The organism is Streptomyces sp. G45, from assembly GCF_049542095.1.
Taxonomy (GTDB): domain Bacteria; phylum Actinomycetota; class Actinomycetes; order Streptomycetales; family Streptomycetaceae; genus Streptomyces.
In genome coordinates this window covers 2,880,686-3,111,371 of sequence record NZ_JBMUZU010000001.1, presented here as the reverse complement: position 1 = coordinate 3,111,371, position 230,686 = coordinate 2,880,686, and the positions used below count along the sequence as shown (strand labels likewise).

Genomic DNA, 230,686 nt, shown 5'->3' with positions numbered 1-230,686 from the left:
CGCGAGCGCAAGATCGCGAAGCAGTGGACGGGCTTCACCGACCAGCCCGAGTACGCGGACGCCAAGGCGGTCGCCGGGCCGCTGATCGAGGCCATCGAGAAGGACACGGCCGACGGCGGTGTGGACGAACTCCACATCGTCTACACCGAGTTCGTCTCGATGATGACGCAGACGGCCGTCGACAGCCGCCTGCTGCCGCTCAGCCTCGAAGAGGTCGCGGAGGAGTCCTCGTCGAAGGGCGAGATCCTGCCGCTGTTCGACTTCGAGCCGTCGGCGGAGGACGTCCTCGACGCCCTCCTTCCGCGCTATGTCGAGAGCCGCATCTACAACGCGCTGCTCCAGTCGGCTGCCTCCAAGCACGCCGCCACGCGCCGCGCGATGAAGTCGGCGACCGACAACGCCGGGGACCTGATCAACAACCTGTCCCGGCTTGCCAACGCGGCCCGCCAGGCCGAAATCACCCAGGAAATCAGCGAGATCGTTGGTGGCGCGTCCGCGCTGGCCGACGCGACCGCGGGGAGTGACAAGTAATGACGACCACTGTTGAGACGGCCGTTGCCACGGGCCGCGTCGCCCGGGTCATCGGCCCGGTCGTCGACGTGGAGTTCCCCGTCGACGCGATGCCGGACATCTACAACGCCCTGCACGTCGAGGTCGCCGACCCGGCCCAGGACGGCGCCAAGAAGACGCTGACGCTCGAGGTCGCCCAGCACCTCGGCGACGGCCTGGTGCGCACCATCTCCATGCAGCCCACCGACGGCCTGGTCCGCCAGGCCCCGGTCACCGACACCGGCGACGGCATCACCGTCCCGGTCGGCGACTTCACCAAGGGCAAGGTGTTCAACACCCTCGGTGAGGTGCTGAACGTCGACGAGAAGTACACGGGCGAGCGCTGGTCCATCCACCGCAAGGCTCCGAACTTCGACGAGCTCGAGTCGAAGACCGAGATGTTCGAGACCGGCGTCAAGGTCATCGACCTCCTCACCCCGTACGTCAAGGGTGGAAAGATCGGTCTGTTCGGTGGCGCCGGTGTCGGCAAGACGGTGCTCATCCAGGAGATGATCTACCGCGTCGCCAACAACCACGACGGTGTCTCCGTGTTCGCCGGTGTCGGTGAGCGCACCCGTGAGGGCAACGACCTCATCGAGGAGATGTCGGACTCCGGCGTCATCGACAAGACGGCGCTCGTCTTCGGCCAGATGGACGAGCCGCCGGGGACGCGTCTGCGCGTGGCCCTGGCCGGTCTGACCATGGCGGAGTACTTCCGCGATGTGCAGAAGCAGGACGTGCTGTTCTTCATCGACAACATCTTCCGCTTCACCCAGGCCGGTTCCGAGGTGTCGACCCTGCTCGGCCGCATGCCCTCCGCGGTGGGCTACCAGCCGAACCTGGCCGACGAGATGGGTCTCCTCCAGGAGCGCATCACCTCGACCCGCGGTCACTCGATCACCTCGATGCAGGCGATCTACGTCCCCGCGGACGACCTGACCGACCCGGCCCCGGCCACCACGTTCGCCCACCTCGACGCGACGACGGTGCTCTCCCGTCCGATCTCCGAGAAGGGCATCTACCCGGCCGTGGACCCGCTGGACTCCACGTCCCGCATCCTGGACCCGCGGTACATCGCGCAGGACCACTACGACTGCGCCATGCGCGTCAAGAACATCCTGCAGAAGTACAAGGACCTCCAGGACATCATCGCCATCCTCGGCATCGACGAGCTGGGCGAGGAGGACAAGCTGGTCGTCTCCCGCGCCCGTCGCGTGGAACGCTTCCTGTCGCAGAACACGCACGTCGCCAAGCAGTTCACCGGCGTCGACGGTTCGGACGTCCCGCTGGACGAGTCGATCGCGGCCTTCAACGCGATCTGCGACGGCGAGTACGACCACTTCCCCGAGCAGGCGTTCTTCATGTGCGGTGGCCTCGACGACCTCAAGGCCAACGCGAAGGAACTCGGCGTTTCCTGAGTCCCGTGACTCCGGGGAGGGGCGGGCGCGGCCCCTCGCGGGGGACCGCGTCCCGCCCCTTCCCCTACGCCCACTAGAATTTGACCCAACACCCGGCTGAACCGCCGGGTGGTGACCCGAGGAGCCACCCTTGGCTGCTGAGCTGCATGTCGAGCTGGTCGCCGCGGACCGCAGTGTCTGGTCCGGCGAGGCCACCCTGGTCGTCGCGCGCACCACGTCCGGCGACATCGGCGTCATGCCCGGTCACCAGCCGCTGCTCGGTGTGCTGGAGTCGGGCCCGGTGACCATTCGTACGAGCGACGGCGGCACCGTCGTCGCCGCGGTGCACGGCGGATTCATCTCGTTCGCGGACAACAAGCTGTCGTTGCTCGCCGAGATCGCCGAGCTGTCCGACGAGATCGACGTCCAGCGTGCGGAGCGGGCGCTCGAGCGGGCCAAGGCGGAGGCGGACGCCTCCGCCGAGCGGCGCGCCGACGTCCGACTGCGTGCGGTGGCGGCGCGCTGACCCCAGCGCGCGGCGTAACGTGACTCAGCCGCGGCCGGGTCCGGAATCTTCCGGACCGGGTCGCGGCTGTGGCGATGCGGGTGCTTTTCCGGGGTGCGGTAGTGGTGCGGTTGCGGTAGTTCGGTCCGGGTCGGGAAGTCGTGTCGAGACTGTGGTGAGACGAGGAGGTCGGTGCCGATGATCCTCGTTCTGCTCGTGTGCGGACTTGCGTTGATCGCGCTGGTGTTGCTGGGGCTCTTCGTCTTCGGGCTGCGGCGCAGGCTGATCCAGCGGTCCGGCGGCACGTTCGACTGCAGTCTGCGCTGGCCCGCGCCCGATCCCGAGCAGGCGCCGGACACCTCCGGCAAGGGCTGGAGCTACGGGGTGGCCCGGTACAACGGGGACCGCGTGGAGTGGTTCCGGGTCTTCTCGTACGCGCCGCGGCCCCGGCGGGTCCTTGAGCGGGCGTCCATCGAGGTCGTCGACCGGCGTGCCCCGGACGGCGAGGAGGAGCTGGCGCTGCTCTCCGACGCCGTGGTCCTCGGGTGTCTGCACCGCGGGGTCCGCCTGGAGCTGGCGATGAGCGAGGACGCGCTGACGGGTTTCCTGGCGTGGCTGGAGGCGGCGCCGCCCGGCCAACGCGTGAACGTGGCCTAGCCCTCGCGGGGGCGCTGCCGGTGCGGCAGAGTTCCAGCCCGTCCGGCGTTTGAGGACGAGGCGCGGAGCGCCGATCACGCCGCGCGGGGCGCCCACGCCAGAAAAGGGCCGAGGAGACAGGGGGCGTTCCTGTCTCCCCGGCCCGGTTTAGGGAGGGGTTACTTCAGGCCCTCGTGGATCGCGGTGACCAGTTCGCCGTTCGCGGTGTCACCGGTGAACTCCCAGAAGAACGCGCCGCCGAGGCCCTGCTGCTTGGCCCAGGCCATCTTGGCGCGGATGGTCGCGGGGGTGTCGTACGCCCACCAGTTGGTGCCGCAGTGGGCGTAGCCGGTGCCGCCGACGGTGCCGTTGGACGGGCAGGAGTTCTTGAGGACCTTGTAGTCCTCGAAGCCCTTCTCGTAGGTGCCCGCGGCGGGCCCGGTGGCGGTGCCGCCCGGCTCCTTCTGCGTGACGCCGGTCCAGCCGCGGCCGTAGAAGCCGATGCCGAGCAGCAGCTTCTTGGCGGGGACGCCCTTGGCCTTGAGCTTGTTGATCGCGGCCGCGGAGTTGAAGCCCTCCTTGGGGATGCCCGGGTAGTCCGTCAGCGGGGAGTGCGGGGCCGTCGGGCCCTTCTCGTCCCAGGCGCCGAAGAAGTCGTACGTCATCACGTTGTACCAGTCGGTGTACTCCGCGGCGCCGCCGTAGTCCGCGGCGTCGATCTTGCCGCCGGGGGAGCCGTCGGCGGTGATCGCGGCGGTGACGAGGTTGCTCGGGCCGAACCTGGCGCGGAAGGCCTGCATCATGTTCTTCATGACGGCCGGGCCGGAGGTGTCACAGGTCAGGCCGCAGGCGTTGGGGTACTCCCAGTCCAGGTCGATGCCGTCGAAGACATCGGCCCAGCGCGGGTCTTCGACCAGCTTGTAGCAGGAGTCGGCGAACGCGGCCGGGTTCTTCATGGCGTCGGTGAAGCCGCCGGACCAGGTCCAGCCGCCGAACGAGTAGAGGACCTTGATGTGCGGGTACTTGGCCTTCAGCTTGCGCAGCTGGTTGAAGTTGCCGCGCAGCGGCTGGTCCCAGGTGTCGCCGACGCCGTCCACCGACTGGTCGGCCGGGACGGCCTTGTCGTAGTCGGCGTAGGCGTCACCGATGGTGCACTTGCCGCCCTGGACGTTGCCGAAGGCGTAGTTGATGTGGGTGATCTTCTCGGCGGAGCCGGACGTCACGATGTTCTTGACGTTGTAGTTCCGCTGGTAGATGCCCCAGTTGGTGAAGTAGCCCATCTTCACCTTGGCGCCCGGGTCGGGGTTGCCGCCGCCGGTGGTGCGGACCTTGACGGAGGGGCTGACCGGGCCGGTCTGGTCGGCGGTGTCACGGGCCTGGACGCTGTAGGAGTAGTCGGTGCCCGCGGTCAGACCGGAGTCGGCGTACGAGGTGCCGGTGACGGTGGCGACCTTGGCGCCGTCGCGCAGCACGTCGTAGTTCTTGATGCCCTTGTCGTCGGTCGCGGCCTTCCAGTCCAGTTTCACCGAGGTGTTGGTGATGTCGGACGCGGTCGGGGTGCCGGGCGCGGAAGGCGGGGCGTCGCCGGGCTGGCCACCGCCGTCGCAGCTCTCCCCGTTGAGCTTGCAGCCCGTGGGGTTGCCGTCGCCGGAGCCGTTGAACCCGAAGGAGACGGTGGCGCCGGGGGCGATCGAGCCGTTCCAGCCGAGGTTCTTGGCGGTCCAGTGGTTGCCGCTGTTGGTGATGGTGGCGTCCCAGCCGGAGGTGACGCGGGTGCCGGAGGGGAAGTCCCACTCGACGGCCCAGCTGTTGATCGCGGCGCTGCCGGTGTTCTTGATCGTCCACTTGCCGGTGAAGCCGGTGCCCCAGTCCTGGGTCTTCTCGTAGGTGGCCGTGGCGTTCGCGGCGGCCTTGGGGGCGGCGTCCGGCTGGGCCTCGGCGCTTCCCGAGAGCGCGACGAGTGTGGCGAACGGCAGGATCAGGGTGGTGAGTCCCGCTGTCAGGCGATGTCTGGAGGGGAGTGTGACGCGCAAGGAGTGCTCCTGGGTTAGTCCCGGTGGGGGTGATGGAACCGGTGGAACCCTGCGACGCCCGTGAGCACGGTGTGTTTGTCGTGTACAGCTCGTGTGCCCACCGCAGTGCCGCGAGAATAGAAAGGTCTGGACCATCGGTCAAGGGTCTGGACCAATAGCCGAAGACGGCGGTGAGTGGGCAGAGCCCGTCCGGCGTTCGAGGACGGGCCCGAAGGGCGACTACACCCCGAGCTCCTGCGCCAGCACCGCCGCCTGGACCCGGCTGCGCAGGTCCAACTTGCCCAGGAGGCGGCTCACATGGGTCTTCACCGTGGCCTCCGCCATGTCGAGCCGCTGGGCGATCTCCGCGTTGGAGAGACCCTCTCCCAGGCAGGAGAGGACCTCCCGCTCGCGCCGCGTCAGCGCGTCGAGGACCGCCGGATCCGCCGTGCTGCCCTCGCGCGGCACCCGGCGCGGCGCCGCGAACTCGGCGATCAGCCGCCGCGTGACGGCGGGCGCGATCAGGCCCTCGCCGCGCGCCACCGTGCGCACCGCCTCGATCAGCGCCCGCGCCTCCGTGTTCTTCAGCAGGAATCCTGAGGCGCCCGCGCGCAGCGCCCCGAAGACGTACTCGTCGAGGTCGAACGTCGTCAGGACGAGCACGTCCGCCAGGCCCTCCGCGACGACCTGCCGGGTCGCCGAGACGCCGTCGAGGCGCGGCATCTGCACGTCCATCAGGACCAGGTCGGGCCGCAGCTCCCGGGCCAGCGCCACGGCCCGCTCGCCGTCCTCGGCCTCGCCGACGACTTCGATGTCGGGCGCGCTGCGCAGGATCAGGACCAGCCCGGCCCGTACGGCGGACTGGTCCTCGGCGACGAGCACGCGGATCATTCGGTGACTCCTCTGTCTGCGGGGTCGATGGGCAGCCGGGCGTGTACGTGCCACACCTTGCCGCCGGGGGCGTCGGGGTCGGCCTCGGGGCCCGCCTCGAACGTGCCGCCGAGCAGCGCCGCCCGCTCCCGCATGCCGACGAGCCCGGCGCCGGAGCCCGGCGCGCGCGGCCCCGGCGTGTCCCCGTACGGACTGGTGACGCGCACGTGCAGGGCGCCCGGCCGCTGGGTGAGGGCCACGGTGACGCGTCCCGGCGGGGCGTGCTTGAGGGCGTTGGTCAGGGACTCCTGCACGATGCGGTACGCGGCCAGCTCCACCGGCGCGGGCAGCGGCTCGGCGTCCTCGGCGCGGGCGTCGTCGAGCTGGACGTCGAGGCCGTTGGTACGGGCGCCGCGCACCAGCGCGCCGAGGCCGTCCAGGGTGGGCGCGGCCGCGGGCTCGGCGTCCCGGTCGCCGCTGGAGTCGCGCAGGATGCCGATGAGGCGGCGCATCTCGGCCAGGCCCTCCACGCTGTTCTCGCGGATGACGGTGAGCGCGTCCCGCGTGGTCTTCGGGTCGTCCAGGGACAGCGCGGCCGTGGAGTGGATGGCGATCGCCGAGAGGTGGTTGGCGACCATGTCGTGCAGCTCGCGGGCCATGCGGGCGCGCTCGGCGGTGACGGCCTGGGCGCGGTCCTTCTCGGCGAGCAGCGCCGTCTGCTCGGCGCGCAGCCGGGCCATCTCGGCCGCCTCCCGGTGGTTGCGCACGATCGCGCCGGTCGTCGCGGGCGTGAACGACACCAGCGCGGTGACCGCGCCGACGAGCAGCGCCTCCGGCTCGCGGAACCAGGCCAGGAAGCCGATGGTCACCGCCACCGTGATCAGCCCGGTGGTGACCGGGATGCGCCGGGCGGCGGCGGGCGTGCCGTACAGGACGGCCGCGTACACGAGGTCGGTGAACATCACGACCGTCGCCAGGTTCCCCGGCGTGAACTGGTCGGCGACCAGCGCCAGGGTGCCGAGCGTCAGGGCGCACTGCGGTGCCGTGCGGCGCAGCAGTTCCAGGGCCGCCATGACGCCCAGCGGCAGCAGCACCCACCCGCTGCCGAGCGGCCGGTCCATCTGCATGTGCAGCCCGAGCGCCCACAGCACGACGCCGCTGGTCAGACTGGCGAACGCGATGCGCACGTCCACGACGTCGGGGCGGGCGAGGGGCAGCGGCATGACTCCATCCAACACGGCATCCGGCGCCGGGGCCTCCCTATGCCGGGTGACGTCCGGGTACATCGAAGGATGCAGCGGCACTTCGTCACTGGCGACGACGATCCGCGCCCGCCCGGCCGCGAGCCTGGAGGGGTGAGGGAGACAGCCAGCACGTCCGGGAGGAACGAGCCGTGATCGTCACGTTGATCATCGTCTGCGAGGTGGGCTTCTGGGTCCTGCTGGCCGCGGGCCTCGCCACCCGCTACCTGCTGCGGATGCCGCGCCTCGGCATCGCGATCCTGCTGTGCGAGCCGCTGCTTGAACTGGTGCTGCTGGTGGTGACCGCGCTCGACCTGAAGAACGGCGCGGACCCGAGCTGGAAGCACGGCCTGGCCGCGCTGTACATCGGCTACACCGTGGGCCACGGCCACCGCACCGTGAAGTGGCTCGACGGCCACGCCGCGCACCGCTTCAACGGCACGCCGGTGCCCCGCCCGCCGCGCTACGGCAGGGCCCGGGCGCTGCACGAGGCCAAGGTCTGGCTGGGCACCGTGGTGGCGGCGGCCGTCGCGAGCGGGCTGCTCCTGGCCGCCATGTGGTACGTCGACGACCCGGGTCGCACCTCGTCGCTCAAGGCGTGGATGTGGACGGCCTGGCGGGCCGCCGGGATCCACGGCCTGATCGCGCTGAGCTACACGCTGTTCCCCAAGCGGGCCCCGGCGCCGGGCCCCGACGAGCGGCCGCGGGACCTCACCAAGGTCGGCTAGCGCTCCCCGCCGGGCACCCACAGCACGTCCCCGACCTCCTTGTTCGCCGTCCTCGCGAGGATGAACAGGAGGTCGGAGAGGCGGTTGAGGTAGGTGGCGGTGAGCGGGTTCATCGTCTCGCCGTGCGCCTCCAGGGCCGCCCACGTGGACCGCTCGGCCCGCCGCACCACCGTGCACGCCTGGTGCAGCAGCGCCGCGCCCGGCGTACCGCCCGGCAGGATGAAGCTGCGCAGCTTCTCCAGGCGCTCGTTGAACCGGTCGCAGTCCGCCTCCAGCTTGTCGACGTAGAACTGCTCGACGCGCAGCGGCGGGTACGCGGGGTTCTCGACGACGGGGGTCGACAGGTCGGCGCCGACGTCGAACAGGTCGTTCTGGACCCGGGTGAGCACCTGGACGACCTCCTGGTCGAGGCCGCCGAGGGCGATGGCCGTGCCGATGACGGCGTTGGCCTCGTTGGCGTCGGCGTACGCGGCGATCCTGAGGTCGGTCTTGGCGGTCCTGCTCATGTCGCCGAGCGCGGTGGTGCCCTGGTCGCCGGTACGGGTGTAGATGCGCGTCAGATTGACCATACGGCCAGCGTAGCCAGGGCGGCGCCGGGGCTAGGTCCCGGCCGTCCGCACGACCCGCGTGCCGACGGCCACCGCGGCCACCGCGAAGCCGACGGCGACCAGGCCGCCGTACAGCATGTGCGCCGTCGCGTACTCGCCGACGTACGCGTCGCGGACCGCGTCCACCAGGTAGCGGAACGGCGTCAGGTGCGACAGGACGTCCAGCCACTTCGGCCCCAGGGCCATCGGCAGCATCAGGCCGGACAGCAGCATCGACGGCATGACGAGCGCGTTGACCATCGGTCCGAACCCCTGCGGCGTGGGCACCTTCAGGGCGAGCGCGTACGACAGCGAGGCCAGCGCGAAGCTGAGCAGCGCCACGAACGCGAAGCCGATGAGGATCCCGCCGAGCGGCGCGCGCAGCCCCATCACCAGGGCGGCGAGCACGAGCAGCACCGCCTGGAAGACGAAGAGCGCGGCGTCGCGCAGCAGTCGGCCGAGCATCAGGGCGAGCCTGCTGACCGGCGTCACGCGCATCCGCTCCACGACCCCCCAGTTCTTCTCCAGGATGATCGCGAAGCCGCTGTACGACGCCCCGAACAGGCTCAGCTGGAGCAGCAGCCCCGGCACGAGCACCTGCCAGGAGTCGCCGCGCGAGGACAGCGGCAGGTCGGTGAGCAGCGGGCCGAAGAAGAGCAGGTAGAGCAGCGGCATCAGGGCGCCGAAGAGCATCTGGAACTTGGAGCGCAGCGTTTGCCGGGCGTAGCGCCGGAACAGCAGGGCGGTGTGCTGGAGGAGCATGGCGGGTCCTGTCCGGGGTGCGGGAAGGGCTGGTGGCGGGGGCGGCGGGGCTAGACGGCCACGGGGGCGGTGTCGGCGGGGGCCGGGCCGCGGCCGGTGACGGCGAGGAAGGCGTCCTGGAGCGTGGCGTCGGGCGACCCGGCGTACCGCTCCTTGAGCGCGGCCGGGGTGCCGTCGGCGGCGACCACGCCGCCGTCGACGACGACGATCCGGTCGGCGAGGGCGTCGGCCTCGTCCAGGTAGTGCGTGGTGAGGAACACCGTGGTGCCGTGCCGGTCGCGCAGCGCGCGCACCAGCTGCCACAGGTCGGCCCGGCTCGCGGGGTCGAGGCCGGTGGTGGGCTCGTCGAGGAACAGGACCTTGGGGCGGTGGGTGAGCCCGAGCGCGATGTCCAGGCGGCGCCGCTGGCCGCCGGAGAGCGCGGCGGTGCGGCGCCCGAGCAGCGGGGCCAGGTCGAGGTCGGCCGCCAGCTCCTCGGCGCGCTCGGCGGCGCGCGCCCTGGTCAGGCCGTAGAGCCGCCCCTGGACGAGGAGTTCGTCGTGGACGGTCTCCTGCGGGTCGACGCCGCCCGACTGGGCCACGTACCCGATCTCGCGGCGGACGCCCGCCGGGTCGCCCAGCAGGTCGTGGCCCGCGACCGTGGTGGCGCCGCCGGTGGGCGGCAGCAGGGTGGTGAGCATCCGCAGGGTGGTGGTCTTGCCCGCGCCGTTGGGCCCGAGGAAGCCCAGGATCTCGCCGGGCTCCACGGTCAGGTCGATGCCGCGCACGGCCTCCACGGGGCCGCTCTTGGTGGCGAAGGTCCGGGCGAGCCCGGCCGTACTGATGATTGCCATGCCGACCACAAAAACAGAGTCACTGAAATTTTGCAATGCCACAAAGTTTTGGTGTGGCCCCAATTCTTCATGGGCTCCAGGGCGCCGCCTAGGATGGGCCCATGGCTGAGGGGCTCAGGGAGCGCAAGAAACGGCAGACCAGGCAGCGGATCTCGGACATCGCGACGGGCCTGTTCCTGGAGCACGGCTTCGCGGCGGTGACCGTGGCCGACGTCGCGGACGCCGCGGACGTGTCCGTGAACACGGTCTACAACTACTTCCCCGCGAAGGAGGACCTGTTCCTCGACCGGGGCGTGGACATGATCGACCGGCTGTCGCGCTGGGTGCGCGGGCGGCGCGTGGGGGAGTCGGCCGCCGACGCCGTCCTGCGCGAGCTGCGCGCGCTCGTCGAGGGCGTCTCACCCACCGTGGGGCTCTTCGCGGGGTACGCCGACTTCATGCGGGTCATCACCGACTCCGCCGCCCTGCGCTCCCGGCTCTGGGCCATCCAGCAGGAGAGCCTTCAGGACCTGGTCGACACGCTGCGCGCCGAGGCCGCCCCCGGCGCGGGCCGTCTGCCCGACCTCGTCGCCGGGCAGCTCAGCTGGGCGCACGCCACCGTCATGGCCTGGATCGGCGCCGAGATGATGGAGCGCCGCGACCCCGCCGACGTCTCCCGCGAGGCCCTCGTCCTCCTCGACGAGCTGGAGGAGCTGCTGAGCGAACGGGTCCTCAACTACGGCGTCCGCGAGGCCTGATGACCCCGCGCGGGCGGCCGCGGTGTGATGTCCGTCAAACGGTACGTGGCGTGCGTCTCTTCGGCGACACAGGGCCGCTCTTGGCCGCTAGTGTCCGCATACAGAGCGAAACGTAAACAGCGTGTAAGCGCTCCGTCATACGCCAGGCAAGGGGAGTCGTAACGTGGCACGAAAGCTCGCCGTCATCGGAGCCGGACTCATGGGGTCCGGCATCGCCCAGGTCTCCGCCCAGGCGGGCTGGGACGTGGTCCTGCGCGACGTCACCGACGCCGCGCTGACCCGGGGCACGGACGGGATCAAGGCCTCGTACGAGAAGTTCGTGAGCAAGGGCAAGCTCGACGCCGCCGACGCGGAGGCCGCCCTCGGCCGCATCACGACCACCACCGACCTGGACGCCGCCGCCGACGCGGACATCGTCGTCGAGGCCGTCTTCGAGAAGCTGGACGTCAAGCACGAGATCTTCCGGGCGCTCGACAAGCTCGTGCGCGACGAGACCGTGCTCGCCTCCAACACCTCCGCCATCCCGATCACCAAGATCGCGGCCGTCACGGAGCGCCCGGAGCGCGTCGTCGGCGCCCACTTCTTCTCGCCGGTGCCCATGATGCAGCTGTGCGAGCTGGTGCGCGGCCACAAGACCAGCGACGAAACCCTCGCCACCACGCGGGAGTTCGCCGAGTCCGTCGGCAAGACCTGCGTCGTCGTCAACCGCGACGTCGCGGGCTTCGTGACCACCCGCCTCATCACCGCCCTCGTCGTCGAGGCCGCCAAGCTCTACGAGTCGGGCGTCGCGACCGCCGAGGACATCGACACCGCCTGCAAGCTCGGCTTCGGCCACGCCATGGGCCCGCTCGCCACCGCCGACCTCACGGGCGTCGACATCCTGCTGCACGCCACCGACAACATCTACGCGGAGTCCAAGGACGAGAAGTTCGCCGTCCCCGAGGTGATGCGCCGGATGGTCGACGCCGGTGACATCGGGCGCAAGAGCGGGCAGGGGTTCTACAAGCACTGACGCGCGACACGTCCCGCCCGGCCGCCACGCCGGGCGGAACGGACCTCGCGGGGTACGTCACTGACGTGCTGTCACGCCCTGGGTCACCCCTCGGAGTGAATTCGGTATCGGTTCGCTTACAGACGGCAACTTCCCCGCCCGCGTCGCAGTCAGTTGCTGTGACATACGGACACGCCTTGTGACACGGGCGTCACAGGAGACGCGCACAGCACGGACGACACGGCCGGAACACGCACAACGGCACCACGGCACTCTCGGGGAGAGCATATGCACATCAGGGGCGACCAGGCCCAGCTCGTCGTCGGGGGACGCCTCGACGTACGCAGCGCGGCGGACGCCCGCACGGTCCTGCACTCGGCCGTCGACGACGGCGCCGGTGACCTGGTGCTCGACCTGTCCGAACTCGACTCGTGGGACGCCACGGGACTCGGCGTCATCATGGGCGCCCACCGCCGCGCCGGACGCTGCGGCCGCAGGCTCGTCCTGCGCGGCGTACCCCCGCAGATGCAGCGCCTGCTCGTGGCCACCCGGCTGCACCGCATCCTCGCCATCGAAGGCGGCATCGGCGTCGAAACGCTTCCGCGCGTCTGACGGACACGCCCGCCCGGCGCACGCGCGGGTCACGTCCGCGCGGCAGCCCGGCACGGCGTCGGCGCACGAAGGTGACGTACGACGGTGACGTGCGGGACGGGCGTGCGGAGTCGGCACGCGGGCTCACCGGCGTACGGGGCTGACGCGGGGGGCAGGCGCGGACAAGCGGTACGGGACGGTATCTGGCGCGCAATTCTCACGAGACTGTGACGTCTCGGGCTGGGCGGTACCCCGGCTTCCGCATGGATACTGAGGACGGTTTAGGGTTCGGTCGCCCGCCGATGGAGAACCCGAACGGGGGCACCGGACCAGAGCGGACAGCGCGGTGTGCCCACGGCCGGAGGGGGCTACGCACACGACGCATCTGGGGGGCTGGGACATGGACCCGACACACCGCGGACCGGAGGAGCACGGCCCCGAAGCCGTCGGCCCCGGTGGCCGCGACCACCACGACGGCACGCCCCGGGACACCCCGCCGCCGGACGCGGGGACACCGGAGGCCGACCTGACCGGCCCGCCCGAGGCCGCCCTGCCCGACGGGGGCATACCGGACCCCGCCACCCACGGCCCGCCCGGCGGCGAAGGCCCCGCCGCGACGGCCCTGGGCCACACCGCCCTGGGACACACCGCCCCCGGCCAGACCGCCCTCGGCCAGACGGTCCTCGGGCACACCGGCCCCGCCCCCGTACCCGTGCGCGTCACGCAGCTCGTCGCCGGGGAGCACCTGCTCACCGTCAACCCCGTCGACGGCAGCGAGATCGAGCCCTGTCCCCCCGGCGAGCAGCCCGGCCGCCCCCGCAAGTACACCGCGGCCCAGCGCGCCGAGCGCCACCGCGCCGCCCTGCCGCCCGTGCCCCCGGGCCCCGCCCTGCCCCGCCTGCCGCTGCTCGAACGGCAGGAGGAGCGCGAGCGCCTGGTCCGCCTCCTGGCCCGCGGCCGCTCCGTGCGCCTCACCGGACCCGCGGGCTCCGGCCGCTCCACGCTGCTCGACGCCGTCGCCGAGGACTGCGCGGACCTCGCCCCCGACGGCGTGGTCCGCCTCTCCGGCTGCCAGCGCACCGCCCAGGACCTGCTGTACGACCTGTTCACCGCCGTCTACGAGGCGCCCCGGCACCGCCCCGACCGCGCCCTGCTGCACGAACTCGTCGGCGAGATCGGCGCCGTCGTCGTCCTCGACGACCTCGAATTCGGCGGCGCCGCCCTGGAGGAACTCCTCGACGCCACGCCCGAGTGCGCCTTCCTCGTCGCCACCACGCCCGACGTCGCCGCCCCCGCCCGCGAGTCCCACCTCGAAGAGGTCTTCCTCGGCGGGCTCGGCCGCGGCGGCGGCCTGGAACTCCTGGAGCGCGTCGTCGGCCGCGTCCTCGCCGACGACGAGGCCGACTGGGCGGGCGACCTGTGGTTCGAGTCCGAGGGACTGCCGCTGCGCTTCGTGCAGGCCGGTGCCCTGCTGCGGCAGCGCGACCGGCTGCGCACCGACCCCGGCGCCTTCGACGAGTACGGCCACGACGGCGCCCCGTCCCTCGACGCCGCGGGCGTCCCCGACGTGCCGCTGCCGACGCTCGCGGACGGCGCCGCGCCCGCGGCCCTGCTCGCCTCCCGCCTGAGCGAGTCCGCGCGCGCCGCGCTGCGGTTCGCCGTCGCCCTCGGCGGCACCCTGCCGCACCCGGCGCACCTGCCCGCCCTCGTCGGCGACACCCACGCCGACGCGGCCCTCGCCGAGCTGGTCGACTGCGCCCTCGTCACCCCGGCGGGCGGCCACTACCGCCTCGCCGCCGGGGTGCGCACCCAGCTGGAGGCCGCCGGGTACGCCGCCGACGCCACGGCGACCGCGCAGGCCGCCGCCCAGCACTACGCCTGGTGGTCCGGGCACCCCTCGGTCGGCCCCGAGCGGGTCGCCGCCGAGTCCGACGCGATCCTCGCGGCGCTCACCGCCCTGGTCGCCGCGGGCAGCGGCACCCCGGGCGGCGGTGACCCGTCCGCCGCGGTGCTGCTCGCCCGCACGGTCGCGCCCGCCTTCGCCGCCGGGCTCGACTGGGGCGCCTGGGAGCGGGCGCTGCGCGCGGGCCAGGAGGCGGCGCGCACCTCCGGAGAGGTCGGCGAGGAGGCGTACTTCCACCACGAGCTGGGCGTCCTCGCGCTGTGCGGCGGCCGTCTCGACCGGGCCCGCGCCGAACTGGAGGCCTCCATCGGCCTGCGCGGCGCGCTCGCCGACAAGCGCGGCATGATCGCGGGCCGCAGGGCGCTCGCCCTGGTCGCCGACCGCTCGGGCGGCGTCCTGCCCGGCGGGCGCACGGCGGCGGGGGAGGAGGTCCCCGACGCGCGGTACGAGGAGTCGGCGTCGCCGCCCGGCGGGGTGCCCGCGGCGAGCGAGGCGGTCACCCTGCCGCAGCCGCGGGCCCAGGAGCCGGACACCATCGTGACGCCGCGGATCGTCCCGGCGGCGGGCCCCGCCCCGGGCCGCCGCGCCATCCTGCGGGGCACGCGCCGCAACCTGGTCGCCGCCGGTGCGGGCGCCCTGCTGGTCGCCGTGCTCGGCACGGTGGTGACGCTGGGGGCGACCTCCGGCGGCGACGACCGGCCCTCCGACAAGGTGCGCACGGACCAGTCGGCGAGCGCGGACGACGACGGCGGCGGCATCGGCGCCGACAAGCCCCGCGACGGCACGCCTCCGCCGCCCTCCGACCCCGGCAGGGACGGCGTGCCCGGCACCGCCGACGACCCGACGCCCCCCGCGGGCGGTGCGGGCCCCTCGCCCAGTGGCGGCGGCACCGGAAGCCCCTCGGGCAAGCCCAGCGGCAAGCCGTCCGGCAGGCCCAGCGACGGCCCGACGACGCGTCCGCCCACGACCCGGCCGCCGACCACGCGGCCGCCGACGACCCGGCCGCCCACGACGCGCCCGCCCACCACGCGGCCGCCGACGACCCGGCCGCCCACGACGCGCCCGCCCACGACGCCGCCGCCCACGACGACGGAGCCGCCGCCCGCCACGACGGACTCGGTGAGCGCCCCGCCGCCGTCGCGGACGGTCGTGACCGGCTCGCCGCCGGACGGGGCGCCGGATTCCCCGTCGGCCTGAGCGCGCGGGGACGGCAGCGCGTACGGCAGCGCGTACGGCAGCGCGTATGACAGAGGGGGCGGGCCATGGCGGCCCGCCCCCTCTCGCCGTACGACTCCTGTCAGAACAGCCGCAGCTTGTCGTCCTCGATGCCGCGCAGCGCGTCGTAGTCGAGGACGGCGCAGTCGATGCCGCGGTCGGTGGCGAGCACCCGCGCCTGCGGCTTGATCTCCTGGGCGGCGAAGATGCCGCGCACCGGCGCCAGGTGCGGGTCGCGGTTCAACAGCTCCAGGTAGCGGGTCAGTTGCTCCACGCCGTCGATCTCGCCGCGGCGTTTGATCTCCACGGCGACCGTCCCGCCGTCGCCGTCGCGGCACAGGATGTCGACCGGGCCGATCGCCGTCATGTACTCGCGGCGGATCAGCGAATATCCCTCACCCAGTGTCTCGATCCGATCGGCGAGCAGCTCCTGAAGGTGTGCTTCCACGCCGTCCTTGATGAGGCCGGGGTCCACGCCCAGTTCGTGCGTGGAGTCGTGGAGCACTTCCTCCATGGTGATGATGAGCTTCTCGCCCGCCTTGTTGATGACGGTCCAGACCCCGGCGTCGTCGCCCGTGCCCTCCTTGAGGGTGCACGGCGGGGACATCCAGTTGAGGGGCTTGTAGGCCCGGTCGTCAGCGTGAATGGAGACGCTGCCGTCCGCCTTGACGAGGATCAGGCGGGGGGCCGACGGGAGATGGGCGGTGAGCCTGCCCGCGTAGTCCACGGAGCAGCGGGCGATGACGAGACGCATGGTCGGCAACGCTACTCGACCCGAGGTGGTCCAGCGAATTCCGTGCCCCCGGGGAGCCTCCAGCGGCACGGTGGGCCGCTGTGGGACGCACCACTTGTCCACCGATGGACCCGTTCGATCCTGGCCAGTTATCCGCCCAATCTCCTGGTGCGGCACGGAGTGCTTGCCTACCGTATAAGCAGGAGGTCGTCGCGCGTGCACGCTGCGTATGCGAGCTCCTTCCCTGTCCGTAAACCCCTGCTCCCTGGGGGTGCGAGAGGAGAACCCATGTCGCTCGACGTCTCACCGGCGCTGTTGGAGCAGGCCGAGCGAGGCGAGGTCGACGAAGCCGCCTTCGTCGACTGCGTCCGGACCTCCCTGCCTTACGCATGGGAGATGATCAGCTCCCTGGTGGCCCAGTTGAAGGTCGACGGCGGAGAGTTCGCCGACAACCAGACGCCGCCGCCGGACGAGCAGGCGCGCGGTCAACTGCTGCGCGCGCTCGCGAGTGACGCGATTCGAGGTGCCTTGCAGCGCCACTTCGGGGTCCGCCTGGCGTTCCAGAACTGCCACCGTGTGGCGGTGTTCCCACTGGACGCCTCCGCGGACGACCGGCTGGCCAAGTTCACGTCCATCCGTGGCCAGTTGCTGAACCAGTCGCCCGAACTGCGGGACTGCTGAGGCCAGTCGCTGCCGCTCCGTACAGCGGGAGGTGTTTCGGTCCGGAGCGGCAGCCCTTTCTGGCGGGGGCGCCTTGTGCGGGGTGTGCCGGGTGGGGCCCGGCGGCCCCTCTTTTGGGGGTTCTCCTTGCCGTTTGAGCGGTGGTGGGGGCGGGTTGCTCGCGCGGTTCCCGCGCCCCTTCGGGGCGCTCATGCTGACGAGGCGGCTTCGAGCGGCTACGTCAGGTGTGGCAGGACCTCTGTGCCCAGGCGGTGGATGTTGTCTTCCGTGGTGGGGAGGTCGCCTGAGCCCTCGGTCAGGAGGGCGAAGCGGGTGATGCCCGTGCGTTCCGCCGTGGCGGCCAGGCGGTCCGCGCAGAGCTTCGGGGGCCCCACGGGGTGCAGGCGGCAGAGCAGGTCCGTGTAGGCGAGGGGGTCGCGCATGGCGCGGACGCGACCGTCGACCGTGACGTGGGCCTCCAGGCCCTGGCGCAGCCAGCCGGGCATGGCCTTCCGCAGGATCTCCGCGGCTTCGGTGCGCCGGTCGGCGATCTGCGCGACGCCCGCCGACACGTGCGCCGCGCGCGCCACCTCTTCCGGCGCGCGCCCGGCGGCACGCGCGTGCCGGGCCCACAGCGCCACCATGTCGGCCTTCTCCTCGTCGCCAACGTGCATCCCGAGCAGCATCGGCAGGCCGCGGGCCGCGGCGAGCCGGACGCTCGACGGCGACGTGCACGCCACGACCACCTCCGGGCCGGACGACTCCGTGACGCGCGGCACCACCGCGACGTCCCGGAAGGCGAAGCGACCGCCGGGGCCCGCCACGCGCGGCGCGCCGCTGAGCCAGCCGAGCAGCAGGTCCAGCGACTCCGGGAACCCCTTCTCGTACGCCTCGATGCCCGCCCCGAAGACCTCCAGGTCCACCCACGGCCCGCCGCGCCCCACGCCCAGCGAGAACCGTCCGCCGGTGGTGAGGTGCAGCAGCGCGGCCTGCTCCCCGAGGGCCACCGGGTGGGCGGTGGGCAGGACGCTCACGGCCGTGCCGACGCGGATGCGCCGGGTGCGGCCGAGCAGCAGCGCCGCGAGCGTGATCGCGGACGGACACGTGCCGTACGGCACGAAGTGGTGTTCGGCGAGCCAGACCGAGTCCAGGCCCGCCTCCTCGGCCACCTCCGCGGAGCGCACCGCGCGGTGCAGCGCCTCCTCGTGGCCCTGGCCCGGGAACTGGGCGGCCAGCACAAAGCTTCCTAAGCGCATGAACTTCCTGCCTCCTCGACACCGACGCAGGCACTCCCCATACCGGCAACAACGCCTGACACGTGCCAAAGGCACGGCTTCGCGTGCCGATTGGCAGATTTTCCGTACGCGCTCCGGGGTTCGGCGGGGGGTTGGTGGCGGACGCCTACCCCTCTGTACGGTGCGTAGGCTGGAGGTTCCCCCGTCCCGCGTTCACCGCGCTGCTCCCCGAGAGGTGTTCTGTGTCGCCGCGTCGTAACCGCCCCAAGGGCGCCGGAGGATCCCGGCCGGACGGTCCTGACTCGTCGGGCGCGGAGGCGTCCGGCCGCTACGGGGGCTTCCAGCGCACCGAGCGCTGGCAGGGCGAGGAGTGGAGCGTGCGCCACGTCGCGGGCGCGAGCGCGGCCGGGAAGACCTACCGGTGCCCCGGCTGTGACCAGGAGATCCCCTCCGGGCTCGCCCACGTCGTCGCCTGGTCCGAGTACGCGGGCGTGGACGAGCGGCGGCACTGGCACGCGGGCTGCTGGAAGGCCAAGGACCGCCGCGGCACCCGCACGCAGCGGTCCCGGAACGCGCCCCGGTACTGAGGTTCGAGGCGTCCTCCGTACGGACGTGCGGCGGCGCCCCGGCCGGGAGAGGCCGGGGCGCCGCGGTGGGTGCGTACGGTACGTACCGTGCGTGCGGGGCGGGGCGTCAGACGTCGCGGCGCTCCAGGAGCGCGTAGGCGCCCGCGACGGCGGCGGCCGTGATCACGACGAGCAGCACCAGCTGGGCGTTGCCCGAGCCGCCGTCCTCGCCGTCCGCCATGAAGATCTTGGCGAGGGACGTCGGGGCGTTGTAGTCCATCATCTTCTCGCCCACCTTGCGGGTGGCGTCCGAGATGAGCAGGAACGCGGGCAGGATCGCCGGGAGCAGGACGACGCCGAGCATCGTGGTGATGGCGCCCGCCGAGTGGCGCAGCATCGAGCCGACGCACAGCGCGAGCACGCCGAGCAGCGAGACGTACAGGGCGCCCTTGACGACCGTGCCGCCCCAGGCGATGTCGGCCGCCTCCGGGCCGCTGTGCATGCTCTCGGTGACCGCGCCCACGAACAGGATCGAGACGGCCGAGACGACGAACGCGAGCACGAAGAAGATCAGGATCTTCGCCGTGAGCACGCGGTGGCGCTGCGGGGACGCCGTGAAGGTCGTACGGATCATGCCCGTGCCGTACTCCGACGACGTGACCAGGACGCCGAGGGTGATCAGGCAGATCTGGCCGAGGACGAGGCCGATGAACGCGGGCACCGTGAACGGCACGTCGACGAAGTCGCGGTCCTCCGTCTTGGCGGCGATGAGCAGGCCGACGCCGACGACCAGGATCAGGAAGATGCCGATCGTCCACATCGTGGAGCGGACCGACTTGATCTTCGTCCACTCCGAGGCCAGGGCGTGCCCGAGGTGGGTCTTCTTGATCGGGATCGGGGACGTGTACGCGGCGTGCATCGCCTGCTCCCACGCGGAGGGCGGGGCGGGGGCGGCGGGCGGCGGAGCCATGGGGGCGGCGGCCACGGGGGCGGCGCCGGGCAGGGGCGCGCCGTGCGGGGCGCCGGGAGCGACCGGGGCGGGCGCGGCGGCCGCCGGGGCGGGGGCCGCCTGGGGGGCCGGTGCCTGCGGGGCGGCCGCGGGCTTGGTGAGCGCCGGGGCCGCGGGGGGCTGCGCCTGCGGGGCCTGCGCCTGCGGGGCCTCGGGGGCTGCCGGGGCCGTGGCCGGTGCCGCCGGGGCGGGCTGCGCGGGGGCCTGCGTCGGGGCCTGCTCGGGTGCCTGCGGCTGCTGCGGAGTCGGAGGCGTGGTCATCGGGATTCCTCGCTGTCGCGCTGGGTCATCTCGGGGGCGGCCGGGGCCTGCGGGGCCGCGGCGTACGGGTTCGGCTGCGCGCCCGCGGGCGGGACGCCGGGCGCGCCCTGCGGCGGCGCGAACGGCTGGCCGCCCTGCTGGGGCGGCGGCGGGGCGTACCAGCCCGGCTGGCCCTGCCCGGGCATCGGCATCGGGGGCTGCGGTTGCGGCTGCGCGCCGGGCGGCAGCGGCTCCTGGAGGCCCGCGCGCTGGTCGATCGTCGAGCGGTAGTCGACGGCGCCCTGCGTCATGCGCATGTACGCCTCTTCGAGCGAGGCCTGGTGCGGGGACAGCTCCCACAGGCGTACGTCCGCGCCGTGCGCGAGGTCGCTGATGCGGGGGAGCGGCAGGCCGGTGACGCGCAGCGCGCCGTCCGGCTCGGGCAGCACTTGGCCGCCCGCCTCGGTGAGGGCGGCGGTCAGCTTCTCGCGCTGCTGCGGCTCGGTGTCCGGGGTGCGCACCCGTGCGAAGTCGGCGGAGTTGGCGGAGATGAAGTCCTTGACGCTCATGTCGGCGAGCAGCTGGCCGCGGCCGATGACGATGAGGTGCTCGGCGGTCAGCGCCATCTCGCTCATCAGGTGCGAGGAGACGAAGACCGTACGGCCCTCGGCCGCGAGGGACTTCATCAGGTTCCGCACCCAGAGGATGCCCTCGGGGTCGAGGCCGTTGACCGGCTCGTCGAAGAGCAGCACCTGCGGGTCGCCGAGCAGCGCGGCGGCGATGCCGAGGCGCTGGCCCATGCCGAGCGAGAAGCCCTTGGAGCGCTTCTTCGCCACCTCCTGGAGGCCGACGACGCCGAGGACCTCGTCCACGCGGCGGGCCGGGATGCCGGAGAGCTGCGCGAGGCACAGCAGGTGGTTGCGGGCGTGGCGGCCGCCGTGCACCGCCTTCGCGTCGAGCAGGGCGCCCACCTGGCGGGGCGCGTTCGGCAGGTTGCGGTAGGGGTAGCCGCCGATCGTCACCTGCCCGGCGGTGGGAGCGTCCAGCCCGAGGATCATGCGCATCGTCGTCGACTTGCCCGACCCGTTGGGGCCGAGGAAGCCGGTCACGGTGCCGGGCCGCACCTGGAAGGAAAGGTTGTATACGGCTGTCTTGGCGCCGTAGCGCTTCGTCAGGCCGACTGCCTCGATCATTCTCCGCACCCATCGAAACCGTTCAGGACGTCGGGGCAGACGCCCCCGTAAGGGTTAGGAGGATATCCAGGCGCTGACGGTTCCGACCAAGCCTGAGCAAAGTCCCCGAGCGAGCGCGGTGGCGCGGAGGGCCGACGGCCGTCACCGGGTCCCAGCCCGCCCGGCGCTTGAGGGCGAGCCGCGGAGCGGCGATGGCGGACGGTGGGCCAGGCCAGCACCGCACCACCCGGCGGCGCGGGAGGGGCTGCTCAGGGCGCCCCCGCCAGATCACGCGTCGCGTTCGCGCAGGAGCACGTATCCCCCCACCAGGACCGCCGCCGTCCAGGCCACCATGATGCCGAGCCCGCCCCAGGGCCCGTACGGAGTGTCGTCGTCGAAGGGGGACTTCACCTGCATGATCTTGCTGCCCGCCTGGTCGGGCAGGAAGCGGCCGACCTTCTTGGTGGCGGAGACGTTGCCCAGGATGTTGGAGATCAGGAAGAAGAACGGCATCAGGATGCCGAGGGACAGCATCGGGCCGCGCAGCATCGCCGCGACGCCCATGGAGAACACGGCGATCAGGGTCATATAGAGCCCGCCGCCGATGACGGCGCGCAGCACCCCGGGGTCGCCCAGCTGCGCCCGGTGCTCGCCGAGCATCGCCTGACCGGCGAAGAAGGCGGCGAAGCTGGTGGCGATGGACACCGCGAACGCGAGCAGCGCGGCCACCGCGACCTTGCTGAACAGGAACGTCCCGCGCTGCGGCACCGCCGCGAGGGAGGTGCGGATCATGCCGGTGCCGTACTCGTTGGAGACGACCAGGACACCGAAGACGATCATCGCGAGCTGGCCGAGGGACATCCCCGCGAAGCTGATGAACGTGGGGTCGAAGGTGAGCTGGTCCTCGCGGTCGAGGTTGTCGAAGTCGTTCTTCGACAGGGCGCTGATGAGCATGCCGAGGGCGATGGTGACGACGGCCGCCAGGCCGAGGGTCCAGACCGTGGAGGCGACCGAGCGGATCTTGGTCCACTCGGACTTCAGAACGTGCGTCGCGGCCATGGGGCGTCAGTCTCCCTTCCGGCGCGGCTGCCAGCCCTCGCCCCAGCCCGGGCCACCGGGCCCGGCGGGCGGCGCCGCACCGGCCGCGGGCGCCCCCTGGTGGTCCGCGTGCGCGTGGTACTCCACCGACTCGGCGGTGAGCCGCATGAACGCCTCCTCCAACGACGCCTGCTGGGGGCTGAGTTCATGCAGGGTCAGCTGGTGCTGGGCGGCCAGCTCACCGAGCTGCTCGGAGCTGGCGCCGTCGACTTCGAGGGTGCCGCCGCCCGCCTCCACGGCGGTGACCCCGGCCGCGTGCAGCACGTCCAGGAGCCGTTCGCGCTGCGGGGAGCGCAGCCGCACGTACGACCGCGAGTTCTGGCGGATGAACTCCGACATGGAGGTGTCGGCGAGGAGGCGGCCCTGGCCGATGACCACCAGGTGGTCGGCCGTCAGTGCCATCTCGCTCATCAGGTGCGAGGAGACGAAGACCGTACGGCCCTGGGCGGCGAGGGATTTCATCAGGTTCCGGATCCAGTGGATGCCCTCGGGGTCGAGCCCGTTGACCGGCTCGTCGAACATCAGGATCTCGGGGTCGCCGAGGAGCGCGCCCGCGATGCCGAGCCGCTGCCCCATGCCGAGGGAGAAGCCCTTGGCCTTCTTCCGCGCCACGGCCGTCAGGCCCACGGTGTCGAGGACCTCGTGGACGCGGGCGCGCGGGATGCCGTTGGACTGCGCGAGGCACAGCAGGTGGTTGAAGGCGCTGCGCCCGCCGTGCACGGCCTTGGCGTCCAGGAGCGCCCCGATGTACGTCAGCGGGTCCTTGAGCTGCGCGTAGTGCTTGCCGTCGATGCGCACGTCGCCCGCGGTGGGGTTGTCGAGCCCCAGCATCATCCGCATCGTCGTGGACTTGCCCGCGCCGTTCGGGCCGAGGAAGCCCGTGACCATGCCGGGCCGCACGGTGAAGGAGAGGTTGTTGACGGCCAGCTTCTCGCCGTACCGCTTGGTCAGCCCGGTGAGCTCGATCATGTCGGCACCTCGATCATGCCGACACGCTAAAACGGGACAAAGCCCCCTGCCACTTGGCGTGACAGGGGGCTCCGTCTCGTTCACCCCCGAGAATCCCGCGCGGAGCGCTTAACGGCTCTGCTGCGCCGGGACCCCCCGAGAGATCGGCTCGTCCTCGGTGGGCGTGCCCGCGGCGGCCACGGCGGCACCGGTGAGCGTCGCCAGCATCTCGCGGACGTTGGTGAGCTGGGCGTTGATCGAGTCGCGGCGGTTGGTGAGGGCCGCCAGCTCGCGCTCGGACTCGCTGCGGATGCGGTCCGCCTTGGCGTTGGCGTCCGCCACGATGTCCTCGGCCTGGCGCTGCGCCGTCTCCACGGTCTGGCGGGCGCGGCGCTCCGCGTCCGTGCGCAGCTTCTCCGCCTCCAGGCGCAGCTGCTCCGCGCGGTGCTCGATCTCCGCGAGGCGCTTCTCCGCCTTGGCCTGACGCGAGGCCAGGTCCCGCTCGGACTGCTCACGCCGCTTGGCGAGGTTCGTCTCGAAGTCCGCGGCGGCCTGCGCGGCCTTGGCGCGGGTCTCCTCGAAGAGGGCGTCGGCCTCCTCGCGCTTGGACTGCGCGTCCTTCTGGGCCTCGGCACGCAGCGCGTTGGCCTCGCCCTTGGCCTTCTCGACGATGCGGACGCCCTCGTCCTCGGCCTTCGCCTTGCGCTCGGCCGCGAACGACTCGGCGTCGTTGCGCACCTGCTGGGCCGCCGACTCGGCCAGCTCGCGGTGCTGCTCCGCGGCGCGCCGGGCCTCCTCGCGCAGGTCCTTCGCCTCCTCCTCGGCGAGGCGGAGGATCTTCTCGACGCGGGCGCCGAGCCCGGCGTACGACGGCTCGGCGTCGGCGACCTGGGCCTGGGCGTTCTGCGTTTCGAGGTGGAGCTCCTCGATGCGCTTTTCCAGAGCAGTGATTCGGGTGAGAGCGGAGTCTCGGTCGGAGACGAGCTTGGAGATACGTTCGTCCACCTGAGCGCGGTCGTACCCACGCCGCACAAGCTCGAAGCCGTAGGGGGAAGTGTCGCTCATGGGGTTCCTGTCGAATGAGACCGGGTGAGGTGATAGAGGGAATCCTAGGGGGCGTTGCGGCGTGTCATCGAGCGTATGCCCGTTTGATCTGGAGAATGACACCCCTTTTGAGTGGCTAACCGGCAGACCGCTTGCCAGCGACAGGGCCGAAGGTCCCGCGTGAGCACGGAATGGGCTCCGTGGCTAGCCTTCTGACGGCTTGCCACCCGAACGTGTTGCCCCCGCCGCGGCCCCGGCCTTGACGCCCGCGTCCTTGCCGCCGCTCTGCGGGGCTTCAAACGATTCCAACGCCTCCAGCACGTCCTGGACACGGGAGATCTCCGCATTGATGTCCTCCCGGCGGCGGACGAGGACCTCCAGCTCGCGCTTGCCCTCGGACACGATGCGGTCGGCCTCCGCCTGCGCCTCGGCCCGCACCCGCTCGGCCTCGCGGGTCAGCTCGGCCTTCTTCTGCTCGGCCTCCTTGAGCAGCCCCTCGGCCTTCTTCACGGCCGCGATGCGGACCTTGCTGGCCTCCGAGTTGGCGTCCGACAGCAGCTCCTCGGCCTTCGCCTTGGCCTCCGCGAGCTGCTCCTCGGCCGCCTTCACCAGCGCGTCGCAGCGCTCGCCCGCGGACTTCATCGCCTCCGCGGACTCCCGCCGGGCCCGCTCGTGCAGCTCCTCTATCTCCGTCGTGACCCGGTCGCGGTGCTCCTCGGACCGCTCCCTTATCGCGGTGGCGTCCCGGCGCGCGCCGACCAGCAGCTCGTCCGCGTCCGTACGCGCCTTCTCCACCAGCGTGTTGCCCTCGACCGTGGCCTCGGCGACGATCCGCTCGGCCTCCTTGCGGGCCGCGCCGACCATCGTGTCGGCCTGCGCCTCGGCGTCCGTGGTCGCCTTCAGCGCCTTCTCCTGGGCGTCGGCGGTCAGCTTCTCGGCCTCGGCCGTCGCCTCCGTGATGAGCGTGTCGACCTGCTCCGCGGCCTCCGTGCGCCGCTTGTTGGCGGCCTGGCGGGCCTCGTCCAGGGTGCGCTCGGCCTCCTCGCGCGCCTCGGAGCGCAGCCGCTCGGCCTCCGCCGCGGCCTCCCGCTTGACGCGCTCGGCCTCCGTGCGGATGCGCTCGGCGTGCTGCTGCGCCGCGTTGACGTTCTCCGCGGCCTCGGCGCGCAGCCGCTCCGCGTCGCCCGTGGCGTCCGAGATCAGCTTCTCGGCCTTGGCGACCGACTCGGCCCGCACCCGCTCGGCCTCCGCGGCCGTCTCCGCGGTGAGCCGCTCGGCCTCCGTGACCGCCTCGGTACGCACCCGCTCGGCCTCGGCGACGGACTCCGCGCGGACCCGCTCGGCCTCCGTCGCGGTCTGGGTGCGGATCCGCTCGACCTCGGCCGCGGTCTCCACGGTGAGCCGCTCCGCCTCGCTGCGGGCCTCGCCGATCAGCGTGTCCGCCTGGCTCGCGGCGTCGCCGCGGATGCGGTTGGCGTCCTCGCGGGCGTCGGCGCGGGTGCGGGCGGCGTCCTGGTCGGCCTGCGCGATGGTGTCCGAGGCCTCCGTGCGCGCCCGCTGGGCGTGCTCCGCGGCGTCCGAGCGCACCCGCTCGGCCTCCGCCAGGGCGTCCGCGACCGTGCGCTCCGCCAGCGCCTTGGCGGCCTCCGCCGCCTCCGCGGCCTCACGGCGGGTGCGGCTCGCGTCCTCGCCCGCGCGCTCCCGCTCGGCGTAGGCGTCGGCGCGGACCCGGTCCGCCTCCTCCTGCGCCTCCTGCCGCGTACGCTCCGCCGCGTGCTCCGCGGCCGAGCGCAGGCCCGTGATCTCCTCCTGGGCCTGCTCGTGCATCCCGGCGACGGAGTCCCGTACCGACTGCGCCTGCGCCTCGGCGGCCGACACCAGCTCCGTGGCCCGCGCCTCGGCCTCCTCGACCAGGCGGCGCGCCTCGGCCTCGGCGTCCTCCACGCGCTTGCGCGCCGACGCGAGCAGCTCCTCGCTCTGCTCGCGGGCCCGCTCGCGCTCCTGGTCGGCCTCCGTGCGCGCGGCGCCCAGCGTCTCCTCGGCCTCGCGGCGGCGCCGGGCGGCCTCCTCCTGCGCGGCCGACAGGGCCTCGGCGGCCTCGGCGGCGACGCGCTCCGCGGCGGCCGCGGCCTCCGCGCGCACCCGGTCGGCGGTGTCCTGCGCCTCCGTCTTCAGGCGCTCCGCCTCGGCGGCGGCCTCCGAGCGCAGCCGCACCGCGACGGACTCGCCCTCGGCGCGGGCCTGCGAGGCGTCCGCTGCGGCCTCGGTGCGCACCCGCTCGGCCTCGGCGTCGGCCTGCGCCTGGAGGGCGCGCACCCGCTCGGCGGTCTCCGTGCGCAGCCGCTCCGTCTCCTCGGCGGCCTCGCGGCGCATGCGCTCGGCCTCGGCGCGCGCGTCGGCCAGCGTCGTCTCGGCGGCGGCGAGCCGCTCCTCGGCCTCGCCCTGGAGCCGGGCGAACTCCGCGTCCGCCTCCGCCTTGCGGGCCGCGACCAGCCGGTCGGTCTCCTCGCGCAGCGCGCGGGCGGCGGCCTCCGCCTCCGCCTTGACGGCCTCGGCCTGCTCGGCGACCTCCGTGCGATGCCGGTCGGCCTCCTCGCGGGTGCGCTCCAGGGTCTCCTCGGCCTGCTTGCGCAGGCTCGTGGCGCGCTCCACGGCCTCCGCGCGGACCCGCTCGGCCTCGGCCGCCGCGGCCTGGCGGGCCTCGTCGGCGTCGGTCTTGGCCTTGGTGATCAGCTCCTCGGCGGACCGGGCCGCCTCCTCGATCTGCTGGACCGACTCGCGCCGCGCCTCGTCGCGGATCCGCTCGCCCTCGGCGACCGCGTCGGCCCGCAGCTGCTCGGCCTCGCCGCGCAGGCGGCGCGCCTCCTCCTGGAGCTCGACCGTCTTGGCGCGGTACTCCTTGGTGTCGTCCTTCGCGGCGCCCTTGAGCTGCTCGGCGATGTCGTGCGCCTCGCTGCGCAGCCGGTCGGCCTCGGCCTCCGCCTCGGCGCGGACCCGCTCGGCCTCCTCGGTGGCGGCGCGCGTGGTCGCCTTCGCCTCCTCGGACGCCTTGGTCAGGACCTCCTCGGCGGTCCTCGCGGCCTTCGCGATCTCCGACGCCGTCTCCTCGGCGGTGATCGAGCGGGCCTTCTCGGCGGCCTGGGCGATCAGCTTCTCGGCCTCGGCGCGGGCGTCCTGGACCTGCTGCTCGGCCTCCGCCTTCGCGGCCTCGGCCTCCTTGGTGGCCTCGCTGACCAGGCGGGCGACCTGCTCCTTCGCCGTACGCGTGCGCTGCTCGCCCGCGGCCTCCGCGGCGGCGAGCTGCTTGGCCGCCGCGTCCTTCGCCTCGGCGACGAGCTTGTCGGCCTCCGTGCGCGCCTCGCGCAGCGCCGCCTCGGCCTCGCTCATGCGCTGCTCGGCGGCCCGGCTCAGCTCGGCGGACTGGCGGCGGGCCTGCTCCGACTCGGTCGCCGTGGACGAGCGCAGCGCCTCCGCGTGGTCGGCGGCCTCCTGGGCCTGCGTCGACGCCGCGTTCAACAGGCGTTCGGCGTCGGCGCGCGCCCGGCGCAGGATCGCCTCGGCCTCCGCGCGGGCGCTCTCGGCGTCGGACGCGAGCCGCTGCCGGGCCGTCTCCGCGAGCCGCTCGGCCTCGGCGCGGGCGGCGGCGAGGGCCTGGTCGGCCTCGGCGCGGGACTCGTCGAGCAGCCGCCGGGCCTGCGCCTCCGTGCGGGCCCTGAGCTGCTCGGCCCAGGCCACGTTCTCGTTGACGTGGGACTCGACGGTCTGGCGGCGCTCGTTCAGCTCCTGGTCGAGCTGCTGGCGCCGCGATACGGCCTCCGCGTGCAGCTCGGCCTGGAGGCGGGCCTGCTGCTCGGCGTGCTCCTGGAGGATGCGCTGGGTCTGGGCGCGGGCCTCGCGCAGCTCGCGCTCGGCGTCGGCGCGCAGCTGCTCGGCCTGGATCTGGGCGTTGCGCAGCAGCTGCTCGGCCTGGTAGCCGAGGTCCGCGCTGTCGTAGGCAGGGCGGGCCGCGAGGTTGCGGCGCGCCTCGTGCAGCTTGGCGCGCAACACCTCGACCTGGTAGCCGAGGTCCTCGGCGTGCTGGACGGCCTTCTCCCGCTCGGTCTTCAGCCGGTCCATCTCGGCCTCGAACCGCGAGAGATGGTCGGCCTCAGCCGGTCGCCGGCTGTCCTGGCTCTCGTAGCCCCGCACTGCGCGGTCCCATCCGTCCCCTGGTCGCAAGTCTCTTCGTGCGAACCCCGTCCGTCCTCACCGCACGGGGCCCCCGGGGAATGGTGTCAGATCAACAGCGGAGCTTGGGCTGCTGCCCCGACGCTCGTCCCCCGAAACCCGGACCCCGGCAAGCGACCGCCCGAGGTCCGGACGGCCGCCACCAACCCTACCGGGCCCGATTGGGGGCGGTCAGTGCTCCGGGTGTTCGGCGGGGGCGGAAGTGACGAGTTCCGTGAGGACTCCGTGGCAGTCCTTGGGGTGCAGGAAGGTGATGCGCGATCCCATGGAGCCGATGCGCGGCTCGTCGTACAGCACGCGCACGCCCTTGTCGCGGATCGCGGCGGCGTCGCCGTCCACGTCGGCCGTGCCGAAGGCGATGTGGTGCACGCCCTCGCCGTTCTTGGCGAGCCACTTGGCGACGGTGGAGTCCTCCCTGGTCGGCTCCAGGAGCTGGAGGTAGGAGGCGCCGCCGTCGGAGGTCTCGTTGATCTTCAGCATGGCCTCGCGCACGCCCTGCTCCTCGTTGACCTCGGTGTGGAACACCTCGAACCCGTACGTCGCGCGATAGAACTCGACGGTGGCGTCGAGGTCACGACAGGCGATCCCGATGTGATCGATTCGCGTCAGCATGTCTCAAGTGCAGCGCCTTCGGCCGTGATTACGCAACGTGCGCGCGATCACACTCGTCGCCCGATGACGCACGCCGTACCGCTCAGTACATTCGAGTGCACCTCCCTCTGGGGGAACCCCCAGACCCCCAACTCGTTCACTCCTCAGCCTCCGGCTGGAAGGGGCCCGCCACATGTCTGGAACGACCGGAACCACTTCGGTGATCGTCGCAGGGGCGCGCACGCCCATGGGGCGCCTGCTCGGCTCGCTCAAGTCCTTCTCCGGCGCGGACCTGGGCGGCTTCGCGATCAAGGCGGCGCTGGACCGGGCGGGCATCGGCCCCGACCAGGTGCAGTACGTGATCATGGGCCAGGTCCTGACGGCCGGTGCGGGGCAGATCCCGGCCCGCCAGGCCGCCGTCAAGGCGGGCATCCCGATGAACGTGCCCGCGCTCACGGTCAACAAGGTCTGCCTGTCCGGCCTCGACGCCATCGCCCTCGCCGACCAGCTGATCCGCGCGGGCGAGTTCGACATCGTCGTCGCGGGCGGCCAGGAGTCCATGACCAACGCCCCGCACGTGCTGCCCAAGTCCCGCGAGGGCCACAAGTACGGCGCGATCGAGATGCTCGACGCCATGGCGCACGACGGCCTCACCGACCCCTTCGAGTCCATCGCCATGGGCGAGTCCACGGAGAAGCACAACGTCCGCCTGGGCATCAAGCGCCCCGAGCAGGACGAGATCGGTGCCCTCTCCCACCAGCGCGCGGCCGCCGCCCAGAAGAACGGCGTGTTCGCCGCCGAGATCACCCCCGTCGAGGTCCCGCAGCGCAAGGGCGACCCGGTGCTCGTCTCCCAGGACGAGGGCATCCGCGGCGACACGACGGTCGAGGGCCTGGCCAAGCTGCGCCCGGCCTTCGGCAAGGACGGCACGATCACGGCGGGCACGGCCTCGCAGATCTCCGACGGCGCCGCGGCCGTGGTCGTGATGAGCAAGGCGAAGGCCCAGGAGCTGGGCCTCGACTGGATCGCGGAGATCGGGGCCCACGGCAACGTGGCGGGCCCGGACAACTCCCTGCAGTCCCAGCCCTCCAACGCGATCCTGCACGCCCTGAAGAAGGAGGGCCTCGGCGTCGAGGACCTCGACCTCATCGAGATCAACGAGGCCTTCGCGGCCGTCGCGGTCCAGTCAATGAAGGACCTCGGGGTGTCCACGGAAAAGGTGAACGTCAACGGCGGAGCCATCGCCCTCGGTCACCCGATCGGGATGTCCGGCGCGCGCCTCGTCCTGCACCTGGCCCTGGAGCTGAAGCGCCGCGGCGGCGGCGTGGGCGCGGCGGCCCTGTGCGGCGGCGGCGGCCAGGGCGACGCGCTCATCGTGCGGGTGGCCAAGGGCTGACCGGCCGCCTCCCGCAGCACCCGAAGTTCACGTACGCACGGAACGGAGCCGCAATGCAAGACGTCCCCTCCCTGGTGGCCCAGGCCCGTGAGGGCAGGCCCCGGGCCGTGGCCCGGCTGATCTCGCTGGTCGAGGGGGCGGCGCCGCAGTTGCGCGAGGTGATGGCCGCGCTCGCCCCGCTCGCCGGGAACGCGTACGTGGTCGGGCTCACCGGCTCGCCCGGCGTCGGCAAGTCCACGTCGACGTCCGCGCTGGTCAGCGCGTACCGGCGGGCCGGGAAGCGGGTGGGGGTGCTGGCCGTGGACCCGTCGTCGCCGTTCTCCGGGGGCGCGCTCCTCGGTGACCGGGTGCGGATGTCGGAGCACGCGTCCGACCCCGGTGTCTACATCCGCTCCATGGCGACCCGCGGCCACCTGGGCGGCCTCGCCTGGGCGGCGCCGCAGGCCATCCGGGTCCTGGACGCGGCGGGCTGCGACGTGATCCTCGTGGAGACCGTCGGCGTGGGCCAGTCCGAGGTCGAGATCGCCTCGCAGGCGGACACGTCGGTGGTGCTGCTCGCGCCGGGCATGGGCGACGGCATCCAGGCCGCGAAGGCGGGCATCCTGGAGATCGGCGACGTGTACGTCGTCAACAAGGCGGACCGCGACGGCGCGGACGCGACGGCGCGCGAGCTGAACCACATGCTCGGCCTGGGCGAGGCCCGCGCCCCCGGGGACTGGCGGCCGCCCATCGTGAAGACGGTGGCCGCGCGGGGCGAGGGCACGGACGAGCTGGTCGAGGCCCTGGAGAAGCACCGGGCGTGGATGGAGGAGCGGGGCGTGCTCGCCTCGCGCCGGGTGACGCGCGCGGCGCGGGAGGTGGAGACCATCGCGGTGACCGCGCTGCGGGAGCGGATCGCCGACCTGCACGGGGACGTGCGCCTCGGCGCGCTGGCGGAGCGGATCGTGGCGGGGGAGCTGGACCCGTACGCGGCGGCCGACTCACTGGTGGCGGGCCTGACGTCCCAGCAGCCGTGACGCCGCGCCGACCTTGGCGGGCCCCCGGGGCCCGCGGTCGCCGACGGGCGGGCCCCCACGAGGAGCGTTCACCCTTGCGAAGGGGGTAACGGGCGGGCAGGCGGCGGGAGCGGAATCCCGCGACGGCGCCGCGGTCGCCGACGGCGAGGACCGCGGTCGCCGACGGCGAGGAGCCCCACGAGGGGCGTTCCCCTCGTGAGGCACCGGTGCCGGGCGGGCGGGCAGGCGGGTGGGCGAGCGTCAGTCGTCCAGCGAGACGGTCACCTTGCCCGACCGCGGGTCCACGCTCCAGTGCCCCTCGGCACCGTCCCGGGAAACGGTCTCCACGTCCCAGGCGCCCCCACCGGCACGGTGGGAGTCGTCGTCGAGTTCGACGGACGTCACGCTGCCCTTGTCGGCGGCGGCCCGCGCCGCCTCGGAGGCGGACACCGAGGCACCCTTCAGCGCGCCCCGCGCCTCCGCCGCGTCCTCGTCGTCCCGCTCGGTGTGGGAGCCGAGCACCTTCCCGGTGCCGGGGTCGATCTCCACGCTGTACCAGGTGCGGCCGTCCTCGCCGAGGACGTCGACGTCCCAGACGAGCCCGCCGTCCTCGTCGTCCAGGTCGGCGGAGACCGCGGTCCCGGACGTGGACTTCAGCGCGGCGGCGATCGCCTCGGCGGCACTGACCTTGGCGGCCTTCGCGTCGCGGGCGTCCTCCCGGGCGTCCTCCCCGTCGTCGTACCGGTCGTCCTGCCCGTCGTCGTGCCGGTCCTCGTACCGGTCATCCGCGTCGTCGTCCCGCGGCGCGGCGCCACGGCGGTCGTCGTCCTGCACCCGCACGCTCGACTTGGCGCCCGCCGTCGACGACCCGTCGTCGCCGCCGCCGACCGCGAGGGCCGCCGTCGTACCGCCCGCCGCGAGGGCCAGGGCCGCGATGCTCGCGATGGCGATGTTGCGCTTCATGAGGTTCCTCCCGAGAGGCGAGTGGCTGGGCCCCGGTGAGGCGGGGCCGTCCGTTCCGACGACAACCACGCTGCCTGAGCGACCCTGAAGCCACCCTGAAGGACCCTGAAGAACGTTTCAGGTTCGGTCCGGCATCCTGAAGCCATGCGCCCTCCCGTCTCCCACCACCACCCCGAGCGAGACGCTTCGCGTCGCCCCTTTCGCCTCCTGATCGTGGAAGACGAGAAGCGCCTGGCCCTGTCCCTGGCCAGGGGCCTGACCGCCGAGGGCTACGCCGTCGACGTCGTCCACGACGGCCTGGACGGCCTGCGCCGGGCCACCGAAGGCGCGTACGACCTGCTCGTCCTGGACATCATGCTCCCCGGCATGAACGGCTACCGGGTCTGCTCGACCCTGCGCGCCGCGGGCAACGACGTACCGATCCTGATGCTCACCGCGAAGGACGGCGAGTACGACGAGGCCGAGGGCCTGGACACGGGGGCGGACGACTACCTGACCAAGCCCTTCAGCTACGTCGTCCTGGTCGCCCGCGTGAAGGCCCTGCTGCGCCGCCGCGCCACGGCCCCCTCGCCGGTGCACCGGGTCGGCGACCTGAAGGTCGACACCGCCGCCCGCCGCGTCTTCCGCGAGGAGGACGAGATCCCCCTGACCGCGAAGGAGTTCGCCGTCCTGGAGCAGCTCGTGCTGCGCGTGGGGCAGGTGGTGTCCAAGGCGGAGATCCTGGAGCACGTCTGGGACTTCGCGTACGAGGGCGACCCCAACATCGTCGAGGTGTACGTGAGCACGCTGCGCCGCAAGCTGGGCGCCCCGCTGATCAGGACGGTCCGCGGCGCGGGCTACCGTCTGGAGGATCCGCGATGAGGCCCTTCGCCTCCGTCCGCGCCCGCGCCACCCTCGCGGCGACCGCCGTCGTGGCGCTCGCCCTGGCCGCGGCGGGCGTCGCGCTGCTGCTCACGCTGCGGGCGAGCCTCGTCGACCAGGCCGACGGCCAGGCGGAGTCGGCCGCCCGCAGGGTCGCCGCGCAGCTCGCCGCCAACGTCCCGTACGGCGATCTGGACCTGGACGAGGACAACCCCGTCCAGGTCGTGGACGACGACGGCCGCCTCGTCGCGGTCAGCGACGACCTGGAGCGGATCAGCGGCACGGGGGTCGACGGCGTACGCCCTGACCGGGGCAGCGGCAAGAACGACGAGGACAATGACAAGAACGACGAGGACGAGGAAGGCGACGCCGACTCCGAGGGGCTTGAACCCGGCGACATCGATGACGACGTCCGCCTCAGCGGGGGCTCGGCGACGGTCGACGGCGACACCGAGGACTACCGCTTCGCCCGGGTGACCGTGAACACCGAGGGCAAGGGCGAGCTGACCGTCCACGCGGGCGCGCCGCTGACCGCCGAGGAGAGCGCGGTCACCACCGCGCTGACCGCGATGCTGATCGGCCTTCCGCTGCTGCTCGCCGTGATCGCGGCGGTGACCTGGCTGGTCACGCGCCGCGCGCTGCGCCCGGTGGACGCCATCCGCGCCGAGATGGCGGCGATCACGGCGTCGGAGGACCTGGCCCGCCGGGTGCCCGAGCCGGACACGCGTGACGAGATCGCGCGCCTGGCCCGGACCACCAATGAGACCCTGGCCGCGCTGCAGGCGTCCGTGGAGCGGCAGCGCCGGTTCGTCGCCGACGCCTCCCACGAGCTGCGCAGCCCCATCGCGTCGCTCCGCACCCAGCTCGAAGTGGGCGCCGCCCACCCGGAGTTGCTGGACGTGCCGGGCGCCGTGGAGGACACCGTGCGGCTTCAGGAGCTGGCCGCGGACCTGCTGCTGCTGGCCCGTCTCGACGCAGGGGAGAAGCCGGGCCGGAGCCGGGTGGATCTCGCGGCCCTGGCCCAGGAGGAGCTCTCGCAGCGTCCGGCCGACCGGATCGCGGTGACGGCGAAGCTGGAGAGCGTCGAAGTGGCCGGATCTCGCGGCCAGTTGGCGCGGGTGCTCGGCAACCTCGTGGCGAACGCGCAGCGGCACGCGCGCTCCCGGGTGGCGGTCACCACCCGCCGCGATGGGGCGTGGGCACTGCTGGAGGTGGCGGACGACGGGGACGGCGTGCCGCCCGCGGAGCGTGAGCGGATCTTCGAACGTTTCGTACGGCTCGACGACGCCCGCAGCAGGGACGAGGGCGGAGCGGGCCTGGGCCTGGCCATCGCCCGGGACGTGGCCACCCGCCACGGCGGCACCTTGACGGTCACCGAGTCCCCTGACGGCGGCGCCCTGTTCACCTTGCGCCTGCCGTCCGATGCGCAAGCGCCCCACAGGGGAGCGGGAGACCGCGCGACCAGCCACAACGGAGCGGCGGACTAGGACCCCCAAGAGCCCCAAGAGCCCGCGAGGATCCGTGAGGACCCGTGAGAATCCGCAAGGACCCGCAAGGACCCGCAAGGAACCCCCAGAGACCCCCAGAGAACCCTCAAGGCCCCCGAAGCGCCCCCAAGGCTCCAGGCAACCCCGAAAGAGCCCCGCACCGAACCCCGCTACGGCACAGCGCCCAGCGTCACGGCTTGCCGCGCAGGTCGCGGAGGTGCTCCGCGATGGGCGTGAGCGCCTTGTGGAGGTCGCTGAGCGCCTCCGGCGAGATGAGGTCGACGAAGTGCTGCCGCACCGAGGCCACGTGGTGGGGGGCGACGCGCTTCATGGTCTCCATGCCCTCGTCGGTGAGGACGGTGAAGAGCCCGCGCCGGTCGGACTCGCAGTTCTCCCGGCGGACCAGACCCGCGTTCTCCATGCGCGTGATCTGGTGGGAGAGGCGGCTCTTGGACTGGAGCGTGGCGGCCGCGAGGTCGCTCATGCGCATGCGCAGGTCTTCGGACTCGGAGAGATGTACGAGGATGTCGTAGTCGTTCATGGTCAGGTTGAACGGTTGGAGATCCTTCTCCAACTGGTACGTCAGCATCCTGTTGACCTCCACGTGGGTGCGCCAGGCGCACTGTTCCTCGTCGGTCAGCCACTGCGGGGCCGTCTCGGTCTCCATGGAATCGATTCTACCTAAGAAGTTGAATGGTGAACGAGTGTTGGGGTGTGACACGGCTCGCACCCCCGAGTGACCGAGGGGCACAGGCGTTCGCCGTCACACTCCGCAGACTACCGCTCACAGGCCGAAGCGACGCTGGAGGTCTCCTAGTTGTCCGGGAAGGCGCGGTGTCCCCGGCTGCTGTCCACGTTGGCCATGTTGGCCGCGCTGACCGGACGCGGCGGCGCCGCCGGAGCCCTGGGCGCCCGGTACTCCGGCCTGCTGCGGCAGCGCACCCGTGTCGACGTCCGCCATCAGCGCCTCCGAGGACTGGAGCAGCACCGTGCCCGCGCCCACGAACTCGAACTGGTGCTCCTCCCCGGACGTGCCGCCGATTCCCGTGAGCGCGCGCAGGCCGCCGATCACGCCCGTCATGTACTGGTGGTCGTAGTGGTGGCAGGGCGAGGGGCAGTCCGCCCAGCCGACGAGCGCCTGCGGGTCCACCCGGATCGGCGGCTCCATGAACACCACGGGACCGCTGGAGACCGCGACGAACTTGCCGGTGCCGATCAGCGTGAGGAAGCCGGGGACGATGGACTGCTTCAGCGCGAGACTTGGCTGAAAAGCAAGCAGGTTGCCCGCGCGGATCGTCAGGTTGCCGTCGTCCAGGTCGTAGGAGTTGACGTCGAAGGCGCGGTCGGCGAGGAGCATCTTGCCCTCGCCCTCGGCCACCACCCAATCGCTCGCGTGCAGCGGGGAGTGGAACGACGTCCGCACGAGGCGGTCCAGGCGGCCGTGCCCGATGCCGTTGAAGTCGATGCGCCCGTAGTAGGCGATCATCTTGCCCTTCTGGAGGAACCACTGGCTGCCGCGCAGCTCCACGCAGAAGGTGAACGCGTTGACGTTGTCGTCGCTCGGCAGCGTCGACGGGTCGAAGATCGCGGGCGTGCTCACAGCTTCTCCTCCGATGCCTGGACGTACACCACGCCGTTGCCGCTGAGCTCCAGCTGGAAGGCCTCACCGGAGCCGCGGCCCACCATGTCGCGCCAACTGAGCGCGGTGGACAGCTTGTTGCGCACGTCGCCGTGGTGCGCCACATACGACTGGGGGTCGACGTGGACCGGGCGCTGGGGGGTGATGGGCAGCTCGATCACGCCGCCGTGCGCCATCACGGCGACCGCGCCGTGGCCCTTGAGGGTCGTGGTGAACAGGCCCTGGCCCGACACCTGGCCGCGCACCATGCCCATCACGCCGCCCTGCGAGCCGAGGAACATCGTGCCCTGCTGGAGCGTGCCGTCGAAGGCGAGCAGGCGGTCCGCCTCCACGTACATCGTGTCCCCGGTGAGGGTGATCACGTGGACGTGGTGCCCGCCGTGCCCGAACATGACCGTGCCGGAGCCCTCGACGGTCATCAGCGGTACGGACTCGTTCGCCACGCGGCGGCCGATCATGGACATCAGGCCGCCCTGGCCGCCCGTCACGTTCGGGGTGAAGGAGACGTCCCCCTTGTAGGCGAGCATCGCGCCGCGCTGGCTGTACAGCTTCACGCCGGGCTGGAGGGTCGCCTCGACCATCTTCGCGTTGACCTCACGGAATGGCATGTCAGACGTCTCCCGCGATCGTGTTGCGCTCACTGGGCTGGACATAGACCAGGCCCTCGCCCTCGAAGCGGATCTGGAAGGCCTCGCCGCCGCCCTCGCCGAACAGATGGCGGAAGGTCACCCCGGACTGGAAGCTCTGCTTGAGGTTTCCCTGGTGCGCCACATACGCCCCGGGGTCGACGGTCAGGGGATACTGCTTGGTGACCCGCAGGACGACCGCCGGGCCGTCCGACATGATGGCCGCCTGGCCCATGCCCTCCACCGTCGTCGTGAACACGCCGTTGCCCTGGGAGGCGCCGCGCAGGCCCGTGAAGGTGGTGCCGGTGCGCAGTCCGGCCTCCGTGCACAGGAGGTTGCTCGACTCCACGTACAGCTTCTCGCCCTGGAGGTGGACCAGGCTGATCTCCGTGGCGCGGTCGGCGAACCAGCAGGTGCCGTGGCCCTTCACCTCCATCACCGTCATCTGCTCGTTCGTCAGCCGCCGCGTGACCATGCCGCGGATGCCCTCGCCGCCCCCCGTGAGCTTCTTGAAGATCATGGTGCCGTCGTAGGCGACCATCGACCCGTTCTTCGCCTTGACCGCGTCGCCGGTCATGTCGACCGCGAGCACTCTGCTGCCTTGCAATCGGAACGTAGCCACGACAGCGAAGGTATCGGCAGCGCTGCCCCGGGCGACAGGGCCGCCGACCCTGAACGCACCCGGGATCAACCCCGAGCCCACCCCCGAAAACCGCCCGCCGAGACCCTGATGCCACAATGGGGGACGCTTGTGCATCCGTTCACAAGATCGACCTCGATCCCGCTCCGAAGGTGACCCGTGGACATCAAGACCGCCTCCGCACTCCGCCGCCTCCGCCTGGTCTCGGTTCCCGAGGCCGTGTCCTTCCTGCTGCTGATCGTCTGCTCGGTGCTGAAGCGGACCACGGACTTCAACGCCGTGCCGGTGATGGGCATGATCCACGGTCTGCTCTTCGTGCTGTACGTGCTCTTCTGGCTCGACGCCTGGAACCGCACCAAGTGGGACGCCAAGACGGGCCTGCTCTACTTCGTCCTCTCGGTGCTGCCCACCGGCGGCTTCTTCGCCGACCGCAAGCTGAAGCGCGAGGCCGAGGCCGCGGTCATCGCCTCGCGCGCCCGCCGCGAGGGGGTCGTGAACGCATGATCGTCGCCTTCTCCGTGACGCCGCTCGGCGTCGGCGAGGACGTGGGGGAGTACGTCGCCGACGCCGTCCGCGTGGTCCGCGAGTCCGGCCTGCCGAACCGCACCGACGCGATGTTCACCTCCGTCGAGGGCGAGTGGGACGAGGTGATGGACGTGGTCAAGCGCGCCGTCGCCGCCGTGGAGGCCCGGGCGCCCCGGGTCTCCCTCGTCCTCAAGGCCGACGTGCGCCCCGGCGTGACGGACGGCCTGACCTCCAAGGTCGAGACCGTGGAGCGGCACCTGGCCGACGGCTGACGCCGCCGCTCGCCGCGCGGGCCCCCGCCGAGTCCTCGGCGGGGGCCTTTCGCTGTCCGGGCCGTGCTCCTGGGGTGGTTGAGCGATCGCTCAAGACCCTGCTATGTTTCCCTCGCAGCGGTTGAGCAGTCGCTCAAAGTAGTCGCTCAAAGCAGTCGCTCAAAGCAGTTGTTCAAGTGCGTGCTCGGGCAGTTGCCCTGCCGTGCTGACATGGGGGTTCGTTGATGAGTCTGTACATCGAGGCCGTGATCCGCGCCGATCTCGACCTCATCTGGACGCGCACCCAGGAGCCCGCCGAACACCAGCGCTGGGACCTGCGCTTCACGGAGATCGACTACCTGCCCAAGGTGGACGGGGAGCCCCAGCGGTTCCGGTACGCCACGCGCGTCCTGCCGTTCCTCGCCATCGCCGGGACCGGCGTCAGCGCGGGCGAGAAGCGCCGCCCCGACGGCACCCGCACCTCCGCCCTCCGCTTCGCCTCGCCGCACCCGCTGTCCCTGCTCGCCGAGGGCAGCGGCTACTGGCGGTACGTACCGACCGGCGACGGCGTCCGCTTCCTGACCGGGTACGACTACCGGCCGCGCTGGGGCCGCTGCGGCGCCCTCCTCGACCGGCTCGCCCTGCGGCCGCTCATGGGCTGGGCCACCGCCTGGTCCTTCGACCGGCTGCGCCTGTGGCTGGAGCGCGGTATCACCCCCGAGCGGGCCCGCGCCCACGCGGCCGCCGAGGTCGCCGTCCGCGCCCTGTGCGTCGCCGCCGCGGCGCTCGCCGGACCGCTGCCCGCGCTCGCCGCGGCGGCCGTCGCGCTGCTCGTGCCGCCACTCCCGGTGACGCCCGCGGCGCGCCGCTGCCTGCGCACGCCCCCGGAGCGGGTGCGGGCGCCGCGCCTCCTCGACACCCTGCCCGCCGCCCCCGCTCAGGAGCAGCCCGCGTGACCTCGATCTTCCGTACCGTCCTCGGCGCCGACTTCGACCGGCTGCACCCGCGGCTCCAGCGGCGCTTCTCCGTCGGGCTCGCCAGCGGCGAGGCCTGCGTCGGGCGCGGCGTCATGGACCGGATCTGGCACGGCCGCGGCTTCGTCAAGCCGTTCCTGGCGCTCGGCGCCACCCGGCACATCCTCGTCCCGCGCACCGGCCGGAACATTCCGTTCACCATCGAGAACGTGCCGTACGCCGACACCTTCGGCCGTGAGACGGTGACGTTCGTGCGCACCTTCCACTTCCCGGGGCGTCCCCGGCGCTTCGACGCCCAGATGATCCTCGCCCCCCAGGGCGACCGCGTCCTCGACTACCTCGGCACGCACCAACACCTCGCCAGCGACCTGCACTTCGAGGCGCGGCCCGACGGCTCCCTCGTCATCCGCTCCGGCGAGCACCGGTTCCGCGAGGGGCCCGTGGACGTGCGGGTGCCGGACCTCATCGGCGGCGACGCCGTGGTCCGTGAGTCGTACGACGACGCGGCCGGACGCTTCCGCATCAGCGTCCGCGTCACCAACCGGTACGTCGGGCCGCTCTTCGGGTACGAGGGGTCCTTCCGGGCCGACTACCGGGACGTGCGGGAGTGCGGGGTGCGGCCGGGGCTCAGGCCCGTGCGCGAGGAGGCCCGCGCGTGAGCACCGACACCCGCGTGAAGCTCCTCGACGGCGCGCTGCGCACCCTCGTCGAGCAGGGCATCGCCAAGACGTCCGCGCGGTCCGTCGCGGCGGCGGCCGGGGTCAACCAGGCCCTCGTCTTCTACCACTTCGGCTCCGTCGACGACCTGCTCGCCGAGGCCTGCCGGTACGCCACCGAGCAGCGCGTGGCCCGCTACCGCGGGCGGCTCGCCACGATCACCTCCCTCGGCGAACTCCTCGCCTTCGGGCGGGAGATGCACCAGGAGGAGCGGGACGCCGGGCACGTGGCCGTGCTCGGGCAGCTGCTCGCCGGGGCCCAGACGCAGCCGCGGCTCGCGGCGGCCACCGCCGCCGGGCTCTCCCTGTGGATCGAGGAGGTCGAGAAGGTCCTCGTACGGGTGCTGGGGGCGTCGCCGCTCGGGGAGTTCGTCGACACCGTGGGGCTCGCGCGGGCCGTGGCGGCGTCCTTCGTGGGGCTCGAACTGTACGAGGGGGTCGACGCGGACGGTGCGGAGCGGGCGCTCGATGCCCTGGAGGGGCTTGGGGGGCTTGTCGCCGCGCTGGACGACCTGGGGCCGGTGGCTCAGCGGGCGGTCCGCCACCGGTTGCGCCATGTGGCGCGGCCTCCGCGGCGTTAGCCCCTGCCGGGTCCTCGGGCGCGGGGTGTTCCCCCACCCACCCGCCCTTCCCCGTGGCCTGCGGCCCCGGCCCCCGCACTCGCCTGGGGCTCCGCCCCTTTCCCCCGAAATCGGCGCTCCGCGCCTCGTCCTCAAACGCCGGACGGGCTGAAACCCCCCGCCGCCTCCCACGCGACGGCGGGACCCCCCGCGAGGAGCGTCCGCCTCTCAGGCACCTCGCACGGGCAGGCGGATGGGCAGGGGATCTAGCCGCAGACGCCGACGGCGAGGGGACCCGCGGGGAGCGGCCCCACCCCCGCTGCCCCGCACGGGTGGGCGGGTGGGAAAGAGAACGCGCTGCAGCCGCCGACGGCGAGGCACCCCCGCGAGGGGCGTCCGCCTCTGAGGCGCCCCGCATGGGCGGGCGGGTGGGCAAGAGAACGCGCTGCAGACGCCGATGGCGAGGCACCCCCGCGAGGAGCGTCCGCCTCTGAGGTGCCCCGCATGGGCGGGCGGGTGGGGGAGGGAACGCGCCGCAGACGCCGACGGCGAGGAGACCCGCGGGGAGCGGCCCCGCCCCCTGCCCCGCACGGGCGGGCGGGTGGGGAAGAGGACGCGCTGCAGACGCCGACGGCGAGGAGACCCGCGAGGGGCGTCCGCCTCTGAGGCGCCCCGCACGGGGGCCCGCAGAGCGCCAGAGGCGAGCGAAGGGCCCACTCAACCGGACGCGCCTGGTTCGACACGTACGCGGATGTCCCGTTGTGTGTGGGTATCGGCATATTCATGGACCCCGAGCACAAGGAGGGCATCGTGCGGCCGGAGGGCTACGACTACGACACCCACAGCAGGCTCGCCGGTCCGCTCACCGAGCCGCCGAGCGGCGCTGGCACCGGCGCCGACGGCTACCGGGTGGAGTACCGGTCCCTGCTCTCCCGCGAGCCCCGCCGAATACGCGCGGTCCTCCTGATGACCCTCGCCCCGCTGCTCACCGGCGCCCTGCTGGTCTACCTGGTGTGGCCCACGCACTGGACGGAGCGCGAGGGCGGCGAGCGCTGGCTGGTGTGGCTGGACGTCACGATGCTGGTGGCGATCGGGCTGATCGAGTTGTTCATGCTGGTCAACGTGGTGTCGATCGCGCACGCGACGATGGTGGCCCGCGACCCGGTGCCCGTGCTGGCGGAGCCCGGCACCCGCGTGGCGTTCCTGACGACGTACGTACCGGGCAAGGAGCCCCTGTCCATGGTCCGCGCCACCCTCGAAGGCGCCGTCCGCATACGCCACGCGGGCCCGCTGGACGTGTGGCTGCTCGACGAGGGGGACGACGACGCGGCGAAGGCGCTCTGCGCGGAGCTGGGGGTGCGGCACTTCACCCGCAGCGGCGTACCGGAGTGGAACCGGGCGAAGGGCCCGCACAAGGCCCGTACCAAGCACGGCAACTACAACGCCTGGCTGGCCATGCACGGCGGGGAGTACGACTTCTTCGCCTCCGTGGACACCGACCACGTGCCGCTGCCGAACTTCCTGGAGCGGATGATGGGCTTCTTCCGCGACCCGGACGTGGCGTTCGTGGTGGGCCCGCAGGTGTACGGCAACTACGTCTCACCGGTCACCAAGGCCGCCGAGTCCCAGCAGTTCCTGTTCCACGCGCTGATCCAGCGCGCCGGGAACCGCTACCGGGCGCCGATGTTCGTCGGCACCAACAACGTCGTGCGGATCGCCGCCGTGCGCCAGGTCGGCGGGCTCCAGGACTCCATCACCGAGGACATGGCCACCGGCTTCGAGATCCACCGGCACCGGAACCCGGTCACGGGCCGCCGCTGGCGGTCGGTGTACACGCCGGACGTGCTGGCCGTCGGCGAGGGCCCGGCGTCCTGGACGGACTTCTTCACGCAGCAGCTGCGCTGGTCGCGGGGCACGTACGAGACGCTGTTCAAGCAGTACTGGAAGGCGCCGTTCTCGATGCCGCCCGGGCGCCTCCTGTCGTACACGCTGATGCTCGTCTACTACCCGATGACGGCCGTCAACTGGCTGCTCGGCATCCTCAGCTGCGTGCTGTTCCTGTGGTTCGGGGCGTCCGGCACGCAGGTCGCGGCCTCGGTGTGGCTGATGCTGTACAGCGACGCCGCCGCCCTCCAGATCGGCCTCTACCTGTGGAACCGGCGGCACAACGTCTCGCCCCACGAGCCGGAGGGCTCCGGCGGCCTCGCGGGCATGGCGATGTCCGCCCTGTCCGCGCCCATCTACGCCAAGTCGCTCGGCGCTGCCTGCCTGCGCCGCCCCTGCCGCTTCGTCGTCACCCCCAAGGGCGGCGACGCCACGTCCGACCGGCTGCTGACCTTCCGCGTCCACCTGTTCTGGGCGGTGGTGCTCGCCAGTTCCCTCGTCGCGTCGTTCGTGCTGGGCCACACGCACGTGGCGATGCGCACCTGGGCCGTGCTCGCCATGGCCATCTCGCTCGCGCCGGTCGCGGTGTGGAGCGTCACCGCGGTCCGCGACCGCAGGTCCCGCAGGGCCGCCCGGCAGGACCTCGAAGAGTGCGAGGGCGAGCCGGAGCCCGCCTTCGCCACCGGCACGACCACTGGAGGTAACTGACGCCATGGCCCCCCGGCTCACGCACGTGTCCAGGCTCTCCCAGCGCTCCAAGAAGGTCCTCCTCGGCGTGGGCGCGGGCGCGCTGCTCATCGGCCTCAACGCCCCGGCGGCGCTGTCCTTCGCCGAGGAGAAGTACCACGCGTACAAGATCTCCCGGCCGGGCTACAAGAAGAAGTACGGCTCCTGGAAGCAGGTCGACATCCCGGAGGAGTACCGCACCAACGCCATCCACGCGGCGCTCCTGCACACCGGCAAGGTGCTCATCGTCGCGGGCTCCGGCAACGAGCAGAAGAAATTCGACGCCGGGTCCTTCGACACCGTGCTGTGGGACCCGAAGAAGAACACCTTCAAGAAGATCCCGACCCCCGAGGACTTCTTCTGCTCCGGACACGCCCAGCTCCCCGACGGCCGCCTGCTGGTGGCCGGGGGCACCGCCCGCTACGAACTCCTCGACGGCGAGGTGGAGCGCGCGGGCGGCGGCATGCGCGTGAAGAACGAGAACCCGGACAAGCCGGTGGTCCTGAAGAAGGGCACCAAGTTCCGCTCCCCGTCGGGCGTCGAGTACGTCAGCAAGTTCGACGTCAAGGTCCCCAAGGCCAAGCGGGACTTCGAGATCACGTACTCCAAGGCCGGAGTGATGCAGCCCTGGAAGACGAAGGTCACCGCGAGCGAGGCCCGGGTCTTCGTGGAGGCGGTGCGCGAGGGCGAGCAGTCGGTCACGGAGAAGTCCGCGCAGTACGAGATCGAGGGCCTGACCGGCAAGGAGGCCGACAACACGTACGGCATCGCCGAGAAGCTCACCATGGACAAGCAGGACTTCCAGGGCATCAAGGCGGCGTACGAGTTCGACCCGAAGGCGGAGCGGTACGTGCCGGTGGAGCCGATGGAGAAGGCCCGCTGGTACCCCACGCTCGTCGGCCTGGAGGACGGCCGGGTGCTCGCCGTGTCCGGGCTCGACGACGTCGGCGTCATCGACCCCGGCGACAACGAGATCTACGACCCGAAGACCAAGAAGTGGACCGACGGGCCCAAGCGCTACTTCCCCACCTACCCGGCGCTGTTCCTCACCAAGGGCGGCAAGCTCTTCTACCCCGCGTCCAACGCCGGGTACGGGCCCGCCGACAAGGGCCGCAAGCCGGGCCTGTGGGACCTTAAGACCAACACCTTCACCAAGGTGCCGGGGCTCACCGACCTCGACCAGACCGAGACGTCGTCCTCCGTGCTGCTTCCGCCCGCGCAGGACCAGAAGGTGATGATCCTCGGCGGCGGAGGCGTCGGCGAGTCGGAGAAGTCCACCCGCCGCACGGCCGTGATCGACCTGAAGGAGGCCAAGCCGTCCTTCAAGACGGGGCCCGAACTTCCGCAGGGCACGCGGTACTTGAACAGCGTGATCATGCCGGACGACACCGTCTTCACCACCAACGGCTCCTCCGACTACCGCGGCCGCAGCGCCAGCAACATCCTCAAGGCCCAGTTCTACGACCCCAAGGCCAACGCCTTCCGCACGGCCGCCGAGCCGACCGTCGGCCGCAACTACCACTCCGAGGCGCTGCTGCTGCCCGACGGCCGGGTGGCCACCTTCGGCTCCGACCCGCTGTTCGACAACGAGCAGAACACCAAGCTCGGCCACTTCGAGCAGCGCATGGAGATCTTCACGCCGCCCGCGCTGCACAAGGCGGGCGAGGACCGCCCGGTGCTCGGCGCGGGCCCCGAGCAGCTCCCCGCCGACGGCCGCGCCACCTTCCGCACCGCGCACCCCGAGAAGATCGCCTCGGCCCGTCTGATGCGGCCCAGCGCCGTCACCCACACCACCGACGTCGAGCAGCGCTCCATCGCTCTGAAGGTGACCAAGGGGCAGGGCTCGATCACCGTGGACGTGCCCCGCGACGACGCGGCGCTGGTGCCGCCCGGCTGGTACATGCTGTTCGTGACGGACACCGACGGCGCCTCGTCCGAGGCGAAGTGGGTGCACGTCAAGTAGCCGGTGCGCGGCGGGCGTTCGCCGCGGCCCACCGGCGGCCACCCACCGGCGGCCGCTCACTGGGCCGCGACGAACGCCCCGTGCCTGAGCACCGGCACCTGGCTGCTCGCGTTCAGCTCCGTCGCGATCGCCACGTCGTCCGCGAAGCCGCCGTCGGCCAGTTCGCGCCCGGAGGAGCAGGCCGCGACGGCCGCGCCCACGTCGACGGACGCGGCGAACGCACTCGCGGCCAGCGCCGCCTCCGGCGACAGCGCCGTACGCTCGTGCTCGCGCAGCGCCGCGATCACCGCGCCCGCGCCGAGCAGGTCCTCAAGCGCCGGGCGCAGGCTGCCGTCGGGCCAGCGCTCGCCCGCGGCGATCACCCCGACGGGCCGCTCCACGGTGCCGTGGCCCTGTTCGGCGAGCCACCGCCCGACGGCGGAGCCGTTGCGCAGCGAGGCGGCCGTGACGGTCGCGGCGCCCGCGGCGGCCGCTATGGCCGAGCCGTTCGGCGAGGGCAGCACCAGGCGCGGCGTGAACGGCGCGCGCCGCAGGGCCGCCGGGGACAGCGACCAGGGCGCGGCCGCGGTGGCGGCGCGGCGGCCCACCGCGAGGTGGGCGTCCATCTGGCGGGCGAACGCCGTCGCGCTCTCGTCCCGCCACGGGTAGGGGAAGACTCTGGCGCCGGACTCCACGGCGACCGACACCGACGTGCAGAACGAGAGCACGTCCACGATCACCAGGCAGGTGACCTCCGGAGCGAGGTGCTTCGCCCCGGACGGACCCCACTCGAACCGCACGCCGTAGCCCTCTTGGGCGAAGTCGTCCCGCATGGGCAACGAGGCTGCCAGCCCCGGCCGTGCTTTGGCCAGTGTGATCAACGCGCCTGAGGGGTAAGGAGGTTGACCTCCACGCTTTCTCCACGCGCGCGGCAGCGGCCCAACAGCCGCGCTACGCCTTGGCGTTGCGTACGAGGCCGAGCGCGTAGTCCGGCCACCACTGACCGGCAGCGGGGCCGCCCCGGCAGGGGCCGTCCGAGTCGCCGGGCCGCTTGATCCACAGGTAGGCGTCGAGCAGCGGGTCGCCCGTGCGGTCCGTGGGCGGGGTGCCGAGGCCGCGGCCCGGCGGGTTGCACCAGGCGTCCTGCCGGTCGCCCGCGAGCGGGCCCCGGCCGTTGCGGCTGGTGTCCATCACGAAGTGCTTGCCGCCGACGGTGGCGGACAGGGCCCGGCCGTAGGCCTTGGTCGTCTCGTCGCTCTGGAAGTTGGAGACGTTCAGGGAGAAGCCGTCGGCGGCGTCGACGCCCGCGCGCCGCAGCGGCTCGGTGAGCTTGCGGGCGTCGGCGATCCAGCCCGGGTTGCCAGCGTCGAGGTAGACCTTGACGCGGGGCTGCCGCTTGAGGCGCTGGATCGCCTCCGACAGGAGCTGGTAGCGCTCCTCGTGGTACTGGCCGGGGGTGCAGCCGTCCACGATGTGCGGGATGGCGTCCGGCTCCAGGATCACCAGGGCCGGGCTGCTGCCGATGGCGTCGGCGAAGGCGCCGAGCCACTGCCGGTAGTACGCCGCGTCCCGGGCGCCGCCCGCCGAGTGCTGGCCGCAGTCGCGGTGCGGGATGTTGTAGGCGACCAGCACCGCCGTGCGGCCCTCCTCGGCCGCGCCCCGGGTGGCCTCGCGGATGTCGGGGGCCGGGTCGTCGCCCGCGGGCCACACCGCCATCGGCTGCTCGGCGATCCGCTTCAGCGCCTCGGCGTCCTTGGTGCGGCCCTCCCGCTCCCACTGCCGCACCTGCCGGGCGGCGGCGCTGTCCGGGTCCACCCAGAAGGTGCCGGGCCTGCCCTGTGCCGAGGCCCCGGCGTCCCGCTTCTCCCCGGCGGGCTTCTTCGCGGGCGCGGAGTCCGAACCGGACGAGCACCCCGCCGTGAGCCCGAGGGCCGCGAGGGCCGTGAGTGCCGTGAACGTGCGGAGCAGCCGGTGCATCCAAGACCCCTTGGGCGACGGTGACGGACGTCGCGCCAATCGTGACATAGGGCACTATTCGGTCCTGGGTGCGACACCGCCGGGGACGGGGCCTTCAGCCGCCCGTCGCAAGGGCCATGCCGAGCGGCGTCCGCTCGTACAGCACCTGGTGCCCGTACCGGCGCGACACCAGCAGGCCCGCGTCGCGCAGCGCGGTCAGCTGCGCCGACACCGACGACGGCGCGAGCCCCAGGCGGTGCGCGAGGGCCGTCGTGGTGGCCGGCTCCGCCAGGCTGGTCAGCAGGGCGGCCCTGGTCCTGCCGAGCACCCGGACCAGCGCCTCGGGGCTGTGCTCGTCCGGCGCCGCCCACAGCCCCGCGATGCCGCGCGCCGGATAGACCAGGGTCGGCTGCCAGGGCGGGTCGTAGCCGCTCACCACGTCCGGCCAGCTGAACACGCTCGGCATCAGCACCAGGCCCTGCCCCTCCAGGTGCCGCTGGTGCAGGCCCCGCCAGCGCGCGGTCAGCGTCCCCGACTCCCACGTCAGGCGCCGGTCCAGCTCGGGCAGCAGCGCCCCGAGGCCGACCTCCGCGAGCCGCCGCGAGTGGTACGCCACGTCCGCGTCGAGCAGCGCCCTCAGCCGGGGCCAGTGCGGCTCCACGAGCGCGTGCCAGGCCGCCTCCAGCGCGTCCGCCAGCTCCCGCACCGCGCGCGCCGGGTCGGTGAGCAGCCGCCGCCCGAGCGCGCTGTCGGCGGCGCCCGGGGTCTCCGCGAGCGCCCGCGCCATGTCGTGGCGGGCCGCCGCCGGGTCGGCCGCCCGGACCGCCGCGATCTCCTCCGCGAACGACGCCGCCGGGCCCAGCGGCGGCGGCCCCAGGAAGTCCGGGCTGTGCCCCCGGGACGGCATCAGCAGCCACACCGCCGCCAGATCGAGCCCCGCGCTCGTCTCCCGGATACGCCGCAGCCACTGCGGGTGGTACCCGTGCCGCGCGGGCCGCTTCAGCGTGCGCACGGCCTCCTGCGTCTCCCACAGCGGAGACACGGCGAAGCGGCACCGCAACAGGTCGGCTTCACCGAAGTGGAGGTGGAAGGGCATGGGGCGCGGCGGTTTCCTTCCCGGGGGTGCGTCTGGGGGAGCGGGGCGGCTGGATTCGGCCTGGGCCGAAACTCTAGGAGCGGCGGAACGGCTCCGCCAGGGTGATCCGCGTGACCGGGACGGACGCGACGGGAGGCGGGGCCGGAGTGGGTGCGACCGGGGCGGGCGCGACGGGATCGGAAGGGGCCGGGCTGAGCCGTACGGAGGCGGACGCGACCGGTCCCGGCGGCGGGACGCCGGTGGACGCGGCCGAGCCGGACACGGACGTGGCCGACGCCGTCGGAACGGGCGGGGCCGGGGCGGGCGCGGGCGGGTACCGGGCGGCCTTCGCCGTGCGGGAGTTCCGGGCCGTCTTCGCCGCGCACGCGCTGTCGTTGCTCGGCGTCGTCGTCAGCGAGATCGCGCTCACCGTCCTGGTGTACGACCTCACCGGCTCGCCGCTGCTCAGCGCACTCGCCTTCGCGCTCGGCATGCTGCCGTACCTCGTGGGCGGCACCCTGTTCGCCGGGATCGCCGACCGGTACCCGCCCCGGCGGGTCCTCGTCCTCTGCGACGCCGTCTGCGCCGTCTGCGCCGCCCTGATGGCGCTGCCCGCGACGCCGGTCGCCGCGCTGCTCGCCCTGCGCTGCCTGATCGCCGCCGTCTCGCCCGTCTTCAACGGCACCCGCATGGCGACCCTCGCCGACGTCCTCGGCGACGGGGACCTGTTCGTCCTCGGGCGCTCGCTGCTGCGGATGGTGTCGCAGAGCGCCGTGCTCGTCGGCTTCGGCCTCGGCGGGGTGCTGCTCACACTGGTGCCGCCGCGCGGGGCGCTCGTCATCACGGTCGCCACGTTCGCGGCGTCGGCGCTGCTGCTGCGCTGCGGCACCCGGCGCCGCCCCGCGCGCGGCGGCTCGGGGCCCGCCCTGATGCGGTACTCGCTCTCCGGTGCCCGCCAGGTGCTCGGCGACCGGCGCGTGCGGGGGCTGCTGCTCCTGCTCTGGGCGCCGCCGATGTTCGTCGTGGCGCCGGAAGCGCTGGCCGCGCCGTACGCGGAGCAGATCGGCGTCGGCACCGCGGGCGTGGGACTGCTGATGTGCGCGATGCCCGTCGGCACCATCGCGGGGGAGGTCTGGGCCGGGTCCGCGCTGTCGGCCGCGGCCCGCTCCCGCATCGTGCTGCCGCTGGCCTCGACGACGCTGCTGCCGCTGGTCGCGTACGCCTTCGCGCCCGGCCTCGCCTGGGCGGTGCCGGTGCTGGTGCTCGCGGGCGCCGGGGCGGCGTACACCCTCGGCCTCGACCGCTGGTTCGTCGACGCGGTGCCGCCGGAGCTGCGCGGGCGCGCCATGACCGTGCACACCGCGGGCCTGATGACGCTCCAGGGCGTCGGCATGGCGCTCGCGGGCCTGGCCGCGGAGTTCCTCGCCGTGAGCACGGTGGTCGCGGGGGCCGGGGCGCTCGGCACGGCGTGCTGCGCGCTGCTCGCGTGGGAGGTCCGGTCGACGGGACGCGCCGCGCGACGCCTCCCGGAACGCCCCGCGGCACGCGCCGCGGGGAACAAGTTGCCGAATCCCGAGACGAGGGTGACCGGCATGTGACCGGCGGCTAAGGTCGACGCTGTGCCGAAGCCCCTCAGCCTCCCCTTCGACCCGATCGCCCGCGCCGACGAACTCTGGAAGCAGCGCTGGGGGTCCGTGCCCGCCATGGCCGCCATCACGTCCATCATGCGCGCGCACCAGATCCTGCTCGCCGAGGTCGACGCGGTCGTCAAGCCGTACGGACTGACCTTCGCACGGTACGAGGCACTGGTCCTGCTCTCCTTCTCCAAGGCGGGCGAACTGCCGATGTCCAAGATCGGCGAGCGGCTCATGGTGCACCCCACCTCCGTCACCAACACCGTCGACCGCCTGGTCAGGTCCGGCCTGGTCGACAAGCGCCCCAACCCCAACGACGGGCGCGGCACGCTGGCCTCCATCACGCAGAAGGGGCGCGAGGTCGTGGAGGAGGCGACGCGGGAACTGATGGCGATGGACTTCGGGCTCGGGGTGTACGACGCGGAGGAGTGCGGGGACATCTTCGCCCTGCTCAGGCCCCTGCGGGTGGCCGCCCAGGACTTCGAGGAGCCCTAGCCCCCACCGGCGCGCGGCCCGGCGGCGTTTGAGGACGAGGCGCGGAGCGCCCAGGGCGGGGAAAGGGGCGGAGCCCCATACGCGAGCGGCCCACGGCGTGCCAGCGCAGGGGAGAAGGCCCACCCGAAGATCACGCAGGAGGGAGGGCTACGCTCGTGGACATGAAACGCAGCGTGCTGACCCGCTACCGGGTGATGGCCTATGTCACCGCCGTCATGTTGTTGATCCTCTGCGCCTGCATGGTGGTCAAGTACGGCTTCGACAAGGGCGAGGGCCTGACGCTCGCCGTCTCGCAGATCCACGGCGTGCTGTTCATCATCTACCTGGTCTTCGCCTTCGACCTCGGCTCCAAGGCGAAGTGGCCGTTCGGCAAGCTGCTGTGGGTGCTGGTGTCCGGCACCATCCCGACGGCCGCGTTCTTCGTGGAGCGCAAGGTCGTGCGCGAGGTCGAGCCGCTGCTGGAGGACGCCGCCCCGGCCGCGGCCAAGGCCTAGGACCCGCCCCACAGGCCGCCACGGGCCCGCCCGTGGCGGTTCGGCATCGACTTTTACTAGGACGTCCAAGTAAATTGGGGGCATGGACGCTCACGCCATCGAGGAGGGCCGCCGCCGCTGGCAGGCCCGGTACGACGCCGCCAAGAAGCGCGACGCCGATTTCACGACGCTCTCCGGTGACCCGGTCGAGCCTGCCTACGGGCCCCGGCCCGGGGACACGTACGAGGGCTTCGAGCGCATCGGATGGCCCGGCGAGTATCCGTTCACGCGCGGCCTGTACCCGACGGGCTACCGGGGGCGTACCTGGACGATCCGCCAGTTCGCGGGCTTCGGCAACGCCGAGCAGACGAACGAGCGGTACAAGATGATCCTCGCCGCCGGTGGCGGCGGCCTCTCCGTCGCCTTCGACATGCCGACGCTGATGGGCCGCGACTCCGACGACCCGCGCTCCCTCGGCGAGGTCGGCCACTGCGGCGTCGCCATCGACTCGGCCGCCGACATGGAGGTCCTGTTCAAGGACATCCCGCTCGGCGACGTCACGACGTCGATGACGATCTCCGGCCCCGCCGTCCCGGTCTTCTGCATGTACCTGGTCGCGGCCGAGCGCCAGGGCGTCGACCCGAAGGTGCTCAACGGCACGCTCCAGACGGACATCTTCAAGGAGTACATCGCGCAGAAGGAGTGGCTCTTCGAGCCCGAGCCCCACCTGCGCCTCATCGGCGACCTCATGGAGCACTGCGCCCGCGAGATCCCCGCGTACAAGCCCCTGTCCGTCTCCGGCTACCACATCCGCGAGGCGGGCGCGACGGCCGCGCAGGAGCTGGCGTACACGCTCGCGGACGGGTTCGGGTACGTGGAGCTGGGGCTGAGCCGCGGCCTCGACGTCGACGTCTTCGCGCCCGGCCTCTCCTTCTTCTTCGACGCGCACGTCGATTTCTTCGAGGAGATCGCCAAGTTCCGCGCCGCGCGCCGGATCTGGGCGCGCTGGATGAAGGAGGTGTACGGCGCCACGACGGACAAGGCGCAGTGGCTGCGCTTCCACACGCAGACCGCCGGGGTCTCGCTCACCGCGCAGCAGCCGTACAACAACGTCGTGCGGACGGCCGTCGAGGCCCTCGCCGCCGTCCTCGGCGGCACCAACTCCCTGCACACCAACGCCCTCGACGAGACCCTCGCCCTGCCCAGCGAGCAGGCCGCCGAGATCGCCCTGCGCACGCAGCAGGTGCTGATGGAGGAGACGGGGGTGGCCAACGTGGCCGACCCGCTCGGCGGTTCCTGGTACGTCGAGCAGCTGACCGACCGCATCGAGGCCGACGCCGAGAAGATCTTCGACCAGATCAAGGAGCGGGGGCTGCGCGCCCACCCCGACGGGCAGCACCCCATCGGGCCGATCACCTCCGGCATCCTGCGCGGCATCGAGGACGGCTGGTTCACCGGCGAGATCGCCGAGTCCGCGTTCCGCTACCAGCAGGCGCTGGAGAAGGGCGACAAGCGGGTCGTCGGGGTCAACGTGCACCACGGGTCCGTGACCGGGGACCTGGAGATCCTGCGGGTCAGCCACGAGGTGGAGCGGGAGCAGGTGCGGGTCCTCGCCGACCGCAAGGGGCGGCGGGACGAGGCGCGGGTGCGGGCCTGTCTGGACGCGATGCTCGTCGCCGCGCGGGGTGGGGGCAACATGATCGCCCCCATGCTGGAGGCGGTCCGTGCGGAGGCGACCCTCGGCGAGATCTGCGGTGTCCTGCGGGACGAGTGGGGGGTCTACACGGAGCCCGCGGGCTTCTGACCCTGCCGGGGGCTCCCCAACCCCGCCCCTTCCCGAAACCATGGGGCTCCGCCCCCTGGCACCCCCGTTTACCGGCCTGCGGCCTCGTCCTCAAACGCCGGACGGGCTCGATCGTCGCGCTCCGCGCTCGCCCTCAAACGCCGGGCGGGCTGAATCCCACCCGCCCGCCCCGGAGGGGGCGGGCGGGTGGGACAAAGGGGCGCCCGGGGGCACCGCCCTAGGCCCCGGGGCCAGCCACGGCGGTGAGACCGCCCAGCAGCAGCAGAGTGAACCGCCGGGCCCACTCGGCATCCACCGGTTCCCCCGACACCAGCGCCCGGTGCACCACCGCCCCGGCGATGACGTCGAAGATGAGGTCGGCGGTGCGCGCGGCGGCGCCGGGGTCCGGCTCGACCGGCAGCTCCCCGCGCTCCTGGGCGCGGGCCCGCCCCTGGAGGACGAGCCGCTTCTGCCGGTCCACGATGGACGCCCGCACCCGCTCCCGCAGCGGCTCGTCCGTCGTGGCCTCGGCGACCACCGCCATCAGCGCGGTCTTGGTCTCCGGGCGCCCCAGCAGATCCGCGAACTGGAGGACCACGCCCTCGATGTCGGAGGCGAGGCTGCCGTTGTCCGGCAGCTCCAGCTCGTCGAACAGCTCGGCCACCGCGTCCACGACCAGCTCGCTCTTGCCCGCCCAGCGCCGGTAGAGCGTGGTCTTGGCGACGCCCGCCCGCGTCGCCACATCGCCCAGCGTCAGCTTCGACCAGCCGAGGTCGACCAGCGCCTGCCGGGTCGCTTCCAGGATCGCGGTGTCCGCCTCGGCGCTGCGCGGGCGGCCGCCCGGACGGGCGGACGGTGTGCTGCGGCTCTGCATGCCCGCGACCATACCGGCGAGTACGGTGACGCTGGCCAGGTGCGCGTGAGGGAGATCACCCGACGCCCGGTGCCGCGCCAGGCGTTGGCCAGTTACGCTACGAGCCGTAGCGAAAGCGGAGTACGACGGCGCCCTGACCCTCGTACGACGGCGGACGCTGCGAGCGAAGCTCGACCCGCCCCTCGTGGGCGGCAACCACATCAGCGGGGTGGGGACCCCGCGACCAGGGCGCGGGGTGGGGACCCCGCGTGACGCACGGTCCGCCTCTGGACCTCAAGACCGGGCTCGTCCGGCGCTCCCGCGATCCGGCGGGGTGTTACGGACGGGCGCGGTTCGCGCGCGGCTTGGGGGAGGATGTACTCATGCAGCCACGGAACATGTCCATGAGCGGAGTCGTCGACCTCGCCGCCGTGAAGGCGGCCCAGGAGGCCAAGGCGAAGGCGGAGCAGGCGCGCGCCGAAGCGGCCAGGCAGGGCGGCGGCGGTGCGGTGACCCCCGCGAGTCTCGTCATCGACGTCGACGAGGCGGGCTTCGAGCGCGAGGTGCTCCAGCGCTCCACCGAGGTCCCCGTCGTCATCGACTTCTGGGCCGAGTGGTGCGAGCCCTGCAAGCAGCTCAGCCCGCTCCTGGAGCGCCTGACGCGGGAGTACAACGGCCGGTTCGTCCTCGCGAAGATCGACGTCGACGCGAACCAGCTCCTGATGCAGCAGTTCGGGGTGCAGGGCATCCCGGCGGTGTTCGCGGTCGTGGCCGGGCAGGCCCTGCCGCTGTTCCAGGGCGCGGCGCCCGAGGCGCAGATCCGCCAGACCCTCGACCAGCTGGTGCAGGTCGCCGAGGAGCGCTTCGGGCTCACCGGGCTCGTCGTCGACCCGGACGCCCAGGAGGCCCCGCGGGCCGCCCCCGCCCCGGCCGGTCCGCACGACGCCGCGCTCGCCGCGGCCGTCCAGGCGCTGGACGCGGGCGACTTGGGCGGCGCGATCCAGGCGTACCAGAACGTGCTCAACGACGACCCGGCCAACTCGGAGGCCAAGCTCGGCCTCGCCCAGGCCGAACTGCTCCAGCGCGTCCAGGGCCTTGACCCGGCCGCCGTCCGCAGGGACGCCGCCGAGAAGCCCGGCGACGTGGCGGCGCAGATCGCGGCCGCCGACCTCGACCTGGTCGGCGGGCACGTGGAGGACGCCTTCGGCCGTCTGATCGACGCGGTCAAGCGGACCGCGGGCGACGACCGGGACGCCGCCCGGGTGCGGCTGCTCGAACTCTTCGAGGTGGTGGGCGCGGACGACCCGCGCGTGACGGCGGCGCGCACGGCGCTGGCGCGGGTGCTGTTCTGACGGTGCTGTTCTGACGGAGCGGCAGCCCGCCGATACCACCTCTGACGGGTCCGCGCTGTGACCCGAGTGAAAATTCTGACCCGGCAACACCACAGTGGCCGCGCTTTACCAAATCTTGGTAAACGCGGCCACTGTTACTTGGAGTAAGAGCGGGGCGGTGATCTGCCCGCTTCTGTTCGTCAATATCCGGATCTTGCACGTCACTTGACAGCACCGTCTGTGGCTGATCGATATCGTGCGGTCGTGGTTCGGTTATCCCCCCGTTACCAGCGAGTAACGAACCCCCTTGTGCAGCCGCCGAGAATGCACCACGATCGGCCACGCTCGGTCCATTGCCCGCAGTCCGACAGCCAATCGGAAGACGGGACTTCTGGGTCCCCACCGGGCAGGCCCGCGGCGCCGTCGCGGGCCTGGGACAGGGGGGTCTCTGCCTCGTTCGCGGCAGGGCCTGTCCCGCGAGGTTGTGCGTGATGCGTCAGGCGCGACCAGTGGTTGTCGCTCGGGGGTGATCGCCGGTGATCGAGGCGCGACGCGTCTGTGACCACGTGGGCGCTCTCCTGGCCGAGGACGTAGCACTTCTCCCATCCCCGCCCCGCTGAACCGACCCCTCGGGAGCAGCGGGTCCGGAGATGTACGTCCGAGAAGGAGGAAAGTCATGGAGTCCGTGGCTCGTGGCGGAACCAGATGGAAGCGGTTCGCCGTGGTCATGGTGCCGAGCGTCGCGGCGACGGCCGCGATAGGCGTGGCCCTGTCGCAGGGCGCGCTCGCGGCATCGTTCAGTGTGTCCGGTCAGCAGTTCAAGGTGACCGCCAAGCAGCTCGACGGGACGGGCTTCGTCCAGTACGGGGCGATGGACGTCGGAAAGTCGGGCAAGCACCCGGTCGCCGTCGTCGGCCTGGACTCGGCGAAGATCACCAACCTGTGCCAGTCCGTGGTCGTCCCGGTGCCGGTGTTCGGCGACGTGTCGATGAAGCTCACGGCCGGTGGCGAGGGCGGTCCGCGCGTCGAGGCCAAGAAGCTCTTCATCGACGCCGACGACCTGCGCGCCAACGCGACGTTCAAGAACGTCGACATCGGCGTGTCGATCGACCGTACGACGAAGGGCCCCGGCCCCAACCCGCAGGACAAGGGTCGGTACGTCGAGGACTCGTTCGCACAGCAGGCGGACAAGGTGCGCTTCACCGACGTCAAGCAGCGCGCGTGGGCGACGAGTGCCGGTACCTTCAAGCTCTCCGGCCTGCACATGTCGGTCAAGAAGGGCAAGCACGAGTGCTACTGAGGCCCGCCGGGGCCACCCACGCCTCGCTCTGAGCCGCACTCGACGCGTTGATACGGCCGGGCGCGGGGGCGCCCACCTCTTCGCACACAAGTCGTCCCCGTGCCCGCATCCGCACACACAGAACCAAACGCCATTCCGAGGAGCTGTACGACATGAGCGCAGAAGCGCACGTGGGCCTTGGCAGCAGGCTGGGCCGGATGCGCCGATCGTTCCGAGGGTGGCGCGGTCAGCGCCCGTTCTGGGGTGGACTGCTGACGCTGCTCGGCGGCATCCCCATCATGTACTTCCCGTACGCGAACCTCACGCTCGGCACGATGACCATCCGGATGGCGACGACCGCCGGGGCCGGATCGCTGATCATCGGCGTGCTGCTGGTCGTGCTCGGCCTGACCATGTGGTTCCAGCCGCAGTCCCGCGTGTTCGCGGGCGTGGCGGCGATCCTGCTCGCCCTGGTCTCCCTGGTGGTGTCCAACTTCGGCGGCTTCGTCATGGGCTACCTGCTCGCTCTCATCGGCGGCGCGCTCGGCGTCTCCTGGGTGTCCGAGAAGCCGGTGCGGCGCTCGAAGCGGCGCGCGGCGGCCGACGCGAGCAGCACGGGGGGCGCCCTCCGCGCCGACGCCCAGGAGGCCGCGGGAGGCGAGGACCTGTCAGGAACGAGCCCGTCCAACGGGACGAACGGGAGGCGCCGTGCCGACTGACGAGGTGCACCGCGGGACCGATGCGGCCACGTCCCGCGGGAGGAGGGGACCGCGGCACGCGGCCCCCAGGAAGCCGCTGTTGACTCGTGTACCCGTGGGCAAGGCGATAGCGCTCGCGGCCATGCCCACCGCCGTCCTCATGGGCATGGGCCTCACCCCGCAGCTCGCACAAGCAAAGCCCGGCGTGCCGAAGAATCCCTTCCGGGACGGGCCCTGCGTGACCGCGCCGGAGTCGGCCGACGCGGAGCGGCACGGGAAGGACGACAAGGACGACAAGCGCGACGGCGCGGAGGGCGAGGCCGCCAACCCGACCCCGACGCCGAAGCCGTCGTCCTCCGCCGACGCGGACGCGGACGCGGACCGCGACGAGAGCACCGAGCAGGACACCGACGGCGACCGGGGCGACCGGGGCGACCGGGACGACGTACCCGAGAAGGCCGACGGCCCCGAGAAGGCCGAGCCGACGCCGTCCGCCGACGCGGACAGGAACGACGGCGAGGACGAGAAGGGCGCCGAGGACGACAAGGCGGAGGCCTCCGAGCCGGAGCCGTCCCCGTCCTCGAAGAACCCCCTCGACCCGCTGGGCGTGGGCGACGCGCTCAAGGACCTCCTCACGCCCGGCGAGAAGGCGGAGGACTCGGCGAAGCCGAAGCCGAAGCCGTCCGAGTCCACGAGGGACGAGGACAAGAACGACGAGGACAAGAACGAGGACGACGGCGAGGACACCGGCTCGCGCGACGGCAAGGCCGACGACGACAAGCCTCGCGAGGACGTCAAGGACACCGCCGAGGAGGCCACGGGCAAGCCCGCCCCGGAGAAGTCCGAACAGCCCGAGGAATCCAAGGAGTCCACCGACCCCGAGGACTCCGACGACCCCGGCGATCCCGAGGACTCCGACGACCCCGAGGACTCCGACGACCCCGTCGACCCCATGGCCCCCGACGCGGACGGCAAGAAGCCGTTCCCCTGCGTCGTGGAGAAGAAGGTCAAGGGCGAGGACGAGCAGTCACCCGCGCCGATCCCGAACCAGCCGTGGTACCTGGAGGCCAGCTCCCTGAAGCTCATGGGCGCCGACTACCAGGGCGTGGTGAACCTGACGATGCCCAACGGGCAGACCAAGCAGGCGCTGAAGTACGTCATCAACGACGGCACGGAGATCGGCGACCTGCACCAGATCGTCGACGGGCCGGGCGGCAAGAAGTACCACGTGCGGGCCGCCAGGGACTCGATCTCCACGATCACCGGCGGGGCCACGACGATGTACACGGAGCGGATCTCGGGCAACCTGTTCGGGCTGATCCCGGTGACCTTCGACCCGGAGCACCCGCCGCCCCTGAACATCCCGCTGATCTACTTCACCGACGTGAAGGTGCGGCAGGCGGGCCAGTTCGGCGGCGACCTCACCATCCCGGGCCTGCACCAGTCGATCACCGACTGAACTGAACTGGACTGAACTGAACTGAACTGGACCGCGGCCCGGTCCGCGACGGGACGACGTGAGGGAGGGCGCCCCCAGCCGGGGGGCGCCCTCCCTCACGTGCGCGCGGCAGCGCTAGTCGCGGCAGCCGTTGCCCAGGTGGTGCACCCGGACCATGTTCGTGGTGCCGGGGACGCCGGGCGGGGAACCGGCCGTGATGACCATGGTGTCGCCCTCGTTGTAGCGCTTGAGCTTGAGCAGCTCGGCGTCGACGAGCTCGACCATCGCGTCGGTGTTGTCCACGTGCGGGACGACGAAGGACTCGACGCCCCAGCTCAGGGTGAGCTGGTTGCGGGTGTCCTCGTCGGTGGTGAAGGCCAGGATCGGCTGGGCCGCGCGGTAACGGGACAGGCGCCGGGCCGTGTCGCCGGACTTGGTGAAGGCGACCAGGGCCTTGCCGCCGAGGAAGTCGGCGATCTCGCAGGCGGCGCGGGCCACCGAACCGCCCTGCGTACGCGGCTTCTTGCCGGGAACCAGCGGCTGGAGGCCCTTGGAGAGCAGCTCCTCCTCGGCCGCGGTGACGATCTTCGACATGGTCTTGACCGTCTCGATCGGGTACGCGCCGACGCTGGACTCGGCCGACAGCATCACCGCGTCCGCGCCGTCCAGGATCGCGTTGGCGACGTCGGACGCCTCGGCGCGCGTGGGCCGGGAGTTGGTGATCATCGACTCCATCATCTGGGTCGCGACGATCACCGGCTTGGCGTTGCGGCGGCACAGCTCGATGAGGCGCTTCTGCACCATCGGGACCTTTTCGAGGGGGTACTCGACGGCCAGGTCGCCGCGGGCGACCATGACGCCGTCGAACGCCATCACGACGTCCTCCATGTTCGCCACGGCCTGCGGCTTCTCCACCTTGGCGACGACCGGGACGCGGCGGCCCACCTCGTCCATCACGCGGTGGACGTCCTTGACGTCGTCGGCGTCGCGGACGAAGGACAGGGCGACCAGGTCGCAGCCCATGTCCAGGGCGAAGCGCAGGTCCTCGATGTCCTTCTCGGACAGGGCGGGCACGTTGACGGCCGCGCCGGGCAGGTTGATGCCCTTGTGGTCCGAGATGACGCCGCCCTCGACGACGATGGTCTTGACGCGCGGGCCGTCGACCTCGACGACCTTCAGCTCGACGTTGCCGTCGTTGATCAGGACCTGGTCGCCCTTGCTGACGTCGCCGGGCAGGCCCTTGTACGTCGTACCGCAGATCGACTTGTCGCCCGCCACGTCCTCGGTGGTGATGGTGAACTCGTCACCGCGCACCAGCTCGACGGGGCCCTCGGCGAAGGTCTCCAGGCGGATCTTGGGGCCCTGGAGGTCGGCCAGGACGCCGACGGCCTTGCCGGTGCGCCGCGAGGCGGCGCGGACGCGGTCGTACCGCCCCTGGTGCTCGGCGTGCGTGCCGTGGCTGAAGTTGAAGCGGGCCACGTTCATACCGGCCTCGATCAGCGAGACGAGCTGATCCTCGGAGTCGACGGCGGGGCCCAGCGTGCAGACGATTTTGGAACGGCGCATGGGGGCGATCCTATCGGTTTGTTTCACTGCGGAATATTCCATCTGGCGGAAGATACAAATGGGCGGGTGGCTGCTCAGTTGCCCATGCGGCGGAGCCGCTATCCGTTCTTCCTGGCCAGTGCGTAAGTCTGCGTGGCGATTTCCAGTTCTTCGTCGGTCGGCACGACCGCGACCTTCACCCGGGCGTACTCGGGCGAGATCAGCCGGGGCTCGTCGCCGCGGACGGTGTTGAGGTCCGCGTCCACCGCCAGGCCCAGTTCCTCCAGGCCCGCGACGGCCGCCGCCCGCACGGGCGCCGCGTTCTCGCCGACGCCCGCGGTGAACGCCACCGCGTCCACCCGGCCGAGCACCGCGTAATACGCGCCGATGTACTTCTTCAAACGGTGAATGTAGATGTCGAAGGCGAGCTTCGCGCGTTCGTCGCCCTCGTCGATTCGACGGCGGATCTCCCGCATGTCGTTGTCGCCGCACAGGCCGATCAGCCCGCTCTTCTTGTTCAGAAGCGCGTCGATCTCGTCGATGGAAAGGCCGCCGACGCGCGCCAGGTGGAAGATCACCGCCGGGTCGAGATCTCCGGAACGCGTACCCATCACCAGGCCCTCCAAAGGTGTGAGCCCCATGGAGGTGTCCACGCAGCGCCCGCCGCGCACGGCGGAGGCGGACGCGCCGTTGCCCAGGTGCAGGACGATGACGTTGACGTCCTCGGGCGCCTTGCCGAGCAGCTTCGCGGTGGCCCGCGACACGTACGCGTGCGAGGTGCCGTGGAAGCCGTAGCGGCGCACCCGGTGCTGGTCGGCGGTCTCCACGTCGATGGCGTAGCGGGCCGCCGACTCCGGCATCGTCGTGTGGAAGGCGGTGTCGAACACGGCGATCTGCGGCAGGTCGGGGCGCAGGGCCTGGGCCGTGCGGATGCCGGTCAGGTTCGCCGGGTTGTGCAGCGGGGCCACCGGGATGAGGCGCTCGATCTCGGCGAGCACCACGTCGTCGATGACGGTCGGCTGGGTGAAGTGCTTGCCGCCGTGCACCACCCGGTGGCCGATCGCCGCCAGCTCCGGCGAGTCCAGGCCGAGCCCGTCGGCGGCCAGTTCCTCGGCGACGGCCTTCAGGGCGGCCTCGTGGTCGGCGATCGGGCCGGTGCGCTCCCGCTCGGCGCCGTCGCCCACCAGCGGGGTGTGCTTGAGCCGGGAGGTCTCCTCACCGATGCGCTCGACCAGGCCCACGGCCAGGCGGCTGCTGTCGCGCATGTCGAGCAACTGGTACTTCACCGACGACGAGCCGGAGTTGAGGACGAGGACGCGGGTCGAGGTCACGGAGGGAGTGCTTTCTGTGGAGGCGGGGCGTCAGGAGCTGGGGGTCTGGGCCTGGATGGCCGTGATGGCGACCGTGTTGACGATGTCCTGGACGAGGGCGCCCCGGGACAGGTCGTTGACCGGCTTGCGCAGGCCCTGGAGGACCGGGCCGACGGCGATCGCGCCAGCCGAGCGCTGCACGGCCTTGTAGGTGTTGTTGCCGGTGTTCAGGTCGGGGAAGACCAGGACGCTGGCCTGCCCGGCGACCTCGGAGTCCGGCAGCTTGGTGGCCGCCACCGACGGCTCCACGGCCGCGTCGTACTGGATCGGGCCCTCGATCTTCAGGTCCGGGCGCTGGGCGCGGACCAGCTCGGTGGCCTCGCGGACCTTGTCGACGTCGGCGCCGGAGCCGGAGGTGCCCGTGGAGTACGACAGCATCGCGATGCGCGGCTCGACGCCGAACTGCGCGGCCGTGGCCGCCGACTGGACGGCGATGTCCGCGAGCTGCGCGGCGTTCGGGTCGGGGTTGACCGCGCAGTCGCCGTACACCAGGACCTTGTCGGCCAGGCACATGAAGAACACCGACGACACGATCGAGGCGTCCGGCTTGGTCTTGATGATCTCGAAGGCGGGGCGGATCGTCGCGGCCGTGGAGTGCACCGAGCCGGACACCATGCCGTCGGCGAGGCCGCCCTGCACCATCAGGGTGCCGAAGTAGTTCACGTCCGCCACGACGTCGTACGCCAGCTCCACCGTCACGCCCTTGTGGGCGCGAAGGCGGGCGTACTCCTCGGCGAAGCCCTGGCGCAGCTCGGACGTCCCCGGGTCGACGATCTGCGCGTCGGCGAGGTCGATGCCGAGGTCGGCGGCCTTCTTGCGGACGGCCTCCACCGGGCCGAGCAGCGTCAGGTCGCACACGCCGCGGCGCAGCAGCACCTCGGCGGCGCGCAGCACGCGCTCCTCGGTGCCCTCGGGCAGGACGACCCGGCGGCGGTCGGCGCGGGCCCGCTCCAGCAGCTTGTGCTCGAACATCATCGGCGTGACGCGGTCGCTGGACGGCGCCGAGACCCGCCCCAGCAGGTCGGCGGTGTCCACGTGCCGCTCGAAGACGCCGAGCGCGGTCTCCGCCTTGCGGGGCGTCGCCGCGTTCAGCTTGCCCTCCAGGGCGAACAGCTCGGCGGCCGTCGGGAAGGAGCCGCCGGACACGGCGACGACCGGGGTGCCGGGCGCGAGCCGGTCGGCGAGGCGCAGGATCTCCGGGCCCGGCCGCTCGTTCAGGGTGAGCAGCACACCGGCTATCGGCGGGGTGCCCGCGCTGTGCGCGGCGAGCGCGCCGACGACCAGGTCCGCGCGGTCGCCGGGCGTGACGACCATGCAGCCCGGGGTGAGGGCCTTCAGGAACGTCGGCAGCATGGCACCGCCGAAGACGAAGTCCAGGGCGTCGCGGGCGAGCCCCGAGTCGTCGCCGAGCAGCACCGTGCCGCCCAGGGCGTGGGTGACCTGCGCGACGGTCGGCGCGGCGAGGGCGGGCTCGTCGGGCAGCACGTAGCAGGGCACGGGGAGGCGGGCGGCCAGGCGCTCCTGGATGCCGTCGCGGTCGGCCGGGGCCACGCGGTTGGTGATCACCGCGAGGACGTCGCAGCCGAGGCTGTCGTACGCGCGGTAGGCGTTGCGGGTCTCGGCGAGCACCGACTCGGCGGTCTGGTCCTTGCCGCCGACGACGGGCAGGACGGAGGCGCCGAACTCGTTCGCGAGGCGGGCGTTCAGGGCCAGCTCGTCGGGGAGCTGGGTGGCGGCGAAGTCGGTGCCGAGCACCAGGACCACGTCGTAGTCGCGGGCCACCTGGTGGAAGCGGTCGACGAGCCGGGAGACCAGCTCGTCGGTGCCCTGCTCGGCCTGGAGCGTGGACGCCTCGTGGTAGTCCATGCCGTACACGCTCGCCGGGTCCTGGGAGAGCCGGTAGCGGGCGCGCAGCAGTTCGAAGAGCCGGTCGGGTCCGTCGTGGACGAGCGGGCGGAAGACGCCCACGCGGTCGACCTGGCGGGTCAGGAGCTCCATGACTCCCAGCTCGACGACCTGGCGGCCGTCGCCCCGGTCGATCCCGGTCACGTACACGCTGCGCGTCACGCGTGCTCTCCGTTTCTTCAGTGCCTTCGCTGGCGCGGATTCGCTGGTGAGAGGGGGGAGGGCAGCTCCGGCAGCGCCGGAAAAACACCCGATATTGTTGATTGTGCCCTCTTGACAATACCTCTGCGGCTGGCTAAGTCGCAGGCCGGACGACGGGCGGCGGCCCCCATGGGACCGTGGAACAATCGGACCGGCTCACAAGGAACAGCAGCGAGCAGGAGACACAGCGCGATGCGTATCGGAATTCTCACCGCGGGCGGCGACTGCCCGGGCCTCAACGCAGTGATCCGGTCGGTCGTGCACCGAGCGGTGACGAACTACGGCGACGAGGTCATCGGCTTCGAGGACGGCTACGCGGGCCTGCTCGACGGGCGCTACCGCCCGCTCGACCTGAACGCGGTCAGCGGCATCCTCGCCCGCGGCGGCACGATCCTCGGCTCGTCCCGCCTGGAGCGCGCCCGCTTCCGCGCGGCCTGCGACAACGCCAAGGAGCTGATCGAGAAGAGCGGCTTCGACGCGCTCATCCCGATCGGCGGCGAGGGCACGCTGACGGCCGCGAAGATGCTCTCGGAGGCCGGGGTGCCGGTCGTCGGCGTCCCCAAGACCATCGACAACGACATCTCCTCCACGGACCGCACCTTCGGCTTCGACACGGCCGTCGGCGTCGCGACCGAGGCCATGGACCGCCTGAAGACCACCGCCGAGTCCCACCAGCGCGTGATGGTCGTCGAGGTCATGGGCCGCCACGCGGGCTGGATCGCCCTGGAGTCCGGCATGGCGGGCGGCGCCCACGGCATCTGCCTGCCCGAGCGGCCCTTCGACCCCGCGGACCTGGTCAAGATGGTCGAGGAGCGCTTCGCCCGCGGCAAGAAGTTCGCGGTCATCTGCGTCGCCGAGGGCGCGCACCCCGCCGACGGCACCATGGACTACGGCAAGGGCGCCATCGACCAGTTCGGCCACGAGCGCTTCCAGGGCATCGGCACGGCCCTGGCGTACGAGCTGGAGAAGCGGCTCGGCAAGGAGGCCAAGCCGGTCATCCTCGGGCACGTCCAGCGCGGGGGCACGCCGACCGCGTACGACCGGGTGCTCGCCACCCGCTTCGGCTGGCACGCCGTGGAGGCCGTGCACCGCGGGGACTACGGCCGCATGACCGCGTTGCGCGGTACCGACATCGAGATGGTGCCGCTCGCGGAGGCGGTCACGGAACTCAAGACGGTCCCCAAGGACCGGATGGACGAGGCGGAGTCGGTCTTCTAGGCCCCCTGGCACCCCCGAGAATCGGCCTTCGGCCTCGTCCTCAAACGCCGGACGGGCTAAGAACTCTGCCGCGACCGGCACCAGTCAGCCCGTCCGGCGTTTGAGGACGAGCGCGGAGCGCGATGAAAGGGCGGGTGGGTGGGGAAAAGGCGTCAGCCCTTGACGGCGCCGCCCAGGGCGAAGCCCGTGCCCAGGCGGCGGGCTATGAGGACGTACAGGAGGATGACCGGCGTCGAGTAGATGACGGAGAACGCCGCCAACTGCCCGTAGACGATGGCCCCCTTGCTGCCGAAGAAGTCGTTGATGGACACCGCGGCGGGCATCTGGTCGGGCGACAGCAGCAGCATGAAGGGCACGAAGAAGTTGCCCCACATCATGACGAACGAGAAGACGGTCACGACGGCGACCCCGGGCCCCATCAGGGGCAGCACGATGCGCACCAGGGACTGGAAGGGGGACGCGCCGTCGGTCCAGGCGGCCTCCTCCAGCTCCTTCGGCACGCCGTCCATGAAGTTCTTCATCAGCCAGATGGCGAACGGCAGTTGGGACGCCGCGAAGAAGAAGATCGTGCCCCGCATGGTGTCGATGAGGTCGACGCGGACGAACAGCGCGTACACCGGCACCATGATCGCGGTGATGGGCAGGCTCGTCGCGAAGAGGATGGTGAGCATGAAGGGGCGGTTGAGGCGGGAGGGGTAGCGGGACAGGGGGTACGCGGCGAGGGCCGCGCCCACGACCGTGAGGAGCGTGCCGCCGCCGCACAGGAGCAGGCTGTTGCGCAGCGGCGTGAAGGTGATCTCCTCGGTGAGGACGGCGTCGAAGTGGTCGAGGGTCAGCCCGTCCGGCGTCTTCATGCCGACGTCGGCCCGGGGGTCGAGGGCGGACAGGACCACCCAGGCCAGCGGCAGCGCGAACGCCGCCGCCAGGATCAGCAGCCCCAGGTTCGCGGCGAGCGCACGGCTGCGGACACGGCGTGGCGCACGGCGTGGCGCGCGACGTGGTGACACTCAGACCTCCGTACGCAGCAGACGCATATAGACGAGGGAGAAGAGGGACCCCACGAGCAGGAGCAGCAGGGCCACCGCGGTGCCGTAGCCGATCATGCTCTTCTGGAAGGCCTGCTCGTACATGAACAACGGCAGCGTCTGGCTGTGGTTGCCGGGGCCGCCGCGGGTCATCACCCAGATCAGGCCGAAGACCGACAGGGTCTGGAGGGTGTTGAGCATCAGGTTGGTGCCGATGGAGCGGCGGATCATCGGCAGCGTGACGTGCCACAGGCGCCTCAGTCCGCCCGCGCCGTCGACCTCCGCGGCCTCGGTGATCTCCCGGGGGATTTCGCCCAGGGCCGCCGAGTACACCAGCATCGAGAAGGCCGTGCCGCGCCACATGTTGGCGAACGACACCGCGAGGATCGGCAGCGAGAACAGCCAGTTCTGCTGGGGCAGGTGGAGGACGTCGAGGACGGCGTTGAGCGTGCCGTCGCGGCGGAAGAAGGCGTACAGCAGGAAGCCCGCCACGACCTCCGGGATCACCCAGGCCGCGATGACGACCGCCCCCGTGAACGTGCGCACCGGCCTGGACGCCCGCCGCATCAGCAGGGCGAGGCCGAGGCCGAGCGTGTTCTGCCCGACGATCGACGACAGGAACGTGAAGACCAGCGTCAGCCAGACCGCGTTGACGAAGTCCTCGTCCTGGAACGCCGTGCGGAAGTTGTCGAAGCCGACGAAGCTCTCGTGGGCCTGGCCCGTCAACTGGAGGTCCGTGAACGCGATGTACGCGCAGTAGCCGATGGGGCCCGCGAGGAACAGCAGCATCAGCACGACGGCGGGCGAGACCGGCAGGGCGCGGACCAGGGAGCGGGCGAGGCGCGTGCGGCCCCGCGGCGCCGTCACCGCTCGATCACCTCGCCGTCCGTGACGGACCTGACCTCGTCGTCGTACTCCTTCGCCGCCTCGTCCACCGAGCCGTCACCCGTGGTGACCTTCTCCATCGCCTCCTGCATCGCCGTGGAGACCTTCGGGTACGCGGGGTAGGCGGGCCGGTAGTGGGTGGCGGAGACCAGGCCGGTGAAGAACTTGATGCCGGGCTGCGCCCGGATGTACTCGGGGTCCTTCGCGACGTCCTCGCGCACCGAGATGCCGGAGTTCGCGATGTACCACTTCTTCGCGTTCTCCTTGGTCTGCATCGTCTCGATGAACTTGAACGCCAGGTCGGGGTTGCCCGCCTTCGCGGGGACGGCCCAGGTCCAGCCGCCGGACATGCTGACCTTGCCGGGGGCCTGGCCGTCCTTGGTCGGCATGTACGCCAGGCCCAACTCCTTGGACCAGTCCGGCCATTCGTGCCCGGAGCCCTTCAGCCAGTCCTGCGGCAGCCAGGAGCCGTCCAGGTTGATGCCGAGCCTGCCCTTGGGCAGGAACTCGCCGCGGACGCGCGTGGCCATGTTCGGGTCGAGGGCGTCCTCGACGTCCGGGCCCAGCTTGTCCTCGTACACCGTTTCCACGAACCTCAGGGCGTCCTTGAAGCCCTGGCCGCCGACCACCCACTTCTTCGCCTTCGGGTCGTACAGCGGGTCCTCGCCGGTGCCGTACAGCAGCATCTGCAGGCCCTGCATGGCCGACGTCTCGCCGCCGGGCTTGCCCGTGTACACGTTCAGCGGGACGACGTCCGGGACCTTCCGCTTGATGGTGCGGGCGGCGTCGAGGATGTCGTCCCAGCTCTTCGGCTGCCAGTCCTGCGGCAGGCCCGCCTTCTTGAACACGTCCCTGCTGAACCACAGCCCGCGCGTGTCCGTGCCGTCCGGCACGCCGTACGTCTTGCCGTCCTCGCCCCGCGCCGCCGTCTTCGCCGTGTCGACGAACTTCGGCCACTCCTTCCACTTCTTCAGATAGGGGTCGAGCGGCTTCAGATACCCGCTGGTGATGTCGGAGTTGATGAGGAAGGTGTCCTCGTAGACCAGGTCGGGCGCGGTCTTCGGGGACCGCATCATCTGCTGGACCTTCGTGTAGTACTCGGCGTCCGGCGCCTTGATCGGCACCAGCTTCACCTTCTTGCCCGGGTTGGCCTTCTCGAACTGCTTCTTCACCGACTCCAGGTAGGTGTCCATGACCTGGATCTTGTTGTCCATGGACTGCTTGTACGAGACCCGTACGGTGTCCGGGTCGTCGCCGGAGCCGCCGCCGCAGGCGGTGAGGGTGGCCGCGGCGAGGGTTGCGGCGGTCGCCAGGAGGAGAGGGGCGGTTGCGGTGGGGCGCACGGGCACGACCTCCTACGGTCCGGGCGCGGCTGCGCTGCCGCGCGCGGCTACTGCGGGTGAACGTAAGCGGTTGCTGCGAACAAGGTCAATGCCCTTGCGGACGCCCTTTCCCCCACCCGCCCGCCCTCCCCTTCGGCGCTCCGCGCCTCGTCCTCAAACGCCGGACGGGCTGGATCGCGCGTTGCTCGCCGCCGTAGCCCCTCCGCGATCCGCCCACCCGCCCCTTGGCCCCACCCACCCCGTGGTCCCACCCACCCGCCCCCTCCGGGGCGAGCGGGTGGGATTGAGCCCGCCAGACCAAGCCCGCCCGGCGTCTGAACACGAGCCGCGCAGCGCGACGATCCATCCCGCCCGGCGTTCGAGGGCGAGCGTGTCGGAGCGATGGGTCAGCCTGTCCGGCGTTTGAGGATGAGCGCGCCAGCGCGACAGACCAACCCTGTCCGGCGTTTGAGGATGAGCGCGCCAGCGCGACAGACCAAGCCTGCCCGGCGTTTGAGGACGAGCGTGCGGCGCGACACACTCAGCCTGCCCGGCGTTTGAGGGCGAGCGCGTTAGCGCGACTGATCAAGCCCGTCCGGCGTTTGAGGACGAGCCGCGGAGCGGTGATGGACGGGGGTGCCAGGGGGCCTGGCCCCCTGGTTTTGGGTAAAGGGGCGGGTCTGGGGCGCCCCGCGAGGGACGCGGCGGTCAGTCCGACGGAACCCACCGGTAGACCAGCTCGGGCCGCCCGACCTGACCGTACTGGGGGCGCCGAGAGGCGCGCCCCGTGGCGACCAGGTGCTCCAGATACCGTCGCGCGGTGATCCGCGAAAGCCCGGTGGCGTCCGCGGCCCCCGCCGCGGTCACCCCCTGAGGCACGGCGTCCTGAAGCGTACGCGCCACCCGCTCAAGGGTGGGCCCGCTCAACCCCTTGGGAAGCGTCGCGGGCGCGGGCGCCCGCAGCGCGGCCAGCGCCCGGTCCACCTCGTCCTGCCCGGTCGCCTCCCCGGCCGCGGCCCGGAACTCCGCGTACCGCGTGAGCCGGTCCCGCAGCGTCGCGAAGGCGAACGGCTTCAGGACGTACTGCACGACGCCGAGGGAGACCCCCTCCCGTACGACCGCGAGGTCCCGGGCGGAGGTGACGGCGATGACGTCGGCCCGGTGCCCGGCGGCGCGCAGGGTGCGGGCGAGGGCGAGCCCGTGGCCGTCGGGCAGGTTCAGGTCGAGCAGGAGGAGGTCGAAGGGCTCGCGGTCGAGCGCCCGGCGGGCCTCGGCGGCGGTGTGGGCGACGGCGGTCGCCCGGAAGCCGGGCACCTTGTTCACGTACAGGACGTGGGCGTCGGCGGCGACGGGGTCGTCCTCGACGACGAGGACGCGGATGGCGGCGGTGTCGGTCACTGGTCGGCCCTCTCCTGCTCCGGCGGCGCGGCGTCGGCGCCCCCGGCGGCGGCCACATCGGCGCCCGCGTCGCCGGGCAGCGGCAGGCGCGCCGTGAACGCGGCGCCGCCGCCGTCCGGTTCCGACAGCGTCAGCGTCCCCCGTGGCGGCGTACCGTCTGATGGGCCAAGGCGAGCCCGAGCCCCCTGCCGTCGGGGGACTTGGTGGACCAGCCGCGCTCGAAGACGTGGGGGCGGTGCTCGGCGGGGACGCCCGGACCGGTGTCGGCGACCCGCAGCAGCAGCCCGCCGGGCTCCGCGCGGACGGTCACCGTGACGCGCGGCGAGGGGGCGCCCTGCGCCGCGTCGACGGCGTTGTCGACGAGGTTGCCGAGGATGGTGACCAGGTCGCGGGCGGGCAGCGCCGAGGGGAGCATGCCGTCGTCGACGCTGGTGTCGGCGGAGACGACCAGTTCCACGCCGCGCTCGTTGGCCTGGGCGGCCTTGCCGAGCAGCAGCGCCGCGAGCACGGGTTCGCTGACGGCGCCGACGACCTGGTCGGTGAGGGCCTGGGCCAGCTCCAGCTCGGCGGTGGCGAACTCCACGGCCTCGTCGGCGCGGCCCAGCTCGATCAGGGACACGACCGTGTGCAGCCGGTTCGCGGCCTCGTGGGCCTGCGAGCGCAGGGCCCGGGTGAAGCCGCGCTCGGAGTTCAACTCGCCGGTCAGCGCCTGGAGTTCGGTATGGTCGCGGAGCGTGACGACCGTGCCCCTGCGGTCGCCGCCCGACACCGGCGAGGTGTTGACGACCAGGACCCGGTCCGCCGTCAGGTGCACCTCGTCGACGCGCGGGCGGGTGTCGAGGAGCGCGCCGGTCAGGGGCGCGGGCAGGCCGAGGTCGGTGACGGCACGGCCCACGACGTCGCCGCGCGCGTCGCCGTCGCGGGAGCCTCCGCCGTGCGCGCCGCCGTCGCGTGAACCGTCGCCGCGCAGCCCCAGCAGCTCCCGCGCCCCGTCGTTGACGAGGGCGACGCGGCGCTGCCCGTCGAGCATGAGCAGGCCCTCGCGGACGGCGTGCAGGGTGGCCTCGTGGTAGTCGTGCATGCGGCTCAGCTCGGCGGCGTTCATGCCGTGGGTGCTGCGGCGCAGGCGGGCGTTGATGACGTACGTACCCACGGCGCCGAGCACGAGCGCCGCCGCCGCGACGCCGAGCAGCGCGAGCAGCTGCCCGCGCGCCTTCTCGCTGATCTCCTCGATGGTGATGCCCGCGCTGACCAGGCCCACGATGCGGCCGCCGTCCAGGACCGGGGTGACCACGCGCACGGACGGGCCGAGGGTGCCGGTGTACGTCTCGCTGAAGGTCCGGCCGCGCAGGGCCTCGGCGGTGTGGCCGAGGAAGCGCTCGCCGATCCGGTCGGGGTCGGGGTGCGTCCAGCGGATGCCGCGCCGGTCCATGATCGTGACGAAGGCGACCCCGGTGTGCCGCTGCACGCGCGTGGCGTACGGCTGGAGCGCGCGGGTCGGCTCCGGGCTCCGTATCGCCTCGCGGACCGAGGGCGCGTCCGCGACCGCGCGCGCCGCCGCCGTGGCCTGGCGGCGCGCCGCCTCCTCCGCCTGGTGCCGGTCACTGAGGTAGGTGAACAGGGCACATCCGGCCACCACGACCGCCACCAGGACCACCTGCATGGCGAAGAGCTGACCGGCGAGGCTACGGGGGCCGCGGGGGCGGCGGCGCAGGGGTGGACGGGGGGCCTGGGGCATGGGGCCAGTCTGCCGCGCCGCGCGCGCCTGGCCTAAAGCGATCGGTGGACGACGGCCCGGGGGAGCCCGGGGAACCCGTGCGCGAACTCAATGAACGTAACGGTGACCGGCCTCACACCCCGGGAGATAGTCACCCGGAATCGCCAGGACGTGAGCCGCACGACTCGCGAGGACGCAGTGGTCGTAGTCGCCCAAGGAGGCACCCGTGGCAGATGACAGGACGGCGGCGGAGGCCGCCGCCGGGACCGGCACCCCGCCCGCGAAGCGGGACCGCACCCACTACCTCTACATCGCCGTCATCGCGGCGGTGCTCGTCGGCATCGCGGTCGGCTTCATCGCGCCGGACTTCGCCAAGGAGCTGAAGCCGCTCGGCACCGGCTTCGTGAACCTGATCAAGATGATGATCTCGCCGATCATCTTCTGCACGATCGTGCTGGGCGTGGGCTCGGTCCGGCAGGCCGCGAAGGTCGGCAGGGTCGGCGGGCTCGCGCTCGCCTACTTCCTGGCGATGTCGGTGGTCGCGCTCGCCATCGGCCTGGTCGTCGGCAACATCCTGCACCCCGGGTCCGACATGGACCTCACCAAGTCGGAGAAGGCCGCGGGCCACACCGCCGCCGACAGCGCCGACGAGGGCCTGGTCGACTTCGCGCTCGGCATGATCCCCAAGACGATGGTGTCCGCCTTCACCGAGGGCGAGGTGCTCCAGACCCTCCTCGTCGCGCTGCTCGTCGGCTTCGCGCTCCAGGCCATGGGCAGGACGGGGGAGCCGGTGCTGCGCGGTGTGCAGCACATCCAGAAGCTGGTCTTCCGCGTCCTCGGCATGATCATGTGGGCGGCGCCGCTCGGCGCGTTCGGCGCGATGGCCGCGGTCATCGGCGAGACCGGCACGGACGCCCTGAAGGCGCTGGCCACCATCATGATCGGCTTCTACGTCACCTGCGCCCTGTTCGTCCTGCTGGTGCTCGGTACGCTGCTGCGCCTGGCTACCGGCGTGAACCTCTTCAAGCTCCTGAAGTACCTGGGCCGCGAGTTCCTGCTGATCCTCTCCACCTCCTCCTCGGAGTCGGCGCTGCCCCGCCTCATCGCGAAGATGGAGCACCTGGGCGTCAGCCGCCCCGTCGTCGGCATCACCGTGCCGACCGGCTACTCCTTCAACCTCGACGGCACGATGATCTACCTGACGATGGCGTCGCTGTTCATCGCCGACGCCATGGACCAGCCGTTGGGGGTCGGGGAGCAGATCTCCCTCCTCCTCTTCATGATGATCGCCTCCAAGGGCGCGGCGGGCGTCTCCGGCTCCGGCATCGCGGTCCTCGCCAGCGGCCTGCAGTCCCACAAGCCCGGCCTCGTCGACGGCGTCGGCCTCATCATCGGCGTCGACCGCTTCATGAGCGAGGCCCGCGCGCTCACCAACTTCGCGGGCAACGCGGTCGCCACGCTCCTCATCGGCACGTGGACCAAGGAGGTCGACCGCGACCGCGTCACCGCCGTCCTGGACGGCAGGCTCCCCTTCGATGAGCGGACCCTGGTGGACGACGACCACGGCCCCGCTGCCGCGCCCCCCGAGCAGGAAGCCCCCGCACCGGTGCCACTGGAGAAGTCCCCGGTGAAGGCGTAACCGCCTTGCCCCGAGCGCCGGACGGGCCGGAGACGGCCCGCCCGGCGCTCTCCGCTCCACGAGGCCCTGACGTCACGCGTCGGCGGGGCCGCGCTTCTTCTGACGCGGGGGCGTGGCCATCGCGCAGCGGCTGGGTCGGCCACGCGTGGTGCAGAGCGTCGCCGTCGGCACCGGCGACTGCGCGCGGGCCGTCGCCGGACCGCGCCGCGGCATGCCGGACCCGCGGGGCGTCCTAGAGGCGACCGGAGTGGCCCAGCACCCGGCTCTCATCGGCTGTGCCGACGTGCTTCGGGGCGAACGTGGCCGGGTCGGCCCGGGAAGACGTCGTCGGGGCGAAGCACGGCGAGGTCACGCTGAGGGAGGCGAGCCCTACGCCCTCGGCTCGGCGTACGACCCCGGTGATGGCCTCCATCCAGAAGTCATCAGGGGTGGAGCGCATGCTGACCGAGGGGAAAGGACCGGCCCAATCCCCGTCCCCGTCCGCTGACTTGAACGTGTATCCCTGCTCGACCCAGGCGTCACGGGCTTGCCGCACCAGCTTCCTGGCCGCCGTTCCGGGCACGTCCGTGAGCTGATAGGTGAGGCTCACCTGAAGGCGGTCGTCGTGCCCGTGGTCGTCCCGTGCCACGCAGGGACCGACCGCTTCCGGCCCCACCCGCTTCAGGGTCGGCTTGGGTGCCATGCCGTCGACCGCCTGGCGGACGATGTCCTGTGCCCGCTCGCGCGCTTCCTGCTCGTTCATCGTGTCCTGCCCGGCTTGCACATCGCCGTCGCCGTCGTCCTGCGCGCATGCCGTCACCCCGCACGCCATCACCAGCAGCGCGGCGACGCCGAAGAGCCTGCGAGCCTTCATGGTTTCCTCCGGTGGCGATCTCGGCCATGTTCCCCGTAGTGCCAGGTCGTGTGTGTGCCATCGCAACGCGGTGGTGATCGACTCGCTACGGTACGGCCTCGCGTGAGTGGCTGGCCCCGTGCTGGTCACTACGGCGGCTGAGTACGCGTACTCAGTGGTGGCCCGTTCGCGCTGAACCGGTGGGCCGGTTGTGAGGCGTGGTCGGCGGGCGCGTGTCTTCCGCATGGCGGAGCCCGGTCCCCGCGCGGGGAGAGGCGCGTGGGGACCGGGCCGTTCAGGGGGAGAGGAGGGGAGGGGAGAGGAGGGGAGGGGTCAGCGGGTGGTGCGTGCGGACTCCCGGTCGCGGTCCGAGCCGCCGCCGCGGCTCGACGCGTCCGCACCCGACTTGCCCGCCCCCGACTTGCCTGCCCCCGACTTGTCCGAGCCCGGCTCGCCCGGCCCCGACGCGTCCGGACCCGTCCCCTCCGGGTCGCCCCCGGCGACGGCGGTGGCGCCCGCGGACGCCGCCCGCCTCCGGCCCGGCAGCAGCAGTGCGACCAGCAGCGTGCCCGCGCCGAGGATCACCGCGCCGACCAGGCTGGTGTGGGCCACCGCGTCGGAGAAGGCGGTGCCGACCGCGTGCTTCATCTGCTCGGCGCCCTCGGCGTACTCGGCGGCGCGCGCCTTCAGTTCGCCCGCCTTCTGGGGCGAGCCGGTGGCCGCCGCCTGCTCGGCCAGCTTGCGGGCCTGCTCGCCGATGCCCGCGGCGACGCCGCCGCCCGCGCCGACGGAGTCCTGGGCCTGCTCCAGGAGGTTGGCGGGGAGCGTGCTGCCCGCGGTCTCCTCGGCGAGGCCGTCCGCGTACGACGTACCGAGCACGGAGCCGAGGACGGCGATGCCGAGGGAGCCGCCCAGTTCGAGGGAGGTGTCGTTGACGGCGCCGCCCACGCCCAGCTCCGACTCGGGGAAGGCGCCCATGATCGCGTCCGTGCAGGGCGAGACGGCGAGGCCCATCGACAGGCCGAGCACCACCAGCGGCAGCACGAAGTCCCCGTACGCCGAGCCGGAGTCCGTGGCGGTGAGCAGGGCCATGGCGGTGGTGCCGCCGACCATGCCCGCCGTCACCATCACCTTCGCGCCGAGCTTCGGCGTGAGGAAGCCGGTCAGCGCGGAGCCGACGAACACCGCGCCCGCCAGCGGCAGCATGCGCACGCCGGTCTCCAGCGCGTCGTACCGCAGGACGAACTGGAGGTGCTGGGTGAGGAAGTAGAAGGCGCCGAAGGCGGCGACGAAGAAGAGCGCCACGGCGAGGTTGGCGCCGGAGAAGCCGCGCTCGGCGAACTTGCGGACGTCCAGGACCGGCCGCGGGTGGCGCAGCTCCCAGAGGACGAACAGGGCGAGCCCGACGGCGGCGATCACGGCGGCGGCGACGGCGCTGGCGCCCCAGCCGAAGCCGGGCCCCTCGATGATCATGTAGATCAGCGCGCCGATCCAGACGACGGAGAGCGCCCCGCCCACGTAGTCGATCCGCCCGCTGTCCACGGCCTTCGACGGCGGTACGAGGACGAACGCGCCGACGATCGCGACCACGGCCACCGGCACGTCGATCAGGAACGTCGAGGCCCAGCCGTAGTGTTCGAGCAGCAGGCCCGCGATGAGCGGTCCGGCGGCGATCGCGATGCCGGAGGTGGCCGCCCACAGCGTGATCGCCTTGGCGCGCTCCTCGCGCGGGAAGGTCGCCGCGAGCAGCGAAAGCGTCGCGGGCATGATCATGGCGGCGCCGACGCCCATGACGCCCCGGGCGACGATGACGGCCGTGGAGCTGTCGGACAGCGCCCCGGCGAGCGCGCCCGCGCTGAGCACCACGAGCCCGAGCACCAGCGCCCCGCGGCGGCTGTACTTGTCGCCGATCGCGCCGAACAGCAGCATCAGCGCGGCGTACGGGACGGTGTAGGCGTCGATGACCCACTGCAGGTCGGAGCTGGACAGGTCCAGGTCGAGCGTCATGTCCGGCGCCGCCACCGTGAGCGCCGTGTTCGCCATGACGGCGATCAGCAGGCTCAGACACAGCACGAGCAGCGCCCACCAGCGGCGGGCATAGGGCCGGTCCATTCGCTCGACCGGCTCGTTGATCAGCAAAGGCATCGGGGTCCACCCCTCGGGAGCACGCTTGGGAACACGCCCGCAACGGCGTCTTGCATAACACTGTGTAATTGCACAGCACTGTGCAATGTACTGGATGACCGGCCGCGTTGCACATCGATGTGCAAAAACTCGGGGGCACGGCAGAATGACCCCATGACCCGCACGAAGCCGACGCCGAGTTCCGCCGCGCCCAGCGCCGCCCCGCGGGGTGCCACCACGGGCCGTGCGGCCTCCGCGCGCGCCGACGCCAACCGGCGCCGCATCCTCGACGTCGCCTTCGCCGAGTTCACCCGTGACCCCGACGCCTCCATGGATCAGATCGCCCGCGCCGCCGGGGTGGTGCGCCGCACGGTGTACGGGCACTTCCCGAGCCGGGACGCGCTGGTCACCGCCCTGCTCGACGAGGCCCTTGAGGCGGTGACGGCGGCGCACTCGGCCGCGTACGAGGGCGTGGACGACCCCGTGCGCGCCATCGCGGGCGCGATGCTCGGCGTCTGGCGCGTCACCGACCGCTACCGGCTGCTGCTCTCGCTCGCCCAGCGCGCCGTCACGATGGAGGGCATCCGCGAGCGGCTTGCCCCATGCACGCGGCGGGCGCCGCGATGGTCCAGCGGGCCCTGGACGAGGGCCGCTTCCGCTCGGAGCTGCCCGCCCGCGCGCTGGTGTACGTCCTGGAGAGCATTGTGCTCGGCCTGATGGAGGCGGTGAACGACGGCGTCCTCGGTACGCGGGAGGCGGGGCGCGCGGCGGCGCTCGCGTTCCTGACGGCGGCGGGGCTGCCGCCCGACGAGGCGGCGCGGGTGGTGACGGAGGCGGCGGGCGCGCTCGCCGCGCAGGGGGAGGCGGAGGCCCCCGCCTAGCCGGGGGGCGCGGCCGGGCGTCCGCTTCTGGCCAGTTGCTGCCAGGCCCTGTCCGGGGCTGTTCTCGAGATCGGCGATGGTACCTACGCTGCGGGGCGCTGCTGTACGAAGCGGTAGGCACCACCAACGCTCCGATCGGATCAGGAGGTTGCACTGGTATGGGACCGCGCGGATGTGACAGAGACGGTGGACGTGTCACGCGGGGCGGGGGCGGTGGGGGCTGGCGGAGGACGCTCACCGGGCTCGTCGCCGCGTTCGCCCTCGCCCTCGCCCTCGGCCTCACGGCCCAGTCCGGGACGGCCGTGGCCGCGACCGACGACGCCCCGCCCCTGAGCGGCCTGACCCTCACCTCGGTCAACAACGGCCGCAACCTGGACGTCCAGAACGGCAACACCGGCGACGGCGTCTTCCTCGTCACCAACTCCGCGCCGGGCTACCACCAGCGGTGGAGCGTGAACCCGCGCGGCGACGGCTCGTTCACCCTCGTCAACGACGCCACCGGCAAGTGCGTGTCCACGGGCCTGCCGCTGCGGCAGCAGCCCTGCTCCGGCGCGACCGCCCAGCGCTGGTACTTCCAGCCGGTGACCGGCGCCACCGACACGTTCATGGTCCGCAACACCGGTGACAATAAGTGCGTCGACGTCGTCCTCGGCGCCCAGCACGAGGATGCCTGGACCCAGACCTACGGCTGCAACGGCAGCAAGCCGCAGCAGTGGCGGCTGCCCGCGTCGGCGGCGGACGCCGCGCTGAAGGCCGCCGTGGAGTACGCCTCCCAGCGCTGCCAGCGGGACGCGGCGACCTGCTCGTGGACCAAGGGCACCCAGGCCCCGGCCGAGCCGCTGCCCAAGCAGTGCGTCTCGCCCGTCTGGTACAACGGCACCGAGGCGGCCGTCCCGTGGACGTTCACCCTCAACACCTCCCACGGCTGGGGCAGCGAGCTGGGGGTGAGCTTCAAGACCGACCTCGGCGCGGGCGGCGCGAGCCCCGTCCAGGCCGCCGTCAGCCTCACCCTCTCCGGCAAGGTCAGCTACAGCCTCAAGGAGGACCTAGGCAACAGCCTGACCATCACCGTGCCGCAGCGGCAGTACGGCTGGGTGGCCCTCTCGGAGCTGGCCACCAAGGTCACCGGCGAGTGGACCTTCGACGCGAACGGGTTCCCCTGGAAGGTCAAGGACACGGTGACGGTCCCCCTGAAGAGCGACGACCAGGGCCGCTCCAGCGTCTACCTGGCCCGCACCAGCGCGGAGTTCACGTCCTGCCAGGACTGACCCTGCCCGGCCTGGGCGAAGGGCGGGCCCGCACCGCGTGCGCGCCCACCCTTCGCCCTCTCCGCTACCGCACCTCAAGCCCCACGACGACGCCGTCGAAGTCGTAGCTGTTGGCGTCCACGGCCAGCGGGCTGCGACCGCCGCCCTGGCTGGCCCACGGCGTCACCTCGGGCTCGCTGTACCGGCCCCGGTCCACCGTCTTGATGGAGAGCCGGAAGTCGGTGAGCGTGGCGCTGGACGGCCAGCTCCGGGTGTCGAGGAAGAGCCGGTACTTGTCGGGGTCGTAGCCGTTGTCGTCCGTCGCGAGCGGCGAGTCACCGCCGCCCTCGCTCGCCCACGGCGAATACTGCACCGGCCCGTAGTGGCCGCTGCCGTCCATCGCCTGCGCGCCGATCCGGAAGTCCAGGTTGTTCAGTACGTCGCCGGGTACGGTGCTGAGGTCGATCAGCGCCGCGTCCGGGTCGTACCCGTTGGCGTCACCCGCCCACGGCGAGGAGCTGTTCCCGAACTTCACGTTCTTGGTGAACTGCTCCGCGCCGAACTGCGACGCGCCGCCGTTGTCGGCCAGCTGGATGCCCACCCGGAAGGTGGGCAGGGTCGCCGCCTGCGCGGGCATGGCGGTGAGGAACAAGGAAACCGAGGCCGCGGTGGCCGCGGCGGCGGACAGGACACCAGCTCGTCTTTATGGTCACAAATCGCCCCCACCGCCGCCGCCGGTCAGCCGCGCGCGGACCGTCTTGCCGCCGCCGTCCCGGGGGAACCAGCTCACGTCGTGGGCGAGCTGGCGTACGACGATCAGCCCCCGCCCGCCCTCCCCCATCGCGCCCGCGGCGCCCCCGGGGAACCCCGGGAACCCCGCGACGGCGTCCGACACGTCGACGACGAGCCCGCCGCCCTCGACGACCGCGAGCCGCAGCCACGCGTGCCGCCCGGGGACCCGCCCGTGCCGGGCGGCGTTGGCCACCAGCTCGGACACGACGAGCACGGCGTCGTCGATGTCGCCGTGCCATCGCCAGGAGGCGAGCCTCCGCCGCGTGTGCAGCCGCGCGAGCCGCGCGGCGGAGGGGGTCATGGGGTAACTGGCGGACCAGGTGTGGGTGGGGAGGAGGGGGGTGCGGGGTGTGGTGGGGGTTGTCATGCAACTACGGTCGCGGCCGTAGGCGTTCGACTGCAATCGAAAGTCCATTGAATATCCAGCGGGGCAACATTGGACTATGCCTGAATGCGCACAACCGCCTGCGCTCGCCGCACACGAGGTGTCACACTCCGCATGCGGTACCAGGTCGCAAGGGCAACGGACAGCAGGTGGTGCACATGGCAGCCAAGCGCGGACGCACTGGGCAGAGGCTCGAACTGGGGCTACAACTCAGGCAGCTGCGGGAGGAGGTGCAGCTCACGCGAAAGCAAGCGGCGCAAGGCTTGAAGATCTCCGAAACGTCGCTTCAGCGGATCGAGACCGGAGCGCTCAACTTCCGCAACGTGAGCGACCTGCGCAAGCTGCTGACAAAGTACGGGGTCACCGACGAGGAAGTCGTCAACTCCCTCGTCAATCTCAACCGGGAGTCCTCGGCGCAAGATTGGCTTACGCAGTATCGCGGCCCGTTGCCGCCAGAGCTGCCCAGCTTCGTCGGCCTAGAGCCAGAGGCTCGCAGCATGATGGCTTACCACCCGACGCTGGTGTACGGAATCCTTCAGACCGAGCGCTACGCGAGGGCACTGCACGAGGTGCAGAAGGCGGTCGAGGAGACGACGTCGGAGCAGATCAGCAGCAGCGTGGAGCTGCGTATGCGACGCCAGGAAGTCCTCACCCGCGAGGACCCCGTCAAGCTGCACGTCATCTTGGGCGAGGCCGCGTTGCGCTACCCGGTCGGCGGACCCGATGTGATGCGCGAGCAGTACGCACGCCTCCTAGAGCGGTCGGAGATGGAGCACGTGACGCTTCAGGTGCTGCCGTTCCGCTGGGGGTACCGTGCCACCAACGACTTCGCGATCCTCGATCTAGGGGACCGGTTCCCAGCAAGAGTCCAGATCGACAGTGCCTGGAACGCCGTCTCCACCTCGGACAAGCCGCGCGAAGTCGCGCGCTTCACTCGGCGGTTCAACGCCTTGGTGGCCTCAGCGCTGCCACCCGAGGACACCGCTGACTTCCTGCACCGGCTAGAACGAGAGTTGTGAACCATGGACATGCCCCTTAACGTGCCCGCAGAGGCATGGCGCAAGTCGTCGTACAGCGATGGTGTCCCCAACAACTGCCTTGAGGTTGCCGACCTCACCGCGTACCCCGCCGGAGGCGTCGGCATACGCGACTCCAAAGACCCCGACGGCCCGGCCCTGCACCTCAGCCACCCCGCCTGGAAGGCGTTCCTGACCTCACTCACCCCGGAGGCGCTCTCATGACCACACACCCCCAAGCCAAAGGCGCCTGGTTCAAGTCGTCGTACAGCGGCGGCACCGGGAACGGCTGCCTTGAAGTTGCCGACCTCACCGCGTATCCCACCGGAGGCGTCGGCATACGCGACTCCAAGAACCCCGACGGCCCGGCGCTGCTCCTCACCCTGCCCGCCTGGAAGGCGTTCCTGGCCACGCTCGGCGCGCAGCCGCACGGCGGCTAGGCATCGAGGCACGGTGAGGGAGGGCGAACCCGGCGCATGCCTGGCCTGCGGGCTCGCCGACGGCTCCGTTCCGTTGCCCGGCGGGACCCTCGCGCGCACCGCCCACTGGACCGTCGAGCACTGCGTGGGCCCCCTGGGCGTCGGCACCGCCGTGGTGAAGCCGCTGCGGCACGTCACCGGCGTACACGAGCTGACGCCCGCCGAGGCGGCGGAGCTGGGGCCGCTGCTGCGGAGGGTGAGCGCCGCCGTGCGCACGGCGGTCGACGGCTGCGAGCAGGTCTATGTGTGCCTGTGGTCGCACGCCGGGCGCGTGCCCGGTCACGTCCACTTCGTGGTGCAGCCCGCCCGCACCGCGGACCTGGACCGGCACGGCGCGTACGGGCCCGCGCTCCAGACGGCCCTGTTCGCCGAGGGCACGCCGCCGGACCCGGAGGCCGTGGTCGAGGCGTGCGCGCGGTTGCGGCGGGAGCTGGCGGAGCGGCGGGCGTAGGGGCGGGTCCGGGGGCGCCCGTAATCGCGTTGACGCCCTCGAACGCGCCCCGCCACGCTGGAGGCAGCCGCCGGACCCGCGGCGGCCCGGCGGGGGAGTGACGGCGTATGACCACACGCATCATGTCCGTGCACGAGTATGACGGGGACGGCGAGGGCGGCGACGAGCAGGCCGAACTGGAGCGCGTGAGCGAGCTGTTCACGCAGTTCGTGGAGGCGGTGGCGCGCCGCCCGCGAACCGACCGCAGCGACGCCCGCGGCAGCGCCCGCGGACGCGACGCTGAGCGCGACCTCACCGCCCGCCTGCGCGCCCATCTCGGCATGGAGCCGGGAGAGGCGCCGGTGGTGAAGGCGGCGTACGCCCCCTACGACCACCCGAACGTGCACCTGGCCCTGGAGCGCTGGTTCGCCGACCCGTCCCGGAGCCATGAGCTGATCGGCATGACCGGCTCGCACCACCGCGACCACTACACGCTGTCCGAGATCCTGGAGTCCGCCGACCGCTACGACAAGTTCGTGATCGGCGCCGTCGACTACGCGCACCTGCCGGTGTCCCCGGACACCGAACTCGCCTGCGTGTCCTTCGGGTTCTACCTGGGTGCGGAGCGCGCCGAGGACGGCACGGAGGAGCGCTACGTGGTCCTGCTGCGCGGCCCGGCCGACGCATACGGGCGCGACAAGGTGCAGCTCGAAGTGCTGGCCGCGTCCCGGGACACGGCCAAGCGGCTGCTGTCGGGCGTCGACGCGCTGGTGCGGGAGCACAACGTCCTCCGGGGGCAGGTGCTGTCCTTCGAGGGCGCGGAGTTCGGCGAGGGCCTCGGCCCGTTCCGCTTCCACCGGCGCCCGGACCTCGCCCGGGACGGCATCGTGCTGCCGCCGGGCCTCCTCGACCGCGTCGAGCGGCAGGTCGTCGGCGTCGCCCGGCAGCGCGAGCGGCTGCGCGCGGCGGGCCAGCACCTGCGCCGCGGCCTGCTCCTGTACGGCCCGCCCGGCACCGGCAAGACCCACACCGTCCGCTATCTGCTGTCCGGCCTGCCCGACTTCACGGTGGTGCTGCTCTCCGGCGTCACCATCGACGCGATCGGCCCGGCGTGCGCGCTGGCCCGGATGCTCCAGCCCGCCCTGGTCGTCCTGGAGGACTGCGACCTCGTGGCGGAGTCCCGCGACCTCGGCGACGGCGAACAGCCGCTGCTGTTCCAGGTCCTGAACGAGATGGACGGCCTCGGCGACGACGCGGACGTGGCGTTCCTGCTCACCACCAACCGCGCCGACCTCCTGGAACCGGCCCTGGCGCAGCGCCCCGGCCGCGTCGACCTCGCCGTGGAGATCCCGCTGCCCGACGCGGCGGGCCGCCGCCAGCTGCTCGCCCTGTACGGCGGCGGGCTCGGCCTCGGCGAGGAGCTGGTGGAGGAGGTCGTCGCCCGCACCGAGGGCACCACGGCCTCGTTCACCAAGGAGCTGGTGCGCCGCGCGGTCCTGGTCTCCGCCGAGCGCGACGCGGACGAGGTCACCGCGGACGACGTCCGCGAGGCCCTTGACGAACTGCTCTCCGACCGGGACGCCCTGACCCGCCGCCTCCTCGGCGTGGCCGACCCGGACGGCGACGACGAGTACGGCGACGAGGATGACGGCGGCGACGAGGGCGGCAGCGGGGGCGGCACCCACCACGGAGGCGGCCACCACGGCGGCGGTCACCACGGGGGCGCCCACAACGGCGGCGGGTTCTTCACCCGCGCCTCCTACCGGCCGCTCCGCTGACCCCCTCGGGCCCGGCCCCGGCCCCACGCTTACCTTTTCGTGAGTACCTGAGAAAATAGTCGGTACTTGTGGCCCCGATCGCGCACCCCAAGCATGGAGGGCATGCCACAGGACACCCCCGCCTCCCGTACCTCCGTCACCGTCATCGGCCTCGGCGCCATGGGCCAGGCCCTCGCCGGTGCCTTCCTGAACGCCGGTCACCCCACCACCGTCTGGAACCGCTCCGCGGGCAAGGGCGACGACCTGGTCGCCCGCGGGGCGGTCCGCGCGGCGAGCGCCGCCGAGGCCGTGCGGGCGAGCGACCTGGTCGTCGTGTGCGTCGTCGACTACGACGCGTCGCGGGCGATCCTCGAACCGCTCGCCGCCGACCTCGCCGGGCGCACCCTGGTGAACCTCACCTCCGACACCCCCGAGCGGGCCCGCGAGGCCGCCGCGTGGGCGGCGAAGGCGGGCGTCGACTACCTGGACGGCGCGGTCATGGTGCCGACGACCGTCGTGGGCACGCCGGACGCCCTGCTGTTCCACTCCGGCCCGCGCGCCGTCTACGAGCGGCACGAGGACACCCTGAGGGCCCTCGGCGGGCAGAGCACGTACGTCGGCGAGGACCACGGGCACGCCGCGCTGTACGACCTGTCGCTGCTCGACTACTTCTGGACGTCGATGGCGGGCCTGGTGCACGCCTACGCGCTGGCCACCGCCGACGGCGTCCCGGCCGCCGCGATCGCGCCCTTCCTCAAGGCCAACGCCGGTCTCGTGCTGTCCCTCGTCGAGGAGACCGCCAAGGGCGTCGACTCCGGGTCCTACCCCGGCGACCAGGGGAACCTCGCGATGGAGGCCGCGGGCATCGAGCACATCGCGCACGCCGCCGAGCACCGCGGCCTGGACACGTCGGTACTGCGCGCGGTGCACGCGCTGGCCGCGCGGGGCGTGGCGCTCGGGCACGGCGCGGACAGCTGGACGGCGACCGTGGAGGCGGCCCGCAAGCCCGGCGCCTGAGCCGTCCCGGGAGCCGGGCCTGGCGTTGACGCCGACGTCAGGGGTTAGCGTCGCGGTATGCGAATCGGCGAGCTCGCGCGGCGCGTGGGAACGACCACGCGCACGCTGCGCTACTACGAGTCGCGCGGTCTGCTGACCGCGCGGCGCGACGGCAACGGCCACCGCACGTACGGCGAGTCCGACGTACGGCTCCTGGAGCAGATCAGGACGCTCCAGGACTTCGGGTTCGAACTGGAGGAGACCCGGCCGTTCGTGGAGTGCCTGCGCTCCGGCCACCCGGAGGGCGACTCCTGCCCGGCGTCCGTCGCCGTCTACCGCAAGAAGCTCCGTGAACTCGACGCGCTCATCGGCGAGTTGGGCGCGGTGCGGACCCAGGTGGGCGCGCAGCTCGCGCGGGCGGAGCGGGCGATGGCGGAGCTCGCCGCTGACGCTGGGGCGCCGGAAGGTCCGGCGCCGCGGTGCGAACTGAGGGGTACGGGATGAGTGCGGTGCGAGGCGGCGGGGCCAGCGGGCTCGGCGAGGCGACCGACGCGGACTTCGGCTTCGAGGTGCTGGGCGGGGACCGGCCGGTCCTGGTGCAGTTCACGGCGGACTGGTGCGGGCCGTGCCGCCAGCTCGCTCCGGTCCTCGCGGAGATCGCGGGCGAGGAGGCGGAGCGGCTGCGGGTGGTGCAGGTGGACGTGGACCGCAATCCGGAGACGACCACGGCGTACGGGGTGCTGTCCACGCCGACGCTGATGGTGTTCCGCGACGGGGAGCCGGTGTGGCAGTCGGTGGGCGCGCGGCCCAAGCGGAAGCTGCTCGCGGACCTTCAGGGCGCGGGCGTGCTCTGACCTGCGGGACGCGGGCGCGCGCTGAGCCCCCGGCCACGGGTGGCGAAACGCGCGCAAGCCAAGAGAAAAGCCCCGGACGCATTGACGTCCGGGGCTTTTCTCTGCGTATAGTGGATTCTTTCGCACGCCCCTGCCCAATTGGGCATACGGGTACTGCGGGAATCTTTATACGAGCACTGTATCTGGCGAGGGGCTGAATTGTCAAGCAAGGAATTGCGGGAAGAGCAGCAATTCGTCTCCGGGCTGTACGCGCGCCTTGACGCGCTGCGCGCGGAGGCCGAGGCCGCCGTGCGGGATTCGCTGCGGCAGGCGGGGAACGGACTCCAGGCGCGGCTCGAACGCGACGTCCTGGTGGCCGAGCGGTCCGGACTGCTCGCCGCGTTCGACGCGGGCGAGAACGGGCTGTGCTTCGGGCGGCTCGCCTTCCGGGACGGGCGCGACCACCACATCGGGCGCATCGGCATCCGCGCCTCCGACGCCGAGCGCACCCCGCTGGTGATCGACTGGCGCGCCGACGTGGCGCGGCCCTTCTACCTCGCCACCGGCCACACCCCGATGGGCCTGCGCAGGCGCCGCCACCTCACCACCGAGGGCCGCACCGTCACCGCCCTGCACGACGAGATCCTGGACCTGAGCGACACCACCAGGACCGGGCACGAGAGCGCCGACGCCGACGAGGTGCTGCTCGCCGCCCTGGACTCCGCCCGCACCGGCCGCATGCACGACATCGTGCGGACCATCCAGGCCGAGCAGGACCGCATCATCCGCGCCCCGCACTCCGGTGTCCTGGTCGTCGAGGGCGGCCCCGGCACCGGCAAGACCGTCGTCGCCCTGCACCGCGCCGCCTATCTGCTGTACGCGCACCGCGAACTGCTCGCCAAGCGGGCCGTCCTGATCGTCGGGCCCAACCCGGCCTTCCTCGGCTACATCAGCGACGTGCTGCCCGCGCTCGGCGAGACCGGCGTGCTGCTCGCCACCCTCGGCGAGCTGTTCCCCGGCGTCACCGCCACCGGCACCGACACTCCGGCCGCCGCCGAGGTCAAGGGCCGCGCCGAGATGGCCGACGTCCTCGCGCGGGCCCTCGCCGACCGCCAGCGCCTGCCCGAGCCGGGCGCGCCGCTGGTCATCGCGCACGACGACGGCGACCTGATCGTCGACTGGGAGATCGCCTACGAGGCGCGCGCCGCCGCCCGCGAGGCCGACCTGCCGCACAACCTCGCGCGCGCCACCTTCGCCTTCCACGTCATCGACGCGCTCACCCAGCAGCTCGCCGACCGCATCGGCCACGACCCGTACGGCGGGCCCAACTTCCTCGGGCCCGACGACATCGCCCAGCTCGGCAAGGGCATCGCCGCGAGCCCCGAGGTGCACGCCGCGATCGAGGAGCTGTGGCCCACGCTCACCCCGCAGCGGTTCGTCACCGACTACCTGGCCGAGCCGGTGCACCTGCCGGACGCCGACGCCGAGGCCGTGCGGCGCGCGCCCGGCGCCCCCTGGACGCCCGCCGACGTGCCGCTGCTCGACGAGGCCGCCGAACTGCTCGGCCAGGACGACAGCGCCGCCCTCGCCCGCGCCGAGGCCGCCCGCCAGGAGCGGGTCGCCTACGCGCAGGGCGTCCTCGACGTGTCGTACGCCTCCCGCACGTACGAGTTCGAGGACCTCGACGACGAGGACGCCGAGGTGCTGCTCGCGCACGACATCATCGACGCCGAGCGGATGGCCGAGCGGCACGAGGAGGCCGACCACCGCAGCGCCGCCGAGCGCGCCGCCGCCGACCGGACCTGGGCGTTCGGGCACATCATCGTCGACGAGGCGCAGGAGCTGTCCGCCATGGCCTGGCGGCTGCTGATGCGGCGCAGCCCCACCCGGTCCATGACGCTCGTCGGGGACCCCGCGCAGACCGCCGAGGCGGGCGGCCTCGGCTCCTGGCAGGACATCCTCGGCCCGTACGTCGAGGACCGCTGGGAGTACCGGCGGCTCGGCGTCAACTACCGCACCCCCGCGGAGATCATGGAGCTGGCCGCCGAGGTGCCCCGCGCTGCCGGGCAGGACGGCTTCGAGCCGCCCAGCTCCGTGCGGTCCACGGGCGTGCGCCCCTGGGCGCGGCACGCCGCCGACCTGCCCGCGGCCGTCGCCGAGGCCGTCGCCGCCGAGGCCGCGCGGGCGTCCGGGCAGGGGCGGCTCGCCGTCATCGCCCCGCGCGACCTGCACGCGGCGCTCGCCGAGCACCTGCCCGGCGTGACCGCGGGCGGCGCCCCCGACCTGACCCGTCCGGTGGTCCTCATCGACCCCCGCCAGGCCAAGGGCCTCGAATTCGACGCGGTCCTGGTCGTGGAGCCCGCCCGGTTCGGCACGAGCGACCTGTATGTGGCGCTCACCCGGGCCACGCAGCGCCTCGGAATCCTGTACGGGGGCGAGCTGCCGAAGGCGCTGAGCGCGGCGGCGGGGTCAGACCGGGCGTAGCCACAGGGTCGCCAGCGGCGGCAGCGTCAGGGCCAGGGACGCGCCGCTGCCGTGCGCCGGGGCGGGGTCCGGCTTCACGGGGTGGGGGTTGCCCACGGCGCTGCCTCCGAACCGCTCGGCGTCCGTGTTCAGGACCTCCTGCCAGGCCGCGTACTCCTCCGGCACGCCGATCCGGTACCCGTGCCGGACCACCGGCGAGAAGTGGGACACGGCGAGCAGCGGCGGGCCGTCGGCCGCGTACCGCAGGAAGGCGAACACGTTGTCCTCCGCCGCGTCGCCCACCACCCACGCGAAGCCGCCGGGGTCGGTGTCCCGCTGCCACAGCGCGGGCTCCCCCGGTAGATCGCGTTCAGCTCCCGGACCAGCTCGCGCACGCCCCGGTGGTCCGGCTCCGCGCCGTACGCCGGGTCCAGCAGCCACCAGTCGGGTCCGTGGCTCTCCGACCACTCGGCGCCCTGCGCGAACTCCTGCCCCATGAACAGCAGTTGTTTGCCGGGGTGCGCCCACATGAAGCCCAGGTACGCCCGCACGTTGGCGCGCTGCTGCCACCAGTCGCCCGGCATCTTCGACACCAGGGACCGCTTGCCGTGCACGACCTCGTCGTGGGAGATCGGAAGCACGTAGTTCTCGCTGTAGGCGTACACCATCGAGAAGGTCATCTCGTGGTGGTGGTGCTTGCGGTGAATCGGGTCCTTGGAGACGTAGCCCAGCGAGTCGTGCATCCAGCCCATGTTCCACTTCAGGCCGAAGCCGAGGCCGCCGAAGCCGCCGGGGCCCACGTGGTGCGTGGCGCGCGTCACGCCGTCCCACGCCGTGGACTCCTCGGCGATGGTGACGACGCCGGGGGAGCGGCGGTAGACGGTGGCGTTCATCTCCTGGAGGAAGGCGACCGCGTCCAGGTTCTCCCGGCCGCCGTGCGCGTTCGGCGTCCACTGCCCGTACTCGCGCGAGTAGTCCAGGTACAGCATCGACGCCACCGCGTCTACGCGCAGGCCGTCGATGTGGAACTCCTCGCACCAGTAATTGGCGTTGGTGACGAGGAAGTTGCGCACCTCCTTGCGGCCGTAGTCGAACTCCAGGGTCCCCCAGTCCGGGTGCGCGGCCCGCGCCGGGTCCTCGTGCTCGTACAGCGGCCGCCCGTCGAACTCGGCGAGCGCCCAGTCGTCGCGCGGGAAGTGCGCGGGCACCCAGTCCATCAGGACGCCGACGCCCGCCTGGTGCAGCGCGTCGATCAGGTACTTGAAGTCGTCGGGGGTGCCGAGGCGGGCCGTCGGCGCGTAGAAGCCCGTCACCTGGTAGCCCCAGGAGCCGCCGAAGGGGTGCTCGGCGACCGGCATCAGCTCCACGTGCGTGAAGCCCAGGTCGGTGACGTACGCCGGAAGCTGCTCAGCGAGTTGACGGTACGTCAGTCCGGGGCGCCAGGACGGCAGGTGCACCTCGTACACGGAGAACGGCGCCTGGTGCACGGGTGTCTCGCCGCGCCGGGCCAGCCACGCCTCGTCGTGCCACACGTGGTGCGACTCCTCCACCACGGACGAGTTCGCGGGCGGCACCTCGGTGCGCCGCGCCAGCGGGTCCGCGCGGTAGGTCACGCTGCCGTCGGGCCGGGTGATCTGGAACTTGTACAGCTCGCCCGCGCCGAGCGACGGCACGAACAGCTCCCACACCCCGCTGCCGCCGAGCGACCGCATCGGGAAGCCGGTGCCGTCCCAGTAGTTGAAGTCCCCGACGACCCGCACGCCGAGCGCGTTCGGCGCCCACACCGTGAACCGCGTGCCGGTCGCCCCCTGGTGGGTCATCCGGCGCGCCCCGAGCGCGTCCCACAGCCGCTCGTGCCGCCCCTCGCCGATCAGGTGCAGGTCGAACTCGGCGAGCGCGGGCAGGAACCCGTACGCGTCCCGGGTCTCCCACCGCGCGTCGTCGTACGCGATGTCCAGCAGGTAGTCGTCCGGCACGTCCCGCAGCGGCAGCACCGCCGAGAAGAACCCGTCGCCGTCGTCCCGCAGCTGGGCCCGCACCTCCCCGACGACCACCGTCACCGCGCGGGCGTGCGGGCGCAGCGCGCGGAACGCGGTGCCGCCCGCCACGGGGTGCGCGCCGAGCACGGCGTGCGGATCGTGGTGCGTCCCGGCCAGCAGCCGCGCCCGGTCGGCCTCCAGGACGGGGGACGCGGCGGGTTCGGCGTGCTCGGGCACGGGCTCGGGGGCGGGGCCGGGGGCCTGTGCGGGGCCGGGTGCGGCGGCGGTCTCGGGTGCGGGTGCGGTGATGGGCTCGGCGGTGGGCTGCGCCTCGGGGTCCGGGGTGTTCCCGGGCCGGGCGGTGACCGCCTTGGCGGCCTTGGCCGTCTTCGCCGCGCGGGCCGTCTTCGCCGACTTCGCGGCCTTGGCCCCTTCCGCGGACCTGGCCGTCTTCGCTGGCTTCGCTGTTTTCGTCGTTTTCGCCGTCTTGGCGGCCTTGGCGGCCTTGGCGGTCCTGGCCGTCTGCGCGGCCTTGTCCGCCGCGGCCGCCTTGGCCGTCTTCGCCGCCTTCGTGGTCCGGGCCGCCTTGGCGGACGCGGCCCGCTTGGCGGGCTGCCCGCGCGGGGGCGTGGCCTCGGAGCCGCTGCCTGGGGTGTTCTCGGGGCTGTTACCGGGGCCGTTCTCGGGGGTGGGCGGAGGGGAGGGGGGACGGCGGGTCACGGGTGCGGCCTCCTGTCGGGAACGTGGGCGGCAAAGGGGGGGCGCGGGGCGGCGGCCCCTAGGGGGCGTCGTCGTCGGCGGGCGGCGCCGTCGCCTCCGCGGCGAGCTGGTCGAGCGCCGCGAGCGGCACCGGCAGCCAGTCGGGACGGTGCCGCGCCTCGTACACGGCCTCGTACACCGCCTTGTCCGTCTCGTGGGCGTGCAGCAGCACCGGCTCGGTGCGCGGATCGCGGCCCGCGACGTCGGCGTAGCCCGTGCAGTACGCGGCCCGGCAGGCGCTCGACCACTCCGGCGCCGGGGGGCGGCAGGAGCGGGCGGCGTAGTCGAAGGAGCGCAGCATGCCCGCCACGTCGCGGGCGGTCGGCTGCGGCATGCGGCGCTCCGCGAGCGGCCGCGCGGGCTCGCCCTCGAAGTCGATCAGCGACCAGGTGCCGTCGGGGGCGCGCAGGCACTGGCCGAGGTGCAGGTCGCCGTGGACGCGCTGGGCCGTCCACGCCGTGCCCGGCGCGGCGCCCAGGTCGGCGAGCGCCTCGTACGCGGTGCGCAGCCGCGGCGCGTACGGGCGCAGCGCCGGGACCGCCCGCGCGGCGGCCTCCAGGCGGTCCGCCATGCCCCGCGCCAGCGACTCGACCTGCGCGCGGCCGAGTGTCACCGTGGGCAGGGCCGCCGCCAGCGCCGCGTGCACCTCGGCGGTGGCGCGGCCGAGGGCGCGGGCCTCGGCGGTGAAGTCCTCGCCCTTGGACAGCGACCGGAGCGCCAGCTCCCAGCCGTCGGTGGCGCCGCTCAGATACGGCTGGAGCACGCCGAGGACCAGCGGTTCGGCGCCGCCGCTGTCGGCCGTCAGCCACGCGGCGGGGGCCGGGACGCGGTCGCAGCCCTGCCCGGCGAGGGCGAGCGGCAGCTCCAGGTCGGGGTTGACGCCGGGCACGACGCGCCGGAACAGCTTAAGGATCAGCGTGTCGCCGTACACAAGGGAGGAGTTGGACTGCTCCGCGCCGAGCGCGCGCGGCGCGAGGCCCGGCGGCAGCTCGGCGCGTTCGGCGCGGGCGAAGCGCAGCACGCCGAGCCGCCCCGGTATCCGCAGCCGCTCCAGGAGCAGCGCGGCCAGGCGCGGGTCGCCCAGCGCCTCGTAGGCGGTGCGGCCCGCGAGGGCGCCGCTCGTGACGTGCCCGATCAGGGCGGGCGCGAGCCGGGGCGGCAGCTCGGCGCGGGTGCCGACGAGCAGTTGGTAGCAGTCGGCGGTGTGGTCCCGCTCGGCGCCCGCCGACGGGGGCGCCAGCTGCTGGTGCGTCTGCTGGTGCATCTGCTGGTGCACGCGCACCAGCAGGTGCAGCAGGCCCGGATCGGCCCCGGGCGGCAGCAGTTCCGTCACCGCCACGGGTTCGAAGCCCGTGACGGGGCGGCCCTTGCCCGCGAACCAGCGCTGGCGCGGCAGCCAGGCGCGCAGCAGCGGGTCCAGCGACGCCAGGAGTGCGCCTGCGTCGGCACTGGGGCGGGTGGCGGCTTCCGACATGGTGTCGCGTCCTTTCCGCGCCGCGGACAAGGGGGTGGCGTGCCGGTGAGGGAGCGTGCCGTGTGCGGGTGCCCTGTGCGGGGTGATTCACGCCGGTCGACGGGCCGAGGTGCGGGCCGGTCGGCGCGGCGCCGTACCGGGGACCCTACGCCGGGTCCTCGCGCAGCCGGAACCAGTAGAAGCCGTGCCCCGCCAGCGTCAGCAGGTACGGCAGCTCACCGATGGCCGGAAAGCGCACCCCGCCGATCAGCTCCACCGGATGGCGCCCGCTGAAGGCCCGCAGGTCCAGCTCGGTGGGCTGGGCGAACCGGGAGAAGTTGTGCACGCACAGCACCAGGTCGTCACCGCCGTCGCCCTCCGCGCCGCTGGCCGGTGCCTCCCGCAGGAAGGCCAGAACGGCCGGATTCGACGAGGGCAGTTCGGTGTACGAGCCGAGCCCGAACGCCGGGTTCTGCTTGCGGATCTCGATCATCCGGCGGGTCCAGTGCAGCAGCGACGACGGCGACGACATGGACGCCTCGACGTTGGTGACCTGGTAGCCGTAGACCGGGTCCATGATCGTGGGCAGATAGAGGCGGCCCGGGTCGCAGGAGGAGAAGCCCGCGTTGCGGTCGGGCGTCCACTGCATGGGGGTGCGCACGGCGTCCCGGTCGCCGAGCCAGATGTTGTCGCCCATGCCGATCTCGTCGCCGTAGTACAGGATCGGCGAGCCCGGCAGGGAGAGCAGCAGCGCGGTGAACAGCTCGATCTGGTTGCGGTCGTTGTCGAGGAGCGGGGCCAGGCGGCGGCGGATGCCGATGTTGGCCCGCATCCGCGGGTCCTTGGCGTACTCCGCGTACATGTAGTCGCGCTCCTCGTCGGTGACCATCTCCAGGGTCAGCTCGTCGTGGTTGCGCAGGAAGATGCCCCACTGGCAGCCGGAGGGGATGCGGGGGGTCTTGGCGAGGATCTCGGAGACCGGGTAGCGCGACTCGCGGCGTACGGCCATGAAGATGCGCGGCATCACCGGGAAGTGGAACGCCATATGGCACTCGTCGCCGCCGTTCTCGAAGGCGCCGAAGTAGTCGACGACGTCCTCGGGCCACTGGTTGGCCTCGGCGAGCAGCACCGTGTCCGGGTAGTGCGCGTCGATCTCGGCGCGCACCCGCTTCAGGAACGCGTGGGTGCGCGGCAGGTTCTCGCAGTTGGTGCCCTCCTCCGCGTACAGGTACGGCACCGCGTCGAGCCGGAAGCCGTCGATGCCGAGGTCCAGCCAGAACCGCAGCGCGGAGACGATCTCCTCCTGGACGGCCGGGTTCTCGTAGTTGAGGTCCGGCTGGTGGGAGAAGAAGCGGTGCCAGTAGTACTGCTTGCGGACCGGGTCGAAGGTCCAGTTGGAGGCCTCGGTGTCGACGAAGATGATCCGGGCGTCCTGGTACTGCTTGTCGTCGTCGGCCCAGACGTAGTAGTCGCCGTAGGGCCCGTCGGGGTCGGTGCGCGAGGCCTGGAACCACGGGTGCTGGTCGCTGGTGTGGTTCATGACGAAGTCGATGATGACCCGCATGCCGCGCTGGTGGGCGCAGTCGACGAACTCCACGAAGTCCGCGAGGTCGCCGAACTCGGGCAGGACGGAGGTGTAGTCCGACACGTCGTAACCGCCGTCGCGCAGCGGCGACTTGAAGAACGGCGGCAGCCACAGGCAGTCCACGCCGAGCCACTGGAGGTAGTCCAGCTTGGCGGTGAGACCCTTGAGGTCGCCGATGCCGTCGCCGTTGCTGTCCTGGAAGGAGCGGACCAGCACTTCGTAGAACACGGCGCGCTTGAACCACTCCGGGTCGCGGTCCTTCGCGGGCGTGTCCTCGAAGGTGTCCTGGACGGGCTCGTTGACGATCATGGTGTGGGTGACCCTCCGATCAGCGGTGAGGACGGTCGCAGGACGAGTACGTGCGCGGGCGTGACGGCCGGGTCGAGCCGCACGTAGTTGGTCCTGCCCCAGTGGTAGGTCTCGCCGGTGAGCTCGTCGCGCACCGGCACGGTCTCGTGCCAGTCGAGGCCGAGCCGTGGCATGTCCAACGAGACCGTGGCCTCCTGGGTGTGGTGGGGGTCGAGGTTGGCGACCACCAGAACCGTGTGCGAACCGCTGTCGTTGTCTCCGGGGCGTCCGGTCTTCGAGTACGCGATCACCGGTTCCTTGTCCGTGTCGTGGAAGTGCAGGTCACGCAGTCGCGCGAGGGCGGGGTGGGCGCGCCGGAGCTGGTTGAGGCGGGTGATCAGGGGCGCGATGCCGCGGCCCTCGCGCTCGGCCGCCGCCCAGTCGCGCGGGCGCAGCTCGTACTTCTCGGAGTGCAGGTACTCCTCGCTGCCGGGCCTGAGCGGCGTGTTCTCGCACAGCTCGAAGCCGCTGTAGACGCCCCACGTCGGCGACAGCGTCGCGGCGAGCACGGCCCGCACGGCGAACGCGGGCGGCCCGCCGTCCTGGAGGTAGGCGTGCAGGATGTCGGGGGTGTTCACGAAGAGGTTGGGCCGCAGGTAGTGCCCGGTCTCGTGGGCCAACTCCGCGGCGTACTCGGTCAGTTCGCTCTTGGTGTTGCGCCAGGTGAAGTACGTGTACGACTGGTGGAAGCCGATCGCGGCGAGGGTGCGCAGCATCGCGGGCCGCGTGAAGGCCTCCGCGAGGAACAGCACGTCCGGGTCGGTGCGGTGGATCTCGGCGAGGACGGCCTCCCAGAACACGACCGGTTTGGTGTGCGGGTTGTCGACGCGGAAGATCCGTACGCCGTGCCCCCTCCAGAAGCGCAGCAGGCGGACCGTTTCCGCGGTGATCCCCGCCATGTCCCGCTCGAAGGACAGCGGGTAGATGTCCTGGTACTTCTTCGGCGGGTTCTCCGCGTACGCGATGGAGCCGTCCGCGCGGTGTGCGAACCACTCGGGGTGCTTGTCCACCCAGGGGTGGTCGGGCGAGCACTGCAGCGCGAAGTCCAACGCCACCTCAAGGCCCACGCGGGCGGCCTCGGCCACGAACGCGTCGAAGTCCTCGATCGTCCCGAGGTCCGGGTGGACGGCGTCGTGGCCGCCCGCCGCGGAGCCGATCGCCCAGGGCACGCCGACGTCGTGCGGGCCCGCCGACAGGGAGTTGTTCGGGCCCTTGCGGTGGGTGGTGCCGATCGGGTGGATGGGCGGCAGATAGACCACGTCGAAGCCCATGGCGGCGATCGCGGGCAGCCGCCGTGCCGCCGTGCGGAACGTGCCGGACCTCGGGGGCGCGCCCTCCTCGACGACCGCGCCCTCCGAGCGCGGGAAGAACTCGTACCAGGAGCCGAACAGGGCCCGCTCCCGGTCCACGCGCAACGGGTACGGCTCGCTGGACGTGACCAGGTCGCGCAGCGGGTGGCGGGACAGGACCGCGTCCACCTCCGGCGTCAGCGCCGCCGCGAGCCGCGCGGGCGCGGGGCGTTCCGGGTCGCGCAGGGCCGCCGCCGCGGCGTGCAGCGTGGCCTGCTCCTTGGGGGGTACGGCGGTGGCGGCGCGTTCGTGGAGGCGGGCGCCCTCCTCCAGGACCAGGTCCGTGTCCAGGCCCGCCGGAATCTTGATCCGCGCGTGGTGCCGCCAGGTCGTCACCGGGTCGTCCCACGCCTCCACCGTGAACGTCCAGTCGCCGGGCGCGTCCGGGGTGACCTCGGCGCCCCACCGGTCCGTGCCCGGCGCCAGCTCCCGCATCGGCGTCCAGGGGCCCGCGCGGCCGTCCGGGGCCCGCAGCACGACGTTCGCCGCGACCGCGTCGTGGCCCTCGCGGAACACCGTGGCGCGGACCTGGAAGGTCTCCCCGACCACGGCCTTGGCGGGCCTGCGGCCTCCCAGGACCACGGGGTGCACGTCCAGGACGGGGATGCGGCCGGTGACGGGGGGCGAGGGGGGCGCTGAGGGTGGGGCCTTGGCTGCGGGGGACTGCCGGGCGGGGTGGCGAGGTTGGGGCATGACCGCTCCTGTTCCGCGATGGGGGTCGGCGGAGGTGGGCGTGGAGAGGCTCCGTACGGGGCGTTGCGCCTGACGCCTGACGCCTGGCGGTTGGCGCTTGTGCCGGGGGAGCCTTCCCACCCCCTTCGGGTGGGCAATCCGCGGCTTTGTTAACTACTCGCCCGTAATCGACTGCGCAACCCCCGCGACCCACCGGGCAGCGCCTGCCCCAGGGGCGCGCCAACGGGGCGGTGCCCGCGGGGGCTTGGCGCCGCCTGCCGCGACGTTCGCTGGCCCACGGGTGACCGCCCCCTGCGGGGGCGCCCCACGGCCGCCGTGCCCCGCAGGGCGGGGTGACCGCTCCTTGCGGGGGTGTTTGTCCGTTGGCGTCTGCGGGTCGTCTTCTCCGGCGCCGCTGTCGCGGCGGTTGCTGGCCCACCCGCCCGCCCGTGCCCCGCAGGGCGGGGTGTCCGCTCCTTGCGGGGGTGTCCCGTCGTCGGCGTCTGCGGGTCTGTGGCCTGTACGGTCTCGTTTCCCACCCGCCCGCCCGTTGCTGCCTGGTTGCGGGGTGGGCGTCTCTGGTGGGGGTTGCTCGCCGTTGGCGTCTGCGGGGGCGCAGCCCTGGCCAGGGGCCACGGGCGGGTGGGCGGGAAAGCCTCGCCGCGATAGCGGCGTGTATGCGATGGGCCGCAATCGCCGATGGTGGCGTACCCCCGCGTGGGGCGATCACCTCTCGGTTGGGGGCCACGGGTGGGCGGGTGGGAGAGATCGCCGCGAAGCGGCGCAAGTGGCGACGGGCGGCAGTCGCCGATGGTGGCGTACCCCCGCGTGGGGCGATCACCTCTCGGTTGGGGGCCACGGGTGGGCGGGTGGGAGAGATCGCCGCGAAGCGGCGCAAGTGGCGATGGGCCGCAGTCGCCGATGGTGGCGTACCCCCGTGTGGGGCGGTCACCTGTCGGTTGGGGGGCACGGGTGGGCGGGTGGGAGAGGGGGGGCGTGCCGCTGCCAGGGGTGGGCATGGGGGTGCCCACCCCGGCGGCGACGGGGTGGGCGGCGGAGCCCCGGGACCCGCACAAGGCCCCGGGGCCAGCACTAGCGGATCAGGGCTTCACCTGGAGCAACCGGTTGGGCGACCCGAGCCCAGGGCTCGTGATCTTGCCCCGCACCGCCCGGTCCGTCAGGACCTGAGCGACCCGCGCGGGGGTCGAGGAGGGCCGCTGCCCCAGATACACCGCGGCCGCCCCGGCGACATGCGGCGCCGCCATCGACGTACCGGACAGCGTCGCACTCGCGGTGTCGCTCGCGTTGGACGCGGAGGTGATCCCGACGCCCGGCGCGAACAGGTCGAGGCTCAGCCCGTAGTTGGAGAACGGCGCCCGCGCGTCGACGATCGAGCTGGCCCCCACGGTCAGCGCCTGCGGCACCCGCGCGGGCGAGAAGCCGCTCGCGGGCAGCCCGGAGTTCCCGGCCGCGACGCTGTAGGTCACGCCGGACGCGATGGACCGGCGCACGGCCGCGTCGAGCGCGGCGTTGGCGCCGCCGCCGAGGCTCATGTTGGCGACGGCGGGCTTGCGCGCGGTCCGGGTGACGTAGTCGACGCCCGCGATGACCTGCGAAATCGTACCCATGCCCTGGTTGTTGAGGACACGTACGGCGACGATCCTGGCCTTCTTGGCGACGCCGTAGCGCGTTCCGGCGACCGTTCCGGCGACGTGCGTGCCGTGCCCGTTGCCGTCCTGGGCGATCGGGTCGTTGTCGACGAAGTCGAAGCCGGACCTGGCGCGCCCGCCGAAGTCGCGGTGGCTGGTGCGCACGCCGGTGTCGATGACGTACACCGTGGCGCCCGCCCCCGCGCTCCTCGGGTACGTGTACGAGCGGTTGAGCGGCAGGTTCCGCTGGTCGACGCGGTCCAGGCCCCACGACGGCGGGTTGATCTGCCGGTCGCTGACGCGCACCGTGGCGTCGCGGCTGATCGCGGCCACCGACGGGTCGGCGGCGAGTCGGTCCGCCTCCGCCGAAGTGGCCTTGACCGCGTAGCCGTTGAGCGCGGCGCGGTAGGTGAGGCTGATCCGGGCGCCGTACTTGTCGGCCAGGTCCCGGCCCGCCTCGGAGGCGGCGCGGGTGCCCGGCTTGAGCGTCACGATGTAGCCGTGCTCGGCGCCACCGGAGGATCCGGCGGACCCGGTGGCGGCGTGCGACGGCAGCGTGACGGCCGCCAGGGCGCCGGTCAGGGCGATGGCTATGACGGCCGCGGCCCTGCGCGGCTTCCTGTTTCGTGGCAGCTTCATGTGCTTGCGTTCCCTCCCCATTGGAGCGCGACAGTCCCCTCCCGAAAGCGACGTCATGCTCGGTCGCGCAGCGGCATGCGTCACGTCGCAGAGACTGACGTGCGACGCGATCCTCGAACAAGGCCCGCGGAGGGGTGAAACATCCCTTTACCCGCCCTTGCCAAAACGGCCGAAGTGCTACACGTGCAACCCAAGCCGAACCTTGGGTTCTTGCTAGTGAAGCCGAGGATTGACTTGGGTTCACGCGGTCCCGGAGGATCTCCTCAGGGCCCGGGCGGCAACCCGCCTCGTCCTCCCGCCGGTGTCCGGACAGCGGCGGGGGAGAGGGCGGGTGCCGACCCACCAGCGGGGCCAACCGGCCCTCCAGCAGGGCCAACCGGCCCATCAGCGGGGCCAGCCGGTCCACCAGCGGTGCCGACCGGCCCCCCGAAGCGCCGCCCGCCCGCGCCTCCCTGGCCGACGGCGACCCCGGGGCCGGTCCCGCGTTGACAGGGAGCGGGGCCGGACCTTGTAATGGGCGCGTGCCGCGTGGCTTTGGCCGAAGAGCAGTGGGCGGGCCATCGACCGGGCGAGCACCTTCACCAAGGGATCCGACCTTGCGTTCACAACCCGTGCCGCCGTACGGCGACGCCGTCACGCCGACGACGTGACCGCGCGCCCGGACCGAGTCCGCGCGCCCTCCCGTCTCCTCTGATCCTCTGAGCTTCCTTCTCTCGTGGCGGCCACGCGCCGGAGCGCGCTCCGCCACGCACACCTGTCTGGAGCGTTCCTTCCGCATGTCCGCCACGCCCGCAACACCCGCCACACCCACCACGCCCGCAACGCCCACGGCACCCGCCACGCCCGCCGAGCCCACCGCCCCCGCTCCCGCTCCCGCCCCCGTCACGCTCGCCGACAAGCTCGTCGAAGTCCACGACTGGCTCCGCGAGCAGATCGGCCACCTCCGCGCCGAGGCCGACGCCCACTTCGCCGCGCGCGCCGCGCACACCGGCCCCGGCGGGCCGCCCGCCCCGGGGCTCGGCCTCCAGATCCGGCAGCGCTGCCTGGAGTTCTGCGACGCGCTCACGTTCCACCACACCGCCGAGGACGACCACGTCTTCCCGGGCGTCGCCGCACACCACCCGCGGCTGCGCGCCGTCCTGGACCGGCTCGGCGAGGAGCACCGCGCGCTCGCCCGCCTCAAGGAGCGGCTCGCCGCGCTGGTCGGCGACATCGCCACCGCCGACGAGGACGAGTTCCGTACGAGGTTCGAGGCCCTGGCGCGTCAGCTCGTCGAGCACCTGAGCTATGAAGAGACCTGGCTGGTGCCGGTCCTCGCCGAGGTGCCGCTCCCGCCGGGCCCACCCACGCCCGACGACGGCCGGAACGAAGACCGCCGCGACAGTGGCCAGAGCTGAGAAGCCAAGAGCTGAGAGAGGTACGCCCATGCCCAACCCCGTACGCGTCAAGGACTTCGACCACCTGGTGCTCACCGTGCAGGACGTCGAGCGCTCCCTGGAGTTCTACTGCGGCACCCTCGGACTCGCCCCGGTGCGGGTGGACGAGTGGCGGGCCGGAAAGGTGCCGTTCCCGTCGGCGCGGGTGACGCCGACGACCATCATCGACCTCGTCGCGGGGGAGCGCGGCGCGTCCAACGTCGACCACATCTGCCTGGTGGTCGAGCCAATGGACTGGCAGGAGGTCGTCGACTCCGGCGTGTTCACCGTCACCGAGGGCCCCGTCGGCCGCTTCGGCGCGCGCGGCGACGCCCAGTCGATCTACGTGCGGGACCCGGACGGCAACTCGGTCGAGCTGCGCTGGTACCCGGAGGACCGGCTCGCCTGACCGGCGCGGGCACCCCCCGGCGGCCGAGCGCCGCCGCGGGGTGCCCGGTCACGCCGCCCGCACCGTGCGGCGTGGTGGGGCCGGGGCCCGCGCCACTACCGTCGTGAGCGACACGTGCGCCGTACGACAGAGGGGCCTTTGTGAAAGCCATCCGTCGATTCACCGTACGTCCCGTCCTCCCCGGCCCGCTCGCGCCGCTGGCCGAGCTGGCCCGCAACCTGCGCTGGTCCTGGCACGCCCCCACCCGCGACCTGTTCCACGACGTGGACCCCGAGCGGTGGGCGGCCTCGGGCCGCGACCCCGTGAAGCTGCTCGGCTCGGTCCCGCCCGCCCGGCTCGCCGCGCTCGCCGCCGACGCGGACTTCCTGCGCCGCCTCGGCGAGACCGTCGACGACCTGCGGGAGTACCTGACCGGAGCGCGCTGGTACCAGGAGCGGCAGGACGGCACGCCGGGCACCGAACTGCCGCGCGCCGTCGCCTACTTCTCGCCGGAGTTCGGCATCACCGCAGCGCTGCCGCAGTACTCCGGCGGCCTCGGCGTCCTCGCGGGCGACCACCTCAAGGCGGCCAGCGACCTCGGGGTGCCGCTGATCGGCGTCGGCCTGCTCTACCGGCACGGCTACTTCCGCCAGTCCCTCACCCGCGACGGCTGGCAGCAGGAGCACTACCCCGTCCTCGACCCCAACGAGCTGCCCCTGACCCTGCTCCGCGAGCCCGACGGCACCCCCGCGCAGGTGCGGCTCGCGCTGCCCGGCGGCCGGGACCTGTGCGCCCACGTCTGGCAGGCGCAGGTCGGCCGGGTGCCGCTGCTCATGCTGGACTCGGACGTCGAGGGCAACGACCTCGGCGAGCGCGACGTCACCGACCGGCTGTACGGCGGCGGCAGCGAGCACCGGCTGCTCCAGGAGATGCTGCTCGGCATCGGCGGCGTACGGGCCGTGCGCGCCTACTGCCGCCTCACCGGCCACCCCGAGCCCGAGGTCTTCCACACCAACGAGGGCCACGCGGGCTTCCTCGGTGTCGAGCGCGTCCACGAACACGTCCGCGCCGGGCTCGACTTCGACTCCGCCCTGGAGGCCGTGCGCGCGGGCACCGTCTTCACCACCCACACGCCCGTGCCCGCGGGCATCGACCGCTTCGACCGCGAACTGGTCGCCCACCACTTCGGCCCCGGCGCCGAACTCCCCGGCCTCGACGTCGACCTGATCCTGCGCCTGGGCATGGAGACCTACCCCGGCGGCGAGCCCAACCTGTTCAACATGGCGGTGATGGGGCTGCGCCTGGCCCGCCGCGCCAACGGCGTGTCCACCCTGCACGGCCGGGTCAGCCGGGAGATGTTCCAGGGCCTGTGGCCGGGCTTCGACGCCGAGGAGGTGCCGATCAGCTCCGTCACCAACGGCGTGCACGCCCCGACCTGGGTGGCCCCCGAGGTGATCCGCCTCGGCGCCCGCCGGATCGGCGCGCGGCGCATGGACCGCGCCCTGTCCGTCGGCGGCTCCGACCGCTGGGACGCCGTCGCCGACATCCCCGACGCCGACGTCTGGCGGCTGCGCCGCGAGCTGCGCGGCCAGCTGGTCGACGAGGTGCGCCGCCGCCTCAGGGACTCCTGGCGGCAGCGCGGCGCCGCCACCGCCGAACTGGGCTGGACCGACGAGGTCCTCGACCCGGACGTCCTCACCATCGGCTTCGCCCGCCGCGTCCCCTCGTACAAGCGCCTGACCCTGATGCTGCGCGACCCCGACCGCCTGATGCGGCTGCTCACGCACCCCGAGCGGCCGGTGCAGATCGTCGTCGCGGGCAAGGCCCACCCCGCCGACGACGGCGGCAAGCGGCTCATCCAGGACCTCGTCCGCTTCACCGACGACCCCCGGGTGCGCCACCGCGTCGCGTTCCTGCCGGACTACGGCATGGCGATGGCGCAGAAGCTGTACGCGGGCTGCGACGTGTGGCTCAACAACCCGCTGCGCCCCCTGGAGGCCTGCGGCACCTCCGGCATGAAGGCCGCCCTCAACGGCTGCCTCAACCTGTCGGTCCTGGACGGCTGGTGGGACGAATGGTTCGACCCGGACTTCGGCTGGGCCATCCCCACCGCGGACGGCTCCGCCATCGACGACCACCGCCGCGACGACCTCGAAGCGGCGGCCCTGTACGACCTCCTGGAGCGCCGCGTCACGCCCCGCTTCTACGAGCACGGACCCGAGGGCCTGCCCGACCGCTGGATCGAGATGGTGCGCAGGACCCTCACCCGGCTCGGCCCGAAGGTCCTCGCGGGCCGGATGGTGCGCGAGTACGTGGAGCGCCTGTACGCCCCCGCGGCGCGCGCCCACCGGCTCCTCGACGCCGGAGCGGCGACCGCGTTCGCCGCCTGGAAGGCCCGCGTCCGCGCCGCGTGGCCGCGCGTCGCGGTCGACCATGTGGAGGCCACGGCCGTCGGCACCACCGCCGAGCTGGGCGCGACCCTGGCGCTGCGGGTGCGTGTGCGGCTCGGCGAGCTGACCCCCGACGACGTCGAGGTGCAGGCCGTCGCGGGCCGCGTGGACCCCGACGACCACATCACCGACGCCACCCCCGTCCCCCTGAAGCCGACCGGTGCCCCCGGCCCCGAGGGCACCCTCCTCTACGAGGGCCCCCTGCCCCTGGACCGCACGGGCCCCTTCGGCTACACGGTCCGCGTCCTGCCGTCCCACCGCCTGCTGGCGACGGCCTCGGAACTGGGCCTGGTGGCGGTGCCGTCGGAGACGACCGGGGAGGAGGCAGGCGTCCTGATGCGGTAAGTGGTGCGGGCGGCATCCAGGGGAAGGACGCCCCGGATGCCGCCCGGCTGAAGAGGACCGAACGCGCGTTACTTGACGTTCACGCCGGTCCAGGCGGCGGCGACGGCCTTCTGCTCCGCCGAGTTGGCGCCGTAGAGATCACCGGCGGCCTTGAGGGTGTCCTTGCGGGCCTGCGCGTAGTCGGTCGTCGACGTGAAGTACGTCGTCAGGGCCTTGAACCAGATCTTCGCGGCCTTGTCGCGCCCGATGCCCGTGACCTTGGAGCCGTCCTTGGTCGGGCTGTCGTAGGTCACGCCGTTGACGGTCTTCTTCCCGCTGCCTTCGCTCAGCAGGTAGAAGAAGTGGTTGGCGATGCCGGAGGAGTAGTGGACGTCCACGTTCCCGGCGTTGCTGCTCCAGTAGTCGAGGGACGAGCCGTCCTTGGAGGGCTTGTCCATGTACCGCAGCGGCGAGCCGTCGCCGTTGATGTCGATCTTCTCGCCGACGAGGTAGTCGCCCTTGTCGGTGGCGTTGTTCGCGTTGAACTCCACCGCGGCGGCGAAGATGTCGCTGGTGGCCTCGTTGAGGCCGCCGGACTCGCCGCTGTACTCCATGTTGCCGGTGGCCGAGGTGACGCCGTGGGTCATCTCGTGGGCCGCGACGTCGATCGACGTGAGCGGCTTGGCGTTGCCCTCGCCGTCGCCGTACGTCATGCAGAAGCAGGAGTCCTGCCAGAAGGCGTTGACGTAGTTGTTGCCGTAGTGCACGCGGGACGTGGCGCCCTTGCCGTCGCCCTTGATGCCGTTGCGGCCGTGCACCTTCTTGTAGTAGTCCCAGGTGAGCCCGGCGCCGTAGGCGGCGTCGACGGCGGCGGTCTGGGTGTTGCTGGGCTTGCCGGTGCCCCAGACGTCGTCGGCGTCGGTGTACAGCTTGCCGCCGCTGGAGCCGTGGTTCAGGTCGTACGTCTTGTGGTTGCCGCGCCCGGAGTCGGTCAGCTGGTAGGTGCTGCCGCTCTTGACGGAGCCGACGGTGACCTTGCCGCTGTACTGGCTGTTGCCGGTGCCGTTCTCGACGGCCTGGTACTGGTACAGCTTCTTGCCGGTGGCGGCGTCGGTGATGACGTGCAGCTCGCTGGGCGTGCCGTCCTTCTGCACGCCGGTGACGACCGTCTCGAACGCGAGCGTGGGCTTGCCCTCGGCGGCCCAGATGACCTTGCGGGGCGCGTTCGCGTCGGCCTTCCTCGTCTCGCCGGTCGTGGCGGCGGTGGACTCGGCGGACTTCGCGACCGCCTTCGGGGCGAGCTTCGCGGTGGTGGACGCGACCTTGATCGAGGCCTTGGTGGCCTTGCTGACGCCGTCGACCGAGCCGTCCTTGGCGGTGTGGACGACCAGGTCGCCGCCGAGGACGGGCAGGCCGTCGTAGGTGCGCTCGTAACGGGTGTGGGTGGTCCCGTCACGGTCCTTGACGACGTCCTTGACGACCAGCTTCTCCTTGGCGCCCAGGCCGATCTTCTCGGCGGTCGCGGCGGCTCTGGCCTCCGCGCCCTTCAGCAGACCGGCGCGGGCCGAGGCGGAGAGCGGGGCGGGGGCGGACGCGAGCGCGGTGTCGGCGCTCTTGCTGAGGTCGGGCTGGGCGGAGGCACCGGTGGCGAGACCGGCGCTGAGCAGCGCTCCGGCGGCGACGGCGGTGGCTATGGCCAGGGTGGAACGCTTCCTCGGCAGGTGGGGGGTCACGCAAGCTCCTTGTGTGGGGATGCCCGGGTGGCATGGGGGACCACCCGGGCGGGAAGTGCTGTGCGGGTACTCGTGTGCCGTGCGGGGGAAGCGTTTCATTTGGGCCAGGTACATGTCAGGACCCTGTTTGAATGTTGGCCAAATTCTGTTCGTTGGCCGAAGATCAGGGTCCGCCATGCGAACGAACGGTGAACTGCGGCGCCGCCCCGGGGGGTTGGTGGTACAGGGCTCCCCGGAACGGCGCCCGTTCGAGGGGTGGCGGGGCCGGAAGGGACCGGTCCGCCTGGCGGTTATGGCCGAGAACCGACGTTGACAGCGGCCCAGGCGTTGGCGACCGCCGTGTACTCGGGGCTCGACGTGCCGTACAGCTCACCCGCCGCGGCCAGCGTTCCGGTCCGCGCCGCCGCATAGTTGGTGGTCGTGGTGAACTTCGTGGTGAGCGCCCTGAACCAGATCTTGGCGGCCTTGTCGATGCCAATTCCGGTCACGGGCTTGTTGTCGTACGTCGGCGAGTTGTAGGAGACGCCGTTGACGACCTTGGCGCCGCTGCCCTCGCTGAGCAGGTAGAAGAAGTGGTTGGCGATGCCCGAGGAGTAGTGCACGTCGACGCTGCCCGCGCGGCTGCTCCAGTAGTCGAGCGACGAGCCGTCCTTGGAGGGCTTGTCCATGTACCGCAGCGGCGTGCCGTTGCCCCGGATGTCGATTTTCTCGCCGACCAGGTAGTCGCCCACGTCGCTCGGGTTCTTGGCGTTGAACTCCACCGCGGCGGCGAAGATATCGCTGGTGGCCTCGTTGAGGCCGCCCGGCTCCCGGCTGTACTGCATGTTGCCGGTCGCGGACGTCACGCCGTGCGTCATCTCGTGCGCGGCCACGTCGATGGACGTCAGCGGCTTGGAGTTGCCCGTGCCGTCGCCGTACGTCATGCAGAAGCAGGAGTCCTGCCAGAACGCGTTGACGTAGTTGGTGCCGTAGTGCACGCGCGAGGTGGCGCCGCGGCCGTCGTTCCTGATGCCGTTGCGGCCGTGCACGCCCTTGTAGTAGTCCCAGGTCAGGGCCGCGCCGTAGTGCGCGTCCGCGCCCGCGGTCTCCGCGTTCGAGGGCTGGCCGTTGCCCCAGACGTCGTCGGGCCCGGAGAAGAGGGTGCCCGAGCCGGACGTGCCGCGGTTCAGGTTGCGCGTCTGGTGGTTGCCGCGCGCGGTGTCGGTGAGCGTGTACTGCGAGCCGGACTGCTGCGTGGTGAGCTGGACCTGGCCGCTGTACTGGGTGTTGCCCGTGCCGGTGTGCACGCCCTGCCACTGGCGCAGCTTCTTGCCGGTGGCCGCGTCGGTGACGACGTGCAGCTCGTTCGGGGTGCCGTCCTCCTGGAGCCCGCCGACCACGGTCTCGTACGCGAGCGTGGCCTTGCCGTCGACCAGCCAGATCACCTTGCGCGGGGCCCGGTCCGCCGTCAGCTTGGTGGAGCCCTCGGCCTTGGAGGCCCGCAGCGCCTGCTTCTCGGCCGTGGCGGCCTTGACCTCGGCGCCCGTGCGGACGCCCGCGAGGCGGGCCTTCGACGCGCGGTTGACGTCCTTGACCGCGCCCGCCTTGTCAGTGGTGACGACCAGGTCGCCGCCGAGGACGGGCAGGCCGTCGTAGGTGCGCTCGTAGCGGGTGTGCGTGGTGCCGTCGCGGTCCTTGACGACGTCGCGGACGACCAGCTTCTCCTTCGCGCCGAGGCCGATGCGGTCCGCCGTGGCGGAGCTGACGGCGTCGGCGTCCCGCAGCAGCTCGGCGCGCTGCGACGGGGTGAGCTTCTGCGGCAGGGCTCCGGCGTTCGCCTTCGTGGGGGAGGCGCCCGGGTCGGCCGACGCGGTGGTGGCCTGCACGGTGACGCCGAGCAGCGCGGCCGCGGAGACGAACGCGCCGATCGCGGTGGCGCGGCGGCGGATGGAGCGTCTGCGGGCTGTGGGGGATGTGGGGGATGTGCTCAACACGGACTCCTTCTGCGGGCCGCGGGTGTGCGGCCGGGGGGCGACCGGGCGGCGGGTGACCGTCCCGGGCAGAGCAGGGCAGTACGTGGTGCGTGAACCGGCGCCGGGCGGGGCGCCCGTGCGACTGGTGAGGGGAAGAGTGCCATTCGAGACAGGTACATGTCATGCACCTGGCGTACATTGGCTGGATTACGTTCGGTGTCGGTGGCCGGTGGTCCGGTATGCGGGCGCAAATGCCCTCGCGGGGGGCGCCCCAGACCCACCCCTTTCCCGAAACCATGGGGCTCCGCCCCCTGGCACCCCCGTGAATCGGCCTGGCGGCCTCGTCCTCAAACGCCGGACGGGCTAGAACTCTGCCGCACCGGCAGAATCCAGCCCAGCCCGCGACAATCCAGCCCGTCCGGCGTTTGAGGACGAGGCCGCCAGGCCGATTCACGGGGGTGCCAGGGGCAGCCGCCCCTGGTTCGGGAAGGGGCGGGTCTGGGGCGCACCGCGAGGGCTAGCCCGCCACGCTGTCGCGCCACGCCCGGTGCAGGGAAGCGAACGGTCCCGTGCCCGCGATGAGTTCGGCGGGGGCGCCGTCCTCCACGACCCGCCCGCGCTCCATCACCAGCACCCGATCGGCGATCTCCACCGTGGAGAGCCGATGCGCGATCACCACCGCCGTCCGCCCCCGCAGCACCGTGTCCATGGCCCGCTGCACCGCCCGCTCCCCGGGAATGTCCAGGGAACTGGTCGCCTCGTCCAGGATCAGCACCGCCGGGTCGGCGAGCAGCGCCCGCGCGAACGCCACCAGCTGCCGCTGCCCCGCGGAGATGCGCCCGCCCCGCTTGCGTACGTCCGTGTCGTACCCCTCGGGCAGCGACACGATGAAGTCGTGCGCCCCGATGGCCTTCGCGGCCCGCTCGATCTCCTCGCGGGTGGCGTCGGGGCGCCCGATCGCGATGTTCTCCGCGACCGTGCCGGAGAACAGGAACGCCTCCTGCGTGACCATCACCACCCCGCGCCGCAGCTCCGCGGTCGCCAGCTCGCGCAGGTCGACGCCGTCGAGCAGCACCCGGCCCGCGCTGGGGTCGTAGAAGCGGGCCAGGAGCTTGGCGAGCGTGGACTTGCCCGCGCCCGTCGAGCCGACGACGGCGACCGTCTGCCCCGCCGGGAGCGTCAGGTCGAAGCGCGGCAGGACCTCGCCGCCCGTGCGGTACGCGAAGCGCACGCCCTCGAACTCGACGGTGCGGCCCGGCCGGTCCCCGGCGCGCGGCGGCAGCGGACGCGCCGCCGACGGCGCGGGCTCGGGCACCGTGGGCGTCTGCGCGAGCAGCCCCGCGATCTTCTCCAGGGACGCGGCGGCCGATTGGTAGGCGTTCAGGAACATCCCGAGCCGGTCGATCGGGTCGTACAGCCGCCGCAGGAACAGCACGGAGGCGGCCAGCACGCCCAGCTCCAGGTCGCCCTCGGCTACCTGGTAGGCGCCCCACAGCACGATGCCCGCCACGGCCGTGTTCGCCACCAGGCGCGAGCCGACGACGTAGCGGGCCATCTCCAGCAAGGCGTCGCCGTTGACCCGCTCGTGCCGACGGTTCAGGACGTCGAACTGCTCGTCGTTGGCCCGCTCGCGGCGGAACGCCCGCACCGGGCGGATGCCGTTCATCGTCTCCGTGAACTTCACGATCACGGCGGCGACGGCCGTCGACCGCGCCCCGAACACCCGCGCCGCCCGCCGCTGGTACACCCGGATCAGCAGGTACAGCGGCACGAACGACGCCACCGCGAGGCCGCCGAGCCCCAGGTCGAGCCAGAGCAGCATCACCGAGATGGAGACGAACGACAGGATGACCGTCAGCAGTTCCTGGAGGCCCTCGTTGAGCAGCTCCCGCAGCGACTCCACGTCCGTGGTGGACCGCGAGATCAGCCGCCCCGACGTGTAGCGCTCGTGGAAGTCCACGCTGAGCGCCTGCGCGTGCCGGAAGATCCGCCCCCGCAGATCGAGCAGCACGTCCTGGTTGACCCGCCCCGACACCACGATGAAGGCGTACTGGAACGCGCCGGACGCCGTCGCGCACACCAGGTACGCGACGCCGATGGCGATCAGCTGGCCGTAGTCGTCGCGGCGGATCGCGGGCACGGCCCGGTCGATGGCGTACGCCACCAGCAGCGGGCCCGCCTGGATCACCGCCTGCTGGAGCAGGAGCAGCACCGCGGCGAGCGTGACGCGGCCGCGCCGGGGCGCGAGCAGCGAGCGCAGCAGACGGCCGGTGGCGCCCGGCGGAGCGGGCAGCGCGTCCCGGTCGAAGTCGTCGGGCTCCCCGGCGGGCTGTTCCCCGGCCTGCTTCACAGGTGGTTCCACGGACTGCCCGACAGGCTGCTCCACGGACTGTTCCCCGGTCTGCTCCACGGACCGCTCCCCGGTCTGCTCCACGGGTGGTTCCACGCTCACTCGGACGTCCCCCAGACATCAGCCAGGCGTACTCGGCGTTGTCCCGCAGCAGTTCCTGATGGGTGCCGACCGCCGCGATCCGGCCCCCGGAGAGCAGCGCCACGCGGTCCGCGAGCAGCACCGTCGACGGGCGGTGCGCCACCACCAGGGCCGTGGTGTCCTTCAGGACCCGCCGCAGCGCCGCCTCGACCAGCGCCTCCGTGTGCACGTCGAGGGCCGACAGCGGGTCGTCGAGGACCAGGAAGCGGGGCCGCCCCACGACCGCGCGGGCCAGGGCCAGCCGCTGCCGCTGGCCGCCGGACAGGCTCAGGCCCTGCTCGCCGACCTGCGTGGCGGCGCCCTGCGGCAGGTCGTGCACGAACTCGGCCTGCGCCACCGCGAGCGCGCGCTCCAGCTCCCGCTCACCGGCCGCCGCGTCGGCGCCCATCAGCACGTTCTCGCCGACCGACGCCGAGAACAGCGTGGGCTCCTCGAACGCCATCGCCACCAGCTCGCGCACCCGCTGCCGGGGCAGCTCCGCGATGTCCCGGCCGTCGAGCGTGATCCGGCCGCCCGTCACGTCGTGCAGCCGGGGCACGAGCGCGGTCAGCGTGGTCTTGCCGCTGCCGGTCGCCCCGACCAGGGCCATGGTCTCGCCGGGCCGGATGTGCAGGTCGATCCGGTCGAGTACGGGGGGCTCGCCGGGCGGTGCGTCCGGATACCGGAACGAGACGTTCTCGAACCGGACGCCGCCCGCGGCTGCGCCCCCTTCCCCCGCGGGACCCGGCACCGGCGCGGCGTCCGCCCCGGGCGCCGCGTCCGCCTCGGGCGCCGCGTCCGTCTCGCGTGCCTCGTCGAGGACTTCGAAGTACCGCTCCGTCGCCGTCGCCGCCTCCTGGCTCATCGCGAGCAGGAAGCCGATCGACTCCACCGGCCAGCGCAGCGCGAGCGCCGTGGACAGGAACGCCACCAGCGTGCCCGCCGACAGGTCGCCGTCGGCGACCCGCACCGAGCCCAGGACGAGCGCCGCGCCGATCGCCAGCTCCGGCAGGACCGTGATCACGCCCCAGGTCGCCGCGAGCAGCCGGGCCTTGGCCAGCTCCGTGCCGCGCAGCGACCGCGAGAGGTCGTGGAACGCCCGCGCCTGGCTGCGGTGCCGCCCGAAGCCCTTGATGATCCGGATGCCGAGGACGCTCTCCTCGACGACGGTCGTCAGATCGCCGACCTGGTCCTGCGCGCGCCGCGCCACCGCCGCGTACCGCCCCTGGATGTACGCGATGAACGCCACCAGCGGCACCACCGGGGCGAGCAGCACCAGACCGAGCGTCCAGTCCTGCGCGAGCAGGATGGCCACGCCCACCAGGATGGTGGCGCCGTTCACCACCAGGAACGTCAGCGGGAACGCCAGGAACAGGCGCACCAGCATCAGGTCCGTCGTGCCGCGCGAGAGCAGCTGGCCCGACGCCCACCGGTCGTGGAACGCCACCGGCACCCGCTGGAGGTGGCGGAACAGGTCGGCCCGCATCGAGGCCTCCACGCCCGCAAGGGGGCGCGCCACCAGCCACCGCCGGAAGCCGAACAGCAGCGCCTCCGCGATGCCGAGCAGCAGCAGGAGCAGCGCCCCGAGCCAGACGCCCGCCGGGTCCCGGTCCGCCACCGGACCGTCCACCATCCACTTCAGGATGAGCGGGAACACCAGGCCCGTACAGGACGCGACCACCGCGATGAAGGCCGCGCTGAACAGGCGCGTTCGTACGGGACGCACATACGGCCACAGCCGGGTCAGCGTCCGGGCGGCCGAGCGGCCGGGGGAGTCCTTGGCGGGTGCGGGTGTCGTGGGCATCAGGGGCGAGCCTACGTTTCACCACTGACATCGCCCAGCGAGTTTCGCCCCGGTCGAACTGGGCCGCTGGTCCTAGGACCGCGGCCGCGAACGGGGCCGGAACACACGTACGTGCCCCCGGCGACGAGTGCTCACCTCCCGCGGACGGGACGTGCGCGTACTCGCCGCCAGGGGCACGCGGTGCCGCGGTCCCGCCGAGGAGCTGTTCTCGGCGGGACCACGGTCGAGACCCATCTCGCCGCTGAGTGCGGCGAGCCGGACGTCGAGGGCCGGGCCGCGGTCGTCGCGGAGGGCTACCGCCGGGGCATATTGGGCTGGCCCTCCGGCGACGCGACCGTGGCTGGACTCCGGTCCTCAGGGACCGCGCACCCCCCGGGGCGCGGCCCGCTCAGTCCTGGGTCCTCACCCGCGCTCCCACAGTGCGGGTGCGTTCGGGGGCTCCCAGCCAGGCTGTGCCTGGTGCGGCTGGAGGCAGCGGTAGGTCGCGCCGTCGTACGTGACCGAGTCACCGGTCTCGTACGTGGTGCCCGCCGCCCAGGTGCCGGTCGGGTCGCCCGGGTCGGGGTCCTGGCCACCGCCGGTCGTCTTCAGCGTCAGCTGGTACTGCTGAAGCAGCGGGTTGATCGGCTGGTGGAACGTGGTGCCGCCGGAGCGGCAGTTGCCGGAGCCGCCGGAGGTGACGCCCTGCGCCTGGCTGCCGGAGATGTACGAACCGCCGGAGTCACCGGGCTCGGCGCACACCGTGGTGCGGGTGACGCCGCTGATGGTGCCCTCGGGGTAGGTGACGCTGGTGTTGTGCTGCGAGATCGTCCCGCAGTGCCAGCCGGTGGTCGAACCGGAGCGGCAGATCGAGGCGCCCACCGGCGACTGCGTCGAGCCCGCGACGCCCACGCGCTGGCCGCCCTGGCCCTTGACGTACGGGGTGGCCGTCCACTGCGAGTTCACCGCGACCCACGCCATGTCCCGGCCCGGGAAGATCGAGGCGCGGAAGGTGCCCTGGGCGACGCGGTTGTAGCCCTGCGTGGCGGTGCCCGCGCGGCCGCAGTGGCCCGCCGTGGCGAAGCCCTGCGTCGAGCCCTGCGTGATGGGGAAGCCGACGGAGCAGCGGCCGCCCATGTAGTAGGCGTCGCCGCCGACGAGGTCGTACAGCGGCCGCGGCCGGTCCTTGGTCCTCTCCACGCGTACGAGGCCGGAGTCGACGCCCGCCGCCGCGACGAGCTTTTGCGCGGCCGACGCCTTGACGGCGTTCACCACGACCGCGTTCGTGGTCACGTCGACGTACCAGACGGGGGCGTCCAGGGTCTTCGTCGACTTCGCCGCGCGGTCCAGCTTCGCCTTGGCCGCGTCGAGCTGGGCCACGGAGTGGCGGACGACCAGGGCGCGGGCGCCCTCGGCCTCGATGGCCCGGACGTCCTTGGCGTCGGTGGTGGCGACCGTGAGCGTGCCCGAGGTGGCGCCGCGTACCCAGGCGCCCGCGAAGTCACGGCCGAGTGCGTTCTGGAGCGCGCCCGCCTTGGCGCCCGCCTCCGCCTCGTTGACGAGGCGCGCCTTGGCCTGTGCGGGGGTCAGGCCAAGGTCGCGCTGCATCGCCTTGAGGACTTCGGGGACGTCTTGCCCACGGCGGCGGTGTCCGCGGCGGTGGCGGGGGAGAGGGGTTCGCCTGAGCGGAGGCGGAGCCGGGCAGTCCGGCGAGGACGAGTGCGCCTGCGGCGGCGAGCGCGGCGCCCGCTGCCGCGAGGCCGCGGCGGTTGGTGTTCCTACAGTGCTGGACGAACGGGGAGGCATGTCTGCTGAGCTGCATGATGGGGGTCTCCTCGGTGTCAATCGGGGAGGGAGGATCCACCAGGTCAAGCGGGGAAGCGGGATCCTCTCTCTCCGGTCGACCACACGGTAAAAGCCTCAACAGCCCCCTGACAGATGCCAGTTGCCCCCCTACACACACGTTATGGCCCCCGGCGGTCGCCTCGGCCACCCCTTCATCGCGCTGGCGCGCTGGCCCTCAACCGCCGGGCGGGCTCTTGGTCGGCTGCTCCCATCTCCCGCCCGCGGCTGGCTTCGCGCTACCGCGCTCGCGTTCCCCGCCCACCCGCCCCTTCATCGCGCTGGCGCGCTGGCCCTCAAGCGCCGGGCAGGCTCTGCGTCGGCTGCTCCCGTCTCCCGCCCGCGGCTGGCTTCGCGCTATCGCGCTCGCGTTCCCCGCCCACCCGCCCCTTCATCGCGCTGGCGCGCTGGCCCTCAAGCGCCGGGCAGGCTCTGCGTCGGCTGCTCCCGTCTCCCGCCCGCGGCTGGCTTCGCGCTATCGCGCTCGCGTTCCCCGCCCACCCGCCCCTTCATCGCGCTGGCGCGCTGGCCCTCAAGCGCCGGGCGGGCTTTTCGTCGGTTGCTCTCGTCTCTCGTCTGCGGCTGGCTTCGCGCTATCGCGCTCGCGTTCCCCACCCGCCCGCCCCTTCATCGCGCTGGCGCGCTGGCCCTCAAGCGCCGGGCGGGCTTTTCGTCGGTTGCTCTCGTCTCTCGTCTGCGGCTGGCTTCGCGCTATCGCGCTCGCGTTCCCCGCCCGCCCGCCCCTTCATCGCGCTGGCGCGCTCGTCCTCAAGCGCCGGACGGGCTGAATACCCCCGCCCGCCCGAAAAGGGCGGGCGGGTGGGAGAACGCGAGCGCGCCAGCGCGAAGCCACCCGCAGCAGGAAGACGGCCGTGGCTGGGATAGAGCCTGCCCGGCGTTTGAGGGCGAGGCGCGGAGCGGCGATGAAGGGCGGGTGGGTGGGGGAATGCGAGCGCGGTAGCGCGAAGCCACCCGCAGATGGGGGACGGCCGGGGCGGAGGCAAAGCCTGCCCGGCGTGTGAGGGCGAGGCGCGGTGCGGCGATGAAGGGCGGGTGGGTGGGGGATCGCGAGCGCGGTAGCGCGGAGCCACCCGCAGACGGGGGACGGCCGTGCGCCGGGGGTCGAGCCCGCCCGGCGTGTGAGGGCGAGGCGCGGAGCGGCGAAGGGCAGGGAAGGGGAGCGGGCGCCGCCCCTCAGGGGTGGAGTTCGGTCGAGTCGGGCGACGCCAACCACGCCGAGTAGCTGGCACTCCGCGCAGCCGCCTCCGCGTGCACGGCCCGCGCCAGCGCGAACACCGTGGGAGCCGTGTCGTGGGCGTACGTCTCCGGATGCCACCCCAGCACATGCCGCCAGTACAGCGGCGCCCCCACCAGCGGCCGCGTCACCACCCCCTGGGTCGGCGGGAACGTGGCCCGGCACAGCCCCACCGCCCGCCCCACCTGCACCAGGTGCACGCAGGCCGCGGTGTCCGTCTCGTACACCGACGAGGGCGTGAACCCGGCCCGCGCGCACGCCGCGGTGAAGCAGTCCCCGAAGCAGCCGTCCCCCGGCACGTCCGCCCAGGACGCGTCCGCCAAGTCGGCGAGGTCGATCTCGGTGGCCCCGGCCAGCGGATGCCCGGTGGCGAGCATGACGAACACGGGGTCGCGGGCGACCTCCCGCCACACCAGCCGCTCGTTCTCCGGCGGGCTGCTCGCCCCGCACGTGCCGACGAACGCGAAGTCGAGCCGCCCGTCGGCGACTTGGGCGGCGATGTCCCGCTCGGACCAGGAGGTGTAGGTGGACACCGGCTGGTCGGGGTGCGCGGCGGCGAGCCGGTCCACCAGGGCGCCGAGCAGCGGCCCGTGCGTGCCCCCGAGCCGGAACCCGCGCCGGTCCTGCCACACGCGGGTGAACCGCTCCGCCTCCTCCTGGAGCCCGCTGACGGCGGGCAGCACGATCCGGGCGCGCGCGAGCACGAACTCGCCGAGCGCCGTGGCCCGCACCCCGGACCGCCCGCGCTCGAACAGCGCGCCGCCCAGGGTCCGCTCGATCCGCTTCAACTGCGCGCTGAGCGCGGGCTGCGCGAGCCCGAGCGCGGTGGCGGCCTTGGTCAGGCTGCCCGCGTCGGCGATCGCCCGGATCGTCTTCAGGTGCCGCAACTCCAGGTCCATGCCGTGAGCTTCGTCCGCCACCGGCCCCTGGGCAATACCTTGGTACGTACCTGAATTGCCGTCATGTCCCGCCAGCCCCACGAAGCCCGTCCGGCGTTCGAGGACGGGCCGCGGAGCGGCGCTGGAGCTGGGTGCCAGGGGCGGCAGCCCCTGGTTTCGGGAATCGGGAAGGGGCGGGTTCGGGGAAACCCCCCGCCTCACCCCACCACCCGCAGCAGTACCACCGACCGCCCCGCCACCCCCAGCTCCGCCCCCGCCTCGACCACCCCGCCGGGCGCCCCCGCCAGCTCCCGCGAGGTGTCCACGACCACCTCGTACGCGGACGCCCACGGCGGCCCCGGCAGCGTGAACCCCACCGGCTCCGCCCCGGCGTGCAGCACCGCGAGGAAGCTGTCGTCGACGATCGGGGCCCCGCGCGCGTCCCGCCCCGGTATGTCCCGCCCGGACAGGTACATGCCGAGCGTCGAGGCGGGCGCGTACCAGTCGGCCTGGGTCATCTCCGTACCGCCCGGTGTGAACCACGCCAGGTCCCGCAGCCCGTCGGCGGAGTGCGGGCGGCCGGAGAAGAAGGCGCGGCGGCGCAGCACGGGGTGGCGGTGGCGCAGGGCGATCAGCCGGGTCGTCAGGTCGAGCAGGGGCCGCCACTCGGGGTCGTCCCGCAGGGCCCAGTCCACCCAGCCGACCTCGTTGTCCTGGCAGTAGGCGTTGTTGTTGCCGCGCTGGGTGCGGCCCATCTCGTCGCCCGCGACGAGCATCGGCACGCCGGTGGACAGCAGCAGCGTGGTCAGCAGGTTGCGCAGCTGGCGCCGCCGCAGCGCCCGTACGTCCTCGTCGTCGGTCTCGCCCTCGGTGCCGCAGTTCCAGGACCGGTTGTCGTCGGAGCCGTCCCGGTTGCCCTCGCCGTTGGCCTCGTTGTGCTTGCGCTCGTAGGAGACGAGGTCGCGCAGGGTGAAGCCGTCGTGCGCGGTCACGAAGTTCACCGAGGCGTAGGGGCGGCGCCCGCCCCAGGCGTACAGGTCGCTGGAGCCGGACAGGCGGTAGCCGAGGTCGCGCACGTCGGGCAGGGCGCCGCGCCAGAAGTCCCGCACCGCCCCCCGGTAGCGGTCGTTCCACTCGGTCCACAGCGGAGGGAACGCCCCGACCTGGTAGCCGCCGGAGCCGACGTCCCACGGCTCGGCGATCAGCTTCACCCGGCGCAGGACCGGGTCCTGGGCGATCACGGCGAGGAACGGCGAGAGCATGTCGACGTCGTGGAAGGAGCGGGCGAGCGCCGCCGCCAGGTCGAAGCGGAAGCCGTCGACGCCCATCTCGGTGACCCAGTAGCGCAGCGAGTCCGTGATCAGGCGCAGCACCTGCGGGCGCACGACGTGCAGGGTGTTGCCGCAGCCCGTGTAGTCGGCGTACCGGCGCGCGTCGTCCTGGAGCCGGTAGTAGCCGCGGTTGTCGATGCCCTTCAGGGACAGGGTGGGGCCCAGCTCCCCGGCCTCGGCGGTGTGGTTGTAGACGACGTCCAGGATCACCTCGATCCCGGCGGCGTGCAGCGCCCGCACCATCCGCCGGAACTCGCCGACCTGCTGCCCGGCGGCGCCGGAGGCCGCGTACGCCGCGTGCGGGGCGAAGTAGCCGATCGAGTTGTAGCCCCAGTAGTTGCGCAGGCCCCGGCGCAGCAGGTGGTCCTCGTGCGCGAACTGGTGCACCGGGAGCAGTTCGACGGCCGTCACGCCGAGGCGTACGAGGTGGTCGACCGCCGCCGGGTGGGCGAGGCCCGCGTAGGTGCCGCGCAGGTGCTCGGGGACGCCGGGGTGCAGCTTGGTGAAGCCGCGCACGTGGAGTTCGTAGATGACGGAGTCCGCCCACGGCGTCTTGGGGCGCCGGTCGTCGGCCCACTCGTCGTCCGGCGCCTCGTCGTGCACGACCACGCCCTTGGGCACGTACGGCGCCGAGTCCCGGTCGTCGCGGACGGTGTCCGCCACGTGCTGCTGCGGCCAGTCCCGGACGTGCCCGTACACCTCGGGCGGCAGCGAACCGTAGTCCTGCCCGGGGCCCGCGTCGACCGCGCGGGCGTAGGGGTCGAGGAGCAGCTTCGCCGGGTTGAAGCGGGCGCCGGTCCAGGGGTCCCAGCGGCCGTGCACCCGGTAGCCGTACCGCTGGCCCGGCCGCACCCCGGGCACGAAGCCGTGCCAGATCTCGTGCGTCAGCTCGGTGAGCGGGCAGCGCGTCTCGGTGCCGTCGGCGTCGAACAGGCACAGCTCGACGGCCTCGGCGCCGCCCGCCCACAGCGCGAAGTTGGTGCCCGCGACGCCGTCGGGCCCCACCCGGAACCGGGCGCCGAGCGGCGTGGGCGCGCCCGGCCACACGGTGCGCGTGGGCGCCGGGGCGAGCCGGGCGCGCCCGGCCGTGGTGGAGCGGGGCCCGGCACGGCCCATGGCACGCGCCCCCTGACTGCCTCCTGCTCGGGTGCGCTCGACACCTGTCAGCCTCCCGCGGCTCGGCTGGTCGACGCGCGCGGCCGGGGCGGGCGGCGTCCCGGCCGCGGCTCCCCGTACGGCGTCCTGCTCTACGTTTCTGCCCACCCGGTGCGTCGCACTCACGTTTCCCGGGGCGGGGCACGGTCGTTGGGTCCCACGTGAGACAGGCAACGAGGCGCGCGCGGCGCGCGACGGCGGCGCTGGCCGCGGCGGTGGCATGGGCCGGGCTCGGCGTCGGGGCCACGGGCTGCTCGGGCGGCGCGTTCGACGGGCTGCTCGGCAGGCCGCGGCCGCCCGCCGAGGCGATCCGGGTGACGCCCGGCGACGGCGACGAGGGGGTGCGGCCCGGGGAGCGGCTTGAGGTGCGGGTGCCGGACGGGCGCCTGGAGTCGGTACGGGTGGTGAAGTCGCAGGACGCGCAGGAGACCGAGGTGGCGGGCCGCATCGCCCCGGACGGCATGTCGTGGCGGCCGGTGGACGACGGCCCGCTGGCGCTCGCCGCCGAGTACACGGTGGACGCGGTCGCCCTCGACGGCCACGGCCGCCGCTCGGCGCGGCACACGACGTTCACCACGTACGTCCCCGAGGAGCGGTTCATCGCGTACGCGACGCCGGAGAACCGCGCCACCGTCGGCACCGGCATGATCGTCTCCCTGGAGTTCAACCGGGAGATCACCCGCCGCGCCGCGGTGGAGCGCGCCATCCGGGTCACCGCCGAGCCCGCCGTGGAGGTGCGCCCGCACTGGTTCGGCAAGGACCGCGTCGACTTCCGCCCCGAGAAGTACTGGAAGCCCGGCACCAGGGTCACCGTCGCCCTGGACCTGCGGGACGTGGAGGCCGCGCCCGGCGTGTACGGGCTCCAGCGCAAGACGTTCTCGTTCACGGTGGGCCGCAGCCAGGTCAGCCGCGTCGACGCGGCCGCGCACACCATGGAGGTGCGCCGCGACGGGGAGCTGATCTCCACCGTGCCGATCACGGCGGGCGCCCCGAAGACCACCACGTACAACGGGAAGATGGTGGTCACGGAGATGCTGGAGGTGACCCGCATGGACGGCCGCACGGTCGGCTTCGGCGGCGAGTACGACATCCCCGACGTACCGCACGCGATGCGCCTGACCACCTCCGGCACGTTCCTGCACGGCAACTACTGGGCGCCGGACGCCCCCGGCAACCGCAATGTGAGCCACGGCTGCGTGGGGCTGCGGGACGTGAAGGGCGGCAGCTCGAAGACGCCCGCGGGCTGGTTCTTCGACCGCAGCCTGATCGGCGACGTCGTCGAGGTCGTCAACAGCGATGACCGGACAGTGGCTCCCGACAACGGCCTCGGCGGCTGGAACATGTCCTGGGAGGACTGGAAGGACGGGACGGGCAAGGCACGCGAGCACCGGACCAAGTAGGACGCACCGGGCAAGGCCGCACAGGAGGGCCGTCGTGGGAGGCCAGCGGCCCGCACGACCGGAGCAGTTGGAACGGAACGGTGACATTGGCGGGGATCCATCGCTCCGAACCCTGTGGTTATCTGGCGCGGTGCGCGACACGCCGTTGGCCTGTTCGCGTCACCTGAGCTGGAGTGCGGGCCTGGGACGGGCCGGTGCGAGGGGAGAACATCGTGAACGGGCGACCGATATCGGGGGCGTCGGCCGACGCGCGGGGACGCGGACGGCGGCGGGGCGCCAGGGGACTGATCGCGGTGGCGTCGGGGGCGACGCTGCTGTTCGTGGCCGCCTGCGGGGGCGGCTCCGACTCGGGGGACGGCGGCAAGGGCAAGGACAAGGCGGACGACGGCAAGCCCTCGCGGGCCGTGGTGACGATAGCCCCCAAGGACGGCGCGGACGCCGTCGCCACCAGCGGCGCGCTGCGGATATCGGCCGCCGAGGGCAAGCTGACCGAGGTGACGGTCAAGGACCCGAAGGGCAGGGCCGTCCCCGGCCGGATCACCTCCGGTGGCGCGAAGTGGACGCCCGCGCGGCACCTCGCCTCCGGCACCCAGTACAAGGTGCACGCCATCGCGAAGGACGCGGACGGCCGGGTGTCCGCGAAGGACTCGGCGTTCACCACCCTCGTACCGAAGAACACCTTCCTCGGCCAGTTCACCCCCGAGGACGGCACCAAGGTCGGCGTGGGCATGCCGTTCTCGGTGCGCTTCACGCGCGGCATCACCGCTCCGAAGGACGTGGAGAAGGCCATCTCCATCAGGACCGAGCCGTCGGTGCCGGTCGAGGGCCACTGGTTCGGCAACGACCGCCTGGACTTCCGCCCCGAGAAGTACTGGAAGCCCGGCACCAAGGTCACCGTCAGGCTCGACCTGGACGGCGTCGAGGGCCGCCCGGGCGTGTACGGCAAGCAGCGCAAGACCGTCCGCTTCGAGATCGGCCGCAGCCAGGTCTCCGTCGTGGACGTCAAGAAGAAGCAGATGGTCGTCAAGCGGGACGGGAAGGTCCTGAAGAAGATCCCCGTGACCACCGGCAAGCCCGGCTATGACACGTGGAACGGCCAGATGGTCATCAGCGAGCGCCTCAAGGTGACCCGCATGAACGGCGAGACCGTCGGCTACGGCGGAGAGTACGACATCAAGGACGTGCCGCACGCCCAGCGCCTGTCCACGTCCGGCACGTTCATCCACGGCAACTACTGGGGCGGCGGTGCCTTCGGCAACTACAACGCCTCGCACGGCTGCATCGGCCTGCGGGACGTGCGCGGCGGCTACGACAAGAAGGTCCCCGCGGCCTGGTTCTTCGACCAGTCGATGATCGGCGACGTGGTGATCGTCAAGAACTCCGCGGACAAGGTCATCGCCCCGGACAACGGCTACAACGGCTGGAACATGTCCTGGGAGGAGTGGAAGGCGTAAGCCCCCGGCACTCCCGTGGGAGGGACCGGCGCACGTGTGACGAAGTGCACCGGTCCCTTCCGCATGAACGACCGCTAACGTGCCTCGCATGACAACTGTGCACCTCGAAGTCGCTGACGGCGTCGGTACGATCCGCCTCGACCGCCCGCCGATGAACGCCCTGGACATCGAGCTCCAGGACCGTCTGAAGGACCTCGCGGCGGAGGTCACCGACCGCGACGACGTGCGGGCCGTCGTGCTCTACGGTGGCGAGAAGGTGTTCGCGGCGGGCGCGGACATCAAGGAGATGCAGAACATGGACCACACGGCGATGGTTCTGCGCTCCCGGGGCCTCCAGGACGCCTTCACGGCGATCGCCCGCGTCCCCAAGCCGGTGGTCGCCGCCATCACCGGCTACGCGCTCGGCGGCGGCTGCGAGCTGGCGCTGTGCGCCGACTACCGGATCGCCGCCGACAACGCCAAGCTCGGCCAGCCGGAGATCCTGCTCGGCCTGATCCCCGGCGCGGGCGGCACCCAGCGCCTGCCCCGCCTGATCGGCCCGTCCAGGGCCAAGGACCTGATCTTCACCGGCCGCCAGGTCAAGGCCGACGAGGCGCTCGCCATCGGCCTGGTGGACCGGGTGGTGCCCGCCGCCGAGGTGTACGAGGAGGCGCGCGCCTGGGCCGCGCGGCTCGCCAAGGGCCCGGCGCTGGCGCTGCGCGCCGCCAAGGAGGCGGTGGACCAGGGCCTGGAGGCGGACATCGACACCGGGCTCGCCGTGGAGCGCACCTGGTTCGCGGGTCTGTTCGCCACCGAGGACCGCGAGCGGGGCATGCGCAGCTTCGTGGAGGACGGCCCCGGCAAGGCGAAGTTCCTCTGAAAACCGGCCAGTTGAAGCGGCGTCAGCCAAAGTTTCCCCGAAGGGGCGGATTGTCCGAGCCCTGCTCCACTTGGGGGCGCACCTCGTGCAAGACGTGCGGTGATCACGGGCCCGTCAGGGGTCGTCGCAGGTCAGCGGGGGTGTGAGGGGGCGCACGCTGCCGATGGCATATGACTCGACAGGCCCCCGGAAGGGAAGCTTCCGGGGGGCCTATTCCGGCGGAACGGCCCCGCCGCGGCGCCGGGGCGGCCATGATGGAGGGCATGGCGGGGCAGGAGGGTTTCGAACAGCCGCGGAAACGCACGGGGGCGACGGCGGCGCGCTGGTCCCCTGCGGTGGAGGACGAACACGCCCTGAAAGCCCTGGAGTTGTTCGGCAACCCGACCGACGGCGAGGTGTCGCTGCCGTCCCGCCCGGAGTCCGCGGCCATCGCCCGCCGTCTCGCGCAGGTCGTCGTCCTGCGCCACTGGGGCCTTGGCCCCAAGCTCACCGAGGACGTGGTCCTGCTCGTCTCCGAGCTGGTCGGCAACGCCGTGCGGCACACCGGCGCGCGCGTCTTCGGGCTGCGGATGCTGCGGCGGCGCTGCTGGATGCGGGTCGAGGTCCGCGACCCCTCGCGCGGCCTGCCCTGTCTGATGCCGGTGCACGAGCTGGACGTCAGCGGCCGGGGCCTGTTCCTCGTCGACAAGCTCGCCGACCGCTGGGGCGTGGATCTCCTGCCGCGCGGCAAGACGACCTGGTTCGAGATCCGCATCACCGACCGCTAGGGGATCGGGCCGCCCCCCCGCGTACGCGAAAGCCCCCGGGGCCGTGGGTGGCGGCGCTGTCGGGGGCCTTCGAGCGGCGGCGCGTACCGATAGGGGTGTGGTCCGCGACCGCGAAGAACGACGTGCTCGGGTCAATGAGTGTCGCTTCCTCGACTATGGCAGACGGGGGCCTCTGCTCCAAAAGTCCCTAAACGAACAAAGCGGGACATTCCCTCTCACTTTAGAGGTGAATCCTTGGTGAGATAGAGCACTCACCTTGTAAACGATGGTTAAACAGCGGCTGTGGAGGGTGATCGGGGGACCGAAGGGCGGGGCTTGGTCTGGACCGCGGCTCATGTCAATCAGCGTCTCGCGGCCCCCGCCGCCCTATAAATGGGTCGCGTGACTCCGACCGACCGCCGCGGTGCGCTGCGCACCGGCGCCGGGCTCGCCCTCGGGGGCCTCCTCACGGCGGGCTGTTCCGCCTCGCGGGACCCCGCCCCCCGGCCCACCCCCTCGCCGCGCTCGGTGCCGCAGCCCGCGAGGGTGCCCGCGCCGGGCCCCCGCGGCTTCGCGGACCTGCCCGTCCAGATCGAGCACAGCCCCCGGGGTCGCCGCGAGGTCGCGCTCACCTTCCACGGCCGCGGCGACCCCGCCCTGGCCCGCGCCCTGCTCGCCGAGGCGGAGCGCGCGGGCGCCCGCGTCACCGTCCTCGCCGTCGGCACCTGGCTGGACGAGCATCCGCGCCTGGCCCGCCGCGTTCTCGACGGCGGCCACGACCTCGGCAACCACACGCTGAGCCACCGGAACATCAACGCCCTGGACGAGGCCGCCGCGTACGCGGAGATCACCGGCTGCGCGGACCGCCTGCGCGGGCTGACCGGCGGCATCGGCAGCTGGTTCCGCCCCTCGCAGGCGCGGCGCGCCTCCCCGCTGGTGGCCCGCCTCGCCCGCCGCGCGGGCTACCCCCACGTCCTGTCGTACGACGTGGACTCCCTCGACTTCACCTCGCCCGGCGCCCCGGCCGTGACCCGCAAGGTCGCCGCGGAGGTCCGCGCGGGCTCCGTGGTGAGCCTGCACTTCGGGTACGCGGACACGGTCGCCGCGCTCCCCGCCGTCCTGGAAGAACTGCACCGCCGCGGCCTGCGCGCCGTCACGACCACGGAGCTGCTCACCTGATGCGAAACCTGACCCTGACCGCGCGCGCCGCGGCCCTGCTCGCCGCCACCGCCGCGCTGGCCGCCCTCGCGGGCTGCGGCACCGAGCGCGGCGACCGCGAGGACAAGGCCCTCACCACCAAGGCCCCGCCGAAGCCCGCCAAGCCCGCGGAGCCCGTCGCGCCGAAGAAGATCTACGGCCTGCCCGGCATGCCGCCCGTCCTCGACCCCAAGGACGTCTACCACGCCGACCGCCCGAACAAGCTCTCCCCGGTGGTCAAGGACTTCCCGTCCCGCGTCTACGTCCCCAACACCAACTCCAACACCGTCTCCGTCATCGACCCCAAGACGTACAAGGTCGTCGACACCATCCCCGTCGGCGTCCAGCCGCAGCACGTCGTCCCCTCCTGGGACATGAAGACCCTCTGGGTCAACAACAACCGCGGCCACACCCTCACGCCCATCAACCCCAGGACCGGCAAGGCGGGCAAGCCCGTCGAGGTCCACGACCCCTACAACCTCTACTTCACACCCAACGGCAAGTACGCCGTCGTCATGGCGTCCCTGGACCGCGAACTGGTCTTCCGCGACCCCCACACCATGGAGCGCAAGAAGACCGTCCCCGTCACCTGCTACGGCGTCAACCACGCCGACTTCTCCCTCGACGGCCGCTACTTCATCGTGTCCTGCGAGTTCAGCGGCGAACTGCTCAAGGTCGACACCGAGAGCATGAAGGTCGTCGGCCAGCAGAAGCTGCCCTTCAAGGGCGCCATGCCGCAGGACGTGAAGATGTCCCCCGACGGCAAGCGCTTCTACGTCGCCGACATGATGGCCGACGGCATGTGGGTCCTCGACGGCGACACCTTCGGCAAGCCGAGGCTCCTGCCGACGGGCAAGGGCTGCCACGGCCTGTACGTCAGCCGCGACTCCCGCGAGATGTACGTCTCCAACCGGGGCGAGGGCACCATCTCCGTCTTCGACTTCGCCCGGAACAAGGTCACCAAGAAGTGGCGCCTGCCGGACGGCGGCAGCCCCGACATGGGCGGCGTCTCCGCCGACGGCAACACGCTGTGGCTCTCCGGCCGCTACGACTCCGAGGTCTACGCCATCGACACCCGCACCGGCGTCCAGGTCGCCCGCATCCCCGTAGGCGGCGGCCCACACGGCCTGGCGGTGTACCCACAGCCAGGCCGCTACTCACTGGGTCACACGGGCATCTTCCGCTGAGCAGCGGCGGGCCGTAGGCGGAAAGCCCGTCCGGCGTTCGAGGACGAGGCGCGAAGCGGCGATGAAGGCGGGGTGCCAGGGGCGGCAGCCCCTGGTTCGGGAAGGGGTGGGTCTGGGGCGCCCCCCCGCGAGGGTGCCTACCCCCGTCGCCCCGTCAACCGCCCCAGCGTCACCTCAAGCTCCGCTCGGGCGACCCGCTCCGCCTCGTCCTCGTCGCCGGAGGCGACGGCGCGCACCAAGGCCTCGTGTGCCGCGTCGCCGTGGTCGGACTCCTCGCGGCCGATGTCGATGAGGTCGAGCAGCCCGATGAGCCCCTGCCGCAGCGCGGGTACGAACTCGGCGAACAGGTCCGTGAGGACGGGATTGTGCGCGGCGGCCACCACCGTGGCGTGCAGGGCGATGTCGGCGTCGATGAAGGCCGCGTCCGCGCCGGGCGCGGCGGCCCGGCGCGCGGCGAGCGCGGCGCGCATCGCCTCGACGTCCTCCGGGGTGCGGCGGGCCGCCGCGAGCCGGGCCGCCTGGACCTCGACGAGCGCCCGTACCTCGTACACGTCCTTGATCGCCGCGCGCCGCAGCCGCGTGGGCCAGTCCTCGACGGGCTCGGTGGCGAGGACGAAGACCCCCGCCCCTGCCGGGCCTGGACGAGTCCGGCACCGGCGAGCGCGCGCAGGGCCTCGCGGACGGTGGAGCGGCCGACGCCCAGCTCCTTGGCGAGGGTCGTCTCGCCGGGGAGGCGGGCGCCGACGGCCCAGTGGCCGCCGGTGATCTGGTCGCGCAGCCGCTCCGTGGCCTGTTCGACGAGGGGGCTGGGGCGCAGGGCGCCGAGAGGTGGCGCGGTGGACTTGGGTGGGGTCACCCCGCGAGTGTACTTGTCTGAGGAGTACTTGTCTGAGGACCTGAGGTCTGCCTAGGGTGAGGTGCGTGATCTCGTACCCCTGGAATCCCCAGCGCCCCAGCCCCATGCCCGCGCACCGCTACGCGCCGTACGAGGACCGCGTCGACGTCGTCGCGCTCGACGACCGCGCCTGGCCCTCGGCCCGGCTCACCCGCGCCCCGCTCTGGGTCCCCGTCGACCTGCGCGACGGCAACCAGGCGCTCGCCGAGCCGATGGACACCGCGCGCAAGCGCCGCTTCTTCGACCTGCTGGTCGGCAGGGGGTTCAAGGAGATCGAGGTCGGCTACCCGTCGGCGAGCCGGACCGACTTCGACTTCGTACGCCACCTCGTGGAGCTGGTCCGCTCCGGGGCCGTGCCGGACGATGTGACGCCCGTCGTGTTCACCCCGGCGCGCGCCGATCTGATCGACCGCACCTTCGAGGCGATCGACGGACTGCCCCGGGCCGTGGTGCACCTGTACATCGCGACCTCGCCGGTGTGGCGCGAGGTGGTCCTCGGCCGGGACCGCGCCGCGGTGACCGCCACCGCCCGCGAGGCCGCCGCGCACATGGCGCGGCTCGCCGACGCGCGCCCGGACGCCGACATCCGCTTCCAGTTCTCGCCGGAGACCTTCAACCTCACCGAGCCGGACTTCGTCCTGGAGCTGTGCGACGGGCTCACCGAGCTGTGGGACGCGAGCGCGGACCGCCCGGTGACGCACAACCTCCCGGCCACCGTGGAGATCGCCACCCCCAACGTCTACGCCGACCAGATCGAGTACCTGCACCGGCACCTGGCCCGCCGCGACGCCGTCATCCTGTCCGTGCACCCGCACAACGACCGCGGCACCGGCGTCGCCTGCGCCGAACTCGCCGTGCTCGCCGGGGCCCAGCGCGTGGAGGGCTGCCTGTTCGGCAACGGCGAGCGCACCGGCAACGTCGACCTGGTGACGCTCGCCCTCAACCTGTTCGCCCAGGGCGTCGACCCCATGGTCGACCTCTCCGACATCGACACGGTCCGCGAGGTCGTCGAGCACTGCAACCGCCTGCCGGTCCACCCCCGCCACCCGTACGCGGGCGACCTCGTGCACACCGCGTTCTCCGGCACCCACCAGGACGCCATCGCCAAGGGCCTCGCCCACCACGCCAAGCACGCCGCCGACCTCGGCGTCGAGCCGGGCCGGGCGCCCTGGCGGGTGCCCTACCTGCCGCTCGACCCGGCCGACCTCGGACGGTCGTACGAGGCCGTGATCCGCGTCAACTCCCAGTCCGGCAAGGGCGGCACCGCGTACCTGCTGCGCACGCACCACGGGCTCGACCTGCCCGCCGCCCTGCGGCCCGACTTCGCCCGCGTGGTGCAGGCCGCCACCGACGGCAGCGGGCGCGAGGCCCGCCCGGACGAGCTGTACGAACTGTTCCGCACCACCTACCTGGAGCCGGGGCACCCCGGCTCCGGCCACGCCCTGTCCGTCCTGGCGTGGGCCGCGGACACCACCCCCGACGGCGCCCACCGCTGCGTGTGCACGCTGACCGTCAACGACAGGACCGGCGACTTCGAGGGCACCGGCAACGGGCCGCTGTCCGCCTTCGTCGACGCGCTCGCCGCCGCCGGGATCACCGTCGACGTCCTCGACTACAGCGAGCACGCCGTCACGTCCGGCGACACCAGCGAGGCCGCGGCGTACGCGCACTGCCGCGTCGGCGGCGCCGGGGGCCGGGAGGTCTGGGGCGCCGGGGTGGACACGTCGCTGCTGATGGCGTCGGTGCGGGCCGTGGTGTCGGCGGTGAATCGAGCGGCGACATGAGCGCGGCCACCGCGTCCGACGCGGTACGGCGTCCGGTACCGGTGCTGCGCGCCGACGGCGTCAGCGTCGTCCGCGACGGGCGGCGCGTCCTCGACGGCGTCTCGCTCACCGTCGAGGCCGGTGAGCACTGGGCCCTGCTCGGCGCCAACGGCGCGGGCAAGTCCACCCTGCTCTCCCTCCTCGGCGCCCGTACGCACCCCACGCACGGCACCGTTCACGTCCTCGGCCGCCGCCTCGGCACCGTCGACCTGCGGGAGCTGCGCGCCGACCTCGGCCACGTCGACCCCCGCCACCCGCTGCGCTCCCCGCTGCCCGTGCGGGACGTCGTCCTCACCGGCCTCACCGGCAGCGTCGCCCCCGTCCCGCACCGGCGGCCGAGCGCCGCCGAGTACGCGCGGGCCGGTGACCTCATCGCCGCCCTGGGGCTCGCCGACCGGGCCGACGCCCGCTGGCCCACCCTCTCGCAGGGCGAGCGCGGCCGGACGCTGATCGCCCGCGCCCTGATGCCGGAGCCACGGCTGCTGCTCCTCGACGAACCCGCCACCGGTCTCGACCTGCCGGGGCGCGAACGGCTCCTGGAGGCCCTGGACGCCCTGCGGACGGCCCGGCCCGAGCTTGCCACCGTGCTGGTGACCCACCATCTGGAGGAGCTGCCGGTGGGCACGACGCACGCCGTGCTGCTGCGGGCGGGACGGGTGCTGGCCTCGGGAGGCGTGGGGGAGGTGCTGACCACGGGGCCGGTCAGCGCGTGCTTCGACCACCCCGTGCGGGTGGAGCGGCGCGGGGGGAGGTGGGGGGTGGCCTCGCGGGCCGCCGCCCCGGGCTGCCCGGACACCCCGAACTCCCCGGACACCCCGGACACCCCGGACACACGGACGCCGGACGGGGTGGAACGCTTCCCGTCCGGCGTCTGAGGTGTGGGCTCGCTACTTGTTCAGGCTGGCCCAGAACTCGTCGAAGGAGAGCAGCTTGTCGCCGTTCTGGTCCTTGGACTTGATGATGGCCTCGGCCACCGACTCGGTGACGTTCCAGTCCCCCATCTGCGCCATGGCGGACTTGTACTCCGCCGGAGTGATGTAACCGTCGCCGTCCGCGTCGAACCGGTCGAACTGCTTGCGTGCTTCCTCGATGTCCGCCACCGGGTCCGCCCCTTCTTCGTGCCGTACTGACGGGGGTTAGGGTAACGGCCGACCTCGGACCCGACTGCAAGGAGTACGGCTATGGCCAGCACATCGGCGGTGCTCGCGGGGATTCTCGCCGCGGCGGCGCGCGGGGAGTTCCCGGCCGCCGACGGGTCCACGACCGTCGTCCCGCAGCCGTCGCACCGCGACGCCGGGGTGATCGCGTTCACCGCGCACACGGTCGTCTTCACCGACGAGGACCCGGCCTGGGTGCGGTCGGCCGTCGCCGCCGTGGACGGCGATCCGCTGGCGGCGGCCATGAGCCCGCGCTTCCTCACGGCGTTCCAGGAGCGCACGGGGCGGGCGACCGACACGATCGACCTGCTGACGGTCGCCGACGCGGTGCCGGGGGCGCCGGACGCGGCCCTCGGACTGCGGGAGCTGGACGACCCCGACCATCCGCGGGTGGCCCGGGCGCGCAAGCGGCGTGACGACGTGCGGGTGTGGTCCTCGGCCACGGGCGGGGTCCTCGTCCTCGGCCGGGGCGTCGCCGGGCGGTGGGAGGCGGCGATCGAGGTGGCGGACGGTGCGCGGGGGCGGGGGCTCGGGCGGGCGCTCGCGCTGGCCTCGCGGCAGCTGGTGCCGGGGGGTGGGGTGGTGTGGGCGCAGCAGGCCGCGGGGAATGCCCGCAGTGTGCGGGCGTTCCAGGCCGCCGGGTTCCGCCCCGTGGGGGCGGAGGCCCTCTTCTCCGCGCGCTGAGGGGTGCCCTCGCGGGTGCGCCCCAGACCCGCCCCTTCCCGAACCAGGGGCGACTGCCCCTGGCACCCCGCTTTATTGGCGCTTCGCGCCTCGTCCTCAAACGCCGGACGGGCTAGAACTCTGCCGCACCGGCAGAATCCAGCCCAGCCCGCACAATCCAGCCCGTCCGGCGTTTGAGGACGAGGCCGAAGGCCGATTCACGGGGGTGCCAGGGGCTGGCCCCCTGGTTCGGGAAGGGGTGGGTCTGGGGCGCCACCGCGAGGGCCGCCCCGTCGTCAGGGCGTGGCCCAGTCCCGCATCGCGCTCTTGGTGTCGAAGTCCGCCACGTTCTTGTCGACCGGCGTCGACGTGTACTGGTGGATGAGCCAGTCGGCGCGGACGCGGGGCTTGCCCGCGGTGACGTAGTCGGCGATCCAGAGGCCGTCGCCCGCGTACGACGTCGTGTCCCGGTTCAGCCAGAAGTCGCGGTTGCAGTACAGGATCGTGCGGTGGTTCGGGCGGAGGCGCTTGACCTCCTTGATGAATCTGTCCTTCTCCGCGTTGGTCGCCGCCGTGTGGTCGCCCGTCCACTCCCAGTCGACCGCCAGGAAGTCGCCCGCCTTCTCCGGGGCCTTGCTGACGAAATACTCCGCCTGTGCCGTGATGTTGCCGGGCCACAGGAAGTGGTAGAAGCCGACGACGCAGCCGCCGTCGCGGGCGAGTTTGGTCTGGGCCGTCAGGCGCGGGTTGATGTAGGAGCGGCCTTCCGTCGCCTTGATGACGACGAAGGAGAGGCCTTCCGTGGAGAAGGACGACTGGTGGGAACTGACGTCGATGCCGCGCAGCATGCGGGTCCTCCAGGGTGGGGGAGCCGATCACGTGGGGGAGGGGAATGGGGGGTGTCCCGTGTCCGTGAGCGGTGAACGGTGAACGGTGAACTGTTGACTGTGCAGTGACCGTTCCCATGGTCAGCCGTTCCCATCCATACTTGGGGCGCTTCCCCCGACCCCCACACCCACGGGAACCCCTATGGCCCTCAGCCGTCGCTCCTTCCTCACCGCCACCACGGCCGTCGCACTGGTGTCCGCCGCTCCGCGGGCCACCGCCCGCGCTCTCGACGTACGCACCTGGATGGCGGGCGTCGACGCGGCGACGCCCTTGCAGCGGCTGACGATTCCGGGCACGCACGACTCGGGGGCGCGCTTCGGCGGGTGGTGGGTGGAGTGCCAGAACACCACGCTGGCCGCGCAACTGGCGTCCGGCATACGGTTCCTGGACATCCGCTGCCGGGCCTTCGAGGGGTCGTTCACGATCCACCACGGCGCCTTCTACCAGAACCTGAACTTCGACGACGTGCTCGGCGCCTGCCGGGACTTCCTGCGCGCACAGCCGTCGGAAACCGTGCTGATGCGGGTCAAGCAGGAGTACTCGGAAGTGAGCGACGCCGCGTTCCGGGCGGTCTTCGACGACTATCTGGACCGGCGCGGATGGCGGTCGCTGTTCCACATCGGGGACGCATGGCCGCGGCTGGGGGACGTGCGCGGGCGGGTCGTGCTGATCGCCGACAACGGAGGGCTGCCCGGCGGCATCCGCTGGGGCGACGGCGGCGTCTTCGACATCCAGGACGACTGGAACGCCGCCCCCGGAGCCAAGTACCCGAAGATCGAGGGTCAGTTCAGGAAGGCCGCCGCCCAGCCCGGGAAGCAGTACATCAACTTCGTCAGCACCGCGGCGGGGCTGCCGCCGCGGTGGAACGCCGATGACCTCAACCCGAGGGTGCACACCCTCCTGGAGAGCGCGGAGGGGCGCAGCTGGCGCGGGCTCGGGATCGTACCGATGGACTACCCCAACACCCGCGCCGGGCTCGTGGAGTCACTGATCGCGCACAACTGACGTGAGCGGCGACGTGACGTGTGGCGTGACGGGTGACACGGCGCGTGGCGCGACGGGTGGGTGCGTCAGCACTCGATGATGTTGACCGCGAGGCCGCCGCGGGCCGTCTCCTTGTACTTGACGCTCATGTCGGCGCCGGTCTCCTTCATGGTCTTGATGACCTTGTCGAGGGACACCTTGTGGGAGCCGTCGCCGCGCATCGCCATGCGGGCGGCGGTGACGGCCTTCACGGCCGCCATGCCGTTGCGCTCGATGCACGGGATCTGGACGAGGCCGCCGACGGGGTCGCAGGTCAGGCCCAGGTTGTGCTCCATGCCGATCTCGGCGGCGTTCTCCACCTGCTCGGGGGAGCCGCCGAGGACCTCGGCGAGGGCGCCCGCCGCCATGGAGCAGGCGGAGCCGACCTCGCCCTGGCAGCCGACCTCGGCGCCGGAGATCGAGGCGTTCTCCTTGAAGAGCATGCCGATGGCACCGGCGGCGAGGAGGAAGCGGACCACGCCCTCCTCGTCGGCGCCGGGCACGAAGTTCATGTAGTAGTGCAGGACCGCGGGGATGATCCCGGCGGCGCCGTTCGTGGGGGCGGTGACGACGCGGCCGCCCGCCGCGTTCTCCTCGTTCACCGCCATCGCGTACAGCGTGATCCACTCCATGGCGCGGGCCTCCGGGTCGCCCTCGGCGCGCAGCTGGCGCGCGGAGTGGGCGGCGCGGCGGCGGACCTTCAGGCCGCCGGGCAGGATGCCCTCGCGGGACATGCCGCGCGAGACGCAGGCCTGCATGACGCGCCAGATGTCGAGCAGGCCCTCGCGGATCTCCTCCTCCGTGCGCCAGGCCTTCTCGTTCTCCAGCATCAGGGCGGAGATCGACAGGCCGGTCTCGGCGGAGAGGCGCAGCAGCTCGTCGCCGGTGCGGAAGGGGTACTTCAGGACCGTGTCGTCCGGGACGATCGGGTTCTCGCCCTCCACCGCGTCCTCGTCGACGACGAAGCCGCCGCCTACCGAGTAGTAGGTCTTGGAGAGGACCAGCTCGCCGTCCGCGTCGTACGCGAAGACCGTCATGCCGTTCGCGTGGTAGGGCAGCGCCTTGCGGCGGTGCAGGACCAGGTCCTCGTCGAAGTCGAAGGCGATCTCGTGCACGCCGAGCACGTTCAGGCGGCCGGAGGCCTTGATCTCCTCGACGCGGTCGTCGGCCGTCTCCACGTTCACCGTGCGCGGCGACTCGCCCTCCAGGCCGAGCAGGACCGCCTTGGGCGTGCCGTGGCCGTGGCCGGTGGCGCCGAGGGAGCCGTACAGCTCGGCGCGGACGGCGGTGGTGTGGGCCAGCAGGCCCTCGTTCTTCAGGCGCCGGGCGAACATGCGCGCCGCGCGCATCGGGCCGACCGTGTGGGAGCTGGACGGGCCGATGCCGATCGAGAACAGGTCGAAGACCGAGATGGCCACGAGAGAACTCCAATGGTGGTTGGTAGACGCCGTCGTCTGCCGGGTGGTGCGGACGTGCTGGGCGGTGCGGGGGACCGCTCGGCGCGGTACGTGGTGCGGGGCACCCCAGCTCACTCTCCAGTGTGCGGGGTGCCCCGATGTTCGTACGGAGGAACAAAAGCGTACGGAACTACTTCAGGCCGGGGTACAGCGGGTGCTTCGCGGCCAGAGCGGACACGCGGGCCTTCAGGGCCTCGGCGTCGAAGCCGGGCTTCAGGGCCTCGGCGATGACGTCGGCGACCTCGTGGAAGTCCTCGGCCTGGAAGCCGCGGGTGGCGAGGGCCGGGGTGCCGATGCGCAGGCCGGAGGTGACCATCGGCGGGCGGGGGTCGTTCGGGACGGCGTTGCGGTTGACCGTGATGCCGACCTCGTGGAGGCGGTCCTCGGCCTGCTGGCCGTCCAGCTCGCTGTCGCGCAGGTCGACCAGGACCAGGTGCACGTCGGTGCCGCCGGACAGGACGGCGACGCCGTGCTCCTTGACGTCGTCCTGGACCAGGCGCTCGGCGAGGATGCGGGCGCCGTCCAGGGTGCGCTGCTGGCGCTCCTTGAAGTCGTCCGAGGCGGCGACCTTGAAGGAGACGGCCTTGGCGGCGATCACGTGCTCCAGGGGGCCGCCCTGGAAGCCGGGGAAGACCGCGGAGTTCAGCTTCTTCGCGAAGTCCTTGGTGCGGGCCAGGATGATGCCGCCGCGGGGGCCGCCGAGCGTCTTGTGCGTGGTGGAGGTGACCACGTCCGCGAACGGCACCGGGTTCGGGTGCAGACCGGCGGCGACGAGCCCGGCGAAGTGCGCCATGTCGACCCACAGGTACGCGCCGACCTCGTCGGCGATGCGGCGGAACTCGGCGAAGTCCAGCTGGCGCGGGTAGGCGGACCAGCCCGCGATGATCACCTTGGGGCGGTTCTCCTTGGCCAGGCGCTCGACCTCGGCCATGTCGACCAGACCGGCCTCGTCCACGTGGTAGGCGACCACGTTGAACTGCTTGCCGGAGAAGTTCAGACGCATGCCGTGGGTGAGGTGGCCGCCGTGCGCCAGGTCCAGGCCGAGGATCGTGTCGCCGGGCTGGGCGATCGCGAAGAGGGCGGCCTGGTTGGCGGAGGCGCCGGAGTGCGGCTGGACGTTGGCGTACTCGGCGCCGAACAGGTCCTTGACCCGGTCGATCGCGATCTGCTCGGTGACGTCGACGTGCTCGCAGCCGCCGTAGTAGCGGCGGCCGGGGTAGCCCTCGGCGTACTTGTTGGTGAGGACCGTGCCCTGGGCCTCCATGACCGCGACCGGAGCGAAGTTCTCCGAGGCGATCATCTCCAGGGTGGACTGCTGGCGGGTCAGCTCCGCGTCGACGGCGGCGGCGACGTCGGGGTCGAGTTCGTGGAGTGGGGTGTTCAGAAGCGACATCGGAAGTTCCGTCCTTACGCCGTGGTCAGCTGCCTGCGAACTCGGTGTACTCGTCGGCGGAGAGTAGGTCGCCCGGCTCCTCGGCGACGCGCACCTTGAACAGCCAGCCGCCCTCGAAGGGGGCCGAGTTCACCAGGGACGGGTCGTCCACGACGTCCTGGTTGGCCTCGACGACCTCGCCGGAGACGGGGGAGTAGAGGTCGGAGACCGACTTGGTCGACTCCAGCTCGCCGCAGGTCTCGCCCGCGGTGACCGAGTCGCCGACCGCCGGGAGCTGGGCGAACACGACGTCACCGAGCGCGTTGGCCGCGAACTCGGTGATGCCGACCGTCGCCACGCCGTCCTCGGTGGCCGACAGCCACTCGTGCTCCTTGCTGTAACGCAGCTGCTGGGGGTTGCTCATGGCGTGAATTCTCCTGTACGCGGGCGAGTGCTGATGCACGTGGGGAAGGGCCGTCTTACGGAATGAGACGGTTTGTACCGTTGCTTGTACGGTGCCGATGTGCCGCTGGTGTCACGTCCGGGGCCCGGCCGTCACACCTGGTGCCGGGTGTGTCACTTCTGGCGCTTGTAGAACGGCAGCGCCACGACCTCGTAGGGCTCGTGGGTGCCGCGGATGTCCACGGCGACGCCGGGGGTGCCGGGCTCGGCGTGGGCGGCGTCGACGTAGGCCATGGCGATCGGCTTGCCGAGGGTGGGCGAGGGGGCGCCGGAGGTGACCTGGCCCACGACCTGGCCGTCCGCGACGACGTCCATGCCCGAGCGGGGCACCCGGCGGCCCTCGGCGACCAGGCCGACGAGCTTGCGGGGCGGCGCGGCCTCGGCGCGCTCGGCGGCGGCCTTCAGCGCGTCGCGGCCCACGAAGTCCTCCGCGTGGGAGGTCTTCTCGAACTTCACGACCCGGCCGAGGCCCGCGTCGAAGGGGGTGAGACCGGTGGTCAGCTCGTTGCCGTACAGCGGCATGCCCGCCTCCAGGCGGAGCGTGTCGCGGCAGGAGAGCCCGCACGGCACGAGGCCGACGGGGGCGCCCGCCTCCGTCAGCGCCCGCCACAGCGTCTCGGCGTGCTCCGGCGCCACGAACAGCTCGAAGCCGTCCTCGCCCGTGTAGCCGGTGCGCGCGATCAGGGCGGGCACGCCCGCGACCGTGCCGGGCAGGCCCGCGTAGTACTTCAGGCCGTCCAGGTCGGCGTCCGTGACTGCCTTGAGGATGCCGGGGGACTCGGGGCCCTGGACGGCGACCAGTGCGTACGCGTCGCGGTCGTCGCGCACCTCGGCGTCGAACCCGGCGGCCCGCTCGGTGAGGGCGTCCAGGACGACCTGGGCGTTGCCCGCGTTGGCGACGACCATGTACTCGGTCTCGCCGAGGCGGTAGACGATCAGGTCGTCGACGATGCCGCCGTCGGCCTGGCAGATCATGGTGTAGCGGGCGCGGCCGACGCCGACGGAGCCGATGTTGCCGACGAGCGCGTAGTTCAGCAGGTCGACGGCCCCGGCGCCGGTGACGGTGATCTCGCCCATGTGGGAGAGGTCGAAGAGACCGGCCTTGGTGCGCACGGCGTTGTGCTCGTCGCGCTCACTGCCGTACCGCAGCGGCATGTCCCAGCCCGCGAAGTCGGTCATGGTGGCGCCGAGCGAGCGATGCAGGGCGTCGAGGGCGGTCTTGCGCGGGGTAGGGCTCATGAGTACTGGCTCCCAGGCATGGCATGACGGGCGAGGTCGTCCCTCCCCATCTGTCATCAAACCTGAGAGGTTCACCAGACCCACGCGTACCACGGGGCATGACTTGCACCTTGGGTGGAGCCACCGGGGCGGCCCGCTTTTCAGATGTGCCTCGCCCGCGCGGTACGGGGCCTGAGAGATTCAAGGGAGGAACTTGCTCCTTCGGCGTCCGGGGCGGCGGGGCCCGCGGAACTCTCCCGCGCGGATTCAAGCGGCCGGTATGGAGTTGGCGCGCACATCATTACACGCGCCCCCGCTTCACAACAGTCGCAACCTGGGAATGCTCCGCGGTGGCATTACCTTCTCTTTACAGTCAAGGGACAAGTACTGGGGATGAGTGACGTGACCAGCATGGGGAGGCGGATCACGGTGCACGGGAGCAGTGCTTACGCGACGACGGGCGGTGCGGCGCTGCCCGATGCCGTCGCGCTGCCGCCGGGGGTGGCCGTGGGGCGCCGCGAGGGGGCGGGACGGGGGCGGGACGCGCCGCGGGGGGTGGTCCGGGACCTCCGGCGGGGTGCGGGCGCCGGGCGGAGGCCGGGGCGGCTGGTCTTCGGCGCGCACGACGTGGTGGTGGTCTCCGGGCTGCCCGGCAGCGGCAAGTCCACGCTGATGCGGCGGGCGGTGGCCGGGCCGCGGGTGGACTCCCAGGACGCGCGGGACCGGTGGGCGGCGCGGATGCCGCGCTTCGTGCCGTACGCGGTGTACCGGCCGCTGGTGCGGGTCGCCCACTACGCCGGGCTGCGGCGGGCGCTGCGCGCGGGCTCCGGGGTCGTCGTCCACGACTGCGGTACGCAGCCGTGGGTGCGGCGGTGGCTGGCGCGGGCCGCCGTCCGGCGCGGGGGCGTACTGCACCTGCTCCTCCTCGACGTGCCCGCGCCGGTCGCGCTGCGGGGGCAGCGGGCCCGGGGGCGGGGGGTGTCCCGCTATGCCTTCGCCCGGCACCGGCGGGGGGTGGGGCGGTTGCTCCGGGTCGCCGAGGGCGGGGGGCTGCCGCCGGGGTGCGGGTCGGTCACCCTCCTGGACCGGGAGGGGGCGACGGCGCTCACGGAGATCGCCTTCGCCTAGCCCTCGCGGGGGCGCCCCAGACCCGCCCGGGGAACATCCGCCGCGAAGCGGCGGATCACGGACAGCCGACGACGGCGGGCAAGCGGGACGTTCCCACCCGTCCGGCGTGCGAGGGCGAGGCGCGGCGTTAGGGTCGGGAGATCCGTACGGCAGAGCAGCAGGGGTAAGGGCAGCATGGACTTTCCGGGGGAGTATCCGGCACAGGGGCAGGCGCACACGCACACGCACGGATGGCCCGGCAACGAACTCGAAGAGGTGCTCGCCGCCTCGCTCGGCGCCCCGCCGAGCGAGGCCACCGCCGCGCACATCGTCGAGACGCTGGGCCGCGGCCACGTGTGGATCCCGCTCCCCAACGGCGGCGGCCCCGACAGCACCACCCTCGACCTGCCGACGCTGGAGCTGGACGGCCAGGCGTACGTCCCGGTGTTCACGTCGGAGCAGCAGTTCCGGCAGGTCACCGACGGCCGGATGCACGCGACGGTGGCGCCCGCGGTGGAGTTCGCCCGCGGTCTGCACCCGCACCTGGGCATCGTCCTGAACCCCGAGGGCACCGTGACGGTGCCGCTGCCGCCCCCGGCCGTGGCCGCGCTGTGCCGCGTGGGGCGTACGGAGCTGGACGGCCCGACGACCGGCGGCCGGGTACGGCTGTTCGAGCCGGACTGGCAGGACGACCCGGTCGACTTCCTCGCCGCCGCGGGACGTGAGTTCGAGGCCATCGGCGTGGTGCGCACCGCGCGCCGCTGCCTGGCGGGCGTCGAGGACGAGGACCCGACGCTGTTCGTGGGCGTGGAACTGTCCGCGTGGGAGGGCGACGCCCGTGACCTGCCGCTCCAGGCGCTGGGCCGGGCGCTCGGCCAGGTGCCGGTGGCCTGGCCGGTCAACCTGGTCCTGCTGGACGTGGCGGACGACCCGGTGGCCCACTGGATGCGCGAGCGCGTCCGGCCGTTCTTCGCGCCGCGCTGACGGACGCGGAACGCCGACGGTTTTTCCGCGGTGCGAGGGGGCTTGGCCCCCGCGCACCCCCGCCCAGGGCCCCCGGCCCGCTTAAGCTGGTCCTATGACTCGGTCGGAGCACGGCCGTGGTGCCAGCTGGGTACGTCGGGTCCGTCGGGTCCGTCGGGGTATGTCGCGAAGGGGCGGTTACGGGTGAGTGCTTCGGGCACGGCCGCGGGGGCCGGGCAGGTCGAGCACATGCTGCGCCAGGTGACGCCGGGGCGCTATGACGCGTACGAGGCGCTCCTGCACGCCCTCGCGGACGGCAAGGTGTGGATGCTGCTCTGGCACGGCCAGGCCGGATCGCCCGACGCGCAGTACGGGAACATGGAGGTCGACGGGTACGGCTACGCGCCGTGCGTGACCTCCGCCCAGGAGCTGTCGGCCAGCGGCTGGAACCGCGGCTACGAGGTGGTGGGCGGAGTCGACGTGGCCCGCGCGCTCTACCCCGACCACTACGGCCTGTGGCTGAACCCGCACGCCCCGGGCGGCGGCGTCGGCATCCCCTGGCTGGACCTGCGCCGCATCGCCAGCGGCATCGACCTCCAGCCCGCGGGCCCGCTCCGGCTCACCGAGCCGACCATCGAACTCCCGCAGTTCTACGCCCTGTTGACGCAGAACGCGCACCGCACCCCGGCGGTCCGCTCGCTGCGCCGCGCCTGGGTGCAACCCTCGCTCGGCGCCCCGTACCTGGCGATCGGCCTGGACGTGTACGACACCTCGCCCGCGTCGGTCGACTCGGTGCGCGCCATGATGCGGCAGTCCATCGGCGCGGTGCCCGAGGGGCTTCCGGTGTCGACGGTGGCGATGGCCGACGCGCACGACCCGGTCGCGATGTGGCTGCGCGCCAACGCCCGCCCGTTCTACGACCGCGACCCCCATCCGGCCCCGGCCCCGGCCGGTGGATACGGATATCCCGCCGCGTACTGAGCGCAACGCCCGCATACCCCTCGTATCCCTGCGCGGCGATCCGGACACTGTCCGGATTCCGCTTTCGGCCGGACCCGCTGATCAGCGCCGATGTGCGCGATGTCCGCTAAGGGTGCGGGAGTGACCATATGGACGCCCGTGACTCCCTTGGCCCCCAACTGCCCCGTGTTCGCCCGGCGTTCAGCCCCGTCCGGATAACGGAACACCTCGATCAGCATCACGGTTGCGCATCCATTCCCCGACAAGTCTGGTAACAGATCACGGCCCCGTTGAAGACTCCCGCTCCAAGGGGCCTTCGCCCCTGTGTACGACGGACTGATCACGTCGCTACAGCGGCAAGTGCGGGCCGGTCACCGCCGGTTGAGAGGGGTCCCTGGCACGATGACGGCGCCAATGCATGACACACCTGCGGACGCGAAACCCACGGAGGACGTCGCCCCCGCAGCCGGTGCAGGGGTGAAGAAGGTCGAGGGTCGGTCCCTCAAGCAGATCGCCTGGAACCGGCTCAAGCGCGACAAGGTCGCCCTCGCGGGCGGCGTCACGGTCCTGGTCCTGGTCCTGGTGGCCGTGTTCGCGCCCCTGATCGTGAGCCTGCTCGGCCACCCGCCGAACGACTTCCACCAGGAGAAGCTCGACGAGCTGACCAACCTGCCCAAGGGCGCGCTCGGCGGCGTGAGCGGCGACTTCCTCTTCGGCGTCGAGCCGAACAAGGGCCGCGACGTCTTCAGCCGGATCGTCTACGGCGCCCGCATCTCGCTGCTCGTGGCCTTCCTCGCCGCGATCGTCGCCGTGGTCCTCGGCACCCTGTTCGGGATCATCGCCGGGTACTTCGGCGGCTGGGTCGACGCGCTGATCAGCCGCGTGATGGACGTGCTGCTCTCCTTCCCGCAGCTGCTCTTCATCATCTCCCTGGTCTCGGTGCTCCCCGACGACTTCCTCGGCCTGCAGGGCACGAGCGTGCGCGTGGCGATCCTGGTCCTGGTGATCGGCTTCTTCGGCTGGCCCTACATCGGGCGCATCGTGCGCGGCCAGACCCTGTCGCTGCGCGAACGCGAGTACGTGGAGGCGGCCAAGAGCCTCGGCGGCGGCAGACGGCACATCCTGTTCCGTGAGCTGCTGCCCAACCTGGTGGCGCCCATCACGGTCTACGCGACCCTGATGATCCCCACCAACATCCTCACGGAGGCCGCCCTCAGCTTCCTCGGCGCGGGCGTCAAGCCGCCGACCGCCTCGTGGGGCGGCATGCTGCGCGACGCCCTCGCGACCTATGAGCACGACCCGATGTTCATGGTCTTCCCGGGCGTCACGATCTTCATCACGGTGCTCGCCTTCAACCTCTTCGGGGACGGGCTGCGCGACGCGCTCGACCCCAAGGGAACCCGCTAGCAGTCCCCCTGACTTGCCCCTGCGCTGGTCAGGTGGCTCTTTCCATGGTTCTTCGGCAGCTATCCGCCAGGGACCGCGAATCTGGAAGGTTGCAGAAAATGCCCAGAGTTTCCCCCAAACGGCGGCTCGCCGCCGGTGCGGCCCTCGTCGTCGCGGCGCTGGTGACCACCACGGCCTGCGGCAGCGGCGACGGCGACGACGACAACGGCAAGGGCGCGGGCTACAACGCCGCGCTCAACAAGGTCGCCAACCCGTCGAAGAAGAAGGGCGGCACTCTCCGCTTCGTCGGCAAGCAGGACCTCGACTCGGCCGACCCGCAGCGCGCGTACTACGGCATGTCCTGGGACTTCATGCGGTTCTACACCCGGCAGCTGGTGTCGTACGACACCAAGCCGGGCAAGGCGAGCACCAAGCTCGTCCCCGACCTCGCCACCTCCACCGCGAAGATCTCGGACGACGGCAAGACCTACACGTACAAGCTGCGTGACGGCCTGACCTGGGAGGACGGCTCCCCGCTGACCTCCAAGGACATCAAGTACGGGATCGAGCGCATCTGGGCCAAGGACACCATCACCGGCGGTCCCGGCTATCTGCGCCAGGCGCTCGACCCCAAGGGCGAGTACCCCGGCCCGTACAAGGACCCGTCGAAGGACAAGCTCGGCCTGAAGGCGATCGAGACGCCCGACGACAAGACCATCATCTTCAAGCTGCCCAAGCGCAACGGTGACTTCGAGCAGTTCCTCGCGATGCCCTCCGGCTCCCCGGTGAAGGCGTCCAAGGACACCAAGGCCAAGTACACCTCGCGGCCGTTCTCCTCGGGCCCGTACAAGTTCGACGAGTACAAGCCCGGCAAGAAGATCGTCCTGGTCCGCAACGACAAGTGGAAGAAGGAGTCGGACCCGATCCGCCCGGCCCTTCCGGACAAGATCGACGTGACGATCTCCGCCAACCTGGAGGAGAACGACAAGCGCCTGATGGCGGGCGACTACGACGTCGACCTCAACGGCACCGGCATGACCCAGTCCGGCCGCGTCACCGCCATCCAGGACCACCGCGGCAACGTCGACAACATGCACACGTCGTTCGTGCGCTACGTCGCCCTGGTGCACACGGCGAAGCCGTTCGACAACGTGCACTGCCGCAAGGCCGTCTTCTACGCCACCGACTTCGCGAGCCTCCAGCAGACCCGCGGTGGCAAGCTCGCCGCCGGTGACATCGCCAACAGCACCTTCCCGAAGTCGATCCCGGGCAACAGCGACTACGACCCGTACGGCGTCCTGGCGCGCAAGGGCAAGCCGGACCTGGCCAAGGCCAAGGACGAGCTGAAGCAGTGCAAGAAGCCGAACGGTTTCAGCGCCAAGCTCACCGCCCGCAACAACAACCCGGGTGAGGTCGACACCGCCGAGGCCCTCCAGGCCCAGCTGAAGAAGGTCGGCATCAACGTCCAGGTCGAGTCCATCGACGGCGCCGACTCCGCCAGCATCACCGGCTCCCCGTCCGTGGTGAAGAAGCGCGGCTACAGCATGCAGATGTCCGGCTGGGGCCCCGACTTCCCGTCCGGCCAGGGCTACGCGCAGCCGCTGTTCGACTCGCGCTTCCTGCTTGAGAACGGCAACTACAACGAGTCGCAGATCAAGGACCCGAAGATCGACAAGCTCTTCGACAAGGCCATCGCCGAGGTCGACCCGGTCAAGGCCGGTGAGATCTACAAGCAGCTCGACAAGCGGATCCTCGACGACGCCGACTGGATGCCGTTCCTGTACGAGAAGAACATCACCTGGCGCGGTTCGAGGCTGACGAACGCCTACATGTCCGACGCCTACAACGGCCGTTACGACTACGTCTCGCTCGGCGTGGCGCAGAAGTAGCAGGCTCCCCGGCCGCGGCGGCCCACCACCGCCGCGGCCCCCCGCAGTTGACCGTCCGTCACACCGCCGCCGCATCCCGCCAGTCCGAAGGGCAGGTGATGGCCCCGGGCGGTGGCTCCAAGGCCCCTCACAAGGGGGTCTCGGAGCCACCGCCGGGCCGCGCACAGTGCTTGCTTATCTCATCCGGCGCCTGATCGCCGTCATCATCATGGTGCTGGTCGTACTGCTCGCGACCTTCACCGTCTTCTTCATGCTGCCCAAGTGGGCGGGACAGGACATCGCCGTCCTCTTCGCCGGGAAGCAGGCCGGAGCCGAGCAGCTCGAAGGCATCCGGACCAAGCTCGGCCTGGACGACCCCCTGATCGTCCAGTTCTGGGACTTCATCAAGGGCATCCCGATGGGCCGGGACTACGCCAACGGCAGCGACGTCACGCACTGCCCGGCGCCCTGCTTCGGCTACTCCTTCCGCACCGAGGCCCCCGTCTGGGAGACCCTCAAGGACGCCCTGCCCGTGACCGGCGCGCTCGCCGCCGGAGCCTGCGTCCTGTGGCTCGCCGCCGGTGTCGCCACCGGCGTGGTCTCCGCGCTCAAGCGGGGCACCGTCTGGGACCGCGCCGCGATGACCACCGCCCTCGGCGGCGTCTCCCTGCCCGTCTTCTTCACCGGCATGGTCGCGATGGGCATCTTCGTCCACAACCTGGGCTGGGTGAAGATCGCCGACAGCCTCAGTACGGACGACAGCATCGACGTCTGGTTCCAGACGCTGCTCCTGCCGTGGATCGTGCTCGCCTTCCTCAACGCCGCGATGTACGCGCGCCTCACCCGCGCCACCATGCTGGAGGTCCTCGGCGAGGACTACATCCGCACCGCGCGCGCCAAGGGCCTCGGCGAGACCGTCGTCATCCGCAGGCACGCGCTGCGCTCGGCGATGACGCCGATCCTCACCGTCTTCGGACTCGACCTCGGTGTCCTCATGGGCGGCGCCGTGCTCACCGAGTCCACCTTCAACCTTCCGGGCCTCGGCCTCGAAGCGGTCAGGGCCATCAGCTCCAAGGACCTGCCCGTGATCCTCGGCGTCACCCTGTGCGCGGCTCTCGCCATCGCCATCGCCAACCTCGTCGTGGACCTTCTGTACGCCGTCATCGACCCGCGAGTGAGGCTGGGATGACCGAACTGTCCAAGAGCGGCGCGGCCGTCGGCGAAGTGACCGCCGCCTCGTCCGCCCCCTCCGCCTTCCTCGAAGTGCGCGACCTCAAGGTGCACTTCCCCACCGACGACGGCCTGGTCAAGTCCGTCGACGGGCTCAGCTTCTCCCTGGAGAAGGGCCGCACCCTCGGCATCGTGGGCGAGTCCGGCTCCGGCAAGTCGGTGACCAGCCTCGGCATCCTCGGCCTGCACACCGCCGGGCAGTACGGCCGCCGCAAGGCCCAGCTGTCCGGGGAGATCTGGCTGAACGGCACCGAGCTGCTCAGCGCGCCCGCCGACGAGGTGCGCAGGCTGCGCGGCCGCGAGATGGCGATGATCTTCCAGGACCCGCTGTCCGCGCTGCACCCGTACTACTCGATCGGCCGCCAGATCATCGAGGCCTACCGGGTCCACAACGACGTCGACAAGAAGGTCGCCCGCAAGCGCGCCATCGAGATGCTCGACCGCGTCGGCATCCCGCAGCCCGACAAGCGCGTGGACTCCTACCCGCACGAGTTTTCCGGCGGCATGCGCCAGCGCGCCATGATCGCCATGGCCCTGGTCAACAACCCGGAGCTGCTGATCGCGGACGAGCCGACCACCGCGCTCGACGTGACGGTCCAGGCCCAGATCCTGGACCTGATCCGCGACCTGCAGAAGGAGTTCGGCTCCGCGGTCATCATGATCACCCACGACCTGGGCGTGGTGGCCGAGATGGCCGATGAGCTGCTCGTGATGTACGGCGGCCGCTGCGTGGAGCGCGGCACCGCCCAGCAGGTGTTCTACGAGCCCCAGCACCCCTACACCTGGGGGCTGCTCGGCTCCATGCCGCGCATCGACCGCGAGGAGACCGAGCGCCTCACGCCGGTCAAGGGCTCCCCGCCCAGCCTCATCAACCTGCCGAGCGGCTGCGCCTTCAACCCGCGCTGCCCCTACGCGGACGTACCCAAGGACCAGATCACCCGCAAGGAGCGCCCCGAGCTGACCGAGGTCGGCAGCGGGCACTTCTCGGCCTGCCACATGTCGCGCGAGGAGCGCACCCGGATCTGGACCGAAGAGATTGCGCCGAAGCTGTGAAGGACCAGGACATGACCATCCCCCAGCAGGCGAAACCCGCCCCGGAGGCCGAGCGCGAGACGCTGCTCAAGGTTGAGGGACTGGTCAAGCACTTCCCCATCAAGAAGGGCCTGCTCCAGCGCCAGGTCGCGGCCGTGCAGGCCGTCGACGGCCTCACCTTCGACGTGCGCTCCGGGGAAACCCTCGGCGTCGTCGGCGAGTCCGGCTGCGGCAAGTCGACGATGGGCCGCCTCATCACCCGGCTGCTCGAACCGACCGGCGGGCGCGTGGAGTTCGAGGGCCACGACATCACCCACCTGGGCACCGCGCGGATGCGTCCGCTGCGCCGCGACGTCCAGATGATCTTCCAGGACCCGTACTCGTCGCTGAACCCGCGGCACACCATCGGCACCATCGTGGGCGCGCCGTTCAAGCTCCAGGGCGTGAAGCCCGAGGGCGGCATCAAGAAGACCGTCCAGGAGATGCTGGAGCGCGTCGGCCTCAGCCCCGAGCACTACAACCGCTACCCGCACGAATTCTCCGGCGGTCAGCGGCAGCGCATCGGCATCGCCCGCGCCCTCGCCCTGCAGCCGAAGCTGGTCGTCGCCGACGAGCCGGTCTCCGCGCTCGACGTGTCCATCCAGGCGCAGGTCGTGAACCTCCTCGACGACCTCCAGGACGAGCTGGGCCTCACGTATGTGATCATCGCGCACGACCTGTCGGTCATCCGGCACGTGTCGGACCGCATCGCGGTGATGTACCTCGGCAAGATCGTCGAGCTGGCGGACCGCAAGGACCTCTACACCAAGCCGATGCACCCGTACACCAAGGCGCTGCTCTCCGCGGTGCCGGTGCCGGACCCCAAGCGGCGCGGCGCCAAGAGCGAGCGCATCCTGCTGCGCGGCGACGTGCCCTCGCCGATCGACCCGCCCAGCGGGTGCCGCTTCCACACGCGGTGCTGGAAGGCCACGGAGATCTGCGCGGTCAAGGAGCCGCCGCTGCTCTCCCTTGAGGGCTCGCACCAGGTGGCGTGCCACCACCCGGAGAACGCGGCCGACCAGGCGCCGGAGGACACCAAGCTGCTCTCCGCCGCCAAGGAGGCGATCGAGGTGGTGTCGGTCACCACCGCGGCGGATGAGGCTGCGCCTGAGGCCAAGCCGGTGGCCAAGGCTTCGGAACCGGCGCCGAAGGAGTCCCCCGAGGTGGACTGACCGCCCTTTTCGGCCTTCGGCCTCGTCCTCAAACGCCGGACGGGCTTTTCCCCACCCACCCGCCCTTTTCAGGGCGGGTGGGTGGGAGGCACGCGTGGGGTCGTGGTGCGCGGTGGTGTGCGCGGGCCGGGGGAGAATGACGCGTGCTTCAGGAATTGTTCACGCCTACCGTCCAGCACGGCCTGGACCTCGCCGGGATCTTCGTCTTCGCGATCTCCGGTGCCCTCCTCGCCGTGCGCAAGAACTTCGACGTGTTCGGCATCGCCGTGCTCGCCGAGGTCACCGCCCTGGGCGGCGGCCTCTTCCGGGATCTGGTGATCGGCGCGGTGCCGCCCGCCGCGTTCACGGACCTCGGGTACTTCATCACGCCCCTGATCGCCGCGCTCCTGGTGTTCTTCCTGCACCCGGAGGTGGAGCGCACCCAGCTCGCGGTGAACGTCTTCGACGCGGCGGGCCTCGGCCTGTTCTGCGTCGCGGGCACGACCAAGGCGTACGACTACGGGCTCGGCCTCACCGCGTCCGCGACCCTCGGCCTCGCCACCGCCGTCGGCGGCGGTGTGCTGCGCGACATCGTCGCGAACGAGGTGCCGTCCCTGGTGCGCTGGGACCGGGACCTGTACGCGGTGCCCGCCATCGTGGGCGCCGCGATCGTGGCGCTGTGCCTGAAGTACGACGCCCTGAACGGCTTCACCACCGGGGTCGCCATCGTCACCGCGTTCCTGCTGCGGCTGCTCGCGATGCGCTACCACTGGCGGGCGCCGCGGGCCTGGAACCGCCGCTCGTCGGCCGCCGAGGACACGGTGTGACCCCGGCGGCGTGACGGGTCAGCGGCAGTTGGGGCTGTTGCGGATGTCCACGGCGTACGGCTTCCAGCCGGACGCGATGCGACGGGTCTTGCGCGGCTTCACACAGGTCCAGTCGGTGGCGCCGCCGCGGTGGACGAGGTGGACCCGGGCGCCGTCGTCGGGGCGCGCGTTGATGACGGTCCTGGCCCGCTTGGCGCGGGCCGTGAGCGGCTTGTAGCCCATGGCCCGGTACATGCCGAGCCGGGTGCCGCCCTTGGCGAAGCAGATGTAGGGCCAGGGGCAGTGCGGCCGCCGTGCCTCGGCGGAACCGTCCGGTCCGCCGGGGTCGGCGACGGTGGCGGAACCAGCCGGTCCGCCGGAGTGCGCGAGGGCGGTGGGTGCCGGACCCGATGCCATCAAGCCGCCGCCGATGAGCAGGGCCGCCGTACCGAGTGCCAGGCGCTTGCCGTTGAGCATGTGCGTGGGTTCCTTCCCGCGTCGCTGGTCTGAGGTGCGCCTTCCGTGCTGGGCGGCGCGGGCGGGGGACCGCGCGGCCTGGGCGCACCACCGACTGTGCGCCGGGGCGCGGCACGGGGGACAGCGCGGCACGGCGCGCCCGCGTCCCACGGGAGGCCACGCCGTTGACCTGCGTGAACGCCCTCGGCCGTGGTGGCATCGCGGGACGGCGGGGCGGCTGATCGGCGGGCCAGTCGTTCATGGCGCGTGTCGATCGGTGGCCGGGACGGCGCTGGAACCGGTGCGTGCGGCGGCGTCATCCTTGGGGTGGAGGGCGCACGTCGTCCACGCGTACGCGCGCCGACGAGCGCGTGGCGGACGGCACTTCGGCGCCCCGGGGGATCGCGAACGCGTCAGGGGTGGATCATGTCGCGTTGGAAGGAGCTGCCCGCCTCCCTGGACCGGAGGGTGTGGCAACTCGTCGTACAGATGCGGGCGCTGAAGGACCACAGTGGGCTGACCCAGTCCGCGCTCGCCGCCAAGACGTCGTACAGCGGCTCCTCGTGGGCCCGCTATCTCAACGGCAAGGCGGTGCCGCCGCGCGGCGCCGTCGAGCAGCTGGCCCAGGTGTGCGGGGCGGACCCCGGCAGGCTGCTCGCCCTGCGGGACGTGGCCGCCGAGGCGTGGGAGAGCGAGGGGGCCGCGGTCGGGGCGGAGGTTCCCGCCGACGCGGAGGGGAGCGTCGACGACCGGAGCGTGGACGACTGGGGCACGCGGGAGGGTGACCCCGTAGGGGGCGGAGGAGCGGGCGGGTCCGGCGGGTCCGCCGGGCCCTCGTCCCGGCGGCCGGGACGGCGCGGCCCGCTGCTGGTGGGCGCGGTCTGCGCGCTGCTGCTCGCCGTGGTCGCGGTGCTGGTGGTCGCCCGCCCGTGGTCGGACGGGGACGCGTCGGGGGAGCCGCGGGGCCCGCGTCCGGCCACCGTGGCCTCGAACAGCCGCGGGGAGTTCCACTTCACGCCCGGCAAGGAGCACCGCTGCGAGACCCACCGCAAGGACGGCGACCTGTACGCCGGGTACAGCCTGACCGCGGACGCGCTGCTCGACCTCAACAGCACGAGCTGGGAGGTCGTCGAGGCCCAGTGCCTGCTGAAGAAGCGCGGCTACGACCCGGGCACGGTGGACGGCGCGTACGGCCCGCGCACCAAGAGCGCGGCCCGGAGCTTCCAGAAGTCCGCGGGCCTGGCGCCCGACGGCATCGTGGGCCCGGACACGTGGGGGGCGCTGCGACGGTGAGCGCGCACGGAGACCAGCGCGTGCGGCGGGACGGGCAGGGGGACGGGCGGAAGAACGGGCCGGGGAACGGCGCGCGGGACGGGGCCGCCGTCCGGCCGCCGCTGGAGTGCGCACGCCTCGCCGCCGAGCTGCGCGAGGTGAAGGAGCGCGCGGGCCTGAGCCTGGCCGCGCTCGCCCGGCGCACGCCGTACAGCAAGTCGTCCTGGGACCGCTACCTCAACGGCAAGCAGCAGCCGCCGAGACCGGCGGTGGTGGCGCTGTGCGAGGTGGCGCAGCAGCCGCCGGACCGGCTGCTCGCGCTGTGGAGCCTCGCGGACCAGGCGTGGAGCGGCCGGGCGCGGTCGGCGCCGGTGCCGGTCCCGCGGGCGGATGCGGCACCCGCGGAACCGGCACCCGCGCCGCCGCGACCCGCCGAGGGGGAGCCGGGGAGCGGCGCCGTCGGCGCGGGGTGCGCACGGCGCGCGTGGCGCTCGCGGGCGGCGGGCTCGCCGCGGCCGTCGCCGCCACGCTCGCGGTCATCCTGTCGGGCGGGACCCAGACGCCGGACGACCGGCCCGCGGGGTCGGCCGGGCCGCCGGTCGTGGGGTGCGGCGGCAAGGAGTGCGAGGGCGCGGACCCGCTGGTGATGATGTGCGGCCAGCAGGGCCTGGCGACCTCGGTGCTGACGCGGACGGCGCCCCGGGGGCAGCGCCTGGAGATCCGGCACAGCGCGGAGTGCGGGGCGCTGTGGGCGCGCGGCATGAACCTGAGGGCGGGCGACCGCATCGAGCTGTCGCTGCCGGGCGCGCGCACCAAGCACGTGGTCGCCCGGAACCCCGACACCTACGTCGCGACCCCGATGACCGCCGCCCCCGACGCACGCCGGGCCCGGGTGTGCCTGGTCCCGGCGGCGGGCGGCGAACGGGTGTGCTTCGGCCCGGTGGGCGGGGGACCGCTGGACGAGCGGACCGGCGGTCGGGGGTCCGGCTGAGGGAGATCAAAAAGCTACCGCTCAGTAATTGTGTGTTGTACGTTGCTGGCATGGCGGAAACAGCGGCGGCGCCGACAGCGGGCGCGACGATCGGCGACAGCGAATTCGACCGCGACACCGCGGTCACCCTCCGGGAGCCGGGTGTCTACGACACCGACCTCTCCGCGGGCTGGACCATCATCAACGCGGTGAACGGCGGCTATCTCCTCGCGGTCGTCGGCCGCGCCCTCGCGCACGCGCTGCCGCACGCCGACCCGTTCACCGTCTCCGCGCACTATCTGACGGCGTCCGAGCCGGGCCCCGCCGTCATCCGCACCGAGACCGTGCGCGACGGCCGTGGCCTGTCGACTGGGCAGGCCTCCCTCGTGCAGTACGAGCCGGACGGCACGGAGGTCGAGCGGCTGCGCGTCCTCGCCTCGTACGGCGACCTCGACGCGCTCCCCGACGACGTGCGCACCACGGCCGTGCCGCCCGCGCTGCCGCCCGTCGAGCACTGCTTCGGGCCCGACGACGCCCCCGACGACCGGCCGCTGCCCGGCAGTTCGGCGATCGTGGAGCGGCTGTGGCTGAAGCTCGACCCGGCGACGCTCGGCTGGGCCCTCGGGCAGCCGTCCGGCAAGGGGGAGATGCGGGCCTGGTTCGGCCTCGCGGACGGGCGCCCCGCGGATCCGCTGGCGCTGCTGCTCGCGGTGGACGCGCTGCCGCCGACCGCGTTCGAGATGGGGCTCTCGGGCTGGGTCCCGACGGTCGAACTGACCGCCCATGTGCGCGCCCGCCCCGCGCCGGGCCCCCTGCGCGTCGCCATCACCACGCGGAACCTGGCCGGGGGCTTCCTGGAGGAGGACGCGGAGGTCTGGGACAGCGCGGACCGCCTGGTGGCCCAGTCCCGCCAACTGGCCCGGGTCCGCCTGCGCTGACGCCGCCCAACGGCCGGGCCCACCCCACCCACCCGGCGCCCGTCGACCTGGCCCGAGGGGTGCGCGCGTGCCGGTGGTTGCCGACCTGGCCCGGCTGTGGGCAGTCGTTCCGCTGGGGCGGAACGGGTGGGCACAGCCCCGGGTGCCGGGTGCCCGTACGCGCGACCTGGGCGCCGGGCGCCCCCAGGCCCGGGGGACCCCGTCACCCCGTAAGGCACACCCCCGCGTACGACACCCCGCCCACGACCACCCACGCGCACAGCCCCACCAGGGCCACCCGCCCCCCGGTCCGCACGAGCGACCGCAGGTCCACCGCGCTGCCGAGCCCGAACAGAGCCGCGGCCAGCAGGAGTTCCTGGGCGACCCCGGCCGCGTCGAGCGCGCCGCCGGGCAGCCACCCCGTGCTGCGTACGCCGACCATGACCACGAAACCGGCGACGAAGAGCGGCACCAGCGGCGGCCGCCGCCCCGCCCCCGAGGCCTCGGGGGCAGCGGCCCGCGCCCGTACGGCCATCGCGACCGCCGCGACGAGCGGCGCCAGCATGGCCACCCGCATCAGCTTCACCAGCACGCCCTCGCCGAGCGCGTCGCCCCCGGCGGTCTGCGCGGTCGCCACGACCTGCCCCACGTCGTGCACGCTCGCCCCGACCCAGCGGCCGAACTCCGCGTCGCTGAGCCCCAACGGGCCCTGGAGCAGCGGCAGGACGGCGATGGCGAGGGTGCCGCACAGCGTCACCACCGCCACGGACACGGCCGTGTCCCGCTCCTCGCTCTTGGAGACGTCGCTGACCGCGCCGATCGCGGAGGCCCCGCAGATCGAGTAGCCGGTGGCGATGAGCAGCGGCTGGTCGCCGGGAAGGCCCAGACGGCGCCCCAGCCACCACGTGCCGAGGAACGTCGCCGCGACCACCGCGAGCACCATCGCGACCGTCGCCCAGCCCACCCCGAGCACGTCGTCGAGGCTGAGCTTCAGGCCGAGCAGCACCACGCCGACCCGCATCAGCCGCTTCGCGGCGAAGGTCAGGCCGGGGCGCCCGCGCCCGCGGATCCACGCGCGGGCGCCCGGCAGGTGCGCGGCGGCGAGGCCGTACACGATCGCGGCCGTCAGCATGGGCACGCCCGGCACCAGGCGGTGCGTCCCCCAGGCGAGCGCCACACCCGCGGCGGCCAGGGCGAGGCCGGGCCAGGGTCCGGGCCCGACGGCGCCCGCCGCGGCCTGGCCCACGGCGGGCGCGCTCCTGGGCGGGCGCTGTCCGAGCAGCGCCATCAGCGGTCGGCCGGGAGGTCGTAGACCCGCCGTACGCTGCTGCCGAGCCGGGAGATGTCCGCGCCGTAGACGTGCAGGGATATCGCGCGGCCCGCGCCCGCGTTCCACACGCGGTGGATGTCGCCGGGCGGCGCGAAGCCGCACACGGCGCCCGTGGGGTTGACCACGTCCTCCGTGGCGACGAGTTCGGCGGTGGTGTCCGGGCCGGTCGCCGGGACGAGCCGGTAGCGCCGCTCGTGCTCCTCGCCCTCGTGGACGCCGGTCACGCACCACGAGACGTGGTCGTGGATCGACGTGCGCTGACCGGGCAGCCAGACCAGGGCGACGACGGAGAAGCTGCCGTCGGACTCCGCGTGCAGCAGGTGCTGGCGGTAGCGCTCGGGGTCGCCCGCGCACTGCTCGGGGGTGAGCAGGTCGGGCGCGCTCAGGTGCGGGGCGAGCCGCTCGCCGACCAGGTACGCGGTCAGGTCGGGCGGCAGTCCGCGGCCGACGGCGTCCCGGATGTCGGCGACGAGCGCGTCGAGCCGCTCGGTGGTGCGGAGCGGGGCGGCCTGGGCGGATCCCTGTGCGGTGGGGGTGGTCATACAGGCAGCGTCGGACCGGACCAACCATCACGTCCAACGACGGTTTCTTCGTCAAGCCCCAAGAAGCCGTTATGGATCGCCCGGCGACCCCGGCGACCCCGGCGACCCCGGCGACCCCGGCGACCCTGGCGGCCCCGGTGGTCCTGGCGGCCCCGGTGGTCCTGGCGGCCCCGGTGGTCCTGGCGGCCCCGGCGCGGCGGCCCCCGGCTCAGCACCCCACCCGGTTCGCCGCGACCTCCTTCAGCGCGTCCAGGACGAGTCCGGTGGCCGGGATGCGCAGGTGCTCGCGGAGCACGTACGCGGAGACCTGGCGCCGCGACGCGGGGTCGAGCGGGCGGCCGGTGACCGACCGGTGGCAGAGGAAGTTGAGGACGAGCCCCGGCATCATCGCGATGCCCAGGCCCTCCGACACCAGGCTCTGGATGACCAGGTTGTCGTCGGTGGTGAAGGCGATGTCGGGCGCGAAGCCCTGCTCGGCGCACTCGTGCAGGAAGTTGGCCCGGCAGCGCAGGCACCCGGCGATCCAGCGCTCCTCCGCCAGGTCGGCCAGGCGCACCGAGCGGCGCCGCGCCATGGGGTGCCGCGTCGGCATGAGGACCGTCAACTGGTCCTCAAGGAGCGGTACTTCCACCACCTCGTCCGGCACGTCGTCGCGCAGGCCGGGATAGGTGAAGGCGAGGGTGACGTCGGCCTCGCCGTCCACCAGGCGCTTCAGCGACTCCGGCGGCTCGTACTCCTGGAGCTCCACCCTGATGCCGTCGTGGCTGCGGGCGAGCTTGGCCAGCGCCTCCGGTATCAGCGTGGCCGTGGCGCTCGGGAACGCGCACAGCCGGACCCGGCCGGTGCGCAGGCGCGTGATGGCGGTCATCTGGCGCTGGGCCGCCTCGATGTTCCCGAGGATCACCCCGGCGTGCCGGGACAGGGCCTCGCCCGCCTCCGTCAGGCGCATCCGGCGGCCCACGCGCGTGAACAGGACCGTGCCCACGGACCGTTCGAGCGCTTTCATCTGCTGGGTGATCGCGGGCTGCGTATACCCGAGCGAGCGGGCCGCGGCCGAGTAGGAGCCGGTGCGGACCACTTCGTGGAAGGACCTGATGTGCCGGGAGTCGAACACACGCGCATCATAAGCAGAATTTGGGGAGCGCTGAGGATCGTTTCGCGTCGCTTCTGGATCGCCTCGGGCCGCTGGCCGGACACGTGGTGCCGTACGCGTACGTGGTGCCGTACGCGATCCTTGGCGTGTGAAGTCCGACCGGCTGCTGTCGATCCTGCTGCTGCTCCAGACCCGGGGGCGGGTGCCCGCGCACGAGCTGGCCGAGCGTCTTGAGGTGTCCGTGCGCACCATCTACCGCGACGTCGAGGCGCTGTCCGCCTCCGGTGTGCCCGTGTACGCCGAGCGCGGGCGGCACGGCGGGATCGAGCTGCTGCCCGGCTACCGCACGGACGTCACGGGGCTGACCGCCGACGAGTCGCGCGCCCTGTTCCTGCTCGCCGCGCGGGGCGCGCACGCCGCGCTCGGCCTGGACGCGGCGCTCGGTACGGCCCTGCGCAAGGTGATGGCCGCGCTGCCCGCGCCGCACCGGCCCGCCGCGGAGCTGACGAGCCGCCGGATCCTGGTGGACGCCGCGCGCTGGGCGCGCGGCCCGGGCGGGGAGCTGCCCGTGGACCACCTCGGCACGCTCCAGGAGGCCGTCTTCGCCGACCGGCGGCTGCGCGTGCGCTATCTGCACAGCGGCGCGGAGGAGCCGCGCGCGTACACCCTGGACCCGTACGGACTCGTGGCCAAGGCGGGCGTCTGGTACCTGGTCGCCGACCGGCGGGGTGTGCCGCGGCTCTTCCGGGCCGACCGGGTGCGGGCGGCGGCGGTCACCGACGAGCCGGTGCGGCGCCGCGCCGGGGTGGAGCTGGCCGACGTGTGGGCGGAGCTGAAGCGCCGGGTCGAGCGGCGCTCGGGCGGCGGCGTCGAGGTGACGGCGCGGGTGCGCCGGGAGCGCTTCGAGCTGTTCCTGCGCCTGAACTCCGGCGTGCTCACGGCCGTTGACGAGGACGGGAGCGGGGACGAGGGCGGGGGCGAGGGCGCCGGGGACTGGGTGACCGTGCGCCTGGAGCTGGAGGCGGTGGGGGCGGCGCGCACGCTGCTGCCGTTCGCCGACACCGTCGAGGTGCTGGCGCCGCCCGAGGTGCGGGAGGAGTTGGCGCGGGCCGCCGCGGCTGTCACCGCTCTGTACGCCGATGAGCTCCGAAGTGGCCCGCGTTCAGGAAACGACTGAGCGCCGCCGTGAGTTCCGCGGGCGCGTCCTCCTGTACGAGATGTCCCGCGCCCTCGATCAGGCGCAGCTCGGCGCCGGGGATCCGGGCCGCGAGTTCATGGCCGCGCTCGACGGGGATCCAGGTGTCGTCGGTGCCCCAGCACACCAGGACGGGCGGTGCCACCTCGCCGTATCCGTCCTGGATCTCGTCGGTGTGGCGCTGGTCGTTCTGCGCGATCTGCCGGTAGAAGGCGGGCCTGCCCGCCTCCGTGCACCACGGGGCGACCAGGCGGTCGAGGACCTCGGGGTGCAGGCCGCGGTGGCTCGCCGAGCTGACGTACGCGCGCACCAGCGCCTCGTGCAGCGCGGGCGGCAGCTGCGCGAACACCTCCGCGTGCGCGCCGAGCAGCCGGTACGCGGGGGAGCCCCAGGGGGCGAGCGCGACTGGGTCGACGAGGGCGAGGCGGGCGTAGCGGGCGCCGTGCAGGAGGTGGGCGCGCAGGGCGACGCAGCCGCCGAAGTCATGGGCGACGACGGCGGGCGCGCGGTCCCCGTCCAGGCCCCAGTGCGCGAGCAGCCCCCTGAACACCCGGGCCTGCGCGGCGAGCGACACGTCCTGCCCGGCCCGCATCTCCGAGGCGCCGTATCCGGCCAGGTCCCAGACGTACACGCGGTGTTCGCCCGCGAGCGCCCTCGCGACGCCCCGCCACACGTACGAGGAGAAGGGCGTGCCGTGGACGAGGACGACCGGGCTGGCGTCGGCGGGGCCGAGCGCGGTCCAGCGGACGGCGCCGGACTCGGAGGCGAAGGTCTCGTCGAGGGTCCAGTCCGAGGGGCTTGTCATGGTCGTATAGGCTAGTCGCCCCTTACTGGTGCGTCGAGGGCGGCGCGTCGAGCCAGTGCTGGCGGCCCAGGCCGACGAGCCGCAGCTGCCTGCGCGCGGTGTCGATTACCTCCCGGACCTCCCGGACCTCCTGCTCGCCCTCGCCCTCGGCCCCGGTCCCGGCCCCGGCGGAGGTGTGGGCGGCGGCCTCCGTGCCCGCGTAGGTCTCCAGGAGTGCGGACGCCGTCATCACCATGTGGTCCACGTACATCCGCGCCAGCATGAGGACGTCGTCCGCGCTCCAGCCCGCCGCCTCCGGTTCCTTGGCGAACTGCGCCGCCACCTCCCGCGCGAACAGCGCCAGTTGCCCGCCGATCGCCTCCCGCACCGCCCGCACGCCGCCGTGCCGCTCGCGCGCGATGAAGCGCACGTGCGCCGGGTGCTCGCGCACGTACGAGGCGATCAGCTCGACGGCGGCCGCGATGCGCTCCTCGCCGTCGCCGGTGGCCGCCAGCATCGCGGCCAGCGTCGTGTGCAGACTGCCCAGCGCCTCCTCGACGAGGGCCACGCCCAGGTCGGCGGTGTCGCGGAAGTGCCGGTAGAAGGCGGTCGGGGCGACGCCCGCGGCGCGGGTGACCTCGCGCAGGCCCAGGCTGGACAGGCTCTGCTCCTCCAGCAGGCGCAGGGCCGCGTCCAGGAGTGCCTGCCGGGTCCGCTGCTTCTGTGCCTGGCGGGCGCCGACGGTGTGACTCATGCCATGCAGTTAACAACTGTTCTCCGAGTTTCGGAAGCCGTGCGACGAGTAGACTCATGGGTCAGTGAACAGTTGTAACCACAAGCGTTCACCGAAGAGAGGAACCCTCCATGCTCTTCCTCGTCGCCGCCCTCCTGCTGCTCGGCATCGCCATGGGCACCGTGGCGCACGTGCCGCCGACCGTCTCGCTCGTCGCCGCGCTGGTCATCGGCGTCTGGCTGCTGGTGTTCGCGGTCCGCGAGCGGCTGCGCTAGCGCCGGACGGGCTTGATCGTCCTTCCCCTGCCGCATCTGAGAGGCACCCTCATGGACCTGACCGCACCAGTCGGCCGCCGGGACACCGACGGCATGGCCGTCGCCTCCTTCGTCCTCGGACTGCTCGGGCTGCTCGTCCTGAACGTGGTCCTCGGCCCGATCGCGATCGTGCTCGCCTCGCTCGCCCTGTGGCGGGGCACCTCCCGCCGCGGCCGGGCGCTGTTCGGCCTCGGTCTCGGCGTCGCCGACCTCGTCGTCCTCGCCGCGCTCATGTCCGCTGACGGGACGGTGTCCTGGAGCGTCGCGCCCTGAGCGGGCCCGCCCGCGGTGCTCGCGAACCGGCCACGGCGGGGTCCGTCGGCCCCCCGCGGGGTCGGGGCGCGCGGGCCCGGCTCGTAGAATCGTGCCCACCATGGCCTACCTCGACCACGCCGCGACCACGCCGATGCTCCCGGAGGCGATCGCGGCCCTGACCGCGCACCTCTCCGTCACCGGCAACGCCTCCTCGCTGCACGCGGCGGGGCGCCGGGCGCGCCGCACCGTCGAGGAGGCCCGCGAGACGCTCGCCGAGTCGCTCGGGGCCCGCCCCAGCGAGGTGGTGTTCACCTCCGGCGGCACCGAGGCCGACAACCTCGCCGTGAAGGGCCTGTACTGGGCGCGGCGCGACGCCGACCCCGCCCGGGTGCGGGTCCTCGCCAGCCCCGTCGAGCACCACGCCGTCCTCGACGCCGTGGACTGGCTCGCCGAGCACGAGGGCGCCACCGTCGAGTACCTGCCGGTGGACGCGCACGGCCGCGTGCACCCCGAGGCGCTGCGCGCGGCCATCGCCCGCGACCCCGGCAGCGTCGCGTTCGCCACCGTCATGTGGGCCAACAACGAGATCGGCACCCTCCAGCCGGTCCGCGAACTCGCCGACGTCTGCGCCGCCTTCGACGTGCCGCTGCACGCCGACGCCGTGCAGGCCTTCGGCCAGGTGCCGGTCGACTTCGGCGCGTCCGGGCTCGCCGCGATGACCGTCTCCGGGCACAAGATCGGCGGCCCCTACGGCATCGGCGCGCTGCTGCTCGGCCGCGCCTACAGCCCCGTACCCGTGCTGCACGGCGGCGGGCAGGAGCGGCACGTGCGCTCCGGCACGCTCGACGTGCCCGCCATCGCGGCGTTCGCCGTGGCCGGGCGGCTCGCCGCCGAGCGGCAGGAGCGGTTCGCCCGGGAGGTCGGGGCGCTCCGCGACGACCTGGTCGCGGCCGTCCGCGCCGCCGTCCCCGAAGCCCTCCTCGGCGGCGACCCGGACCCCGCCGGGCGGCTGCCCGCCAACGCCCACTTCACGTTCCCCGGCTGCGAGGGCGACTCGCTGCTGCTGCTCCTGGACGCCCAGGGCATCGAGTGCTCGACCGGCTCGGCCTGCACCGCGGGCGTCGCGCAGCCCAGCCACGTCCTGCTCGCCACCGGCACCGACCCGGACCTCGCCCGCGGCACGCTGCGCTTCTCGCTCGGCCACACGTCGACGAAGGCGGACGTCGACGCCGTGGCCGCGGCGATCGGCCCGGCGGTGGAGCGGGCGCGGTCGGCGGGGCTCAGCTAGCGGCGGGGCTCGGCTGGCGGCGGGCCGCGGCTGGCGGCGGCCCTCAGCTGGCGGCGGCCCTCAGTTGGCGGCGGTGCTCGGCTTGCGGCGGGCCGGAGCCCCCGTGGCGCGCGCCCCGGCGCGGGCGAGCCTTGCCCGCTCCCGCCGCACCAGCCGTATGTACCGGTCCCAGTCCCAGTGCGGGCCCGGGTCCGTGTGGTCTGTGCCCTCGACCTCCACGTGGCCGATGATGTGCTCCCGGTCCACCGGGATGTCGTACCGCTCGCAGATCCCGGCCGTGAGCCGCGCCGACGCGGCGTACATCGCGTCGGTGAAGGACGCCTTCCGGTCCACGAAGCCCTCGTGCTCGATGCCCACGCTGCGCTCGTTCATCGACCTGTTGCCCGCGTGGTACGCCACATCCAGCTCGCGGATCATCTGCGCTATGTGGCCGTCCTTGCGGATCACGTAGTGGGCGGCCGCGCCGTGGCCGGGGTCCTTGAAGACCCTCAGCGCCGAGGCGTACCCACCCTGCACCACGTGGATCACCACGCGGTCGATCTCGTAGTCCGACGGGCGGTCGGCGCGCCGCCAGTTCTCGCTGGACGCCGCGATCCACTGGGCGCCCGGCGCGTCCACCTCGCCCTCCCTGCGCTTCTTCACCACCCCGGGCAGGCGCCACCACAGGCGGCCCAGCTCGTCCCGGAGCAGCACGACCGTGCCGACGCCCACCGCCGCGCCGCCGATCAGCAGGGCGCGCCTGCCCGGGCCGCGCCGCGGCTCCACCGGCTCGACCCGCTCGTCCGCACCGCCGCCACCGTTCTCCTCGTCCCCCATGTGATCGTCAACGGATACACCCCGGCGCCGGGTTCCCGCGGGCCCGTACCCTGTTAGGGCTATGACTTCGCAGACCCCGCAGCGCACCAGCCGCCCGCTCCGCGTCCTCGCCGCCATGTCCGGCGGCGTCGACTCCGCCGTCGCCGCCGCCCGCGCCGCCGAGGCGGGGCACGACGTGACCGGTGTCCACCTCGCGCTCTCCGCGAACCCGCAGTCCTTCCGCACGGGCGCGCGGGGCTGCTGCACGATCGAGGACTCGCGCGACGCCCGCCGCGCCGCCGACGTCATCGGCATCCCGTTCTACGTCTGGGACCTGGCCGAACGCTTCCGCGAGGACGTCGTCGAGGACTTCGTCGCCGAGTACGAGGCCGGGCGCACGCCCAACCCGTGCCTGCGCTGCAACGAGAAGATCAAGTTCGCCGCCCTCCTGGACAAGGCCCTGGCGCTCGGCTTCGACGCGGTCTGCACCGGCCACTACGCGCGGGTGATCGTCCGCGAGGACGGCCGCCGCGAACTGCACCGCGCCTCCGACATGGCCAAGGACCAGTCGTACGTCCTCGGGGTCCTGGACGACCGCCAGCTCGCCCACGCGATGTTCCCCCTCGGCGACACGGTCACCACCAAGGACGAGATCCGCGCCGAGGCCGAGCGCCGCGGCCTCGCGGTCGCCAAGAAGCCCGACTCCCACGACATCTGCTTCATCGCCGACGGCGACACCCAGGGCTTCCTCGCCGCCCGCCTCGGCAAGGCCGAGGGCGACATCGTCGACGAGTCCGGCGCCGTCGTCGGCACCCACGAGGGCGCGTACGGCTTCACCATCGGCCAGCGCAAGGGGCTGCGCATCGGCACCCCCGCCCCCGACGGCAAGCCGCGCTACGTCCTCGACATCTCGCCGGTGACCAACACGGTGACCGTCGGCCCCGCCGCCTCCCTGGACGTGACGTCCCTCACCGCCGTCAAGCCCCGCTGGTGCGGGGCCGCCCCCTCCGGAGCGGGCGCCTACACCGCCCAGCTCCGCGCCCACGGCGAGGAGACGCCGGTCACGGCCGAACTGGTGGGCGCCGAGCTGCGCGTCTCCTTCACGGAGCCGGTCCGCGGCGTCGCCCCCGGCCAGGCGATCGTCCTCTACGACGGCACGCGGGTGGTGGGCTCGGCGACGATCGCGTCGACGGAGCGGGCTGCGGCGGCCGTCTGACCGCGCGGGGGCCGTTTGCCTCCTGTCCTCCGCCATGAAGCGGGCGATCCCCGGGGGCGCCGAAGTGCAGCGCAGACAGCGAACGGGGCCGTATGCACCGCGCGCCCCGCCCGCGACGGCCGTCTGCCCTTCGGGGCTGGCCCCGTCGATCGAGGCGTCATAGTCTGCCTACGGCGGGTCACTACTCATCCGGTCAAGTGGTTAGCCGCTGGGTGGCGCATACGTGTACGCGAACGGCGGGAGTCTGTCTCTCGTCCCCCGGGAGGTCGATGGTGCTGCTGCGCTTCAGGGTGGCCAATCATCGGTCGTTCCGGGATGAGTGTGAGCTGTCTCTGGCCAGCGCTGACTCCGCCGACGGTTCTGCGCGCGCGACCGGTCTGCGCCAGGGGGACAGCGAGGTCCTGGCGGAGCCCGTGGTGGGAATCTTCGGGCCCAATGCTTCGGGCAAGTCCAATCTGCTGAGTGCTCTGCGTGATATGCGCGATGCCGTACGTATGTCTTTCGCGGACTGGACGAAACTGACCGAGGTGCCGCGGCAGCCGTTCAAGCTCGCGCCCGAAGCCGCTGAGGAGACGTCGCTGTACGAGGTCGATCTGGCTCTCGGTGTGAACAAGGTGCGTTTCACCTACGGCTTCGAGCTGTCCGACGAGCGGGTCGAGGCGGAGTGGCTGTACGCCTATCCCCGGGGCGAGCGCGTGATCTGGTTCGACCGGGAGGCGGACCGCCCCCCCGAGGACGGAGGCGAGTTCGTCTTCTCTGAAGACGGCCTCAACGGGGAGCGGGATCAGCTGGTCGGTTTCACTCGGCCGAACGCGCTGTTCCTCTCCACAGGAGCGGCTCTGAACGATCCGCAGCTGTCCGCGATCCACCGATGGTTCCTCGACAACCTGTGGCTGATGACCCCGGGCGAGGACGTGGCAGCCCGTACGGAATGGACCCGCCGCCTCCTGGCGGAGCACCGGACACGCGCACAGGCCGACGCCAAGAGGCGGGCCAGGGCGGAAACGGGTGGCAGATCCCACAAACGCCCTCAGCCACCATCACCCGCCCCTCCTAGCGACTATCCGGAGCGACTGGCGCAGCTCCTCGCCATCGCCGACCTCGGCCTTACGGGCGTGGACATCGACCGGGAGACGGGCGAGGTGGCACTGCGGCACCGTACCCCGGACGGTGGCGACGCCCCGCTGGACTTCCGGTCGGAGGAATCGCTCGGTACGCACGCGTGGTTCGCGTTCCTCGGACCTCTGCTCCATGTGCTCGACAACGGCTCCGCCCTGCTCGTGGACGAACTGGACTCCAGCCTTCACCCCACCCTCGCTGGCGAAGTCGTACGCCTCTTCCAGGATCCGCAGGCCAACCCGCGGGACGCGCAGTTGGTTTTCACCACGCATGACGCGACGCTGCTCGGCAGTGAGGTCCTAGACCGCCCGCTCGGCCGCAGCCAGATCTGGATCACGGCGAAACGCAAGTCCGGCGAGTCGGAGCTCTACCGCCTGACCGACGCCGACCCAGGGCCTGACGAGAACCTGGAGCGTGGCTACCTGCGTGGCCGTTACGGAGGCGTGCCCCGCGTGAGCGTGGGCGAGATCGTCCGTGAGCTGGCCTGGCGGGAGCAGGAGAAGGAGCGCGAGCGGGAGGCGGAGGCGACAGCGTGAGCAGGCGGAGCAGAGGCCGGCGCGACCGGCAGACGGAGAGCCCGCTGGTGGTACCGACCGCGACCCCCACGCCACCCCCCACCTCCCGCCGGGAGCGGGTCCTGTACGTGGCCTGCGAAGGCGAGTCCACTGAGCCGGACTACCTGCTGTACCTCCAGGCCCGTTTCGGGAGCGGGGGCGACGACTGGCCGCCGTTCCGCATCCAGCCGGTGTACAAGAAGAACGGCCTCAAGCCCGAGGAAGTCGTCGATGCGGTGAAGGACAAGGCGGCCGAGGACGAAGCCTGGGCGCTTTTCGACCGGGATCAGCACACCAAGATCCCACAGGCGGTCAATGAGGCGGCTGCGAGCGGCGTCGAGATGTGCTTCTCCCACCCTTCCTTCGACCTGTGGCTGCTGCTGCACTTCCAGGCGTTCGGGGGCGGCCAGAGCGGCAGAGGTGATGTCGTGATTGAGAAACTCCGCGCGGCCGACCCGGCGTTCCAGAAGTTCGACAAGCGGAACGATAAAAGCGTCAAGGGTCCACGGGCCGAAGCGCTGAAGGGCAAGGCCAACAAGGCCATCACCCACGCCAAGAGCCTGCTCGCGCAGTGCGAACACGGAGCGTGCAAGCCCTCGCAAGCTAAGATCGTCAAGCCGCGGAGGAACGCGGACGGCGTCGTCGTCGCGCGGCCGGGGCCGAAGCCCCCGCATCAGTGGGCGGCGCGTTCCGGACACGCGCCGGACTGCCCGGTCCTCGGCCGTGACCCGTCGACTGATGTGTGGCGGCTCCTGGTCAGTCTGGGGATCAAGGAGAAGGAGGGGGACTGACGTGTCGGGGGCGGCTTCCGGACGCGCGGACACCGGCGGTTTCCGCGCGGCCCCACTCGGCGTCTAGGCTGCCAGGGCACCCCCAGGGACACCGGGGGATGCCCCCTGGATTCCCGTTAGACGAAGGACCGGCGCGTGGCCCGACTCACCCTGCCCGAACTGGAACGGCACCTGTTCTCCGCCGCCGACATTCTGCGCGGCCGCATGGAGCCCTCCGACTACCGGGACTACATCTTCGGGATGCTGTTCCTCAAGCGCTCGTCGGACGAGTTCCAGCCGGAGTGGGAGCGGGTCTACGCCGAGGCGCTGAAGGCCACGGGCGGCGACGAGGAGCGGGCCAGGAAGCGCGCCGACGACCCCGACTCGTACCCCCGTGTGTACTATGTCCCGCCGCGCGCCCGCTGGTGGAAGGGCCCGCACCCCGACCCTGAACTTCCCGAGGGCTTCGCCCCCGGCATCTGTGAGCTCACCGAGCGGGTGGGGGAGCGCCTCGACGAGGCCCTGGCGGCCCTGGAGGCGGGGAACGAGCGCCTCGCCGGGGTGACCTCCCACATCACCTTCAACGCCCAGATCGGCAACCGTTCCCGCTTCACCACCACCGAGCTGCGCTCCCTCATCCGGCACTTCAGCGTGTACCGGCTGCGCAACGAGGACTTCGAGTTCCCCGACATGCTCGGCGCCGCCTACGAGTACCTGCTCGGCCGGTTCGCGGACAGCGCGGGCCAGAGCGGCGGCGAGTTCTACACCCCGCGCTCCGTGGTGCGCATGCTGGTGCGGCTCGTGGACCCCCAGCCCCAGGAGACGGTCTACGACCCCTGCATGGGCTCCGGTGGCATGCTGATCGCCGCCAAGGAGTACGTGGAGGAGCACGGCGGCAGGCCCGAGCAACTGGGCGTGTGCGGTCAGGACGTCAAGCCCGAGTCCTGGTCGATGGCCAGCATGAACATGGTTCTGCACGGCATCCGCGACTTCGACCTGAGGCACGGCGACACGCTCACCGAGCCGCTCCACATCGACCCGGCGACGGGCCGCCTGCGCACCTTCAAGAAGGTCCTCTCCAACCCCCCCTTCTCGCAGCTCTACGACCGCGAGTCGGTCGAGGCCGCCGAGGCGCGGCACGGGCAGCGCATGAAGTGGGGCTGGGCCCCGGAGAAGGGCAAGAAGGCGGACCTGATGTTCGCCCAGCACATGCTCGGCGTGCTGGACCGGGACGGTGTCGTCGCCGTCGTCATGCCCCACGGAGTGCTCTTCCGGGGTGGCAAGGAACGGGACATCCGGATGGAGTTGCTGCGCGACGACTGCGTGGAGGCGGTCATCGGCATCGGCCCCAACCTGTTCTACGGGGTCGGGGTCCCGGCGTGCGTCCTGATCCTGCGCCGCCCGCACCGCAAGGACCCGGGCAGCACGGAACCGGGCCGCGAGCGCCCGGACCGCCGCAAGAAGGTCCTGTTCATCAACGCCGACCGTGACTTCACCCCGGGCCGCAACCAGAACGAACTCGGCCCGGAGCACGTCGAGAAGATCGTCACGGTGTTCAAGGAGGGCCGTGAGGAGCCGGGCTACTCGGCGTTCGTGACGTGCGACGACCTTCTCGCCGCTGACGCCAACCTCAACATCCGCCGCTGGGTGGACAATTCACCGCCCGCCGAGCCGCAGGACGTGCGCGCGCACCTGTACGGGGGCGTGCCGGTCGCCGAGGTGGAGGGAAAGAAGGACCTCTTCGACGCGTACGGAGTCGACGCGGCGTCGCTGTTCGTGGTGCGGGACGACGACCCGGCGTATTACGACTTCCTGCCGGAGGGCCCGGAGGCGACCGCCGCCCGCATCCCCGGCCTCACGGCCGAGCGGGAGACGGCGCTGCGGACGGCGTACGAGGAGTGGTGGGCCGAGGGCAGGAAACTGTTCGCCCGGCTCGCGGAAGACGGCCGCCTGATGGACCTGCGCGCCGGACTCCTGAAGGGCTTCGCCCAGGCGATCGGGAGCGTCGACGTCCTCGACCGGTACCGGACGGCGGGCATCGTCGCCGACTGGTGGACGGAGTCCCGCTACGACATGAAGGCGCTGGCGGCCGGTGGGTTCCAGCGGGTCCTTGAGGGCTGGGTCGACTCGGCGGAGGCGATCGTGTCACCGGCGGCCGGGGCGACGGGCAAGCGCGCCACGGTGTCCGCCGCGGACCGCCGCCAGGCGATGGACCGGCCGGTGGTGCGGCTGCTGATCCCGGACTTCCTGGACGAGTACAAGCTCGCGGAGGCGGCCTCGGCGAAGGCGGACGCGGCGTACAAGGAGGCGGCGGAGGCGCTGGCGGCGGCGAAGCCGGACCCTGAGGGCGCGGATGACTCCGAGGATGCCTCGGGCCCCGGCGACGCGGATGGTTCGGAGGAGGCGGCTGCCGAGCCCGTTTCGCTGGAGGAACTGGTCCGCCTGGACAAGCAGTTCACGCTTCGGAAGAAGCAGCGTACGGCCGCGACGAAGGCGCGCAAGGCGCTGGAGGACGCCTTCGTCCCGCGACTGCTGAAGGCGGCGGAGGCGGTGCTTGAGGACGAGACCCGGACGAGGGAGGTCGTCCTGACCATCCTGGACGAGAGCCTGCGGGCTCGCCTGGAGTCGGCGGTCGCCGTGGGTCGGCGTGAACTGGTGGCGGCGTTCCGGCGGTGGGCGGAGAAGTACGCGGTGTCGTTGGAGGAGTTGGAGGGGGAGAGCGCTCAGGCCAAGGGGGAGCTGGGGACGTGGCTGGAGGAGTTGGGTTATGGGCGGCGGTGACGTTGAGCTGAACACATCGAGAGATGTGCCCCTCGGCTCGCTACTTGTGGGCATTGAAGGGGGAAGAGCCCCTCCGCAGAGGACACTCCGGCGGGTGATGGCGAGTGGGGTGTACTCAAGGTCAGCGCAATTCAGTCCGGCCGGTTCGTTCCGCGTGAGAACAAGGTGATCCGGAGAGCAGAGCTGATCCATAAGCGCTACGAGGTCAAGCACGGTGACCTGCTGATGACTCGCGCCAACACGGAAGAGCTTGTCGGTTTTGCCTGTGTAGCTCAGCAGCCCCCTCCAAGACTTCTCCTCAGTGACAAGACGTTGCGGCTCCACGTCGATACGACTGTGGCCGAACCTGAGTTCATCGCGCTTGCCTTGGGGCAGCTTGCTGCACGGCAACGTATCCGTGCGCTCGCGACAGGAACGAGTGCGGGCATGAAGAACATCAGCCAGGAGCAGATTCGCCAACTGCCGGTGCCGGATGTCGCGTTGGGCGAACAGCGCCGCATCGTCGCCGCGCACGCCGCGTTCGAGCGGCGGATCGCGGGGTTGGAGCGGGTGCGGAACAAGCTGCGTGTTGCCACGAATGCAGTTGTTGGCCGAGCACTGGACGTGCCGCACCAAGTGACTCTCGGGTCATGGATCGACCGCATTGAGGCTGGCCGCAGCCCTCTGGCCACGGACACACCCGCAGGCGAGGGGGAGTGGGGAGTGCTGAAGGTCAGCGCTGTCCAGGCGGGCGGGTTTGTAGCACAGGAGAACAAGGTCGTGCGGGAACGGCTGCACATCGATCCCGCTTACGAAGTGGCTCGCGGTGACTTGCTCATGACTCGGGCCAACACCGAGGAACTGGTCGGCCTTGCCTGTGTGGTTGATGCTCCCACGCGGCGCCTCATGCTGAGCGACAAGACGCTTCGGCTCGTTCCCGACGCCAATGTGGCCGATGCGGAGTTCATCGCCCTGGTGTTGTCCAGTCCAGCCGTGCGGAGCCAGATCAAGGTGGCGGCGACGGGGACCAGCGCAAGCATGAAGAACATCAGCCAAGAGGCGATTCGTGCCCTGCTTGTCCCCGATGTGCACAAGGGGGAGCAGAGCAGGACCGTGTCAGTGCTCAGGGCGGCGAGACGTCGTGAGGCGTTGCTGAAACAGCGGATTATTAAGCTCCGCACCATTCAGCAGGCCGTGGTCGAAGACCTCCTCGGGGGTCGGGCACCCGTCTCAGCCGCCTGATCCACTCAGAGGTGTCGAGTCCGACTTCACACTCCGTATGAGTGACAGCAGCGCGCCCCGGCCCGTCGTCACGACGACGGCCGGGCTGTCGCTCTCGCGTAGCGCCACGCCGTTCGCTGTTGCAGCCATCTCGATGCAGTTGTTACCCCCTTCATCGGAGAAGGACGACTTGACCCAGCGGAGGCCAGACACGTGTAACACCTCTCACAGCTCTTTGATGACGGTGCGGATGAAATCCCGGGACTTGGGGGCAGTCAACGCCACCTTCTCCACCAAGTCCAGCCGGGCCCGGAAGTGCGCGATCTGCGTGGGAGAGTCGAAGAAGATGGCACCGGTCGGAGAGTCCATCTGCACCGTGTCGAGGTGTCTGTTGGGGGCCTCCACGTAGAGTACGGAGGAGTCGCCGAGCAGAGGGAAGCCGCCAGCGGTGAACGGGATGACTCGCAGCGTGACGTTGGGCCACTCACTGGCTTTCAGCAGATGCCGGAGCTGGGCGCGGGCCACACTGCGGCCCCCGAGTTGCATCCTGATCGCCGCTTCGTGAATCACGCCGACGTACGGGACGGCATGTTCCCCAGCTACTACAGCTTGCCGGGCCATGCGATGGGCTACCCGTAGCTCGACTTCCAGCCGTGGCATGGGCGGCTCGGGGAGCTCGAAGATCGCGCGGGCGTGGTCCTCTGTATGGAACAGGCCCGGCAAATGGGCAATCTGAACGGTACGCAGGCACACGGCGTAGTCCTCAAGTGCGGAGACATCCAGGAAGCTTGGCGGGATCTTGCCCCGGTACTCCTCCCACCAGCCGGTTCTGCGGCCCCCGGTCAGCTCGGCCAGGGCGTCGACCAGAGCCGCGTCGTTGCACTCGTAGATGCTCGCAAGTCGGCGGAGCCGCTCTTCGCTGATGCCGAACCGCCCGGCTTCCACGTTGGAGATGACCGTGCGGTCAGTTCCGAGGTGCTCGGCGGCGGAAGACGCGGACAGTCCTGCTGCCTCACGGAGCCGGCGCAGTTCGGTACCGAAGCGGCGTTGAAGGATGGTTGGGGACTGTCGTGGGGCCATGAAGTCTCTCCTCGTTCGCGCACAGTGTGCCGATCCCGTGCTGAGCGGTCCACCACGGGCAGAAAGTTAACCCTTATGAGTAAGTAGGTAGCACAGTTATGTAGAGATCTCGTACTCTGTGATCCGCGCCGCTCATTCCGCCCCAGGTTGGGAAGCGCACCGCCCCACCCCGCCCGCCCAGGACGGCACAAGGCGCGGCAGAGTCACCGGCGCCGGGGGCACCAGGACGGCCCCAACAGCCCATAACGCAACCCCACTCACCCATCACGACCGCGCACCCCGGGAGGTGCCACCGTGACCCCAGACCAGGGCCCACCCCCGTCCGCGAGCAACGGGACCCCACTCAAGCCAGCTACCACCCCACCCCCTCCCACCCCCTACCTCCTCCCCACCCTCAACCCCCTCTCCGGTCAACCTCACCCCCCGCCCCTCCCCTTCACCTCCCCCTGGCACTACGAACTCCACTTCCCCCGCGACCCCCGAGGCCCCGGCATCGCCCGCCTCACCCTCCGCGCCGTCCTCGCCGCCCACGGGCTCGTCGACCTCACCGACCGCGCGGAACTCCTCGCCTCCGAGCTGACCACCAACTCCGTACGCCACACCCAGGGCCCCGCCTCCGTACGCCTCCAGTGACTGCACCCCGTACTGCGTGTCAGCGTCTGGGACATGGACCCCGAACTACCTGCCCTGCCAGGGCAGTCCTCACCTGCCGGGCCCCACGCCGACGGCGGGCGCGGGCTGCTGATCCTGGACACGGTCGCCGACCGCTGGGGCGGCTGCATGATCGGCGAGAGACCGCACGGGCCATGCGGGAAGACCCTCTGGTTCGAACTGGCCCTGCCCGCGCGGCCCCCCGCCGAGTGCCCGGCGTCCTCCTCGGCGCCCGCCTGACCAGGTCCGAGGGTCCCGTCTCGCCTATGCCATGACCGTGCCCCTGTCACATCCCACCACCGCGAGTACAGTTGTGCGCACGCCGCGCAATGGGGAGACGGGGCGGTCGTGACGGTGCGGCAACGGGCGGGAGTTCGGCAGTGGGGCGGCAAGGGCATCGGGTACTACCGGAGTACGAGAAGACCGAGCTGCCGCTGATCAAGCAGCTCGTCGACCTCGGCTGGGAGCACCTGGAAGGCGCGCCACCCGGCGCACCGGCCACCGACCCGCGCGCCTCTGAGCGGGAGTCGTTCACCGAGACCGTCTACCCGGATCGGTTCAGGGCGGCCGTCGCCCGCATCAATCCTGGCCCGGAGGGGCAGCCCTGGCTCGACCGGGTGCAACTCGACGCGCTGCTCGACCGTGTCCTCGGTACTGTCCGGGGGCCCGGCCGCGCAAAGCCCGGAGTCGCCGGGAACCTCCAGGCGACCCGGCTCCTGCGGGACGGCGTGAACGCCCGCACCCTGCCCGGTTGGGAGGAGGGCGACCCCGAGTTCGTACGACTCGTGGACTGGGACGGCGAGTACCCCGCAGCCCCCGGCGACCCGGACGGGAACGACTGGCTGGCTGTCTCCCAGTTCCGTGTGGAGCGGGAAGGGGCGGCGCCGGTCACCCCGGACCTCGTCCTCTTCGTCAACGGGCTGCCCTGGGTCGTCGTCGAGTGCAAGGCCCCGCTGACCGTTGGCAGCGACAGCAGGGCCGCCCTGGACGCCGCTGTCGCCCAGGTCTGGGACTGCGCGGGGGTGTACGCGTCCGCGCCCGTCACCGCCTTCACCCGCTTCGCCCAGGTTCTGGTCGCCACCGACCGGGACCACGCCGAGGTGGGCACGGTCACCGCCGAGCCCAAGTACTTCGGCCCCTGGCGCACCACCGCCCCCGCGCCCGCCGCCGGATGCGACACGGACATGGCAGTCCTGGCTGTCGGTCTGCTGACGCCACGTCATCTGACGTCCCTCGTGCGGAGCTTCACGACTGACCGGCACCAGAACGGCCGCACGATCAAGGTCATCGGCCGCTACCAGCAGTTCCGGGCCGTCATCTCGCTCGCCGACCGGCTGCGGGCGCGCCACCGGGCCATCGCCGCCGGACACCCACCGAACCCGCGCGGCGGGGTCGTCTGGCACACCCAGGGCTCCGGCAAGAGCCTCACCATGGCCTTCCTCGTACGCTATCTGAGAAGCGATCCGGACCTGCGCACCCACAAGGTCGTCGTGGTCACCGACCGGCGGGACCTGGAGAAGCAGATCCGCCGCTCGCTGACCGCCGCCGAGGAGGCGATCTACCGGTCCAGCACCGTGCGCGACGCACGCAAGAAGCTGGCCGTTGACGTTCCGGACGTCGTCCTCGTCATGCTCCAGAAAGCGAAGCGGGACGACAGCGCCGACGACGGTAGGGAGGAGAAGCTCGCCGAAGGCGTCGACGAACCCTCACACCTGCACAACAAGCCCGCCAACCACAGCTCCCGCATCGTCGTCCTCGTCGACGAGGCCCACCGCGGTAACGAGGGCTGGCAGCACGCCCGGATGCGCGCGCTGCTGCCGAACGCCGTCTTCGTCGGCTTCACCGGAACGCCGATCATCGCTGGCGCGCGCAAGCAGACCGAGCAGATCTTCGGCACCTTCGCCGACGTCTACACGCTGCGCGACGCCGAGCTGGACCGCGCTGTCGTACCGGTGCGCTACGAGGCGTGGGACGTGCCGTTGCAGGTCATCGAGCAGGCCGCCCTCGACGCCCGCTTCGACGAGGAAGTACCGAGCGACCCGGAGCAGCGTCGCCGTGTCCTGCGGAAGTTCGCCCGGCGCAAGGAGATCCAGGAGGCCGAGACCGTCATCGCGGCCAAGGCCGAGCACATGCTGCGGCACTGGGCCGTGAACGCCCTGCCCGACCGCTTCGCCGCCCAGGTCGTCGCCGTCTCCCGGCTCGCCGCCGTCCGCTACCAGGCCGCCCTGCTCGCCGCCCGCGACCGCTTGGTCGCCCAGCTCGACGCCCTGGACCCGGCGCTCGTACACGATCCGAACGCCGCCCTCCACGCGGACGCCGAGACGCTCAAGCTGCTCACCATCCTCCCGCACCGCGAGCTGCTGCGGTCCGTCGACGCCGCCGTGGTCATCTCCGAGCGGTCCGCGACCAGCCCGGGCAGCGACCCGGAAGGCTGGCGCCGCTGGAAGCTCAAGTCCCGCCAGGACGCGTACGTGGAGCGCTTCCTGCAAGGGCTCGGCGACCCGTTGGCCGCAGCGGCCGACCCCGCCTGGGAGGCCGATCCGCACGGTGGTCCGGGGCAGGGGTTCGGCGGCGGCTCCGCCGGGACCGAGCAGTGGCACACCGGCGCAGGCGACGGCGCGGCAGCCACCGAAGACGACGCGCATGGCAGCGAGGCGGCTGCTGAGGACGACGAGCCGCTGGCCTTCCTCGTCGTCCAGTCGATGCTGCTCACCGGCTTCGACGCACCAGTCGAGCAGGTCCTCTACCTCGACCGCGCCATCAGCGGAGTGAACCTCCTCCAGGCCGTCGCCCGCACGAACCGGCCCTACCCGCGGAAGGAGTGGGGCCTCGTCGTCGACTACGCCGGAATCGGCAGGGGCCTCGCCCGGCTGCTGGACGACTACGACCAGCGGCACCTGCGGGAGGTGTACGGATACGAACGCGTCAGCGCCGACCACCTCGACCGCGAGGACTACGGAGCGTTCCCGCAGGAGCAGCCCACGCGCGACGGGCTGCTGCTCCGGGCCGACGAGGCCGCCGAACGGCTCCTCACCGACCTGCACGCCGCCCTCGCGCGCTTCCTGGACGGTCACGGCTTCGCCGCGTACGACGCACAAGGCACTCTCACTCTTGATGACGAAGCCCGCCGCGAGGACCTGCTCGACGTCCTGCGCGACCCGATCGCACGCGGCGAGTTCGACGAACGCGTTCGCGACTTCCTCACCGCGCTCGGCGCGGTGCTGCCCAGGCCCGCCGCGCTGCCGTACGAGCGGCTCGCGGCATGCCTCGGATCCATGCAGTACGACGTACGCCGCCGCTACCTCGACGGCCGCGACGAGTTCAGCCCGCGCCGCTACGGCGCCAAGGTCCGGCAGCTCATCGCCCGTCACCTCCAAGCGGACCAGGCCGAACTCCGCGTACCCCGTGTCGACCTGAGCGACCCGGACTTCATGGAGCGCGTGAAAGCGAACTCCGACCCACGGGCGCGGATCGCCTACATGGAAAGCTCCCTGCGTACACGCATCACCGCGCGCCTCGCTGCGGACCGGGCCACGTACGAAAGGTTCAGCGAGCGCCTGGAAGAGATCGTGCGGCGGATGCGGAAGGACAGTGAACAGGCGGCGGCGGATCTGGCCCAGCTCGTCGGCGACGTCAACGACGCGGAGGGCGAGGCCGGAAACGCTGATGTGGCTGCCGGGCTCGACCCGCTCACCGAGGGGCCCGTCTACCGGGCGCTGGCCAAGGCGCTGGAGGAAGCCGGGATGCTGCCGCTGCCGACGGACCAGGAACTGCATCCTGTCGCCCGCGCGATCACCGACGAGATCGCGGGCCTGGTGAGCGTTCCGTCCTTCATGACCGATGCCGCCACCCGCAACGACGCCCGCAAGACCCTGCGTCTGAAGGTGGAATACCACCTTGGCTTGGACTGGGAGCAGACCGGCGACATCGCTGCTGAGCTGGTGCAACTGGCCGAGGCCCGGCGGTCCGACTTCCTGCTGCGCGGCGATCCCCGATCTCGGCGCTGACAGTGCCCCCGTGTGGCGGGCCCTGTCAGCGCCGAGTGATACGAATACTGCGTGAGCGTCACTGTGGAGTCGGCTATCGCCGAGCTGCCGCTGCCCGCGGAGTGGCAGTGGCAGGTGGTCGTGCGGCCACGGCGGCGGACCCTGGGCATCGAGGTCGCCGAGGACGGCGCGCTGCTCTTCGCCGTACCCGCGAACGCCGAGCCAGCCGCCGTCGCGGAGGCGGTGCGCTCCCGCCTGCCCCGCTTGGCCGCCGAGGTGCGGCGACGCGCGCTGAGCCCAGGGCCACCGGTGAAGGAGCTGGTCAACGGGGCGAGTTTCGCCTACCTGGGGCGTCGCTACCGGCTCAGAGTGCTCCCCGAACCCCACGCCCGGAAGGTCCGGCTCTATCAGGGATGGCTGGAGCTGCCCAGACCCAGCACCCGGCCGGAGGGAGCACAGCGGCTCGCGGACTGGTATCAGGACCGTGGCAGCCGCTGGCTGACAGCCCGCGTGATCCCGCTCGCCGGGCGAGCCGGGGTCTGCCCGGCCGCGGTGGAAGCGTGCGACCTGGGCGGGCGCTGGGGGCTGTGCCGTTCCGACGGGCGGATCGCTCTGCACTGGGCTCTGCTGCAGCTTCCACCGCCGCTCCTCGACCTCGTACTCGTCCATGAGCTCGCCCATCTGAAGGTGAGCGGGCACGGGGTGGCCTTCCGGCGAGCGATGAGAGCCGTACTGCCGGATATCGAGGCGTTGGAGCGACGCTTCGGGGAGGTGGAGGCGAGCCTGTGGCGGGGGGCCGTGGGCTGAGGTCCTGCCGGGTGGAAACGGCACACGCACGCAGAGCTGGCCGTCCCCCGACGCATACGGGAGAAGGCGATCTCCGTCGCGGCTCCTTGTCATGGAGCGAGCACGGGGAACGGCTGCTGAGGCCTCTTCTCCGCGGCCTGGGCGGTCCTTGAGAGACTGGCCCGATGACCGAGACCTCCGGCACCTCGAAGACTCCCAGCCCCCCTGACGGCCTGGACTGGATCCGCGCCGCGCCTGAAGACGAGGACGGTCCCGGTCCGTGGATCGAAATCGCTTTTGGCCCTGGCGACTGCGTGTATCTGCGCGAAACCAGCTCTCCCGACGCTGTCGTCACCACGACGCGGAAGAAGTGGGACGCCTTCGTGCTGGGCGTTCAGGCAGGCGAGTTCGACCATTTCGTGGAGACCGTGGGGGAGGAAGGGCCCGCGCGGTGACCGTCCACCGTGGCCGTCCTGCGCGACGGGTCAACCGACCTTGAGCACGATCTTGCCTCGGGTGCGGCCCTTCTCTCCGTAGGCGTGCGCCTGGGCCGCGTCCGCCAGGGGCAGCACGGTGTCGACCTCCGCCCGCAGCCGCCCCTCGGCCACAAGGCGGGCGATCTCCAGCATCCCGTGCCGGTCGGGCTCGACCACCGTCCAGCCGGTGCGCACGCCGAGCGCTGCGGCCCGGGCGGGGTCCGGGAGCCCTCCCGGGTCCGGGAGGGTGACCAGGTGGCCGCCCCGGCGCAGCACCGGCAGCGACCGGTCGCCGTACGCGCCGCCCACCCCGTCGAGGACGACGTCCACGTCCCGCACCGCTTCGGAGAAGTCCGTCACCGTGTAGTCGATCAGCTCGTCGGCGCCGAGCCCCCGGAGGAACGCGTGCTTGTCCGCGCGCGCCGTGCCGATGACGTACGCCCCGTGCGCCTTCGCGATCTGCACCGCGAGGTGGCCCACGCCGCCCGCCGCGGCGTGGATGAGGACCCGCTGCCCCGAGCGGAGCCCGGCGGTCTCGATCAGGGACTGCCAGGCGGTCAGCGCGGCCAGCGGCAGGGCGGCCGCCTGGACGTGGTCGACGCCGCTCGGCTTCGGGGCGAAGCGGCGCGCGGGCGCGGCCACGTACTCGGCGTAGCCGCCCGCCTGCTCCGGGAAGCGGGGCATGCCGAACACCTCGTCGCCCGGCTGGAACAGGGTCACTCCGGGGCCGACGGCCTCGACGGTGCCCGACACGTCGTACCCGAGGATCGGCGTGTCCCCCAGGTGCCGAACGCGCCCGCGGCACGCGTCTTCCAGTCGACGGGGTTCACCCCGGCCGCGTGCACCTTCACCAGGACCTCCGTAAGGCCCGGTTCGGGGCGGTCCACCTCTACGGGGACGAGGACATCGGGGGTGCCCCAGGCGCGGGGGCTGACGGCCCGCATGGTGGGGCGGTCCTGAACGGGCGTACGGGAGCTCATGGGTCGTGTCCTTTCTGGTGAGCGGTCACCAGAGTGAGCCCCGGAGGACGAGCGCGGTGCTGGCCGTATGGCCATCGTGTGACAGGATCTGGCCATGAGTTCCGCCGCCGCGTCCGACCGCCGTCACCGCGTCGCCGTCCTCGCCCTGGACGGCGTCTACCCCTTCGAGCTGGGCATCCCCTCCCGCGTGTTCGGCAACGCCGAGGACGCGGCCGGGCGCCCGCTGTACGAGGTCGTGGTGTGCACCGTGGACGGCCGCCCCGTGCGCGCCGACGCGGGCTTCTCCGTAGCGGTCGAGCACGGCCCCGAAGCCCTGGAGACGGCGGACACGGTGGTGCTCCCGCCCGCGGGCCCCTGCGACACGGTGTCCGCCGCCGACGGGATCCCCCAGCCGCTGGCCGCCGCGCTCGGCCGGGTGCGCCCGGGCACCCGCCTGGTGTCGTTCTGCAGCGCCTCGTTCGTCCTGGCGGCGGCCGGGCTGCTCGACGGGCGGCCCGCGACCACCCACTGGCAGGTCGCCGAGCGGTTCCGGCGCGCGTTCCCGCGGGTGCGGCTCGACGAGGACGTCCTCTTCGTGGACGACGGCGACATCCTCACCTCGGCGGGCGTCGCCGCCGGAGTCGACCTGTGCCTGCACCTCGTGCGCCGCGACCACGGCAGCGCCGTCGCCAACCACGTCGCCCGCCGCTGCGTGGTGCCGCCCTGGCGCGACGGAGGACAGGCGCAGTACATCGAGCGGCCCGTCCCGGAGCCGACCGTCGCCACCACCGCGCCCACCCGCGCGTGGGCCCTGGAGCGGCTCCAGGAGCCCCTGACGCTCGCCGAGATGGCGGCGCACGCCCGGATGAGCCTGCGCACGTTCACGCGCCGCTTCCGCGACGAGGCGGGCACCACGCCGGGCCGCTGGCTCACGGCCCAGCGCATCGAACTCGCCCGCCACCTCCTGGAGACCAGCGACCTGCCGATCGACCTGGTCGCCCACCGCGCGGGCTTCGGCACCGCCAACTCGCTGCGCCAGCACATGCGCTCCGTCCTCGGAGTGTCACCCGCCGCCTACCGCAGGACGTTCGCCGCGGCCCGGCCCGCACGGGGCGCCCGGGCCGCCCAGCCCGCCCGCGCCGCCTAGTCGGCGTCCTCGGCGACCACCTCCACTCCGTAGAAGCACAGGTGGTCCTTGATCTGCGCCACTTCGGGCTTCGGGTCCGGGTACGCCCACACCTCGTCCCCCCGGCCGTCCCCGCCCGGCAGCGACCAGTAGGAGGCCGTGCCCTTGAAGGGGCAGTACGTATGCGTGCCGGACGGCGTCAGGACGTCGGTGCGGACGTCCTCGGGCGGCAGGTAGTAGCGCACCGGGCAGCCCGTCTCGCGCAGCACCAGGGGGCGCCTGCTCTCCGCGATGACCTCGCCGCCGTGCACCACGCGCACGTGCCGGGTGTCCTGCTCGATGGTGATCCGGTGTCCCTCGCTCACGGTCAGGCCCTTCCTCGCCGGAGTGTCAGTGGCGGAACGTACCGTAGGCCGCATGAGAATCTGCGTCTTCCTCTCCGCCGCCGACCTGTCCGAGACCTACACCCGCCCCGCCCGCGAGTTCGCCGAGCTGCTCGGCAAGGGCGGGCACACGCTGGTGTGGGGCGGCTCGGACGTCGGCCTGATGAAGGTCGTGGCCGACGGCGTGCAGGAGGCGGGCGGGCGCCTCATGGGCGTCTCCGTGGACTTCCTCGCCGCCAAGGCCCGCCCCGGCGTGGACGACATGGTCATCGCCAAGGACCTCGCCGAGCGCAAGGCGCTGCTCCTGGAGAAGGCCGACGCGGTCGTCATCATGGTCGGCGGCACGGGCACGCTGGACGAGGCCACGGAGATCCTGGAGCTGAAGAAGCACGGCAGGACCACCAAGCCGGTGGTGCTGCTCAACACGGCGGGGTTCTACGACGGCCTGAAGGAGCAGTTCCGCCGCATGGAGGACGAGGGCTTCCTCCCCGTGCCCCTGACCGACCTGGTCTTCTTCGCGGAGGAGCCGGTCGGCGCCCTGGCGTACCTGGAGGAGTCGATGGGCACGCGCTGACCAACCCGGCCCGCCCCGGCAGGGAAGAGCCCGTCCGGCGTTTGAGGACGAGCCGCGAAGCGGCAATGAGGCCCCCACCCCCGGCGGCCCCCGCCACCCGCACGCCGTCCCAGGCCGGAATGCGACCATAAGCGCATGCCAACACATGTGATCACCGGCGCGGGCTCCGGCATCGGCGCGGCCGTGGCCCGCAGGCTGCACGCACGCGGAGACACCCTCGTCCTGCACGCCCGGGACGCCGCCCGCGCCAAGGAGCTCGCCGCCGAGTTCCCCGGCGCCAGCACCCTCGTCGGCGACCTGAACGACCCGGACAAGCTGTCCTGGGCCTTCTCGCACCAGACGCTCCCCGACCGCGTCGACTCGCTGCTGCACATCGCGGGCGTCGTCGACCTCGGCCCCGTGGGCGAGCTGACCCCCAAGTCCTGGCGCCACCAGCTGAACGTGAACCTGATCGCGCCCGCCGAGCTGACCCGGCACTTCCTGCCGCAGCTGCGCGTCGCCCAGGGCCACGTGGTCTTCGTGAACTCCGGCTCCGGCCTGCGCGCGCACGCCGACTGGTCCGCGTACGCCGCCTCCAAGCATGGCCTGAAGGCCCTCGCCGACGCCCTGCGCCACGAGGAGCACGGCAACGGCGTCCGCGTCACCTCCGTCTACCCCGGCCGCACGGCCAGCCCCATGCAGGTCAAGGTGCACCAGCAGGAGGGCAAGGAGTACGACCCCGGGCAGTGGATCGACCCCGAGTCGGTGGCCACGACGATCCTGATGGCCCTCGACCTGCCGCGCGACGCGGAGGTCAACGACCTGACGGTGCGGCCGGGGCGGTGAGCGAGGCGGTGAGCACCGAGGACACCGGCCACACCGGCCACACCGGCCCCGCCTGGGGCGCGGCCACCGGCGTCGGGTCCCTGCCCGGCGGCGACGCCCGGGAGAGCGCCAAGACCGTCACCGGCACCTTCGAAGAGCCGGGCCAGGGCATGCCGTTCCTCCCGGAGCTGCCCGCGCGCGGCCCCGGCGCCGACATGATCGGGCGCACGGCGGGGCTGCTCGTCGACCTGTACGCGCGTGTGGAGCCCAGCGGCTGGCGCGTCGGCGACCGGCCCGGGCGGGACACGCGGCGCGCGGTGTCCTGGCTGCGCGAGGACCTCGACGCCCTGGAGGAGTTCACCCAGGGGTACGAGGGCCCGCTGAAGGTGCAGGCCGTCGGCCCCTGGACGCTCGCCGCCGCCCTGGAGCTGAAGAACGGCGAGGCGATGGTCTCCGACCTCGGGGCCTGCCGGGACCTCGCCGGATCCCTCGCCGAAGGGCTGCGGGCGCACCTCGCGGACGTCCGCAGGCGCGTGCCGGGCGCCCGCCCGGTGCTCCAGCTCGACGAGCCCTCGCTCACCGCCGTGCTGCGCGGGCGGATCAAGACCGCCAGCGAGTACCGAACCCACCGGGCCGTGGACCGCCAGCTCGTGGAGAGCGCGCTGCGCGACGTCATGGCCGTCCACGACGGCCCGGTCGTCGTGCACTCGTGCGCGCCCGACGTGCCGTTCGCGCTGCTGCGCAGGGCGGGCGCCGACGCCCTGTCGTTCGACTTCGCGCTTCTCACCGAGCGTGACGACGACACGCTGGGCGAGGCCGTCGAGGGCGGCACACGGCTGTTCGCCGGTGTCGTGCCGGGCACGGACGGCCCGTTGTCAGACCCTGCCGGTAGCGTCATGGGTGTCAGGAAGCTGTGGCGCAGGCTGGGGCTGAATCCGGGGTCGCTCGCGGAGTCGGTCACGGTCACGCCGTCGTGCGGACTCGCGGGCGCTTCGCCCGCATATGCCCGCGCGGCGCTCGCGCACTGCGCCCGCGCGGCACGATCACTCGCGGACAACCCTGAGTAACTGGGTCTGAAGGCAACGGGAGGACGAGACGGTGGCTGTCGAACAGGAAGGCACGGTGCCCGCACGGGCACGCGAGCAGCATGCCGAGCTGGCCGAGCGCATCGAGGAGCACCGCTTCCGGTACTACGTGAAGGACCAGCCGGTCATCAGCGACGCCGAGTTCGACCGGCTCCTGCGCTCGCTGGAGGCCCTGGAGGACGAGCACCCGGAGCTGCGCACGCCGGACTCGCCCACCCAGAAGGTCGCGGGGTCGTACGAAACGGAGTTCACCGCCGTCCAGCACCGCGAGCGCATGCTGTCGCTCGACAACGCCTTCGACGACGAGGAGCTGGCCGCCTGGGCCGACCGCGTCGCCAAGGAGGTCGGCACCAGCGCGTACCACTTCCTGTGCGAGCTGAAGATCGACGGCCTCGCGGTGAACCTCACGTACGAGCACGGCAAGCTCACCCGCGCCGCCACCCGCGGCGACGGCCGCACCGGCGAGGACATCACGCCGAACGTCCGCACCATCGCCGACATCCCCGACCGCCTCAAGGGCGACCGGATTCCCGCGCTCGTGGAGATCCGCGGCGAGGTCTTCTTCCCCATGGAGAAGTTCGAGGAGCTGAACGCGCGCCTGGTCGCGGCGGGCGACAAGCCCTTCGCCAACCCGCGCAACGCGGCGGCGGGCTCGCTCCGCCAGAAGGACCCCCGCATCACGGCCACGCGCCCGCTGCACATGGTGGTGCACGGCATCGGCGCCCGCGAGGGCTTCGACATCGACTGCCTCTCCCAGGCGTACGGCCTCCTGCGCGAGTGGGGCCTGCCCACGACCACGCACAGCAAGGTCGTCGACGACCTCGACGGCGTCCGCGACTTCATCGCGTACTACGGCGAGAACCGCCACTCCGTGGAGCACGAGATCGACGGCGTCGTCGTCAAGCTCGACGAGATCCCCCTCCAGGGCCGCCTCGGCTCCACCTCCCGCGCCCCGCGCTGGGCCATCGCGTGGAAGTACGCGCCGGAGGAGGTCAACACCAAGCTGATCGACATCCGCGTCGGCGTCGGCCGCACCGGCCGCGTCACCCCCTACGCGCAGGTCGAGCCCGTCACCGTCGCGGGCTCGGAGGTCGAGTTCGCCACGCTGCACAACCAGGACGTGGTCAGGGCCAAGGGCGTCCTCATCGGCGACACGGTCGTGATCCGCAAGGCGGGCGACGTCATCCCGGAGATCCTCGGCCCGGTCGTCGACCTGCGCGACGGCAGCGAGCGGGAGTTCGTCATGCCCGCCGAGTGCCCCGAGTGCGGTACGGCGCTGCGCCCGATGAAGGAGGGCGACATCGACCTGCGCTGCCCGAACGCCCGCACCTGCCCGGCCCAGCTGCGCGAGCGCCTGTTCTACCTGGCGGGCCGCAAGAGCTTCGACATCGAGCACTTCGGCTATGTGGCCGCGGCGGCCCTCACCAAGCCCCTGGAGCCCGCCACGCCGCCGCTGACCGACGAGGGCGACCTGTTCGACCTCACCATCGACCAGCTCCTGCCGATCAAGGCGTACGTCCTCGACCAGGACAGCGGCCTGCCCAAGCGCGACCCGGAGACCGGCGAGGAGAAGATCGCCACGGTCTTCGCCAACCAGGAGGGCGGCGCCCGGAAGAACGCGCTCGCGATGCTGGAGAACATCGCCGCCGCCAAGGAGCGCCCCCTCGCCCGCGTCCTCACCGGCCTGTCCATCCGGCACGTCGGCCCGGTCGCGGCCGAGGCGCTGGCCCGCGAGTTCCGCTCCATCGACCGCATCGAGCAGGCCACGGAGGAGGAGCTGGCCGCCGTCGAGGGCGTCGGGCCGACCATTGCCGCGTCCCTGAAGCAGTGGTTCACCGAGGACTGGCACCGCGAGATCATCCGCAAGTGGCGGGCCGCGGGCGTCCGGATGGAGGAAGAGGGCGGCGACGAGGACCAGGGCCCCCGCCCCCTCGAAGGGCTCACCGTCGTCGTGACGGGAACGCTCAAGGACCACACGCGGGACGGCGCGAAAGAAGCCCTCCAGAGCCGCGGAGCGAAAGTCACCGGTTCCGTTTCCAAGAAGACGGCGTTCGTCGTTGTGGGGGAGAACCCCGGCTCGAAGTACGACAAGGCCATGCAACTGAAGGTGCCGGTTCTCGATGAGGACGGGTTCGCGGTCCTGCTCGAAGAGGGCGCGGACGCCGCTCGGGAACGCGCACTTCCGACCGAAGAATAGCGGTTGAAGGCCACCCGTTCAGCGCATACCAGATGCATACGGGTGGCCGGGTCGCATTCGGGCAACCGTAGACGACCGCTGCCCGTGGAAGCCTTCTGCGGCCTACTGTTGAGGTGTGCGCCTGCCGTGCCCCGCTGCGGACGGGGTGTCCCCCACTCACGGAGAGCGGGGAAAGGTTTTCGGACGCGGCTGTCTAGGACTTGATCCGCGTGGCGTGGGCACCGCCGGCTGTGAGAGGGACGGGAATGGAACCGACCGAGAGCGTCGCCCCGGACTCATGGCTGCGGTCGTGCCTGCGGCGCGGACTCGGCGCCTGGCGGGGCCGCCGTGCCGCACGGGAGACCAGGGACGCGGGTGGCGCCGAAGCCGCCGGTGACGACCGGGTCGAACAGCCTGGCGAGCGGCTCGGCGGGCTCCCCCGATCCGCCCCCGCGACCGCGCCTGGACCACCGCGGGCGGCGCACTCGACGAGGTCCCCCCGGCGTCCCTGGGGGGCTCTCCCGGCTGCGGAACGGGTGTTTCCGGCCCAGGTGGCGCCCCTCGGGGGGAGCAACGGTCATAGCGGGTAGGGCACTTGGTGAGGGACCGGAGCAGAGCGGACGGCACACGTCCGGGCGGGGAGCTGGAGGTCAGACAACCGGAGGCCCGGCGGAGGCTGGTGTGACGGCGAGTGCCGAGGACGCACGACGGAGTGCGGTGAGTGGGGCCGGGAGCGCGGCTTCCGCGCGTGGCGCGAGGAAGGGAGGCGGCGGGACCGGAGCGGGTGCGGGAAACGCGGCCTTCACGGGAGGCGCGGGAAGCGTCGGCGGTGCGGGAGGCACTGGAAGCACGGTCGGCGCGGGCGGCGCTGGAGGCAGAGGCGCGGCGCCCGGGACGCCGGGTGCCCCGGCCGGGCGGCGCGCGCGGTGGCGCCCCGGGCGCGGCCCCGAGCCGGAAGGGCCGGACGTCGGCGGGAGCGAGCCCGCGGGGCGCGGCGGCTGGCCGCTGCTGCCCGCTGCGGTCGTCACGGCCGCCGCCGTCGCCCTCGGCACCGGCTTCTTCCACGCCTTCACCGGCGGCCACCCGCTGTTCCCGTCCGGCACGGTCGGCTGGTCGTTCGCCATCCTGACCGGACTGATCGTCGGTCACCTGGTCGCGCTCGGCCGGGACCGCTGGTGGGGCGGCACCGGCTCCGGCGGCGCGCTGACCGTCGCGGTGCTGCTCCTGTACGGCTGGATGCCCGCGGGCATGGTCAGCCTCACCGTCGTCGTCCTCGTCGGCGTCGCCCGCCGCCACCGCTGGCGCCAGGGCGTGCTGCACGGCGCGGTCGACATCCTCGGCATCGGCGCGGGCGCGCTCACCCTGGCCGCGTTCGGCACGGCCCCGGCCGCCGACTCCCCCTGGAATCCCGAGAGTTGGGACCTGTACACGGCCCCGGAGGTGGCCCTGGTCGCCGTCGCGTACCTGGCCGTCACCCGCGTCCTGCTGTGGTACGTGCACGCCCCGCGCACCGGCGCCCTGCCCACGGTCACCCGCACCGCCCTGGTCCGCCAGGGCCTCCTCGGCGTGGCCCTGCTCGGCATCGCCCCGCTCATCTGCGTCGTCGCCACCTCGCTGCCGCTGCTGCTGCCGCTGTTCACGATCCCGCTGGTCGCCCTCGACTCGACGCTGTGGATCGCCCGGGCCAGAGCCGAGGAGCAGCTGCGCGACCCGCTCACCGGACTGCCCAACCGGCAGTGGCTCCTGGAGCGCACCTGGACGGCCCTCGACGACGCCGAGCGGATCGGCGCCCGCTCCGCCCTGATGCTGATCGACATGGACCGCTTCCGCTCGGTCAACGACACCCTGGGGCACCTCGCCGGTGACCGGCTGCTGCTCCAGATCGCCGACCGGCTGCGGCTCGCGCTGCCGCGCGGCGCGGAGGCGGCCCGGCTCGGCGGCGACGAGTTCGCCGTCCTGCTGCCCGTCGCCGACTCCACCACGTCCGCGCAGCGCGTCGCCCGCCAGCTCGTCGCCGCGCTCGGCTCCCCCCTCGACCTGGACGGGCTCACGCTGGTCCTGGAGGCCAGCGCCGGACTCGCCGTCTTCCCCGACCACGCGCTCGACGCGGAGGGACTCCTTCGCCGCGCGGACGTGGCGATGTACCAGGCCAAGCGGGACCGCACGGGCGTGGAGGTGTACGAGTCCAAGCGCGACTCCAACACCCCTGACCGGCTCGGCCTGTTGGGCGATCTGCGGCGCGCCCTGGACGCGGGCGACGTGGAGCTGCACTACCAGCCGAAGGTCCGCTTCGACGGCGAGGTCGCGGGCCTTGAGGCGCTGGTGCGCTGGGTGCACCCGGAGCGCGGCAAGGTCCCGCCGGACGAGTTCATCGCCATCGCCGAGTCGTCCGGCCTGATGCCGCACCTCACGGAGTACGTCCTGGAGTCGGCCCTCGCCCAGGTCGCGAGGTGGCGTTCCCAGGGCCTGAACGTCCCCGTCGCGGTGAACGTGTCCCCGCGCGATGTGCACACCCCCGGCTTCGCGGGCGCCGTCGCCGCGCGCCTGGCCCGGCACGGGGTGCCCGCGGGCGCCCTCCAGTTGGAGATAACGGAGCACGTTCTCCTGGAGGACCCGCAGCGCGCCGCCGACACGCTGGCCGGTCTCACCGGGCACGGCGTGAAGATGTCCCTGGACGACTTCGGCACGGGCTACTCGTCGCTGGTGCACCTGCGCCGCCTGCCGGTGAGCGAGCTGAAGATCGACCGGTCCTTCGTGGCCCGGCTTGCCGTCGACACCGAGGACGCCGAGATCGTGCGCTGCACGGTCGACCTCGCGCACTCCCTCGGCCTGCTCGTCGTCGCGGAGGGCGTCGAGGACGACGAGACCTGGGAGCGGCTGCGGGACCTCGGCTGCGACGCCGTGCAGGGGTGGCTGGTGGCCGCGGCGATGCCGCCCAGCGAGACCACCGCGTGGCTGCGGGCGCGGGGTGAGGGGGGCGCGCGGCGGGCCGTGGACCCGGCGGCGCCCGGGTCCACCGCGTCGTCGCCCACGCGGGCGGTGCCCTAGGCTGCGCCTGGCCTGGGCGGGGGCCTGCCCTGGGCGGTGGGCTTCCCTAGGCGGGGGCCTTTTCTCCCCGCCCGCCCGCCCCTCCACCGGGGCTGGCGCCCCGGGCCCCGCCGGTTCGGATGGGGCTTCGCCCCTTTCCCCTGATTGCCGCTTCGCGGCTCGTCCTCAAACGCCGGACGGGCTTTCAGACGCGGCTCGTCCTCGAACGCCGGACGGGCCGTCCGCGTACGGAACGTCCACGTCGCCCAGGCGATGAAGCCCACCCCCAGCCACACGTAGAAGTTGCCGACGACCGCGTGGAAGGGGTCCCAGTCCAGTTCGCGGTGCCAGTGGGGGACGTACCAGAGGATTCCGTACGGGAGCAGGGGGCGGGACGGGTCCCAGGTGCCGAAGCCGTCGATGCGGATCGGCCACGCGGCGAACAGCGCGAACAGGCCACCCGTCCACAGCCACGCCCGAGCCGTGCGCTGCCGCAGCGCCGCGTCGCCCGCGAGGACGAGCACCGGCGCGATCCACACCCAGTGGTGGGTCCACGACAGCGGCGAGCACACCAGGGTCAGCACCCCCACCACGCAGACCGCGACCAGCTCCCGGCCGCGCCGCGACGCCACCGCCGCCGCGCCGAGCCCCGCCACCACCAGGAGCCCGCACAGCGCGCCCCACCAGGGCCCGCCGATGCCCTCGGCGCCCTGCCCGAAGCGGACGAAGACGCCGTTGAGGGACTGGTTGGCCAGGTACTCGCGGCCGCCCGGGCTGCCCGCGAAGGCGCCGCCCCAGAAGTCCGCCGACGCCTGGGGGAGGGCCGCCCAGCCGGTAAGGACGGTACCGGCGAAGGCCGCCGTGGCGACCGCGGCGGCCCGGTAGCGCCGGGTGACCAGCAGATACACGATGAACAGGGCGGGGGTGAGCTTCAGGCCCGCCGCGAGGCCGACGCCCACGCCCTTCCAGGGGCGCCGGTCGGGTGTGGCCAGGTCGGTGATCACGAGCGCGAGCAGGACCAGGTTCACCTGGCCGAAGTCCAGGTTCTGGAGGATCGGCTCGGTCCACAGCGCCGCCCCGCAGACGGCGAGCGCGCAGCCCGCGGTGGCCGCGCCGGGGCGCCGCCCGGCAAGGCGCGCGGACGCCCACGCCGCGAGGGCGAGCGCGGCGATCGACACCGCCGCCACGACGCGGAACGCGGCGGTCAGATCGAGGCCGCCGAGTGCGCGGAACGGCAGCAGGGCGAACGGGGGGTAGAGGTAGGGCAGGCCGTGGATGCCGAACTTCCCGGTGTACAGCTCGTGCTCCGGGGCGTCGGAGGCGTCGAGGTAGACGCTCAGATCGGCCGGGCTGCGGTATGCGGCGTACGTGGGGTCCGTCACCAGGGTCCACCAGGCCCAGAGGGACACGGCGAGGGTGGTGGCGCCGAGGGCGAGTACGGCGTGACGGGGGAATCGGGGGTGCATGCGGGCATGCTCGGGGGCGCGTGCCGGGGCGCCCCGGCAGCGCACCGGGCGCGCGGACGATCCGCACACCACCTGGCCGAATCGTCGTACCGCCGGTGCCCTCGCGGGGGGGGGGGGGGGGGGGGGGGCCGCAGGTGATCGGCCTGGCGGCCTCGTCCTCAAACGCCGGACGGGCTGGATCGTCGCGGGCTGGGCTGGATTCTGCCGGTGCGGCAGAGTTTCAGCCCGTCCGGCGTGTGAGGACGAGGCGCGGAGCGCCAACCAAGCAGTGCCGGGCGCCCACGCCAGTTAGGGGCACCCGTGGCCGCCCCATAGGATTGACCCCAAATCCATCACGCTCACCCCAGAGGATCGCTGCATGCCTGGCATCACGCGCGAGGAGGTCGCCCACCTCGCCCGCCTAGCACGTCTGGAGTTGAAGGCGGAAGAGCTCGACCACTTCGCCGGACAGCTCGACGACATCATCGGCGCGGTCGCCCGCGTCTCGGAGGTCGCCGACCAAGACGTACCGCCGACCTCGCACCCGCTGCCGCTGACGAACGTCATGCGCGCGGACGAGGTCCGTCCGTCGCTCACCCCCGAGCAGGCGCTCTCGGGCGCCCCGGCCCAGGAGCAGCAGCGTTTCAAGGTGCCGCAGATCCTGGGGGAGGACTAACCGACCATGACGGACATCATCAAGCTCACCGCCGCCGAGATCGCGGCGAGGATCGCCTCCGGCGAGCTGACCGCCGTCGAGGTGACCGAGGCCCACCTGGCCCGCATCGACGCCGTCGACGAGAAGGTGCACGCGTTCCTGCACGTGGACCGCGAGGGCGCGCTCGCGCAGGCCCGCGCCGTGGACGAGAAGCGTGCCAAGGGCGAGAAGCTCGGCCCGCTGGCCGGTGTGCCGCTGGCGCTGAAGGACATCTTCACCACCGAGGGCATCCCGACCACGGTCGGCTCGAAGATCCTCGAAGGCTGGATCCCGCCGTACGACGCCACGCTCACCAAGAAGCTCAAGGCCGCCGACGTCGTCATCCTCGGCAAGACCAACATGGACGAGTTCGCCATGGGGTCCAGCACGGAGAACAGCGCGTACGGCCCGACGGGCAACCCCTGGGACCTGACGAAGATCCCCGGCGGCTCCGGCGGCGGCTCCTCCGCCGCGCTCGCCGCGTACGAGGCGCCGCTGGCCATCGGCACCGACACCGGCGGCTCCATCCGCCAGCCCGCGGCCGTCACCGGCACGGTCGGCGTCAAGCCGACGTACGGCGGCGTCTCCCGCTACGGCATGGTGGCGTTCTCCAGCTCCCTGGACCAGGGCGGCCCCTGCGCCCGCACGGTCCTGGACGCGGCGCTGCTGCACGAGGCCATCGCCGGGCACGACCCGCTGGACTCCACGTCCATCGACGCCCCGGTCCCGCCGGTCGTCGAGGCCGCCCGCAACGGCAGCGTGACGGGCATGCGCGTCGGCGTCGTCAAGCAGTTCCGCGGCGAGGGCTACCAGGCGGGCGTGCTCCAGCGCTTCGACGAGTCCGTCGAGCTGCTGAAGTCCCTGGGCGCCGAGGTCGTGGAGCTGGACTGCCCGTCCTTCGACCTGGCCCTTTCGGCGTACTACCTGATCGCGCCCTCCGAGTGCTCCTCGAACCTGGCCCGCTTCGACGCCATGCGCTACGGCCTGCGCGTCGGCGACGACGGCACCAGGTCCGCCGAGGAGGTCACCGCGCTGACCCGCGAGGCCGGTTTCGGCGACGAGGTCAAGCGCCGCGTCATGCTCGGCACGTACGCGCTCAGCTCCGGCTACTACGACGCGTACTACGGCTCCGCGCAGAAGGTCCGCACGCTGATCACGCGCGACTTCGAGAAGGCCTTCGAGCAGGTCGACGTGATCGTGTCGCCGACCACGCCGACCACCGCCTTCCCGATCGGCGAGCGCGCCGACGACCCGATGGCGATGTACCTGGCCGACCTGTGCACGATCCCGACGAACCTGGCGGGCAACGCCGCCATGTCGCTGCCCTGCGGCCTCGCGCCGGAGGACGGCCTTCCGGTCGGGCTTCAGATCATCGCCCCCGCCCTGAAGGACGACCGCCTGTACAAGGTGGGCGCCGCCGTCGAGGCCGCCTTCGTGGAAAAGTGGGGTCACCCGCTCCTGGAGGAGGCACCGTCGCTGTGAGCAAGGCACTGAGCAAGGCCAAGGGCTTCAAGAAGTCCAAGACCGGCACGTATCTGTCCATCGGCACCACCGCCTTCGGTGCGCTGAGCACGCTCAAGCAGGTCAGGAAGGCGCGCGCCGAGCACGACACGCTCCAGCTCGTGGACGCCGTCGTCTCCGCGGCCGCCATCGTCACGGGCATCGCCATCCTGGTGCGTGAGCTGAAGCGCATCGGCGACGACGACGTACTGCTCGGCTGAGAAGGAAGTTCCCCACACCGTGACTGCCACGACCACCCCCGAGCTGCTGTCGTACGAGGACGCGCTCGCGTCGTACGACCCCGTCATGGGCCTTGAGGTCCACGTCGAGCTCGGCACCAAGACGAAGATGTTCTGCGGCTGCTCCACCGAGCTGAAGCAGGACGCCAACTCGCAGACCTGCCCGACCTGCCTCGGCCTGCCCGGCGCCCTGCCGGTGGTCAACGCCGTCGGCGTCGAGTCCGCGATCAAGATCGGTCTGGCGCTGCACTGCGAGATCGCCGACTGGTGCCGCTTCGCCCGGAAGAACTACTTCTATCCGGACATGCCGAAGAACTTCCAGACCTCCCAGTACGACGAGCCGATCGCCTTCAACGGCTATCTGGACGTCCAGCTGGAGGACGGCGACATCTTCCGCGTGGAGATCGAGCGCGCCCACATGGAGGAGGACACCGGCAAGTCCACGCACGTGGGCGGCGCCACGGGCCGCATCCACGGCGCGTCCCACTCCCTGCTCGACTACAACCGCGCGGGCATCCCCCTCATCGAGATCGTCACCAAGCCGATCGTCGGTGCCGGGGAGCGCGCCCCCGAGGTCGCCAAGGCGTACGTCGCCGAGCTGCGCGAGCTGATCAAGGCGCTCGGCGTCTCCGAGGCCCGCATGGAGCAGGGCCAGATGCGCTGCGACGTGAACCTCTCGCTGCGCCCGCACGGCCAGGACAAGTTCGGCACGCGCTCGGAGACGAAGAACGTCAACTCGCTGCGGTCCGTGGAGCGCGCCGCGCGCTACGAGATCCAGCGGCACGCGGCCGTGCTGTCCTCCGGCGGCACGATCGTCCAGGAGACCCGGCACTTCCACGAGGACGACGGTTCGACGACGTCGGGCCGCGTGAAGGAGGAGGCCGAGGACTACCGCTACTTCCCGGAGCCGGACCTGGTGCCGGTGGCCCCGTCCCGCGAGTGGGTCGAGGAGCTGCGGGCCACCCTGCCCGAGCTGCCGCGCGTGCGCCGCAACCGGCTGCGCGAGGAGTGGGGGATCTCCGCCCACGACATGCAGTCGATCCTCAACGCGGGCGCGGTCGACCTGATCGTCGCCACGACCGAGGCGGGCGCCCCGGCCGACCAGGCCCGCAAGTGGTGGATGGGCGAGCTGTCCCGCAACGCCAACGAGTCGGGCGTGGCCCTGGAGGAGCTGGCCATCACCCCGGCGCAGGTCGCCCGGGTCTGCGCGCTCGTCGCCTCCGGCGACCTGAACGACAAGCTGGCCCGCCAGGTCATCGACGGCGTGCTCAAGGGCGAGGGCGACCCGGACCAGGTCGTCGAGAAGCGCGGCCTGAAGGTCGTCTCCGACGAGGGCGCGCTGTCCACGGCCGTGGACGAGGCCATCGCCGGGAACCCGGCCATCGCGGACAAGATCCGCGGCGGCAAGGTGGCCGCGGCGGGCGCCCTGGTCGGCGCGGTCATGAAGGCCACCCGAGGCCAGGCCGACGCGGCCCGCGTCAAGGAGCTGATCCTGGAGAAGCTCGGGGTCAGCGAGGGCTGACGCCTCCGCCGGAACGGAGTCGGGGCGCCGCACCGCCGGGTGCGGCGCCCCTTCGCGTGCCCGGGGCTACTTCTTGAGCGTGGGTTTGCCCAGGGCGACCACGCCGACGTCGCAGTTTCCGTTCAGGTCGGCGTACGAGATGCTCAGGCGCAGCCCGTTCTTGACGTTGAGGGACAGCTTCTTCGGCCCGGCCAGCAGGTCGACCTTGCCGCCGAAGAGCGACTTCCCGTCGATCTTGATGTCGAGCCGCGCGGAGTAGTCCTTGGAGTTGTCCTCGATGCCCGCGACGAGGTCGAGCTTCGACCAGGACCGGTCCAGGTTGTACTCGGCGTAGCCGCTGCACTCGTCCGGGGCGCTGACCAGCGCGTTGTCGTAGTCGATGCTGTCGATCGCGGCGCTCTTGACCGTCAGGCGGTCATCGCCGTCGACGGGGCTGAGCTGCGTGAGCGACTGCTCGTCCGCGGCCGCCACGTCCCCCGGCTCCGCGGACGCGCCGGTGCTGTCCCCGGGGGACGGTGCGGAGCCGCCGTCGTCCTGCCCGGAGTCGCCGCCGTCGTCCTTCGCCTTCTCGGTCACCGTCACGGTGGGCCCGGGGGCGGCCTTCCCGCCCTTCTTGTCGTCGTCGTTCGCCAGCGCCAGCGTCAGTACGCCGATCGCGCCCAGCGAGGCCGCGAGGGCGACGGCCAGGACGCGGACCAGGGTGGAGCGGGGCTTCCTGGGAGCGGGTGAGGTCGGCGCTGGTGGCGGCGCCAGGCGGAACGGTCCCGTCGTGTCGGGCTCCGGCACCCCCGCACCCGCGGTCGACGGCGCCTCAACCCCAGCCCCGGTTCCCGCCCCCGTCACCGTCGTCGGCGGCCCCTGCGTCACCGGCTCCGGGCCCGCGCCCGTCACCGTCGTGGGCGGCGGCAGCGTCGCGGGTGGCGGCGGCACGGCGTCCCGTGCGGAGGCCGTGCCGGGTGCGGCCGTCGTCGACACCACCACGTCCCGGATGTCCTTCACCCACGCCCGCAGACTCTCGGGCCGCCCCGCCGGGTCCGTCGCGCAGATCGCGAGGACCTGCTCCCTGCGGTCCGGGGCGAGGGCGGCGACCTGCGGCAGCTGGCCGTAGGCGAGGCGCAGCTGCTCCGGGGTGCTGGGCGGCGCCTGCCCGCTGAGCAGGAAGTAGGCGATCGCCCCGAACGCGTACCGGTCGGTGTTCGGGGTGCGCTTGCCCTGGAAGACCTCGGGGGCCGCGTACCCGGGCGTGAACCAGACCTGTGCCGTCTCGTGGTCCGCCGTCAGCTTGCTCAGCCCGAAGTCGACGAGCGTGGCCTGGCCGTGGGCGTCCACCATGACGTTGCCGGGGGAGAGGTCGCCGTGGATCACGGGGCGGCCCGAGGTGGTGGCGCTGCCGGAGTGCAGCCAGTCGAGGACGTCGGCGAGCTGCTCAAGCGCGCGGCTGACCTCGCGCCGCTCCTGGTGGGTGGCGAGGGTCCGCTCGGCCCGCCAGTCGCGCAGATCGAGTCCGTCGACGTGGTTCATGACCAGGACGAGCGCCCGTCCGGCGGCCGTCGAGGACTGGCCGAGGCCGTGGATCGGAGGCCCCTCGAAGTGCTCGCGCACGCCGACGACGCCCGGTCGCCCCACGAAGCGCAGGAGTTCCGCCTGCTCGTTCCACTTCGCACTGAGCCGTTCGAACTGGTCGGGCGTGAGCGTCGTGCCGGAGTCGAGCACCTTGACGACCACGGTCTCCGGCGCCCCGTCGAGCTGGATCTCCGCCCGGTAGAGCACGGCTTCGCCGCCCCGGCCGATGGAGTTGAGCAGGCGGTAGCGATCGGGGGCCGAGTCCGGCCCGATGTAGTGGCCTGTGCTGTTCAAAGTCCCCCCAGATACATGAAGTTGACGGGGCGACACTGTGCCGCCAGACGCCTCCAGGGTCAACGGACGAAGCGGGTCCACGCCTTGGTCCCTGGCTCACGCAAAGCTCTGACCCTGACGCCAATTCACCTCAAGGCCGTCCCGGGGCCTTCCCCTCGACACATGAAGTGAATAGCGTCCCGGCCGTACCTCAATGGATCGGTGGAGAACCATTGGGCATGACTGGGAGGTTGGGACGTGGCAGGAGAGCAGCGTGGAGCCGCACACGAGCGGGAGGCCCCCGAGCTGTCGCGCAGGCGGCTGATGGCGATCGGCGGGGGCGCGGTTGGCGCTGCCGCGGTGGGGTCCTTCCTGCCGCCGTCCCTCCAGGAGGCCGTCGCGGCGGGGCACGCGCCGCCCGCGGGCGGGCTCGGCGCCATCGACCACGTGGTGATCCTGATGCAGGAGAACCGGTCGTTCGACCACTACTTCGGCACCCTGCGCGGCGTGCGCGGCTTCTCCGACCGCAACGCCATCCAGCTGCCCAGCGGCAAGAGCGTCTTCGAGCAGCCGGGACCGCTGCGCACCGTGCTGCCGTTCCCGGTGCGCGAGGCCGCCGCCGCGCAGCAGAAGGACCTCCAGTACATCGGCGCCCTCGACCACTCCTGGACGGGCGGTGCTAGAGCGTGGCGCGACGGCTGGATGGACGGCTGGATCACGGCCAAGACGGCCGCCACGATGGCGTACTACACGCGCGAGGACATCCCGCTGCACTACGAACTCGCCGACACCTTCACCGTCTGCGACGCCTACCACTCCTCCATCCACACCTCCACCAGCCCCAACCGCAACCACCTGTGGAGCGGCAAGACCGGCTTCGAGGCCAGCGGGAAGCGCGCCGTCGACAACGACGCCTACGACGAGGGCCGCCACCCCGGCTACGGCTGGGGCACCTACGCCGAGCGCTTGGAGAAGGCGGGGATCAGCTGGCGGACGTACACGGAGTGGGAGAACTTCACCGACAACCAGATCGAGTTCTTCACCACCTTCAAGGCCATCGCGCGCAAGGCCCTGGCCAGGACGCCGTACACGTTCATGGAGGCCTTCTACGCCAAGGTCCGCGACGCCAGGGACGAGGCGGAGCGGGGCAAGCTGTTCGCCGCCCTGGAGGAGGGCGTCGGGACGCTGAGCAGGCGGGAGCGGTCGCTGTTCGAGCGGGGGCTCAGGCGCGTGCCGACCGGCACGCTCGCCGAGGAGTTCGCGAAGGACGTCGCCAAGGGCACGCTGCCCGCGGTCAGCTATCTGGTGCCCTCGGCGCTCGACTCCGAGCACCCGTCGGTGTCGTCGCCCGTCCACAGCGCCACCATCGTCTACAAGGTGCTCGACGCGCTCGCCTCGCACCCGCACGTGTGGCGCCGCACGGCCGTCTTCATCAACTACGACGAGAACGACGGCTTCTTCGACCACGTGCCGCCGCCCGTGCCCGCCCCCGACAACACGGAGGAGCGCTGGCAGGGGCTGCCCACCGGGCTCGGCGCGCGCGTGCCGATGCTGGTGGTGTCCCCGTGGACCGTCGGCGGCTACGTCTGCTCCGAGGTCTTCGACCACACCTCCGTGGTGCGCTTCCTGGAGCAGTGGACCGGCGTGCGCGAGCCCAACATCAGCGCCTGGCGCCGCCAGGTCGCCGGAGACCTGACCAGCGCCTTCGACTTCCACCGCGGCCACCGCCAGCCCGAGGTCGAGCGGCCCGGCGCCATCCCGCCCTTCAGCGGGCGCTGGCAGCCGCGGCCCCCGCTGAAGCAGTCCATGCCGAGCCAGGAGCCGGGCGTGCGCCGGGCGCGCCCGCTGCCGTATCAGCCGGACGCCGACGCCCGGCCCGCCAAGGACGGCACGCTCACGGTGCGGCTGCGCAACGGCGGACGGCGCAGCGCGCACTTCGCGCTCTACCCGTACGCCGGGGAGTACGCGATTCCGCAGCACCAGGACGTCCGGCACGAGGGCCGCTGGTCGGTGCCGCTGAAGGGCGACGCGTACCGGTTCACGGTCACGGGGCCGAACGGCTTCCGCCGCGAGTTCGCGGGCCGACGGGCCGGGACCGCTGCGCTCGCCTCGGCGATCACGGGGCGCGAGCTGCATCTGACGCTGGCCAACCGGGGCGCGAAGCCGCTGGTCTTCACCGTCAGGCCGCTCGGGTACGTGGACGAGGCGGACGCCCGGCGGCGCGGCCGGACCGTGCGGGTGCGGGCGGGCAGCAGCCGCACCATCGCCTGGCGGACGGGCGAGGAGCACGGCTGGTACGACATCGAGGTGACGGCGGCGGGCGACGGCGACTTCCGGCGGCGCCTGATGGGGCACATCGAGAACGGCCGCGCGAGCGTGTCGGGCTGAGCCCTGCCGCTCGATGCCCGCGATACGGGGGCGCACAGGTGAGACCTGTGCGCCCCCGCTCTGCGTGTGCCCGGCCTCCGGGCGCCGTGTGCGCCGGGTGAGTACGACCGTGCCTGCTGTGAGGATGGCCACGAAACGGACTAAGGATCTCCGGAGGCTGTCAGAGTGGCTGCGCATGGCCCATCCCGGTCATGTCGTCGCACAAGTGGCGACATGATCTTTACCGGCCCATGCGGATCAAGTAGTAGTTCCAGTAGTAGACGTGTTCTTTACGGGCCACCCCGACGCTTCCCGGCTGTTCCCGCTGAAGATCCGTGAATGACCCAGGGAGCCAGTCCGTGGCAGTACTCGCCCGGTGGTGCGTCAGGCACCGACTCGTCGTCGTACTGCTCTGGCTCCTCGCACTCGGCGCCACCGCGGCCGCCGCCGCGACCGCCGGATCGGCGTACTCCAACGACTACGAGGTCCCCGGCACCGAGTCCGACCGCGCCACGCGCCTGCTCGCCAGTGCCTTCCCCGACCAGGGCGGGGACAGCGACACCGTCGTCTGGCACACCGGCCCCGAGGGCAGCGTCCGCTCCGCCGCCGTCGAGCAGACCATGACGGACACCCTGGACGAGATCGCCGAGCTGCCCGGCGTGGCCTCCGTCACCAGCCCCTACGACGAGGGCGGCGCCGACCGGATCAGCGACGACGACCGCACCGCCTACGCCACGGTCACCTTCCGCGCCTCCCTCGACTCCCTGGACCCGGCGGACGCCCGGGCCGTCGTCGAGACGGCCAAGGCCGCCGAGACCGCCGACGCGGGCGGGGACCTGGAGCTGGCGCTCGGCGGCGGCGCCATCGGGCTCACCGAGTCCAAGAGCGCCAAGACCGCCGAGGTCGTCGGGCTCGCCGTGGCCGCCGTCGTCCTCTTCCTGGCCTTCGGTTCCCTCGCCGCGTCCCTGCTGCCGCTGGCCACCGCCGTCGTCTCCGTCGGCACGGCGTACGCGGGCATCGTGCTGCTCGGCCACGTCATGACGGTCGCCGACTTCGCCCCGATGCTCGGCACCCTCATCGGCCTCGGCGTGGGCATCGACTACGCCCTGTTCATCGTCACCCGGCACCGCAAGGGCCTCAAACAGGGCCTGCCCGTCGGCCTCGCCGCCGAGCGGGCCGTCGCCACCACCGGCCGTGCCGTCGTCTTCGCGGGCGCCACCGTCTGCATCGCCCTGCTCGGCATGCTGATCCTGCGCCTGAGCTTCCTCAACGGCGTCGCGATCGCCGCCTCGCTGACCGTGCTCCTCACGGTCGCGGCGTCCGTGACACTGCTGCCCGCCCTGCTGTCCTTCATAGGGCCGCGCGCCCTCAGCCGCCGCGAGCGGCGCGGCCTCGCCGAGCGCGGCCCCGAGCCCGAGGTGCCCACCGGCCTCGCCGCCCGCTGGTCGGCGTTCGTGGAGCGGCACCCGAAGCTGCTCGGCGCCGTCGCCGTCGTGGTCATCGCCCTGCTCGCGCTGCCCACGCTCTCCCTGCGCCTCGGCACCTCCGACCAGGGCAACAACCCGGCGAGCGCCACCACCCGGCAGGCCTACGACCTGCTCGCCGACGGCTTCGGCCCCGGCGTCAACGGCCCCCTCACCCTCGTCACCAAGGTCGGCGGCGCCCAGGACCGGCTCGCCCTCACGGGCCTCGACGAGACCCTCAGGACCACCCCGGGCGTCGCCTCCGTGAGCCCCGTGACGTACGCCGACGGCGGCGGCGCCGCGTTCCTCACCGTCGTCCCGGACTCCTCGCCCCAGTCGAAGGCGACCAGCGACCTCGTCGACCGGCTGCGCGGCGACGTCCTGCCCAGGGCCGAGACCGGCACCTCGCTCGACGTGCACGTCGGCGGCGTCACGGCGGGCTACGACGACTTCGCCGAGATCATCGTCGGCAAGCTGCCGCTGTTCGTGGGCGTCGTCATCGGCCTCGGCTGCGTCCTGCTCCTGCTCGCCTTCCGCTCGGTCGGCATCCCGCTGAAGGCCGCCGTGATGAACGTGGCCGCGGTCACCGCCGCCTTCGGGGTCGTGGTGGCGGTCTTCCAATGGGGCTGGGGCAGCGAACTGATGGGCCTCGGCAGAGGCGGACCCATCGAACCCTTCCTCCCCGTGATCATGGTCTCGGTGCTCTTCGGGCTCTCCATGGACTACCAGGTCTTCCTGGTCAGCAGGATGTACGAGGAGTGGCTGGAGACCGGCGACAACCGCGTCGCCGTACGCGTCGGCCTCGCCGAGACCAGCCGCGTGATCAACTCGGCGGCCGTCATCATGATCTCCGTGTTCCTGGCGTTCGTGCTCAGCGGCGACCGGGTCATCGCGATGTTCGGCATCGCGCTCGCCGCGGCCGTCGCCCTCGACGCGTTCGTGCTGCGCACCCTGCTCGTCCCCGCCCTCATGCACATGCTCGGCGGCGCCAACTGGTGGCTGCCGCGACGCCTGGACCGCTGGCTGCCCCGCATCAGTATTGAGGTGCCCGAAAGCCGGACACGTGCGAAGATCCCCGCACTGCGCGAGCCGTCCGCGGCCGACGCGCAGCAGCAGGAGGAGCTCAAGAGCGTCTAGCGCGCTAGAGCCCGTCCAGCCGACCAAGTCATCTGAGTCGTCTGAGTCATCTGAGTCAGCTAAGTCGTCTGAGCCGTCCAAGTCGTCTGAGGGAGCGGGATGTTCGCGATACCGGTGGGGGAGGGGGCCGAGCTGCGGCCCCTGGAGCCGTGGCAGGCCGAGGAGTTCCTGGAGCACGCGGGCCGGGCCGCGGAGTACGCCGGGCCCTGGGTACCGGCGGTCGCGAACGCGTCCGCGGGCCTCGACGCGGCCCGGGACGTCCTCCAGAGGTACGCCGACAAGCAGGCCTCCGACAGCGGCCGCCTGTACGGCATCTGGCTCGACGGCGCGCTCGTCGGCGGCGTGCTCTTCCGGATCTTCGACACCGCGGCGGAGACCTGCGAGGTCGGCGTGTGGCTCGAACCCTCCGCCACCGGCCGCGGCCTCGTCACCGCCGCCTGCCGCGTCCTCATCGACTGGGCGGTCGACCAGCGCGGCATGCACCGCGTGGAGTGGCTGGTCTCCTCGCGCAACGAGCCCAGCAAGAAGCTGGCCAAGCGGCTGGGCTTCGTCCGCGACGGGGTGCTGCGCGAGAGCTTCCCCTGGCAGGGGATCCGGCACGACATGGAGGTCTGGTCGGTGCTCGCCCCGGAGTGGCGCGCCAGCCGGGCGCCCGACGCGGGCGCGAGTCAAGCACGTTAAGGGGGTTCGTTGAGGGGGCTCCTTAAGGGGGCTCGTTAAGGGGGCTCTCAGACTCCGTCCGTACGGTGCTCAGGCATGGGAACGAGGACTGCCACCGACACGGATACGGGTACGGACACCGGCACCGACACCGGCACCGGCACGGATCCCGGCACCGAAGCCGCCGCTGAGCCGGATGCCGACGGGCCCGGGGCGGTGGCGTCGGAGCCGGTGAGGTCCGACGGGGTCGGGCAGGGCGCCGGGGCCGTCGTGGCCGCAGGGCTCGGCGTGGTCGGGCTCACCGGCGGCTGGGTCGGAACCATCGCGTCCGCGCGTGAGTCCGTGATCGGCCAGCTCGAAACCTCGCAGAGCGCGAGCGTCGCGCGACGGATGCAGGAGGTGTACGGGGACTCCTGGAAGGCCACGGCGCTGGTCGGCGGCCTGTTCGCACTCGCGGCGCTGGTGGTCGGCGCGGGCGTGCTGCTGCGCCCCGCGTTCGGCGACCCGCGGCGGGTCCAGGCGCCCTGGATCAAGTCGGTGGCGTGGGCGGGCGTGGCCCTCGGAGTGATCGGCCTCGTCCTCGCGGCCCTGAAGTACGCGGACGTACTGCTGAGCTTGCCCGGCTGAGCCCGTCCGGCGTTCGCGGACCGAGGCGCGGAGCCCCTGGTTCCGGGGAGGGCCTTAGGCGGGGGCGGGGGGATCGGCACCCCCGCCCCCGCCTAAGGCCCTCCCCGCCCCCCAAGATGCGGCACCCTCCCGATGCGCCCCACCCTCCTGGGAAACGACAGTGGACGCATCGAAGAACCAGCGCACCACACCCCAGGGGGACCCGATGTTCGAGTACGAACTGCACCAGCTCCGCACCGCCGAACTGGCCCGCGCCGCCGCCCGCCACAGCCTCGTACGCCAGGCCCTGAAGGCCCTCAAGGCCGCGCACGGCCGCGACGAGGCTCTGGCCCGCATGGCCGACGCCCGCACCGGCACGCCCCGCCCGACGGACGGCCCCGCCGACCGCTACACGCGCGCGGCGTGAGGCCCGCCCACCGGCTGCCACCCAGCGGCGGCCACGCACCCGGGACCGGGGCGCCCCACGGCGCCCCGGTCCCGCCCTATGAGCGGCCCCCCGGGGAAGGCGGTAGGAGGACCGGTGAGATCCCCCGCGCGACCCCCGGAACCCCGTCCACCGGCCGTGCCTCCGGTCGCCCCACCGATCCGCCCGGTGCCGCGAAAGCGCAGGTCTGTGCGATGCTCACCGCTGTGGAGACCAGGTCAGTGAGCCCCGTCTTCGTCGGCCGGGCCGACGAACTGCGCGCGTTGCACGACGCGCTCGCCCAAGCCGCCTCGACTCGGGAGGGCGAGCCGCAGGCCCTGCTGCTCGGCGGGGAGGCGGGCGTCGGCAAGACCCGGCTCATCGAGGAGTTCACGGCCGCCGCGCTCGCCGACGGCGCGGTCGTCGCGGTCGGCGGCTGCGTGGAGATCGGCGCCGACGGCCTGCCCTTCGCCCCGTTCTCCGGAGCGCTGCGCACGCTGCGCCACCAGCTCCCCGAGGCGTTCGCGGCCGCCGCGAGCGGCCAGGAGGAGGAACTGGCCCGGCTGCTGCCCGAACTGTGCGACGCGCCCGCGCGGGCGGAGGCGCCGGGCGGACGGCACGGCGAGGAGGGCATGGCGCGGCTCTTCGAACTCACCGCCCGCCTCCTGGAGCGCCTCGCCGCCGACCGCACCGTAGTCCTCGCACTGGAGGACCTGCACTGGGCGGACGCCTCCACCCGGCACCTGCTGTCCTACCTCGTCCGCACCCTGCGCACCGGCCGCCTCGTCGTCCTCGCCAGCTACCGCGCCGACGACATCCACCGCCGCCACCCGCTGCGTCCCCTGCTCGCCGAACTGGACCGGCTGCGCACCGTGCGCCGCGTCGACCTGGGCCGCCTCACACGCGACGAGGTGGGGCGGCAGATGGCCGGGATCCTCGCCACCGAACCCGACCGGAAGCTCGTCGACGACGTCTTCGAACGCTCCGACGGCAACGCCTTCTTCGTGGAGGAACTGGCCGTCGCCTCGCACGGCCGCGGCTGCGCCTCGCTTACCGACTCGCTGCGGGACCTGCTCCTCGTCCGCGTCGAGGAACTGCCCGAGGACGCGCAGCGGGTCGCGCGGATCGTCGCCGAGGGCGGCTCCACCGTCGAGTACGACCTGCTCGCCGAGGTCGTCGGGCTCGGCGAGGACGAGCTGATCGACGCGCTGCGGGCAGCCGTCGGCGCCAACATCCTGGTGCCGTCGCCCGACGGCGACGGCTACCGCTTCCGGCACTCCCTGGTGCGCGAGGCCGTCGGCGACGACCTGCTGCCCGGCGAGCGCTCCCGCATCAACCGCCGCTTCGCCACCGCCCTGGAGGCCGACCCGTCCCTGGTCGCCGCCGACCAGCGCGCCACCCGCCTCGCCAGCTACTGGTACCACGCGCGGGACGCCGAGAAGGCCCTGCCCGCCGTCCTCAACGCCTCCGTCGAGGCCCGCCGCCGCCACGCCTACGCCGAGCAACTGCGCCTCCTGGAGCGGGCCATGGAGCTGTGGGACGACGTCCCCGGCGCCGTCCGCACGCTGCTGCGCCCCGCCGACTGCGCCGAGGCCTACCCGGGCTGCGGCTGCGACCCCGCCACCACGCCGCTGCGCTATCTGGACCTGATGGCCGAGGCCGCGGTCGCGGGCCGCCTCTGCGGCGAACGCGAGCGCGCCCTGAAGATCACCAAGCGGGCCCTGCGCCTCCTCGACGACGACCCCGACCCGCTGCGCGCCGCCTGGTTCTGGGTGCAGCGCTCCCTGCTGGTGCAGAGCCTCGCCCGCGGCGACGGCTGGGACGAACTCGCCACCGCGCAGGACCTCGTGCGCGGCCACCCGCCGTCCGAGGTGCACGCCGAGGTCCTAGCCAAGGCCGCGGGCTGGTCCATGCTCCACGAGCCGGGCCCGGAGGCCTTCGCCGCCGCCGAACGGGCCGTGGAGTACGCCCGCATGGTCGGCGCCCCCGAGATCGAGCTGAACGCCCGCCTCACCCTGGGCGGCCTGATGGTCGACGCGGGCGACACCGAGGGCGGGCTCGCCGAGATGTACGCCGTCCGGGAACGGGCCGCCGCCGACCACGTCGTCGCCGTACTCTGCCGCAGCTACATCAACCTGCCCTCCGTCCTCGAAGGCGTCGGCCGCCACCGCGAGGCCGTCGACCTCCTCGACGAGGGCATCGGCCTCGCCCAGCGGTACGGAATGATCGAGTCCGAGGCCTGGATGTGGGCCAACCGCTCGGAGTCCCTGTACGCGCTCGGCCGCTGGAGCGAGGCCCGCGACTCCGCGGACCGCGCGGTCCTCAGCGCCAAGCCGCGCGGCGGCGGCTGCGCCCGGCTCGCCCACTTCGCGCTCGCCCGCGGCGACTTCGCCGACGCCGCGCGCCATCTCGCGGAGGCGCACCGGCACTTCGGCACCCACGACTCCATGCCGCAGAACACCCTGCCGCTGCACCGGATCGCCCTCGGCGTCGCCGCGGGCGAGGGGCGCATCCTCGACGCCCGCGCCGAGTTCGAACGGGCCATCGGCGCGGGCCTGCCGCCCGGCACCCAGCGCTACGCCTGGCCGCTCGTCCTCGCCGCCGCCAGCGCCGAGGCCGACGCCCGCGGCGTCACCATCGCCGCCGCGGGCCGCGCCGAGTCCCTGGACCGCATCCGCGCCACCGCCAAGTCCCTGGCCACCACCGTGCCCCTCTGGCAGGCGCACGAGCGCTGGGTGCGCGCCGAACTCCTGCGCGCCGAGGGCCGCGCCACGCCGGACGCCTGGCTGGACGTGCTCACCGCCGTCGCCCCACTGGAGCGGCCCTACGACCTCGCCCGCGTGCGGCACCGGCTGGCCGAGGCGCTGCTCACCGCCGGGTCCTCCGGCGACGCCGACCGGGACCGGGCCGCCGAACTCCTTCGCCAGGCGGGGGCCGTCGCCGAGCACCTGGGCGCCCGGCCGCTGGCCGACGCCGTCGCCCGGCTCGCCCAGCGCGCCCGGCTCTCCCTCACCGCCGCCCCGGAACCCGCCGACCCCGCCGATGCCCTCGGCCTGACCACCCGCGAACGGGACGTGCTGCGCCTGGTCGCCGCCGGACGCAGCAACCGCCAGATCGCCGAGGAGCTGTTCATCTCCCCCAAGACCGCCAGCGTCCACGTCTCCCACATCCTCGCCAAGCTGGACGTCACCGGCCGCGGCGAGGCCGCCGCCCTCGCCCACCGGCTGCGCCTGTTCCCCCGCGCGGAACGGATGGAGGGCGCGGCGAGCTGACGAAACGGCCTCGTCAGGGGCCCCGGGAAACGACCCGGCCGGTTTCCGGGCCGCTCGCTTACGCTGGAGTGAACGGACGTCGGCCTAGGGAGGCCCAGTGTTCAACGTGTTCGAGCAGCTCTTCGCGCCCGGGCGCAAACACACTGACGACGAGAAGAAGCGACTCGAACTGACCCGCGTGGACGTCGACGACGGAGACCCCGGACGCGGCCCGATCGACCTCACCTCCGGCAAGGTCGTAGTCCGCGTCCCCCAACAGCCAGCACCGGACACCACGCCAGGGGCTACGCCGGACGCCGACCAGTAGGGGGGCGGTGGCTGCCTTCCGGCGGGGGGAGGCCGCCCAGCAGGGGGGCGGTGGAGGCCGCTCGGTAGGGGGCGCTGGCCGCTGCCCCTGCACGCGGCGGTTGATGTCGCCGAGCAGGGGGCGCTGGCCGCTGCCCCGCAGGGAGCGACGGTGGCCTCCCGGCAGGATGCGCTGGCCGCTGCCCCGCGGGCGGTTATGGAGGCCGCCTGGCACGCAGCGGCGGGCGCCTCCGCGCGGGCGATGTCGTACGCCGCCCAGTAGGGGACGATGGCCGCTGCCCCGCAGGCGGCGGCCGACATCGCCCAGCAGGGAGCGCTGGCGGTTGTCCCGCAGGCGGTTGCGGAGTCGCCTGGCTGGCAGCGGCGGGCGCCGTCCCGCAGACGATGGGGACGCCGTCCCGCAGGGAGCGGCCGATGCCGCCCACTAGGGGGCCCTGGCGGTTGTCCCCGCGGGCGGCGGTCGAGGCCGCCCAGCAGAAGGCGCTGTTCGCCGTCTCGTAGGCCACTACGGAGGTCGTCCGGCAGGCGGCGGCGGGTGTCTCCCCGGTGGAAGCCGTGGGCCCCGATCAGGGCACCCCGGTGGCCTCCCGGCAGGCCGCCGTTGCCGCTCCCGCCACGAAGCGTCGCCCGCAGCCTGGCTCGGTGCTCTCCGGTGGGATGCCCGTCAGGCCGTCGCGGTGGGGCGCCGCATGGGCCCCGGCTGCGGGTCCGGAGGGGTCTACTTCACCTCCAGCTCAAGGATCTTGTCGTCGCCCTTCCGAGGGGTGCCCCGGGAGTCCGTGTTGCTCGTCACCAGCCATAGCTTGGCGCCGCCCGCGGAGACGACCGTGCGCAGGCGGCCGTACTTCTCCTTGAGGAACGCCTGCGGCTCGGGCTCGCCGTTCAGGCCGCGCACCGGGACGCGCCACAGCCGCTTTCCGCCCAGGCCCGCCATCCACACCGAGCCCTTGGCGTAGGCGACCCCGCTCGGAGAGGCCTCGGAGGTCTTCCACTGGGCCAGCGGGTTGTGGAAGCCGCCGCCCGAGTCGTCCTTGCCCTCGGCCTCGGGCCAGCCGTAGTTGTCGCCGGACTTGATCTGGTTCAGCTCGTCCCAGGTGTCCTGGCCGAACTCCGAGGCCCACAGGCGCTTGCGCTCGTCCCAGGCCAGGCCCTGCACGTTCCGGTGGCCGTACGAGTACACCGGGGAGTCGGGGAACGGGTTGCCCGGGGCGGGCTCGCCCTCCGGGGTGAGGCGGAGGATCTTGCCGCCCAGGGACTTCTTGTCCTGGGCGAGCCCGGTGTCGCCGGTCTCGCCCGTGGCCACGTACAACAGCTTGTCGGGGCCGAAGGCGATGCGGCCGCCGTTGTGGAGCATGCCCTTGGGGATGCCCTTGAGCACCGTGTCCGGAGCGCCCAGCTGCTGGCCTCGGGGCTTCTTCTCGTCGTACAGCAGACGGGCCACGCGGTTGTCCGACTCCGTCGTGAAGTACGCGTACACCAGGTGGTCCGAGGCGTACGTCGGGGAGAGGGCGAGGCCCAGCAGGCCGCCCTCGCCACCCGGCGCCACCCCCGGCACCGCGCCGACCTCCGTCTTCTTGCCCGTCGCACCGTCGACGCGCGTGATCGTGCCCTCGTCGCGGGACGACACCAGCAGGTCGCCTCCCGGCAGCGCGGCGAGGCCCCAGGGGGACTTCAGGCCCGTGGCCAGCGTCCTGGTGACTCTCGCCGAGCCCTTCTCGGGCGGTGGCTTGGCGGTGTCCCTGGGGCCCTGCGTGCCGGGGCCGGGGGCGCGGGACGTCGTGCTCCGGTCGAAGGGGGCGCCGCCGTCGTCCGACGAGCAGGCGGTGGCCAGGAGGAGCAGGGTGGCGGTGGCCAACGTGGCCAGCAAGGGCGGGTGTTGACGGCTCAGCGGGCTTTGCACGGTCGGTTCCCTTCAGCGCGGCGCGTTCTACCGTTCATACACCGCGCGAGCCCCACAGGTTCCACCACCCTGCCGACGGATCGCGGAGAGCCGAAGACGGCGAGTGCGACAGATTCAGCCCGTCCGGCGTTCGAGGACAAGGCGCGGAGCGCCGATGAAGCGGGGTGCCAGGGGCTGGCCCTGGTTTCGGGAAAGGGGCGGGCCCGGGGCGCCCCGCGAGGCCTAGTCCCAGGAGCCCTGCGCGTCCGGCAGCGCCGCCAGGTCCGCCAGATCGCGTGCCGTCAGGCACACCCCGGCCGCCCCGGCGTTCTCCCGCACCCACCGCTCCCGCTTCGCGCCGGGGACCGGCACCACGTGCGGCCCCTGCGCCAGCACCCACGCGAGCGCCACCTGCGCGGGCGTTGCCCCGTGCCGCGCGGCGACCCGGCGCAGGCCCACCACCAGGGGCTGGTTGGCCGCCATCATCTCGGCGGTGAAGCGGGGGTGCCGGGCGCGCAGGTCGTCCGGCTCGAAGCCCTGACCGGGCGTCAACGTGCCGGTGAGGAAGCCGTTGCCGAGCGGCATCGCCGCCAGTAGCCCCACCCCGCGCGCCGCGCACCACGGCAGCAGCGACTCCAGCGCCTCCGGAGACCACACCGACAGCTCGGCCTGCACGGCCGCCACCGGGAAGACCTGCTGGATCCGCTCCAACTGCCGGATCGTGGTGTCGTACAGGCCCGTCCCGGCCCCCCGGCGGCCCGCCCGCGCCCCGACCGCGCACAGGCCCAGCGCCCGCACCTTCCCGGCCGTGACCAGGTCGGCCATCGCGCCCCAGGTCTCCTCGATCGGCACCTCGGGGTCCGCGCGGTGCAACTGGTACAGGTCGATCGTGTCGGTCTGCAGCCGCCGCAGCGAGGCGTCGCAGGCCCGCCTCACATAGCCGGGGCGGCCGTTGGCGACGATGTGCTGATCGCCCACGAGCAGCCCGCACTTGGTGGACACGAACGCCTCCGCGCGCCGCTCCCTGAGCACCCGGCCGATCAGCAGCTCGTTGGTGAAGGGCCCGTACATATCGGCCGTGTCCAGGAGCGACGAGCCCAGGTCGAGCGCCGCGTGCAGGGCGCGCACCGAGGCGTCACCACGCTGCCGGGAGGCGGAGTACGCCCAGCTCATCGGCATGCAGCCGAGTCCGACGGCGCCCACCCCGAGCGCCCCGGCGCCGATCGTCCTGCGCTCCACCTGGCCGTGTCCTCCGCGTCTTCGGTGTCCTCGATGATCTCTGTCTGGGCGGCCCCCAACGTAACCTCTGCGTCCCGGCGCGCGGCGTGCGGCCTGTGCGCACTAGCCTCCTGACCATGACAACCGACGTATGGCTGCCCTACGAAGCGTCCAGCGTCGAGGGGCTGCCCGCAGCCTCCGACGCGGGTCTCACCTACCGCTTCTGGGACGGTGGGACGGAGTACCCCGCCGACCCGGCCGACTGCGTGTTCTACGTAGTGCCGTACATGGAGCCCGCGGAGACCGTCGTACCGCCCCTGGTGCACATGACGTCCCTGCGGGTCGTCCAGACGCTGACGGCGGGCGTCGACCACATGCGGTCCGGACTGACACATCTGGCACCAGGAGTGCGGCTGTGCAACGCCCGCGGCGTGCACGAGGCCAGCACCGCCGAGCTCACGCTCACCCTGATCCTCGCGTCCCTGCGGGGCGTGCCACGGTTTGTGGAGGGACAGCGGCTCCAGGAGTGGCGGTCGGGGTTCTACCCCGCGCTCGCCGACAAGTCCGTCCTCATCGTGGGGTACGGGTCCATCGGGGCCGCCATCGAGGACCGGCTCGCGCCGTTTGAATGTGCCCGGGTGGCGCGCGTCGCGCGCTCCGAGCGCACCACGGCGCGCGGTCCGGTGCTCCCGCTCACCGACCTGCCTCGCCTGCTGCCCGAAGCCGACGTCGTGATCCTCTCCACGCCGCTCACGGACTCCACGAAGGGCCTGGTCAACGCCGACTTCCTGGCCCGTATGAAGGACGGCGCGCTGCTGGTGAACGTGGCCCGGGGCCCCGTCGTCGACACCAAGGCGCTGCTCGCGGAGCTGGAGACCGGCCGCCTCACCGCGGCCCTGGACGTCACCGACCCCGAGCCGCTGCCGCCGGGCCACCCGCTGTGGCGGGCCCCCGGTGTCCTCATCAGCCCGCACGTGGGCGGCTCGTCGTCCGCGTTCCTGCCGCGCGCCAAGCGCCTGCTGGCCGCCCAGCTGCGCCGGTACGCCGCCGGGGAGCCGCTCGGCAACGTCGTCCTGGAGACCTGACCCGGTGGCCCCTGGCGGCGTACGGCAACCGGCTCATCGGCCCCAATCGGTAAGGGAGTTCAGCAAACCGGTCAGGATCGGTCCATATCCGGTGCCACGCGACCGTGCGGAACCGGGAGGACCGCTTATGTGCACGCTCCGCAGCGTGATGTGTGCACCTTGTGTTCACTTGGCCGTGGGTAGTCACGGAGCGTAGAGCGGACCTGTCCCTGAGTGACGAGGCTGGTGTATCGTCCCGACAGGGGCTGCGCCGCGTACCGATCGGCGCCGGGGATCTGAGTGACGAGACTGCGAGGGGGGCGACGGGCGATGCACGGCCTATGGGCGAACGAACCGACGCGGCGGGACCACCGCCCGCGACTCTCGCGCACGACAGCCCGCCGACGACGGCACTGCGCCCGGCGGCACCGACTGCTGCGCAGGGCCGCCCGGCGCCGCCAGCACCGGCCGGGGGCAGGCGTGTGCCGCCCGCGCGGTCCGGCGGGCACGATTCCGGTGCCCGGAGCCGTTCGCTGGCCGGGGGCCCTCGGGAGAGCGCGGCGGGCCTGCGGGTCTCCGCCCGCGCCCCCGCCGCCGCCCCGCCGTGGCACCCCGAGGCCCGGCCCCGACGCTCCACCACCCCGCGCCCCACGCGCGACGGCCCCGCACCCGGGGGCGCCGCCTGCGAGGGCCGCGTCGACGAAGACCGCGTCTACGACGGCAGTGCCTACGACGGCAGTGCCTACGGGGGCGCGCTCACGCAGGCAGCGCCTACGAAGACCGCGTCCACGAGGGCGGTGCCCACGAGGGTGGCGTACATGAGGGTCGCGCCTACGAGGGTCGCGCTCATGAGGACAGCGCCTACGAAGACTGCGCCTACGAAGGCCCTGGACACCAGTGCCCGGTACGCGAAGGCCCCGGACACGAGGACCCCGTACGCGAAGGCCCCGGACACCAGGAGCCCGTACACGATGGCCGTCCGCACGACGGACCCCCGCGCGACGGCCGCCCCCACGCAGGGCGTCCCCACGCAGGGCGTCCGCGCGACGGCCGCCCTCATGACGGACCCCCGCGCAATGGCCGCCCCCACGCAGGGCGTCCGCACGGCGGTCGTCCCCGAGACCCCTGGGGCGGGGCAGTGAGCGGGCAGTCGGCGTCCGCGACCGTGCTCGACGGAGGGCTCGGGCGGGCGCCCGCGCCTCCGCGCGCGCCGCTGGCCAGACGGCCCGCGCAGGGCGGCGGTGGCGGACTCGTCTGCCAGGTCCTCCTGCTCCTGGTCTGCGGCGGGTACGCGACGGGCTCCGCGCTCGGCTGGGGCTCGGACCGGCTCGCGCTCATCATGGGCGACTTCGGGCTGAGCGCCGCCGCGGCGGCCGCCGCCGTCTCCTGCTTCCTCTACTCGCGCACCCGGCGCAGCCGCTTTCGACCCGCATGGCTGCTGTTCGCGCTCTCCTCCGCGATGGCGGCCTGCGGCAACGGCGTCTGGGGCTGGTACGAGGTCGTGCTGCGCGCCCCCGTGCCGCAGCGCGGCTTCGCGGACCTGTTCTTCCTGTGCTTCGCGCCGCCCGCCATCATCGGCCTCCTGGTGCTCGCCAAGCGGCCGGTCACCAAGGCCGGTTGGGTGTGCCTCGCCCTGGACGCCTGGCTCATCGGCGGCTCGCTGCTCACGCTCTCCTGGAGCCTCGCCCTCGCGCACACCGCGCAGTTCGAGGGCCCGAGCGTGGCCCACGCGGCCCTGTCGCTGGCCTACCCGCTCCTGGACATCGCGCTGGTCAGCATGGTCCTGGCGCTGCACTTCCGCCGCTCGTCGGCCAACCGCACCGCCGTGAACACCGCGATCGGCGCCCTGGCGCTCACCGTGATGTGCGACGCGCTGTTCACCTCGCCGCTGCTGCACGCCACGTACCGCTCGGGGCAGCTGCTCGACGCGGGCTGGTTCGCCGGTTCGCTGTTGCTGGCGTACGCGCCCTGGGCGGCGTCGGGCCGCGGCCGTGCCGAGGGCCCCGAAGCCGACCGGGCGCTCGCGGTGGCGAAGGCACCGCAAGGGAGCCGCCCCGCCGCCCGCGGCAGCGGGCCCGCCGACGAGCGCGCCGACGGCGGGCGGTTCGCGCCCACGCGCCCCATCGCCGGTTCGCTCGCCGCGCTCACGCCCTACCTGGCCGCCGCCGTCTGCACGCTCGGCATCCTCTACAACGTGCTGAACGGCCGCAGCGTCGACCAGGTCGTGCTCTTCACCGCGGGCACCGTCGTCCTCGCGCTCGTCGTGCGCCAGGGCATCATGCTGCTCGACAACATCACGCTCACCCAGGAGCTGGCCCAGAAGGAGAACCACTTCCGGTCCCTCGTGCAGAGTTCCAGCGACGTCATCATGATCGCCGCGCCGAGCGGCATCCTGCGGTACGTCAGCCCGGCCGCCGCCGGGGTCTACGGCCGCGACGCCGACGAACTCGTCGGCTCCGAGCTGGCCACGCTGATGCACCCCGAGGACCTCGGCCGCGTCGTCCACGAGGTGCGCCGCTTCCTCGCCGCCAACCCCGTCGAGGAGCCGACGACCCGCATCGAGTGCCGCTTCCGGTCCGGCACGGGCGAGTGGCTGAACGTGGAGTCCACGGTCAACCGCCACCACGGCGGCCTCATCTTCAACAGCCGCGACGTCACCGAACGCGTGCGCCTCCAGGCGCAGTTGCAGCACAACGCCGAGCACGACCCCCTCACCGACCTGCCCAACAGGGCGCTCTTCACCCGCCGAGTCGCCGCCGCGCTCGGCGGTCGCAGAGTCACCGACCGGGGCACGGCCGTCCTCTTCATCGACCTCGACGGCTTCAAGGCCGTCAACGACACCATCGGCCACCAGGCGGGCGACGCCCTGCTCGTGCAGGCCGCCCACCGCCTCCAGGAGGCCGTCCGCGCCTCGGACACCGCCTCCCGGCTCGGCGGCGACGAGTTCGCGGCCCTGATCGTCGGCGACGGCACCCGCGACCAGGCCGCGCGCGAGAAGCACATCCTGGAGCTGGCCGACCGGCTCAGAATCAGGCTCTCCCAGCCCTACGACATCGACGGCAACGACGTCCGGGTCGCCGCCTCCATCGGCGTCGCCTTCGCCGAACCGGGCGTCGGAGCGGGCGAGTTGCTGCGCAACGCCGACCTCGCGATGTACCGCGCGAAGGCCGCGGGCAAGGGCCGCGTCGAGCTGTACGCGCCACAGATGCAGGCCGACGTCGCCCGCAAGGCCGAGCTGGCCACCCGGCTGCGCAGCGCGCTGCACGAGGGCGAGTTCGCGCTGCTGCACCAGCCCGTGGTCCACCTCGACACCGGCCGGATCGAGTCGGTCGCCGCCCAGGCGCGCTGGCGCTCGGCCCAGGGCATCCTCTTCACGCCCGCCGAGTTCCTGCGCGTCGCCGACGACAGCGAGCGCACCGCCGAGCTGGGCCGCTGGCTCCTCCAGGAGGCCGTCGAGCAGGCCGCCGAGCGCGGCCGCGCGGGCCACGCGGTGCCCGTCGCCGTGCGGGTCAGCGCCAAGCGCCTGGTGGACCGCTCCCTGCCGCTCGGCTCCCTGGAGGCGCTGCTCACGCGGCACGGGCTGCCGTCCGGGGCGCTCGTCATCGAGCTGGCCGACAGCGACCCGCGCGTGTCCCTCGACGACCTGGAGCGGCGCCTGGCGTCCCTGCGCAGGCTCGGCGTGCGGATCGCGCTCGACGGCTTCGGCAGCGGCTACGCGGCCATCAACGCGCTGCGGCGGCTGCCCGTGGACGTACTCAAGCTGGACCGCGGCCTGATCGAGGGCGTGGTGGAGTCCGCCCGCCTCTACAAGATCACTTCCGGTCTGCTGCGGATCGCCAACGACCTGGGCCTGACCTCCGTGGCCGACGGCGTCGACCACCCCGAGCAGGTCATCGCCCTGCGCGCCATGGGCTGCACGCACGGCCAGGGCATGGCCTTCTCCGGCCCGCTCGACGAGTTCCGGCTGCGCCGGGCGCTCGCGGTCGGGGAGTACCCGGTGCCCCGCGGCCCGGTGGAGCCGGTCTGCGTGGGCGGCCCCGCCGCCGAGCCCACGACGGCGTACGGGGAGGGCGCGACCGCCTTCGGCGCCGCCTACGGAGAGCCCGGCTCGGCGTTCGGGGGACCCCCCACGACCACGTTCGGGGGCACGGGCGCCGCCTGCGCCGCCGGATCCGGACCCTATGGGCGCTCACATAATGAGACGCCCATCCCACCTACTTGACAGGTGTGGCGCGCCAGGGGGAGGGTCAGAGCCATGCGCACCCGAATTCTCGTACTTGGAAAGCGCGTCGGCTGAAGCTGGGACGCCCCGGTCCGGACACCGGAGACCCAGCGCCCGCACCCGGCGCGCTCCCCTCGCTTGCCTCACGGCACGAGGGGTTTTTTGTTGCACTGGCACCCCCCAAACCCTGGCAAAAACCCTCAGCTTCGAGAAGAGAATGCCGATGACCGAGCAGGCCACCGGGGCCCACCATCCGCAGCCGCGGCCCCGATCCTCTGGACAGCAGTCCGCCCCCGTCGAGCACGTCACGGGCGCGCAGTCCCTGATCCGCTCCCTTGAGGAAGTCGGGGCCGACACGGTGTTCGGCATCCCCGGAGGCGCGATCCTGCCCGCGTACGACCCGATGATGGACTCCACCCGGGTGCGTCACATCCTGGTCCGCCACGAGCAGGGCGCGGGCCACGCCGCCACCGGATACGCCCAGGCCACCGGCAAGGTCGGCGTGTGCATGGCCACCTCGGGCCCCGGCGCGACCAACCTGGTCACGCCCATCGCGGACGCCCATATGGACTCGGTGCCGCTGGTGGCGATCACCGGCCAGGTCTCCTCCAAGGCGATCGGCACGGACGCCTTCCAGGAGGCGGACATCGTCGGCATCACGATGCCCATCACGAAGCACAACTTCCTGGTCACCAAGGCCGAGGACATCCCGCGCACCATCGCGGAGGCCTTCCACATCGCCTCCACGGGCCGCCCGGGCCCGGTCCTGGTCGACATCGCCAAGGACGCCCTCCAGGCGCGGACCACGTTCTCCTGGCCGCCGCAGCAGGAGCTGCCCGGCTACCGCCCGGTGACCAAGCCGCACGCCAAGCAGATCCGCGAGGCCGCCAAGCTGATCACCGCCGCCAAGCGGCCCGTCCTGTACGTCGGCGGCGGTGTGATCAAGGCCGGGGCCACCGCCGAGCTGAAGGTCCTCGCCGAGCTGACCGGCGCGCCCGTCACCACCACCCTGATGGCGCTCGGCGCGTTCCCCGACAGCCACCCGCTGCACGTGGGCATGCCGGGCATGCACGGCTCGGTCACCGCGGTCACCGCGCTGCAGAAGTCCGACCTGATCGTCGCCCTCGGCGCCCGCTTCGACGACCGCGTCACCGGCAAGCTGGACAGCTTCGCCCCGTACGCCAAGGTCGTGCACGCCGACATCGACCCGGCGGAGATCGGCAAGAACCGCGAGGCCGACGTGCCGATCGTCGGCGACGCCCGCGAGGTCATCGCCGACCTCGTCCAGGCCATCCAGGCCGAGCACACCGCGGGCCACCGGGGCGACTACACCGCCTGGTGGGCCGACCTCAACCGCTGGCGCGAGACCTACCCGCTGGGCTACGACCACCCGGACAACGGCCAGCTCTCCCCGCAGCAGGTCATCGAGCGCATCGGTCAACTGGCGCCCGAGGGCACGATCTTCGCGGCGGGCGTCGGCCAGCACCAGATGTGGGCCGCCCACTTCATCCAGTACGAGCAGCCCGCGACCTGGCTCAACTCCGGTGGCGCGGGGACGATGGGCTACGCGGTCCCGGCCGCCATGGGCGCCAAGGCCGGGCAGCCCGACCGGACGGTGTGGGCGATCGACGGCGACGGCTGTTTCCAGATGACCAACCAGGAGCTGACCACCTGCGCCCTGAACAACATCCCGGTCAAGGTCGCCATCATCAACAACGGCGCCCTCGGGATGGTCCGCCAGTGGCAGGCGCTGTTCTACAACCAGCGCTACTCCAACACGGTCCTGCACTCCGGTCCGGAGGCCGACGGCAAGCAGCCCAGCGCGGGCACCCGCGTCCCGGACTTCGTGAAGCTGTCCGAGGCGATGGGCTGCCACGCCATCCGCTGCGAGGACCCGGCCGACCTGGACAAGGTCATCGAAGAGGCCAACGCCATCAACGACCGCCCGGTCGTGGTGGACTTCATCGTCCACGAGGACGCCCAGGTCTGGCCGATGGTCGCCGCGGGCACCTCCAACGACGAGGTCATGGCCGCCCGGGGCGTGCGCCCCGACTTCGGCGACAGCGAAGACGACTGAGAGCACCAGGAAGAGGTACGACCGCCATGACCGTCATGTCCAAGCACACGCTCTCGGTCCTCGTCGAGAACACCCCCGGCATCCTCGCGAGGATCGCCGCCCTCTTCTCCCGCCGCGGCTTCAACATCGACTCCCTGGCCGTCGGCGTCACCGAGCACCCCGACATCTCACGCATCACCATCGTCGTGAACGTCGAGGAACTGCCGCTCGAACAGGTCACGAAGCAGCTCAACAAGCTGGTGAACGTCCTGAAGATCGTCGAACTGGAGCCGGGCTCCGCCGTCCAGCGCGAACTGGTCCTCGTGAAGGTCCGCGCCGACAACGAGACCCGCTCCCAGATCGTCGAGATCGTCCAGCTGTTCCGCGCCAAGACCGTGGACGTCTCGCCCGAGGCCGTGACCATCGAGGCCACCGGGTCGAGCGACAAGCTGGAGGCCATGCTCAAGATGCTCGAACCCTTCGGCATCAAGGAGCTGGTGCAGTCCGGCACGATCGCCATCGGCCGCGGCTCCCGTTCGATCACGGACCGCAGCCTGAGGGCCCTGGACCGCACCGCCTGACGTCCCGGACCCCGGAGCGTTCCGGATTCCGGATCCCCCTGACCTTCCTGACCGAGCCCGCCGTACGGTGGGACGCGACACCAGCACACAGAGGAGTTTCCCAGTGGCCGAGCTGTTCTACGACGCCGACGCCGACCTGTCCATCATCCAGGGCCGCAAGGTCGCGGTCATCGGGTACGGCAGTCAGGGCCACGCGCACGCCCTCTCGCTGCGCGACTCCGGTGTGGACGTCCGGGTCGGCCTGCACGAGGGCTCGAAGTCCAAGGTCAAGGCCGAGGAGCAGGGCCTGCGCGTGGTCACGCCCGCCGAGGCCGCCGCCGAGGCCGACGTCATCATGATCCTGGTCCCGGACCCCATCCAGGCGCAGGTCTACGAGGAGTCCATCAAGGACAACCTGAAGGACGGCGACGCGCTGTTCTTCGGCCACGGCCTGAACATCCGCTTCGGCTTCATCAAGCCCCCGGCGGGCGTCGACGTCTGCATGGTCGCCCCCAAGGGCCCGGGCCACCTGGTCCGCCGCCAGTACGAGGAGGGCCGCGGCGTCCCCTGCATCGCGGCCGTCGAGCAGGACGCCACCGGCAAGGGCTTCGAGCTGGCCCTGTCGTACGCCAAGGGCATCGGCGGCACCCGCGCCGGCGTCATCAAGACGACGTTCACCGAGGAGACCGAGACCGACCTGTTCGGCGAGCAGGCCGTCCTCTGCGGCGGTACGGCCGCGCTGGTCAAGGCGGGCTTCGAGACCCTCGTCGAGGCGGGCTACCAGCCGGAGATCGCCTACTTCGAGTGCCTGCACGAGCTGAAGCTGATCGTCGACCTGATGTACGAGGGCGGCCTGGAGAAGATGCGCTGGTCCGTCTCCGAGACGGCCGAGTGGGGCGACTACGTCACCGGCCCGCGCATCATCACCGACGCCACCAAGGCCGAGATGAAGAAGGTCCTCGCCGAGATCCAGGACGGCACGTTCGCCAAGAACTGGATGGACGAGTACCACGGCGGCCTGAAGAAGTACAACGAGTACAAGAAGCAGGACGAGGACCACCTCCTGGAGACCACGGGCAAGGAGCTGCGCAAGCTGATGTCCTGGGTCAACGAGGACGAGTAGGGCGTACGCCGACGGGGCCGGGACCGCTGTCCCGGCCCCGTCGGCCGTAGCACCGCCGCGGGGCCCCGCCCAAGGCCCCGCTCCTCGATCGCCGGAGGGGCTGATTCCGGCCACGCGCCTCGTGTGGGTGATCCTTCCGCTCCTGGGGAAGAGGCACCCGGCCGCGCCACTACACTGCACACCACAATCGCGTCAGGCCCACAGCGTCGTGCGTCTTCCACGCGGATAGCACCCTCCACCGCCTGCGGCCGTCGGGACGGCCGTCCGCATTGGACTTGTGAGGACTCACGTGAGCACTGCTGCCAACGGCAAACCGGTCGTACTCATCGCTGAAGAGCTGTCGCCCGCGACCGTCGACGCCCTGGGCCCGGACTTCGAGATCCGGCACTGCAACGGCGCGGACCGCGCGGAGCTGCTGCCCGCGATCGCCGACGTCGACGCCGTACTGGTCCGCTCCGCGACCAAGGTCGACGCCGAGGCCATCGCCGCCGCCCGCAAGCTGAAGGTCGTCGCCCGCGCGGGCGTCGGCCTCGACAACGTCGACGTCGCCGCCGCCACCAAGGCGGGCGTGATGGTGGTGAACGCCCCCACCTCGAACATCGTCACCGCCGCCGAGCTGGCCTGCGGCCTGCTGATCTCCACCGCCCGCAACATCCCGCAGGCCAACACCGCGCTGAAGAACGGCGAGTGGAAGCGCTCCAAGTACACGGGCGTGGAGCTGGCGGAGAAGACCCTCGGCGTGGTCGGCCTCGGCCGCATCGGCGCGCTCGTCGCGCAGCGGATGTCCGCCTTCGGCATGAAGGTCGTCGCGTACGATCCGTATGTGCAGCCCGCGCGCGCCGCGCAGATGGGCGTCAAGGTCCTCTCCCTGGACGAGCTTCTGGAAGTCTCCGACTTCATCACCGTGCACCTGCCGAAGACGCCTGAGACCCTGGGCCTGATCGGCGACGAGGCGCTGCGCAAGGTCAAGCCGTCGGTGCGGATCGTGAACGCCGCGCGCGGCGGCATCGTCGACGAGGAGGCGCTGTACTCGGCGCTGAAGGAGGGCCGCGTCGCGGGCGCGGGCCTGGACGTGTACGCGAAGGAGCCGTGCACCGACTCGCCGCTGTTCGAGCTCGACCAGGTCGTGTGCACGCCGCACCTGGGTGCCTCCACGGACGAGGCCCAGGAGAAGGCGGGCATCTCCGTCGCCAAGTCGGTGCGCCTCGCCCTCGCGGGCGAGCTGGTGCCGGACGCCGTGAACGTCCAGGGCGGCGTCATCGCCGAGGACGTGCGCCCCGGCCTGCCGCTCGCCGAGAAGCTCGGCCGCATCTTCACCGCGCTCGCGGGCGAGGTCGCGGTGCGCCTGGACGTCGAGGTGTACGGCGAGATCACCCAGCACGATGTGAAGGTGCTCGAACTGTCCGCGCTCAAGGGCGTGTTCGAGGACATCGTCGACGAGACCGTGTCGTACGTGAACGCGCCGCTGTTCGCCCAGGAGCGGGGCGTCGAGGTGCGGCTGACCACGTCGTCCGAGTCGCCCGACCACCGCAACGTGGTCACCGTGCGCGGCACCCTCTCCGGCGGCGAGGAGGTCGCCGTGTCCGGCACACTCGCCGGGCCCAAGAACCACCAGAAGATCGTGGCGGTCGGGGAGTACGACGTGGACCTCGCGCTCGCCGACCACATGGTGGTGCTGCGGTACGCCGACCGGCCCGGCGTCGTCGGCACCGTGGGGCGCGTCCTCGGCGAGGCCGGGATCAACATCGCCGGGATGCAGGTCGCGCGGGCCGGGGTCGGGGGCGAGGCGCTGGCCGTGCTGACCGTGGACGACACGGTGCCGCAGCCGGTGCTCTCCGAGGTCGCGGAGGAGATCGGGGCGACCTCGGCGCGGTCGGTGAACCTGGCGGACTAGTTCCGCGCGGGGCATTCAAGCCCGTCCGGCGTTTGAGGACGAGCGCGGAGCGCGATGAACGGGGCGCGCAGGGCCAAGGCCGCGGCCAGCAGCAAGGCGCCCGCGCCAGCGAGCGCGGCGGCGTGCATGCCGTCCGTGAACGCCGCGCGGGCCGTCCGCGCCAGGGCGGCCCCCGCCTCCGCGGGCAGCCGGTCCGCCAGGGCGAGCGCGCCGCCGAGGGTGTCCGGCGCGCCGGACGGCATCTGGTGGCCGTAGACCCCGGTGCCGATGGAGCCGAGGACGGCCATCCCCAGGGCGCCGCCGAACTCCTGCCCCGTCTCCAGGAGGGAGGACGCGGCGCCCGCCTTGTCCGCGGGGGCCGCGCCGAGGGCCAGGTCGGTGAGCTGCGAGGTGACGACGGTCGCGCCGCACGCGAGGACGGCCGCCGCCGCGAGCACCGTCCACAGGGAGTCCGTACCGGCGAGGGCCAGCACCCCGTAGCCGCAGGCCGACACCGCGAAGCCGCCCGCGACCACATGGGCGCGGTCGGCGCCGCGCTGCACCAGCGCCACCGCGGTCGGCGCGGCGAAGCCGATCGGCACCGACGGCAGCAGTGCCCACAGCGCCGCCTCCAGGGCGCTCTTGCCGAGGACCGACTGGAGGTACTGCGTCGTGAAGTACGCCGAGCCCATCATGGCGAAGGCCGAGACGAGGTTCAGGCCTACGGCGGAGCCGAAGCCCCGGCGGAACAGCGCGGGGGAGACCAGCGGGGACGCGGCGGTGCGCTGACGGCGTACGAACAGGGCGGCGAAGACGAGCCCCACGGCCAGCGACCCCAGGTACGCCGCGCGCACGCCCTCCGCGGCGATCTCCTTGAGCCCGTACACCACCGGCAGCACCGCGGCCATCGACAGCGGGACGCTCAGGGCGTCGAAGCGGCCCGGGGCCGGGTCCCTCGACTCGGGGATGAGCAGCGGCGCGAGCAGCAGGAGCAGCACCATCGCGGGCAGGTTGACCAGGAAGACCGAGCCCCACCAGAAGAACTCGACGAGGACGCCGCTGAGCACCGAGCCGAGCGCGATCCCCGCGACCATCACGCCGGACCAGACGCCGATCGCCCGCGCCCGCTGCCCCGGGTCGTGGAACAGCGTGCGGACCAGCGCCATCGTCGACGGCATCAGGGTCGCGCCGCCGATGCCGAGGACCGCGCGGGCGGCGATCAGCATGCCCGGGCCGGTGGCGTAGGCGGCGGCCAGCGACGCGCCGCCGAAGGCCGTCGCGCCGATCAGGAGCAGCCTGCGGCGGCCTATGCGGTCGCCGAGCGAGCCCATGGTCATGAGCAGGCCCGCGAGCACGAAGGCGTAGATGTCGAAGATCCAGAGCTGCTGGGTGCCGCTGGGGTCCAGGTCCGCGCTGATCGCGGGGATCGCGAAGTACAGGACCGAGACGTCCATCGAGACGAGGAGCAGCGGCAGCATCAGGACGGCGAGCGCCGTCCACTCCTTGCGGCCCGCGCGGGGCGGGGTGGTGGTGTCCATGACCCGGGACTGTACGAGCGTATAAAACGGTTGTCTAGTACGCCTGTCCAGTACGCGCGTCCCATACGTGTGTCGCATACGTACGTCCCATACGTTCGTATGGGACGGCTGTCTGTATCGGGGTAGGGTGGCCGCATGGGACACCGTGAGGATCTGCTCGAAGGCGCCAAGCGCTGCCTGCTGGAGAAGGGGTTCGTGCGCACCACGGCCCGCGACGTCGTCAAGGAGTCCGGCACGAACCTCGCGTCGATCGGCTACCACTACGGCTCGAAGGACGCGCTGCTCGCGCAGGCGTACATCGCGCTCGTCGAGGAGGTTGGCGACGGCTTCACGGGGGGCGGCGGGAGCGCGGCGCCCGGCGGGTCGCTCGAACGGTTCCAGGAGGTGTGGAGCGGGGTCATCCGGTCGTTCCCGCAGTCGCGCGGCATCTGGATGCTGAGCCTGGAGTTCATCACGCAGGGCGACCGGCTCGCCGGGGTGCGGGAGCTGCTGATCAAGGCGCAGGAGGAGGGGCGGGCCGGGATCGCCGCGCTGCTGCTCGGCATCGACGAGTCCGCACTCGGCGACGACGTGGTGGCCGCCGAGGGGCGGTTCTACACCACGCTGCTCAACGGGCTCATGATGCAGTGGCTGTTCGACCCGGAGTCGGCCACCACGGCCGAGCAGCTGACGGAGGGGCTGCGGCGGGTGATGGCGCGGGCCTCCGCCGCGTAGGGCCCGGCGGCGCCCCCGGGGCCCGTACGCGAGGCGCCCCCGGCCCCGTACGCGAAAGGGCGCGGGCGGCGCCGGGCCGCCCGCGCCCTCACGCGGTAACTCTCAGGCGCGCGCTACCACTTGATGCACGCGGCCGGGACGTAGCCCTCCTTGCGGGACGAGAACGGGCCGCCGTACAGCCAGCGGTCGCTGGTCTTGCCGCACAGCTTGTACTTCTGGCCCTTGAACGACTTGCCGTCGGAGCACAGGGCGCCCTTCTTGCCCTTGGCCCACAGGCCGACGGCCGTGGCGCTGAGCTTCGGGCTGGTGCGGATCTTCACGCTCTCCTTGGCGGGAACGTTGACGATGCTGCTGTCGCAGTTGGGCTTCGCGGCCGCCACGGCGGTGGGGGTCTGGGCGACGGCGACGCCGCCGACGAGCGTGGTGGCGGCGACGGCAGCGGTGGCGAGGGCGGGGCCCAACAGCCGGAACTTCATGGGGGGATGGCCTCCGTTGTGATGTGCCTGGTGCTGTGATGTGCCTGGTGCGCCAGTGAAGTACTGGGCGGGCAGCACCTTACCCGCCATGATCACGTCACCAGCGGGGCCGTGGCGGTCTGTTGCGCGGCTATCGCAGTCGTGACGCTTTCAGGACCATGTGCAGCAGCAGCCGGTCCTCGCCCTCGTCCAGGTCCAGTTTGGTGAGCTGCTCCACGCGCGAGAGGCGGTAGTAGAGCGTCTGGCGGTGGATGCCCAGCTCGGCCGCGGCGCGGCCCGCCTGGCCCGCGCGGTCCAGGAACACCTCGGCGGTGCGGGCGAGTTCGCGGTTGCCGGGGGAGAGCAGCTCGCGGCCCACCGCGTCCTGCGCGGCCCGCGCGGGCAGGGAGGTGAGCAGGCGGTACGGGCCGATGTCCGACCAGTGGGCGAGCGGCGCGAGGCGCGGCTCGGCGAGCGCCGCGCGCGCCGCCGCCGACGCCTCCGCCCAGGCCTCCGCCAGGTCCTCCAGGCCCCGGCGCCCGTCGGCGACCCCGGCCGCCGTGCCCGCGCCCGCCAGCGCCACCAGACGGGTGGCCGCCGTGACCGCGGGCGTGGCGGAGTCCGCCGACCGCAGGCGCACCAGGACCGCGAGCGACTGGACCACCGCGCCCGCCGCGCCTCCAGAGCCTTTGACGCCCCCAGCGCCCCCGGCGCCCGCCGTGCCCGCCGCGCCCCCAGCGCCCGCCGGAGTCCACGGCACCGTGCACACCGCCGCCGCCCCCGGCGCCGTCCGCACCGCGGGGCCGCCGTCCGGGGCCGTCGGCCAGGGGGCCACGCACACCACGGCGTGCGGCTCGTCCCCGCGCGGGCCGAGCGCCGTCCGCAGCGCCGCCACCGCCATGTCCCGCTGCCAGCCGCGCTCGGCCGTGAGCACGGCCCGGAACTCCCGGGTCAGGTCCGCGCCCGCCTGCGCCTCGTCGGCGAGCAGCGCGCCGATCCGCGCCGCCACCTCCATGGCGGCGGCGAGCTGCGCCTCCGTGGGGCCCGGGTCGTCGTCCAGCAGCCACACATAGCCGAGCGCGTACCCCCGGTGGCGTACCGGAAGGCAGATCCGGCCGCGGTACACGCCCGCCTCCGGGGTCGGCGGGATGCGGACCGGGCCGGTGGCGCGCGTGATGCCGAAGCTCTCGAACCAGGCGCGCACGGCCGCCGTGGACCGGCGCGTGAGGATCGAGCGGGTGCGGACGGGGTCCAGGTCCGCGGAGTCGAGGCCGCCCTCGCCGCCGCCGTGCGCGCCGAAGGCGATCAGCTCGAAATCGCGGTTCTCCAGCGTCGCGGGCGCGCCGAGGAGGGCCGAGATCTCATCGACCAGTTCCTGGTAGTCGCCTTTCACACAGCCCATTCTCGCGCAGTCACGCGCCCCCTTCAGACATATGTCTGAGATCTGGGACACGGATGCGTGACAGGTGTCGATAGCTCAGGATCGGAGCGATCCTTAGGTTTCACGGTGGTTATCCGTGCCGTACCGAATCTGTGACACAACTGGTCGGGGGCGGCACTCGCTCGTACTCCCGTGGAGGTGCCCGTGCTGGGTCCCGTGATCCTTGCCGCGTCGCGCAGTGACAAGATGCGCCGTTTCGTGTCGGCGGCCCCGGGCACTAAGCAGGTCGTCGACCGCTTCATCGCGGGCGAGACCGTCGACGAGGTCGTGCCGATCGTCGTGGACGCCGCCGACAAGGGCCTTGAGGTCACCCTGGACGTGGTGGGCGAGGACATCACCACCGTCGAGCAGTCCCACGCGGCCCGCGACGCCTACCTGGAGCTGATCGACCGCCTCAAGGACCTCGGCCTCGGCACCAAGGCCGAGATGTCCGTGAAGCTGTCCATGTTCGGCCAGGCGCTGGAGGGTGGCCACGAGCTGGCCCTCGCCAACGTCCGCCCGGTCGTCGAGGCCGCCACCGCCATCGGCACCACCGTCACCCTGGACGCCGAGGACCACACGACCCTCGACTCGATGTTCGCCATCCACGACGAGCTGCGGAAGGACTTCCCGGACACCGGCTGCGTGATCCAGTCGTACCTGTTCCGCACCGAGGACGACGCCCGCCGCCTGGCCGCCAACGGCAGCCGCGTGCGGATCGTGAAGGGCGCCTACAAGGAGCCCGCCGAGGTCGCCTACCAGGACAAGGCCGAGATCGACAAGGCGTACGTGCGGATCCTGCGCATCCTGATGGAGGGCGAGGGGTACCCGATGATCGGGTCCCACGACCCGCGCCTGATCGCCATCGCCCAGGAGCTGGGCCGCCGCGCGGGGCGCAAACTGGACGAGTACGAATTCCAGATGCTGTACGGCATCCGCAGCGAGGAGCACCTGCGGCTCGCCGCGGAGGGCCACCGGATGCGTGTCTACACCGCCTACGGCACGGACTGGTACGGCTATTTCATGCGCCGCCTCGCGGAGAAGCCCGCGAACCTGCTGTTCTTCGGCCGTTCCATCCTCACCAAGGGCTGAGCCCGCCCGGCCGCCAGAAACACCCGCACAAAGGAGTTACGGAACTCATGGACGCTGTGACCCAGGTCCCCGCCCCGGTCAACGAGCCGGTGCACGGCTACGCCCCCGGCTCTCCCGAGCGCGCCCGGCTCGAGGCCAAGCTCAAGGAGCTGTCCGAGAACCCGATCGAGCTGCCGATGACCATCGGCGGCGAGAAGCGCCTGGGCGGCGGCGAGCCGTTCGAGGTCGTGCAGCCGCACAACCACAAGGCCGTCATCGGCACCGGCCGCCACGCCACGCAGGCGGACGCGCAGGACGCGATCGACGCCGCCCTGGCCGCCGCCCCGGCGTGGCGCGCGATGTCCTTCGACGACCGCGCCGCGATCATCCTGCGCGCCGCCGAGCTGCTGTCCACGACGTGGCGCGAGACGCTGGCCGCCTCCACGATGCTCGGCCAGTCCAAGACGGCCCAGCAGGCCGAGATCGACACGCCCTGCGAGCTGGTCGACTTCTGGCGCTTCAACGTGAAGTACGCCCGTGACCTGCTCGCCGAGCAGCCCCCGGCGAACTCCACGGGCGTGTGGAACCGCCTGGACCACCGCCCGCTGGAGGGCTTCGTCTACGCGATCACGCCGTTCAACTTCACGGCCATCTCCGGCAACCTGCCGACCGCCCCGGCCCTGATGGGCAACGTGGTCGTGTGGAAGCCGTCCCCGACGCAGACGCACGCCGCCGTGCTGCTCATGCGGCTCCTGGAGGAGGCCGGGCTGCCCAAGGGCGTCATCAACCTCGTCACCGGCGACGGCATCGAGGTCTCCAAGGTCGCGCTGGCCCACCGGGACCTCGCGGGCATCCACTTCACGGGCTCGACGAAGACCTTCCAGTACCTGTGGAAGACCGTCGGCGCCAACATCGAGAAGTACCGCTCCTACCCGCGTCTGGTCGGCGAGACCGGCGGCAAGGACTTCGTCGTCGCCCACCCGAGCGCCGACCGCGCCATCCTGAAGACCGCCCTGACCCGCGGCGCCTTCGAGTACCAGGGCCAGAAGTGCTCGGCGACCTCCCGCGCCTACATCCCGGCCTCCATCTGGAACTCCGGCTTCAAGGAGGAGTTCGCGGCCGAGGTCGACGGCATCACCATGGGTGACGTCACCGACCTCTCCAACTTCATCGGTGCCGTCATCGACGAGCGCGCCTTCGCCAAGAACAAGGCCGCCATCGACCGCGCCAAGGCCGACGACACCTGCACGATCGTCGCGGGCGGCACCTACGACGACTCGGTCGGCTACTTCGTGCGCCCGACCGTCGTCGAGTGCACCGACCCGGCCAACGAGGTCTTCACCACCGAGTACTTCGGCCCGTTCCTCGCCGTGCACGTCTACGAGGACGACAAGTACGACGAGATGCTGGAGCAGATGGAGTCGGTGTCCGACTACGCGCTCACCGGCTCGGTCATCGCGAACGACCGCGCCGCCGCCGCGTACACGATGGAGAAGCTGCGCTACGCCGCGGGCAACTTCTACATCAACGACAAGTCGACCGGCGCCGTCGTCGGCCAGCAGCCCTTCGGCGGCGGCCGCGCCTCCGGCACCAACGACAAGGCGGGCGCCCCGCAGAACCTGATGCGCTGGACGCTGACCCGCGCCATCAAGGAGACGCTGGTCCCGCCGACCGACTACACGTACCCGCACATGGGCTGACGCCCCCCTGAATCCCCGCCCCCGGCTTGGGCCCCACCCCGGCCGGGGGCGGTGTCGTGTGCGCGGCCAACCATGCGGGGGGCCGTCAGACGGCCCGCCGCAGGAACCCGTCGACGAGTTCCGCGATCGGCTCCGCGTGCGTCTCCAGGGCGAAGTGGCCCGTCGGCAGCAGGTGCACCTCCGCCTCCGGCAGATCGCGCAGGAAGGCGGTCGCCCCGGCCCGTACGAACACCTCGTCGTGCGCGCCCCACACCGCGAGCAGCGGCACCTGGCTGTCGCGGAAGTACGCCTGGAAGTCCGGGTACAGCGCGATGTTGCTGCCGTAGTCGCCGATCAGGGCGAGCTGGATCGCGTCCTGCCCCTCGCGGGCCATCTCCGCGGCGTCGCGCTCCCAGGCGTCCGGGCTGAGCAGGTCGCGGTGGCGCTCGGGGACGCCGTGCGTGTACTGCCAGCGGATGCCTTCCAGGGAGCGGATCTGCCGCACGGGCGCGGCCGTCTCCTCGTTCGGGTCCTCGATGTACGCGAACACCGGCGCCCACGCCTTGGCGCCGAGCCCGTCCTCGTACGCGTTGCCGTTCTGCGTGACGATGGCCGTGACCCGCTCGGGGTGGGCGAGCGCGAGGCGGAGGCCGATCGGCGCGCCGTAGTCCTGCACGTACAGGGCGAACCGGTCGAGCCCGAGCTTCTCGGTGAACTCGGCCGTGACGTCGGCCAGTTCGGCGAACGTGTACGAGAACTCCGCGGTCGACGGCGTGGCGGAGCGGCCGAAGCCGATGTGGTCGGGCGCGATGACCCGGTAGCGGTGCGCGAGGCGCGGGATGAGGTCGCGGAACATGTGCGAACTGGACGGGAAGCCGTGCAGGAGGAGCAGCACGGGGGCGTCGGCGGGGCCCGCCTCGCGGTAGAAGACCTCGTGGCCGCGGAGGGTGGTGGTGCGGTGGTGGATACGGGTGCTCATCTCTCTAACCCCTCATTTTCATTTTAGTGGTTGGCGTGGGGTTCAGTGGAGCATGGCTGGGTCTAACCGGTCAAGATGTTTTAGGGAGTTAGGTGGAGAGGGGTGGGGGCAGGGGAGGACTTGAACCTGACGCCGGTGTCAGCTTCTACCGTTCCGGCATGACGCAGAGCACCCTTCTCACCCCGTACACCAGCCCCTTCGGCCAGCTCCCCAACCGCATGGTCATGGCCCCCATGACCCGGCACCGCGCGGAGGAGGACGGCACCCCGCCGCCCCTGGCCGCCGAGTACTACGCCCAGCGCGCCAGCGCCGGTCTCATCGTCACCGAGGGCATCTGGCCCAGCAGCCGCGGCCAGAGCGGCTGGCGCATCCCCGGCCTTGAGACCCCCGCGCACATCGAGGGCTGGCGCCGCGTGACGGCCGCCGTGCACGCGGCGGGCGGCAGGATCGTCGCGCAGCTCATGCACGGCGGCCGCCAGGGCCACCCGCTGTCCCGCATCGACGGCGACATCCCGGCCGGTCCCTCGGCCGTGCCCGAGCCGAGCCCGGTCCACGTCCGCGACGGCGGCAAGGCGGAGGCCGTCACCCCGCGCGTGATGACCCCCGACGACATCCGCACCGCCGTCGCCGACTACGCGGCCGCCGCCCGCAACGCCGTCACCGCCGGGTTCGACGGCGTCGAACTCCACGGCGCCAACAGCTATCTGATCCACCAGTTCCTCGCCGACAACACCAACCTGCGCGACGACGCGTACGGCAGGGGGTCCGTCGAGAACCGCATCCGGTTCGCCGTGGAGGTGGTGCGCGCGGTCGCCGACGCCATCGGCGCCGGACGGCTCGGCCTTCGACTGTCCCCGGGCAACCCGCAGTTCGGCATGTACGAGGCCGACCCGGCCCCCGTCTACCGCGCCCTGCTCGCCGAACTGGACCCGCTCGGCCTGGCCTATCTGCACCTCACCGACAACGACCGCTACCCCGCCCTCGACGACCTGCGCCCGCGCTGGCGCGGCACGCTCATCGCCAACGTCGGCGAGAACGGCGACCCCACCACCAAGGAGGCGGGGGAGGCCGTCCTCGCCGCCGGGCGCGCCGACCTGGTCTCGTACGGCAGGGGGTTCCTCGCCAACCCCGACCTGCCGCGCCGCTTCGAGGTCGGCGCGCCCCTCAACTCCGTGGACACCAAGCACCTGTACACGCTCGGCGCCAAGGGGTACACCGACTACCCCTTCCTGGAGGAGGCGCTTCAGACCTCCACGAGGACCTGATCGAGCGACTTGCGCACCAGGTCGGGAACCTGGCAGTCCGGCGCGGGATAGCCGACCGGAATCACCGCGAACGCCTTCTCGTTCGCCGGACGGCCGAGCACCTCCGACAGGAACCGCATCGGGCTCGGCGTGTGCACCAGCGCGGCGAGGCCCGACAGGTGCAGCGCCGACAGCAGCATCCCGACCGCGATGCCGACCGACTCGTCGACGTAGTAGTGCTTGTGCTTGGTGCCGTCCTCGCCCAGCCAGTACCGCTGCTGGAAGACGACGATCAGCGCGGGCGCGTCCGTCAGGTGCGGCTTCACCTCGTCCGTGCCGAGGGGGCGCAGCGCCGCGAGCCACTCCTCGCCGAGCCGCCCGTCGTACGAGATCCGCTCCTCCTGCTCGGCGGCCTCCCGGATCCGGCGGCGCACCTCCGCGTCCTGGACCAGCACGAACGTCCACGGCTGCTGGTGCGCGCCGGACGGCGCCGTCGCCGCGCACGCGATGGCGTCCCGCACCACCTGCGCCGGTACGGGGTCCGGCGAGAACTGCCGCACGGTGCGGCGCTCCCGCATCCGCTCCCTCAACTCGGCGGCCTGCGCGAGGGACTGGGCCTCCGGCATGCGCGCGGGGCGGTAGGGCACCGAGCGGTAGGGGCGCCCGTGGATCGGCGTCCACCGCTCGGCGCCGTGTCCGGTCTCCGGCTTGTGCTGTTCGGTATCAGACATGGGAACGAGTGTGCCGCGCGCCGTGGGCGGCGGACAGGGGGCGGGCTGTCCCGTCCGGGGGCTTTCCCCCACCCCGCCCCTTCCCGAAACCATGGGGCTCCGCCCCTGGACCCCCGTCGATCGCGCTCCGCGCTCGTCCTCAAACGCCGGACGGGCTGGAACTCTCCCGGCGCGGCGAAGTTCTCAGCCCCCGGCAGAAAACCGCCCGGCCGTCACGCCCAGTTCGCCACGATCAGCGTGAGCCCGGCGGTGAAGCCCGCGCCCAGCAGCGCCAGATACGCGCCGTAGAAGCGGCGCAGTCGATGCGCGAGGAAGCCGAACGCGCCGAACCCCAGCCCCACGGCCAGCGTCCGCGAGCCGCGCGCGGCGGCCGACTCGGCCAGCCAGTCGGACACCGGCACCCCCGCGCGGCCCGCCTCGGCCGCGTACACCTTGAACGGGACGCCGTTCCACGGCTGGTGCCGCACGGCGTCCGCCGACTCGACGGCCAGCTGCTGGCGGACCTCCGCGCGCATCCGGTCCGTGGTGAGCGGCTGCGGCAACTGGACGCCGGACGCGGCGAGTTGGAGGGCGAGGACGCCGCCCGCGAGGCTGCCCGCCAGGGCCGCGAGGGCCAGCTTCAGGGACCGGCGCGGCACCGCCACGCACGCGACGGCCAGCAGCAGCTCCGGCATCAGCGGCCAGCTCAGCGCCTCCGCGCCCGCCCACGCGAAGGCGAGCGGCAGACCCCAGCGGGACGTCACCCGGGCCGCGATCCGCTTGCGGACCCGGGAGTCGCGCAGCGGCTCGTCGACGGTACGGCGGTGCAGCTCCGTCACCGCCGCGCGCGCCTCCTCGGGCGTCACCGTCGGCGGCAGCGGATCACCGACGCGCACCCGCACCAGGGCCGGGCGCAGCCTGCCGTGCTTCGGCAGCAGCCGGTCCGTGCCCGCGATGCCCACCGGCACGACCGGCACCCCGGCCGCCTCCGCCAGGACCAGGGCGCCCCGGTGGAACGCGCCCACCTCGCCCGAGCGGGCTCGCGTGCCCTCCGGGAACAGCACCACCGCGTGGCCCGCCCGCAGGTGGTCCGTCCTGGCCAGCAGGTCGGTCATGCCGCCGCCGGTGCGGCGCACGGGGAAGCCCGCGGCCAGGCGGGCGCAGACGCGGCGCCGCCAGGGGGAGGCGAACCAGTAGTCGGCCGCCGCGGCGATCCTGGGCGCGTGACGGGAGTCCAGGGCGGCGAGCAGGGCGGCGGTGTCCGCGTGGGAGGTGTGGTTGGCGACCACCACGCAGCCGCCTTCCGGAAGGGCGCCCCGGCGGGTGATGCCGCCGGTGAGGGTGAGGACGGTGCGCCAAAGGACCCTGCGCCACAGGGCCCCGCGCCACAGGGCGGCCCGCGCGGGGGCGCCCCGGACCCGCCCCTTCCCGCAACCGGAGGCTTCGTCCCCGGGCCCCCAGTCATGGGCCTTCGGCCTGGTCCTCACACGCCGGACGGGCCGAGTTCTCCGGCTGGACTTCGTGATCATGAGGCCACCGCCATCGTCAGGAGCAGCGCCAGCAGCAAGGAGTCGATCCGGTCGAGGAGGCCGCCGAAGCCGGGGAGCCAGCTGCCCGCGTCCTTGACGCCCGCCTCCCGCTTGACCATGGACTCCAGGAGGTCGCCCAGGACGCAGCCGGTGAGGACGGCCGCCCACAGGGGCGCGGTGAACGCGCCGACGGCCGCCAGGGCCGCGGCGGTCGCCGCCGCCGCGCCGAGGACGCCCGCCCAGGTCTTGTTGGGGGACAGGGCCGACAGCGGCCGGGACAGGGGCCCCCGGCGGCCCAGGACCGTGCCGCCGCACCAGGCGCCCACGTCGCCGAACGCCACCGCCACGCCCACGGCCAGCGCCGTGCCGTCGAGGACGACCAGGCCGGTGAGGGAGACCGGGATCCACAGCAGGGCGAACAGGACGCGGCTCGCGCGGGTGAAGCCGCGCGCGGTGTCGCCGGTCAGCAGCGCGGGCAGCGCCGAGACGACCAGGAGGGCCGCGGCCGCGCGCAGGTCGAGCGCGACCGGCGCCAGCCACGCCGCCGCCGGGATCAGGACGGCCGCCGACGACAGCACCGCCCGGTCCGCGCGCGGCAGCCGCACCATGCGGGCGTACTCCGCCACCGCGACCACGCCGAGCCCGGCCGCAAGCGCGAACGCCCCCGCCCGGCCCGCCCACAGCGCCCCCAGGAACAGCGGTGCCGCCAGCGCCCAGGTCCGCCACCGCCTGCGCAGCTCGGCCCGCGCCCGCACCCGCGACGGCAGCGCCGCCACGGCCACGCCGCCCGCGCCGAGCACCCCGGCCACCACCGGCACCGCGCGCCCCACGACCTCTCCCGCCAGGACCGCCGCGCTCATCGGCTCCCCAACTCCCCCCACAGGCGCGCGCAGCGCACCGCCGCCGTCAGCGCCGAGCCCACCGCGATCACCGCCAGGACCGGCACCGCCCAGCCGGACGCCGCCGCCACGATCACCAGCGCGCAGCGCTCCGTCTTGCCCACGGGGCCGCCGTTGAGGCGGGGCGCACCGGCCGCCGCGCCCGCCAGGGACACCCAGGACGGCAGGGTCGCCGCGAGGGCGGCCGCGGCCACCAGCCACAGCGGGGCCAGCGGCAGGAAACCGGCGAGGACCGCCAAGTCCGCCACCCGGTCGCCCAGTTCGTTGACCAGGGCGCCGCGGCGCGTGCTGCGGCCGGTGTCACGGGCAAGGGCGCCGTCGAGGTTCGCGCACGCCAGGCGGGCCAGGAGCAGCAGGGCCACCGGGAGCGCCGCCAGGGGCGCGGGCAGCCAGGCCAGGGCCGCGGCGGCGCCCGCCGCGCACACCACGCCCGCCGCCGTCAGCGCGTCGGGCGACACCGCGCGCCGTGCGAGGGCGCCGCGGACGCCGGACAGCCTGCGCGCGTACCAGGGCTTGAGGGCGTACAGGCCAAGGCCCGCGGGGCCGCCCGAGGAGCCAGGGGAACCGTTCATGCCGTCGACTCTGCCGCCGTCCGGGCGACGTCAAATCGGGATGCGTACTCAGATGGCGCCTGAGTACCGTGACCCGGTGACCCCGCAGACCACCCTCCGCACGGCGCACACCGCCGACCTCGACCCGGCCGAACTGGCCGCCGCCCGCGCCCTGATGGACCTCGCCTTCGACGGCGACTTCACCGACGAGGACTGGGACCACGGCCTCGGCGGCGTGCACGCCCTCGTCCACGACGGCGACGGGCTGCTGCTCGCGCACGGCTCGGTCGTCCAGCGCCGCCTGCTGCACAACGGCCGCTCCCTGCGCGTCGGATACGTGGAGAACGTCGGCGTGCGGCCCGACCGGCAGCGGCAGGGCCTCGGTGGGCAGGTGATGACCGCCCTAGAGGGCGTCGTCGAGCGGGCCCACCACCTGGGGGTCCTCTCGCCGTCCGACGAGGGCGAGAAGCTGTACCTGGCGCACGGCTGGCAGCCGTGGACCGGCGCCGTCGGCACGCTCGGCCCCGAGGGCCCCGAGCTGATGCCCGACGAGGACCCGCCGATGCTGTGGGGCGCCGCCCCGGACCCGGCGCACCCGCTGCTCATCGACTGGCGCGACGGGGACGTGTACTAGGCCCCGCGTGCCCCGCGTGCCCCGCCCGCCCCGGCCGTCAGATGTCAGCCCTGCTCGGCGCCGTGCGCCCGCACGATCATCTTGCCCACGTTCTCGCCGCGCAGCATGCCGAGGAACGCGTCCACGATCCGGTCGAAGCCGTCCACCACCGTCTCGTCGAGCCCGATGCGGCCGCTCTGCAGGTGCGGCACCGCGAACTCGTACAGCTCCTGCCGCACGTCGTAGTAGTCGCGCACGAGGAAGCCCTCCATGCGCAGGCTCTTCTCCACGATCTCGGAGAGGTTGCGGGGCGCGGCGAGCGCCTGGGTGCTGTTGTACTGGGCGACGGTGCCGACGCGGACGATGCGGCCGCGGTCGCGCAGGCCCTCGATCGCCGCCTCCAGCTGCTCGCCGCCGACGTTGTCGACGTACAGGTCCACGCCGTCGGGCGCGTGCCGGGCGAGCAGCTCTGCGGCCGGTCCGTCGTGGTAGTCGAAGGCCGCGTCGTAGCCGACGCGCTCGGTGAGGTAGGCGACCTTCGCGGCCGAGCCCACGCTGCCGATGATCCGGCCCGCGCCCATGAGGCGGGCCAGCCGCCCGGTGGCCGTGCCGACGCCGCCCGCCGCCGCGGACACGAACAGGTCCTCGCCCTCGCGCAGCCGCGCGATCCGCGTCAGGCCGACGTACGCCGTCAGGCCCGTGCCGCCGAGGACGCTCAGGTGCGCCGACAGCGGCACTCCGTCGAAGCGCGGCACGCGGCGGACCTCGTCGGGCGTCACCAGCGCGTGCGTGCGCCAGCCCTTGCGGTGGAAGACGATCTCGCCCTCCGGCAGGTCCGGGGTGCGCGAGGCGGTGACCCGGCCGAGCGTGCGGCCCTCCAGGGGCGCGTTCAGCGCGAAGTCGCCGTCCATCATCTCGCGGTGGTACGGGTCCACGGACCAGTAGAGGTTCTCGACCAGGGCGGTGCCCGCGGCGGGCTCGGGGACCGGCGCCTCGACGAAGGCGAAGTGCGACGGCGTCGGGAAGCCGTGCGGGCGTGCGGTCTGCTGGACGGTGAGCGACAGGTCGGTGTGCGTGGTCATGGCCGCGACCGTACGGCGGGAATGCCCGCGCACGGCAGATGGTTCGGCTCATGGAACGCGCCGGACCATGAACGCCGCTCATAGGAGCAGGTGGAACGGGTGCGAACGCGTCAGAACGAGTGGCAGCGAGCAACACCGAGCAACAGCGGACAACGGCGAGCGCTCCATGGGGAGCGGTCGCGGGACGGGGAGTCAGAACCGGTGGCCGAACACGACCTCGCCCCGCACGAACTGCGGACCATCGTCGCCATAGCCGACACCGGCAGCTTCTCCGGCGCCGCCGGGTCGCTGCACCTGACGCAGTCGGCCGTCTCGCACTCGGTGCGCGGCACCGAGAAGAAGGTCGGCGCCGTGCTCTTCGAGCGCGGGCGCACCGGCGCGCGCCCCACCGCGGCGGGCGAGCGCGCCGTCGCCCACGCCCGGCGCGTCCTGCGGCTGCTCGACACCCTCGTCACCGAGGCGCGCGGCGCCGCCGAGGGCGGCGACGGCGGGGCCGCCCTCGCCGGGCCGCTGCGCATCGCGGCGTTCCGCAGCGCGGCCCTGCACCTGCTGCCGCCCGCGCTCGCGGCCCTGCGCGCCCGCCACCCCGGCATCGAGCCGGAGGTCCGCGTCGTGCGCGAGCTGGGCCGCGGCACCGCGGGCGAGGTCGCCGACGGGCGGGCCGACATCGGCATCGCCACGCTCGGCACCACCTCGCCGATCCCGCCGGGCCTCGTGGGCGGCACGCTCGTGGAGGAGCCGTACTCCTTCGTGCACCCGGCGGGCCACCCCGACCCGCGCTCGCTGCCGCTCGTCGACTGGGCCGAGAACTGCACCTCGTACACCCGCTCGTGGTGGGCGGACCAGGACTGGATCCCGCGGGCCACCGTGCAGACCGAGGACGACGGCGCGGTCCTGGCGATGGTGAGCGGCGGCCACGCCATGGCGATCATGCCCGCCCTGTCCCTGACCGGGGCGCCGCCGTCGGTCGAGGTCAGGGACCTCGGGCCCGGCCGTCCGACGCGTGCGGTCGGGTACGTCACCACGCCCGAGGGAGCCGGGACGCTGGCCGTGCGGGCGCTGATCAGGGAGCTGCGGGCGGCCGCTCCGACGGGGGCCGTCTCAAATAGTAGGAAGTCCGAGTAATTGTAGAGACAGGAAGCGGAACCTGGCTTAGCTTTGTAGGAGCCGAACGCGTCGCTTGATCAAGCGAGCGGCGGATGAGAGCCCGGCCCCGCGCAGGCGAACCCTGCGGCCCCGCTCCCCGCCCCTTCCGGCGTCTCGCACCTTCCGCAGCTCCGCGCTCCCGGATGCCCGAAATCTAAGGAGTCGATCCCTCATGGCCGAGACGACCGCCCGCCGAGTCCGCCACGCCTCCCGCACCACCGACGCCGAGCGCAAGAACGCCGCCGCCGCCCTCCAGCGCGCCCTCGACCGCCGGGACAACGGCGGCGAGACCGGTCACTGACCGCCCCGGACGATCTCGAAGCGGTCCACGCGCTCGCCGCTCTCGGCGAGCGCCGAGACCGTGAGCCTCGGCCGCGGCCCGGCCGCCGCCTCCACCGCGAGGAACGAGAAGCCGGTGTAGCGCACCCGCGACCACTCCACCGTGTCGGGGTCCGGCACCCGGGCCCTGGTCCAGTGGAACGTGACGATCGCGTCCCGGTCGCGGACGTGGCCCTCGTAGCTGTCCTTCACCCCGGCGGGGAAGCTGTACAGGTCCTTGCCCGCGCCGCCCGCGGTGACGTACACGATGCCGTCGCGCGTCGGGTCCGTCGACGCGCCGACGGGCACGGGCCTGCCGACCTCGCCGCCCTTGATGGCGTCGGTCCGTTCGTACACGTGGTTGTGGCCGTTGATCACCAGGTCCACCTGGTGCCTGGCGAACAGCGGCAGCCACGCGTCGCGCACCCCGCCGTCGGAGCCGTGCGTGGCCGTCGAGTACGCGCAGTGGTGGAAGAAGACCACGACGAAGTCGACGTCGTCGTCCGCGCGCAGCTCGCGCAGGCGCCGGTCCAGCCAGGCGGTCTGCCGACCGTCCGTGTAGCCCTTGTTGGCGGGGATCTCGTACGACACGTCGTTGGCGTCGAGCGCGACGACTCCGACGTTGCCGTACCGGAACGAGTACACGCCCGGCGCGTTCCGCGGGTCGAAGCCGTTGTCCGGCAGCGACCAGCGGGCGTACTGGCCGCCGTAGCCGTTCGGCGAGTACCAGGCCTCCATGTCGTGGTTGCCCGTCGTCACCATCCACGGCACCGACCGGGCGACGGTCTCCGTCTGCGCGAGGAACTGGTCCCACACGCGCGCGTCGTACCGGTCCGACTCCTTGCCGTGCCCGGTGGTGTCCGCGTAGCAGATGTCGCCCGCGTGCAGATGGAACGCCGGGTCCAGGCCCAGGATCAGCTGGTCGTTGGCGAGCGCGTCATAGCTGACGCCCTGGTCGCCGAAGGCCGTGAACACGAACCGCTCCGGGCGCGCCGGTGCCGTGCGGAACGAGCCGACCGTGGCCGCGCGCTCCGGTGACGCCGGGTCGAAGCCGTCGTGGCCGACGCCGTAGTAGTACGTCGTGCCGGGCTCCAGGCGGTCGAGGGCGGCGTGCAGGTAGTACTGCTCGACGGCGGGCAGCTTCTTCGACAGCGACGGCGTGTGCAGGTCCCGCACCTCCGCCGGGATCTTCCGGCCCAGGTCCCAGGGGGTCAGGCCGACGCGCACATACGGGGACCGCACCGCGAGCGGCACCTGCCAGGAGATCCGCATCTGGGTGCGCGGATCGGCGCCGAAGGCGAGGTGGCGGCCGAAAGGGGCCACGTGCCGACCGTCGACGCGCACCGGCCGCGCGCCCGGCGCCGCGAGGGGGCGCGCGCCACCCGCGCGCCCGGCGTACGCGCTGCCGGAGCTTCCGGCGAGCAGCCCCGCACCGCCCGCGACGCCCGCCGCCGCGAACGAACCGGCGAGCACGCGGCGCCGGGAGAGCCGTTCACGCAGGTAGGCGTGCTGCTCGGGCATGCTCATGCGCCGGGCGAGCCGCTCGGGTATGCCGACGTCGGGGGTCTCCATGGAGGGTGAAGTTCCCCGTTCCGCCCAACTCCCGCCGGGCGCCGGGGTGAACAGCGGCTGACCGCTCGGGAACCGTCCGTGGGCCACCCGAAGGGCTGTCCGCATCGCGGACACCACGTGTCATCCCCTGGGACTGGGAGTACGGTGCCGACATGTCTCGCAGCATCAATCTCGCAGTGATCCCCGGAGATGGGATCGGCCAGGAAGTCGTGGCCCAGGGGCTCAAGGTCCTCAACGCCGTCCTCCCGCAGGATGTGAAGCTGGAGACCAAGGAGTACGACTTCGGCGCCCGGCGGTACCACGCCACGGGGGAGACCCTCACCGACGCCGACCTCGCCGACCTGAGGAAGCACGACGCGATCCTGCTCGGCGCCATCGGCGACCCCTCGGTGCCCTCCGGGGTCCTGGAGCGCGGCTTCCTGCTGAAGCTCCGCTTCGCCTTCGACCACCACGTCAACCTCCGCCCCTCCAAGCTGCTTCCGGGCGTCGCGACGCCGCTCGCCGGGCAGCC

At 72.5% G+C, this 230,686-nt stretch carries 187 protein-coding genes, 8 pseudogenes and 2 riboswitches (2 of these 197 cut by a window edge); of the genes and pseudogenes, 115 read left to right on the top strand and 80 right to left on the bottom strand.

Annotated elements, in window-relative coordinates:
- From ACOBQU_RS12395 to ACOBQU_RS12380, 4 genes are all read left to right on the top strand, one after another.
- Window positions 1-531, top strand: the 3' portion of a protein-coding gene (locus tag ACOBQU_RS12395; protein ID WP_423626615.1) for a F0F1 ATP synthase subunit gamma. Its footprint begins 387 nt before the window's first position; 531 of the gene's 918 nt are visible here — the last part of the coding sequence; its start codon lies off the left edge, out of view; its stop codon occupies window positions 529-531.
- Complete coding sequence (gene atpD / locus ACOBQU_RS12390) at window positions 531-1,967, top strand: F0F1 ATP synthase subunit beta (RefSeq protein WP_423626614.1); 1,437 nt, start codon at window positions 531-533, stop codon at window positions 1,965-1,967. The genes ACOBQU_RS12395 and atpD overlap by 1 nt, the downstream gene beginning before the upstream one ends.
- Window positions 1,968-2,097: 130 nt before the next feature.
- Window positions 2,098-2,472, top strand: coding sequence for a F0F1 ATP synthase subunit epsilon (locus ACOBQU_RS12385; RefSeq protein WP_423626612.1), 375 nt, complete (start codon window positions 2,098-2,100; stop codon window positions 2,470-2,472).
- Between the two features lie 177 nt (window positions 2,473-2,649).
- The gene (locus ACOBQU_RS12380; protein ID WP_423626610.1) at window positions 2,650-3,108 is read left to right on the top strand and encodes a DUF2550 domain-containing protein; all 459 of its coding nucleotides are present in this window, start codon (window positions 2,650-2,652) and stop codon (window positions 3,106-3,108) included.
- A gap of 158 nt (window positions 3,109-3,266) precedes the next feature.
- Here the strand turns inward: ACOBQU_RS12380 and ACOBQU_RS12375 are convergent, their stop codons facing one another.
- The 3 genes from ACOBQU_RS12375 to ACOBQU_RS12365 form a co-directional block, all read right to left on the bottom strand.
- On the bottom strand, window positions 3,267-5,120 hold the full coding sequence (locus tag ACOBQU_RS12375; RefSeq protein WP_423626608.1) for a glycosyl hydrolase family 18 protein: 1,854 nt from the start codon (window positions 5,118-5,120) through the stop codon (window positions 3,267-3,269).
- A gap of 219 nt (window positions 5,121-5,339) precedes the next feature.
- On the bottom strand, window positions 5,340-5,990 hold the full coding sequence (locus tag ACOBQU_RS12370; protein WP_423626606.1) for a response regulator: 651 nt from the start codon (window positions 5,988-5,990) through the stop codon (window positions 5,340-5,342).
- Window positions 5,987-7,192, bottom strand: a complete 1,206-nt coding sequence (locus ACOBQU_RS12365; protein ID WP_423626604.1) for a sensor histidine kinase — start codon at window positions 7,190-7,192, stop codon at window positions 5,987-5,989. Before ACOBQU_RS12365 ends, ACOBQU_RS12370 begins: the two co-directional genes overlap by 4 nt.
- Before the next feature lie 170 nt (window positions 7,193-7,362).
- Here ACOBQU_RS12365 and ACOBQU_RS12360 point away from each other — a divergent pair, with 170 nt between their 5' ends.
- Window positions 7,363-7,938, top strand: a complete 576-nt coding sequence (locus tag ACOBQU_RS12360; RefSeq protein ID WP_423626602.1) for a hypothetical protein — start codon at window positions 7,363-7,365, stop codon at window positions 7,936-7,938.
- On the opposite strand, the gene ACOBQU_RS12355 is transcribed toward ACOBQU_RS12360, so the two are convergent.
- From ACOBQU_RS12355 to ACOBQU_RS12345, 3 genes are read right to left on the bottom strand one after another with little or no spacing between them, the layout of a single operon-like run.
- A complete protein-coding gene (locus ACOBQU_RS12355; protein WP_423626600.1) occupies window positions 7,935-8,507 on the bottom strand; it encodes a cob(I)yrinic acid a,c-diamide adenosyltransferase in 573 nt (190 codons plus the stop codon). The two genes, ACOBQU_RS12360 and ACOBQU_RS12355, sit on opposite strands and share 4 nt — an antisense overlap.
- A 30-nt stretch (window positions 8,508-8,537) precedes the next feature.
- Window positions 8,538-9,287 carry an ABC transporter permease gene (locus tag ACOBQU_RS12350; protein WP_423626598.1) on the bottom strand — a complete coding sequence of 250 codons (750 nt, stop codon included), beginning with the start codon at window positions 9,285-9,287 and terminating at the stop codon, window positions 8,538-8,540.
- Window positions 9,288-9,337: 50 nt separating this feature from the next.
- Window positions 9,338-10,120 (bottom strand): ABC transporter ATP-binding protein, encoded by a 783-nt coding sequence (locus ACOBQU_RS12345; RefSeq protein WP_423626596.1) that lies wholly within the window; start codon window positions 10,118-10,120, stop codon window positions 9,338-9,340.
- A gap of 101 nt (window positions 10,121-10,221) precedes the next feature.
- On the opposite strand from ACOBQU_RS12345, the gene ACOBQU_RS12340 reads away from it, so the two are divergent.
- The 4 genes from ACOBQU_RS12340 (at window position 10,222) to ACOBQU_RS12325 (ending at window position 15,539) form a co-directional block, all read left to right on the top strand.
- A complete protein-coding gene (locus tag ACOBQU_RS12340) occupies window positions 10,222-10,857 on the top strand; it encodes a TetR/AcrR family transcriptional regulator (protein ID WP_423626594.1) in 636 nt (211 codons plus the stop codon).
- Window positions 10,858-11,020: 163 nt separating this feature from the next.
- Entirely contained in the window at window positions 11,021-11,869 is an 849-nt protein-coding gene (locus ACOBQU_RS12335) for a 3-hydroxyacyl-CoA dehydrogenase family protein (RefSeq protein WP_423626592.1), read from the top strand.
- Between the two features lie 267 nt (window positions 11,870-12,136).
- Window positions 12,137-12,460, top strand: a complete 324-nt coding sequence (locus ACOBQU_RS12330; protein ID WP_423626590.1) for an STAS domain-containing protein — start codon at window positions 12,137-12,139, stop codon at window positions 12,458-12,460.
- 379 nt (window positions 12,461-12,839) lie between these two features.
- A complete protein-coding gene (locus ACOBQU_RS12325; protein WP_423626588.1) occupies window positions 12,840-15,539 on the top strand; it encodes an ATP-binding protein in 2,700 nt (899 codons plus the stop codon).
- Window positions 15,540-15,639: 100 nt separating this feature from the next.
- Here ACOBQU_RS12325 and nucS read toward each other — a convergent pair whose 3' ends face one another.
- The gene (gene nucS, locus ACOBQU_RS12320) at window positions 15,640-16,311 is read right to left on the bottom strand and encodes an endonuclease NucS (protein WP_423626586.1); all 672 of its coding nucleotides are present in this window, start codon (window positions 16,309-16,311) and stop codon (window positions 15,640-15,642) included.
- A 267-nt stretch (window positions 16,312-16,578) separates the two neighbouring features.
- Between nucS and ACOBQU_RS12315 the strand changes: the two genes are divergently transcribed.
- Window positions 16,579-16,971 carry an SCO5389 family protein gene (locus ACOBQU_RS12315; RefSeq protein ID WP_030685118.1) on the top strand — a complete coding sequence of 131 codons (393 nt, stop codon included), beginning with the start codon at window positions 16,579-16,581 and terminating at the stop codon, window positions 16,969-16,971.
- A gap of 215 nt (window positions 16,972-17,186) precedes the next feature.
- Here ACOBQU_RS12315 and ACOBQU_RS12310 read toward each other — a convergent pair whose 3' ends face one another.
- On the bottom strand, window positions 17,187-18,206 hold the full coding sequence (locus ACOBQU_RS12310; RefSeq protein WP_423626584.1) for an LLM class flavin-dependent oxidoreductase: 1,020 nt from the start codon (window positions 18,204-18,206) through the stop codon (window positions 17,187-17,189).
- A gap of 221 nt (window positions 18,207-18,427) precedes the next feature.
- Here ACOBQU_RS12310 and ACOBQU_RS12305 point away from each other — a divergent pair, with 221 nt between their 5' ends.
- Complete coding sequence (locus ACOBQU_RS12305; protein ID WP_423626583.1) at window positions 18,428-18,772, top strand: ATP/GTP-binding protein; 345 nt, start codon at window positions 18,428-18,430, stop codon at window positions 18,770-18,772.
- 106 nt (window positions 18,773-18,878) lie between these two features.
- Here the strand turns inward: ACOBQU_RS12305 and ACOBQU_RS12300 are convergent, their stop codons facing one another.
- The 7 genes from ACOBQU_RS12300 to mce all read right to left on the bottom strand — a co-directional run bounded on the left by ACOBQU_RS12300 (window position 18,879) and on the right by mce (window position 29,101).
- Window positions 18,879-19,721, bottom strand: a complete 843-nt coding sequence (locus ACOBQU_RS12300) for an ABC transporter permease (RefSeq protein WP_423634429.1) — start codon at window positions 19,719-19,721, stop codon at window positions 18,879-18,881.
- A gap of 296 nt (window positions 19,722-20,017) precedes the next feature.
- Window positions 20,018-21,193 carry an ABC transporter ATP-binding protein gene (locus tag ACOBQU_RS12295; protein ID WP_423626581.1) on the bottom strand — a complete coding sequence of 392 codons (1,176 nt, stop codon included), beginning with the start codon at window positions 21,191-21,193 and terminating at the stop codon, window positions 20,018-20,020.
- A gap of 267 nt (window positions 21,194-21,460) precedes the next feature.
- Window positions 21,461-22,231: an ABC transporter permease gene (locus ACOBQU_RS12290; RefSeq protein WP_423626580.1), complete on the bottom strand. Its 771-nt coding sequence runs from the start codon at window positions 22,229-22,231 to the stop codon at window positions 21,461-21,463.
- A 6-nt stretch (window positions 22,232-22,237) separates the two neighbouring features.
- Window positions 22,238-23,239: an ABC transporter ATP-binding protein gene (locus ACOBQU_RS12285; protein ID WP_423626579.1), complete on the bottom strand. Its 1,002-nt coding sequence runs from the start codon at window positions 23,237-23,239 to the stop codon at window positions 22,238-22,240.
- Window positions 23,240-23,347: 108 nt separating this feature from the next.
- Window positions 23,348-24,283, bottom strand: a complete 936-nt coding sequence (locus ACOBQU_RS12280) for a cellulose-binding protein (protein ID WP_384890798.1) — start codon at window positions 24,281-24,283, stop codon at window positions 23,348-23,350.
- A gap of 183 nt (window positions 24,284-24,466) precedes the next feature.
- A complete protein-coding gene (gene scy / locus ACOBQU_RS12275; RefSeq protein ID WP_423626578.1) occupies window positions 24,467-28,450 on the bottom strand; it encodes a polarized growth protein Scy in 3,984 nt (1,327 codons plus the stop codon).
- Window positions 28,451-28,660: 210 nt separating this feature from the next.
- Window positions 28,661-29,101, bottom strand: coding sequence for a methylmalonyl-CoA epimerase (mce, locus tag ACOBQU_RS12270; RefSeq protein ID WP_423626576.1), 441 nt, complete (start codon window positions 29,099-29,101; stop codon window positions 28,661-28,663).
- Between the two features lie 172 nt (window positions 29,102-29,273).
- Here mce and ACOBQU_RS12265 point away from each other — a divergent pair, with 172 nt between their 5' ends.
- Both ACOBQU_RS12265 and meaB read left to right on the top strand, forming a co-directional pair.
- A complete protein-coding gene (locus ACOBQU_RS12265; protein WP_423626574.1) occupies window positions 29,274-30,476 on the top strand; it encodes an acetyl-CoA C-acetyltransferase in 1,203 nt (400 codons plus the stop codon).
- Window positions 30,477-30,529: 53 nt separating this feature from the next.
- On the top strand, window positions 30,530-31,492 hold the full coding sequence (meaB, locus tag ACOBQU_RS12260) for a methylmalonyl Co-A mutase-associated GTPase MeaB (RefSeq protein ID WP_423626573.1): 963 nt from the start codon (window positions 30,530-30,532) through the stop codon (window positions 31,490-31,492).
- A gap of 240 nt (window positions 31,493-31,732) precedes the next feature.
- Here the strand turns inward: meaB and ACOBQU_RS12255 are convergent, their stop codons facing one another.
- The gene (locus ACOBQU_RS12255; RefSeq protein ID WP_423626571.1) at window positions 31,733-32,434 is read right to left on the bottom strand and encodes a PepSY domain-containing protein; all 702 of its coding nucleotides are present in this window, start codon (window positions 32,432-32,434) and stop codon (window positions 31,733-31,735) included.
- 144 nt (window positions 32,435-32,578) lie between these two features.
- Here ACOBQU_RS12255 and ACOBQU_RS12250 point away from each other — a divergent pair, with 144 nt between their 5' ends.
- A complete protein-coding gene (locus ACOBQU_RS12250) occupies window positions 32,579-33,295 on the top strand; it encodes a response regulator transcription factor (RefSeq protein WP_423626570.1) in 717 nt (238 codons plus the stop codon).
- Window positions 33,292-34,782 carry an ATP-binding protein gene (locus ACOBQU_RS12245; RefSeq protein ID WP_423626568.1) on the top strand — a complete coding sequence of 497 codons (1,491 nt, stop codon included), beginning with the start codon at window positions 33,292-33,294 and terminating at the stop codon, window positions 34,780-34,782. The genes ACOBQU_RS12250 and ACOBQU_RS12245 overlap by 4 nt, the downstream gene beginning before the upstream one ends.
- A 190-nt stretch (window positions 34,783-34,972) precedes the next feature.
- On the opposite strand, the gene ACOBQU_RS12240 is transcribed toward ACOBQU_RS12245, so the two are convergent.
- The 4 genes from ACOBQU_RS12240 to ACOBQU_RS12225 all read right to left on the bottom strand — a co-directional run bounded on the left by ACOBQU_RS12240 (window position 34,973) and on the right by ACOBQU_RS12225 (window position 37,669).
- Window positions 34,973-35,449: a MarR family winged helix-turn-helix transcriptional regulator gene (locus ACOBQU_RS12240; RefSeq protein WP_423626565.1), complete on the bottom strand. Its 477-nt coding sequence runs from the start codon at window positions 35,447-35,449 to the stop codon at window positions 34,973-34,975.
- A 117-nt stretch (window positions 35,450-35,566) separates the two neighbouring features.
- Window positions 35,567-36,382: an AIM24 family protein gene (locus ACOBQU_RS12235; protein ID WP_423626563.1), complete on the bottom strand. Its 816-nt coding sequence runs from the start codon at window positions 36,380-36,382 to the stop codon at window positions 35,567-35,569.
- A complete protein-coding gene (locus ACOBQU_RS12230) occupies window positions 36,379-37,029 on the bottom strand; it encodes an AIM24 family protein (protein WP_423626561.1) in 651 nt (216 codons plus the stop codon). The genes ACOBQU_RS12235 and ACOBQU_RS12230 overlap by 4 nt, the downstream gene beginning before the upstream one ends.
- A gap of 1 nt (window position 37,030) precedes the next feature.
- Window positions 37,031-37,669 carry an AIM24 family protein gene (locus ACOBQU_RS12225; protein ID WP_423626559.1) on the bottom strand — a complete coding sequence of 213 codons (639 nt, stop codon included), beginning with the start codon at window positions 37,667-37,669 and terminating at the stop codon, window positions 37,031-37,033.
- Between the two features lie 177 nt (window positions 37,670-37,846).
- Here ACOBQU_RS12225 and ACOBQU_RS12220 point away from each other — a divergent pair, with 177 nt between their 5' ends.
- The 7 genes from ACOBQU_RS12220 to ACOBQU_RS12190 all read left to right on the top strand — a co-directional run bounded on the left by ACOBQU_RS12220 (window position 37,847) and on the right by ACOBQU_RS12190 (window position 45,286).
- Window positions 37,847-38,191, top strand: coding sequence for a DUF3817 domain-containing protein (locus ACOBQU_RS12220; protein ID WP_423626557.1), 345 nt, complete (start codon window positions 37,847-37,849; stop codon window positions 38,189-38,191).
- Entirely contained in the window at window positions 38,188-38,484 is a 297-nt protein-coding gene (locus ACOBQU_RS12215) for an MTH1187 family thiamine-binding protein (protein WP_423626556.1), read from the top strand. The genes ACOBQU_RS12220 and ACOBQU_RS12215 overlap by 4 nt, the downstream gene beginning before the upstream one ends.
- Window positions 38,485-38,708: 224 nt before the next feature.
- The gene (locus ACOBQU_RS12210) at window positions 38,709-39,419 is read left to right on the top strand and encodes a hypothetical protein (protein ID WP_423626555.1); all 711 of its coding nucleotides are present in this window, start codon (window positions 38,709-38,711) and stop codon (window positions 39,417-39,419) included.
- On the top strand, window positions 39,416-40,096 hold the full coding sequence (locus ACOBQU_RS12205) for a DUF4166 domain-containing protein (protein ID WP_423626553.1): 681 nt from the start codon (window positions 39,416-39,418) through the stop codon (window positions 40,094-40,096). Before ACOBQU_RS12210 ends, ACOBQU_RS12205 begins: the two co-directional genes overlap by 4 nt.
- Entirely contained in the window at window positions 40,093-40,734 is a 642-nt protein-coding gene (locus ACOBQU_RS12200; RefSeq protein ID WP_423626552.1) for a TetR/AcrR family transcriptional regulator, read from the top strand. The genes ACOBQU_RS12205 and ACOBQU_RS12200 overlap by 4 nt, the downstream gene beginning before the upstream one ends.
- Before the next feature lie 789 nt (window positions 40,735-41,523).
- Window positions 41,524-43,305, top strand: coding sequence for a glycosyltransferase family 2 protein (locus ACOBQU_RS12195; RefSeq protein WP_423634427.1), 1,782 nt, complete (start codon window positions 41,524-41,526; stop codon window positions 43,303-43,305).
- Between the two features lie 4 nt (window positions 43,306-43,309).
- Window positions 43,310-45,286 (top strand): galactose oxidase-like domain-containing protein, encoded by a 1,977-nt coding sequence (locus ACOBQU_RS12190; protein WP_423626550.1) that lies wholly within the window; start codon window positions 43,310-43,312, stop codon window positions 45,284-45,286.
- Between the two features lie 56 nt (window positions 45,287-45,342).
- On the opposite strand, the gene ACOBQU_RS12185 is transcribed toward ACOBQU_RS12190, so the two are convergent.
- The 3 genes from ACOBQU_RS12185 to ACOBQU_RS12175 all read right to left on the bottom strand — a co-directional run bounded on the left by ACOBQU_RS12185 (window position 45,343) and on the right by ACOBQU_RS12175 (window position 48,317).
- Window positions 45,343-46,098 carry a 2-phosphosulfolactate phosphatase gene (locus tag ACOBQU_RS12185; protein ID WP_423626548.1) on the bottom strand — a complete coding sequence of 252 codons (756 nt, stop codon included), beginning with the start codon at window positions 46,096-46,098 and terminating at the stop codon, window positions 45,343-45,345.
- Window positions 46,099-46,216: 118 nt separating this feature from the next.
- The gene (locus ACOBQU_RS12180; RefSeq protein ID WP_423626546.1) at window positions 46,217-47,242 is read right to left on the bottom strand and encodes a glycoside hydrolase family 6 protein; all 1,026 of its coding nucleotides are present in this window, start codon (window positions 47,240-47,242) and stop codon (window positions 46,217-46,219) included.
- Between the two features lie 94 nt (window positions 47,243-47,336).
- On the bottom strand, window positions 47,337-48,317 hold the full coding sequence (locus tag ACOBQU_RS12175; RefSeq protein ID WP_423626545.1) for a DUF5937 family protein: 981 nt from the start codon (window positions 48,315-48,317) through the stop codon (window positions 47,337-47,339).
- Window positions 48,318-48,583: 266 nt separating this feature from the next.
- Between ACOBQU_RS12175 and ACOBQU_RS12170 the strand changes: the two genes are divergently transcribed.
- The 4 genes from ACOBQU_RS12170 to ACOBQU_RS12155 all read left to right on the top strand — a co-directional run bounded on the left by ACOBQU_RS12170 (window position 48,584) and on the right by ACOBQU_RS12155 (window position 52,702).
- Window positions 48,584-49,894, top strand: a complete 1,311-nt coding sequence (locus ACOBQU_RS12170) for an MFS transporter (RefSeq protein ID WP_423634425.1) — start codon at window positions 48,584-48,586, stop codon at window positions 49,892-49,894.
- A 21-nt stretch (window positions 49,895-49,915) separates the two neighbouring features.
- Window positions 49,916-50,425: a MarR family winged helix-turn-helix transcriptional regulator gene (locus ACOBQU_RS12165; RefSeq protein WP_423626543.1), complete on the top strand. Its 510-nt coding sequence runs from the start codon at window positions 49,916-49,918 to the stop codon at window positions 50,423-50,425.
- Between the two features lie 161 nt (window positions 50,426-50,586).
- Window positions 50,587-50,919, top strand: a complete 333-nt coding sequence (locus tag ACOBQU_RS12160) for a DUF3817 domain-containing protein (protein WP_423626541.1) — start codon at window positions 50,587-50,589, stop codon at window positions 50,917-50,919.
- A gap of 82 nt (window positions 50,920-51,001) precedes the next feature.
- Window positions 51,002-52,702 (top strand): acyl-CoA mutase large subunit family protein, encoded by a 1,701-nt coding sequence (locus ACOBQU_RS12155; RefSeq protein ID WP_423626540.1) that lies wholly within the window; start codon window positions 51,002-51,004, stop codon window positions 52,700-52,702.
- 217 nt (window positions 52,703-52,919) lie between these two features.
- Here the strand turns inward: ACOBQU_RS12155 and ACOBQU_RS12150 are convergent, their stop codons facing one another.
- Window positions 52,920-53,555, bottom strand: coding sequence for a TetR/AcrR family transcriptional regulator (locus ACOBQU_RS12150; protein WP_423626539.1), 636 nt, complete (start codon window positions 53,553-53,555; stop codon window positions 52,920-52,922).
- Window positions 53,556-53,917: 362 nt separating this feature from the next.
- Here ACOBQU_RS12150 and ACOBQU_RS12145 point away from each other — a divergent pair, with 362 nt between their 5' ends.
- The 4 genes from ACOBQU_RS12145 (at window position 53,918) to ACOBQU_RS12130 (ending at window position 58,301) form a co-directional block, all read left to right on the top strand.
- Entirely contained in the window at window positions 53,918-54,886 is a 969-nt protein-coding gene (locus ACOBQU_RS12145) for a tetratricopeptide repeat protein (RefSeq protein ID WP_423626537.1), read from the top strand.
- Between the two features lie 655 nt (window positions 54,887-55,541).
- On the top strand, window positions 55,542-56,165 hold the full coding sequence (locus ACOBQU_RS12140; RefSeq protein ID WP_423626536.1) for a DUF6230 family protein: 624 nt from the start codon (window positions 55,542-55,544) through the stop codon (window positions 56,163-56,165).
- A gap of 152 nt (window positions 56,166-56,317) precedes the next feature.
- Window positions 56,318-56,863: a DUF6114 domain-containing protein gene (locus ACOBQU_RS12135; RefSeq protein ID WP_423626534.1), complete on the top strand. Its 546-nt coding sequence runs from the start codon at window positions 56,318-56,320 to the stop codon at window positions 56,861-56,863.
- Between the two features lie 79 nt (window positions 56,864-56,942).
- Complete coding sequence (locus tag ACOBQU_RS12130) at window positions 56,943-58,301, top strand: hypothetical protein (RefSeq protein WP_423626532.1); 1,359 nt, start codon at window positions 56,943-56,945, stop codon at window positions 58,299-58,301.
- 114 nt (window positions 58,302-58,415) lie between these two features.
- Here ACOBQU_RS12130 and pyk read toward each other — a convergent pair whose 3' ends face one another.
- The 3 genes from pyk to pta all read right to left on the bottom strand — a co-directional run bounded on the left by pyk (window position 58,416) and on the right by pta (window position 63,262).
- Window positions 58,416-59,846: a pyruvate kinase gene (gene pyk / locus ACOBQU_RS12125; protein ID WP_423626530.1), complete on the bottom strand. Its 1,431-nt coding sequence runs from the start codon at window positions 59,844-59,846 to the stop codon at window positions 58,416-58,418.
- A gap of 98 nt (window positions 59,847-59,944) precedes the next feature.
- A complete protein-coding gene (locus ACOBQU_RS12120) occupies window positions 59,945-61,156 on the bottom strand; it encodes an acetate kinase (RefSeq protein ID WP_423626528.1) in 1,212 nt (403 codons plus the stop codon).
- Window positions 61,157-61,186: 30 nt separating this feature from the next.
- Window positions 61,187-63,262 carry a phosphate acetyltransferase gene (gene pta / locus ACOBQU_RS12115; RefSeq protein WP_423626526.1) on the bottom strand — a complete coding sequence of 692 codons (2,076 nt, stop codon included), beginning with the start codon at window positions 63,260-63,262 and terminating at the stop codon, window positions 61,187-61,189.
- Between the two features lie 231 nt (window positions 63,263-63,493).
- On the opposite strand from pta, the gene ACOBQU_RS12110 reads away from it, so the two are divergent.
- Window positions 63,494-64,519 carry an ATP-dependent 6-phosphofructokinase gene (locus ACOBQU_RS12110; RefSeq protein ID WP_423626524.1) on the top strand — a complete coding sequence of 342 codons (1,026 nt, stop codon included), beginning with the start codon at window positions 63,494-63,496 and terminating at the stop codon, window positions 64,517-64,519.
- A gap of 152 nt (window positions 64,520-64,671) precedes the next feature.
- Here the strand turns inward: ACOBQU_RS12110 and ACOBQU_RS12105 are convergent, their stop codons facing one another.
- The 5 genes and pseudogenes from ACOBQU_RS12105 to ACOBQU_RS12085 all read right to left on the bottom strand — a co-directional run bounded on the left by ACOBQU_RS12105 (window position 64,672) and on the right by ACOBQU_RS12085 (window position 70,887).
- The gene (locus tag ACOBQU_RS12105; protein ID WP_423626523.1) at window positions 64,672-65,526 is read right to left on the bottom strand and encodes a carbohydrate ABC transporter permease; all 855 of its coding nucleotides are present in this window, start codon (window positions 65,524-65,526) and stop codon (window positions 64,672-64,674) included.
- Window positions 65,527-66,333, bottom strand: coding sequence for a carbohydrate ABC transporter permease (locus ACOBQU_RS12100; protein WP_423634423.1), 807 nt, complete (start codon window positions 66,331-66,333; stop codon window positions 65,527-65,529).
- A gap of 74 nt (window positions 66,334-66,407) precedes the next feature.
- A complete protein-coding gene (locus ACOBQU_RS12095; protein ID WP_423626521.1) occupies window positions 66,408-67,778 on the bottom strand; it encodes an extracellular solute-binding protein in 1,371 nt (456 codons plus the stop codon).
- Between the two features lie 681 nt (window positions 67,779-68,459).
- Window positions 68,460-69,149: a response regulator gene (locus ACOBQU_RS12090; RefSeq protein ID WP_423626519.1), complete on the bottom strand. Its 690-nt coding sequence runs from the start codon at window positions 69,147-69,149 to the stop codon at window positions 68,460-68,462.
- Window positions 69,146-70,887, bottom strand: a pseudogene (locus ACOBQU_RS12085) (sensor histidine kinase). The gene ACOBQU_RS12090 and the pseudogene ACOBQU_RS12085 overlap by 4 nt, the downstream one beginning before the upstream one ends.
- Before the next feature lie 205 nt (window positions 70,888-71,092).
- Between ACOBQU_RS12085 and ACOBQU_RS12080 the strand changes: the two are divergent.
- Window positions 71,093-72,505, top strand: coding sequence for a cation:dicarboxylate symporter family transporter (locus ACOBQU_RS12080; RefSeq protein WP_423626517.1), 1,413 nt, complete (start codon window positions 71,093-71,095; stop codon window positions 72,503-72,505).
- A 232-nt stretch (window positions 72,506-72,737) separates the two neighbouring features.
- Here ACOBQU_RS12080 and ACOBQU_RS12075 read toward each other — a convergent pair whose 3' ends face one another.
- The gene (locus tag ACOBQU_RS12075; RefSeq protein WP_423626515.1) at window positions 72,738-73,358 is read right to left on the bottom strand and encodes a hypothetical protein; all 621 of its coding nucleotides are present in this window, start codon (window positions 73,356-73,358) and stop codon (window positions 72,738-72,740) included.
- Between the two features lie 312 nt (window positions 73,359-73,670).
- Window positions 73,671-75,482, bottom strand: a complete 1,812-nt coding sequence (locus tag ACOBQU_RS12070) for an MFS transporter (protein ID WP_423626514.1) — start codon at window positions 75,480-75,482, stop codon at window positions 73,671-73,673.
- 153 nt (window positions 75,483-75,635) lie between these two features.
- Between ACOBQU_RS12070 and ACOBQU_RS12065 the strand changes: the two are divergent.
- Together ACOBQU_RS12065 and ACOBQU_RS12060 are read left to right on the top strand one after the other, a co-directional pair.
- Window positions 75,636-76,342 (top strand): annotated as a pseudogene (locus tag ACOBQU_RS12065) (TetR/AcrR family transcriptional regulator).
- A gap of 158 nt (window positions 76,343-76,500) precedes the next feature.
- Window positions 76,501-77,610: an RICIN domain-containing protein gene (locus ACOBQU_RS12060; RefSeq protein ID WP_423626512.1), complete on the top strand. Its 1,110-nt coding sequence runs from the start codon at window positions 76,501-76,503 to the stop codon at window positions 77,608-77,610.
- A 64-nt stretch (window positions 77,611-77,674) separates the two neighbouring features.
- Here ACOBQU_RS12060 and ACOBQU_RS12055 read toward each other — a convergent pair whose 3' ends face one another.
- Together ACOBQU_RS12055 and ACOBQU_RS12050 are read right to left on the bottom strand one after the other, a co-directional pair.
- On the bottom strand, window positions 77,675-78,226 hold the full coding sequence (locus ACOBQU_RS12055; protein WP_423626510.1) for a hypothetical protein: 552 nt from the start codon (window positions 78,224-78,226) through the stop codon (window positions 77,675-77,677).
- Window positions 78,227-78,298: 72 nt separating this feature from the next.
- The gene (locus tag ACOBQU_RS12050) at window positions 78,299-78,748 is read right to left on the bottom strand and encodes an ATP-binding protein (protein WP_423626508.1); all 450 of its coding nucleotides are present in this window, start codon (window positions 78,746-78,748) and stop codon (window positions 78,299-78,301) included.
- A 176-nt stretch (window positions 78,749-78,924) separates the two neighbouring features.
- On the opposite strand from ACOBQU_RS12050, the gene ACOBQU_RS12045 reads away from it, so the two are divergent.
- The 9 genes from ACOBQU_RS12045 (at window position 78,925) to ACOBQU_RS12005 (ending at window position 86,761) form a co-directional block, all read left to right on the top strand.
- A complete protein-coding gene (locus ACOBQU_RS12045) occupies window positions 78,925-79,785 on the top strand; it encodes a helix-turn-helix domain-containing protein (protein ID WP_423626506.1) in 861 nt (286 codons plus the stop codon).
- 3 nt (window positions 79,786-79,788) lie between these two features.
- The gene (locus ACOBQU_RS12040; protein WP_423626504.1) at window positions 79,789-80,007 is read left to right on the top strand and encodes a DUF397 domain-containing protein; all 219 of its coding nucleotides are present in this window, start codon (window positions 79,789-79,791) and stop codon (window positions 80,005-80,007) included.
- Complete coding sequence (locus ACOBQU_RS12035) at window positions 80,004-80,222, top strand: DUF397 domain-containing protein (RefSeq protein ID WP_423626502.1); 219 nt, start codon at window positions 80,004-80,006, stop codon at window positions 80,220-80,222. The genes ACOBQU_RS12040 and ACOBQU_RS12035 overlap by 4 nt, the downstream gene beginning before the upstream one ends.
- A 13-nt stretch (window positions 80,223-80,235) precedes the next feature.
- A complete protein-coding gene (locus tag ACOBQU_RS12030; RefSeq protein WP_423626501.1) occupies window positions 80,236-80,712 on the top strand; it encodes an HIT family protein in 477 nt (158 codons plus the stop codon).
- A gap of 107 nt (window positions 80,713-80,819) precedes the next feature.
- Window positions 80,820-82,469 (top strand): AAA family ATPase, encoded by a 1,650-nt coding sequence (locus ACOBQU_RS12025; protein WP_423626499.1) that lies wholly within the window; start codon window positions 80,820-80,822, stop codon window positions 82,467-82,469.
- A gap of 102 nt (window positions 82,470-82,571) precedes the next feature.
- Window positions 82,572-83,465, top strand: a complete 894-nt coding sequence (locus tag ACOBQU_RS12020; protein WP_423626497.1) for an NAD(P)-dependent oxidoreductase — start codon at window positions 82,572-82,574, stop codon at window positions 83,463-83,465.
- 57 nt (window positions 83,466-83,522) lie between these two features.
- A complete protein-coding gene (locus ACOBQU_RS12015) occupies window positions 83,523-83,948 on the top strand; it encodes a MerR family transcriptional regulator (RefSeq protein WP_423626495.1) in 426 nt (141 codons plus the stop codon).
- The gene (trxA, locus tag ACOBQU_RS12010) at window positions 83,945-84,298 is read left to right on the top strand and encodes a thioredoxin (protein ID WP_423626493.1); all 354 of its coding nucleotides are present in this window, start codon (window positions 83,945-83,947) and stop codon (window positions 84,296-84,298) included. The genes ACOBQU_RS12015 and trxA overlap by 4 nt, the downstream gene beginning before the upstream one ends.
- A 198-nt stretch (window positions 84,299-84,496) precedes the next feature.
- Entirely contained in the window at window positions 84,497-86,761 is a 2,265-nt protein-coding gene (locus tag ACOBQU_RS12005; RefSeq protein WP_423626491.1) for a HelD family protein, read from the top strand.
- Here the strand turns inward: ACOBQU_RS12005 and glgB are convergent.
- From glgB to ACOBQU_RS11980, 5 genes and pseudogenes are all read right to left on the bottom strand, one after another.
- Window positions 86,747-88,956: pseudogene (gene glgB, locus ACOBQU_RS12000) on the bottom strand (1,4-alpha-glucan branching enzyme). The gene ACOBQU_RS12005 and the pseudogene glgB overlap by 15 nt on opposite strands.
- Before the next feature lie 541 nt (window positions 88,957-89,497).
- Window positions 89,498-90,952, bottom strand: a complete 1,455-nt coding sequence (locus ACOBQU_RS11995) for a maltokinase N-terminal cap-like domain-containing protein (RefSeq protein WP_423626489.1) — start codon at window positions 90,950-90,952, stop codon at window positions 89,498-89,500.
- 145 nt (window positions 90,953-91,097) lie between these two features.
- On the bottom strand, window positions 91,098-92,825 hold the full coding sequence (gene treS / locus ACOBQU_RS11990; protein ID WP_423626488.1) for a maltose alpha-D-glucosyltransferase: 1,728 nt from the start codon (window positions 92,823-92,825) through the stop codon (window positions 91,098-91,100).
- On the bottom strand, window positions 92,822-94,906 hold the full coding sequence (locus ACOBQU_RS11985) for a maltotransferase domain-containing protein (protein WP_423626486.1): 2,085 nt from the start codon (window positions 94,904-94,906) through the stop codon (window positions 92,822-92,824). The genes treS and ACOBQU_RS11985 overlap by 4 nt, the downstream gene beginning before the upstream one ends.
- 1,079 nt (window positions 94,907-95,985) lie before the next feature.
- Window positions 95,986-97,173 (bottom strand): S8 family peptidase, encoded by a 1,188-nt coding sequence (locus tag ACOBQU_RS11980; RefSeq protein ID WP_423626484.1) that lies wholly within the window; start codon window positions 97,171-97,173, stop codon window positions 95,986-95,988.
- Window positions 97,174-97,949: 776 nt separating this feature from the next.
- Between ACOBQU_RS11980 and ACOBQU_RS11975 the strand changes: the two genes are divergently transcribed.
- From ACOBQU_RS11975 to glgP, 3 genes are all read left to right on the top strand, one after another.
- Window positions 97,950-98,570, top strand: a complete 621-nt coding sequence (locus tag ACOBQU_RS11975) for a hemerythrin domain-containing protein (protein ID WP_423626482.1) — start codon at window positions 97,950-97,952, stop codon at window positions 98,568-98,570.
- A gap of 28 nt (window positions 98,571-98,598) precedes the next feature.
- Window positions 98,599-98,997, top strand: coding sequence for a VOC family protein (locus ACOBQU_RS11970; RefSeq protein WP_423626480.1), 399 nt, complete (start codon window positions 98,599-98,601; stop codon window positions 98,995-98,997).
- Window positions 98,998-99,137: 140 nt separating this feature from the next.
- On the top strand, window positions 99,138-101,771 hold the full coding sequence (gene glgP / locus ACOBQU_RS11965) for an alpha-glucan family phosphorylase (RefSeq protein ID WP_423626478.1): 2,634 nt from the start codon (window positions 99,138-99,140) through the stop codon (window positions 101,769-101,771).
- A 68-nt stretch (window positions 101,772-101,839) separates the two neighbouring features.
- On the opposite strand, the gene ACOBQU_RS11960 is transcribed toward glgP, so the two are convergent.
- The 7 genes and pseudogenes from ACOBQU_RS11960 to glgX all read right to left on the bottom strand — a co-directional run bounded on the left by ACOBQU_RS11960 (window position 101,840) and on the right by glgX (window position 116,110).
- A complete protein-coding gene (locus tag ACOBQU_RS11960; RefSeq protein WP_423626476.1) occupies window positions 101,840-103,483 on the bottom strand; it encodes a M4 family metallopeptidase in 1,644 nt (547 codons plus the stop codon).
- Between the two features lie 290 nt (window positions 103,484-103,773).
- A complete protein-coding gene (locus tag ACOBQU_RS11955) occupies window positions 103,774-105,456 on the bottom strand; it encodes a M4 family metallopeptidase (protein WP_423626474.1) in 1,683 nt (560 codons plus the stop codon).
- 496 nt (window positions 105,457-105,952) lie between these two features.
- Complete coding sequence (locus tag ACOBQU_RS11950; protein WP_423634421.1) at window positions 105,953-107,797, bottom strand: ABC transporter ATP-binding protein; 1,845 nt, start codon at window positions 107,795-107,797, stop codon at window positions 105,953-105,955.
- 58 nt (window positions 107,798-107,855) lie between these two features.
- A pseudogene (locus tag ACOBQU_RS11945) lies at window positions 107,856-109,709 on the bottom strand (ABC transporter ATP-binding protein); the annotation flags it as partial.
- Window positions 109,710-110,111: 402 nt separating this feature from the next.
- Window positions 110,112-111,510: pseudogene (locus ACOBQU_RS11940) on the bottom strand (carbohydrate-binding protein).
- A 1,214-nt stretch (window positions 111,511-112,724) separates the two neighbouring features.
- Window positions 112,725-113,684 (bottom strand): LysR substrate-binding domain-containing protein, encoded by a 960-nt coding sequence (locus ACOBQU_RS11935; protein ID WP_423634419.1) that lies wholly within the window; start codon window positions 113,682-113,684, stop codon window positions 112,725-112,727.
- Window positions 113,685-113,881: 197 nt separating this feature from the next.
- A complete protein-coding gene (glgX, locus tag ACOBQU_RS11930) occupies window positions 113,882-116,110 on the bottom strand; it encodes a glycogen debranching protein GlgX (protein WP_423626472.1) in 2,229 nt (742 codons plus the stop codon).
- A gap of 200 nt (window positions 116,111-116,310) precedes the next feature.
- On the opposite strand from glgX, the gene ACOBQU_RS11925 reads away from it, so the two are divergent.
- From ACOBQU_RS11925 to ACOBQU_RS11900, 6 genes are all read left to right on the top strand, one after another.
- A complete protein-coding gene (locus ACOBQU_RS11925; protein WP_423626470.1) occupies window positions 116,311-117,549 on the top strand; it encodes an Ig-like domain-containing protein in 1,239 nt (412 codons plus the stop codon).
- Window positions 117,550-117,761: 212 nt separating this feature from the next.
- The gene (locus ACOBQU_RS11920) at window positions 117,762-119,003 is read left to right on the top strand and encodes a L,D-transpeptidase (RefSeq protein ID WP_423626468.1); all 1,242 of its coding nucleotides are present in this window, start codon (window positions 117,762-117,764) and stop codon (window positions 119,001-119,003) included.
- Between the two features lie 88 nt (window positions 119,004-119,091).
- Window positions 119,092-119,862 (top strand): enoyl-CoA hydratase/isomerase family protein, encoded by a 771-nt coding sequence (locus ACOBQU_RS11915; protein WP_423626466.1) that lies wholly within the window; start codon window positions 119,092-119,094, stop codon window positions 119,860-119,862.
- A gap of 263 nt (window positions 119,863-120,125) precedes the next feature.
- Window positions 120,126-120,629, top strand: a complete 504-nt coding sequence (locus tag ACOBQU_RS11910; RefSeq protein WP_423626464.1) for an ATP-binding protein — start codon at window positions 120,126-120,128, stop codon at window positions 120,627-120,629.
- A gap of 372 nt (window positions 120,630-121,001) precedes the next feature.
- Entirely contained in the window at window positions 121,002-121,787 is a 786-nt protein-coding gene (locus ACOBQU_RS11905; RefSeq protein WP_423626462.1) for a polysaccharide deacetylase family protein, read from the top strand.
- The gene (locus ACOBQU_RS11900; protein WP_423626460.1) at window positions 121,787-122,992 is read left to right on the top strand and encodes a PQQ-binding-like beta-propeller repeat protein; all 1,206 of its coding nucleotides are present in this window, start codon (window positions 121,787-121,789) and stop codon (window positions 122,990-122,992) included. The genes ACOBQU_RS11905 and ACOBQU_RS11900 overlap by 1 nt, the downstream gene beginning before the upstream one ends.
- Window positions 122,993-123,129: 137 nt before the next feature.
- On the opposite strand, the pseudogene ACOBQU_RS11895 reads toward ACOBQU_RS11900, so the two are convergent.
- A pseudogene (locus tag ACOBQU_RS11895) lies at window positions 123,130-123,848 on the bottom strand (FadR/GntR family transcriptional regulator).
- Window positions 123,849-123,952: 104 nt separating this feature from the next.
- Here ACOBQU_RS11895 and leuA point away from each other — a divergent pair.
- The gene (leuA, locus tag ACOBQU_RS11890; RefSeq protein WP_423634418.1) at window positions 123,953-125,671 is read left to right on the top strand and encodes a 2-isopropylmalate synthase; all 1,719 of its coding nucleotides are present in this window, start codon (window positions 123,953-123,955) and stop codon (window positions 125,669-125,671) included.
- Window positions 125,668-126,585, top strand: a complete 918-nt coding sequence (locus ACOBQU_RS11885; protein ID WP_423626458.1) for an ABC transporter ATP-binding protein — start codon at window positions 125,668-125,670, stop codon at window positions 126,583-126,585. The genes leuA and ACOBQU_RS11885 overlap by 4 nt, the downstream gene beginning before the upstream one ends.
- Window positions 126,586-126,597: 12 nt before the next feature.
- On the opposite strand, the gene ACOBQU_RS11880 is transcribed toward ACOBQU_RS11885, so the two are convergent.
- Complete coding sequence (locus tag ACOBQU_RS11880; protein ID WP_423626456.1) at window positions 126,598-126,810, bottom strand: EF-hand domain-containing protein; 213 nt, start codon at window positions 126,808-126,810, stop codon at window positions 126,598-126,600.
- 81 nt (window positions 126,811-126,891) lie between these two features.
- Between ACOBQU_RS11880 and ACOBQU_RS11875 the strand changes: the two genes are divergently transcribed.
- A complete protein-coding gene (locus ACOBQU_RS11875) occupies window positions 126,892-127,551 on the top strand; it encodes a GNAT family N-acetyltransferase (RefSeq protein ID WP_423626455.1) in 660 nt (219 codons plus the stop codon).
- Window positions 127,552-127,826: 275 nt separating this feature from the next.
- Here ACOBQU_RS11875 and ACOBQU_RS11870 read toward each other — a convergent pair whose 3' ends face one another.
- The gene (locus ACOBQU_RS11870; protein WP_423626453.1) at window positions 127,827-128,378 is read right to left on the bottom strand and encodes a glycoside hydrolase family 25 protein; all 552 of its coding nucleotides are present in this window, start codon (window positions 128,376-128,378) and stop codon (window positions 127,827-127,829) included.
- 181 nt (window positions 128,379-128,559) lie between these two features.
- Here ACOBQU_RS11870 and ACOBQU_RS11865 point away from each other — a divergent pair, with 181 nt between their 5' ends.
- On the top strand, window positions 128,560-129,423 hold the full coding sequence (locus tag ACOBQU_RS11865) for a phosphatidylinositol-specific phospholipase C (RefSeq protein WP_423626451.1): 864 nt from the start codon (window positions 128,560-128,562) through the stop codon (window positions 129,421-129,423).
- A 65-nt stretch (window positions 129,424-129,488) separates the two neighbouring features.
- Here ACOBQU_RS11865 and ACOBQU_RS11860 read toward each other — a convergent pair whose 3' ends face one another.
- The 4 genes from ACOBQU_RS11860 to gcvT all read right to left on the bottom strand — a co-directional run bounded on the left by ACOBQU_RS11860 (window position 129,489) and on the right by gcvT (window position 133,971).
- Window positions 129,489-130,859, bottom strand: coding sequence for an L-serine ammonia-lyase (locus ACOBQU_RS11860; RefSeq protein WP_423626449.1), 1,371 nt, complete (start codon window positions 130,857-130,859; stop codon window positions 129,489-129,491).
- Between the two features lie 169 nt (window positions 130,860-131,028).
- A complete protein-coding gene (gene glyA / locus ACOBQU_RS11855) occupies window positions 131,029-132,291 on the bottom strand; it encodes a serine hydroxymethyltransferase (RefSeq protein ID WP_423626448.1) in 1,263 nt (420 codons plus the stop codon).
- 25 nt (window positions 132,292-132,316) lie between these two features.
- Window positions 132,317-132,694: a glycine cleavage system protein GcvH gene (gcvH, locus tag ACOBQU_RS11850; protein WP_423626447.1), complete on the bottom strand. Its 378-nt coding sequence runs from the start codon at window positions 132,692-132,694 to the stop codon at window positions 132,317-132,319.
- 152 nt (window positions 132,695-132,846) lie between these two features.
- On the bottom strand, window positions 132,847-133,971 hold the full coding sequence (gene gcvT / locus ACOBQU_RS11845) for a glycine cleavage system aminomethyltransferase GcvT (protein WP_423626445.1): 1,125 nt from the start codon (window positions 133,969-133,971) through the stop codon (window positions 132,847-132,849).
- 40 nt (window positions 133,972-134,011) lie between these two features.
- Window positions 134,012-134,121, bottom strand: a riboswitch (glycine riboswitch).
- A riboswitch (glycine riboswitch) is annotated at window positions 134,122-134,220 on the bottom strand.
- 123 nt (window positions 134,221-134,343) lie between these two features.
- Between gcvT and ACOBQU_RS11840 the strand changes: the two genes are divergently transcribed.
- The 9 genes from ACOBQU_RS11840 (at window position 134,344) to ACOBQU_RS11800 (ending at window position 144,513) form a co-directional block, all read left to right on the top strand.
- Entirely contained in the window at window positions 134,344-135,078 is a 735-nt protein-coding gene (locus ACOBQU_RS11840; protein ID WP_423626443.1) for an AAA family ATPase, read from the top strand.
- Window positions 135,079-135,252: 174 nt separating this feature from the next.
- Complete coding sequence (locus ACOBQU_RS11835; protein WP_423626441.1) at window positions 135,253-136,041, top strand: enhanced serine sensitivity protein SseB; 789 nt, start codon at window positions 135,253-135,255, stop codon at window positions 136,039-136,041.
- A gap of 183 nt (window positions 136,042-136,224) precedes the next feature.
- The gene (locus ACOBQU_RS11830) at window positions 136,225-137,001 is read left to right on the top strand and encodes an enhanced serine sensitivity protein SseB C-terminal domain-containing protein (protein WP_423626439.1); all 777 of its coding nucleotides are present in this window, start codon (window positions 136,225-136,227) and stop codon (window positions 136,999-137,001) included.
- Window positions 137,002-137,382: 381 nt separating this feature from the next.
- Window positions 137,383-138,387, top strand: a complete 1,005-nt coding sequence (locus ACOBQU_RS11825) for an ABC transporter permease (RefSeq protein WP_423626438.1) — start codon at window positions 137,383-137,385, stop codon at window positions 138,385-138,387.
- 98 nt (window positions 138,388-138,485) lie between these two features.
- Window positions 138,486-140,255, top strand: a complete 1,770-nt coding sequence (locus tag ACOBQU_RS11820) for an ABC transporter substrate-binding protein (RefSeq protein WP_423626436.1) — start codon at window positions 138,486-138,488, stop codon at window positions 140,253-140,255.
- Window positions 140,256-140,421: 166 nt separating this feature from the next.
- Entirely contained in the window at window positions 140,422-141,423 is a 1,002-nt protein-coding gene (locus ACOBQU_RS11815) for an ABC transporter permease (protein WP_423626434.1), read from the top strand.
- On the top strand, window positions 141,420-142,517 hold the full coding sequence (locus ACOBQU_RS11810) for an ABC transporter ATP-binding protein (protein ID WP_423626432.1): 1,098 nt from the start codon (window positions 141,420-141,422) through the stop codon (window positions 142,515-142,517). Before ACOBQU_RS11815 ends, ACOBQU_RS11810 begins: the two co-directional genes overlap by 4 nt.
- A gap of 11 nt (window positions 142,518-142,528) precedes the next feature.
- Entirely contained in the window at window positions 142,529-143,707 is a 1,179-nt protein-coding gene (locus ACOBQU_RS11805; protein ID WP_423626431.1) for an ABC transporter ATP-binding protein, read from the top strand.
- Between the two features lie 143 nt (window positions 143,708-143,850).
- Entirely contained in the window at window positions 143,851-144,513 is a 663-nt protein-coding gene (locus ACOBQU_RS11800) for a trimeric intracellular cation channel family protein (protein ID WP_423626429.1), read from the top strand.
- Between the two features lie 18 nt (window positions 144,514-144,531).
- Here the strand turns inward: ACOBQU_RS11800 and ACOBQU_RS11795 are convergent, their stop codons facing one another.
- A complete protein-coding gene (locus ACOBQU_RS11795) occupies window positions 144,532-144,969 on the bottom strand; it encodes a hypothetical protein (protein ID WP_423626427.1) in 438 nt (145 codons plus the stop codon).
- A 405-nt stretch (window positions 144,970-145,374) separates the two neighbouring features.
- Between ACOBQU_RS11795 and ACOBQU_RS11790 the strand changes: the two genes are divergently transcribed.
- The 4 genes and pseudogenes from ACOBQU_RS11790 (at window position 145,375) to ACOBQU_RS11775 (ending at window position 148,128) form a co-directional block, all read left to right on the top strand.
- Window positions 145,375-146,241, top strand: a complete 867-nt coding sequence (locus ACOBQU_RS11790) for a peptidoglycan-binding protein (RefSeq protein ID WP_423626425.1) — start codon at window positions 145,375-145,377, stop codon at window positions 146,239-146,241.
- Window positions 146,220-146,525 (top strand): annotated as a pseudogene (locus ACOBQU_RS11785) (helix-turn-helix domain-containing protein); the annotation flags it as partial. The gene ACOBQU_RS11790 and the pseudogene ACOBQU_RS11785, both read left to right, overlap by 22 nt.
- 38 nt (window positions 146,526-146,563) lie before the next feature.
- The gene (locus ACOBQU_RS11780) at window positions 146,564-147,211 is read left to right on the top strand and encodes a DUF2690 domain-containing protein (protein ID WP_423626423.1); all 648 of its coding nucleotides are present in this window, start codon (window positions 146,564-146,566) and stop codon (window positions 147,209-147,211) included.
- A 50-nt stretch (window positions 147,212-147,261) separates the two neighbouring features.
- Window positions 147,262-148,128 carry a thioesterase family protein gene (locus tag ACOBQU_RS11775; protein ID WP_423626421.1) on the top strand — a complete coding sequence of 289 codons (867 nt, stop codon included), beginning with the start codon at window positions 147,262-147,264 and terminating at the stop codon, window positions 148,126-148,128.
- 202 nt (window positions 148,129-148,330) lie between these two features.
- On the opposite strand, the gene ACOBQU_RS11770 is transcribed toward ACOBQU_RS11775, so the two are convergent.
- From ACOBQU_RS11770 to ACOBQU_RS11760, 3 genes are all read right to left on the bottom strand, one after another.
- The gene (locus ACOBQU_RS11770; protein WP_423626419.1) at window positions 148,331-149,395 is read right to left on the bottom strand and encodes a YeiH family protein; all 1,065 of its coding nucleotides are present in this window, start codon (window positions 149,393-149,395) and stop codon (window positions 148,331-148,333) included.
- Entirely contained in the window at window positions 149,395-149,979 is a 585-nt protein-coding gene (locus tag ACOBQU_RS11765) for a cysteine dioxygenase (protein ID WP_423626417.1), read from the bottom strand. Before ACOBQU_RS11765 ends, ACOBQU_RS11770 begins: the two co-directional genes overlap by 1 nt.
- Before the next feature lie 208 nt (window positions 149,980-150,187).
- Window positions 150,188-151,093, bottom strand: a complete 906-nt coding sequence (locus ACOBQU_RS11760; RefSeq protein WP_423626415.1) for a LysR family transcriptional regulator — start codon at window positions 151,091-151,093, stop codon at window positions 150,188-150,190.
- A 127-nt stretch (window positions 151,094-151,220) separates the two neighbouring features.
- Here ACOBQU_RS11760 and ACOBQU_RS11755 point away from each other — a divergent pair, with 127 nt between their 5' ends.
- Entirely contained in the window at window positions 151,221-152,249 is a 1,029-nt protein-coding gene (locus ACOBQU_RS11755; protein ID WP_423626413.1) for a helix-turn-helix transcriptional regulator, read from the top strand.
- On the opposite strand, the gene ACOBQU_RS11750 is transcribed toward ACOBQU_RS11755, so the two are convergent.
- Together ACOBQU_RS11750 and ACOBQU_RS11745 are read right to left on the bottom strand one after the other, a co-directional pair.
- Window positions 152,194-153,072, bottom strand: coding sequence for an alpha/beta fold hydrolase (locus ACOBQU_RS11750; protein ID WP_423626411.1), 879 nt, complete (start codon window positions 153,070-153,072; stop codon window positions 152,194-152,196). The two genes, ACOBQU_RS11755 and ACOBQU_RS11750, sit on opposite strands and share 56 nt — an antisense overlap.
- A 22-nt stretch (window positions 153,073-153,094) precedes the next feature.
- The gene (locus tag ACOBQU_RS11745) at window positions 153,095-153,805 is read right to left on the bottom strand and encodes a TetR family transcriptional regulator (protein WP_423626409.1); all 711 of its coding nucleotides are present in this window, start codon (window positions 153,803-153,805) and stop codon (window positions 153,095-153,097) included.
- A 110-nt stretch (window positions 153,806-153,915) separates the two neighbouring features.
- Between ACOBQU_RS11745 and ACOBQU_RS11740 the strand changes: the two genes are divergently transcribed.
- The 3 genes from ACOBQU_RS11740 to ACOBQU_RS11730 all read left to right on the top strand — a co-directional run bounded on the left by ACOBQU_RS11740 (window position 153,916) and on the right by ACOBQU_RS11730 (window position 155,641).
- Window positions 153,916-154,059 carry a hypothetical protein gene (locus ACOBQU_RS11740; protein WP_423626407.1) on the top strand — a complete coding sequence of 48 codons (144 nt, stop codon included), beginning with the start codon at window positions 153,916-153,918 and terminating at the stop codon, window positions 154,057-154,059.
- Window positions 154,060-154,110: 51 nt separating this feature from the next.
- A complete protein-coding gene (locus ACOBQU_RS11735) occupies window positions 154,111-154,371 on the top strand; it encodes a DUF4190 domain-containing protein (RefSeq protein ID WP_423626405.1) in 261 nt (86 codons plus the stop codon).
- Window positions 154,372-154,471: 100 nt separating this feature from the next.
- Window positions 154,472-155,641: a cysteine desulfurase family protein gene (locus ACOBQU_RS11730; protein WP_423626403.1), complete on the top strand. Its 1,170-nt coding sequence runs from the start codon at window positions 154,472-154,474 to the stop codon at window positions 155,639-155,641.
- A 60-nt stretch (window positions 155,642-155,701) separates the two neighbouring features.
- Here the strand turns inward: ACOBQU_RS11730 and ACOBQU_RS11725 are convergent, their stop codons facing one another.
- The gene (locus tag ACOBQU_RS11725; protein WP_423626401.1) at window positions 155,702-156,457 is read right to left on the bottom strand and encodes an N-acetylmuramoyl-L-alanine amidase; all 756 of its coding nucleotides are present in this window, start codon (window positions 156,455-156,457) and stop codon (window positions 155,702-155,704) included.
- 61 nt (window positions 156,458-156,518) lie between these two features.
- On the opposite strand from ACOBQU_RS11725, the gene mnmA reads away from it, so the two are divergent.
- The 5 genes from mnmA (at window position 156,519) to ACOBQU_RS11700 (ending at window position 164,097) form a co-directional block, all read left to right on the top strand.
- Window positions 156,519-157,652 carry a tRNA 2-thiouridine(34) synthase MnmA gene (mnmA, locus tag ACOBQU_RS11720; RefSeq protein ID WP_423626399.1) on the top strand — a complete coding sequence of 378 codons (1,134 nt, stop codon included), beginning with the start codon at window positions 156,519-156,521 and terminating at the stop codon, window positions 157,650-157,652.
- 269 nt (window positions 157,653-157,921) lie between these two features.
- Window positions 157,922-159,307, top strand: a complete 1,386-nt coding sequence (locus ACOBQU_RS11715) for an AAA family ATPase (protein ID WP_423626397.1) — start codon at window positions 157,922-157,924, stop codon at window positions 159,305-159,307.
- Between the two features lie 107 nt (window positions 159,308-159,414).
- Window positions 159,415-160,116 (top strand): RloB family protein, encoded by a 702-nt coding sequence (locus ACOBQU_RS11710; protein WP_423626395.1) that lies wholly within the window; start codon window positions 159,415-159,417, stop codon window positions 160,114-160,116.
- Between the two features lie 135 nt (window positions 160,117-160,251).
- Window positions 160,252-162,876 (top strand): N-6 DNA methylase, encoded by a 2,625-nt coding sequence (locus ACOBQU_RS11705; protein ID WP_423626394.1) that lies wholly within the window; start codon window positions 160,252-160,254, stop codon window positions 162,874-162,876.
- A 165-nt stretch (window positions 162,877-163,041) separates the two neighbouring features.
- Entirely contained in the window at window positions 163,042-164,097 is a 1,056-nt protein-coding gene (locus tag ACOBQU_RS11700) for a hypothetical protein (RefSeq protein WP_423626392.1), read from the top strand.
- On the opposite strand, the gene ACOBQU_RS11695 is transcribed toward ACOBQU_RS11700, so the two are convergent.
- Together ACOBQU_RS11695 and ACOBQU_RS11690 are read right to left on the bottom strand one after the other, a co-directional pair.
- Window positions 164,086-164,289, bottom strand: coding sequence for a DUF397 domain-containing protein (locus ACOBQU_RS11695; RefSeq protein WP_423626390.1), 204 nt, complete (start codon window positions 164,287-164,289; stop codon window positions 164,086-164,088). The two genes, ACOBQU_RS11700 and ACOBQU_RS11695, sit on opposite strands and share 12 nt — an antisense overlap.
- 12 nt (window positions 164,290-164,301) lie before the next feature.
- A complete protein-coding gene (locus tag ACOBQU_RS11690; protein WP_423626388.1) occupies window positions 164,302-165,156 on the bottom strand; it encodes a helix-turn-helix domain-containing protein in 855 nt (284 codons plus the stop codon).
- Between the two features lie 294 nt (window positions 165,157-165,450).
- On the opposite strand from ACOBQU_RS11690, the gene ACOBQU_RS11685 reads away from it, so the two are divergent.
- From ACOBQU_RS11685 to ACOBQU_RS11665, 5 genes are all read left to right on the top strand, one after another.
- Window positions 165,451-165,789 (top strand): ATP-binding protein, encoded by a 339-nt coding sequence (locus ACOBQU_RS11685; RefSeq protein WP_423626386.1) that lies wholly within the window; start codon window positions 165,451-165,453, stop codon window positions 165,787-165,789.
- Window positions 165,790-165,822: 33 nt separating this feature from the next.
- Window positions 165,823-166,047 (top strand): hypothetical protein, encoded by a 225-nt coding sequence (locus tag ACOBQU_RS11680; protein ID WP_423626385.1) that lies wholly within the window; start codon window positions 165,823-165,825, stop codon window positions 166,045-166,047.
- A gap of 140 nt (window positions 166,048-166,187) precedes the next feature.
- Window positions 166,188-169,814 carry a type I restriction endonuclease subunit R gene (locus tag ACOBQU_RS11675; protein WP_423626383.1) on the top strand — a complete coding sequence of 1,209 codons (3,627 nt, stop codon included), beginning with the start codon at window positions 166,188-166,190 and terminating at the stop codon, window positions 169,812-169,814.
- Window positions 169,815-169,865: 51 nt separating this feature from the next.
- Complete coding sequence (locus tag ACOBQU_RS11670) at window positions 169,866-170,600, top strand: M48 family metallopeptidase (RefSeq protein ID WP_423626381.1); 735 nt, start codon at window positions 169,866-169,868, stop codon at window positions 170,598-170,600.
- A gap of 164 nt (window positions 170,601-170,764) precedes the next feature.
- Window positions 170,765-171,034, top strand: a complete 270-nt coding sequence (locus tag ACOBQU_RS11665) for a DUF397 domain-containing protein (protein WP_423626379.1) — start codon at window positions 170,765-170,767, stop codon at window positions 171,032-171,034.
- Between the two features lie 30 nt (window positions 171,035-171,064).
- Here the strand turns inward: ACOBQU_RS11665 and ACOBQU_RS11660 are convergent.
- Window positions 171,065-171,999 (bottom strand): annotated as a pseudogene (locus tag ACOBQU_RS11660) (NADP-dependent oxidoreductase).
- Between the two features lie 130 nt (window positions 172,000-172,129).
- On the opposite strand from ACOBQU_RS11660, the gene ACOBQU_RS11655 reads away from it, so the two are divergent.
- The gene (locus ACOBQU_RS11655; protein ID WP_423626378.1) at window positions 172,130-173,161 is read left to right on the top strand and encodes a GlxA family transcriptional regulator; all 1,032 of its coding nucleotides are present in this window, start codon (window positions 172,130-172,132) and stop codon (window positions 173,159-173,161) included.
- Here ACOBQU_RS11655 and ACOBQU_RS11650 read toward each other — a convergent pair.
- Entirely contained in the window at window positions 173,158-173,511 is a 354-nt protein-coding gene (locus tag ACOBQU_RS11650) for a DUF427 domain-containing protein (protein WP_423634416.1), read from the bottom strand. The two genes, ACOBQU_RS11655 and ACOBQU_RS11650, sit on opposite strands and share 4 nt — an antisense overlap.
- 46 nt (window positions 173,512-173,557) lie before the next feature.
- Between ACOBQU_RS11650 and ACOBQU_RS11645 the strand changes: the two genes are divergently transcribed.
- The 5 genes from ACOBQU_RS11645 (at window position 173,558) to ACOBQU_RS11625 (ending at window position 181,210) form a co-directional block, all read left to right on the top strand.
- Window positions 173,558-174,097, top strand: a complete 540-nt coding sequence (locus ACOBQU_RS11645; protein ID WP_423626376.1) for a TIGR00730 family Rossman fold protein — start codon at window positions 173,558-173,560, stop codon at window positions 174,095-174,097.
- A gap of 135 nt (window positions 174,098-174,232) precedes the next feature.
- Window positions 174,233-174,922, top strand: coding sequence for an SDR family oxidoreductase (locus ACOBQU_RS11640; protein WP_423626374.1), 690 nt, complete (start codon window positions 174,233-174,235; stop codon window positions 174,920-174,922).
- Window positions 174,923-174,930: 8 nt separating this feature from the next.
- Complete coding sequence (locus ACOBQU_RS11635) at window positions 174,931-175,968, top strand: methionine synthase (RefSeq protein ID WP_423634414.1); 1,038 nt, start codon at window positions 174,931-174,933, stop codon at window positions 175,966-175,968.
- A 31-nt stretch (window positions 175,969-175,999) separates the two neighbouring features.
- Window positions 176,000-178,183, top strand: a complete 2,184-nt coding sequence (gene ligA, locus ACOBQU_RS11630) for an NAD-dependent DNA ligase LigA (RefSeq protein ID WP_423626372.1) — start codon at window positions 176,000-176,002, stop codon at window positions 178,181-178,183.
- Window positions 178,184-178,879: 696 nt separating this feature from the next.
- Window positions 178,880-181,210: a putative bifunctional diguanylate cyclase/phosphodiesterase gene (locus tag ACOBQU_RS11625; protein WP_423626370.1), complete on the top strand. Its 2,331-nt coding sequence runs from the start codon at window positions 178,880-178,882 to the stop codon at window positions 181,208-181,210.
- Here ACOBQU_RS11625 and ACOBQU_RS11620 read toward each other — a convergent pair.
- On the bottom strand, window positions 181,207-182,655 hold the full coding sequence (locus ACOBQU_RS11620; RefSeq protein WP_423626368.1) for a glycosyltransferase 87 family protein: 1,449 nt from the start codon (window positions 182,653-182,655) through the stop codon (window positions 181,207-181,209). The two genes, ACOBQU_RS11625 and ACOBQU_RS11620, sit on opposite strands and share 4 nt — an antisense overlap.
- 358 nt (window positions 182,656-183,013) lie before the next feature.
- Between ACOBQU_RS11620 and gatC the strand changes: the two genes are divergently transcribed.
- From gatC to gatB, 4 genes are read left to right on the top strand one after another with little or no spacing between them, the layout of a single operon-like run.
- Window positions 183,014-183,310, top strand: a complete 297-nt coding sequence (gatC, locus tag ACOBQU_RS11615) for an Asp-tRNA(Asn)/Glu-tRNA(Gln) amidotransferase subunit GatC (RefSeq protein ID WP_010984178.1) — start codon at window positions 183,014-183,016, stop codon at window positions 183,308-183,310.
- Window positions 183,311-183,316: 6 nt separating this feature from the next.
- Complete coding sequence (gene gatA, locus ACOBQU_RS11610; RefSeq protein WP_423626366.1) at window positions 183,317-184,810, top strand: Asp-tRNA(Asn)/Glu-tRNA(Gln) amidotransferase subunit GatA; 1,494 nt, start codon at window positions 183,317-183,319, stop codon at window positions 184,808-184,810.
- Entirely contained in the window at window positions 184,807-185,049 is a 243-nt protein-coding gene (locus ACOBQU_RS11605; protein ID WP_423626364.1) for a hypothetical protein, read from the top strand. The genes gatA and ACOBQU_RS11605 overlap by 4 nt, the downstream gene beginning before the upstream one ends.
- A 19-nt stretch (window positions 185,050-185,068) precedes the next feature.
- Window positions 185,069-186,589, top strand: coding sequence for an Asp-tRNA(Asn)/Glu-tRNA(Gln) amidotransferase subunit GatB (gene gatB, locus ACOBQU_RS11600; RefSeq protein WP_423626362.1), 1,521 nt, complete (start codon window positions 185,069-185,071; stop codon window positions 186,587-186,589).
- Window positions 186,590-186,655: 66 nt separating this feature from the next.
- Here the strand turns inward: gatB and ACOBQU_RS11595 are convergent, their stop codons facing one another.
- Window positions 186,656-188,446 carry a protein kinase domain-containing protein gene (locus tag ACOBQU_RS11595; RefSeq protein WP_423626360.1) on the bottom strand — a complete coding sequence of 597 codons (1,791 nt, stop codon included), beginning with the start codon at window positions 188,444-188,446 and terminating at the stop codon, window positions 186,656-186,658.
- A 303-nt stretch (window positions 188,447-188,749) separates the two neighbouring features.
- Between ACOBQU_RS11595 and ACOBQU_RS11590 the strand changes: the two genes are divergently transcribed.
- The 7 genes from ACOBQU_RS11590 (at window position 188,750) to ACOBQU_RS11560 (ending at window position 198,661) form a co-directional block, all read left to right on the top strand.
- Window positions 188,750-190,813, top strand: a complete 2,064-nt coding sequence (locus ACOBQU_RS11590) for a phosphocholine-specific phospholipase C (protein ID WP_423634412.1) — start codon at window positions 188,750-188,752, stop codon at window positions 190,811-190,813.
- 338 nt (window positions 190,814-191,151) lie between these two features.
- Window positions 191,152-193,392 (top strand): MMPL family transporter, encoded by a 2,241-nt coding sequence (locus ACOBQU_RS11585; RefSeq protein WP_423626358.1) that lies wholly within the window; start codon window positions 191,152-191,154, stop codon window positions 193,390-193,392.
- Between the two features lie 99 nt (window positions 193,393-193,491).
- Entirely contained in the window at window positions 193,492-194,073 is a 582-nt protein-coding gene (locus ACOBQU_RS11580) for a GNAT family N-acetyltransferase (RefSeq protein WP_423626356.1), read from the top strand.
- 75 nt (window positions 194,074-194,148) lie between these two features.
- Window positions 194,149-194,679: a hypothetical protein gene (locus ACOBQU_RS11575; protein ID WP_423626354.1), complete on the top strand. Its 531-nt coding sequence runs from the start codon at window positions 194,149-194,151 to the stop codon at window positions 194,677-194,679.
- Window positions 194,680-194,839: 160 nt separating this feature from the next.
- Window positions 194,840-195,085, top strand: coding sequence for a hypothetical protein (locus ACOBQU_RS11570; protein ID WP_423626353.1), 246 nt, complete (start codon window positions 194,840-194,842; stop codon window positions 195,083-195,085).
- A 212-nt stretch (window positions 195,086-195,297) separates the two neighbouring features.
- The gene (locus ACOBQU_RS11565) at window positions 195,298-198,354 is read left to right on the top strand and encodes a helix-turn-helix transcriptional regulator (RefSeq protein WP_423626352.1); all 3,057 of its coding nucleotides are present in this window, start codon (window positions 195,298-195,300) and stop codon (window positions 198,352-198,354) included.
- 97 nt (window positions 198,355-198,451) lie between these two features.
- On the top strand, window positions 198,452-198,661 hold the full coding sequence (locus ACOBQU_RS11560) for a DUF6191 domain-containing protein (protein WP_423626350.1): 210 nt from the start codon (window positions 198,452-198,454) through the stop codon (window positions 198,659-198,661).
- 717 nt (window positions 198,662-199,378) lie between these two features.
- On the opposite strand, the gene ACOBQU_RS11555 is transcribed toward ACOBQU_RS11560, so the two are convergent.
- Entirely contained in the window at window positions 199,379-200,527 is a 1,149-nt protein-coding gene (locus ACOBQU_RS11555) for a PQQ-dependent sugar dehydrogenase (protein WP_423626348.1), read from the bottom strand.
- A 255-nt stretch (window positions 200,528-200,782) separates the two neighbouring features.
- Entirely contained in the window at window positions 200,783-201,778 is a 996-nt protein-coding gene (locus ACOBQU_RS11550; protein WP_423626346.1) for an aldo/keto reductase, read from the bottom strand.
- 116 nt (window positions 201,779-201,894) lie between these two features.
- On the opposite strand from ACOBQU_RS11550, the gene ACOBQU_RS11545 reads away from it, so the two are divergent.
- From ACOBQU_RS11545 to serA, 7 genes are all read left to right on the top strand, one after another.
- On the top strand, window positions 201,895-202,842 hold the full coding sequence (locus tag ACOBQU_RS11545; RefSeq protein ID WP_423626345.1) for a 2-hydroxyacid dehydrogenase: 948 nt from the start codon (window positions 201,895-201,897) through the stop codon (window positions 202,840-202,842).
- A gap of 827 nt (window positions 202,843-203,669) precedes the next feature.
- The gene (locus ACOBQU_RS11540) at window positions 203,670-203,963 is read left to right on the top strand and encodes a hypothetical protein (RefSeq protein ID WP_423626343.1); all 294 of its coding nucleotides are present in this window, start codon (window positions 203,670-203,672) and stop codon (window positions 203,961-203,963) included.
- Window positions 203,960-207,043: a putative bifunctional diguanylate cyclase/phosphodiesterase gene (locus ACOBQU_RS11535; protein ID WP_423626341.1), complete on the top strand. Its 3,084-nt coding sequence runs from the start codon at window positions 203,960-203,962 to the stop codon at window positions 207,041-207,043. The genes ACOBQU_RS11540 and ACOBQU_RS11535 overlap by 4 nt, the downstream gene beginning before the upstream one ends.
- A gap of 217 nt (window positions 207,044-207,260) precedes the next feature.
- Window positions 207,261-209,120, top strand: a complete 1,860-nt coding sequence (locus ACOBQU_RS11530) for an acetolactate synthase large subunit (protein ID WP_423626339.1) — start codon at window positions 207,261-207,263, stop codon at window positions 209,118-209,120.
- Window positions 209,121-209,155: 35 nt separating this feature from the next.
- The gene (gene ilvN, locus ACOBQU_RS11525) at window positions 209,156-209,680 is read left to right on the top strand and encodes an acetolactate synthase small subunit (RefSeq protein WP_423634410.1); all 525 of its coding nucleotides are present in this window, start codon (window positions 209,156-209,158) and stop codon (window positions 209,678-209,680) included.
- Between the two features lie 103 nt (window positions 209,681-209,783).
- Window positions 209,784-210,782, top strand: a complete 999-nt coding sequence (gene ilvC, locus ACOBQU_RS11520) for a ketol-acid reductoisomerase (RefSeq protein ID WP_423626337.1) — start codon at window positions 209,784-209,786, stop codon at window positions 210,780-210,782.
- Window positions 210,783-211,071: 289 nt separating this feature from the next.
- Window positions 211,072-212,676, top strand: coding sequence for a phosphoglycerate dehydrogenase (gene serA, locus ACOBQU_RS11515; protein ID WP_423626335.1), 1,605 nt, complete (start codon window positions 211,072-211,074; stop codon window positions 212,674-212,676).
- Here the strand turns inward: serA and ACOBQU_RS11510 are convergent.
- The gene (locus ACOBQU_RS11510; protein WP_423626333.1) at window positions 212,673-214,193 is read right to left on the bottom strand and encodes an MFS transporter; all 1,521 of its coding nucleotides are present in this window, start codon (window positions 214,191-214,193) and stop codon (window positions 212,673-212,675) included. The genes serA and ACOBQU_RS11510 overlap by 4 nt on opposite strands.
- 135 nt (window positions 214,194-214,328) lie before the next feature.
- On the opposite strand from ACOBQU_RS11510, the gene ACOBQU_RS11505 reads away from it, so the two are divergent.
- Window positions 214,329-214,907: a TetR/AcrR family transcriptional regulator gene (locus tag ACOBQU_RS11505; protein ID WP_423626331.1), complete on the top strand. Its 579-nt coding sequence runs from the start codon at window positions 214,329-214,331 to the stop codon at window positions 214,905-214,907.
- Between the two features lie 113 nt (window positions 214,908-215,020).
- Here the strand turns inward: ACOBQU_RS11505 and ACOBQU_RS11500 are convergent, their stop codons facing one another.
- Complete coding sequence (locus ACOBQU_RS11500; RefSeq protein ID WP_423626330.1) at window positions 215,021-215,383, bottom strand: hypothetical protein; 363 nt, start codon at window positions 215,381-215,383, stop codon at window positions 215,021-215,023.
- Window positions 215,384-215,513: 130 nt separating this feature from the next.
- A complete protein-coding gene (locus tag ACOBQU_RS11495; protein ID WP_423626328.1) occupies window positions 215,514-216,764 on the bottom strand; it encodes a PucR family transcriptional regulator in 1,251 nt (416 codons plus the stop codon).
- Window positions 216,765-216,947: 183 nt separating this feature from the next.
- On the opposite strand from ACOBQU_RS11495, the gene ACOBQU_RS11490 reads away from it, so the two are divergent.
- Both ACOBQU_RS11490 and pruA read left to right on the top strand, forming a co-directional pair.
- On the top strand, window positions 216,948-217,874 hold the full coding sequence (locus ACOBQU_RS11490; protein ID WP_423626327.1) for a proline dehydrogenase family protein: 927 nt from the start codon (window positions 216,948-216,950) through the stop codon (window positions 217,872-217,874).
- Between the two features lie 47 nt (window positions 217,875-217,921).
- Complete coding sequence (gene pruA / locus ACOBQU_RS11485; protein ID WP_423626325.1) at window positions 217,922-219,553, top strand: L-glutamate gamma-semialdehyde dehydrogenase; 1,632 nt, start codon at window positions 217,922-217,924, stop codon at window positions 219,551-219,553.
- 85 nt (window positions 219,554-219,638) lie between these two features.
- On the opposite strand, the gene ACOBQU_RS11480 is transcribed toward pruA, so the two are convergent.
- Window positions 219,639-220,511: an alpha/beta fold hydrolase gene (locus ACOBQU_RS11480; protein ID WP_423626323.1), complete on the bottom strand. Its 873-nt coding sequence runs from the start codon at window positions 220,509-220,511 to the stop codon at window positions 219,639-219,641.
- A gap of 158 nt (window positions 220,512-220,669) precedes the next feature.
- Between ACOBQU_RS11480 and ACOBQU_RS11475 the strand changes: the two genes are divergently transcribed.
- The gene (locus ACOBQU_RS11475) at window positions 220,670-221,776 is read left to right on the top strand and encodes an alkene reductase (protein ID WP_423626322.1); all 1,107 of its coding nucleotides are present in this window, start codon (window positions 220,670-220,672) and stop codon (window positions 221,774-221,776) included.
- On the opposite strand, the gene ACOBQU_RS11470 is transcribed toward ACOBQU_RS11475, so the two are convergent.
- The 4 genes from ACOBQU_RS11470 to ACOBQU_RS11455 form a co-directional block, all read right to left on the bottom strand.
- Window positions 221,755-222,486, bottom strand: coding sequence for a nitroreductase family protein (locus ACOBQU_RS11470; protein ID WP_423626320.1), 732 nt, complete (start codon window positions 222,484-222,486; stop codon window positions 221,755-221,757). The genes ACOBQU_RS11475 and ACOBQU_RS11470 overlap by 22 nt on opposite strands.
- Window positions 222,487-222,698: 212 nt before the next feature.
- Window positions 222,699-223,856, bottom strand: a complete 1,158-nt coding sequence (locus ACOBQU_RS11465; protein ID WP_423634408.1) for a lysophospholipid acyltransferase family protein — start codon at window positions 223,854-223,856, stop codon at window positions 222,699-222,701.
- A gap of 134 nt (window positions 223,857-223,990) precedes the next feature.
- Window positions 223,991-224,854: a phosphatidate cytidylyltransferase gene (locus tag ACOBQU_RS11460; RefSeq protein WP_423626318.1), complete on the bottom strand. Its 864-nt coding sequence runs from the start codon at window positions 224,852-224,854 to the stop codon at window positions 223,991-223,993.
- The gene (locus ACOBQU_RS11455) at window positions 224,851-225,465 is read right to left on the bottom strand and encodes a CDP-alcohol phosphatidyltransferase family protein (protein ID WP_423626316.1); all 615 of its coding nucleotides are present in this window, start codon (window positions 225,463-225,465) and stop codon (window positions 224,851-224,853) included. Before ACOBQU_RS11455 ends, ACOBQU_RS11460 begins: the two co-directional genes overlap by 4 nt.
- Window positions 225,466-225,517: 52 nt before the next feature.
- On the opposite strand from ACOBQU_RS11455, the gene ACOBQU_RS11450 reads away from it, so the two are divergent.
- On the top strand, window positions 225,518-226,078 hold the full coding sequence (locus ACOBQU_RS11450; RefSeq protein ID WP_423626315.1) for a GNAT family N-acetyltransferase: 561 nt from the start codon (window positions 225,518-225,520) through the stop codon (window positions 226,076-226,078).
- 44 nt (window positions 226,079-226,122) lie between these two features.
- On the opposite strand, the gene ACOBQU_RS11445 is transcribed toward ACOBQU_RS11450, so the two are convergent.
- On the bottom strand, window positions 226,123-227,139 hold the full coding sequence (locus ACOBQU_RS11445) for an NADP-dependent oxidoreductase (RefSeq protein WP_423626313.1): 1,017 nt from the start codon (window positions 227,137-227,139) through the stop codon (window positions 226,123-226,125).
- A gap of 201 nt (window positions 227,140-227,340) precedes the next feature.
- Between ACOBQU_RS11445 and ACOBQU_RS11440 the strand changes: the two genes are divergently transcribed.
- A complete protein-coding gene (locus ACOBQU_RS11440; protein WP_423626311.1) occupies window positions 227,341-228,264 on the top strand; it encodes a LysR family transcriptional regulator in 924 nt (307 codons plus the stop codon).
- Window positions 228,265-228,457: 193 nt separating this feature from the next.
- Window positions 228,458-228,586 (top strand): hypothetical protein, encoded by a 129-nt coding sequence (locus ACOBQU_RS11435; RefSeq protein WP_423626310.1) that lies wholly within the window; start codon window positions 228,458-228,460, stop codon window positions 228,584-228,586.
- Here ACOBQU_RS11435 and ACOBQU_RS11430 read toward each other — a convergent pair.
- The gene (locus ACOBQU_RS11430; RefSeq protein WP_423626308.1) at window positions 228,580-230,175 is read right to left on the bottom strand and encodes a purple acid phosphatase family protein; all 1,596 of its coding nucleotides are present in this window, start codon (window positions 230,173-230,175) and stop codon (window positions 228,580-228,582) included. The two genes, ACOBQU_RS11435 and ACOBQU_RS11430, sit on opposite strands and share 7 nt — an antisense overlap.
- Window positions 230,176-230,327: 152 nt before the next feature.
- Here ACOBQU_RS11430 and ACOBQU_RS11425 point away from each other — a divergent pair, with 152 nt between their 5' ends.
- Window positions 230,328-230,686: the 5' end (the start) of a 3-isopropylmalate dehydrogenase gene (locus ACOBQU_RS11425; protein WP_423626307.1), read on the top strand. It continues 682 nt past the right edge of the window; 359 of the gene's 1,041 nt are visible here — the first part of the coding sequence; it begins with the start codon at window positions 230,328-230,330; its stop codon lies beyond the right edge, outside the window.

Bases quoted from the DNA above. Each gene is read 5' to 3' on its own strand.
- gcvH (WP_423626447.1), bottom strand. From the start codon at position 132,694: ATGAGCAACCCCCAGCAGCTGCGTTACAGCAAGGAGCACGAGTGGCTG.
- ACOBQU_RS11865 (WP_423626451.1), top strand. From the start codon at position 128,560: ATGGCCCTCAGCCGTCGCTCCTTCCTCACCGCCACCACGGCCGTCGCA.
- glgX (WP_423626472.1), bottom strand. From the start codon at position 116,110: ATGGGCCGTGCCGGGCCCCGCTCCACCACGGCCGGGCGCGCCCGGCTC.
- ACOBQU_RS12045 (WP_423626506.1), top strand. From the start codon at position 78,925: ATGGCAGCCAAGCGCGGACGCACTGGGCAGAGGCTCGAACTGGGGCTA.
- ACOBQU_RS11445 (WP_423626313.1), bottom strand. From the start codon at position 227,139: ATGACCACGCACACCGACCTGTCGCTCACCGTCCAGCAGACCGCACGC.
- ACOBQU_RS12155 (WP_423626540.1), top strand. From the start codon at position 51,002: ATGGACGCTCACGCCATCGAGGAGGGCCGCCGCCGCTGGCAGGCCCGG.
- ACOBQU_RS11460 (WP_423626318.1), bottom strand. From the start codon at position 224,854: ATGAGCGCGGCGGTCCTGGCGGGAGAGGTCGTGGGGCGCGCGGTGCCG.
- ACOBQU_RS12265 (WP_423626574.1), top strand. From the start codon at position 29,274: ATGTCTGGAACGACCGGAACCACTTCGGTGATCGTCGCAGGGGCGCGC.
- mnmA (WP_423626399.1), top strand. From the start codon at position 156,519: ATGACTTCGCAGACCCCGCAGCGCACCAGCCGCCCGCTCCGCGTCCTC.
- ACOBQU_RS11995 (WP_423626489.1), bottom strand. From the start codon at position 90,952: ATGTCGGAAGCCGCCACCCGCCCCAGTGCCGACGCAGGCGCACTCCTG.
- mce (WP_423626576.1), bottom strand. From the start codon at position 29,101: ATGCTGACGCGAATCGATCACATCGGGATCGCCTGTCGTGACCTCGAC.
- ACOBQU_RS11905 (WP_423626462.1), top strand. From the start codon at position 121,002: ATGGGTCGCGTGACTCCGACCGACCGCCGCGGTGCGCTGCGCACCGGC.
- ACOBQU_RS11875 (WP_423626455.1), top strand. From the start codon at position 126,892: ATGGCCAGCACATCGGCGGTGCTCGCGGGGATTCTCGCCGCGGCGGCG.
- ACOBQU_RS11730 (WP_423626403.1), top strand. From the start codon at position 154,472: ATGGCCTACCTCGACCACGCCGCGACCACGCCGATGCTCCCGGAGGCG.
- ACOBQU_RS11810 (WP_423626432.1), top strand. From the start codon at position 141,420: ATGACCGAACTGTCCAAGAGCGGCGCGGCCGTCGGCGAAGTGACCGCC.
- ACOBQU_RS12040 (WP_423626504.1), top strand. From the start codon at position 79,789: ATGGACATGCCCCTTAACGTGCCCGCAGAGGCATGGCGCAAGTCGTCG.
- ACOBQU_RS12190 (WP_423626550.1), top strand. From the start codon at position 43,310: ATGGCCCCCCGGCTCACGCACGTGTCCAGGCTCTCCCAGCGCTCCAAG.
- ACOBQU_RS11450 (WP_423626315.1), top strand. From the start codon at position 225,518: ATGGCGCCTGAGTACCGTGACCCGGTGACCCCGCAGACCACCCTCCGC.
- ACOBQU_RS12380 (WP_423626610.1), top strand. From the start codon at position 2,650: ATGATCCTCGTTCTGCTCGTGTGCGGACTTGCGTTGATCGCGCTGGTG.
- ACOBQU_RS12345 (WP_423626596.1), bottom strand. From the start codon at position 10,120: ATGGCAATCATCAGTACGGCCGGGCTCGCCCGGACCTTCGCCACCAAG.
- ACOBQU_RS11500 (WP_423626330.1), bottom strand. From the start codon at position 215,383: ATGAAGTTCCGGCTGTTGGGCCCCGCCCTCGCCACCGCTGCCGTCGCC.
- ACOBQU_RS11495 (WP_423626328.1), bottom strand. From the start codon at position 216,764: ATGGGCTGTGTGAAAGGCGACTACCAGGAACTGGTCGATGAGATCTCG.
- ACOBQU_RS11640 (WP_423626374.1), top strand. From the start codon at position 174,233: ATGCCAACACATGTGATCACCGGCGCGGGCTCCGGCATCGGCGCGGCC.
- ACOBQU_RS11665 (WP_423626379.1), top strand. From the start codon at position 170,765: ATGACCGAGACCTCCGGCACCTCGAAGACTCCCAGCCCCCCTGACGGC.
- ACOBQU_RS11475 (WP_423626322.1), top strand. From the start codon at position 220,670: ATGACGCAGAGCACCCTTCTCACCCCGTACACCAGCCCCTTCGGCCAG.
- gatC (WP_010984178.1), top strand. From the start codon at position 183,014: ATGCCTGGCATCACGCGCGAGGAGGTCGCCCACCTCGCCCGCCTAGCA.
- ACOBQU_RS12240 (WP_423626565.1), bottom strand. From the start codon at position 35,449: ATGGAGACCGAGACGGCCCCGCAGTGGCTGACCGACGAGGAACAGTGC.
- trxA (WP_423626493.1), top strand. From the start codon at position 83,945: ATGAGTGCGGTGCGAGGCGGCGGGGCCAGCGGGCTCGGCGAGGCGACC.
- ACOBQU_RS12245 (WP_423626568.1), top strand. From the start codon at position 33,292: ATGAGGCCCTTCGCCTCCGTCCGCGCCCGCGCCACCCTCGCGGCGACC.
- ACOBQU_RS12250 (WP_423626570.1), top strand. From the start codon at position 32,579: ATGCGCCCTCCCGTCTCCCACCACCACCCCGAGCGAGACGCTTCGCGT.
- ACOBQU_RS11480 (WP_423626323.1), bottom strand. From the start codon at position 220,511: ATGAGCACCCGTATCCACCACCGCACCACCACCCTCCGCGGCCACGAG.
- ACOBQU_RS11805 (WP_423626431.1), top strand. From the start codon at position 142,529: ATGACCATCCCCCAGCAGGCGAAACCCGCCCCGGAGGCCGAGCGCGAG.
- ACOBQU_RS12110 (WP_423626524.1), top strand. From the start codon at position 63,494: ATGCGTATCGGAATTCTCACCGCGGGCGGCGACTGCCCGGGCCTCAAC.
- ACOBQU_RS11740 (WP_423626407.1), top strand. From the start codon at position 153,916: ATGCTCTTCCTCGTCGCCGCCCTCCTGCTGCTCGGCATCGCCATGGGC.
- ACOBQU_RS12175 (WP_423626545.1), bottom strand. From the start codon at position 48,317: ATGCCCTTCCACCTCCACTTCGGTGAAGCCGACCTGTTGCGGTGCCGC.
- ACOBQU_RS12300 (WP_423634429.1), bottom strand. From the start codon at position 19,721: ATGGCTCCGCCGCCCGCCGCCCCCGCCCCGCCCTCCGCGTGGGAGCAG.
- ACOBQU_RS11655 (WP_423626378.1), top strand. From the start codon at position 172,130: ATGAGTTCCGCCGCCGCGTCCGACCGCCGTCACCGCGTCGCCGTCCTC.
- ACOBQU_RS11575 (WP_423626354.1), top strand. From the start codon at position 194,149: ATGGGAACGAGGACTGCCACCGACACGGATACGGGTACGGACACCGGC.
- ACOBQU_RS12285 (WP_423626579.1), bottom strand. From the start codon at position 23,239: ATGATCGAGCTCACCGGGCTGACCAAGCGGTACGGCGAGAAGCTGGCC.
- ACOBQU_RS12340 (WP_423626594.1), top strand. From the start codon at position 10,222: ATGGCTGAGGGGCTCAGGGAGCGCAAGAAACGGCAGACCAGGCAGCGG.
- ACOBQU_RS11825 (WP_423626438.1), top strand. From the start codon at position 137,383: ATGACGGCGCCAATGCATGACACACCTGCGGACGCGAAACCCACGGAG.
- ACOBQU_RS11725 (WP_423626401.1), bottom strand. From the start codon at position 156,457: ATGGGGGACGAGGAGAACGGTGGCGGCGGTGCGGACGAGCGGGTCGAG.
- ACOBQU_RS11840 (WP_423626443.1), top strand. From the start codon at position 134,344: ATGAGTGACGTGACCAGCATGGGGAGGCGGATCACGGTGCACGGGAGC.
- ACOBQU_RS11765 (WP_423626417.1), bottom strand. From the start codon at position 149,979: ATGACCACCCCCACCGCACAGGGATCCGCCCAGGCCGCCCCGCTCCGC.
- ACOBQU_RS12230 (WP_423626561.1), bottom strand. From the start codon at position 37,029: ATGCCATTCCGTGAGGTCAACGCGAAGATGGTCGAGGCGACCCTCCAG.
- ACOBQU_RS11770 (WP_423626419.1), bottom strand. From the start codon at position 149,395: ATGGCGCTGCTCGGACAGCGCCCGCCCAGGAGCGCGCCCGCCGTGGGC.
- ACOBQU_RS11885 (WP_423626458.1), top strand. From the start codon at position 125,668: ATGAGCGCGGCCACCGCGTCCGACGCGGTACGGCGTCCGGTACCGGTG.
- gatA (WP_423626366.1), top strand. From the start codon at position 183,317: ATGACGGACATCATCAAGCTCACCGCCGCCGAGATCGCGGCGAGGATC.
- glyA (WP_423626448.1), bottom strand. From the start codon at position 132,291: ATGTCGCTTCTGAACACCCCACTCCACGAACTCGACCCCGACGTCGCC.
- ACOBQU_RS12050 (WP_423626508.1), bottom strand. From the start codon at position 78,748: ATGACAACCCCCACCACACCCCGCACCCCCCTCCTCCCCACCCACACC.
- ACOBQU_RS11565 (WP_423626352.1), top strand. From the start codon at position 195,298: ATGCTCACCGCTGTGGAGACCAGGTCAGTGAGCCCCGTCTTCGTCGGC.
- ACOBQU_RS11505 (WP_423626331.1), top strand. From the start codon at position 214,329: ATGGGACACCGTGAGGATCTGCTCGAAGGCGCCAAGCGCTGCCTGCTG.
- ACOBQU_RS12025 (WP_423626499.1), top strand. From the start codon at position 80,820: ATGACCACACGCATCATGTCCGTGCACGAGTATGACGGGGACGGCGAG.
- ACOBQU_RS12280 (WP_384890798.1), bottom strand. From the start codon at position 24,283: ATGAGCGACACTTCCCCCTACGGCTTCGAGCTTGTGCGGCGTGGGTAC.
- ACOBQU_RS12325 (WP_423626588.1), top strand. From the start codon at position 12,840: ATGGACCCGACACACCGCGGACCGGAGGAGCACGGCCCCGAAGCCGTC.
- ACOBQU_RS11835 (WP_423626441.1), top strand. From the start codon at position 135,253: ATGGACTTTCCGGGGGAGTATCCGGCACAGGGGCAGGCGCACACGCAC.
- ACOBQU_RS11645 (WP_423626376.1), top strand. From the start codon at position 173,558: ATGAGAATCTGCGTCTTCCTCTCCGCCGCCGACCTGTCCGAGACCTAC.
- ACOBQU_RS12180 (WP_423626546.1), bottom strand. From the start codon at position 47,242: ATGCACCGGCTGCTCCGCACGTTCACGGCACTCACGGCCCTCGCGGCC.
- ACOBQU_RS12365 (WP_423626604.1), bottom strand. From the start codon at position 7,192: ATGCCGCTGCCCCTCGCCCGCCCCGACGTCGTGGACGTGCGCATCGCG.
- ACOBQU_RS12315 (WP_030685118.1), top strand. From the start codon at position 16,579: ATGTCGCTCGACGTCTCACCGGCGCTGTTGGAGCAGGCCGAGCGAGGC.
- ACOBQU_RS12075 (WP_423626515.1), bottom strand. From the start codon at position 73,358: ATGAAGGCTCGCAGGCTCTTCGGCGTCGCCGCGCTGCTGGTGATGGCG.
- ACOBQU_RS11775 (WP_423626421.1), top strand. From the start codon at position 147,262: ATGGCGGAAACAGCGGCGGCGCCGACAGCGGGCGCGACGATCGGCGAC.
- ACOBQU_RS11580 (WP_423626356.1), top strand. From the start codon at position 193,492: ATGTTCGCGATACCGGTGGGGGAGGGGGCCGAGCTGCGGCCCCTGGAG.
- ACOBQU_RS11715 (WP_423626397.1), top strand. From the start codon at position 157,922: ATGGTGCTGCTGCGCTTCAGGGTGGCCAATCATCGGTCGTTCCGGGAT.
- ACOBQU_RS11540 (WP_423626343.1), top strand. From the start codon at position 203,670: ATGAGGACAGCGCCTACGAAGACTGCGCCTACGAAGGCCCTGGACACC.
- ACOBQU_RS11900 (WP_423626460.1), top strand. From the start codon at position 121,787: ATGCGAAACCTGACCCTGACCGCGCGCGCCGCGGCCCTGCTCGCCGCC.
- ilvN (WP_423634410.1), top strand. From the start codon at position 209,156: ATGTCCAAGCACACGCTCTCGGTCCTCGTCGAGAACACCCCCGGCATC.
- ACOBQU_RS12185 (WP_423626548.1), bottom strand. From the start codon at position 46,098: ATGCGGGACGACTTCGCCCAAGAGGGCTACGGCGTGCGGTTCGAGTGG.
- ACOBQU_RS11455 (WP_423626316.1), bottom strand. From the start codon at position 225,465: ATGAACGGTTCCCCTGGCTCCTCGGGCGGCCCCGCGGGCCTTGGCCTG.
- ACOBQU_RS11910 (WP_423626464.1), top strand. From the start codon at position 120,126: ATGGCGGGGCAGGAGGGTTTCGAACAGCCGCGGAAACGCACGGGGGCG.
- ACOBQU_RS11590 (WP_423634412.1), top strand. From the start codon at position 188,750: ATGGCGATCGGCGGGGGCGCGGTTGGCGCTGCCGCGGTGGGGTCCTTC.
- ACOBQU_RS12350 (WP_423626598.1), bottom strand. From the start codon at position 9,287: ATGCTCCTCCAGCACACCGCCCTGCTGTTCCGGCGCTACGCCCGGCAA.
- ACOBQU_RS12100 (WP_423634423.1), bottom strand. From the start codon at position 66,333: ATGCTGCTGTTCCTCGCGGGCCCCATCGGCTACTGCGCGTACATCGCG.
- ACOBQU_RS12215 (WP_423626556.1), top strand. From the start codon at position 38,188: ATGATCGTCGCCTTCTCCGTGACGCCGCTCGGCGTCGGCGAGGACGTG.
- nucS (WP_423626586.1), bottom strand. From the start codon at position 16,311: ATGCGTCTCGTCATCGCCCGCTGCTCCGTGGACTACGCGGGCAGGCTC.
- treS (WP_423626488.1), bottom strand. From the start codon at position 92,825: ATGATCGTCAACGAGCCCGTCCAGGACACCTTCGAGGACACGCCCGCG.
- ACOBQU_RS11435 (WP_423626310.1), top strand. From the start codon at position 228,458: ATGGCCGAGACGACCGCCCGCCGAGTCCGCCACGCCTCCCGCACCACC.
- pyk (WP_423626530.1), bottom strand. From the start codon at position 59,846: ATGCGCCGTTCCAAAATCGTCTGCACGCTGGGCCCCGCCGTCGACTCC.
- ACOBQU_RS12295 (WP_423626581.1), bottom strand. From the start codon at position 21,193: ATGATCGAGGCAGTCGGCCTGACGAAGCGCTACGGCGCCAAGACAGCC.
- atpD (WP_423626614.1), top strand. From the start codon at position 531: ATGACGACCACTGTTGAGACGGCCGTTGCCACGGGCCGCGTCGCCCGG.
- ACOBQU_RS12310 (WP_423626584.1), bottom strand. From the start codon at position 18,206: ATGCGCTTAGGAAGCTTTGTGCTGGCCGCCCAGTTCCCGGGCCAGGGC.
- ACOBQU_RS12370 (WP_423626606.1), bottom strand. From the start codon at position 5,990: ATGATCCGCGTGCTCGTCGCCGAGGACCAGTCCGCCGTACGGGCCGGG.
- ACOBQU_RS12210 (WP_423626555.1), top strand. From the start codon at position 38,709: ATGAGTCTGTACATCGAGGCCGTGATCCGCGCCGATCTCGACCTCATC.
- ACOBQU_RS12015 (WP_423626495.1), top strand. From the start codon at position 83,523: ATGCGAATCGGCGAGCTCGCGCGGCGCGTGGGAACGACCACGCGCACG.
- ACOBQU_RS11790 (WP_423626425.1), top strand. From the start codon at position 145,375: ATGTCGCGTTGGAAGGAGCTGCCCGCCTCCCTGGACCGGAGGGTGTGG.
- ACOBQU_RS12330 (WP_423626590.1), top strand. From the start codon at position 12,137: ATGCACATCAGGGGCGACCAGGCCCAGCTCGTCGTCGGGGGACGCCTC.
- ACOBQU_RS11680 (WP_423626385.1), top strand. From the start codon at position 165,823: ATGGACCCCGAACTACCTGCCCTGCCAGGGCAGTCCTCACCTGCCGGG.
- ACOBQU_RS12150 (WP_423626539.1), bottom strand. From the start codon at position 53,555: ATGCAGAGCCGCAGCACACCGTCCGCCCGTCCGGGCGGCCGCCCGCGC.
- ACOBQU_RS12160 (WP_423626541.1), top strand. From the start codon at position 50,587: ATGAAACGCAGCGTGCTGACCCGCTACCGGGTGATGGCCTATGTCACC.
- ACOBQU_RS11970 (WP_423626480.1), top strand. From the start codon at position 98,599: ATGCCCAACCCCGTACGCGTCAAGGACTTCGACCACCTGGTGCTCACC.
- ACOBQU_RS11530 (WP_423626339.1), top strand. From the start codon at position 207,261: ATGCCGATGACCGAGCAGGCCACCGGGGCCCACCATCCGCAGCCGCGG.
- ACOBQU_RS11980 (WP_423626484.1), bottom strand. From the start codon at position 97,173: ATGAAGCTGCCACGAAACAGGAAGCCGCGCAGGGCCGCGGCCGTCATA.
- ACOBQU_RS11735 (WP_423626405.1), top strand. From the start codon at position 154,111: ATGGACCTGACCGCACCAGTCGGCCGCCGGGACACCGACGGCATGGCC.
- ACOBQU_RS11915 (WP_423626466.1), top strand. From the start codon at position 119,092: ATGACAACTGTGCACCTCGAAGTCGCTGACGGCGTCGGTACGATCCGC.
- ACOBQU_RS12020 (WP_423626497.1), top strand. From the start codon at position 82,572: ATGCCACAGGACACCCCCGCCTCCCGTACCTCCGTCACCGTCATCGGC.
- ACOBQU_RS11975 (WP_423626482.1), top strand. From the start codon at position 97,950: ATGTCCGCCACGCCCGCAACACCCGCCACACCCACCACGCCCGCAACG.
- ACOBQU_RS11620 (WP_423626368.1), bottom strand. From the start codon at position 182,655: ATGCACCCCCGATTCCCCCGTCACGCCGTACTCGCCCTCGGCGCCACC.
- ACOBQU_RS12070 (WP_423626514.1), bottom strand. From the start codon at position 75,482: ATGCCTTTGCTGATCAACGAGCCGGTCGAGCGAATGGACCGGCCCTAT.
- ACOBQU_RS11510 (WP_423626333.1), bottom strand. From the start codon at position 214,193: ATGGACACCACCACCCCGCCCCGCGCGGGCCGCAAGGAGTGGACGGCG.
- ACOBQU_RS12145 (WP_423626537.1), top strand. From the start codon at position 53,918: ATGCAGCCACGGAACATGTCCATGAGCGGAGTCGTCGACCTCGCCGCC.
- ACOBQU_RS12060 (WP_423626512.1), top strand. From the start codon at position 76,501: ATGGGACCGCGCGGATGTGACAGAGACGGTGGACGTGTCACGCGGGGC.
- ACOBQU_RS12035 (WP_423626502.1), top strand. From the start codon at position 80,004: ATGACCACACACCCCCAAGCCAAAGGCGCCTGGTTCAAGTCGTCGTAC.
- ACOBQU_RS12290 (WP_423626580.1), bottom strand. From the start codon at position 22,231: ATGGCCGCGACGCACGTTCTGAAGTCCGAGTGGACCAAGATCCGCTCG.
- ACOBQU_RS11430 (WP_423626308.1), bottom strand. From the start codon at position 230,175: ATGGAGACCCCCGACGTCGGCATACCCGAGCGGCTCGCCCGGCGCATG.
- ACOBQU_RS11745 (WP_423626409.1), bottom strand. From the start codon at position 153,805: ATGAGTCACACCGTCGGCGCCCGCCAGGCACAGAAGCAGCGGACCCGG.
- ACOBQU_RS12135 (WP_423626534.1), top strand. From the start codon at position 56,318: ATGAGCGCAGAAGCGCACGTGGGCCTTGGCAGCAGGCTGGGCCGGATG.
- ACOBQU_RS11870 (WP_423626453.1), bottom strand. From the start codon at position 128,378: ATGCTGCGCGGCATCGACGTCAGTTCCCACCAGTCGTCCTTCTCCACG.
- ACOBQU_RS12255 (WP_423626571.1), bottom strand. From the start codon at position 32,434: ATGAAGCGCAACATCGCCATCGCGAGCATCGCGGCCCTGGCCCTCGCG.
- ACOBQU_RS11690 (WP_423626388.1), bottom strand. From the start codon at position 165,156: ATGGCCCCACGACAGTCCCCAACCATCCTTCAACGCCGCTTCGGTACC.
- leuA (WP_423634418.1), top strand. From the start codon at position 123,953: ATGCCCGCGCACCGCTACGCGCCGTACGAGGACCGCGTCGACGTCGTC.
- ACOBQU_RS11795 (WP_423626427.1), bottom strand. From the start codon at position 144,969: ATGCTCAACGGCAAGCGCCTGGCACTCGGTACGGCGGCCCTGCTCATC.
- gcvT (WP_423626445.1), bottom strand. From the start codon at position 133,971: ATGAGCCCTACCCCGCGCAAGACCGCCCTCGACGCCCTGCATCGCTCG.
- ACOBQU_RS11750 (WP_423626411.1), bottom strand. From the start codon at position 153,072: ATGACAAGCCCCTCGGACTGGACCCTCGACGAGACCTTCGCCTCCGAG.
- ACOBQU_RS11545 (WP_423626345.1), top strand. From the start codon at position 201,895: ATGACAACCGACGTATGGCTGCCCTACGAAGCGTCCAGCGTCGAGGGG.
- ACOBQU_RS11935 (WP_423634419.1), bottom strand. From the start codon at position 113,684: ATGGACCTGGAGTTGCGGCACCTGAAGACGATCCGGGCGATCGCCGAC.
- ACOBQU_RS11470 (WP_423626320.1), bottom strand. From the start codon at position 222,486: ATGTCTGATACCGAACAGCACAAGCCGGAGACCGGACACGGCGCCGAG.
- ACOBQU_RS12140 (WP_423626536.1), top strand. From the start codon at position 55,542: ATGGAGTCCGTGGCTCGTGGCGGAACCAGATGGAAGCGGTTCGCCGTG.
- ACOBQU_RS11985 (WP_423626486.1), bottom strand. From the start codon at position 94,906: ATGCCCCAACCTCGCCACCCCGCCCGGCAGTCCCCCGCAGCCAAGGCC.
- meaB (WP_423626573.1), top strand. From the start codon at position 30,530: ATGCAAGACGTCCCCTCCCTGGTGGCCCAGGCCCGTGAGGGCAGGCCC.
- ACOBQU_RS11820 (WP_423626436.1), top strand. From the start codon at position 138,486: ATGCCCAGAGTTTCCCCCAAACGGCGGCTCGCCGCCGGTGCGGCCCTC.
- pruA (WP_423626325.1), top strand. From the start codon at position 217,922: ATGGACGCTGTGACCCAGGTCCCCGCCCCGGTCAACGAGCCGGTGCAC.
- ACOBQU_RS12055 (WP_423626510.1), bottom strand. From the start codon at position 78,226: ATGCCCGCGCAGGCGGCGACCCTGCCCACCTTCCGGGTGGGCATCCAG.
- ACOBQU_RS12355 (WP_423626600.1), bottom strand. From the start codon at position 8,507: ATGGTCAATCTGACGCGCATCTACACCCGTACCGGCGACCAGGGCACC.